The 185,400-nt window shown below is 62.4% G+C and carries 187 protein-coding genes, 3 tRNA genes and 4 pseudogenes (1 of these 194 only partly in view); 114 read left to right on the top strand and 80 right to left on the bottom strand.

Annotated features, from left to right (window positions below; all coding sequences use genetic code 11):
• Positions 1 to 961: 961 nt before the first annotated feature.
• Positions 962 to 2,404, top strand: coding sequence for an alpha/beta fold hydrolase (locus V1289_RS49435; RefSeq protein ID WP_334407193.1), 1,443 nt, complete (start codon positions 962 to 964; stop codon positions 2,402 to 2,404).
• Between the two features lie 223 nt (positions 2,405 to 2,627).
• On the opposite strand, the gene V1289_RS49430 is transcribed toward V1289_RS49435, so the two are convergent.
• On the bottom strand, positions 2,628 to 3,797 hold the full coding sequence (locus V1289_RS49430) for a tyrosine-type recombinase/integrase (RefSeq protein ID WP_334407191.1): 1,170 nt from the start codon (positions 3,795 to 3,797) through the stop codon (positions 2,628 to 2,630).
• A gap of 3 nt (positions 3,798 to 3,800) precedes the next feature.
• Positions 3,801 to 4,334 (bottom strand): hypothetical protein, encoded by a 534-nt coding sequence (locus V1289_RS49425; RefSeq protein WP_334407189.1) that lies wholly within the window; start codon positions 4,332 to 4,334, stop codon positions 3,801 to 3,803.
• Between the two features lie 131 nt (positions 4,335 to 4,465).
• On the opposite strand from V1289_RS49425, the gene V1289_RS49420 reads away from it, so the two are divergent.
• The 9 genes from V1289_RS49420 to V1289_RS49380 all read left to right on the top strand — a co-directional run bounded on the left by V1289_RS49420 (position 4,466) and on the right by V1289_RS49380 (position 9,887).
• Positions 4,466 to 4,687, top strand: coding sequence for a DNA-binding protein (locus V1289_RS49420; RefSeq protein ID WP_334407187.1), 222 nt, complete (start codon positions 4,466 to 4,468; stop codon positions 4,685 to 4,687).
• 450 nt (positions 4,688 to 5,137) lie between these two features.
• Positions 5,138 to 5,317, top strand: a complete 180-nt coding sequence (locus V1289_RS49415) for a hypothetical protein (RefSeq protein WP_334407186.1) — start codon at positions 5,138 to 5,140, stop codon at positions 5,315 to 5,317.
• Positions 5,317 to 5,940 (top strand): hypothetical protein, encoded by a 624-nt coding sequence (locus V1289_RS49410; protein WP_334407185.1) that lies wholly within the window; start codon positions 5,317 to 5,319, stop codon positions 5,938 to 5,940. The genes V1289_RS49415 and V1289_RS49410 overlap by 1 nt, the downstream gene beginning before the upstream one ends.
• Positions 5,937 to 6,149 (top strand): hypothetical protein, encoded by a 213-nt coding sequence (locus V1289_RS49405; protein ID WP_334407184.1) that lies wholly within the window; start codon positions 5,937 to 5,939, stop codon positions 6,147 to 6,149. The genes V1289_RS49410 and V1289_RS49405 overlap by 4 nt, the downstream gene beginning before the upstream one ends.
• Positions 6,146 to 6,529, top strand: coding sequence for a hypothetical protein (locus V1289_RS49400; protein WP_334407183.1), 384 nt, complete (start codon positions 6,146 to 6,148; stop codon positions 6,527 to 6,529). Before V1289_RS49405 ends, V1289_RS49400 begins: the two co-directional genes overlap by 4 nt.
• A 66-nt stretch (positions 6,530 to 6,595) precedes the next feature.
• The gene (locus V1289_RS49395) at positions 6,596 to 7,711 is read left to right on the top strand and encodes a hypothetical protein (protein ID WP_334407181.1); all 1,116 of its coding nucleotides are present in this window, start codon (positions 6,596 to 6,598) and stop codon (positions 7,709 to 7,711) included.
• Between the two features lie 113 nt (positions 7,712 to 7,824).
• Entirely contained in the window at positions 7,825 to 8,271 is a 447-nt protein-coding gene (locus V1289_RS49390; protein WP_334407179.1) for a hypothetical protein, read from the top strand.
• Entirely contained in the window at positions 8,268 to 8,981 is a 714-nt protein-coding gene (locus tag V1289_RS49385) for a hypothetical protein (protein WP_334407177.1), read from the top strand. The genes V1289_RS49390 and V1289_RS49385 overlap by 4 nt, the downstream gene beginning before the upstream one ends.
• A gap of 150 nt (positions 8,982 to 9,131) precedes the next feature.
• Positions 9,132 to 9,887 carry a LamG domain-containing protein gene (locus tag V1289_RS49380; RefSeq protein ID WP_334407175.1) on the top strand — a complete coding sequence of 252 codons (756 nt, stop codon included), beginning with the start codon at positions 9,132 to 9,134 and terminating at the stop codon, positions 9,885 to 9,887.
• Positions 9,888 to 10,550: 663 nt separating this feature from the next.
• On the opposite strand, the gene V1289_RS49375 is transcribed toward V1289_RS49380, so the two are convergent.
• The 5 genes from V1289_RS49375 to V1289_RS49355 all read right to left on the bottom strand — a co-directional run bounded on the left by V1289_RS49375 (position 10,551) and on the right by V1289_RS49355 (position 13,077).
• Complete coding sequence (locus V1289_RS49375; RefSeq protein WP_334407174.1) at positions 10,551 to 10,676, bottom strand: hypothetical protein; 126 nt, start codon at positions 10,674 to 10,676, stop codon at positions 10,551 to 10,553.
• A 159-nt stretch (positions 10,677 to 10,835) separates the two neighbouring features.
• Entirely contained in the window at positions 10,836 to 11,084 is a 249-nt protein-coding gene (locus tag V1289_RS49370; RefSeq protein WP_334407173.1) for a hypothetical protein, read from the bottom strand.
• A gap of 190 nt (positions 11,085 to 11,274) precedes the next feature.
• Positions 11,275 to 12,042, bottom strand: a complete 768-nt coding sequence (locus V1289_RS49365) for a hypothetical protein (protein ID WP_334407172.1) — start codon at positions 12,040 to 12,042, stop codon at positions 11,275 to 11,277.
• Positions 12,043 to 12,057: 15 nt separating this feature from the next.
• A complete protein-coding gene (locus V1289_RS49360; RefSeq protein ID WP_334407170.1) occupies positions 12,058 to 12,252 on the bottom strand; it encodes a hypothetical protein in 195 nt (64 codons plus the stop codon).
• 18 nt (positions 12,253 to 12,270) lie between these two features.
• A complete protein-coding gene (locus V1289_RS49355) occupies positions 12,271 to 13,077 on the bottom strand; it encodes a type I restriction enzyme HsdR N-terminal domain-containing protein (RefSeq protein ID WP_334407168.1) in 807 nt (268 codons plus the stop codon).
• Between the two features lie 360 nt (positions 13,078 to 13,437).
• Between V1289_RS49355 and V1289_RS49350 the strand changes: the two genes are divergently transcribed.
• The 4 genes from V1289_RS49350 to V1289_RS49335 all read left to right on the top strand — a co-directional run bounded on the left by V1289_RS49350 (position 13,438) and on the right by V1289_RS49335 (position 15,147).
• The gene (locus V1289_RS49350; protein WP_334407166.1) at positions 13,438 to 13,731 is read left to right on the top strand and encodes a hypothetical protein; all 294 of its coding nucleotides are present in this window, start codon (positions 13,438 to 13,440) and stop codon (positions 13,729 to 13,731) included.
• Between the two features lie 13 nt (positions 13,732 to 13,744).
• Complete coding sequence (locus V1289_RS49345; protein ID WP_334407164.1) at positions 13,745 to 14,536, top strand: hypothetical protein; 792 nt, start codon at positions 13,745 to 13,747, stop codon at positions 14,534 to 14,536.
• Positions 14,533 to 14,724, top strand: coding sequence for a hypothetical protein (locus V1289_RS49340; RefSeq protein ID WP_334407162.1), 192 nt, complete (start codon positions 14,533 to 14,535; stop codon positions 14,722 to 14,724). The genes V1289_RS49345 and V1289_RS49340 overlap by 4 nt, the downstream gene beginning before the upstream one ends.
• Before the next feature lie 219 nt (positions 14,725 to 14,943).
• Positions 14,944 to 15,147: a hypothetical protein gene (locus V1289_RS49335; RefSeq protein WP_334407160.1), complete on the top strand. Its 204-nt coding sequence runs from the start codon at positions 14,944 to 14,946 to the stop codon at positions 15,145 to 15,147.
• Between the two features lie 155 nt (positions 15,148 to 15,302).
• Here V1289_RS49335 and V1289_RS49330 read toward each other — a convergent pair whose 3' ends face one another.
• The 4 genes from V1289_RS49330 to V1289_RS49315 all read right to left on the bottom strand — a co-directional run bounded on the left by V1289_RS49330 (position 15,303) and on the right by V1289_RS49315 (position 16,722).
• Entirely contained in the window at positions 15,303 to 15,461 is a 159-nt protein-coding gene (locus tag V1289_RS49330) for a hypothetical protein (RefSeq protein WP_334407158.1), read from the bottom strand.
• A 357-nt stretch (positions 15,462 to 15,818) separates the two neighbouring features.
• Positions 15,819 to 15,895: transfer RNA gene (locus V1289_RS49325), tRNA-Arg, on the bottom strand.
• 119 nt (positions 15,896 to 16,014) lie between these two features.
• Positions 16,015 to 16,167: a hypothetical protein gene (locus V1289_RS49320; protein ID WP_334407156.1), complete on the bottom strand. Its 153-nt coding sequence runs from the start codon at positions 16,165 to 16,167 to the stop codon at positions 16,015 to 16,017.
• A 294-nt stretch (positions 16,168 to 16,461) separates the two neighbouring features.
• Entirely contained in the window at positions 16,462 to 16,722 is a 261-nt protein-coding gene (locus tag V1289_RS49315) for a hypothetical protein (protein WP_334407154.1), read from the bottom strand.
• A gap of 232 nt (positions 16,723 to 16,954) precedes the next feature.
• Between V1289_RS49315 and V1289_RS49310 the strand changes: the two genes are divergently transcribed.
• From V1289_RS49310 to V1289_RS49300, 3 genes are all read left to right on the top strand, one after another.
• Entirely contained in the window at positions 16,955 to 17,398 is a 444-nt protein-coding gene (locus V1289_RS49310) for a hypothetical protein (RefSeq protein WP_074276099.1), read from the top strand.
• A 379-nt stretch (positions 17,399 to 17,777) separates the two neighbouring features.
• Complete coding sequence (locus V1289_RS49305) at positions 17,778 to 18,650, top strand: DMT family transporter (RefSeq protein WP_334407982.1); 873 nt, start codon at positions 17,778 to 17,780, stop codon at positions 18,648 to 18,650.
• Positions 18,651 to 18,759: 109 nt separating this feature from the next.
• Complete coding sequence (locus tag V1289_RS49300) at positions 18,760 to 19,524, top strand: hypothetical protein (protein ID WP_442896156.1); 765 nt, start codon at positions 18,760 to 18,762, stop codon at positions 19,522 to 19,524.
• A 135-nt stretch (positions 19,525 to 19,659) separates the two neighbouring features.
• Here V1289_RS49300 and V1289_RS49295 read toward each other — a convergent pair whose 3' ends face one another.
• The 3 genes and pseudogenes from V1289_RS49295 to V1289_RS49285 all read right to left on the bottom strand — a co-directional run bounded on the left by V1289_RS49295 (position 19,660) and on the right by V1289_RS49285 (position 22,224).
• A complete protein-coding gene (locus tag V1289_RS49295) occupies positions 19,660 to 19,929 on the bottom strand; it encodes a hypothetical protein (RefSeq protein ID WP_334407152.1) in 270 nt (89 codons plus the stop codon).
• A gap of 54 nt (positions 19,930 to 19,983) precedes the next feature.
• Positions 19,984 to 21,461 (bottom strand): annotated as a pseudogene (locus V1289_RS49290) (cryptochrome/photolyase family protein).
• Between the two features lie 103 nt (positions 21,462 to 21,564).
• Positions 21,565 to 22,224, bottom strand: coding sequence for a peroxiredoxin (locus V1289_RS49285; protein ID WP_334407150.1), 660 nt, complete (start codon positions 22,222 to 22,224; stop codon positions 21,565 to 21,567).
• 393 nt (positions 22,225 to 22,617) lie between these two features.
• Between V1289_RS49285 and V1289_RS49280 the strand changes: the two genes are divergently transcribed.
• A complete protein-coding gene (locus tag V1289_RS49280; RefSeq protein ID WP_334407148.1) occupies positions 22,618 to 23,193 on the top strand; it encodes a hypothetical protein in 576 nt (191 codons plus the stop codon).
• Positions 23,194 to 23,817: 624 nt separating this feature from the next.
• On the opposite strand, the gene V1289_RS49275 is transcribed toward V1289_RS49280, so the two are convergent.
• The gene (locus V1289_RS49275) at positions 23,818 to 25,656 is read right to left on the bottom strand and encodes an alkaline phosphatase family protein (protein ID WP_334407146.1); all 1,839 of its coding nucleotides are present in this window, start codon (positions 25,654 to 25,656) and stop codon (positions 23,818 to 23,820) included.
• Positions 25,657 to 25,793: 137 nt separating this feature from the next.
• A complete protein-coding gene (locus V1289_RS49270) occupies positions 25,794 to 26,009 on the bottom strand; it encodes a hypothetical protein (protein WP_334407144.1) in 216 nt (71 codons plus the stop codon).
• Positions 26,010 to 26,183: 174 nt separating this feature from the next.
• Here V1289_RS49270 and V1289_RS49265 point away from each other — a divergent pair, with 174 nt between their 5' ends.
• Positions 26,184 to 27,038: a substrate-binding domain-containing protein gene (locus V1289_RS49265; RefSeq protein WP_334407142.1), complete on the top strand. Its 855-nt coding sequence runs from the start codon at positions 26,184 to 26,186 to the stop codon at positions 27,036 to 27,038.
• Here the strand turns inward: V1289_RS49265 and V1289_RS49260 are convergent.
• A complete protein-coding gene (locus tag V1289_RS49260; RefSeq protein WP_334407140.1) occupies positions 27,012 to 27,710 on the bottom strand; it encodes an ABC transporter permease in 699 nt (232 codons plus the stop codon). The genes V1289_RS49265 and V1289_RS49260 overlap by 27 nt on opposite strands.
• Positions 27,711 to 28,003: 293 nt before the next feature.
• Here V1289_RS49260 and V1289_RS49255 point away from each other — a divergent pair, with 293 nt between their 5' ends.
• Both V1289_RS49255 and V1289_RS49250 read left to right on the top strand, forming a co-directional pair.
• The gene (locus V1289_RS49255) at positions 28,004 to 28,531 is read left to right on the top strand and encodes a hypothetical protein (RefSeq protein ID WP_334407138.1); all 528 of its coding nucleotides are present in this window, start codon (positions 28,004 to 28,006) and stop codon (positions 28,529 to 28,531) included.
• Between the two features lie 92 nt (positions 28,532 to 28,623).
• Positions 28,624 to 31,344: a bifunctional diguanylate cyclase/phosphodiesterase gene (locus V1289_RS49250; protein WP_334407136.1), complete on the top strand. Its 2,721-nt coding sequence runs from the start codon at positions 28,624 to 28,626 to the stop codon at positions 31,342 to 31,344.
• On the opposite strand, the gene V1289_RS49245 is transcribed toward V1289_RS49250, so the two are convergent.
• The 3 genes from V1289_RS49245 to V1289_RS49235 all read right to left on the bottom strand — a co-directional run bounded on the left by V1289_RS49245 (position 31,268) and on the right by V1289_RS49235 (position 33,246).
• A complete protein-coding gene (locus V1289_RS49245; protein WP_334407135.1) occupies positions 31,268 to 31,927 on the bottom strand; it encodes a phosphatase PAP2 family protein in 660 nt (219 codons plus the stop codon). The two genes, V1289_RS49250 and V1289_RS49245, sit on opposite strands and share 77 nt — an antisense overlap.
• 159 nt (positions 31,928 to 32,086) lie before the next feature.
• On the bottom strand, positions 32,087 to 32,998 hold the full coding sequence (locus V1289_RS49240; RefSeq protein ID WP_334407134.1) for a DUF6328 family protein: 912 nt from the start codon (positions 32,996 to 32,998) through the stop codon (positions 32,087 to 32,089).
• Between the two features lie 71 nt (positions 32,999 to 33,069).
• A complete protein-coding gene (locus tag V1289_RS49235; protein WP_334407133.1) occupies positions 33,070 to 33,246 on the bottom strand; it encodes a CsbD family protein in 177 nt (58 codons plus the stop codon).
• Positions 33,247 to 33,382: 136 nt separating this feature from the next.
• Here V1289_RS49235 and V1289_RS49230 point away from each other — a divergent pair.
• The 3 genes and pseudogenes from V1289_RS49230 (at position 33,383) to V1289_RS49220 (ending at position 34,849) form a co-directional block, all read left to right on the top strand.
• Positions 33,383 to 33,943 (top strand): annotated as a pseudogene (locus V1289_RS49230) (type 1 glutamine amidotransferase domain-containing protein).
• Between the two features lie 32 nt (positions 33,944 to 33,975).
• Positions 33,976 to 34,428 carry a PPC domain-containing DNA-binding protein gene (locus tag V1289_RS49225; protein ID WP_334407132.1) on the top strand — a complete coding sequence of 151 codons (453 nt, stop codon included), beginning with the start codon at positions 33,976 to 33,978 and terminating at the stop codon, positions 34,426 to 34,428.
• 124 nt (positions 34,429 to 34,552) lie between these two features.
• A complete protein-coding gene (locus V1289_RS49220) occupies positions 34,553 to 34,849 on the top strand; it encodes a septal ring lytic transglycosylase RlpA family protein (RefSeq protein ID WP_334407131.1) in 297 nt (98 codons plus the stop codon).
• Positions 34,850 to 34,867: 18 nt separating this feature from the next.
• Here the strand turns inward: V1289_RS49220 and V1289_RS49215 are convergent, their stop codons facing one another.
• Positions 34,868 to 37,336, bottom strand: a complete 2,469-nt coding sequence (locus V1289_RS49215) for a hybrid sensor histidine kinase/response regulator (RefSeq protein ID WP_334407130.1) — start codon at positions 37,334 to 37,336, stop codon at positions 34,868 to 34,870.
• Between the two features lie 57 nt (positions 37,337 to 37,393).
• A complete protein-coding gene (locus V1289_RS49210; RefSeq protein WP_334407129.1) occupies positions 37,394 to 38,158 on the bottom strand; it encodes a thermonuclease family protein in 765 nt (254 codons plus the stop codon).
• Positions 38,159 to 38,596: 438 nt separating this feature from the next.
• On the opposite strand from V1289_RS49210, the gene V1289_RS49205 reads away from it, so the two are divergent.
• The 5 genes from V1289_RS49205 (at position 38,597) to V1289_RS49185 (ending at position 42,892) form a co-directional block, all read left to right on the top strand.
• Positions 38,597 to 38,806 carry a hypothetical protein gene (locus V1289_RS49205; RefSeq protein WP_334407128.1) on the top strand — a complete coding sequence of 70 codons (210 nt, stop codon included), beginning with the start codon at positions 38,597 to 38,599 and terminating at the stop codon, positions 38,804 to 38,806.
• A gap of 148 nt (positions 38,807 to 38,954) precedes the next feature.
• The gene (locus tag V1289_RS49200) at positions 38,955 to 41,012 is read left to right on the top strand and encodes an acetyl/propionyl/methylcrotonyl-CoA carboxylase subunit alpha (protein ID WP_334407127.1); all 2,058 of its coding nucleotides are present in this window, start codon (positions 38,955 to 38,957) and stop codon (positions 41,010 to 41,012) included.
• 2 nt (positions 41,013 to 41,014) lie between these two features.
• The gene (locus V1289_RS49195; RefSeq protein WP_334407125.1) at positions 41,015 to 41,881 is read left to right on the top strand and encodes an isocitrate lyase/PEP mutase family protein; all 867 of its coding nucleotides are present in this window, start codon (positions 41,015 to 41,017) and stop codon (positions 41,879 to 41,881) included.
• Positions 41,882 to 42,181, top strand: a complete 300-nt coding sequence (locus V1289_RS49190) for an acylphosphatase (protein ID WP_334407123.1) — start codon at positions 41,882 to 41,884, stop codon at positions 42,179 to 42,181. It begins immediately after the preceding gene.
• A gap of 207 nt (positions 42,182 to 42,388) precedes the next feature.
• Entirely contained in the window at positions 42,389 to 42,892 is a 504-nt protein-coding gene (locus tag V1289_RS49185) for a YciE/YciF ferroxidase family protein (RefSeq protein WP_334407121.1), read from the top strand.
• Positions 42,893 to 42,953: 61 nt separating this feature from the next.
• Here V1289_RS49185 and V1289_RS49180 read toward each other — a convergent pair whose 3' ends face one another.
• Positions 42,954 to 43,403: a cupin domain-containing protein gene (locus tag V1289_RS49180; protein WP_334407120.1), complete on the bottom strand. Its 450-nt coding sequence runs from the start codon at positions 43,401 to 43,403 to the stop codon at positions 42,954 to 42,956.
• 32 nt (positions 43,404 to 43,435) lie between these two features.
• Positions 43,436 to 43,981 carry a DUF3280 domain-containing protein gene (locus V1289_RS49175; protein ID WP_334407118.1) on the bottom strand — a complete coding sequence of 182 codons (546 nt, stop codon included), beginning with the start codon at positions 43,979 to 43,981 and terminating at the stop codon, positions 43,436 to 43,438.
• Positions 43,982 to 44,107: 126 nt separating this feature from the next.
• Between V1289_RS49175 and V1289_RS49170 the strand changes: the two genes are divergently transcribed.
• From V1289_RS49170 to V1289_RS49160, 3 genes are read left to right on the top strand one after another with little or no spacing between them, the layout of a single operon-like run.
• The gene (locus V1289_RS49170) at positions 44,108 to 44,665 is read left to right on the top strand and encodes a GbsR/MarR family transcriptional regulator (RefSeq protein WP_334407116.1); all 558 of its coding nucleotides are present in this window, start codon (positions 44,108 to 44,110) and stop codon (positions 44,663 to 44,665) included.
• 24 nt (positions 44,666 to 44,689) lie between these two features.
• A complete protein-coding gene (locus V1289_RS49165) occupies positions 44,690 to 45,355 on the top strand; it encodes a DUF4166 domain-containing protein (protein ID WP_334407114.1) in 666 nt (221 codons plus the stop codon).
• The gene (locus tag V1289_RS49160) at positions 45,352 to 46,785 is read left to right on the top strand and encodes a TIGR01777 family oxidoreductase (protein WP_334407113.1); all 1,434 of its coding nucleotides are present in this window, start codon (positions 45,352 to 45,354) and stop codon (positions 46,783 to 46,785) included. The genes V1289_RS49165 and V1289_RS49160 overlap by 4 nt, the downstream gene beginning before the upstream one ends.
• Positions 46,786 to 46,819: 34 nt before the next feature.
• On the opposite strand, the gene V1289_RS49155 is transcribed toward V1289_RS49160, so the two are convergent.
• Positions 46,820 to 48,343, bottom strand: a complete 1,524-nt coding sequence (locus tag V1289_RS49155; RefSeq protein ID WP_334407111.1) for an ATP-binding protein — start codon at positions 48,341 to 48,343, stop codon at positions 46,820 to 46,822.
• 153 nt (positions 48,344 to 48,496) lie between these two features.
• Between V1289_RS49155 and V1289_RS49150 the strand changes: the two genes are divergently transcribed.
• Positions 48,497 to 49,363, top strand: a complete 867-nt coding sequence (locus V1289_RS49150) for a class II aldolase/adducin family protein (protein WP_334407110.1) — start codon at positions 48,497 to 48,499, stop codon at positions 49,361 to 49,363.
• Positions 49,364 to 49,382: 19 nt separating this feature from the next.
• On the opposite strand, the gene V1289_RS49145 is transcribed toward V1289_RS49150, so the two are convergent.
• Positions 49,383 to 50,237 carry a LysR family transcriptional regulator gene (locus V1289_RS49145; protein WP_334407109.1) on the bottom strand — a complete coding sequence of 285 codons (855 nt, stop codon included), beginning with the start codon at positions 50,235 to 50,237 and terminating at the stop codon, positions 49,383 to 49,385.
• Between the two features lie 117 nt (positions 50,238 to 50,354).
• Here V1289_RS49145 and V1289_RS49140 point away from each other — a divergent pair, with 117 nt between their 5' ends.
• The gene (locus tag V1289_RS49140; protein WP_334407108.1) at positions 50,355 to 50,783 is read left to right on the top strand and encodes a tautomerase family protein; all 429 of its coding nucleotides are present in this window, start codon (positions 50,355 to 50,357) and stop codon (positions 50,781 to 50,783) included.
• A 6-nt stretch (positions 50,784 to 50,789) separates the two neighbouring features.
• Here the strand turns inward: V1289_RS49140 and lipB are convergent, their stop codons facing one another.
• Positions 50,790 to 51,518: a lipoyl(octanoyl) transferase LipB gene (lipB, locus tag V1289_RS49135; RefSeq protein WP_334407107.1), complete on the bottom strand. Its 729-nt coding sequence runs from the start codon at positions 51,516 to 51,518 to the stop codon at positions 50,790 to 50,792.
• A 65-nt stretch (positions 51,519 to 51,583) separates the two neighbouring features.
• Between lipB and V1289_RS49130 the strand changes: the two genes are divergently transcribed.
• From V1289_RS49130 to V1289_RS49120, 3 genes are all read left to right on the top strand, one after another.
• On the top strand, positions 51,584 to 51,826 hold the full coding sequence (locus V1289_RS49130) for a FliM/FliN family flagellar motor switch protein (RefSeq protein WP_074276133.1): 243 nt from the start codon (positions 51,584 to 51,586) through the stop codon (positions 51,824 to 51,826).
• A 97-nt stretch (positions 51,827 to 51,923) separates the two neighbouring features.
• Positions 51,924 to 52,008 (top strand) — tRNA-Leu (locus V1289_RS49125).
• A 210-nt stretch (positions 52,009 to 52,218) separates the two neighbouring features.
• Entirely contained in the window at positions 52,219 to 52,593 is a 375-nt protein-coding gene (locus V1289_RS49120; protein WP_334407106.1) for a hypothetical protein, read from the top strand.
• A 1-nt stretch (position 52,594) separates the two neighbouring features.
• On the opposite strand, the gene V1289_RS49115 is transcribed toward V1289_RS49120, so the two are convergent.
• Both V1289_RS49115 and V1289_RS49110 read right to left on the bottom strand, forming a co-directional pair.
• Positions 52,595 to 53,944, bottom strand: coding sequence for a polysaccharide deacetylase family protein (locus V1289_RS49115; RefSeq protein ID WP_334407105.1), 1,350 nt, complete (start codon positions 53,942 to 53,944; stop codon positions 52,595 to 52,597).
• An 84-nt stretch (positions 53,945 to 54,028) separates the two neighbouring features.
• Positions 54,029 to 54,806 (bottom strand): annotated as a pseudogene (locus V1289_RS49110) (polysaccharide deacetylase family protein).
• A 122-nt stretch (positions 54,807 to 54,928) separates the two neighbouring features.
• Between V1289_RS49110 and mgtE the strand changes: the two are divergent.
• From mgtE to V1289_RS49090, 4 genes are all read left to right on the top strand, one after another.
• Positions 54,929 to 56,356, top strand: a complete 1,428-nt coding sequence (gene mgtE, locus V1289_RS49105; RefSeq protein WP_334407104.1) for a magnesium transporter — start codon at positions 54,929 to 54,931, stop codon at positions 56,354 to 56,356.
• A 79-nt stretch (positions 56,357 to 56,435) separates the two neighbouring features.
• Positions 56,436 to 56,774, top strand: coding sequence for a helix-turn-helix domain-containing protein (locus V1289_RS49100; RefSeq protein WP_334407103.1), 339 nt, complete (start codon positions 56,436 to 56,438; stop codon positions 56,772 to 56,774).
• Between the two features lie 154 nt (positions 56,775 to 56,928).
• The gene (locus tag V1289_RS49095) at positions 56,929 to 57,747 is read left to right on the top strand and encodes an aldo/keto reductase (protein ID WP_334407102.1); all 819 of its coding nucleotides are present in this window, start codon (positions 56,929 to 56,931) and stop codon (positions 57,745 to 57,747) included.
• A 64-nt stretch (positions 57,748 to 57,811) separates the two neighbouring features.
• Positions 57,812 to 58,663 (top strand): hypothetical protein, encoded by an 852-nt coding sequence (locus V1289_RS49090; protein WP_334407980.1) that lies wholly within the window; start codon positions 57,812 to 57,814, stop codon positions 58,661 to 58,663.
• 374 nt (positions 58,664 to 59,037) lie between these two features.
• Here the strand turns inward: V1289_RS49090 and V1289_RS49085 are convergent, their stop codons facing one another.
• Together V1289_RS49085 and V1289_RS49080 are read right to left on the bottom strand one after the other, a co-directional pair.
• A complete protein-coding gene (locus tag V1289_RS49085) occupies positions 59,038 to 59,895 on the bottom strand; it encodes a hypothetical protein (RefSeq protein WP_334407101.1) in 858 nt (285 codons plus the stop codon).
• A gap of 929 nt (positions 59,896 to 60,824) precedes the next feature.
• Positions 60,825 to 61,943, bottom strand: a complete 1,119-nt coding sequence (locus V1289_RS49080) for a transglycosylase (RefSeq protein WP_334407100.1) — start codon at positions 61,941 to 61,943, stop codon at positions 60,825 to 60,827.
• A 321-nt stretch (positions 61,944 to 62,264) separates the two neighbouring features.
• Here V1289_RS49080 and V1289_RS49075 point away from each other — a divergent pair, with 321 nt between their 5' ends.
• On the top strand, positions 62,265 to 63,470 hold the full coding sequence (locus tag V1289_RS49075; RefSeq protein ID WP_334407099.1) for a L,D-transpeptidase: 1,206 nt from the start codon (positions 62,265 to 62,267) through the stop codon (positions 63,468 to 63,470).
• 260 nt (positions 63,471 to 63,730) lie between these two features.
• Here the strand turns inward: V1289_RS49075 and V1289_RS49070 are convergent, their stop codons facing one another.
• On the bottom strand, positions 63,731 to 64,714 hold the full coding sequence (locus V1289_RS49070) for an ABC transporter substrate-binding protein (protein WP_334407098.1): 984 nt from the start codon (positions 64,712 to 64,714) through the stop codon (positions 63,731 to 63,733).
• Positions 64,715 to 65,958: 1,244 nt separating this feature from the next.
• Between V1289_RS49070 and ltrA the strand changes: the two genes are divergently transcribed.
• Positions 65,959 to 67,284 (top strand): group II intron reverse transcriptase/maturase, encoded by a 1,326-nt coding sequence (gene ltrA, locus V1289_RS49065; RefSeq protein ID WP_334397564.1) that lies wholly within the window; start codon positions 65,959 to 65,961, stop codon positions 67,282 to 67,284.
• 623 nt (positions 67,285 to 67,907) lie between these two features.
• Positions 67,908 to 69,707: an adenylate/guanylate cyclase domain-containing protein gene (locus V1289_RS49060; protein ID WP_334407097.1), complete on the top strand. Its 1,800-nt coding sequence runs from the start codon at positions 67,908 to 67,910 to the stop codon at positions 69,705 to 69,707.
• A 797-nt stretch (positions 69,708 to 70,504) separates the two neighbouring features.
• On the opposite strand, the gene V1289_RS49055 is transcribed toward V1289_RS49060, so the two are convergent.
• A complete protein-coding gene (locus tag V1289_RS49055; protein ID WP_334407096.1) occupies positions 70,505 to 71,182 on the bottom strand; it encodes a DUF599 domain-containing protein in 678 nt (225 codons plus the stop codon).
• Positions 71,183 to 71,312: 130 nt separating this feature from the next.
• Here V1289_RS49055 and V1289_RS49050 point away from each other — a divergent pair, with 130 nt between their 5' ends.
• The 5 genes from V1289_RS49050 (at position 71,313) to V1289_RS49030 (ending at position 74,506) form a co-directional block, all read left to right on the top strand.
• Positions 71,313 to 71,969, top strand: a complete 657-nt coding sequence (locus tag V1289_RS49050) for a glutathione S-transferase family protein (RefSeq protein WP_334407095.1) — start codon at positions 71,313 to 71,315, stop codon at positions 71,967 to 71,969.
• Positions 71,970 to 72,092: 123 nt separating this feature from the next.
• Entirely contained in the window at positions 72,093 to 72,461 is a 369-nt protein-coding gene (locus tag V1289_RS49045) for a YidB family protein (RefSeq protein WP_334407978.1), read from the top strand.
• A 224-nt stretch (positions 72,462 to 72,685) separates the two neighbouring features.
• Entirely contained in the window at positions 72,686 to 72,889 is a 204-nt protein-coding gene (locus tag V1289_RS49040) for a hypothetical protein (protein ID WP_143205544.1), read from the top strand.
• Between the two features lie 152 nt (positions 72,890 to 73,041).
• Complete coding sequence (locus tag V1289_RS49035; RefSeq protein ID WP_334407094.1) at positions 73,042 to 74,025, top strand: hypothetical protein; 984 nt, start codon at positions 73,042 to 73,044, stop codon at positions 74,023 to 74,025.
• Positions 74,026 to 74,065: 40 nt separating this feature from the next.
• A complete protein-coding gene (locus V1289_RS49030) occupies positions 74,066 to 74,506 on the top strand; it encodes a DUF1489 family protein (RefSeq protein ID WP_334407093.1) in 441 nt (146 codons plus the stop codon).
• A gap of 5 nt (positions 74,507 to 74,511) precedes the next feature.
• On the opposite strand, the gene V1289_RS49025 is transcribed toward V1289_RS49030, so the two are convergent.
• Both V1289_RS49025 and panC read right to left on the bottom strand, forming a co-directional pair.
• Positions 74,512 to 75,276, bottom strand: a complete 765-nt coding sequence (locus V1289_RS49025) for a hypothetical protein (protein ID WP_334407092.1) — start codon at positions 75,274 to 75,276, stop codon at positions 74,512 to 74,514.
• A gap of 122 nt (positions 75,277 to 75,398) precedes the next feature.
• A complete protein-coding gene (gene panC / locus V1289_RS49020; protein ID WP_334407091.1) occupies positions 75,399 to 76,250 on the bottom strand; it encodes a pantoate--beta-alanine ligase in 852 nt (283 codons plus the stop codon).
• 291 nt (positions 76,251 to 76,541) lie between these two features.
• Between panC and V1289_RS49015 the strand changes: the two genes are divergently transcribed.
• The 3 genes from V1289_RS49015 (at position 76,542) to V1289_RS49005 (ending at position 79,803) form a co-directional block, all read left to right on the top strand.
• Complete coding sequence (locus V1289_RS49015; protein ID WP_309177486.1) at positions 76,542 to 77,465, top strand: division plane positioning ATPase MipZ; 924 nt, start codon at positions 76,542 to 76,544, stop codon at positions 77,463 to 77,465.
• A gap of 598 nt (positions 77,466 to 78,063) precedes the next feature.
• Positions 78,064 to 78,918 carry an alpha/beta fold hydrolase gene (locus tag V1289_RS49010; RefSeq protein ID WP_334407090.1) on the top strand — a complete coding sequence of 285 codons (855 nt, stop codon included), beginning with the start codon at positions 78,064 to 78,066 and terminating at the stop codon, positions 78,916 to 78,918.
• Between the two features lie 117 nt (positions 78,919 to 79,035).
• A complete protein-coding gene (locus tag V1289_RS49005; RefSeq protein ID WP_309177484.1) occupies positions 79,036 to 79,803 on the top strand; it encodes a VWA domain-containing protein in 768 nt (255 codons plus the stop codon).
• 31 nt (positions 79,804 to 79,834) lie between these two features.
• On the opposite strand, the gene V1289_RS49000 is transcribed toward V1289_RS49005, so the two are convergent.
• Positions 79,835 to 80,239 (bottom strand): DUF302 domain-containing protein, encoded by a 405-nt coding sequence (locus V1289_RS49000; RefSeq protein WP_334407089.1) that lies wholly within the window; start codon positions 80,237 to 80,239, stop codon positions 79,835 to 79,837.
• 199 nt (positions 80,240 to 80,438) lie between these two features.
• Here V1289_RS49000 and V1289_RS48995 point away from each other — a divergent pair, with 199 nt between their 5' ends.
• A complete protein-coding gene (locus tag V1289_RS48995) occupies positions 80,439 to 81,167 on the top strand; it encodes a DnaJ domain-containing protein (RefSeq protein WP_309177482.1) in 729 nt (242 codons plus the stop codon).
• A gap of 264 nt (positions 81,168 to 81,431) precedes the next feature.
• Here V1289_RS48995 and V1289_RS48990 read toward each other — a convergent pair whose 3' ends face one another.
• Complete coding sequence (locus V1289_RS48990) at positions 81,432 to 83,288, bottom strand: serine hydrolase (protein ID WP_334407088.1); 1,857 nt, start codon at positions 83,286 to 83,288, stop codon at positions 81,432 to 81,434.
• A 414-nt stretch (positions 83,289 to 83,702) separates the two neighbouring features.
• Here V1289_RS48990 and V1289_RS48985 point away from each other — a divergent pair, with 414 nt between their 5' ends.
• The 3 genes from V1289_RS48985 (at position 83,703) to clpA (ending at position 87,608) form a co-directional block, all read left to right on the top strand.
• On the top strand, positions 83,703 to 84,044 hold the full coding sequence (locus V1289_RS48985; protein WP_074276159.1) for a phasin family protein: 342 nt from the start codon (positions 83,703 to 83,705) through the stop codon (positions 84,042 to 84,044).
• 553 nt (positions 84,045 to 84,597) lie between these two features.
• A complete protein-coding gene (clpS, locus tag V1289_RS48980; protein WP_074278547.1) occupies positions 84,598 to 84,930 on the top strand; it encodes an ATP-dependent Clp protease adapter ClpS in 333 nt (110 codons plus the stop codon).
• 257 nt (positions 84,931 to 85,187) lie between these two features.
• Positions 85,188 to 87,608: an ATP-dependent Clp protease ATP-binding subunit ClpA gene (gene clpA / locus V1289_RS48975; RefSeq protein WP_309177479.1), complete on the top strand. Its 2,421-nt coding sequence runs from the start codon at positions 85,188 to 85,190 to the stop codon at positions 87,606 to 87,608.
• Between the two features lie 91 nt (positions 87,609 to 87,699).
• Here the strand turns inward: clpA and V1289_RS48970 are convergent, their stop codons facing one another.
• Positions 87,700 to 88,071 carry a PilZ domain-containing protein gene (locus V1289_RS48970; RefSeq protein ID WP_309177478.1) on the bottom strand — a complete coding sequence of 124 codons (372 nt, stop codon included), beginning with the start codon at positions 88,069 to 88,071 and terminating at the stop codon, positions 87,700 to 87,702.
• 374 nt (positions 88,072 to 88,445) lie between these two features.
• Between V1289_RS48970 and V1289_RS48965 the strand changes: the two genes are divergently transcribed.
• From V1289_RS48965 to tsaA, 5 genes are all read left to right on the top strand, one after another.
• A complete protein-coding gene (locus tag V1289_RS48965; RefSeq protein ID WP_334407086.1) occupies positions 88,446 to 89,417 on the top strand; it encodes a lytic transglycosylase domain-containing protein in 972 nt (323 codons plus the stop codon).
• A 212-nt stretch (positions 89,418 to 89,629) separates the two neighbouring features.
• Positions 89,630 to 90,367 carry an AzlC family ABC transporter permease gene (locus V1289_RS48960; RefSeq protein WP_334407976.1) on the top strand — a complete coding sequence of 246 codons (738 nt, stop codon included), beginning with the start codon at positions 89,630 to 89,632 and terminating at the stop codon, positions 90,365 to 90,367.
• The gene (locus tag V1289_RS48955; RefSeq protein ID WP_334407085.1) at positions 90,364 to 90,708 is read left to right on the top strand and encodes an AzlD domain-containing protein; all 345 of its coding nucleotides are present in this window, start codon (positions 90,364 to 90,366) and stop codon (positions 90,706 to 90,708) included. The genes V1289_RS48960 and V1289_RS48955 overlap by 4 nt, the downstream gene beginning before the upstream one ends.
• 60 nt (positions 90,709 to 90,768) lie before the next feature.
• Positions 90,769 to 91,740, top strand: coding sequence for a Bug family tripartite tricarboxylate transporter substrate binding protein (locus V1289_RS48950; protein ID WP_334407084.1), 972 nt, complete (start codon positions 90,769 to 90,771; stop codon positions 91,738 to 91,740).
• Between the two features lie 4 nt (positions 91,741 to 91,744).
• Positions 91,745 to 92,236, top strand: coding sequence for a tRNA (N6-threonylcarbamoyladenosine(37)-N6)-methyltransferase TrmO (gene tsaA, locus V1289_RS48945; RefSeq protein WP_334407083.1), 492 nt, complete (start codon positions 91,745 to 91,747; stop codon positions 92,234 to 92,236).
• Positions 92,237 to 92,261: 25 nt separating this feature from the next.
• Here tsaA and V1289_RS48940 read toward each other — a convergent pair whose 3' ends face one another.
• The 6 genes from V1289_RS48940 to V1289_RS48915 form a co-directional block, all read right to left on the bottom strand.
• On the bottom strand, positions 92,262 to 95,039 hold the full coding sequence (locus V1289_RS48940) for a DUF2235 domain-containing protein (RefSeq protein ID WP_334407082.1): 2,778 nt from the start codon (positions 95,037 to 95,039) through the stop codon (positions 92,262 to 92,264).
• A 268-nt stretch (positions 95,040 to 95,307) separates the two neighbouring features.
• Entirely contained in the window at positions 95,308 to 95,730 is a 423-nt protein-coding gene (locus tag V1289_RS48935) for an HIT family protein (protein WP_334407081.1), read from the bottom strand.
• A 152-nt stretch (positions 95,731 to 95,882) separates the two neighbouring features.
• Entirely contained in the window at positions 95,883 to 97,130 is a 1,248-nt protein-coding gene (locus V1289_RS48930) for a GNAT family N-acetyltransferase (protein ID WP_334407080.1), read from the bottom strand.
• Between the two features lie 106 nt (positions 97,131 to 97,236).
• Positions 97,237 to 97,989 (bottom strand): glycerophosphodiester phosphodiesterase, encoded by a 753-nt coding sequence (locus V1289_RS48925; RefSeq protein WP_334407078.1) that lies wholly within the window; start codon positions 97,987 to 97,989, stop codon positions 97,237 to 97,239.
• Positions 97,990 to 98,000: 11 nt separating this feature from the next.
• Positions 98,001 to 98,468, bottom strand: coding sequence for a RidA family protein (locus V1289_RS48920; protein WP_074276168.1), 468 nt, complete (start codon positions 98,466 to 98,468; stop codon positions 98,001 to 98,003).
• A 38-nt stretch (positions 98,469 to 98,506) separates the two neighbouring features.
• Complete coding sequence (locus tag V1289_RS48915) at positions 98,507 to 98,701, bottom strand: hypothetical protein (RefSeq protein WP_334407076.1); 195 nt, start codon at positions 98,699 to 98,701, stop codon at positions 98,507 to 98,509.
• An 18-nt stretch (positions 98,702 to 98,719) separates the two neighbouring features.
• On the opposite strand from V1289_RS48915, the gene V1289_RS48910 reads away from it, so the two are divergent.
• On the top strand, positions 98,720 to 99,583 hold the full coding sequence (locus tag V1289_RS48910) for a cell envelope integrity EipB family protein (RefSeq protein ID WP_334407074.1): 864 nt from the start codon (positions 98,720 to 98,722) through the stop codon (positions 99,581 to 99,583).
• 122 nt (positions 99,584 to 99,705) lie between these two features.
• Here V1289_RS48910 and V1289_RS48905 read toward each other — a convergent pair whose 3' ends face one another.
• Together V1289_RS48905 and V1289_RS48900 are read right to left on the bottom strand one after the other, a co-directional pair.
• The gene (locus V1289_RS48905) at positions 99,706 to 101,025 is read right to left on the bottom strand and encodes a DNA polymerase IV (protein WP_334407072.1); all 1,320 of its coding nucleotides are present in this window, start codon (positions 101,023 to 101,025) and stop codon (positions 99,706 to 99,708) included.
• Positions 101,004 to 101,303 carry a DUF3572 domain-containing protein gene (locus tag V1289_RS48900; RefSeq protein ID WP_334407974.1) on the bottom strand — a complete coding sequence of 100 codons (300 nt, stop codon included), beginning with the start codon at positions 101,301 to 101,303 and terminating at the stop codon, positions 101,004 to 101,006. The genes V1289_RS48905 and V1289_RS48900 overlap by 22 nt, the downstream gene beginning before the upstream one ends.
• A 232-nt stretch (positions 101,304 to 101,535) precedes the next feature.
• On the opposite strand from V1289_RS48900, the gene V1289_RS48895 reads away from it, so the two are divergent.
• Positions 101,536 to 101,901: a response regulator gene (locus tag V1289_RS48895; RefSeq protein ID WP_334407070.1), complete on the top strand. Its 366-nt coding sequence runs from the start codon at positions 101,536 to 101,538 to the stop codon at positions 101,899 to 101,901.
• Positions 101,902 to 101,915: 14 nt separating this feature from the next.
• Positions 101,916 to 103,289, top strand: a complete 1,374-nt coding sequence (locus V1289_RS48890; protein ID WP_334407068.1) for a PleD family two-component system response regulator — start codon at positions 101,916 to 101,918, stop codon at positions 103,287 to 103,289.
• Between the two features lie 40 nt (positions 103,290 to 103,329).
• Here V1289_RS48890 and V1289_RS48885 read toward each other — a convergent pair whose 3' ends face one another.
• The gene (locus V1289_RS48885; RefSeq protein WP_334407066.1) at positions 103,330 to 103,917 is read right to left on the bottom strand and encodes a TetR/AcrR family transcriptional regulator; all 588 of its coding nucleotides are present in this window, start codon (positions 103,915 to 103,917) and stop codon (positions 103,330 to 103,332) included.
• A 160-nt stretch (positions 103,918 to 104,077) separates the two neighbouring features.
• Here V1289_RS48885 and V1289_RS48880 point away from each other — a divergent pair, with 160 nt between their 5' ends.
• Positions 104,078 to 105,310, top strand: coding sequence for an MFS transporter (locus tag V1289_RS48880; protein ID WP_334407064.1), 1,233 nt, complete (start codon positions 104,078 to 104,080; stop codon positions 105,308 to 105,310).
• A gap of 68 nt (positions 105,311 to 105,378) precedes the next feature.
• Here the strand turns inward: V1289_RS48880 and rpmG are convergent, their stop codons facing one another.
• The 6 genes from rpmG to topA form a co-directional block, all read right to left on the bottom strand.
• Complete coding sequence (gene rpmG / locus V1289_RS48875; protein ID WP_027537094.1) at positions 105,379 to 105,546, bottom strand: 50S ribosomal protein L33; 168 nt, start codon at positions 105,544 to 105,546, stop codon at positions 105,379 to 105,381.
• A 136-nt stretch (positions 105,547 to 105,682) separates the two neighbouring features.
• Complete coding sequence (locus V1289_RS48870; RefSeq protein WP_334407062.1) at positions 105,683 to 107,008, bottom strand: LLM class flavin-dependent oxidoreductase; 1,326 nt, start codon at positions 107,006 to 107,008, stop codon at positions 105,683 to 105,685.
• Positions 107,009 to 107,236: 228 nt separating this feature from the next.
• On the bottom strand, positions 107,237 to 107,974 hold the full coding sequence (locus V1289_RS48865; RefSeq protein ID WP_334407060.1) for an NUDIX hydrolase: 738 nt from the start codon (positions 107,972 to 107,974) through the stop codon (positions 107,237 to 107,239).
• A gap of 45 nt (positions 107,975 to 108,019) precedes the next feature.
• Positions 108,020 to 108,460 carry a DUF983 domain-containing protein gene (locus tag V1289_RS48860; protein ID WP_334407059.1) on the bottom strand — a complete coding sequence of 147 codons (441 nt, stop codon included), beginning with the start codon at positions 108,458 to 108,460 and terminating at the stop codon, positions 108,020 to 108,022.
• Positions 108,448 to 110,787, bottom strand: a complete 2,340-nt coding sequence (gene rnr, locus V1289_RS48855; RefSeq protein ID WP_334407057.1) for a ribonuclease R — start codon at positions 110,785 to 110,787, stop codon at positions 108,448 to 108,450. Before rnr ends, V1289_RS48860 begins: the two co-directional genes overlap by 13 nt.
• A complete protein-coding gene (topA, locus tag V1289_RS48850) occupies positions 110,788 to 113,547 on the bottom strand; it encodes a type I DNA topoisomerase (protein WP_334407055.1) in 2,760 nt (919 codons plus the stop codon).
• Positions 113,548 to 113,876: 329 nt separating this feature from the next.
• Between topA and V1289_RS48845 the strand changes: the two genes are divergently transcribed.
• On the top strand, positions 113,877 to 114,020 hold the full coding sequence (locus V1289_RS48845; RefSeq protein WP_309177458.1) for a hypothetical protein: 144 nt from the start codon (positions 113,877 to 113,879) through the stop codon (positions 114,018 to 114,020).
• Positions 114,021 to 114,735: 715 nt separating this feature from the next.
• Here the strand turns inward: V1289_RS48845 and V1289_RS48840 are convergent.
• Entirely contained in the window at positions 114,736 to 115,209 is a 474-nt protein-coding gene (locus V1289_RS48840) for a winged helix-turn-helix transcriptional regulator (RefSeq protein WP_334407053.1), read from the bottom strand.
• Between the two features lie 117 nt (positions 115,210 to 115,326).
• Between V1289_RS48840 and V1289_RS48835 the strand changes: the two genes are divergently transcribed.
• A complete protein-coding gene (locus V1289_RS48835) occupies positions 115,327 to 116,100 on the top strand; it encodes an SDR family oxidoreductase (RefSeq protein ID WP_334407051.1) in 774 nt (257 codons plus the stop codon).
• A gap of 417 nt (positions 116,101 to 116,517) precedes the next feature.
• Here the strand turns inward: V1289_RS48835 and V1289_RS48830 are convergent, their stop codons facing one another.
• Complete coding sequence (locus tag V1289_RS48830) at positions 116,518 to 117,126, bottom strand: FMN-dependent NADH-azoreductase (protein WP_334407049.1); 609 nt, start codon at positions 117,124 to 117,126, stop codon at positions 116,518 to 116,520.
• A 98-nt stretch (positions 117,127 to 117,224) separates the two neighbouring features.
• On the opposite strand from V1289_RS48830, the gene V1289_RS48825 reads away from it, so the two are divergent.
• Entirely contained in the window at positions 117,225 to 117,626 is a 402-nt protein-coding gene (locus V1289_RS48825) for a winged helix-turn-helix transcriptional regulator (protein ID WP_442896155.1), read from the top strand.
• Positions 117,627 to 117,684: 58 nt separating this feature from the next.
• Here V1289_RS48825 and dprA read toward each other — a convergent pair whose 3' ends face one another.
• On the bottom strand, positions 117,685 to 118,803 hold the full coding sequence (dprA, locus tag V1289_RS48820; RefSeq protein ID WP_334407045.1) for a DNA-processing protein DprA: 1,119 nt from the start codon (positions 118,801 to 118,803) through the stop codon (positions 117,685 to 117,687).
• Between the two features lie 131 nt (positions 118,804 to 118,934).
• On the opposite strand from dprA, the gene V1289_RS48815 reads away from it, so the two are divergent.
• Positions 118,935 to 120,173: an amidase gene (locus tag V1289_RS48815; protein WP_334407043.1), complete on the top strand. Its 1,239-nt coding sequence runs from the start codon at positions 118,935 to 118,937 to the stop codon at positions 120,171 to 120,173.
• 8 nt (positions 120,174 to 120,181) lie between these two features.
• Here the strand turns inward: V1289_RS48815 and plsY are convergent, their stop codons facing one another.
• From plsY to V1289_RS48800, 3 genes are all read right to left on the bottom strand, one after another.
• The gene (plsY, locus tag V1289_RS48810) at positions 120,182 to 120,772 is read right to left on the bottom strand and encodes a glycerol-3-phosphate 1-O-acyltransferase PlsY (protein ID WP_334407972.1); all 591 of its coding nucleotides are present in this window, start codon (positions 120,770 to 120,772) and stop codon (positions 120,182 to 120,184) included.
• A gap of 104 nt (positions 120,773 to 120,876) precedes the next feature.
• The gene (locus tag V1289_RS48805) at positions 120,877 to 122,178 is read right to left on the bottom strand and encodes a dihydroorotase (protein ID WP_309177452.1); all 1,302 of its coding nucleotides are present in this window, start codon (positions 122,176 to 122,178) and stop codon (positions 120,877 to 120,879) included.
• Between the two features lies 1 nt (position 122,179).
• A complete protein-coding gene (locus tag V1289_RS48800; protein WP_309177451.1) occupies positions 122,180 to 123,133 on the bottom strand; it encodes an aspartate carbamoyltransferase catalytic subunit in 954 nt (317 codons plus the stop codon).
• Positions 123,134 to 123,239: 106 nt separating this feature from the next.
• On the opposite strand from V1289_RS48800, the gene V1289_RS48795 reads away from it, so the two are divergent.
• The 4 genes from V1289_RS48795 (at position 123,240) to V1289_RS48780 (ending at position 127,478) form a co-directional block, all read left to right on the top strand.
• Positions 123,240 to 124,040: a M15 family metallopeptidase gene (locus tag V1289_RS48795; RefSeq protein WP_334407040.1), complete on the top strand. Its 801-nt coding sequence runs from the start codon at positions 123,240 to 123,242 to the stop codon at positions 124,038 to 124,040.
• A 22-nt stretch (positions 124,041 to 124,062) separates the two neighbouring features.
• Positions 124,063 to 125,706: an acyl-CoA dehydrogenase family protein gene (locus V1289_RS48790; RefSeq protein ID WP_334407038.1), complete on the top strand. Its 1,644-nt coding sequence runs from the start codon at positions 124,063 to 124,065 to the stop codon at positions 125,704 to 125,706.
• A 181-nt stretch (positions 125,707 to 125,887) separates the two neighbouring features.
• Positions 125,888 to 126,658, top strand: coding sequence for a CPBP family intramembrane glutamic endopeptidase (locus V1289_RS48785; RefSeq protein WP_334407036.1), 771 nt, complete (start codon positions 125,888 to 125,890; stop codon positions 126,656 to 126,658).
• Between the two features lie 64 nt (positions 126,659 to 126,722).
• Positions 126,723 to 127,478 (top strand): CPBP family intramembrane glutamic endopeptidase, encoded by a 756-nt coding sequence (locus V1289_RS48780; RefSeq protein WP_334407034.1) that lies wholly within the window; start codon positions 126,723 to 126,725, stop codon positions 127,476 to 127,478.
• Here the strand turns inward: V1289_RS48780 and V1289_RS48775 are convergent.
• The 4 genes from V1289_RS48775 to V1289_RS48760 are packed head-to-tail and all read right to left on the bottom strand — an operon-like array spanning position 127,475 to position 130,439.
• Positions 127,475 to 128,407 carry an AEC family transporter gene (locus V1289_RS48775; protein ID WP_334407032.1) on the bottom strand — a complete coding sequence of 311 codons (933 nt, stop codon included), beginning with the start codon at positions 128,405 to 128,407 and terminating at the stop codon, positions 127,475 to 127,477. The genes V1289_RS48780 and V1289_RS48775 overlap by 4 nt on opposite strands.
• 2 nt (positions 128,408 to 128,409) lie before the next feature.
• Positions 128,410 to 128,892, bottom strand: a complete 483-nt coding sequence (gene ruvX / locus V1289_RS48770; protein ID WP_334407030.1) for a Holliday junction resolvase RuvX — start codon at positions 128,890 to 128,892, stop codon at positions 128,410 to 128,412.
• Positions 128,893 to 128,950: 58 nt separating this feature from the next.
• The gene (locus V1289_RS48765; protein WP_309177443.1) at positions 128,951 to 129,502 is read right to left on the bottom strand and encodes a GNAT family N-acetyltransferase; all 552 of its coding nucleotides are present in this window, start codon (positions 129,500 to 129,502) and stop codon (positions 128,951 to 128,953) included.
• Positions 129,503 to 129,548: 46 nt separating this feature from the next.
• A complete protein-coding gene (locus V1289_RS48760) occupies positions 129,549 to 130,439 on the bottom strand; it encodes a LysR family transcriptional regulator (protein ID WP_334407026.1) in 891 nt (296 codons plus the stop codon).
• 81 nt (positions 130,440 to 130,520) lie between these two features.
• Here V1289_RS48760 and V1289_RS48755 point away from each other — a divergent pair, with 81 nt between their 5' ends.
• From V1289_RS48755 to V1289_RS48710, 10 genes are all read left to right on the top strand, one after another.
• Complete coding sequence (locus V1289_RS48755; RefSeq protein WP_334407970.1) at positions 130,521 to 131,525, top strand: NAD(P)H-dependent flavin oxidoreductase; 1,005 nt, start codon at positions 130,521 to 130,523, stop codon at positions 131,523 to 131,525.
• A gap of 18 nt (positions 131,526 to 131,543) precedes the next feature.
• Positions 131,544 to 132,620: an NAD(P)H-dependent flavin oxidoreductase gene (locus V1289_RS48750; protein ID WP_334407023.1), complete on the top strand. Its 1,077-nt coding sequence runs from the start codon at positions 131,544 to 131,546 to the stop codon at positions 132,618 to 132,620.
• Between the two features lie 143 nt (positions 132,621 to 132,763).
• Positions 132,764 to 133,696, top strand: a complete 933-nt coding sequence (locus tag V1289_RS48745; RefSeq protein ID WP_334407021.1) for an ABC transporter substrate-binding protein — start codon at positions 132,764 to 132,766, stop codon at positions 133,694 to 133,696.
• A 177-nt stretch (positions 133,697 to 133,873) separates the two neighbouring features.
• Complete coding sequence (gene gatC / locus V1289_RS48740) at positions 133,874 to 134,161, top strand: Asp-tRNA(Asn)/Glu-tRNA(Gln) amidotransferase subunit GatC (protein WP_334407019.1); 288 nt, start codon at positions 133,874 to 133,876, stop codon at positions 134,159 to 134,161.
• Between the two features lie 70 nt (positions 134,162 to 134,231).
• Positions 134,232 to 134,438, top strand: coding sequence for a hypothetical protein (locus V1289_RS48735; protein ID WP_334407017.1), 207 nt, complete (start codon positions 134,232 to 134,234; stop codon positions 134,436 to 134,438).
• Complete coding sequence (gene gatA / locus V1289_RS48730; protein ID WP_334407015.1) at positions 134,435 to 135,907, top strand: Asp-tRNA(Asn)/Glu-tRNA(Gln) amidotransferase subunit GatA; 1,473 nt, start codon at positions 134,435 to 134,437, stop codon at positions 135,905 to 135,907. The genes V1289_RS48735 and gatA overlap by 4 nt, the downstream gene beginning before the upstream one ends.
• Positions 135,898 to 136,203, top strand: a complete 306-nt coding sequence (locus V1289_RS48725; RefSeq protein WP_334407013.1) for a hypothetical protein — start codon at positions 135,898 to 135,900, stop codon at positions 136,201 to 136,203. The genes gatA and V1289_RS48725 overlap by 10 nt, the downstream gene beginning before the upstream one ends.
• Positions 136,200 to 137,678 (top strand): Asp-tRNA(Asn)/Glu-tRNA(Gln) amidotransferase subunit GatB, encoded by a 1,479-nt coding sequence (gene gatB, locus V1289_RS48720; RefSeq protein WP_334407011.1) that lies wholly within the window; start codon positions 136,200 to 136,202, stop codon positions 137,676 to 137,678. The genes V1289_RS48725 and gatB overlap by 4 nt, the downstream gene beginning before the upstream one ends.
• A gap of 1,612 nt (positions 137,679 to 139,290) precedes the next feature.
• On the top strand, positions 139,291 to 139,560 hold the full coding sequence (locus V1289_RS48715; protein WP_334407009.1) for a hypothetical protein: 270 nt from the start codon (positions 139,291 to 139,293) through the stop codon (positions 139,558 to 139,560).
• A gap of 240 nt (positions 139,561 to 139,800) precedes the next feature.
• The gene (locus V1289_RS48710) at positions 139,801 to 140,403 is read left to right on the top strand and encodes a hypothetical protein (RefSeq protein ID WP_334407007.1); all 603 of its coding nucleotides are present in this window, start codon (positions 139,801 to 139,803) and stop codon (positions 140,401 to 140,403) included.
• A gap of 36 nt (positions 140,404 to 140,439) precedes the next feature.
• On the opposite strand, the gene V1289_RS48705 is transcribed toward V1289_RS48710, so the two are convergent.
• Entirely contained in the window at positions 140,440 to 141,042 is a 603-nt protein-coding gene (locus V1289_RS48705; RefSeq protein ID WP_334407005.1) for a DUF1186 domain-containing protein, read from the bottom strand.
• On the opposite strand from V1289_RS48705, the gene V1289_RS48700 reads away from it, so the two are divergent.
• Positions 141,007 to 141,273, top strand: coding sequence for a hypothetical protein (locus V1289_RS48700; RefSeq protein WP_334407004.1), 267 nt, complete (start codon positions 141,007 to 141,009; stop codon positions 141,271 to 141,273). The two genes, V1289_RS48705 and V1289_RS48700, sit on opposite strands and share 36 nt — an antisense overlap.
• A 1,484-nt stretch (positions 141,274 to 142,757) precedes the next feature.
• Here V1289_RS48700 and V1289_RS48695 read toward each other — a convergent pair.
• The 3 genes from V1289_RS48695 to V1289_RS48685 form a co-directional block, all read right to left on the bottom strand.
• Entirely contained in the window at positions 142,758 to 142,970 is a 213-nt protein-coding gene (locus V1289_RS48695; protein ID WP_334407002.1) for a hypothetical protein, read from the bottom strand.
• A 190-nt stretch (positions 142,971 to 143,160) separates the two neighbouring features.
• Positions 143,161 to 143,883 carry a hypothetical protein gene (locus tag V1289_RS48690; RefSeq protein ID WP_334407000.1) on the bottom strand — a complete coding sequence of 241 codons (723 nt, stop codon included), beginning with the start codon at positions 143,881 to 143,883 and terminating at the stop codon, positions 143,161 to 143,163.
• Positions 143,884 to 143,957: 74 nt separating this feature from the next.
• Positions 143,958 to 144,051, bottom strand: a tRNA-Ser gene (locus V1289_RS48685).
• A gap of 70 nt (positions 144,052 to 144,121) precedes the next feature.
• On the opposite strand from V1289_RS48685, the gene V1289_RS48680 reads away from it, so the two are divergent.
• Positions 144,122 to 144,760, top strand: coding sequence for a hypothetical protein (locus V1289_RS48680; RefSeq protein ID WP_334406998.1), 639 nt, complete (start codon positions 144,122 to 144,124; stop codon positions 144,758 to 144,760).
• Between the two features lie 242 nt (positions 144,761 to 145,002).
• Positions 145,003 to 146,625: a porin gene (locus V1289_RS48675; protein WP_334406996.1), complete on the top strand. Its 1,623-nt coding sequence runs from the start codon at positions 145,003 to 145,005 to the stop codon at positions 146,623 to 146,625.
• Between the two features lie 207 nt (positions 146,626 to 146,832).
• Here V1289_RS48675 and V1289_RS48670 read toward each other — a convergent pair whose 3' ends face one another.
• Entirely contained in the window at positions 146,833 to 149,040 is a 2,208-nt protein-coding gene (locus V1289_RS48670; RefSeq protein WP_334406994.1) for a lytic transglycosylase domain-containing protein, read from the bottom strand.
• Positions 149,041 to 149,321: 281 nt separating this feature from the next.
• On the opposite strand from V1289_RS48670, the gene dapA reads away from it, so the two are divergent.
• The 4 genes from dapA to V1289_RS48650 all read left to right on the top strand — a co-directional run bounded on the left by dapA (position 149,322) and on the right by V1289_RS48650 (position 151,892).
• Positions 149,322 to 150,212 carry a 4-hydroxy-tetrahydrodipicolinate synthase gene (gene dapA / locus V1289_RS48665; RefSeq protein ID WP_334406992.1) on the top strand — a complete coding sequence of 297 codons (891 nt, stop codon included), beginning with the start codon at positions 149,322 to 149,324 and terminating at the stop codon, positions 150,210 to 150,212.
• A 67-nt stretch (positions 150,213 to 150,279) separates the two neighbouring features.
• Entirely contained in the window at positions 150,280 to 150,696 is a 417-nt protein-coding gene (gene mscL / locus V1289_RS48660; protein WP_334406990.1) for a large conductance mechanosensitive channel protein MscL, read from the top strand.
• A 1-nt stretch (position 150,697) separates the two neighbouring features.
• Positions 150,698 to 151,174 (top strand): SsrA-binding protein SmpB, encoded by a 477-nt coding sequence (gene smpB, locus V1289_RS48655; protein ID WP_309177421.1) that lies wholly within the window; start codon positions 150,698 to 150,700, stop codon positions 151,172 to 151,174.
• A gap of 136 nt (positions 151,175 to 151,310) precedes the next feature.
• Positions 151,311 to 151,892, top strand: a complete 582-nt coding sequence (locus tag V1289_RS48650) for a peroxiredoxin (protein ID WP_334406988.1) — start codon at positions 151,311 to 151,313, stop codon at positions 151,890 to 151,892.
• Here the strand turns inward: V1289_RS48650 and V1289_RS48645 are convergent.
• Both V1289_RS48645 and V1289_RS48640 read right to left on the bottom strand, forming a co-directional pair.
• A complete protein-coding gene (locus tag V1289_RS48645) occupies positions 151,889 to 152,584 on the bottom strand; it encodes a uracil-DNA glycosylase (protein WP_334406987.1) in 696 nt (231 codons plus the stop codon). The two genes, V1289_RS48650 and V1289_RS48645, sit on opposite strands and share 4 nt — an antisense overlap.
• Positions 152,562 to 153,191, bottom strand: coding sequence for a LabA-like NYN domain-containing protein (locus V1289_RS48640; RefSeq protein ID WP_309177418.1), 630 nt, complete (start codon positions 153,189 to 153,191; stop codon positions 152,562 to 152,564). The genes V1289_RS48645 and V1289_RS48640 overlap by 23 nt, the downstream gene beginning before the upstream one ends.
• 351 nt (positions 153,192 to 153,542) lie before the next feature.
• On the opposite strand from V1289_RS48640, the gene rpoZ reads away from it, so the two are divergent.
• From rpoZ to parC, 10 genes are all read left to right on the top strand, one after another.
• Complete coding sequence (gene rpoZ, locus V1289_RS48635) at positions 153,543 to 153,935, top strand: DNA-directed RNA polymerase subunit omega (RefSeq protein WP_074276225.1); 393 nt, start codon at positions 153,543 to 153,545, stop codon at positions 153,933 to 153,935.
• A 226-nt stretch (positions 153,936 to 154,161) separates the two neighbouring features.
• On the top strand, positions 154,162 to 156,459 hold the full coding sequence (locus V1289_RS48630; protein ID WP_334407968.1) for a RelA/SpoT family protein: 2,298 nt from the start codon (positions 154,162 to 154,164) through the stop codon (positions 156,457 to 156,459).
• A gap of 144 nt (positions 156,460 to 156,603) precedes the next feature.
• Entirely contained in the window at positions 156,604 to 157,371 is a 768-nt protein-coding gene (locus V1289_RS48625; protein ID WP_334406983.1) for a pyridoxine 5'-phosphate synthase, read from the top strand.
• Positions 157,368 to 157,787, top strand: a complete 420-nt coding sequence (gene acpS / locus V1289_RS48620; RefSeq protein ID WP_334406982.1) for a holo-ACP synthase — start codon at positions 157,368 to 157,370, stop codon at positions 157,785 to 157,787. The genes V1289_RS48625 and acpS overlap by 4 nt, the downstream gene beginning before the upstream one ends.
• 279 nt (positions 157,788 to 158,066) lie before the next feature.
• Positions 158,067 to 158,825 (top strand): signal peptidase I, encoded by a 759-nt coding sequence (lepB, locus tag V1289_RS48615; protein ID WP_074276229.1) that lies wholly within the window; start codon positions 158,067 to 158,069, stop codon positions 158,823 to 158,825.
• Complete coding sequence (rnc, locus tag V1289_RS48610; RefSeq protein ID WP_334406981.1) at positions 158,822 to 159,628, top strand: ribonuclease III; 807 nt, start codon at positions 158,822 to 158,824, stop codon at positions 159,626 to 159,628. The genes lepB and rnc overlap by 4 nt, the downstream gene beginning before the upstream one ends.
• Positions 159,628 to 160,551, top strand: coding sequence for a GTPase Era (era, locus tag V1289_RS48605; RefSeq protein WP_309177412.1), 924 nt, complete (start codon positions 159,628 to 159,630; stop codon positions 160,549 to 160,551). Before rnc ends, era begins: the two co-directional genes overlap by 1 nt.
• 32 nt (positions 160,552 to 160,583) lie before the next feature.
• Positions 160,584 to 160,964, top strand: coding sequence for a hypothetical protein (locus tag V1289_RS48600; RefSeq protein ID WP_309177411.1), 381 nt, complete (start codon positions 160,584 to 160,586; stop codon positions 160,962 to 160,964).
• Between the two features lie 102 nt (positions 160,965 to 161,066).
• A complete protein-coding gene (gene recO, locus V1289_RS48595) occupies positions 161,067 to 161,816 on the top strand; it encodes a DNA repair protein RecO (protein WP_334407966.1) in 750 nt (249 codons plus the stop codon).
• 72 nt (positions 161,817 to 161,888) lie between these two features.
• Positions 161,889 to 164,144, top strand: coding sequence for a DNA topoisomerase IV subunit A (gene parC / locus V1289_RS48590; protein WP_334406980.1), 2,256 nt, complete (start codon positions 161,889 to 161,891; stop codon positions 164,142 to 164,144).
• A 34-nt stretch (positions 164,145 to 164,178) separates the two neighbouring features.
• Here parC and V1289_RS48585 read toward each other — a convergent pair whose 3' ends face one another.
• Together V1289_RS48585 and V1289_RS48580 are read right to left on the bottom strand one after the other, a co-directional pair.
• Positions 164,179 to 165,078: a slipin family protein gene (locus V1289_RS48585; protein ID WP_334406979.1), complete on the bottom strand. Its 900-nt coding sequence runs from the start codon at positions 165,076 to 165,078 to the stop codon at positions 164,179 to 164,181.
• Between the two features lie 5 nt (positions 165,079 to 165,083).
• Complete coding sequence (locus tag V1289_RS48580) at positions 165,084 to 165,476, bottom strand: GntR family transcriptional regulator (protein ID WP_334406977.1); 393 nt, start codon at positions 165,474 to 165,476, stop codon at positions 165,084 to 165,086.
• A gap of 105 nt (positions 165,477 to 165,581) precedes the next feature.
• On the opposite strand from V1289_RS48580, the gene V1289_RS48575 reads away from it, so the two are divergent.
• Positions 165,582 to 167,582, top strand: a complete 2,001-nt coding sequence (locus tag V1289_RS48575; protein WP_334406975.1) for a pyrroloquinoline quinone-dependent dehydrogenase — start codon at positions 165,582 to 165,584, stop codon at positions 167,580 to 167,582.
• A 96-nt stretch (positions 167,583 to 167,678) separates the two neighbouring features.
• Entirely contained in the window at positions 167,679 to 168,632 is a 954-nt protein-coding gene (locus V1289_RS48570) for a cation diffusion facilitator family transporter (RefSeq protein ID WP_334406973.1), read from the top strand.
• 3 nt (positions 168,633 to 168,635) lie between these two features.
• Here V1289_RS48570 and chrA read toward each other — a convergent pair whose 3' ends face one another.
• Positions 168,636 to 170,027: a chromate efflux transporter gene (gene chrA, locus V1289_RS48565; RefSeq protein ID WP_334406971.1), complete on the bottom strand. Its 1,392-nt coding sequence runs from the start codon at positions 170,025 to 170,027 to the stop codon at positions 168,636 to 168,638.
• Positions 170,027 to 170,845, bottom strand: coding sequence for a chromate resistance protein ChrB domain-containing protein (locus V1289_RS48560; RefSeq protein ID WP_334406969.1), 819 nt, complete (start codon positions 170,843 to 170,845; stop codon positions 170,027 to 170,029). Before V1289_RS48560 ends, chrA begins: the two co-directional genes overlap by 1 nt.
• Before the next feature lie 372 nt (positions 170,846 to 171,217).
• Between V1289_RS48560 and V1289_RS48555 the strand changes: the two genes are divergently transcribed.
• Together V1289_RS48555 and V1289_RS48550 are read left to right on the top strand one after the other, a co-directional pair.
• Positions 171,218 to 171,748 (top strand): hypothetical protein, encoded by a 531-nt coding sequence (locus V1289_RS48555; protein ID WP_334406968.1) that lies wholly within the window; start codon positions 171,218 to 171,220, stop codon positions 171,746 to 171,748.
• Between the two features lie 79 nt (positions 171,749 to 171,827).
• Positions 171,828 to 173,054 carry an MFS transporter gene (locus V1289_RS48550; protein ID WP_334406966.1) on the top strand — a complete coding sequence of 409 codons (1,227 nt, stop codon included), beginning with the start codon at positions 171,828 to 171,830 and terminating at the stop codon, positions 173,052 to 173,054.
• A gap of 15 nt (positions 173,055 to 173,069) precedes the next feature.
• Here the strand turns inward: V1289_RS48550 and V1289_RS48545 are convergent, their stop codons facing one another.
• Positions 173,070 to 173,960, bottom strand: a complete 891-nt coding sequence (locus tag V1289_RS48545) for a DUF1259 domain-containing protein (RefSeq protein ID WP_334406964.1) — start codon at positions 173,958 to 173,960, stop codon at positions 173,070 to 173,072.
• Positions 173,961 to 174,611: 651 nt separating this feature from the next.
• Between V1289_RS48545 and V1289_RS48540 the strand changes: the two genes are divergently transcribed.
• On the top strand, positions 174,612 to 175,733 hold the full coding sequence (locus V1289_RS48540) for an IS630 family transposase (RefSeq protein ID WP_334407964.1): 1,122 nt from the start codon (positions 174,612 to 174,614) through the stop codon (positions 175,731 to 175,733).
• A 24-nt stretch (positions 175,734 to 175,757) separates the two neighbouring features.
• Here V1289_RS48540 and V1289_RS48535 read toward each other — a convergent pair whose 3' ends face one another.
• On the bottom strand, positions 175,758 to 176,435 hold the full coding sequence (locus V1289_RS48535; protein ID WP_334406962.1) for a sulfite exporter TauE/SafE family protein: 678 nt from the start codon (positions 176,433 to 176,435) through the stop codon (positions 175,758 to 175,760).
• Positions 176,436 to 176,610: 175 nt separating this feature from the next.
• Here V1289_RS48535 and V1289_RS48530 point away from each other — a divergent pair, with 175 nt between their 5' ends.
• From V1289_RS48530 to V1289_RS48520, 3 genes and pseudogenes are all read left to right on the top strand, one after another.
• Positions 176,611 to 177,060, top strand: coding sequence for a hypothetical protein (locus tag V1289_RS48530; RefSeq protein WP_334406959.1), 450 nt, complete (start codon positions 176,611 to 176,613; stop codon positions 177,058 to 177,060).
• Positions 177,061 to 177,087: 27 nt separating this feature from the next.
• Positions 177,088 to 177,956: pseudogene (locus V1289_RS48525) on the top strand (DMT family transporter).
• Positions 177,957 to 178,047: 91 nt separating this feature from the next.
• Positions 178,048 to 178,881, top strand: coding sequence for an N-acyl homoserine lactonase family protein (locus tag V1289_RS48520; protein WP_334407962.1), 834 nt, complete (start codon positions 178,048 to 178,050; stop codon positions 178,879 to 178,881).
• On the opposite strand, the gene V1289_RS48515 is transcribed toward V1289_RS48520, so the two are convergent.
• From V1289_RS48515 to V1289_RS48505, 3 genes are all read right to left on the bottom strand, one after another.
• The gene (locus tag V1289_RS48515) at positions 178,878 to 179,294 is read right to left on the bottom strand and encodes a RidA family protein (RefSeq protein ID WP_334406957.1); all 417 of its coding nucleotides are present in this window, start codon (positions 179,292 to 179,294) and stop codon (positions 178,878 to 178,880) included. The two genes, V1289_RS48520 and V1289_RS48515, sit on opposite strands and share 4 nt — an antisense overlap.
• A 186-nt stretch (positions 179,295 to 179,480) precedes the next feature.
• Positions 179,481 to 179,666 carry a hypothetical protein gene (locus tag V1289_RS48510; RefSeq protein ID WP_334406955.1) on the bottom strand — a complete coding sequence of 62 codons (186 nt, stop codon included), beginning with the start codon at positions 179,664 to 179,666 and terminating at the stop codon, positions 179,481 to 179,483.
• A 42-nt stretch (positions 179,667 to 179,708) separates the two neighbouring features.
• Positions 179,709 to 180,878 (bottom strand): MFS transporter, encoded by a 1,170-nt coding sequence (locus tag V1289_RS48505; protein ID WP_334406953.1) that lies wholly within the window; start codon positions 180,876 to 180,878, stop codon positions 179,709 to 179,711.
• Positions 180,879 to 180,955: 77 nt separating this feature from the next.
• Between V1289_RS48505 and V1289_RS48500 the strand changes: the two genes are divergently transcribed.
• Genes V1289_RS48500 through V1289_RS48480 form a run of 5 tightly spaced genes read left to right on the top strand, consistent with a single transcriptional unit; the run spans position 180,956 to position 184,194 of the window.
• Positions 180,956 to 181,309: an ArsR/SmtB family transcription factor gene (locus V1289_RS48500; RefSeq protein WP_334406951.1), complete on the top strand. Its 354-nt coding sequence runs from the start codon at positions 180,956 to 180,958 to the stop codon at positions 181,307 to 181,309.
• Between the two features lie 12 nt (positions 181,310 to 181,321).
• Entirely contained in the window at positions 181,322 to 181,783 is a 462-nt protein-coding gene (locus tag V1289_RS48495) for an ArsI/CadI family heavy metal resistance metalloenzyme (protein WP_334406949.1), read from the top strand.
• On the top strand, positions 181,783 to 182,481 hold the full coding sequence (locus V1289_RS48490) for an MIP/aquaporin family protein (protein WP_334406947.1): 699 nt from the start codon (positions 181,783 to 181,785) through the stop codon (positions 182,479 to 182,481). The genes V1289_RS48495 and V1289_RS48490 overlap by 1 nt, the downstream gene beginning before the upstream one ends.
• Complete coding sequence (gene arsC, locus V1289_RS48485; RefSeq protein ID WP_334406945.1) at positions 182,478 to 182,885, top strand: arsenate reductase (glutaredoxin); 408 nt, start codon at positions 182,478 to 182,480, stop codon at positions 182,883 to 182,885. Before V1289_RS48490 ends, arsC begins: the two co-directional genes overlap by 4 nt.
• 49 nt (positions 182,886 to 182,934) lie before the next feature.
• Positions 182,935 to 184,194, top strand: coding sequence for an adenylate/guanylate cyclase domain-containing protein (locus V1289_RS48480; RefSeq protein WP_334406943.1), 1,260 nt, complete (start codon positions 182,935 to 182,937; stop codon positions 184,192 to 184,194).
• A gap of 84 nt (positions 184,195 to 184,278) precedes the next feature.
• On the opposite strand, the gene V1289_RS48475 is transcribed toward V1289_RS48480, so the two are convergent.
• Positions 184,279 to 185,088 carry an outer membrane protein gene (locus tag V1289_RS48475; RefSeq protein WP_334406941.1) on the bottom strand — a complete coding sequence of 270 codons (810 nt, stop codon included), beginning with the start codon at positions 185,086 to 185,088 and terminating at the stop codon, positions 184,279 to 184,281.
• A 219-nt stretch (positions 185,089 to 185,307) separates the two neighbouring features.
• On the opposite strand from V1289_RS48475, the gene V1289_RS48470 reads away from it, so the two are divergent.
• Positions 185,308 to 185,400 carry the 5' portion of a hypothetical protein gene (locus V1289_RS48470; RefSeq protein WP_334406939.1) on the top strand. 39 nt of this gene lie beyond the right edge of the window, so only the first 93 of its 132 coding nucleotides appear in the window; its start codon is at positions 185,308 to 185,310; the stop codon falls past the right edge of the window.

Genomic DNA, 185,400 nt, shown 5'->3' with positions numbered 1-185,400 from the left:
GCGTTTGCCAACCGCGCGATTTGCGCAACGCTATCGCTCTGTGAATTGGTTGCTGGGGCCGGCGAGGGCCGCCGTCCGATCGCATCCCACCGAGCGTGATTTTCCTTGATCGCACCATTCGAAGCGCGGTCTTGCGTCGCCTTGCTGGAATGATTGGCAATGCTTCGCAAGCCGTTGATTTCGCTAATATGAGATTGCGGTGTCTTGCAACACAAAACCCGCAGTCAGAACGTAGCCGAAACGACCAAAACTTTTGATTTCACAAAGGTTATGCTGGCGCACTCGGAGCGAAGTCAGACGGCTAACACGACCTGAAATTCCTCAATAATATCAACAAAGTTTTGGGTCGCAGTTTTTTCTGTGTTAACCGTTATGTTGTGGACCATTTAACCGCCGCGTCTCGAATGGTGATCAGGTGGGCGCCGGCGATAGCCGGGCTTTTTTATTGCGCGGAAAGCCTCCACTTTTGCAGGCCTCGCTTCCCCAACGATCTGTACGCCCTTACCATCATGGTTCTTGAGGCTGTGCTGAAACTTCGGCTAAGCTAGAGATATCTGAGCCGGGGGGCAGCAATGGAATTATTTAGGGCTGAGAGGCTCGGATATTTTGAGAGCAGTTCAACTCGAAAGTGCCGCCTTTGCGGCGACAATCTCGAATTGCTAAGGTCGATCTACTATCCGGAGACTAAAGCAACCATCCGCGTGTTTGAGTGCAAATGCGGCGAGCGCACTTGGGACGAATAAGGGCGCCTCAGTTGGCGGCCTCTTTCAATTTCCACCGCCCGGGCTTCCCTTCGCCAACCCGTTCCACTCCTTTTCCGGCATGATTGCTCTGCAACAGTCTTGGCGTGCTGGAGGCCAAGCGGCCTATTCCGCACCACCCCTGGTTTCGACGATCGTCCCATTCCACTTGCTCGAAAACAAGGGTATGTAAGCCAAATAAGATGGAAATGGTGGGGTGAATGATGCAGCGTCGGCTCGCGGCAGTCTTGGCTGCAGATGTCGTTGGTTACAGCCGTCTGATGGGTGTCGACGAAGTTGGCACGCTCCGATCTCTCAAATCTCACCGCCGTGAACTGGTCGACCCGGGAATTGCGGAACACCGGGGCCGCATCGTCAAAACCACGGGCGACGGCATGCTGGTCGAATTCGCAAGCGTCGTTGATGCGGTCGCGAGCGCCGTCAATATTCAGCGGGAGATGCTGGCACGTAACGCTGCCGTTCCAGAGGATAAGCAGATCGTCTTCCGCATCGGCATAAACGTCGGCGACATCATCATCGACGGCGGCGACATATTTGGCGACGGCGTAAATATCGCTGCGCGTCTCGAAGCGCTGTGCGAGCCCGGCGGGGTCTGTATCTCCCGGGCCGCGAACGAACAGATCAGGGACAAGCTCTCACTGGCTTTCGCCGACCTTGGGGAGCAGACAATCAAGAACATCGCTCGCGCGGTCGGAGTTTACGGGCTGGCGGCCAAGGATATCAGGGCACTTGAACTCGCGGCAGCGCCTGAGCTGACGGCGCTGCCTGCAACGAGTGAGGTTGCCCTCGACGAGCAGGAGATCCACTTCTGCCAAACCAAGGACGGCGTACAACTGGCCTATGCCAAGACGGGCAAGGGTCCGGCCCTTGTCAAGACGGGCAATTGGATGACCCATCTAGAATTCGATTTCGAAAGCCCGATCTGGAGACATCTCTATCGCGAGTTATCGCGCGATCATGAATTGATCCGCTATGACTCGCGAGGAAACGGACTTTCGGATCGTGACGTTCCCGACGTCTCCTTCGATCATTTCGTGGACGATCTCGAATCCGTCGTCGACGCGGCGGGCGTCGACCGTTTTGCTCTTCTTGGCATCTCCCAGGGCTGTTCGGTATCCATCGCCTATGCGGTCCGGCACCCAGAGCGGGTTACCCGCCTGGTCCTTTTTGGAGGCTATGCGGTTGGATGGAAAAGGCGGGCGAGAACGCAAGCCGAGAAGGAAGCCGGCGAAGCGATGCTTACCCTTGTGCGTTTGGGGTGGGGTCAGGAAAACCCGGCTTTCCGCCAAATATTCACGTCGCAGTTCATTCCAGACGGCACCAAGGAGCAAGCAGACTGGTTCAACGAACTGCAGCGTATCTCGACCTCTCCCGAAGATGCAGCGCGCAACTTGATGGCCAACGGCGAAACGGACGTGACGGCGCTGCTTTCCAAGGTGAGTGTGCCGACATTGGTGATGCACTCGCGTCATGACGCAAGAGTGCCATTTGAAGCCGGTCGAAGAATGGCCGCGGCCATTCCGGGAGCTCGCTTTGTTCCGCTCGAAAGCCGAAACCACTTGATCCTGGAAGATGAGCCGGCGTTCGATCGCTTCCTTGACGAACTGAAAGCTTTTTTAAAGCCGGTTGTTTCCGCTCCGTAATTCATGCTGCCATGCCATCTGGCGCCCAACAGATGGCCGCTTCCGGTGCGTCGAGGGAGCGCGGCCCGACATCGTGCGGCAGCGTAGGAGATCGCAGAGACGGCAACATTCGGCGGTCTGGCGCACTCGGAGAGATTCGAACTCCCGACCCTCGGAATCGAAATCTTGTGGCGCCTCAATGATATCAACGAGTTATCCGCGCCATGTTGCGTCCGTGTTGCTGCTAGCCGCCGAGCAGGCGAATCTGGATATCTTCCGCCGCGCGTTGGTCTCCGTCCACGTCCGCGAAAAGGTGGCCGTAGACGTCATAGGTCATCTGGATTGTGCTGTGACCCATCAGCGTTTGAATGGCCTTCGGGTTTTTGCCGCCCTCAATCCACAGAGAGGCGCAGGCGTGGCGTAGGGCGTGCAAGCCGTACCTGCCGACCTCTCGCATGATGGGCTCGCCGGCGTTGTTTATAACGGGTTTGCCGGCGTCATCTAGGACCGGCACCAGAGTGACCACGCCAGCCGCGATCTGGATAGGATCGAAGCCGCGCTGCATGATGTTTGAAAGGGCCTCGACCTTGCCGCTCTTATTTGGAAAAACCAGCCCTAGATCGCCCTTTGGGCATTTCAGCTTCCATTCCCGAAGCGTATTCAAGACCATGGACGAGCAGGGGATTGATCGATAGGCGGACTTCGATTTTAGCTTTCCAATCTTGTGGTAGATGTCCGCGCGCTGGTTGACGTGAATTTGCCGAGCGTCGAAGTCAACGTCGCACCAGCGCAGACCGCGAAGTTCGCTCGCTCGCAAGCCGCAGAACGTGGCAACTAGGATGAGCGGGCGCCACCGACCAGCGGAGTTTGCGATAATCGCTTGCAATTCGCGCTTGGTCGGAATCACGGGCCGCGGATCATCACGTTCGGGAAGATCCAGTTCTAGGCCTTCGGTCGGGGCGACTGCCGAAAGTCCACGTCTTCGCGCTTCTTTGAAGATGGCCCCCAGCGATCGAATGACCCGCTTCATCATGTCTGCGGACCGGCTGGCCTCGCGAAGTTGGTCGGCAAAAGCGTTCACGGCAGGCACCGTAAGCTCCGCAAGCTTCTTTGCGCCTATAAACGGCACAATGTGCAAATCGACGTGTTCCTCATATGCGCAGATCGTCGACTGCTCGAGGCCCTTTTCGTTGCAACGCTTGATCCACAGTGCAGCGGCGTCCTTGACGGTCGGCGACACGCTGCCAGGTGTGTGCAGGCCGCGCTTGAGGTCATGGCTTGTTTCAACGAGCCACGCCTCGCCATCGCTTTTGCGATCGAACAGCTTGGCCCGCCGCTTGCCTGCGCCGTCCACGTAGGAGGCCTGCCAACGCACCAGACCTGACGGCAATTTCCGCTTGCGAACCGTCGCCATATTTTATCCCTTGTTCCTCGGTTTCACGCGAAAAATGCCATCGATTATCCGGCAGAGATCACTCGCGTTCAGAATGATGGCCCGGCGCTTTGTGCCAACTATGCGCCAAAGCACGCTGTCAGAGACCTTCAGATGGAACCAGCTGATCTCGATCGCCCTGGTGGACTTTGAATCCCAGCCGCTTTCCATGAGGCGAGGGGTGGCAATGAAGTACACGTCATCACCAGCCGCAGCGGCAGAGGCCTTCCGGAATTCCGGCAAGAGCCGGGCTTCCCACTCCGTTTTGACTAACTGGACAATGATGGTGGGATCTATGCCGAACTCAGCCAGTTCGAGACAGAAGGCCCACTGCCAGACCTGCTCTTGCGTATAGGTGATTTTTGCGCCGCGGCCAGGGTTACTATCTAGCGGTATGCCGAGCCGCTTTAGGTGCTTGAGCCTACCGCGGAAGGCTCCGGTCCGCACCTTTTCGTCCGCGCCATGAAGGTGTGCGAGCAGGTGCTCGGCCTCAGCATATTGCAGTTCACTCTCACTCATTACAAAGCCGCTCCCGCTCTATCGAACCGGAACAAAGCACATCCACAGGATTAGTACAAGCGCACACTTGCACTAATCCCAACCTTGGTTTATGGATTAGTGCAAACTTACGCTAACCCAAGGTGATTCTGATGCCGTCCCAAGCTGAGCTTCACGACGATTTACTTGAGGGTGCAGACGCTATCGCCGAATTCCTCTTCGGCAAAAAATCTAAACGCCGGAAGGTCTATCACCTGATGGATAAGCTGCCCGTGTTTCGTCTCGGCAATTCGGTATGCGCGCGAAAATCGTCGTTGCTGTCGATGATCGAGGATCAGGAAAAGGCAGCCGGATCTAAGGGAAGGGCCGCTTGACCGATGGCCCTTTCCAGACGCCGGCCAATATACGCGAGTGACATTCGCCAACTCGGCGGTGTCGTCAGTGTTCACACCTCCCGCGACAGGTGCGGCGGTGAGCCAGTTTTTCGCGTCGGGCACATCTCAGGCGGCGGTGACGTCGCGTTTCTTTCAATGCCAATCATGCTTGAAGATCACGCCACAGCCGCGGCGAGGGTACTGGGAGAATTCGTAAATGCTTGGGAGGTAAAGAAGCTTGCCCCCTGACAAACGAAACCCTGCCGGTGAGGGCAGGGCTCGCTTCTTGGAAGGTTTGGATCTCCTTGGCGGCGATCTCCTACAAGATAGCGAAACTCCCGCACAACTGCAACAAAAACGCCGCATAGCACGGCTGTTTTCGGTCGCTCCGGATACCGCGGCCACGATTGCGCGCCTCATTTATGGGGTTGCTCAGTGACGTCGCTAGATATGGCCCGCAAGGCCGGTTTCATCGAATTCGCGCCGCGCGTCGATGGTTTCGCGGCGCTTTGGCACGTCGGCAACTCGGTCACAAACGTCGCCGAAAGCGAGAACTTCGCCGAGATACTGCAGCGGGCCGAGGAATGGGCGCGCTCTGAAGGCGTCCCTCTTGTACGAGGGTTGCAGTAATGGCGCACGAATTCACGGCTGAAAAGCTAGCGAAGATGGACGCCGCGGTTGACGACGACAGGCTGACCGACCTTGACGTCAGGCTGTTCTGGAAGATGGCCAGTGCGGCCGATAGCGCGACCCGCGTCGTCCGCCGGAAACAGTCCACTTTCGCTGCAGCGCTCGCTGTTAGCCGAAGAGCTATCCAACTCTCGATGGACCGGCTTAGCGCCTACGGTTATGTGGCACCGCTGACCAATAAAGCGAGTGGATCGCGGACCTATGTCAACGCGTTCGAGATCGCACCAAAAGCGAACCTATGTTCGCATTACACAAGCGAACCTACGTTCGTATTCAGGAAAAAGAAGCGAACCGCGGTTCAAGAAGATGCGAACCTAGGTTCAAAAACAAGCGAACCGCGATTCGCACATGATCCCTTGTCTTCCCTTGGTATCCCTAAGCGGATTTCAAAAATTGGAAAAGGCAAGGTGACAGTCAAATGCGAATCACCATCAGGCAAACGATGGCAACGCTATTGCTCTGAAAACGGCATTCCCGAACCGGTGCGCAGCGCGCGAACGGACAGCTACATCATGCTGCCGAGCGAAGAGCCTCCTGCGCGCGCTGTGGAGAACGCCGCATGATCGCGCCATCCGCGCTTCGCGATACCGACTGGATCGAGATCATGACCCCGGGTTTTGGTTTCGGAGTCGCTTGGGTGACTCCGTGTGCCTGCAGACGGCGTACCTTGCTTTGGACCGGATCAAGCTACGCCGAAGCCAGGAACGCGGCAGCAACCTGGGCGGACGTCTTGGGTGGCCTTCCGGTGCTCGACCGGAGGGCGCTCAATTGACCGCAGCCGCCGCCATAGGCCGCATTGCCGAGGCCCTTGAAGGCGGCCAGCCGCTGGATCCGGAGGACGCGCGCGCCGTGCTCGATGGGATCCGCGCAGGCAGCGTCGACCAGGCGCTTGGCCTTTCCCGCACCCGCGAGCGCAACGAAATAATACGCCGCGGTATCGCGAGATTTCTGAAAAATGAATCGGCGCCAGCGGATCGGTTTGAACAGCTTCTCACGAGATATGCCAGCGGCGCGTGGCTTCGCGGCGAGCGCGAGCTGTCCGAATGTCCTCGCCGGAACGTTGACAAGATCGAAGAGTGTCTATGGCGGGTTTTGAAGCTCAGAGACAGGTGCCTGACCGCGCGCCAGATCAGGCGCATTTTGGACATTTGAAATGTCCGCCGACTGGTCGGATAAGAAGTTTAATTCAGCACTCCAAGGAACGGGAACAGAAATCAAATGGCCCCCAAAACCGCCGCCGAGATGGCCGCTTTCAAAGCACAGTTCGTCGCCGACATTCGCACAATCGAGGCGCGCGCCGCGGCGGCGTATCCGGCGGTCAACGCCACTATGCTCGACCGCGGTCAACCGCTCGTCGCTCCTGCACCGATCTCGAACGAGAGGCCGGTCGGATCTGTCGCGAGCTACGATCTCGGCTTCGCCAAGCGCTTGCCGCCTGAAGCAAAATCCATTCTGACTAACTTGGCAAATGAGGCATATGAGGCGAAAACCGTCTCCCTTTCGCTGCACAATCGGCGCCTCGACTTGCGCGAAACCGTGGGCGCGGCGAAGGCGCGGCTCAATGAGATCACAGCTAACAGGGCTGGATATCGAAGCGGCGTAGAGGCGTCGATCGCCCAACAGCGCGAGTTTCTGGCAGAATGCGAAGCCGACCTTGCGCTTGTCGAGGATCGATCAAAACACGTCAATGCGACCGCGGCGACTTTGGGCCGGCTTGTGGAGTCGTCGCGTAGTTTGGTCAATCGGATCGATCGCAGCACGCCGATCACGCTTTATGCTGGCCCGTCGCCGCAACTGCGCAAAAACGAAACAGCCAGCGACGCCGTCGAAGCGCGCCGACGTCGGCTCCGTGAACTCGAGGCCGATTTCAATCGGATAACGGTCGCCCCCAAGCTGGCCGCCGACGTGAAGGCCCAGGAGATCGCCCGGATTGAATTACTTGCAAAACAGGGCGCGCCGAACGCGCTTGCGGCCATCGAACAGGGTCTGCCAATTATTTGGCCGACGACCTCAGCCGACCTAATCGGCCAGATCGGCAGCGCGACCGTGATCGACTTTCTAGCGGTCATTGCGCATCTGAACCGTGACGCCATGATTGCAGCGGTCACCCGCGAGATCGACTTGATGGCCGACGACGAGAACGCGTTGAGCGACGGCGACCGCGATAAGCAGCTCAAGCAGATCAAGCGGGATATCCTGGCGACCTCGCGCGAGGAAGTTGCATTCGTCGGTATGGCGAATACCCAAGGCGCCAACATCCTATTCCGCGGCGACACTGACCCGCGCGCGCTCCTTAACCTCGGCGACGACATGCCGGCACCGCGAAATGATTGAAGGTTTCCGCGCTCGGGTGATCTCCGTCACCCGAGTCGGTCAGGCGCCCGGCGGTTTCGAGGCATTGGGCCGTCGGGCGCAATCTAAAATGAAGGGGTTGAAGGTTTGACGTGATGACCAATCCATCAGGCCAATGGCACGGCGGAAACTACGACTACACCTGCGGCATCGCGTGCCGACCGGGATCAATTCGGCCAATGATGTTCTGGCCGTCGGTGCCGTCGCGAGTTCAGGACGGCTATGATCCGGTAGTCAGGTGGATAGTCGAGAGCGACGCCAACGCGCCAATTCCGATCGGCGTCGGCTTCACGTTCGCGCCTGATCCGGCAGCGCTCGTTAGCGAACCGGGCGGCGATCCATCCCTAACCACTTACGTCGGCGAAATTGATTTGTTTCTGGGCAGTCGATCTAACCCGTTGCTCGTCGCCGCTGCGCCTGGCGTGACCGTCACGCCAGAAACCGGGAAGACGTTGGCGCTGCTGACCCCATTCAATTTCGTCACCCTCAGGAAGACGGGCGACAACACTTGGAGCCTCTCCGGTGATCTGAAGCCGTCATGATTGACGCAAGAAAAAATACAACCACAGCGGGTCCTGTCGGCCGGTCAAAAAAAATACGGGACGGCTTAGCATTCGACTTCGCTAGCGTCAGGATTCCAAATTTGGGTCTACAGTCAACACCAAGGGTCAACGAAATGGTAGAATATTTATCTCTGAGCGCCTTGGCGAAAGCACTCGGCAGAGACAAATCCGGCCTTAGCCGTCATGCCAAAAAGGGAACAATTCCAAAGCGTTCGGACGGGACGTTCGACCTTGAGAAGGTCCGTCTTGCGCTGGCGCAAAACGTTGATTTGGCTATGGCTCGTCCGGCTCGGCGGCGAGCAGCGCGTCTACAGTCTACGCTTGGTCAACAGTCTACGTCTACGCGTCAACGGTCTACGCCGATCGACAAGCGCGAGCCGGTCAACGGCTATGACGTCGAGCGCATTCTGGTCGACGGCAAATTCATGACGGTCGGCAACGCCACGGCGCTGGCGGAAACCTACCGCGCTCGCCTCGCGAAAATGCAATTTGAAGCCGAAAGCGGCGCTGCCGCGAAGGCTGAGGCCGATGCGTGGACGGCCTGGGCACCGCGCGCGGCCGACACGTTAGCGGAGGAATTCGGTATCGATCGGAGAAAGCTAACCGCGGTGCTCGAGGATCTTGTCCTCCGCCAAATCGCTGATCGTGAAGCCCAGGTAGAGACACAAGGTTTGGCCGGCAAGAAATGACGACCACGACATTCTTGAGGGGAGGAGCCAAAACCCCGACGAAACGGAAGTCGGTCACCGGTGGAGCGTCAGATCCTCGAAGCGCTTTTGACCGGCGACATCGTGATTTGCCAATGATCTCAGGAGATTTGAAATGATAGGAGACGCGTGATGTTACCAGGACTAGCTGGGATATGCGGCCCCGCTTCGGCTGTCGGCGGCGGCGGTGGCCCAACTGACCCGAATTTCTCCAGCGTCAAACTGCTGATGGGTTTTGAGGGCAGCAACGGATCGACCGGAGCCCCCGGCATGACCGATGAAAGTTCTGCCGCCCACGGCAATGCCGCGGCGAGTAGCGGGGCCAGCATTTCTACGGCCCAATTCAAGTTTGGCGCGTCGTCCCTTTTTGTGGATGGTGCTTCGGATATAACTTTCGCGCATAGTCTTGATTGGGAAATCGGTGCCGACAAGTTTACGATTGAGATGTTTATCAGGCCGCACGCTTTGCCCGCTTTCAATCAATTTTTGTGTGCCCAATGGGGGCATGTCGGGACCAATGAGGGATGGGTACTCTACATTGCAACCAACAAATTAGCTTGGCTCATGAGCACTACGGGCACGAACAGTGTTGGTAGCATAATTGGAACGACCACTCTTGCAATTGACTCGGCATGGTACCACGCATGCATTGATTATGACGGGGCAAAATATCGTCTTTACCTAAATGGTGCGTTGGAGGGATCATTCAGCACCCCAACGACAATCTTCACCAGTCCCTTTCCTCTGGCGTTAGGAAGTTCCAGCCAGAGCGCTACCATTGCAAATTACACCGGCTACTACGATGAGGTGCGCTTCACCAGAGGTGTTGCGCGATACGCCAGTGACTCTGGTTTCACCGTGCCGACTGCGCGCTTCCCGCGCTCATAGTTTCTGGAAAGCAGGGGTAAACACCGGCAGTCTGGGCGGCACATTCACCAAGACGGGCACCATCAATTCATATGGAACAGCCCCCGGACATTACTCCCTGAATTCTTACCTCGGCCCTTCCGCGCCTTGGCGGAATCTTGAAAGTCGTTCGACTGTGATCGCTGGAGGGTTTCGGCAGGTCTTTGTCGGGACGCTCGCAACTAGTCTCGGTGCAATAGACCGCTATATAGCCCCGGTCTTAATAGTCTCGCGCCGGACGAGTTGCTGTACGAGTTAAGCACCGTGGCGTGATGCCAGCAACGTGGCCGGGGGATATCGCTTTGCCACCCTCGATTACTACGAATTTCCGCCGCCGATCCGGCGGCATCACAGTCGGCACAGCGGGGACCACAGAGAGCGCGACGTCTAGCCCAGCGAAGATCTCCAGAACTCGCCTCTCCATAATGAGGTTGAGGTTGTGCGCGTGCCTCACGCGGGCAGTCCTGCTAGTCCAAAGTAAAACGACGCCGCAGGAACCTGCGGTCGCCAAAAGAAACCAATCCATCATTTCCCCCCGGAATGTTCTTTGATATTTGTTTTTTGCTTTAGGCTAACAGCCGGTTCCGGTGCGGGAAAGAGCATTCGGGAAAATTTCGTGTGCTTGGTTGGCGAAAAAGTCGCGCGTCATTTGATTTTCGCCTTCAGCCCCAGTTCGACCAGCCCGGATGGACTCAGGACGGGACGTAGGTTCGTTCTGGCGCTCTGCACGCAGACCGCGGTGCGGCGGCCGATCCGGATGAGGCGCATCACTTCTTGCTCCGTTTGAAATCAGCCAGAAGGCCTGGACTTCTAAGCGTCTCAAGCGGTCTATGCGGTGACGGTGGAGCAGGCGGCGGAAGCGCAGCGCCGGTAGCAGCGGCGAATTTTGCATAATCCGAAAACCGCACGCGCGCGCCCTGCATGATGGCCTCAATCGAGCCGTCTGATTGCATGCGGTAGGGAATGCCAGCGTGCACGGCATCGGGCTCGAAGGCTGTCGGCGCCGTGCCACCAGCCGCAGACTGGCGCATTTTTGCGCTCCATAACGAGCACCGCCAGCAATGCGATCAGTGGTGAAATCACGAGCGCTAAAAAGAACCACAGGATGCCCTCGCGACCGCGGGCATTGGCGGCGACGCCAACGATCGAAAGTCCGATCCAGAAGAGTACGATCTCCATCTTGCCTGCCCTCAAGACGAGGTTGGAGCATCCCGCAACTGGGGGTCGAGCACAAGGGGCGCTATTTCCCCTTCGCGTTCTTTGCCGGCTTCTCGCCTGGGTCTTTCGAGAGGATGTGCAGCATGGTTTCGATCATGCCTCGGATAGCCTCAGGCCCGGGTGTAAGGGCTCTTTCTGCTGGTCTATCCACTTATCCAGTGCCTTCACCGGGAATTAGGCCGAGGCGCTGGCATTCTAGTTCAGTTGCCTTGATCACCCTATCGACCTGAATCGCCGCTCCATCAAGTAAGCCCGCAGGCTCGCTGCCAGCAATCACCTGATCATCATGCGTAAACGAAAGCCCGAAGGCAAAATAGCCTCCGCCCCTTGTGAAGTCAGCACCTCCGGAGCCTAAAATTTCCAGCTCAAAGGTCTTTGGGTGCCATCGATGGCCTAGACCAATGATGATCCCATTCATGACGTACATGACCTGGTGATTATCGGTTTTGAATGGGATGAGCGCGGCGTGCTTCTGAGTATTGCAAAGCTTGCTGAGGGCACTCAGCCAAATGTTGCCGCCACCGTAGGGTTTAAAAGTTTTGAATAGATCGATTATTTCGGGGCGAAGGTCGCGACAATTTTTCTTAATGAGATTGTCCAAGTCTGGGAGGGAGCCGGCTATTGGGAAAAGGGCGCGCTTCGCCTGTTCCTTGCCAGCCAAGATAGCAGTCCCAAAGGCCGTTTGATCTAGTGCGGACCGCAAATTATTGGCGGCGTCAAATGCGATGTTAGAAAGCTGCTCGAAGAAGCCCCGATCAAATTTGATTGTGTGCTGATTTTTGCCGTCCGTCCTACGCTCAATCTGATAGGTGCCCGGCGCCCTACCATTCATGAAGTCGTCAGCTTTAGATCGCAGATCCGCGATGTGATGCCGGGCGCGCGCAAGGGTTCGCTTCGGGCTGCCGAAAAGGTCTGCCATTGTCACTTTCGTGGCCTATTTCCCCTTCGCCTTCATCCATTCGCCTTGGTTGCCATTAAAGCCGCGGGCCTGCAAAGCAGCTAACTTCGCCCGGAATCTCGCGATGTCTCGAAGTAGATCGTCGCGGTTGGGCCCCTGCGGAAGCTTGCGAGCGGTGGCTTCTAGCTTCACCGCCATTTCTTCTAGCTCCTGCAAGTCGTTCACGCTCATTTCTTTAGCCCGAGTCCTCTACAAGCCGGCGGCCGGATTCGGATCTGTTGTTGGATTGGCCTTTGGCACAGCAGTAGTTACAGCGCGCTCTTTGTCGAAGGCCTTTTGAAGTTTTTTGATGTAGGCGGAAGCGTCTTGACCTTCATCGCTGTCGATCAATTCCCGCTTGATGATTTCGTTGCTTAGCAAATTGCTCAGGTAGTCAGTCTCAAGCCTCAAACCCGACAAACGACGGATTTCCCTCCGGAGGGATTCAATCATCGAGTCCGATCTAAGGATCGCGGCAACGGTGTATTTACTGCTCGCTTGTTTCTGATTGAGAAGATCCGCCAAAGAATCTTTTGAATATCCTTCTGACGTCAGATTGCCGAAGCAACTTAGAATGTCGTCGCTCTTGCAATCGGAGGAAAGAATATCGATCTCGAACACCAAAATTTTGTCGATTGGCTTGCCGAACTTCACGCAATAAAGCCGCCAGACCGCACCGTTTGATAGCACTACCCAAGTAACTCCCTCGTTCGCGGCGTAGTCGATTGCCTGCTTGACGTGAGCATCCTTGAGTTCGACGTTGATCGCCTTGGCCTCAATTAAGAAGCGTGGTTTCTCGTCGACCGTGACAACGAGGTCAACGTATGTCCCCCGGATAGCGTGCTCACTTGAAAGGTCTTTGTATTTGTCATAACCCAAGACATCCGCGAGAATGTCTTTGATAATCGTGACAGTGTCGGCTTCGCTGATGTCGCGTTGCTTCGCGGCTTTCAGCACGGGTTGGTATTTCTTAAGCTGAGCGGAAATGCGCGAAGCGACCTTTGCTGATACAGCCATGGCGATCCCCCTTATTAGCCCTGGCCGAGTGTTTCGCAACCAGAGCGAGCGCGCAAGGGCTAGAGCAACAGCAAACGCCCGGAGCATGGGCTGGACTTATTCATCAAATCAGGGCATGATGGGTCCGGGCCTAGAAACCCGAACCAGTGCTGCCCGTGTCATCCCTGAGCTGTGATCCGCGATCCATCGCGGGCGTCAACGCGCATGGGGCGCGAGCTGTCCGGCCTTTGGCCGGGGGGCGCCGTTCTGTCCAAGGCCGCGAGGCCTAAAAGCGCCGCGCCTGTCTCACTGGCAGGTTTCTAGCCCCCGGCTGCCGCGGCTGACCCCGGCTCTAGAAGGCCAAACCAGTGAGCAACCACCATGACAATCGAACGTCCTATGTTTCCCCCTCGGGAAATCGAAACCTATGAACCCTTTGCCACCCCAGACGCCTTTTGCGAGGCGCTGGTGCGTATTGACCGCATCGGCTCATGCCGACGGCTGGTTTTCGCCGTAACCGACCACGGCATACCCGGAAGGCCCGCAAGGGCAGTAGTAGCGAAGTTGGTGGTCCCGGCCGAGCTCATGGCCGAACTTGCCCAGATGATCGCGGCCGATCGCCCCGAGCCGGGCGCCGCGTTCGCCCGCCTTCCCATCGACGCCGTCGCGCATTGAGGGGGCACAGCTCATGAAAACCGAAAAAACGACGTTACTGCCGGCCACGGACCGGCGCAGCTTCCTACGTCGCGCCGTAACCGCCCTTGCCGCCGGCGCGGCCGTGAATGCCACGGCCGTCGTTGCCACGCGGCCGGCGCCCGCGGCGGCCCTTGTGCAGGAGGATCCGGCGATCGTTGCGCTGGGGGAGAGAATCGAACCGCTGCTCGCCACGTATCGCAATGCCGGCGAGGCGCGTCTCAAGGCCCGTGCCGTTGCCGAAGCAAACTGTCCGGCCGTTCCAGAAGAGCTTGTGAGCAAAGGTCATCATGACTGTGTGGGCTACTCGGTTAGTTTACGCGACGTTGAAGGCAACGAGATCTTGCACGATGTTTTCACCATCGATCGCACACAGTGTGTGCGATTGCCCTGGCGAATTCTCAATTCCGAGGCAACGAAAGCGGCAATTGCTCGGAGAAACCTCTTTTGCGATCGGCGGACCGCGTTCGGCAAGAAGCTTGCAAGGCTGATCGAAACAGCGGAAAAATACGAAGCCGAACGTGAGGCCGCCATCGAACGATCAGGCTTAGAAGACGCGAGAGAGCGCCAATATTTAGCGGCAATCGACGTCCAAACGCAGGCGTTTTTGGCTTTCGAGATCGAACCCCGGACAATCGCCGGTGTGCTTGTCCAGGCCCAGGCCCTCAACGCCTGCGCCGAGACGGAGATCGAACTTGGCTACTCTCGCGGTCGATCGGCGCAACTCCTCGGTATTGCTCTGGCGCAATCCCTCACGCGGCTGTCTAGCCTCACGGAGATGGTATGATGGCAGCAACAGCAGAACACCGCCGGCACGCGATTCAAATCGCCTCCGCGCTGCCCAACGACCCCGAGGACGCGCTGATAGTCCTCGACCTGACGAGGCGGCTCATTGTCGAATTTCTCGCTGAAGATGAGCCGGCTCAGATGCCGGGCAAGGTGCTTACCTTGGTCCGCGGAGACGATTGCGCCTGATCTCGACGAGGGCGGCCCTCCAAGGAAGCCCGCCCGGCGTGAACCGGGCGGGTTTTTCTTTGGGGGATGGTCTTTCAAATTTTAGGGAATGTTCATCTGACGTTCAGTACATTTTTGCACTTTGGCCTCGGGGAACAAATCCGATCATTGGTCGTCAATACCCTAGTTCGGTATGTCGGACGGGGCGACTCGGATTTGGGGGAAGAGCGTAAGCCAGCTATGAAGCGCTTTTTCTTCGGTCTCCAAGGCGGGCAGAACACCGACGATCCGCACGGCTTGTTATATGCTGATGATCTTGAGGCTTTCCGAGCTGCAGAAAAGCTGGCCGCCGAGTTGTCCCATGCGCGCCCTAATCTTCGTGGGAACACTTGCGTGGTGATCGCGCCAAGGGGAGTCGATGACCTTTATTGCATAAGCATCTGAAATGGGGGGCCGCGAGTTTTCAATTTGGCGTCACCTCCGGGTTGTGGAGGCGAGCGCCGACCCAGTTCGCCCGGCGCCACATGCGCCAGCAAGCCCGCGGAAAATGGTTTCGTGGTCTCTTCGTTGGGGTGCATCCGGACGAGGAACGGTGAGTTCTAGAACCATTCACCCGGAACGTACTGGTCGAGAAGCAAGACCGACAAAGAGACGAGTAGGCCGATTCCGCAGAATACCGCGATCGAGAAAAGGTCGCTCGCTTTCGAGTCCGCTTGGGATTCGATCGACACCCGCTCAACAATATCTTGAATAACCATTCCCGCCCCCTCCAAAGGATGAGCCCCAGTTGGGAAGCGCTGGTAGTAACCTAGTCCGCGCGCGGGTGCATATGAACGAAATCACACTACCGGAGAAAAACTCCGGCGGCCGAAATTGGCGTCATCCGGACGAGGAGAGGTGAGGGCGGCGGTTCCTGCCGGCGGGTTTTTGCTGGGCGGGCAAAGCGCGAACGGAAAACGAACCGCAGTGTTGCGTCCGTGTTGCGTGGAACAGTTGGTAATGGTTTGTAACCCGTTGTTTTAGCTACAATCGGCTCGCAACGCCTCGCAACACGAACTGAGCCTACAGAACGAAGCCGAAACTGCAAGAAACCCTTTATTTGCAGGCCTTTGTAGTGGCGCACTCGGAGAGATTCGAACTCCCGACCCTCGGAATCGAAATCCGATGCTCTATCCAGCTGAGCTACGAGTGCGTGTGGTTTTTCAATGGGTTAGCCGAGGCGCCAAATTTCTTGGGCACTTCCAAGGCATCTCTACCGCCCCACCAAAAATAATTCCGTCGGGTTCGATTACCAGACTTGCACGGTTGGAGCTAGGCGGCCCTGCGAAGGCTTTGAAGCTGAAACTCCAGGTCCTCGACCAGCTGGGCCAGCCGCTCGCGGGTATGCGGATCTGTGGGCTCCAGCGCCAATCGGAGGGCTTGGGCCAGCTTGCGTTCGAGTTCTGCGCGGTGTCTGCGGTACATTTTATTGCTCCTGCCACGTAGACGGCGGAAACCTCTAAAATGTTCACGGACATCTTCATACTTCGTTAATTCCGCTCCGTTTGGCATGCGAACCACGTATCTGGCCGCGTTTTGTTTTGTTGTGCCAGGTGCTGCCGAAACTCAGGAAACGCGAGTGCTGCAAGGGTTTTCGTGCGCTACGTGGCGGTACGTAGCGCGATAAATTTTGTATCGAAATCCGATGCTCTATCTGAGCTACGAGTGCCTGCTGGCCCGATCAGGCTTGGCCGGGCAGGGCCAGTCAGGGTCACCGCTCTAGAAGCAGGGATGCCGCTGGCGGTCCTGGCCGAGATAGGCGGCGGAGCCCTGGTAGCAGTGATTGTTCGCGGGGCCGTCATAAAAGGCGAAGGTACCGGGGGTGGGGCCGGGTCCGTAATTGTGGAGATAGCTGATCTGGTAGGGCAGCGGCCAGTAATAGTGGTGATGGTGACGGTAGTGGCGCGCTTCGGCCAAGGTCGGCGCGATCGCCGCCGCCACCAGCAGGGCGGCGAAAGAGAAGAACTTCAGTTTGGTCATCTCGATTCTCCCAGGATTCCGCTGAAAGTAGAGCATTTTGGCCGATCCGGCTCCCAGTTTACGCGAAATCGGGCGAAAAACTGCGGGAAATCCGCCACACCGCGGCAATTTTTGGCCTCTTGGGGATGCTTAACGAAATCCCAACACAGTCCCGCCAGAGTTCTGAGGCTTGGTCCACGGGACGGACTGGTTTTCCCGCGTCCTGACAAGGTTATTGGTTCCTGGTCGATCCATGCGCATCACGCCCCTTGCCCTGCTGTTTCTCGTCTTTGTCGCGCAACCTGCGCGCGCCGATCTGCACATCACGCGCGACCACGGCGGGTATGTCGAGGAATACAAGGCCAAGTACAAGCGCATCGCCGACCGCAAGGAACGTGTGATCATCGACGGCATCTGCAATTCCGCCTGCACGCTGGTGTTCGGTATCGTCCCGATGAACAAGATCTGCGTGACGCCGAAGGCCAGCCTCGGCTTCCATCAGGCCTATTACGACAAGGCCTTCACCTTCGGCATCAAGGTTACGAGCTCCGAAGGGACGTCGGATCTGATGTCCTATTATCCGGTCACCGTGAAGGACTGGATCCGCCGCAATGGCGGGCTGACCACCGAAATGAAGAAGATCAAGAACGGCGAAGATCTCTGGAAGATCGTCGATCCCTGCCCGGAAGAGTGGTAGGGCGAATTCGTTTCCCGCCGGGGCGCGCTGATCGCTGGCTTAGCCCGACGGGCAAATCAGTGAATTTGCTGTCAAGCTCGACTTGAGAAAATATTCCTCTTGCCCCGTCGGGCAAATCACCGGTACCTGCTCGCCCGTCTCACCCGGCTCGCGATCGTCACGAAACGCGCGGTGGGATGCGGTGGACGCTGATGTCACGAAGACGAACGTGGCTGACGCGGACGGCGAAGTCGTGTGGTCCTGGCGCCCGACGCTGGCGCCAAACTTGGCAGAGTTGATCTGCGAAGCGACGGTGGCTCGCAATGACGGTCTCGCTGAAGTGCCCTGGGAGAAATTCGGGGATTGCCGGACCGCCGATGTTAAGGCAATCAGGGCCGCAATGAACAAAAACTTCGAGGAAACTGCCGCGCGCGCGGCGCCGGCGATTTTCGTCGTGCTCTGGAGTACCGGCTTCATCGGCACCAAATATGTGCTGCACAATGCCGAGCCGTTTACCTATCTCGCCATTCGGATGGCGTGCGTGGTCGGATTGATGGCGATCATCGTTGCGGTTGCGCGGCCGCGATGGCCCGACCGTGCCGGCATCGGCCACAGCATCGTCGCGGGGCTTTTGGTGCACGGGATCTATCTCGGCGGTACTGCGGTTGCGATCTCGCATTCGATTCCGGCCGGCCTCTCGGCGCTGATTCCCGGCCTGCAACCGATCCTGACCTCGACGCTGGCCAATCGCTGGCTCGGCGAACGCGTGACGCCGCTGCAATGGACGGGCTTGCTGGTCGGGCTCTTCGGCGTCGTGCTGATTCTGCACGACCGGCCGATGAGCGGGGAGGCGGGCTGGGGCTGGCTGGCGTCGGGCGTATCGCTGATCAGCATCACGCTGGGGACGCTCTATCAGCGGCGCTACTGCAACCAGATCGACTGGCGCGCCGGCAATCTTGTGCAGTACATCGCGGTCACGATCTTTTTCGGCATCGGCGCGTGGCTGTTCGAGACCAATGTGGTGCACTGGACCACCGAGTTCATGCTGGCACTGGCGTGGCTGGCGGTGGTGCTGTCGATCGGGTCGATCGGGCTGTTGTACTGGCTGATCCGGCGTTCGGCCGCGACCTCGGTCGCAAGCCTGTTCTATCTGGTGCCGGCGGTGACCGCTGTCATGGCCTATGTCCTGTTCGGCGAGCGGCTGGACGCGGTGGCTGTCGTCGGCATGGTTGCCTGCGCCGCGGCGGTGTTTCTGGTCAACAGGCGGGCGTGACTCAGGGTGAAAGCAATCCGCCTCCAATCCAACAACATCCTTAACGTGTCGTTTGATTCCGTGCTATCTTGAGGGTGCGATATTTTGTGCCTTAGCAAAGGAGGTTTTCATGAAAGTTATTCGCGCGGCCCAGGCAGGACAAGGCGGTGCCGTCAACGTCGCCTGCATCAACATGGCGACGGTCGATCTCGGCGCACCCTTCGACAAGCTCACCGCCGCATTGCAAAAATGCTACGACCAGTACTTTCTGCCGGTCTGGGGCTACCCGCTGAAATTGTATAATACCAAGACTGCCAAACCGTCCGACTGGCAATTCGTCTATTTCGACAATGCCGACGCCGCCGGTGCGCTCGGCTATCACGACCTGACAAAGGACGGGCAGCCGGTGTCGAAAATCTTCGTCAAGACGACCCTCGCGGCCAACGAACTCGTCAGCGTTACGGCTTGCCATGAGTTGTTTGAGATGGCGATCGATCCGATCGCAAACCTGTGGGCGGAGGCCGCTGACGGCACCGAATACGCCTATGAGATGTGCGACGCCGTGGAAGAGGATACCTTCGTGGTGGACGGGATAAAGATGTCAAACTTCCTGCATCCCGCCTGGTTCGAACCGTTCAAGCACCCGCCCAAGACAAAATTCGATCATCTCGGCCTGCTCAAGAAGCCGTTCAGCATGACCAAGGGCGGCTATGTGATCGTCAAGCATAACGGCAAGGTGAAAGAGGTTTTCGCGTCCAAGGCGAAAGAAAAGCGGTTCGCGAAAGAGAACCGGCTCGGACACCGCAGCGAGCATCGCAAACCTACGAGTAAAGGTCTGCTAATTCCCAAAGGGAAAAAAGTCCGAACAGCAGGCCGGTCCAGGCTCGCAGCCTAGCGGCGACCGCAAGCCCGCGCGTTCGGCACGCCATCAACAAAAACAAAAGCCTCCAGGTTCACCCGGAGGCTTTTGCGGGCCACGCCGACCATTGCGCAAACCGTTCGCAAGACTGGTTCGGCGTTATGCGCCGGATCAGCGCTTGGATTTCTTCGCCTTCTTTTTCTTCTTGGCGACCTTCTTGACGGCCTTCTTTGCGGTTTTCTTGGCCGCCTTCTTGGACTTCTTCGCCGCTTTCTTTGCCGATTTCTTGGCGGCCTTTTTGGCTTTCTTCTTCGGCGCCGCCTTCTTCACGGCTTTCTTGGCCGCCTTTTTGGCCTTCTTGACCACCGGCATCGCGGCCGGTTCGGCGGCGGTGCTTGCGATTTCAGTCGGCTGTTCAGTCACAGGTGTATCGTCGATCATGTCATCCCCCAGTAATTTACTGCGGTCACAACGATAGCGAGATTTATGAAAGCGTCAAACGGATGTCATCGACGCGTTGCGGATCCCGGCGTAGGCGGCCAACGCGCGTTCGCGAGCCGTCTTGTGATCGACGATCGGGTAGGGATAGATGTTGCCGAGTTCGACCCCGGCGCCGGCAAGTTCGAGCGGCGTCGCCGTCCAGGGCTGATGGATCAGGCCGGCCGGCAGCCGCGTAAGCTCCGGCACCCAGCGCCTGACATAGGCGCCATCGGGATCGAATTTCTGGCCCCTGCAGGATCGGGTTGAATACCCGGAAATAAGGCGCCGCATCGGCGCCGGAGCCCGCGACCCATTGCCAGTTGGCCGGGTTGCTGCCGGCATCGGCATCGACCAGCGTGTCCCAAAACCATTGCTCGCCGCAGCGCCAGTCGATCAGGAGATGCTTGACCAGGAACGACGCCACCACCATCCGCACCCGGTTGTGCATCACCCCGCTGTGCCAGAGTTCGCGCATTCCGGCATCGACGATGGGGTAGCCGGTCCGGCCGCGCTGTCAGGCCCGCAGCGCGCCGGGATCATGGCGCCAGGGGAAAGCGTCGAAGGAAGGCTGCAAATTGCGCATCGAGAGGTCGGGGACGTCGAACAGCAAATGGCGGCAGAACTCGCGCCAGCCGAGTTCGCTGAGGAATTTGTCGATGTCGCCGGACAGGGGCGGGCGCTCGGCCGCGGCAAAGCGCGCGGCGTGCCAGATCTGACGCGGGCTGATCTCGCCGAAGCGCAAATGCGGCGACAGGTTGGAGGTGCCATCCCGGTCGGGCCGGTCGCGTTCGCCGGCATAGCCAGCCACGCCGTTTTCGAGGAAGGCCGCGAGCCGGGCCTGCGCCGATGCCTCGCCGGGATTCCAGATGTCGCGCAGGCCCGCGGCCCAGTCCGGCGCTACGGGTTCGAGGTGCCAGCTTTCCAGCGTGTCGCTTGCGAGGTTGGGCGCGCCGCTCAGCTTGCTGGGGCGCGGGAAGCGGTTTTGGCGGATCGCCAAGCATTTGCACCCGCCGCCAGAACGGCGTGAACACGCGCAGGCCGCGACCCTCCTTGTTGCGGATATTGACGGGCGCCGTGAGGAGGTCGCCGGGAAATTTTTGCGAGCCAATACCGTCCCTTGCAAGCACGGCTTCAACTTCTCCGACAACGGCTTGATGTGGCGCCTGCGCAATCTCGTTCCAAAACACAGCGCGGGCATCGGCCTCGCGCGCGAACTTGCCGATAACGCTGGCGGCCGGCCCTTTGCGCAGCACGAGCGGCGCGCCGATGACGCCCAGACTGGCTTGCAGGCTGCGCAACGACTGCGCCAGCCACCAGCGCGCGGCGCCGCCGGCCGGCCGGGCGTTCGGCGGCTTCAGCGCGCGGCTCTTCTCGTCGTGGACGTACAGACAAATCACCGGCGTGCCGGCGTTCGCCGCGGCGTGCAGGGCAGGGTGGTCGGACAGGCGCAGATCATCGCGAAACCAGACGATGATGGGCGGGGCGCTCGTCATGCGATCGTCGTCGACATCTCCTGGGGCGCCTGCGTGACGGCGGTCTCCTCGACCGCCGCCCTTGCTGTCGCGAACTGGCTCGCGCCGAAAATCTGAGGCGTCGTCACTTCGGCTGCGGCACGATCCGGATGTACGGCTTCGGCGCCTTCCAGCCCTGCGGATAGATCGTCTTGGCCTCGTCGTCGGAGACGGAGCCCGCGATGATGACGTCTTCGCCCTGTTTCCAGTCGGCCGGCGTCGCGACCCGATGTTTTGCGGTCATCTGCAGGGAATCGATCACGCGCAATATTTCCTGGAAATTGCGGCCGGTTGTCATCGGATAGACCAGCACCAGCTTGATCTTCTTGTCGGGCCCGATAACGAAGACGTTGCGGACGGTCTGGTTGTCCGCGGGCGTGCGCGTTAGCGGATCGCCCGAGGTCGACGCCGGCAGCATGTCGTAGAGTTTTGAGACGTTGTAATCGGTGTCGCCGATCATCGGATAGTTCGGTGCGGCACCTTGCGTCTCCTTGATGTCCTCGGACCATTTGGCGTGCCGGTCGACGGGATCCACGCTCAGGCCCATCAGTTTGATGCCGCGCTTGTCGAATTCCGGCTTCAACTTTGCGAGCGCGCCGAGCTCGGTGGTGCAAACCGGCGTGAAATCCTTGGGGTGTGAGAACAACAGCGCCCAGCTGCTGCCGATCCAGTCGTGGAATTTGATTTTGCCCTCGGTGGTCTGGGCTTCGAAGTCGGGGGCGACAGCGCCAATCTGGAGTGCCATGATGTTACCTCATATTATTGAAGTTACTGAAGAATTCCTGTTCCAGCCATTGCGGAGAGTATAGGGGATGGAGGGGCCTAAGTGAACCGGGCGGCCAAAAAGGTGAAATCCTTCTCCGCAGGGTGGAACTCCTAGCATCTTCTATCGATCCGCGCCCCTGCGGCGAAAAGACCCGACGCGGTCCAAAAGGCCGGAATTGCCCCGATATTGCCTTTTATGACCCGCAAGACGCCCGGCCCGATGGCTTTAGCCTCGAACCGTGACAGCGCTCACAGCGACCAATCGGCAACCATCTAAAAATCTCTGAATGCAAGTTTCGAATCATTAACCACTCGTTTACGCCCGCATGGAAATGCTGGACCTGGACCAAAAAAGAAACTGAGAAGTGCAACTATGTCTGCCCCTAGTACCAAGGCCAATGAGCTGTTCGCCGCCCTCCAACCGTCCTGCCGCAAGACCGCGGCCCATGCTCTGACCATTGTGCGCGACGGCGTGATCACCGGCGAAGGCCCGACCACCAAAGGCCGTATCCATTTTTCCCGCACGCTGGACGCCGATGACGCCACCCTGTGCGCGCGCATCCTGACCGCAAGCGCGGTCGAGCATCAGCCGGTCAGCCGCGCCGAGGCCGAGGCGCTGTTCGAGATCAACGACGCCGCCGCCGAGCGCAGCGACAACGGCCAGTTCGATGATTTGCTGGCCAAGGCCGTCGCGCATCATGCGGCTTCCGAATCCGGACTGCCGGTGCCGCCGCGCACGGTGGCGCTGTCGCCGGACACCGATATCGCAAGCTGGGCGCCGGCGCATGCGCGGCAAATCGACACCCAGATGCTGGAATGGATCGCCGGCCAGATGCGCGGCAAGCGCCGCAGCAACCACACGCTGGCAGCCATGGTCGCGACCGTCGTCGGCGCGGCCGCCCTGCCGCTGTCGCAGCTGCCGAACGTGTTCGACATCGGGATGATGTAGGCGCACTCCAAACGACTGGATTTTAAAGCGGCGGGGCATTTCCCCGCCGTTTTTGTTTGTCGAAAAACCGGATCGTTCGACGAAACTCTCCCGTTTTCCCCAGGGAATGGGCGTCAATCGACCTGACGCACCGGCTGACAAGGGACCCCTGCGCGAGCGGGATTCGGCGCCCGTCAAGAATTGACGGAATCGCGGGGCGGTGCATGCTCGCGGCATGTTGGGATTGTTCAGGGGTTGTCGCCTGGCTCGCATGAGCAGCGGGCGTTATTGCGTGGTGCGGGATCTCGGCCTGGTCAAGGGCGGGAAGGGCATGCGACACCACGAGGTCGTGCTGCCGCTGAGCCTGCGTGAGCTGATGAGGCGGCTACGCCAGCCGTCGGCCAAAGGTCCTGAGCCCGCGGCAAGCGCGGACTTGCTTCAAGAGATAAATTCGTAGTGCAGCATTCCGCTGGACCATGGCGCCTTGCGCGCTAAGCCGCGCGTCACCCGGATGAGCCAACGGGTCGGCGCGTAACGCCGCCCGATGACAGGCTTGGCGATGTCCGCGACGTTCTGTTCCGCGCTCCCCGCATATCGCTGCGCTCATGCGGGCTACCGGCTGCGATAAATACGACGCGGCGAGGGTTACTTCCCCGCCGTTTTCTGCTTGCCGCCTTCCGCATCCAGCCCGAGCGTGCGGCCGGGGAAGCCGGCGACGTCGAAATAGCGCGTCGACAGCACGCGCTGGAATTTCAACACCGTCTGCAAGCCGTTCGCGGCCGGCTTGGAGGTGACGGTGCCGTCGGCGGTCTTCGGAACAATGCCATTGGGGAGCGCCTCGGATATGACGCGGCCCATCAAGCCGCCGTTGCCGGTGCCACGCAAATGCAGAAGCTGCGCAATGGTCATGCCGACGTCGGCGTTGCTGACCGGGAGCGGATCGACATAGCCGGATTTGAAGTCGGGTCCGATTGCCGCCATGAAATTCAGGGTGTCGCCGCGGCTGAAGCTGCCGTGCATGCCCTGGCCCTGCCGCAGCACCGTGTCGGCGACCTGGACCGAGCAGTTGGTCGGCTCCTCGCAGCCGCTCGACCATGAGCGGAAATTGACGACGATCGACGGGGTCGGCGTCACCGCCTTGCCCTTGAAGTTGAGCTGCGACATCGGCAGCGTGCCGGGGAAACGTCCGAGCTTGTCGTCCACGAACAGCCCGCTGACGTAATCCTGCTCCAGCAGCGCCTTGATGGTGCGGTCGGCCAGCTTCTTGTCCTTGTTCGGCAGGTAGATCAAATCCGATCCACCGTTGGTCGCAACCACCAGATCGGGCTTTGTTGCATCCTGTCCGAGCACGCCATTGCCGGCCTTGGGATGGGCATTGTCGGCGACGCGCGCATTCTTGTCGTTGGGATCGAACAGCGGCAGGTTCAGCGCTTTCGAAAGATCGATGGCGAGGAAGCCCATGGGCAGGAAATCCTTCGGCGTGTCGTCGTAGGAAATCTTCGCCGAGGGGCTGGTCTTGCTCTCCTTCGAAATCGTCGAGAAGCCGTGGTCGGCGGAGACGATGATGTTGGTGTTGGCGGCGAGGCCGAGATCGTCGAGCGCCTTGCGCAATTGCGCCAGGTTGTTGTCGGCGTTCTTGATGCCGGCCATCGAAGTCGGGCCGTTGATGCCGGGGGTGATGGTGTTGAGGCTGTCGCCGGTATTGTGCTGGCTGCCGTCGGGGTCGCGCGACCAGAACACCAGCACGAACGGCTTCTTGCGCGCCTTGAACATCGGCAGCACCACCTTGCTGGCGACGTCGGCCATGTAGGCCTGTTGCGCGACGTTGGCGACCGTGGTGCCGGGCGTCTTGGCGTCGCCGGCATTGGCGTTATCGCCACGCGAGGGGGTCGTCAGCGGTAAATTGGCTTTCGTCAGCGCGTTCTTGATTTCGTCCGACAGGGGAACGCCGGTCTTGCCGCCGGTGGAGTCGTCGATCACGATCGTGTTCTTGCCACGATCGGTGTGGTCAAAGATCAGAGTCGGGCCGAGCTTGCCGATGGCGGCCGTGCTGAATCCTTTCTCGCGCGCCATCTTGAGGATGGTTTCCTCGTTGAGATAGTCGCCGTTGAAGTGCTCGTCGACATCGCCGAGCACGGCGTCGTTTTCGAGGAAGGGGACCACGGTGTCGCCGGCCGGGACCGAACTATAACCGGTATAGATCGTGTTGCTGAAGTCACCCGTATCGCCGAGATAATGGCCGGTCGCCATCGCAGAGGCGTTCGCGGTCGTGAAGGTCGGAAACAGCGAATGCGAGTTCCTGAAGTTGACGCCCTTGTCGCGGATATCGGCCATTGCGGGTGCGGTCTGCGGCGTCACGATGCGCGCGCGCAAGCCGTCCGGCACGAACAGGATCAGGTTGCGCGGCGTGGCGTTTTGCGCCGAAGCAGCTGTTGCGGTCAGCGTGATCAGGCTTGCGGACAGCAACACCATTGTGCGGCGCATCAGGTTCTCCCCGTCAGAAACGATTCCGGCTGGCAGCCGTTGCTTCCGTTTAGTTTCGCTACATGACAGAATTGTTACAGGGAATCCGGTTGCGTCAACCGGCTTTGTTCTCGGCCGGTGGTCGGCGTCCACGCCGGCTACGCCTGCCGGCCGAGCCAGCGGCGCAGGGCCACGACCGACCAGATCGCTTCGACCAGACCGAACGGCCAGGCGCCTTGCAGAAATCCGTAAATCGAACCCAGCGCGCAGGCGGCGGCGAAGGCCAAAATGAACCAGGGGCTTCGGTCCTCCGCCGCGTAGCAAACGAGCATCAGCGTCACCGCGAACAGTCCGAAGGCGGTCAGCGCGTCCATTAGCCCTTGTCCAGGTTCTTCTTGGTGATGCCAAGGCTGTGAAAGACCTTGGGTTTTATCGGCGGCCGCGAAGCTGCGGAATAGCCGCATGGTGAAACAAGCGCAGAGCATTGTCTTGCATCGCAGGAATTGGCAAGCTTTCGACCGCTCGCTTCATCATCGGTAGTTTATGCCATGAAACGCCTTCTCGTCCTTGTTGCCAGCCTTGCAATTTCAAGCCTTGCAATTTTAAGCCTTGCAATTTCAAGCCTCGCATTTTTCGGCAGCGCGTTGGCGCAGCAGCGCACGATCACGGTGGCCTCGACCACTTCGACGGAACAGTCGGGGTTGTTCGACTTCCTGCTGCCACGCTTCACCGCGGCGACGGCAATCGGCGTCAAGGTCGTCGCCGTCGGCACCGGGCAGGCGCTCGACATCGGACGGCGCGGCGATGCCGATGTGGTGTTCGTGCACGACAAGGTAGCGGAGCAGAAATTCCTCGCCGAAGGTTTTGGCGTGAAGCGCCATGACGTCATGTACAATGATTTCGTGGTGATCGGGCCGAAGACTGATCCGGCGCATATTGCCGGCGGCAAGGACGTTGCCGTAGCGCTGCGGAAGATCGCCGAGACCAGGGCGGCCTTCGTCTCGCGCGGCGATCGTTCCGGTACGCATGAAGCCGAATTGCGGCTTTGGAAGGAAGCGGGGATCGATCTCGCCGTGGCCAAAGGCGATTGGTATCGCGAGATCGGGCAGGGCATGGGGGCGGCACTCAACATGGCTTCATCGGCCAATGCCTATCTGCTGTCCGACCGCGGCACCTGGCTTTCGTTCAAAAATCGCGGCGAACTCGCGGTTTTGACCGAAGGCGACCGCCGCCTGTTCAACCAATACGGTGTGATGCTGGTCAATCCGGCCCGGCATCCCGATGTGAAAGCCGGGGACGGCCAGGCGTTCATCGACTGGCTGGTCTCGCCCGAGGGGCAAAAGACGATTGCCGACTATAAGGTCGGCGGCGAGCAGTTATTTTTCCCCAACGCGTCCGACTAACAGGAACGCCAGGGTGCTGATGGTCACGCTGAGCGACAGCAGGATCAGCCCGAGCCCAAGCGCCAGCGACAATTCGCCCTTGCTGGTTTCCAGCACGATGGCGGTGGTCATGGTGCGGGTGTAGCCGCGAATGTTGCCGCCGACGATGATGATGGCGCCGACTTCGGCGATGGCGCGCCCGAAGGCGGCGAGGAAGGCGGTGAGCAGCGAGGCGCGGCCGAGCGAAATCAGCAAGGCCACGCTGCGAAGATGGGAGAGACCATCGGTGCGGGCGAGATCGGCATACTCGGCCCAGAGAACGGAGACCGGGCGATGCACCAGCGCGACCACGATCGGCGTGGTGAGCATCACCTGAGCAACGACCATGGCCGTCGGCGTGAACAGCAGCCCGGCGAAGCCGAGCGGGCCCGATCGCGAGAGCAGCAGATAAAGCATGAGGCCCGCCACGACCGGCGGCAGGCCGAGCAGGGCGTTGGCCAGCACGACCAGAACCTGCCGCCCGCGAAACCGGCTGATCGCCAGCCACACACCCAGGGGCGTGCCGATCAGCAAGGCGATGAGGCTCGCCGACAGGCTGACGCGCAGCGACAGCCAGACGATCCCGATCAGCTCGGAATCGAAGCTGCCGATCAGCGCAAGCGCCGCCGCGACAGATTGCCTGAAATCATTCATCCGGGGACAGTGACAGAGAAATCCAGCCGCGCATCTATAAAAGCCCACCCTATCAAACGCCGTTGCCGGTCGAAACCGCAGCATGTTGCGCACGCCACCGGCTACGCTGTCGCGCGACCGCGAGATCGCCGCACCACCGGCGGGGAAGCGGTATCGCGGACCAACCGCCCGTGCAGGTAGCGAAATCGAGCCGTCCGCACAATGATGTCCGGTGTCCGCCCGCCGTAAGTAAGTCTTTAGCGGCTCGGTATAAAATGTCCGTGATAATTTCCTGCTTTAACCACCGGTTAATCATGCGCCTTCTGCCGATGAAAGACCCGGACAAGGCCTGGCGTTCGATCAAGGCTCAATGGAAGAAGGACGCCGAAGGCGTCGGCGAGGATTTTTCTACCTTCGCGTCGGGAAGCTGCGCGGCCTTCGATAGCCTGATCAAGGATACCAGCAATCCAGGTCTGTATTGCCTTTCCGACGGCGAGCGGATTCATGCGGTGTGTCAGGTCAGCCGCATGCTGATGAGCAAATATTCTTCGCCGCTCCTGCGCGTGCGCTTCGTCAGCGTGTCTCCGGTCTACGAACTGGGGCTGGCCGGCGCCGGCGAATATGCCCAGATGATGGTGGCGCTGTTTTCCGGCATCGTCTGGCTGTCGCGGGACTCGCTGTCGGCGGGCCACATCCGGTTCTTCCTCAAGAGCCCCGGTGATTCGCAATTCTTCGCGGCGCTGCAGATCTCGACGCCGCTGTCGCCCTTTTCAAAGTTCACGATCGAGGGCGCCTTGATCGAGTGCAGTTTGAAGGAAGCGGAATTGGCGGAAACGCCCTGATTCGGATAGGTTTTTAACTTTGCGATAACTCATTTTGCTAACGCCCTCTTGGGTTGTGCCCCTTACAACAAGCGCCTGTGGGGGCAAGCAAAATGTTGGATCAGTCATCTGACAAATTCATCGCGGGAGACCTGCGGCAGTCGATCATCGACGCGCTGGGTCGGACACGACTGGGCGCGATCCAGTGGCTCATCCTGTGCGCCGCCGGGCTCGTCCTCGCGATCACGCTCGGCACCGCCTACTTCGCCGAGCAATTCCGCGCCCGCGCGCTCGAGGTCGCGGAGCGCGAACTCAACAACACGGCGCTGCTGCTGTCGCGTCATTTCGACCAGCAGCTCGGCGATCTCCAGCATGTTCACGACGACGTCGTCAGCTATATGCAGGCGGGCCGGGTTGATAGCGCAGACGAATTCGAACAGAAAATGTCGACGTTCGGCGCGCATGAGATGCTGCGCGCCAAGCTCGCGGCGCTTCCCCATGTCGGGAGTTTGAACCTGTTCAACGCCAAGGGCAGGCTGATCAATTCTTCCGAGATATGGCCGACACCGGACATCAGCATCGCGGACCGGCGATACTTCAAGGAGTTTACCTCGGGAAAGCCGACCCCCGACGTGATCGTCGCGCCGGCGATGAGCAAGGTAACGGGAGTGTGGACCACGATCTTCGCGCGCAAGATCGTCGGCCGTCGCGGCGAGATCGTCGGTTTTGCCACCCGCGGCGTCGAGCCGAGCCATTTCGAGGATTTCGTCGCATCGTTGGCGCTCGACAGCGACACCGCGATTTCGATGATTCACCGCGACGGCACCATCATCGCCCGCTATCCGCGCAACGATGCGCTGGTCGGTCGTAACGTTGCCGGTTTGCCGGCGTTTCAGAGGGCCCTGGCCCTGAACGGCAATGTCGCGGGACGTTTCACGAGCACGGTCCAGTCGGAGGACAGGGTCGGCGCGGTCCGGTCGCTGACGAATTTTCCTATCCTGATCGTGGCGGCCACCAAGACGTCGACCGCGCTTGCCGATTGGCGGGCGCAGACCAAGCTGCAGTTCTTTGCCGCGGTGCTTGCGGTCATCGTCGTCATCTGCACGATCTTCCCGATCGTGCGCCAGCTGCGGCGCCAGCACGCCGCCGCGCAACGCAAGCTGTCGGAGAAGACCCAGCAGCTCGACACCGCGATCAACAACATGACCCAGGGCCTGCTGCTGTTCGACGCTTCGGGCCACCTCGTGATCTGCAATGAGCGTTACATCGAGATGTTCGGCGTCTCGCCCGACGTCGCCAAGCCCGGCTGTCATCTGCGCGATCTCATCCTGCATCGCCAGCAGATCGGCTCGTTCGAGGGCGACGTCGATGCCTACTGCGCGAGATTCCTCAATCCCGAACATGACGAGGTGCGCGACACCGTGATTTCGATGCCCGACGGGCGCATGATCCGGCTGGTCTACAAGCGATCCGCGGACGGCGGCTGGGCCACGACGCTGGAAGACGTGACCGAGGTTCGCCGGGTCCAGGCCAGGATCGAGCATCTTGCCCATTATGACGCGCTGACCAGCCTGCCGAACCGGACGCTGTTCCAGCGCCATGCGGAGGGATTGCTGCTGGAGACCGCCGGCGTCGAGTTCGCGATCCTCTACATCGACATCGACGAGTTCAAGAGCATCAATGATTCACTGGGGCATCTGATCGGCGACGAATTCCTCAAACGGGTCGCCGAGCGCCTGCGTCAGTCGGTGGGATCTGAGGACTTCATCGCCCGCCTCGGCGGCGACGAATTCGCCATCCTGCAACGCGCGGTGACAAGCGACGATGAAGTCAGCGCGCTGGTCGCGCGGATCTATCAGGCGCTGCGAACGCCGTTCGATTGCCACGGCCATCGCCTCTGCGGTGATGCCAGTATTGGCATCGCGATCGCCCCGCGTCACGGCTCCGATCTGTTCGGGCTGCTGAAAAGCGCCGATCTGGCGATGTATGCCGCCAAGGCGGCCGGCCGCCGGACCCATCGTTTCTTCGATCCGGCGATGGAACGGCAGGCCAATCTCCGCCGCGAACTCGAGAGCGATTTGCGAACGGCGCTGCTCGAGGGCGGCTTCGAAATTCATTACCAGCCGCTGGTCGACCTCAACAGCGATGAAGTCACCGGCTGCGAAGCGCTGTTGCGCTGGCGGCATCCGGTGCGCGGCATGATTTCGCCCGCCGACTTTATTCCGGTTGCCGAGGAAACCGGCCTGATCGAGGAGATCGGGCAGTGGGTGTTGCGGACCGCCTGCGCGGAAGCTGCGACATGGCCGGCGCATGTGCGCGTCGCCGTCAACGTCTCTCCGATCCAGTTCAAGTCGCAGACGCTGTCGCTGAAGGTCGCGGCGGCGCTGGCCGAGACCGGGCTCGACCCGCGCCGGCTGGAGCTGGAAATCACCGAAGCCGTGCTGATCGCCGATGACGACGCCGCCCTCGTTGCGTTGAACGGGCTGCGCGCGCTCGGGGTTCACATCGCGCTGGACGATTTCGGCACCGGCTATTCCTCGCTGCAATATCTGCAGCGGTTCCCGTTCGACAAGATCAAGATCGACCGCAGCTTCGTCAAGGAAGTGACCCGCAATTCCTCATCGTCATCGATCATCCGGGCGGTGGTGAGCATCGCGGCCGACCGCAACATGGTCACGACCGCGGAAGGCGTCGAGACCGAGCAGCAGCGCGACACCGTGCAGGCGCTGGGATGCACGCAGATGCAGGGCTATCTGTTCAGCGCGGCGCGCCCGGCGCATGAAATCCGCGCGCTGCTGGCGTTGCGCCCGGCCGAGGTCGAAGACGCGGCGTAACCGGCCGGCCCGGCTGGCGCCGATCTTGCGGTTCGGAGCCGTAACCCGTCCAGTACCTGAGCCATCGTTCCGTCAAAACCCCGATGGCCAGCCCTGCCACGACGTCGCTCATCCAATGCGCGAGCAGGACGATCCGTGTCAGCACCAGCCCGGCCCCGAGACACCAGACCAGATTGCGTTTTGCCGGCGGAAGCACGGTAGCGGCGGATGCCAGCGCGCCGACATGAATGGCATGGCCGGACGGAAAGGCATCGAGCCGTCTGCCCGAGAGCGGCACACCGTGAAGATGGCCACGAACGGTGAGGCGGTCGGGCCGCTCTTGATCGAACACGGCCTTTAGCACGTGGGGAATGATGGTCACCGCAATGGTGGTGAGCAGAATGTGGTCGCTGTCGCGGCGACGGCGCGCGGTTCTGTTGCGGCAATAGAGCCACCAGCCTGCGGCGAGCGCGCACAGCAAATGTTCGTCCGCACCCCACGTGAGGATTTCGGCGGCTTCTTCTGTCTCCGGGCAGGTATGCGCCGAAACCGCATTCGCGATTTCAATGTCGGGCTGGGTCGGACGGACCCGATAAAACGCCATCGCGTATTGCTCTCCTCAGGCGATGCCAAAGAAGCCCGGCCACCTCGGTCGATGAGGCCGGGCGAGGTTTGGTCCGGCGTTGGGAGGAACGCCGTGAAAGGAAAACCACGGGTGGAATGGATTGTTCCGAGGACGCGCCGAGGGTTTGCTGCGCGGGCCTCAGGCCCGCCCGGCGGCGCTGGTCCATCGTGCAATCAGGGGCACGGCGTACCAGAAGCCAACCAGCAGGGCGAAGCTCACCGCCGCAAAGCCGGCGGCGGCGACTTTGTTGTCGGTTACTTTTCCAAGCACCACGTAACTCTCCGCCGAGAGTCCGGCAGCCAAAAACAACGGTGCGGCGACCACAAGCGCCGACGCGGCGCGGAGAAACTGCTCCGAATCCTCGCCATTAAAGCAGAGGCGGTGCAGGGCGGCCGGGGTTATCAGGAGGACGACATTGATGGCGACCAGCCCAAGCGCGATCGCGTGCACGATTTTGGCTGCCTGCGGAAGCTGGTCAAATCCCGCGGTCAGCATCGCGATGAATTGAAATCCGAACAACGCCTGGGCGCCGGGAATGATCACCCGCGCTTCCGTCAGCACCTGCTCGACCTTGGTCGCGAGCGATGTTCCCGCGCGAGAAGTGTCCGGCATGACGTTCTTCTCCCGATGTACCATTTCCAGTCCAAACCACGCCAAGGCAGCGACAAGCGTCAAGGCAGCGCCACACGTGATGCCGGCAGCGATCCCAAAGTGCCGCTCAATCACCACATAGCCGGCGAGGCCAAGACTGAGCGAGAACGGGATCAGGCCTGTCGTGGTGTAAAACGATGCCACGCGAACCAATCGCTTCGACGATGAACCCATTTCCACCAGCCGGTGTTCCATCGAAGGGACGATCAAGAGGCCGAGCGCGAGCGTTTGCAGGGCAAGGCCCGCGGCGCAGAACGACTTTGATGCGGAGGAGAGCTCGGCAAAACCGTTCTGGAAAAAGGCCTGGAATTGAAACCCGAGCATGACCTGGATGCCGAGGATGAGCAGACGGGTTTCATCGAACGCGGTTTTGACCTTGCGATCGAGCTCTTCCGACATCGGTGACCACGCCTCCGCTTGGTGCTTGACGGCGTTGCCGGGCGTAAGCGCCCGCCATTATTGCTGGCAAATCAGTCGTGGGACGACGCCGGCTGCGCAGGCTCGCTGGATGAGGCTGTTTCGTTTTCGGCTTCTTTTTCGGCATCGCGTTCCTGTTCCTTGCCTTCGTGCACAAGCTCGTCGTCGCCGATCATCTGGCCGACGATCTGCTTGGTTCGCCCCTGTGCCTTCTCTCTGAGTTTGGTCATGATGACCTCCTGTCAGGAGAAAACCGGGGGAACCCGAAATGTTTCCTCATCGGGAGATGAAATCAGCGCGGCTCAGGAACGTTGTTCGACCTTGCCGATTGATCGGGGGCCCCACGACATCAGACGGAGCTTCTCCATGGACTTGAACGGCAAGAAGATTGCGATTCTCGCGACCCACGGCTTTGAACAATCGGAACTGGAAGTGCCGCGCGATCGGATCAAAAAGGCGGGTGCCACGGTCGACGTGGTTTCGCTCGCGTCCGGCGAGATCAAGGGGTGAGACAAGAAGGATTGGGGCCGGCCGGTGAAGGTCGACAAGACCCTCGATCAGGCCTCGGCGTCGGACTACGACGCGGTGGTGTTGCCGGGCGGACAGATCAATCCGGATTTGCTGCGGGTCGAGCCCAAGGCGCTCAAATTCATCAAGGATATCTTTGACGCCAAGAAGATCGTCGCGGCGGTCTGCCATGCGCCATGGTTGTTGATCGAAACCGGCATCGCCAAGGGCCGGAAGATGACGTCGTACAAATCCATCAAGACCGACGTCGGCAATGCCGGCGCCAAGTGGGAGGATTCCGAAGTCGTCGTCGACCAGGGCGTGATCACCTCCCGCAACCCCGGAGACCTTGAAGCGTTCAGCGCGAAGATCATCGAAGAGGTCAGGGAAGGTCGGCATACCCAACGCAGCGCTGCATGAGTTAATGGCGGCGTGGACCGGCGGCATCGAGCATGAAAAGCAAGCTTGTATCTGAACAGCCAGGTGCCCAGGTCCACGTCGTCATCCTGGATTCGGGCGAGGAGGCGTTTGCGGCGCTGACGAGATTCGCCAACGAAACCAAAATCTCCGCGGCCTCGCTCACAGCGATCGGTGCATTCGAGAAGGCGACCGTCGGCTGGTTCGATTTTGCCACGAAGAGCTACAAGAAGATCGAGGTCGGCGAGCAGTGCGAGGTCTTGAGTGCGATAGGAGGTATCGCGATCGGCGACGACGGCAAGGCCAGCCTGCATGTCCATATCGTCCTTGGACTATCGGATGGCTCGACGCGTGGCGGCCATCTACTCGAAGGCAAGGTGCGACCGACCCTGGAGGTGGTGGTAGCGGAAACCCCGTCCAGACTGCGGCGGAAGAAGAGGGCGGATCTTGGGATCGCCCTCATCGATATAGCCGCGGATAGGGGCTAGTGCACAGCGCCGCCGGTTGCCCGGCGTTCCCGCGCGGTGGATTCGCACGGTACCCCGGCAGGCAGCGTGGAACTTAATTGGCAAAACCGTGTTCTCCTGCGGGGCCGACCGATGCTGGCGAGTAATGAGAGTTGCAAAGGTTTGCGCTGCCGTGCTGCTGCTTGGCAGTTCCGCGGCAAATGCCGAGAGCGGTATGGCCTCCTATTATCGCGGTGTCGGCAGGAGCGGTGAAATGACCTGCGCCCACCGCAGCCGGGCGTTCGGCAGCCTGGTCAGGGTTTCCTATCGCGGCCATTCGATCCAGTGTCGCGTCAATGATCGCGGGCCGTTCGTTCGCGGCCGGATCATCGATGTCTCGACCAGTGCGGCGCGCGCGCTCGGGATCGTGCGGGCCGGCGTCGTCATGGTCTCGATCGATTGAGGCGGACGACCGACGGATTTACGGCTTCGCTCCCATGGGGCTCCGCTCGGAAATCGCCTTCCGCAGAATCCGCGACAGCGATTCGACCGAATAGGGCTTCTGAATGAGTTCGAAGCCGCGATCGGCATTCTCCGCCAGAACGTTGCTGTAGCCGCTGGTCAGCACCACCGGCAGGCCGGGATAACGCTCGCGGATGACGCCCGCCAGTTCGACGCCGTTCATGCCGGGCATGATGACGTCGGAGAATACCAGGTCGGCGGAAAATTCGTCCTCGGCCAGAATGGCCAGCGCCGCATCGGCGTTGACGACGCGGCGGACCGCGTATCCGAGATCCTCCAGCAACTCGGTGGAGAACTGCCCGACGTCGTCATTGTCTTCGACCACGAGCACGCGGTAGCCGCGACCGATGGTCGACGGTTCGCTGCCGATGGCGGCGGCCTCCGCCGTATCGGCGGGCGTTGCCGCCTTCGGCAGATAGATGGTGAAGGTCGCGCCCTGTCCGAGCGTGCTGGTGACCTCGATGTCGCCATCGGATTGCTTGGCGAAGCCGAACGCCTGGCTGAGGCCGAGTCCGGTTCCCTTGCCGACTTCCTTGGTGGTGAAGAACGGCTCGAAGATCGCCTCGATATGGTCCGGCGCGATGCCGGTGCCGGTATCCGTCAACGAGATCGCGACGAAGTCGCCGCTGCGGGCGGACTGGGCGCGCAGGGCAGGGATGGTCTGAACCTTTCTGACGCCGATCGTAAGCTGGCCTTCGCCACTCATGGCGTCGCGGCCGTTCACCGCGAGATTGATCAGGGCGGTCTCGAATTGGGCAATGTCGGCGATCGCGAAACAATCGGGGTCGCCGATGCAGACCTCGATTCTGATCCGGCCGCCGACCAGCGGGCGGATCAACTGTGCCACGTTTTCGACCTGCCCGCCGACATTGAAGACCTGCGGTTTAAGCGGTTGCCGACGGGCGAACGCCAGCAATTGGGCAGTCAGCGTGGAGGCCCGTTCCACCGTCTCCGAAATCGCGTCGATGTAACGGCGGCGGCGCTCTTCCGGCAGGTCGCGGCGGCGCAGGAAGTCGGTTGCGGAGCGGATGATGGTCAGGAGATTGTTGAAATCATGCGCCACGCCGCCAGTCAATTGCCCCACGGCTTCCATTTTCTGCGACTGGCGCAGCGCTTCCTCGCCCCGGCGCCGCTCGGTGATGTCGACGGCTTCCGGCACCGCGCCGATCACCGTGCCATGCTGATCTTGCAGCGGACGCATCTCGAAGTCGAATAAGCGGTCACCGATCGGAAGATGCAACAGCATCTCGGTCTGCACTTCCTGGCCGCTCATGACGGCGATGAAGGCGTCACGGACGGCGTCGCGCATGCCTTTCGTGCCGCTGAACCATGGTGTCTCCCAGAACGGCCTGCCGATGACGTCGGCGGCATTGGCGCGAATGCCGGCCAGCGCCGTCTTGTTGGCATACAGCACGTCGCCGTGAAGATTGAGCAGGCCCTGATATTGGTGGCTGGTCTCGAAGATTGCGCGCATCTGCGCTTCGTTGGATTCAAGCTGCGCCGTGCGTTCGGAGATGCGCAGCTCGAGGGTTTCGTTCAGCCGCCGCAAATCGTTCTCGGCCTGCTTGGCGGCGGTGATGTCGTGGGCGACGCCGATGAAGCCGATATGCTTGCCGGTCGGGTCCCAGCGCGGTTGCGATTCCGAGCGCAGCCAGCGCCATTCGCCGGCCGCGTTCCGGTAGCGCCCCTCCAGCACGAATGGCTTGAGCGAGGATTCGCCGGCGACCTGCTCCTGCAGGATGCGCGGCAGGTCGTCCGGATGCAGCGCCTTGCGCCAGTCGAACACGATGGCTTGTTCGAAGGGAAGTCCGAGGAAATCGAGATAGGCCTGGTTGGCGAAAGAGCGGGTGCGGTCGAGTTTGGTCACCCAGATCGGCACCGGCGCGCTGTCGGCGATCAGCCGAAAGCGCTGCTCGCTTTCCCGCAAGGTAGCCTGCGCCAGCATTTGATCGGTGACGTCGAGATCGGCGCCGACCAGGCGCTGTGCCCGCCCATCGCGGTTGCGCTCGATCTTGGCAACGACGCGGATCCACCGGATCTCGCCGTCACCGGGCCGGATGATGCGGTATTCGGCCGAATAGTCCTCGCTCGCGCCCCTCAGCACGCCGAACAGATGTTTGACGGTCCGCTCACGATCTTCGGGGTGGATTCGACTGACCCAATCCCCGTAAGTCTCGTTGACGGCCTCCGCCGGCAGCCCGTGAACGAGCAGATATTCAGGGGAGCGGCAGTTCTTGACGCCGTCGCGGAAATCGATTTCGAGGCCGCCGACACGGGCGATGCGCTGGATTCTGGCTAGCTCCGCCTCGCGTTCCTGCAGCGCGCGGTGGGCTCTATCGCGCTCGCGCGCGATCTCTTCCAGATATTGCCGCAGCCGCTCGGCCGCGGCTGTCTCGGGGAGAACGTTGGTGGGGTCCGGAGGGGTCATGGGGCCGGTAATCTCTCGCGCTTAATTTCACACGACAAGAGGCGGCTTTGCCAGCGGTCATTTGGTCTTGGTGCCGGCGCGGCAGTTATAGGCCCTGCGGAAGCCGGCGGCCTGCGCGTCTTCCTCGGAACAAAACCAGCGGTCCGGTTCGGTGAGCGCGGGGTAGCTGCGGCAGGCCTGCAGATGGTAGATGCCGACATTGCCGGTGACGCGGGCGCGGACCGCGAACTTGCCCTTGATGTTGCAGCCCGACGGCATCGCGAGAGCTTCCGGGAATAGCGCGTCGCGAATCTCCTTGTCGCGGTCGGCCGGGCACGATCCGCCGAGCAGGGCACCGTCCTTCTTGCCGGTGCGAAACTCTTGCGGTGCAACGAAGCAGCCCTTCCACAGCCCCTGGCGTTCCTCCTTGGCGCGCGCCTCCTCGGTCTCGAAGCGTCCGGTTGCGGAGGATTCGACATTCAATGCGAAACCCTGGCGGACCAGCAATTCGCTGAGACTGGTGGTGTCGCCCTCGATCCTGCAGGCGCCGAGATGCCGCTTCTTGTAGCTGGGGTCTGCGCCGAGATCGTCACAGCGAATCTCGCGGCCGCCGATCAGTTTTGTCAATTGATCGCGCGCCTCGATACCGCAGGGCCAGGCGTCCGCGTGTTCGTCGATGCACATTTGGTCGATCGCCGGCGCATCGATGCCGTCGAGCCGGTACGTCACGCTATCGAGCTGCAGCGTGCTGCCGTCCTTGATGGTCGCATTGGCGGCCCAGCCGCAGCCGGTGGACAGCGACGTCAACAGCAGCGTCGCAACAAGTAAGGCTCGTGGCTTCATCGGTCACACATCAAATGGAGTTCACATCGGCGGCAGATTTCTAGCATAGGTTCGCGCCATACAACCAAGACAAGAGCGTTTTCAAGCGAAGTGGATACCGGTTCGCGTCAACAAAACGCGTTAAAGCAAGAATCTGGAGCAAGATCGGTTCTGATCCAATCAGGACCGATCTTGCTCCAGGGGGAGGCGTGCGGGAGATCACGTCGAAAGAACGGCGTCGGACCTGGAAGGAGCGTACCCGTTGCGCCGCCGAAGGGAAGCAAGACCATTCGGGTTCGTCCTCAACCTCGTCTTCGGTCTCATCATCGACTGGTTTCTCTTTTTCCGCCCGGAGAAAAAGGTGCCGGAGTAGGCGCGGTCATCATCCAAACGACGCATTGACTTTGCGAGAACAAAATAGGAACATATCCCGGCGTCGCCCCATCATGGAACACCATCATGTCCTCTTCTTCGAGAGCCAATACCGAGGACCATGACGGGCTGGAAGCCGCCGTGGATCAAGCCATCTCGGCCTGCGGCGGCGATCTGCGCTCGACCATTCGCACGTTGATCGTGGCCAATGAATATCTGGAGACCGAGGTCGGCGAACTGATGAAAGCGGTCTCGCACGCCTATGCGCGCGGCCGTTTTCAGAGTTATTCCGGCTGAAAGGCGCCGGCGGCCACCGCCCGGCGCCACCAGCCGATACGAGACCGTTGCCTCTGCCGATTTTTGCTGTACGACGGGTTTGTTACCCGCGTCCCCGCATGCCACATTGCGGGTGAGGACCCTGCCCAAAAGCTCAAGCAAGAAGAACATGTTCAAACGAATTCTGATCGCAAATCGCGGCGAGATCGCCTGCCGGGTCATCAAGACTGCGCGCCGTATGGGAATCGAGACGGTCGCGGTTTATTCCGAGGCCGACCGCGATGCGCTGCATGTCGAAATGGCCGATGACGCGGTGCTGATCGGCCCGCCGGCCGCGGCCGAAAGCTATCTGTTGATCGACAAGATCGTCGAAGCCTGCCGCAAGACCGGCGCGCAAGCGGTGCACCCCGGCTACGGCTTCCTGTCCGAGCGCGAATCCTTTCCGCGCGCGCTGGAAGCGGCCGGCATCGTGTTCATCGGTCCCAACCCCGGCGCCATCGCCGCGATGGGCGACAAGATCGAATCCAAGAAGGCCGCCGCGAAGGCCAACGTCTCGACGGTGCCGGGACACCTTGGCGTCATCGAAGACGAAAAACATGCGATCAAGATCGCCGACGAGATCGGCTATCCCGTGATGATCAAGGCTTCCGCCGGCGGCGGCGGCAAGGGCATGCGGATCGCCCATTCAACCTCGGAGGTCGCCGAAGGGTTCGGTCTCGCGAAGGCCGAAGCCAAATCCTCCTTCGGCGACGACCGCGTCTTCATCGAGAAATTCATCGTCGATCCCCGCCACATCGAAATCCAGGTGCTCGGCGACAAGCATGGCAATGTGATTTATCTCGGCGAGCGCGAATGTTCGATCCAGCGCCGCAACCAGAAGGTCATCGAGGAGGCGCCGTCACCGCTGCTCGACGAGACCACGCGCCGCAAGATGGGCGCGCAGGCGGTCGCGCTCGCAAAGGCCGTGAAATACGATTCCGCCGGCACGGTCGAATTCGTCGCAGGGCAAGACAAGAGTTTCTACTTCCTGGAGATGAACACGCGCCTGCAGGTCGAGCATCCCGTCACCGAACTGGTCACCGGCATCGATCTGGTCGAGCAGATGATCCGCGTTGCGTCAGGCGAAAAGCTGGCGCTGGCGCAAAAGGACGTCACGCTGACCGGATGGGCGGTGGAGTCGCGCGTCTATGCCGAAGATCCATTCCGCAATTTCCTGCCGTCGATCGGGCGGCTGGTCAAATATCGCCCGCCCGCGGAAGCGAGCCGTGACGGCATCACCATTCGCAACGACACCGGCGTGCAGGAGGGCGGCGAGATCTCGATCCATTACGATCCGATGATCGCAAAACTCGTGACCCACGCGCCGTCGCGCGCAGCGGCGATCGAGGCGCAGTCAGTTGCACTCGATGCCTTCTATATCGACGGCATCCGCCACAACATTCCGTTCCTGTCGGCGCTGATGAACCACCCGCGCTGGCGTGCCGGCCAGCTCTCTACCGGTTTCATCGCCGAGGAGTTCAGGGATGGGTTTAAACCGATTGCCCCGGAGGGCGAACGGGCCAGGGTGATCGCGGCTGTGGCAACGGCGATCGATCATCGGCTCGGCGCCCGCAAACGCAAGATTTCCGGGCAGTTGACCGGACGGCCAGTGACGCGGGCGACTGTGCGCAGCGTCTGGCTCAACGGACAAGAATACATTCTGGATGTGACGGCCGGTGCGGTGAGGTTCGGTGACGGCGTCGAAGGCGCGCGACCAGCTTCCGAGGACTGCGTGCGGGTCCGCTTTCGCGAGGGGGCAGGGGCCGTCGGCGAGGTTGAGGTAGTTTCGTCCTGGAAGCCAGGCGATCCGGTGTGGCACGGCAGCGTCGGAGGACGCCATGTTGCCGTACAGGTGCGCTGCTTGCCTAACGGCTTCGATCTGACGTGGCAGGGAGCCCAGGCGCGGGCCTATGTTTACACCGAAAACGAGGCGGCCGCGGCGCGGCTGATGCCGGTGATGTCGGCGGCCGACACCGGCAAGAAGCTGCTGTGCCCGATGCCCGGGCTCGTGGTGTCGATTGCGGTGAACGAGGGGCAGGAGGTCAAGGTCGGCGAAACCCTCGCCGTGATCGAGGCGATGAAGATGCAGAACGTGCTGCGCGCCGAACGCGACGGCACCGTGAAGAAGATCCACGCCGCCGCCGGCGCCACGCTGGCGGTCGACGCGCTGATCCTCGAGTTCGCCTGATCATGGCGTTCCGCAAGCGCCGCGAAGCGTTGCGTTCGATCCTGAAGGGATCGACCTGCGTTCGGCCGGGTTCGGTCTATGACGCCACCTCGATCCGGATCGCCGAAGACCTCGGCTTCGAAGTCGGCATGTTCGGCGGCTCGGTGGCTTCGCTCGCCGTGCTCGGCGATCCCGATATCGCGCTGATCACGTTGACCGAACTTGCCGAGCAGATGCGGCGGATGTCGCGTGCGGCTGGTTTGCCGGTGCTGGTCGATGCCGATCATGGCTATGGCAACGCGCTCAATGTCCGCCGCACCGTGCAGGAGCTTGAGGCTGCCGGCGCCGCGGGGCTCACGATCGAGGATACGCTGCTGCCGCAGGCGTTCGGACAGGCCAAGACGCAGTTGATTTCGCTCGACGAGGGCGTCGGCAAGATGAAGGCCGCGCTCGACGGCCGCGGCGATCCCACACTGGTCGTCATGGGCCGCACCGGTGCGGTGTCGATCACCGGTCTTGACGATGCGATTGTGCGCGCCAGGGCGTATGAAGCCACCGGCGTCGATGCGCTGTTCTTGACCGGCATCAAGAACCGTGCGGAGCTGGAAGCGATCTCCGCCGCCACCACGCTGCCGATCGTGCTCGGCGGCGCGCCTGAGGAAATGACGGCGCTGGATTATCTCAGCAGTCAACGCGTGCGGATCGCGCTGCAGGGCCACGCGCCGTTCGCGGCCGCCACGCAGGCCGTCTATGCGACGCTGAAAGCCTTGCGGGAGGGAACCTCGCCTAGGGATCTGAAGGGCCTCGCGTCATCCGACCTGACCGGCCGCGCCATGCGCGAAGCGGATGTGAAAATCCGCAGCGGCGATTTTCTGGGGCTCAAGAAATAAATGAGCGGCGCGATCTGCCAGGTCACGATTCGGGGCCGGGTGCAGGGCGTCGGCTATCGCGCCTGGGTCGAGCATGAGGCGACCAGGCGCGATCTCGAAGGCTGGGTGCGCAACCGCCGCGACGGCAGCGTCGAGGCGCTGTTTGCGGGACCTGAGGAGGTCGTCTCGGCCATGATCGAATCATGCCGGCGAGGGCCGTCATCGGCGCGGGTCGAGGCAGTGCAGGAAGAGGCCGCTACGTCCGACGCGCTGAATTTGCGGCGGGCAGGGGAGCGGTTCTCGGTGTTGCAGACGATTTAGGGCGATCACCGTTCTATCGCCGTCATCCCGCGTCAGCGCAAATGCGCTCATCGCTGACGCTGCGCGCGGCGCTGCGCTTTGCGCGCGACGATCAGGAACTTAACACGTGTGAGACGGTTGGCTGAGACCGAGAGGACATCATGGACACCCTCATTCCGATGTCCGCCGGCCCCGCGAGCGTGGGGCTTTGTTTTATGGAGAATTCGCATGGCTAAAAAATCCAAGCTGCTTGCCGACCTCTTTCACGAGACCCTGAAGGATGTCTACTTCGCGGAAAACAAGATCCTCAAGGCCTTGCCCAAGATGGCCAAGGCCGCGCAGTCGAAAGACCTGAAGGCGGCGTTCGTCAAGCATGAGAAGGAGACGCGCGGTCAGGTCAAGCGGCTCGAGGGCGTCTTCAAGATTCTCGGCAAGCGTCCCGTGGCAAAGAAGTGCGAGGCCATCATGGGCATCACCAAGGAAGGCGACGAGATCATGTCGGACTTCAAGGGAATGCCGGCGCTGGACGCCGGGCTTCTCGCCGCCGCCCAGGCGGTCGAGCATTACGAGATGTCGCGTTACGGCACGCTCAAATGTTGGGCTGATGAACTGGGAATGCCGGACGCCGTGTCCTTGCTGGATGCGACGTTGAAGGAAGAGAGGGCGACCGATTCCGCGCTGACGACACTGGCAAAATCGGTCGTGAATATCGAAGCCGAAGCACACATGTAAGGATTGAAGGCCCGGCTTCGGCCGGGCCTTTTCATTTGAGGATGCCTCAAGCCTTGACGCCTTAAGTCTTGCGCGTATGGCCCCAGGCCTCGTCCCAGTCCTCGCCGGCGGCATCGATGACGCGGCCGTCGGATTCGAAGAATTTGTTGGGGACCTGGAAGATCGCGAGCATTAGCCCGCCCTCGGGACACCAGGCGACGTGGCGGCTGCCTTGCTCGCGCCAGATGAATTCGCCGGCCTTGCATTCGATGCCCTGCGCCGGGCCTTCCTTGTCGACCAGGCTGCCCTCGAGCACATAGGTCTGCTCGATATTGACGTGCTCATGGTCGGGCAGCACGGCGCCGGGCGCAAACCGCATCAGCGCGGTCATCAGGCCGGTGGTCCGATCGAACAGCAGCGTCTTGGCCTCGCAGCCGGGAAAGCGGGTCTTCTGCCATTCCATGCTGGTGGGGCGAACGAGGTGGGAATGCGTGTCCGCGGTCTGCGCGCTCTTTGGGGGCACGGCGTCCATGGTGCTGCTCCGTTCGATCGGGTGTTGATCGGCTAATTCTGGGTTTCAGATATCAGGTCTCTCACAATGAAGCGCTCCGCACGCTGCCACGACTCATCCGTGTCGCCGCGGAACGTAATCAGCCGGTCGAACCTGAGTTTGTTTTCCGCGATGTCGACGACCTGAACTTTGGCGTTTTGAATGAGCGTGCTCATCTTTTGAATGCCGCCATAGAGCAGCCGGTTCGCGCCGGCGCTTCGCGCCTTTTCGAGCAGTTCCGCGGGCGGCAACTCGGCCGCGGCGCAACGGGTTCGCGGACAGGAGAGGGTGACAACCCGGTAACGCCCGTCACGCGCGAGGTCGGCGCGAATGGCGTCGGCGAAGGCCTGCAGCCGCGCCTGATGCTCGGCCTGCTGGTTAGTCGGTTCGCCGGAAGTGTCGAAATAGTCGAAATCGGCGACCGCGATCGGGATCGGCGGCGCTTTCACCTCTTCGCCTCGTGCGGACGACAGAGTGAGGAACACGCCAAGGCCGAGCACGAAACCCGCGGATCTGCACAGCGCTGCGGTTCGGCGAACAGCCGGCTCATCGCAAGACATTGGTTCCTCCCGATTATTGCGATGAGGCTATCCCAGGTCGGCACCGCGCGAAAGCCGTCCGCCGGCTCCCGCGAAGTTTCCCCAACGGCCCTTGACATTCCGTCTCGTTAGTCAGATATTTCTGTCATGACAGAAACAACCGCCAAGAAGAAACTCCCCACCGCCGTCGAGCGGTTCATCCTGCATTGGGGTGACATGGGGGACGAGTGGGGCGTCAACCGCTCGGTCAGCCAGATCCACGGCCTGCTTTATCTCGCCGAGGCGCCGATGACCGCCGACGACATCGCCGAAACGCTCGGCATGGCGCGCTCCAACGTCTCCAATTCGATCAAGGAATTGCTGTCCTGGAATTTGATCCGGCGGGTGCCGATCCTGGGCGACCGCCGCGATCATTTCGAGGCGGAAACCGACATCTGGGAAGTGGCGGCGCGGATCGCGGCCGGCCGCAAGGAGCGCGAGATCGACCCCGCCGTCGATGCGCTGCGCGCCTGCGTCTCCGATGCCGCCGACGATCCGACCATCAGCCCGGTCGCGAGCAAGCGCCTGAAGGAAATGCTGGCGTTCACCGAGCTGGTCGACCGCTGGTACATGCAGATGCTCAACGTGCCGCGGCCGCGGCTGGTGGCGCTGATCAAGCTTGGCGAGAAGATCGTCAGCTTCCTGCCGGTGGGAAAAGCCAAATAGGGGCAAAAGGTGCAGGAGCGTGCGATGGCGTCAGCAAGGATATCCAGATTTCCAGCCGAGCCCGCTTCCAACGAAAAATTGTTCGACGATTTTCGCTTCCATGCGCTCTTGCCCGATGAAGAATGGGGACGCCTGCCGCTGGCGATCTGGCGGCGATTCTCCAAACGCCTCGCCGATGGCAAGACTGTGGTCTATGTCGGCGAGATCGACGAGGCCTGTTTCAGCCGGATCGGCTGGTGGCTGGCGCAAGTCGCGCGCGTGATCGGCGGACCGTTGCCGACGGTTGCCGAAACCCAGATCCCGATGATCGTGGCGGTGACGGAAGACGCGGCGAGCGGCGGCCAGATCTGGACCCGCATCTGCGCGCGCCGGCATGGCTTTCCGCAGGTCATTCATTCCTCGAAACGTTTCGCAGGCCCGACCGGTCTCGAGGAATATGTCGGCTACGGCGTCAGCATGGCGTTGCGCATCTCTGTCGAGCACGAAGCGCTGCTGTTTCGCAGCGTCGGCTACGCCGTGCAGATCGGACGCCTGCGGCTGCCACTGCCGGAATGGCTGACGCCCGGCGATCTGACCGTGACCCACGCTGACCTCGGCGGCGGCGCGTTTCGCTTCTCGCTCGAGATCGTCCATCCCCGTTTTGGCCCGCTCATTCGTCAATCCGCCGTGTTTCGGGAGGCCGTATCATGACGTCGTTGCTCTGGATCCTGATCGCTGTTCAAGTCGCGATGGGCGTTTTCGACACGTTTTATCACCATGAACTGACCGAACGGCTGGCATGGCGTCCCTCGCAACGCTACGAGCTCAGGCTCCACGGCCTGCGCAACATGCTCTACGCCTTCCTGTTCCTGGTGCTCGGCTGGCTGGAAGTCCACGGCATTTTCGCGGTCATCGTGATCGCGGTGCTGGTGGCCGAAATCGTCATCACGCTGATGGATTTCGTCGAAGAAGACATGAGCCGGAAATTGCCGGCGACCGAGCGCATCAATCACACGCTGCTGGCGATCAATTACGGCGCCATTCTGGTGCTGCTGCTGCCGGTCCTGCTGGCGTGGGCGTTCGAGCCGGCCGCGATCAAATCGGCCTATGGCGGTCCCCTCAGTGTCGTTGCCGCGGCCGCCGCGGTCGGCGCCGGGCTCTGCGGGCTGCGGGATTTTGCCGCCTCGAGGCGCTTGGCGCGCATGATTAGCGCGCCTGCGCGCGGCCTTGTCGAGAAATTGCCTGAATGCCAGACGGTGCTGGTCACCGGCGCCACCGGTTTCATCGGCAGCCGATTGGTCGCGGGCCTGACCGGCGCGGGCCATCAGGTCATTGCGCTGGTTCGCAATCCTGCCAAGGCCGAGTTGCCACCGCCAATCACACTGATCACCAACCTCGATCAGTTGCCGGCGGACACCAAGATCGATGCCATCGTCAATCTGGCGGGGGAGCCGATCGGCAACGGGCTGTGGACCGAAGCAAAACGCCGTACGATTCTGGATTCACGGATTGCAATGACGGGCGATGTCATCAAGCTGATCGCGCGGCTCGAACGCAAACCTGCCGTGCTGGTCTCCGGCTCCGCGATCGGCTGGTATGGGCTCTGGCAGGATCAGGTGCTAACGGAATCAGCCAAATCGCACGCCTGCTTCAGCCACGAATTGTGTGAGGCTTGGGAGAATGCCGCGCGTCCGGCGTCCGAGCATGGCGTCAGGGTCGCCTATTTGCGGATCGGACTCGTGATCGGCACCGGTGGCGGCTTCATCACGCGGATGCTGACGCCGTTTGAATTCGGCCTCGGCGGGCCGCTCGGATCGGGCAAGCAATGGATGTCCTGGATCGAGCGCGACGATCTGGTTCGCCTGATCGCTCACGTGATCGCAAAACCCGACCTCTCCGGACCGGTCAACGCGACCGCGCCGATCCCGGTCACCAACCTGAAATTCACCGAAGAACTCGGCCGGCGGCTGCATCGGCCTGCGGTGTTCCGTATTCCCGCCGCCTTGCTGCGCCGGGTCGGCGGCGATTTTGCCAACGAACTTCTGCTGGGTGGTCAGCGTGTGCTGCCGAACAAGGCGTTGAGCAACGGATTTGTGTTCCGGCACGAGACCTTGCGCAGCGCGTTCGAGGCTATTTTGTGAGAAGTGCCTTTGACGACGGACCGTTCGTGGAGCGTCACCGCGTTAATTTCGCGATCGCGTCGCTCAACTGATGGATTTCGTAGGGCTTGCGAAGAATGGGGAAATGGCCGCGAACGTTCACCGCAGCATCGCTATAGCCGGTCGCCAGCAATATCGGCACTTCGGGACGGATTTCCTTCAAGCGACGCGCAAGGCTCAGGCCATCCATCTTGCCGGGCATGATAATGTCGGAGAAGACGAGATCGATGCCGTCGCGCTCGATTTCGCGCAAGGCGGCGTCGGCATCCGCGACCTTGCGGACGGTATAGCCAAGCTGTTCCAGCAAAGCGGTGCTGACCGAAGCGACCTCCGGATTGTCTTCGACCAACAGGACCGTGCCGCTTTGGCCGGTTTCGATGGCGTTGATGACGTCAGATTGCGGGCTGGCGTGCTCGCGCGGCAACAGAATCGTCACCGTCGTACCCTTGCCAATCTCGCTGGTCACCCTGACCGTTCCGCCGGCCTGGTGCGCGAAACCGTGAACCTGCGAAAGACCAAGCCCGGTGCCCTTGCCGATCGGCTTCGTCGTGAAGAACGGGTCGAATATCTTGCCGAGGACGTCGGGGGCGATGCCGGTGCCGGAATCCTGCACGGAGATCGCGGCGTATTCCCCGGCATTCGGTTCTTCGTTGAGCACATCGTTACGTGCGGCAATCGTTATTGTGCCGCCGCCGGGCATCGCATCGCGTGCGTTGATGACGAGATTGATCAATGCGGTCTCGAATTCGGCGATATCGACGGTGACCGGCCATGTGCTTTCTTCGACATCGAACTCCAGTCTTACGGCGCTGCCGACGCCGGTGTCCAGGACGTCGCGCACCGCGCTGATCCGTTCTGCCAGATTGATGGCTTGCGGATTTACGCTCTGTCGCCGTGCAAAGGTCAGCAATTGGCTGGTCAGCGCGGCGCCGCGCTTGGTCGCCGCCTCGATGGCCGCCACTGCACGCAGCAACCTGGCGTCGTTCCCCAAGCCTTTCTTCAGCGCATGGACGCTGCCGCTGACGATCATCAGGAGATTGTTGAAATCGTGCGCCACGCCGCCGGTCAGTTGGCCGAGCGCATCGAGCTTTTGGGACTCCGCGAGCTGTTTTTGCATTTTCTCGAGCTTGAGCTGGGTCTCGCGGCGCTCGGTAATGTCGCGGGTGATCTTGGCAAAGCCGACGAGTTCGTCGTTCTCCCGGATCGGATCGATCACGACACTCGCCCAGAAGAAGGTGCCATCCTTGCGGACGCGCCAGCCCTCTTCTTCGTACCGGCCCTGTTCTTTGGCAATCTTGAGGGCGCGAAGCGGCTTGCCGTTGGCTCGGTCCGCCTCGGTGTAGAAGCAGGAAAAATGCCGTCCGACGATCTCATCGGGCGAATAGCCCTTGATTCGTTGCCCGCCCACGTTCCAGCTCGTGACGATGCCGGTCGGGTCGAGCATATAAAGCGCGTAGTCAGCCACACCCTCGACCAGCAGCCGGAAACTGCGTTCGCTCTCGAACAGAACCCGTTGTCGCTGCTTGTCTTTTTTCAACATCTATACTCAGCCTCGACTGGCCAAAACGCACAGCAGTGGGTTTTGTTCCTGGGGGTCGGGAGCCTTCCTGGGCAAGGCGGCGCACGCCCGTCCTTCACGCTTCGCGTAATTTGCTAATAATCGATCGATGCTCAGAGCATGGGAAGGCAACAAATGATCGCAACACCAGGAACGGTATCGGCAATCAGCTTTGGCCGCCAGATGATTCCAGCAACGAGCTATCGGCTCGCGCGCCTTGGTGTGGCGGCGATCTTCCTGTTGCTGTGCAGTTTGGCGCCGACGCACGCCCAAACTTCGGCTTCCGGCTTCGATCCTGCCCTGGTCGAAGATATCGTGGTCGGCAGCCGCATCCTCGCCGACTTCGGTGTGGTCGATGGTTTCGGCCATGTCAGCGCGCGTCACCCCACCCATCCGAACCGTTTTCTGATGTCCCGCTCGCTGGCGCCGGCGCTGGTCACCGCCGACGACATCATGGAGTTCGATCTCGACGGCAATGCCGTCGATGCGCGCGGCCGGTCGGTGTTTCTGGAGCGCTTCATTCACAGCGAAATCTACAAGGCGCGGCCCGACGTGATGGCGGTGGTGCACACCCATTCGCTCGGTGTCATTCCATTCACGGTGAGCCAGGTGCCGTTGCGGCCGATGTATCACAATGCGGCGTTCCTCGCCGCCGGCGCGCCGGTGTGGGACATCAGAAAGGGCTTTGGCGCGACCGACATGCTGGTCCGCGATCCCCTGCGCGGCAAATCGCTGGCCGAGACGCTCGGCGACAAATCGGTGGTGTTGATGCGCGGCCACGGCGACGTGACGGTCGGGCCTTCCGTCCCGTTAGCCGTGTTCCGGGCCTATTATACCGACATCGATGCAAAACTGCAGTCGCAGGCGATCGCGCTGGGTGGCGGCGACATCAACTATCTGACGCCGGAGGAGGGCGCGAAAGCCGACACGGTCAATCTGGCCGTGCTCGACCGCGTCTGGAACTTGTGGAAGCTGCGTGTCGCTCCGACGCTTGCGAAATAGTTCATAGAGGAAAAGTCGCTCACGCCGCCGCCACCACACTGCGGAACGTTGCCGCCAGCTTGCGCAACGCCGCCAGTTTGGTGGGGTCGCTGACCTTCGAGTGCAGCATCACCTTTGAGGCACCAAGCGACGGCAGGCCCTGCGCCGGTCCGATGTCGATCAATCCCGCCGGCGCGATCCGCCTTGCCAGCGGTGCGATCGCAAGTCCCGCGAGCGCCGCCGCGGCCACGGCGGTGACGCCGCCACCGACGAACGTTTCGCTCCAGGCGATGCCGGCCTTGTCGAGCGCGCGGACCGCGATCGCGCGCACGCCGCAGGGCGGCGCCAGCGTCGCGAGTGGCAGGCTCTCGCCGCGATGCCAGGCGAACCGTTTGGTGGCGAACCAGCCGAATTCATCCACTGTCAATTTCTCGCCGCCGCGACGGCTGCCTTCCTGGCGTACGATCACGGCGTCAAGCTTGCCGGCATCATAGTCATCCTGCATCTCGCGCGAAAAGCCGATGGTCACGGAAAGCGCCAATTGCGACGACATCGCGTGCAGCCGCTCGAGCAGCGGCACCAGTTCCGGCCCCGCCGCGTGATCGCTGATTCCAAGCGACAATTGCTGCGGCGCCGGCCGCTCGCCCGACAGCGCGCGGTCATGCGCCGTCATCAGGGCGCGGGCGTGGGGCAGGAATGCCGCGCCGTCGGCGGTCAGGGTCACCGCGCGCGGCGAGCGTTCGACCAACCGTTTGCCGACCACAGCCTCCAGCCGCTGCAGTTTCATGCTGACAGCGGCCTGCGTCGTACCCAGCGCCTCGGCGGCGCGGGTAAAGCTCTGCAGTTCGGCGACCAGCAGGAAAGCCTGCACCGTATCGATATCCAGCGTGTTCATGTCATCATCAATAATTATTATCACTGTTATGAACAGAGATAAGATACCAAAATGATGTTGGCAGGTCTAGTTGGAAGGGGCGCGATCGATCGCGCACCGTCTCAAGGGAGAACGACCATGCCGCTTATCACCGTCACCTATGCCAGCGTCCGCAAGGCGCCGACGCTGAAGGCTGAAATCGCCAGCGCCGTCAGCGAACTCACCGCCCGGATCCTGCGCAAGGATCCCAAGGTCACCGCCGTCATCGTCAGGGCGGTCGACGCCGCCGACTGGTTCGCCGGCGTCAAATCGCTGGCGGAACAAAGCCTCGCCAGCTTCTGGCTCGACGTCCACGTCAGCGAGGGCACCAACACCAAGGACGAGAAGGCCGCCTATCTCGCCGCAATGTTCAAGCGCATGAGCGAGCTATTGGGGCCACTGCACAACGAAAGCTACGCCCATGTCGACGAAGTGAAGGGCGATGCCTACGGCTTTGGCGGACTGACGCAGGAGCGCCGCTATATCGCGGGCCAGCTCGAGGTCGCGTCGCAACGCGCGGTAGCGTAACCGGCCTTATACCGTCGCTTCCGGCAGGCGCGCCTTTACCGGACCGAACACGTCCTCAAAAGCCCGCCTCAGCGCGACGTCGACGTCTTCCAGCGTCACGGGAAGGCCGAGATCGACCAGCGAGGTGACACCATAGCAGGGGTCGGCGACGCCGCAGGGCACGATCGCGGAAAAATGCTTAAGCTCCGGCTCGACATTGATGGCGATGCCGTGGAACGAGACCCAGCGCCGCAACCGCACCCCGATCGCGGCAATCTTGTCTTCGTAACCAGCACCCTTGTCCGGCCGTTTGACCCAGACCCCGACGCGGTCCTCGCGGCGCTCGCCGCGGACGTTGAAGGCGGCCAGCGTCCGGATGATCCATTCCTCCAGACCCGCGACGTAGGCGCGCACATCCGGCCGCCGCTGCTTCAGGTCCAGCATCACATAGGCGACCCGCTGGCCGGGGCCGTGATAGGTGAGCTGGCCGCCGCGGCCGGTCTCGAACAGGGGAAAGCGGGGGTCGAGCAGATCGCCGGCCTTGCCGCTGGTGCCGGACGTGAAGAGCGGCGGGTGCTCCAATAGCCACACCAGTTCGCTCGCCCTTTGGGCCGCGATGTCGGCCACCCGCGCTTCCATCGCCGCCACGGAATCGGGGTAGGGCACCGGCTCGGCCGAAATTCGCCATTCGACGTCGCCGCCGCCAAGCGGGCGCGCGAAGGTCGTCAAATCAAGGCTTTGGCGGTCATTAACCATTGGCTAACCATAACGTGGTCAGGTGAAATCCTTAAGCAATCTAGTCCCGGTTTGGCGGTTCAGAAGTGGCCACCCTCGATAAAGTCAGCGTCGATCTCATGGTGGTGCTCGGCACCACCACCATGCCTATCCACCAGGTTATGCGGCTTTCCCGCGGTGCCATCATCGAACTGGACGCCACCGAGGCCGACGAGGTCAAGATCCTCGCCAACAACCTGCCCGTTGCCAGCGGGGTGGTGCTGGTGGATCGCAACCGGATCGCGGTCGAAGTCAAGCAAATGCTGCCGAAATTGCCGGGCGTTAGGTAGTTAATTCGGTCGCAAATCCGCCTTGTCCCTCCACCCCTGATTTGTTACATCGGCGCCGTCGATCCGGCAGCCCGATGGGTTTCAGCCGGTATCCCAAGCGCTCGTGGCGGAATTGGTAGACGCGCTGCCTTGAGGTGGCAGTGAGTAAAATCGTGGGGGTTCGAGTCCCTCCGAGCGCACCAGAAAATCGTTCGGTTTGAGCTCGCCCCGACCGATTCGGGGAACGAAATGTGCTGGTCCGCAATAGCGCGGCGGCGATTTTTGGGTAACGGAACAGGTCGATGCCTTGCTGTAACAGCGTTCGGGTAAACCGACAGATGTAGGACTTACCGGCCGGCGGTTCCGGTCTTACGGCCGCCGTTCGGCGTTCCAGAATCACCCGGAGCACATGCATGACGTTCCTGAGCTACGCCTATCGATTCGCCTCCAACTTCGTGTTCCTGGCGCTGGTTTATTTCAGCCTGAACTTCCTGGAAAAATACGAGCAGCGCGTGGTGGTCTCGATCCTCGTGCTGATCTATGCCGCGATGCACGCCGCATCGGCCCTGCGGTCGTTTTATTTCTTCCAGCGCATCGAGCGGCTGGAGATCGAGGCGCGGCGGCTGGCGTTGGCGGCAGCGGAAGGACCCAATGCGGCGGCCGCGCGCAGGCAGATCGTCACCGACGTCAGCGCGCTGCGCCATGCCGGTGAAATCAAGGCGTATATCGACCTGCTGTTCCTTGCCCTCGTTATCCTGCTGTGCATCGCCAAGATCGTGACGAATTGATCTAGCGCTTCTTCAGGCTGGCAACACGAACCGAGCGTCCGTTCTTCTTTACTTGCGCGGCGTGTTTGGGCGCGGCGTGGCCCGCGTGCGGGGCCTGGTGCGCGGCATGTTTGGAACGCGCGGCCTGCCGGGATGCTGCGGCCCGCGACCGGGCAGAAACGGGCTTGGCGAGTTCTTCCGTTTCGCGCGGAGCCGAAGCCGTCCGTTCCACGCGATGTGCCGGCGCAGCGGCCAGCATCGTCACGCGTGTCGCTTCCGGAATTTTGAAGACGCTCGCGGCCGGAATGGGCAGCGCGATCGCGGCGCCGGCTTGCGCGAACTGCGATGGACGCGGCCATAGCGCTTCCTGCGGCAACGGCACGGCGCGCATCAGCCGCGTACGATAGGCGAGGTCGGTGTCGCGCCAATCCAGATTGGACAGCGCGGGCGCGGGAAGCATGTCGGTCCCGGCAAACACGAAAGTGGGAATTTTCGGCCAGCGCGAAATTGCCACCGTCTCCGCGGCCGGATGCAACTGCCATTGCTGCGGTTCGGTCGGCGTGGCCGGCCGTTCCGGTGTCGCCGGCACCACTTGAACGATGCGATAGCCGCGGGCTTTCAGCTCATGCAGGATCCGGGGGAGTGCGGTGACCGTCCGCGGTTGAATGTCGTGCAGCAGCAGAATGCCTTTTCCCTTGGCCTCCAGCCGCTGGATCGCGAGATCATAGACGCGCTGCGGCGAGACATGCCGCCAGTCGTCGGCCAGGAAATCGGCGCTCCAGAGCTGGATGCCCTTCGATGCGACATATTCCTCGATCGCCGCGTTGCGGGCGAGACCCGGGATACGAAAGAACGGCGCGGGCGCGGTCCCGTCGGCAAGTGCCGCCGTTACTGAGGCGATGCCGTCGTCGATCTCCTTGCTGGCGCGGTCGATCGGCAACCGGTGCATGTTGGAGGGATGGTTCTGGGTGTGGGTGGCGACGGTGTGGCCGGCATCGCGGACCTTGCGCACGCCTTCCGGATTGGCATTGGCCTGACTTCCAATCGTGAAGAAGGTCGCCTTCACGCATTGATCGGCGAGAATTTGCAGGATCTGGTTGCTGTACTTCGGCAGCGGACCGTCGTCGAAGGTCAGCACCACCTCGTGATCTTCCAGCGGCAGCGTCTGGGCGTATTGCATGGTGCCGATCCTGGGATGCTCCCTTGGATCGACCACCAGCGTGCGCGACGTTCCGAGCGCGTCGGGATGGCCGGGACAGTCGGCGGCCGAGGCGGTCTGGGCCGCGACGCAGGCGACCATGCCAAGGAATGTGCCAAGACACAAAACGGCCCATGGCCGCTTCCGGACTCCCGCACATACGCTGGTGATCATCGAACCTTCTTACCAATTAACTCGGCAACTCAAATCATTAGCCAAGGCGACATGAATGCCGCCTTAATGGTCCGAATTCCACACTTATTTCGCGATTTCCGCGCCGGCGGCGACGGCCTTGGCGGCGGCCGGAACCAGCTGGACCACGCGATAGTGATTTTCGTGCAAATAACGCAGAAAAGCCGGCAGCATGGCCGCGGTTTGCGCCTTGGGGTCGTGCAGCAGGATAATGCCCCTGCCGGCGATTTTGAGCCGCTCGGTCATCAGCTTCAGTTCCGCTTTCGGCGTCATTGGATTCCAGTCGGTGGCCCAGAGGTCGGCGCCGAAAACCACGATGCCGCGCTTTTGCAGGAAGTCGAGGGTTGCCGGCGTGCTCTCGAAGCCGGGAAACCGGAAGAACGGCGTGCTCGGGGTCGTGGTTGCGACCCCATGGAGCGCCATTTCGACCGCGGAAATGCCGTGGTCGATTTCCCCCTCCGTCTCGCCCGGCTTGATCTGCTTCAGGCTGCGGTGCGTCCAGGTATGGTGCCCGATGGTGTGGCCTCCGGCCGCAATCTTTCGCACCAATTCGGGGGGGCTTGCCGATCAGGAAGAATGTGGCACGCACGCATTCACGCGCCAGCGCCGCCAGCACTTTGGGCGTCGTGGCGGGCCACGGCCCATCATCGAAGGTCAGCACCACCTCATGGTCCCGCAGCGGCAGGGTCTGCGGAAAGCTCTTCAGGCCGACGCGCGGATAGGTAGCGGCATCGACGGCGAGAACGCGTGAGGTGCCGAGCGCATCCTTGCGCGGGCATTCGGTTGCCTGCGCCGTCGCGATCCAGGCCGTTGAAGCAACAAGGGTCGCGAGCAACGCCTTCATGAAACTCCCGATCGTCAGCGGTTGGCCATATTTAGCATTGCGCTCGGCGTTGCCGATTGGGTAATGCGTGCAGCGATAGCTCAGACGAGTTCTCCAGTTCTGTCAAACCGGTGAGGCACGGCATGGCCGAGAATATCGACGTTGCCCAGCCCCCCGCTGCCGAGCCTTCCGTGCTCGACCGTTTCCCGATGCGGGATGAAGAGGGGCAGATCCGTCACGAATTTGTCGAAGAGATTACACGCGCCATCCAGGCGGCTGACAAGCCACTGCTGCGTGAAGTCGTGGCGGAACTTCACGAGGCCGATCTCGGCGATCTGATCGAGGCCCTTGAACCCGAGGATCGCGTCAACCTCGTGGAATTGACGGGTGCCGATTTCCACTTCTCTGCACTCAACGAGGTCGACGACGCCGTCCGTGAGGAGATCCTCGAGGAACTCGAACCGGAGACGGTGGCGGAAGGTGTCCGCGAACTGGAGTCCGACGACGCCGTCGAACTGCTGGAAGGTCTCGACGAGGAGGACCAGGAGGAGATCCTCGAGAAGCTGCCGCCGTCCGAGCGCGACGCGCTGGAGCGCCGCCTGCTTTATCCGGAAAACTCCGCCGGCCGGCGGATGCAGTCCGAGTTCATCGCCGTGCCGCCGGACTGGACCGCGGGGCAGGCGATCGACTACATGCGCGACACCCCCGACCTGCCGGCCCGGTTCTATGAAATCTACGCCGTGGATGCCGACAAGCATTGGCATGGCGCGGTCTCGCTGGACGCGCTGCTGCGCGCGCACCGGCCGGTGCCGCTCGCCGAGCTGGTCGATGAAGACCGCCGCCGCGTCTCGGTGCTGGACGACCAGGAAGAAGTCGCGCGGATGTTCGGCAAATATAATCTGGTCGCCGCCCCCGTCGTCGATACCACCAACCGGCTGGTCGGCGTCATCACCATCGACGACGTCGTCGACGTCATCGAGGAAGAGGCCGACGAGGATTTGAAGGCGCTGGGCGGCGTCACCAGCGACGAAGAATTGTCCGACAGCGTCTGGACCATCGCGCGCGGCCGCTTCAACTGGCTGCTGGTCAATCTCGCGACTGCGTTTCTGGCATCCTCGGTGCTCGGCCTGTTCGAAGGGCAACTGGAGAAGATGGTGGCGCTGGCGGTGCTGGCGCCGATCGTCGCGAGCCAGGGCGGCAACGCCGCGACCCAGACCATGACGGTGGCGGTGCGGGCACTGGCCACTCGCGAACTCGGATCGAACAATGCCTATCGCGTGGTGATGCGCGAGGCCATGGTCGGCCTCGTCAATGGTCTCGCCTTCGCCGTCATCACCGGCATCGCCGCAGTCGCCTGGTTCAAGATCCCGGGCCTCGGCGTCGTGATCGGCATGGCGATCGTTTGCAACCTGGTCGCCGGTGCGCTCGGCGGCATTCTGATCCCGATGGTATTGGAGCGGGTACGCGCTGACCCGGCGGTGGCGTCGGGCACCTTCGTCACCACGATCACCGACGTGGTCGGCTTCTTCTCGTTTCTCGGCATCGCCACGCTGTGGTTCGGGCTGAGATAGGCGAAGGGGACGGGCGAGGCCCGTATCGTTAATCGGACCTTAAGGCGGATCGCCGATGATTCCCGCCGGGGATTTGACCATGCAGCGCCTGCGGCTGAAAGCGGACGGACGGATCGTCGAATTGCGTGACGGGCAGGAGTTTCCGCTCGCGCCGACGATCCCCGGGCTCGCGCTTGCGATGCCCGCCGCGACGCCTGCCGAAGCCGCGCCGCTGCCGGCAGTTCGCGACCTCCGCCGCCGCGCGCGCCTGACCCAGCTTGAATTTGCCGCCCGCCTCGGTGTGCCCGTGGAGACGATCCGGAACTGGGAGCAGGGCAAGCGTGCGCCGCGCGGACCGGCACGGGCATTACTCGCCGTGATTGCGCATTCGCCCGACACCGTGTTCGCCGCGCTGGCCACGGAACCAACGCCGGCTTGATTGTCTGACAGGTTTGCTCGACGGTTTTCCTGGCGCGAACCGGGATCCACCCCGCTATCCAGGTGCGGGGGCAGGCTTTCGCTCGAAAACGCCATGAGTTGGCAGCCCAGTCGCTGCAGTCCATAATGGGTATCGACCTCGCGAGTACCCGTGCATGCAATTCGTCGAAGCCAACGGCGCAAAAATCCCGGCGATCGGGCTGGGCACCTGGGAGCTGCGCGAGCGAACCTGCGCGCGCATCGTCGAGCAGGCGCTGCGACTGGGCTATCGCCACATCGATACCGCACAAGTCTATGAGAATGAACGCGAGGTCGGCGAGGGGCTGCGCGCATCCGGCGTGAAGCGCGGCGACCTCTTCGTCACGACCAAGGTCTGGACCACCCATTTCAGGCCCAACGATCTCGAGCGATCCGCCAAGGAGAGCCTGGCGCGGCTGCGCCTGACCGAGGTCGATCTGTTGCTGCTGCACTGGCCAAATCCGCAGGTGCCGCTGCCGGAGACGCTGGGAGCGCTGGCACGGGTCAAGCAGCTCGGGCTGGCGCGGCATATCGGCGTTTCGAACTTCACCGTGGCATTGATCGAGGAGGCGGTCGCGGACTGTCCGGAGCCTCTGGTGTGCGACCAGGTCGAATATCACCCCTATCTCGACCAGACCAAGGTGAGGGAGGCCTGCGCGCGTCACGGCATGGCGCTGGTCGCCTATAGCCCGATCGCGAAGGGCCGCATCAAAGGCGACCGGTCGCTGGCGCGGATCGGCGACCGCTACCGCAAGACGGCGGCCCAGATAAGCCTGCGCTGGCTGGTGCAGCAAAATGTTGCCGCGATACCGCGGACATCGAAGCTCGAACGGCTCTCGGAGAACATCGACATCTTCGATTTCGAATTGTCGGATCAGGACATGCGCGAAATATCCGGGATGGGAAGCGCCAGCGGCCGGCTCACCGATTACGGCTTCGCGCCAAAATGGGATTGAGGGACGGTAGCGCCCGGCGCTATGCTCAAGTCCGGGGGAGACATCGAAAAATTGCAGCGTGACGATGGATCTGCGGCGGATCATACATACGGACATCACGGCATCGGCGGTTGCCCATCTGTCGCTGCTCGCTCTGCTGTTGCTGTTTTCCGAGGTGCATCCGTTCGGCGAGGTGACGGCCGAGACGGTCGCGGTCGATATCGTGACGCCGCAGGAGATTGCCGAAAAAGCCACAGCCGAGAACAAGCCCGAACCCGCGCCGACGCCAACACCAGCGCCGCAACTGGATTTCTCGCTGCCTGATAAGGCTGCAGCGGCCAGCGCTCCCACGCCGGCAGCTCAACCATCGGCTCCCGTGCAGCCGCAAAAGCAGGCCGCTTTAGCCGCTTCGCGCCCGGCTCCGCCGGCGCCCAGTCCGCCGCAGGCCGCATCGGCGTCGCCGGCGCCGGCCTACGCACCGCCCGAGCCGGATCTATCGATCAAATACCACGTGTTGCTGGGCTTGCCGCAGGATATCTCGCCGACGCTGCCGCCGGCGTCGCGATCCGGCGCCAAGGCAGGCGATAAGGCAGGCGATGATTTCGACGCGCCGGCGAATGAGTCCGCCGACATCGCCTCCAGTCTGGTCACGGAATTTCGTCGTCATCTCAGGACATGCTCAAAACTTCCCGCGGACCTGAAGGCCTCCGACGACGTCAAAGTGAAGCTGCGGGTATTGATGACGCAGGACGGCCGGCTCGCCGCCGATCCCATCCTGATCGAAGCCAGCGCCTCCATGAAGGGGCCGTTGCTGATGCAGGGCGCCATCAGCGCGCTGCAGGCCTGCCAGCCCTACGCCATGCTGCCGGCGGACCGCTACGGCGAATGGAAGGTGATCGACTTGAGTTTTACGCCGAAGGATTTCTCCGGATACTGATCGGCGAGACCAAATTTGCCGCAAAGCAACCCCCCGTTCACAGGTCTTCACGCAGGCTCCGGAAGAACGGGTGCAGGACCTTACCTTGTGGGTTCATGCTGACGATGAGCGGGAGCTTTTTGACTTCCGGTCTTGGGCCAGAAGCGGACATACTGCCCGCGACCGTCGATGTCCGCTAGGTGCCACAACCGGACTCATGCGCCGCAGCAACTAGCGATACTATTTGATCATCTCGTCGGCGCGCGCAAGAAGTGTTGGCGGGATTGTAATGCCTAGCAAACATTGCACCGCTCCAATGCCGACCGCACCCATCCAAAACCAATTCCGCCTCAAGCGCGGGAAGCAGCATGTGCTTCCCGCGCGGATGACGACCGTCACTTCACAGGCGGAAGACCGGCCACGGCGGCATCCGTTGGATTGTTCAGGCACTTCGGATGGCCAAACCCGCTGGCGCTCTGACCGACGCCGCCCTGTCCGTTGGGCGCTTGACCTGTACCGCCGGTGCCGTCAGTGTTCGGCTTTATGTCGAATATGATGTTATCCGGGTGGGCCGCATCAGCCACGCCTTTAACGCCTTGGAATTGATCGAGACCGAGGGCATTTCGGACCCGCCACGCCACCATGTGGTCGGTGCAGGAGGTGTCACCGCTGACGCCGACGCCACCCACCTTGACCCCGTTCCTGTAGAGCGCAAGACCGCCGCCGAACACGTTCACGCCGCCGATGCGCTGGCCAACCATGGGATCGGATGGCGTGCCGAACGAAGAACCGCTGGACGGGCCCGGGTTGAAGTTAGCCTGGCTAACGCCGGCGGTACCGGCAGGCGGACGGTTGCCATAAGCTGCAGCAGTATCGACCGGATTGCTGTGCTGCAGGCCGTAGAGGCTACCTCCCGGTTGCACGGCCGTGAACAGGTTGGCGGTCGACAAGGCGAGGCCACTTGGAAACAGGCTGCCGACAGGCGTCGCATTGTGCCCCACGCTGAAATCATTCGCGGTGTTCGCTTTCTGTGCGGAGATGACGCGGCTGCCCAGCCATTGAGAGGTGCCTTGGCTCCCCGAGAACGCGACGGCGCAGACGGTGCCATCGTTGGCGACGAGCGTCCCCCACATGTTGAAGCCCAGCCCGCCATTAGCGCCAGCAGCGGGCGTTATGGCGCTGATGAGCGCTGAACGAAGTTGCGAAAAGTCCGGCAGAGCGGAGCAATCCGCAAAGGCCGGGCCGGCCACCATGGTAACAAGAGCGCTGATCGAACATGAAAGTATCCGCCGTTGGACGTTCATTGTGCTGCTCCTCTGGTGCGATGGATGATGGGATGACAAACGAAACGCAGGTCCCATCGTGCCTGCGCGAAGTCCGATGAAATGCGCTGCTACTTCCGAGGCATAGCCTTGGGATGAAAAATCAGATCTAACGAAAGCGCGCGGTCCTCCTGGAATTACGAAACCTCGCGGCTCTTGAAGAACAATGTGACGTTAAGCGGGGACGACGCGCCCGCTTAAGACCATATCATGCATTCGGTCGTGAGATCAGGCCCGGGGCATACTCATTTTCCGTTTTCCGGGAAGCATGGCATTGCCCATCCCCAATGGGGATCAGAATGCGGCAGCGTGGCTGTCGGAACTCGACAGTTGGAAGACTCGGGGGCGCTCGAATGAAATATCCTTGCGTCGGCGACTTCCGAAACGGGTCATTCGCGACCTGGGCGAGCCAGTAGCAAGTCCGGTCATGTTCGCTATACCGCCGAAAGCGGAAGTAAATTCAGAGCATTTTTGTGCGCCTTCCCTCGATCCCGCATGACTTCTTCGCTCGAAGGTAGCGGTCGTGCAGTTTTTACATACAGGAAGGCGCTGCTGGCCCATCGGACTCCAGGCCGTGAACCCATAAATCTGCCGGGCGGAGGGCCCGCGAGAGTCCGCTATGCCCCGATAGCCGCCAAATTCCACAGCGCAGCGAAATGACGCGATGTGCCACAAGCAGACATCGGCACCTGATCGATCACCTCGTTAGCGCGCAGTAGGAACGATCCGAGCGCGTCGTTGACGACGTAAAGTGCATCCGCGCGACCACTGAGCGATGAGCGGCACCACGTGCCGCAGCGGCGGTGAGGCCTCGTTCGGCCCGCAGGTGCGGCAGCTCCTGCCAACCACTCAACGGAAATTTACTGGTTCGCCCGTTCGGCGGCGGCGGTGGCCATGTATTTCGAATAGAAATGCGCAACCCGCTCGCGCCACATTCCGACGAACGCCCCCGATGTCAGCTTATCCACCGATTTCCACGCGTCTTTGACGGCCGGAAGGGTATTCCCCCAGATCGCGCGTCGGCACCATCTTTGGCCCTTCTCCCTGCCTTCGCTGGTGGCGCACATCGATTTCCAGGCGATGCGATTGGGTTGGCTGATGTGCTCGGCGGCGCCTTCCCAGCCCTGCTGATGGATCAAGTAAAGATCGTTCAAGTCCGGCTTCCTGTGCGTCACCCACTGGAACAGAATGCCTTCGGTGATGACCTTGTAGGCTGCCGCAACGGCATTATCGCGGGGATTAAGAATGTCTCCGGAGCCGAATTTGCTGAACTCGTATTTGCTCAGCTGGAACAGCCCGATATACGACCCGGTGCGTTGCTTGGGGTCGAAACCGGACTCGATCCTGGCGACCGCTTTCATGAAATTGAAATCCAGACCGAAAGCGTCGGACGCGCGCTTGATCTCCTCGATCGGCGTTCCGACCGGGTTGTCCTTGAACGAACGCAAGACGATCGCCGCCGGCTTCTCGGCAGGCGGCAGTTCGGACCAGACATAACAAATGAGATACCGGAAATCCTGCGGCCCCGTGCTGGAGGGACCGCCGGATGCATCGCACGTTGTCGGCGCCGGTTGGGCGACATCATGGTGGCCCAAGTCCACCGATTCCTGCACAGGCGGTAAATCGGCCGACAGCGTCTGCGACGGATCGGGCAACGCGGCCACGACGATCGATTCCGGCTTGGCCGAGGCCGCCGTCGTGTCGGTGGCCGTCCCCGCCGCGGGTTCGGCGGCCGTCGCCACTTCGGCGCTAGCGACAGCGGCGTTCGCGACAACGGTGTTGGCCATTGCGATTGCCTGCGGTTCATCTGTGAGCCAGGCGTTGGCGGCGAGAGAGGCTGCGCCGTTCTCGATTGGCACTGCACCGGTGTTCTCGGTGCGGGCCGAACCGAAGCCAGCCAGCCAGCCGACGATGACCCCCGCGAGAACGAGCGATCCGCAAAACGCCGGCGCCACTGTCGTAAATCGCCGCGGGTTCATGATCCCGTCGCCTCCATAGGCTCCGCCGGAGCCGTGCAGAAAAGCCACGCATGCGAAAAGGCTCATTCTTGGGATCAATGTGGGTCGCGCAATGGCGCAAACGGCCCGCTCGTCAATTTTTCCAAAACATGTTGCCCGATTGCAACGCGTCGATCACAAGCAATTGCGCCCGTCTCAACGGCAACTCCCGCCGTAATTGTGAGTACGGTCCAATTTTCGACCCACTGCGACCAGATTTGAAGGAGAGGCTTGGCGCGCTGGTCGGGATGACGCATCAGGCGTCGGCGTCGCGCATCGTTTCGAAACGATGGAATCGCGCCTATGGACCGGGCGATGTTCGCTAAGGGATTACCAGCAATGCAGCGCGCGATAACAACGGCTGTATTCGTCATTTTCATGCTCCCTGCGGGGATCGCACACGCTCAATTTCTGTTTGGACCCCAACACACGTTCTGGCCAGGCCAATACGCTCCGTACAAACACAAGCACCACCGGCAGACAAACTCTGAAGCCGCGAAGAACGCTCGGCCCGAGCCCCTTCCGAAGGGCCCGCTCCAGATCATCATCTCAATAGCAGACCAACGAGTCTCGCTTTTTGACAACGGCGCCCTGATCGCACGCTCTTCGGTGTCCACGGGAATGGAGGGGCATCCTACGCCCCTCGGCGTGTTCAGCGTGATCAGCAAACAACGATGGCACCGTTCAAATATTTATAGCGCCGCCCCCATGCCCTACATGCAACGCATCACCTGGTCGGGGATAGCGTTGCACGCCGGTGTCGTGCCTGGGCATCCGGCGTCACACGGCTGCATCCGTTTGAAAAATGATTTTGCCGTTCGACTCTGGCGTCTCACGAAGCGCGGCGCGCGCGTGATCATTGCGCACGGTGATGTCCAGCCGGTCGAGATAACCAATCCGCATCTTTTTCAACCGAAAGCCGCGTCCGGTTCGTCGGAATTCCAGACTGCCACCGTCGCAACCGAGAGCATCGGTACAGCCGCAGCAACGCAGGGATCACTGGTGTCAAACGCTGAGACTCCGGAAGCCGCCGGTCTCCAGGTGCCGGGCTCGGGTCCCGCTGCAAGCGCGCCCAAAAAGATCGTCCCGATCTCCATCTTCGTCAGTCGCAAGTTGAGCAAGCTGTTCGTGCGTCAGGGCTTCACGCCGTTGTTTGATGTCGCGGTCAAGATCGAAAATCCGGAGGAGCCCCTGGGAATGCACGTGTTTACCGCAATGGAATTCCCGAGCGAGGGAGCGGCTATTCGCTGGACCGTCGTGTCGATTCCGGACGAGTTTCCTCGCATCGAGGGTGCCACGAAAGAGCGCGAAGCGCCCGTGAAGCAAATTGCCCTATCGGTACCGTCGCCCGATAAAGCCAACGCTGCCATCGACCGCATCGAAATACCCCGGGATACGGTTGAGAGGATCTCTGAACTACTGACGCCGGCCTCTTCATTGATTATTTCCGACAACGGATTTAGCCATGAGACGGGAAAAGACACGGATTTCATCGTGGTAACGCATTGATGCGGCGGCGCAACCCACCAACACACGATGCCGCTGCGCAAGTCCGCTTTTCTTCCACGGGTTTAAACGACCTCGTGGTCTGAGAAAATTATGTCCGTTGTCGGTCTGCTCGTCATTAAGCCGATGTCTCAGATGGGTCAAAAGCTGACCTTTCCGCCCTGAAATGCGACTTCCGTTATACCCCCGACAGCGGACATCGCCTGCCAAGCCATGTCCGAAAAGTGCCAACAACGGACTCATGCACTGCAGCAAACAACTCGTTATTCTATCACCTCATCGGCGCGGGTGAGCAGCGAAGGCGACAGTTCGAGGCCCAGCGCCTTGGCAGTCTTGAGGTTGATGACAAGCTCGAACTTGGTCGGCTGCTCGACCGGCAGATCGCCGGGCTTGGCGCCCCGGAGAATCTTGTCGACGAAATCGCCGGCGCGCGAAAACAAGTTCGCGTAGTTCGGCCCATACGACATTAGGCCCCCGGCATCGACGTAGTCCCGAACGGCGTACATCGTGGGCAGTCGCGCCGCTTGCGCCAAGGTGTTGATACGTGCCCGACTGGCAATTACCAGAGGATCGCTGACTGCATACAGCGCGCTTGTGACGCTGGCACCGGGCGGCTCGAAGGCAACTTGCTCTAGGTCGTCAGCGCGCCGGATTTCGAGTGTGGCGGCCTCCAGGCCGAGCTTGCGGGCGGTGGTTTCGATCTCGTGCAGCTCCCGCATTGAGGTGGGATTGCCGGCATTCGCCAGTATCAACAGCCTGCGAAGCCTGGGAAGCAACTCTCGCAAGATTTCGAGGCGTTTGTCCGCAAGATCGGCGGATTGATTCGATACGCCAGTAACATTGCCGCCCGGCCGGGAAAGGCTCGTGACGAGCCCGGTGCCAAGCGGATCGGGCGCGACAGCGAAGACGATGGGAATGACCGACGTCACTTGCTTGACGGCGACAGCCGCGGAGCCGACTGTAACGATGACGTCTACCTTGAGCCGGGCGAACTCGGAAGCAATCTCGCCGTAGCGCTCGGTGCGCCCCTCGGCCCAGCGATATTCGATGGCGACAGTGCGATTCTCGATCCAGCCGAGTTGGCCCAGCCGGCCCACAAAACCGGCAGTCCATGCGCTCCAGGCCGCCGGCGTGGCCGCGCCGAGAAAGCCGATGGTCGGGAGTTTTCCGGGCTGCTGCGCCCGTGCCGGAAGCGGCCAACTCGCCGCCGCCCCACCCAGCAAACCAATGAACTCACGCCGCTTCATGCGCGCCCCCAGGGTAAGACGCTTTTTATTGCTGAGAACGGTCCGTCTGAAAAGTGGTCTCTAGGTGACATCTGGAACAGCGACCTCATGTCTGCTCCGGGTGTGCGCCGTGACAAGGCGGCGCTTTCCAGTGGGTGCGAATCCCACCCGGCAACCGCTCCAGCCGGAAGCAACCGGAGCAGTCATGGAGGTAACGAAGTGGCTGAAGCCTTCGATTAGCGTGTCACGAATTGGTGACAGCGCGAGTGTGCAGGCCGTAACGCGAGTGAACGCCGAGCAATCCTCGAAAAGGACAATGCGCAGGTCGACCCGACAACCCTATCGGGGAAGACTGATACGTCTGGATGAAATGAGCGAAGCGATACGTTCAGACGCTGCGCCGGGGTAGTGGCGGCGGCATGTACACAAGGAAAGCGCACGAAACACGGGAAGCCCCAAGGCGTGGTCCGCGATGACCAACCGGAAGCCCGTGAGGGACAGGCTGGGCGCCCTGGGGTGGCGGAGAGGTTCGTAGTACCGCGGAAGCCGGGTAACTCCGGTGGAGGGAAGGGACCTCAGTTCAAGACGGACGCAATACGTGGTGAAGGACCTCGGAGATTGGGAAACCTAGTCAACTCCAATAAATGTCCAGAAGCTGCAGATGGCGTTGCACGCGAAAGCGTGAAGTCTTGTCCGAGAGCCGGATGCGGGAAATCTGCCTGTCCGGTTCGATGAGCGTTGCGCCTTGCAAGCGCGTTGAAGTCTGCCGTCTGCGATGACGGCCGCGGCAAAGCCTAGCGAGCAGCCGCGAACCGAGTCTTGCGTGGCGTCCGGTAACGGCCGTTGCGAAGCGTAGACAGGGAGGTTGTAGGCCGGAATGAAGTGAACGGGAAAATAGCCCCGAAATCGAACGTGATCGGAGTAGCCGACCCTGTCGCTCAAAGGGGAAGGCGGAATCGCAGGCCGCGACAACGCGAGCGGTCTGAGATGCTCCCGGGGTTCGTACCGCCAGCATGCAACCAAAGGAAGCAACGTGAACAAGGGAGATCCATCCGGTTCAGGCGCAAGCCTGTAGGACCTGCCAAGCCGAAGAGGTGAGAAGGGTCTGATGACCGGGTGGAAGTCAGACTGACTGGTAGTACTCCGAGGACGGGAAAGCCGGCTACATGGGGAAGCGGTCAGCGGTAGTTGAATTGTTCTTGGGCGACATGGGCTCCATTCAACGGGAGTTACGGCCTTCTACTCAGTGAGAAGATCAGCTGACCATGGAAACGAAACTTGAACAAATAGCAGTGAAAGCTCGACGCGAACCAAAACTCCGTTTCACGTCGCTGGCTCATCACATCACGCGCGATCGGGTGCGGAAGAATCTGTTGCAGATTCCGAAGCGGTCGGCCACTGGGGTGGATGGACAGACGGTGGAGACGGCGAAGAAGAGCTTCGATGGATGGATAGAGCCGATGCTCCAGTCCATTCACCGCCAAGGATATAGAGCGCCGGATATCCGGCGGGTCTATATCCCCAAACCCGGCAAGACGGAAAAGCGGCCACTTGGCGTGCCGACTGTCGCCGACCGGGCGCTCCAGCGCAGCACGGCCGAAGTGTTGTCTGCCATTTATGAGCAGGACTTTCTGCCCTGCTCATTCGGTGGCCGGCCAAAGCTCAGCGCTCATCATGCTCTGGCGACCCTCAATGAGGTCATCGCCGGCGGCAAGATGGGCTGGGTGCTGGAGGCGGATCTCAAGAACTTCTTCGGGAGTCTCAATCATGATTGGGTGCTCCGGTTCGTCGCGCATCGAGTCGGTGATCCACGCCTGATCAGTTTGATCCGGCGCTGGCTGAAAGCGGGTGTCTTAGAAGATGGAAAGGTCCATCCGAACGAGGAAGGAACACCGCAAGGGGGATCGATCAGCGTACTTTTGAGTAACCTCTATCTTCACTACGTGCTCGACCTCTGGTTCGAACGCGTGGTGAAGAGCCGGTTGCGGGGCGAAGCCCGGCTGGTGCGCTATATCGATGACTTTGTGATCTGCTTCCAATATCGATCGGACGCCATCCGTGTTCAGGACGCCTTACGCCTTCGGTTGGGAAAGTTCGGCCTCACTCTTGAGCCGACCAAGACCAAATTGGTTGAGTTTGGTCGGTTCGCGCAGCGACACGCAGGCAAACGCGGCAGAAAACGCCCGGAGACCATCTACTTCTTGGGTCTGACGCTGTATTGCACGCGAAACCAGAAGGGTAACTTCAAGGTTGGGATGCGCACCGAGAAATCTCGCTTGTGGCGCAGCCTTACGTCTCTGCAGGAGCTTATGCGGCAAATACGACATCACACGATCAGTGACCAGGTCGGCGAAATCAACGCCTTCCTACGCGGCCACTATGCCTATTACGGTGTCGCCGGGAATCTTCGGTGTCTCGTGAAGGTGTACCGCGCCGTGGAGCGTTACTGGCATCGGATGTTGCGCAGCCGCAGCTGGGCCGGACGAGCCCTCAACTGGAGCATGTTCAACCAGATCAACGAACGGACGCCGTTACTGAAACCAAAGCTGCGCCTCCCATATACGGAGTTGCAGGCTCTTGCAGTGCTGTGAATCAACTGTCGAAGAGCGTAGTGCGGCAAATCCGCATGCTACGTTCTGTGGGAGCCGGAGGCGGGCAACTGCCTCCGGCGACCCGGTGGATGTGGAAACGGAGCCATGGTGGAACCACTAAGGCACCGCCAGACGAAAGGGGCGGCAACAGATATGTTCTACCTAACACCACCGCGCCACATCTCGACTCTACCAAATGCGTCATTTGACGGTACGCCGTTCACTTCCGGTCTACCCCGATGAACAGACATTTTCAGAGGCAGTCGGGATGTCTCAAACGTGCCGATAGTGTTGAAAAAGTCTTTTTTGGCTCGCGAACGAAAGTTTTTAGGACCGCTGACGCGTTTCGCGCGTTGCGACGTGAGGGACCACATCGTTTTACACGAAGACGACCACGGACCTCCATATCAGCCCTACAGAGCCTTGGAGCGGCAGAGAGGTCTAAAAATCGACTTTCGCGAGATTTTCGGAGCCGTTCGATTTTCGCGGACGGTCTAATCCCCCGGAAACGCCATCGTTCCAAGGCGCTGGTACAGTGACGACACTGCCGTCCACGTTTCCTATAATGTACCCAGACGGGCTAAAGTGCCCTAGCGCGGCAGGCGCAATCTTGGGGGTCTTCCTTGACCGGAGAGCGGGTTGTACGGCGACTGGCGGCGATTTTGGCGGCGGATGTCGTTGGCTATTCGCGCCTAATGGGGCGGGACGAGAACGGCACGCTTACTCGACTGAAAGCCCACCGCACAGAGCGTCTTGAACCGATGCTGGCCCGGCATGGCGGCCGGCTGGTCAAGCTCACGGGCGACGGCGCGCTAGTTGAGTTCTCTAGTGCCGTGGACGCTCTGGGTGCTGCGATCGAGTTCCAAGAAGCAATGACCGAGGCCAACAAGGCTCAGCCCAAAGACACTGCCATCGTCTTCCGCGTAGGCCTTCACCTTGGCGACCTTATCGTCGATGGTGATGATCTCTACGGGGACGGCGTGAATGTCGCGGCACGGCTTGAGGCCGAAGCACCACCGGGCGGCATCGTGATTTCGGGCAATATGCATGACGCAGTGGCGGGCAGGCTCAACGCCAACTTCGACGATCTTGGCGCGCTGTCGCTGAAGAACATCGAGCGGCCGGTGCAAGCGTTCGGCGTGAGGTGGGAACCAAGTGATTGGAAGGTGTTGGCATCGCCGGCCGCTGCAACATCGAATTCTGCAGCGTCATTGGCAGCCGAGGCTCCACTTGCGCTTCCAAATAAGCCGTCGATTGCAGTTCTGCCCTTCCAGAACATGAGCGGTGACCCGGAGCAGGAGTACTTCGCCGACGGGATGGTCGAGGACATCATCACCGGGCTGTCGCGGATCAAATGGCTGTTCGTCATCGCGCGTAACTCGACATTCACCTACAAGGGCAAGCCGATCGACGTAAAACAGGTCGGCCGTGACTTGGGCGTGCGCTATGTGCTGGAAGGCAGCGTGCGCAAGCTCGGCAACCGGGTGCGAATCACCAGCCAACTGATCGATGCGACAAATGCCGCGCATGTCTGGGCCGAGCGCTATGAGCGCGCGCTCAACGATGTCTTCGTCTTGCAGGACGAGCTTACCATGAGCGTCGTCGGCGCGATCGAGCCGAGCCTGCGCCAGGCCGAGATCGAGCGCGCCCGGCGAAAGCGGCCGGACAGCCTTGACGCCTACGACCTCTATCTGCGTGCTCTCCCGGATGCTTTTAGCGGCATGCCCGAACTCTCCGCCAAGGCATTGCCGCTGCTTGAGCGTGCGATCGCGATCGACCCGGACTACGCTATAGCCCATGCGGCGATCGCCCTTTGCCATCATTCCCGGTATCAGCGGGCCGGTTGGCGGGAGGAGGACAAACTTGCCGCGCTCCGCCATGCGCGGATCGCGATCGCCGCCGCCGACGATGCAACGGCGCTTGGGGCTGCTGCCTTCGTGGTCGGCTCCGAGGATCGGGACTACGATACCGCATTCAACGCCTTTAATCGCGCGCTGGCATCAAGCCCGTCATCTTTTGTCGCATTGAGTTTCGGCTCGATGATCTACGGCTGGGCCGGCGATTACGCGACCGCGGTCGAATATGGCGAGCGGGCGATCCGCCTCAGCCCGTTCGATGCGGCCCTGCACCTGCCCTATAACGGCCTAGCCTATGCGCATTATTTCGCCGGCGAATTCGAAGAGGCGGCGCTCGCAGCCAGCCGATCCGCGCAAGCTAATCCGCGATTTGGCCCACCGTGGGTCGTGCGGGTCGCCGCGTTAGCCGTGCTGGGGCGGGAAGGCGAGGCGCAGGCGAGCGCCCGGCGCCTGTACGAGCTGTTGCCGAATTTCACGGTCACCCGGCTGATGGCGTCCGATTTTAGCAGCCTCGAACACCGCGCCATGCTGGCAAAGGGGCTTCGCCGAGCCGGGGTGCCGGAATGACGGCGCGCCGAATCTCTGCCATCGCTTCGGCCATCCGCCATGACCGCTCTGGGTCATTTGCAGATATCCACACTTGCCGCCGCGCCTTCCGTTCTCCGCCCAATAACGGACATTGCGGCGGGGGACTAGATATATCGACTTTGCCTATCAGAAGTGAACGGGCTTATTCGATCAGATCGTCGGCTTGCGGCGAGCAGCGTCGTCGGGAAGTCGAGACGAAATGCCCACCACAAACTGCGTCGTCTCCTATGCAAGCGTATTCGTACGATCTAGCTGCGACAAAACAACACGACGGGCAAATCACCCAAAACCTGTCCAGCCCCCTTGTGAAAAATATTTCTGTTTTTCCGAAATGCAAATCAGGCTATTGATTTGGCCGTCTCACCCGGCAAGAGGGGCGGCTCGCGATCGTCACGAACGCGCGGTGGGATGCGGTGGACGTAGATGCTGCGACGGACGAGCGCGGCTGACGCGTACGGCGAAATCGCGTGGTCCCGGCGCCCGACGCTGGCGCCAAGTTCGTGAGAAGCAGGCTTCTCGCGGGCGATGGTGGCAAAAGAGCCCGGCTCACCAGGGAGAGCGCGCCATAAGCCGTAAAACCATTGCGCAGGGAAGGCCGGATGCTCTCCGCTGAACCTGTATGCTCGTGTGCGCACTTCCTTGTGCACATTGCACACGAGACCGCGGGTGCAGCGCGCACCCGGCTTTCCCTGCGCCCTCTGTTTTCCGGGGGCGAGAGGTTTTTACGAGACCCGGGCATAACGCGCCGCGGGAATGCGGAGTCGCGTTTGCGTAGTTCAGCTTCCCATCGCCTCCCAGGCGTTCGATGCGAATTGCCGGCGCCAGATCACGATGACGACTGCCGCCGTCGTCGCGAACAATACCCACGGACTGACGAACCAGCCGAGATAGCCGAGCGCGAAGAAGAACCCGCGCTGGCCGCGGTTGAAATGCCGGCCGGCGGTTTCGAACAATCTCGTGGTGCGCAAGACGTGGGCTTCGGCCTCCGGCGTGTCGCGTTGGCCGGCCGGCGGCATGGCACCGAACAGGATCGCAACGTAATTGAACAGCCGGTACGCCCAGGCGAATTTGAAGAACGTATAGATGAAGATCAGGACCAGCCCGACGCACTTGACCTCCCACAGCGCCGGCGAGGGGGTGAGGTCGATCGGTAACGCACCAAGCACCGCCAGCGCATCATTGGTCGATCGCAACAGCGCCAGCGCGCCGCCGACCGCAATCAGGCTGGTGGAGGCAAAAAACGCCGTGCCGTTCTGCAAGGAGGCCATGATCTGCATGTCGACCATGCGCGCCTCGCGATTCAACAAATTCCGGACCCAGACCTCGCGGTAAATGTGCATGCGGGCGGACAGGCTGTCGCGTCCGTATGCGGTATGCTCCAGCGTGATGGCATACACCGTCCATTCGAGGGTGAAGAAGGCCACCGCTGCGATATCGACCCAATATGAACGCATGTTGCATCCTTCGTGGCCGCGATATGCCGTCAGGCAAGAAAGGTCGCGGCAAGCGCATCAAGGTCATGTACAGGTTGAACGGACGCAACGCACTATGGCAAGATGGCGATCCCAACAGGATTTCCCTTAGATGTTGAAACTGGTGATCGGCAACAAGAACTATTCGTCATGGTCGATGCGGCCGTGGCTGGCGCTGCGCGCCAACAACATCGCCTTCGATGAGGTGTTCATCCCGCTCTATACCGACGACAAGGCCGACAAGGATCGCATCCTGAGTTTCAGCCGCGGGGGCAAGGTGCCGGCCTTGATCGACGGCGATGTCACGATCTGGGATTCGCTTGCGATCATCGAATATGTCGCCGAAAAATTCCCCGAAATCCGGCTGTGGCCGGAAGACCGCGCCAGCCGCGCGCATGCGCGCTCGATTTCGGCGGAGATGCATTCGGGCTTCATGGCGCTCCGCAACGAATGCGGCATGAACCTGCACCGCCCGGTCCGCGCGATTGCGCTCTCCGACGACGCGCGCGCCAATGTCGCACGGATTCAACAAATCTGGGCCGAGTGCCATGCGCGCTACGGCAGGCAGGGGCCATTTCTATTCGGCGCGTTCTCCGGCGCGGACGCGATGTTTGCACCCGTCGTGCATCGCTTCCGCACCTATGCGATCCCGGTCGCGCCCGAGGCGCAGCCTTATGTCGATGCGATGCTGTCGCTGCCCGCCTTTCAGGAATGGACCCGCGACGGTCTTGCCGAAACATTAGTCATCGAACGGCTCGAGCAGGTCTGAATCCCCAACGGTGTAAATGAGAATTGTGACAGCGCAGGTGATCATCGCCGCTTGACGGATCGACACCAAAGCAGTCTGAATCCATCCGTCGGCGTTGGCCGATCGAACGAAAAGGGCATGACCATGGGAATTCTCGATTCACTGGAAAATTCGCCTGCGTTCAAGGGCGTCCTCGGTCAGCTCGAGGCCGCTGTGGTGCCGGTGGTGCTCAGCGAAGTACTCGGCAATGGCAGCCAGGGCGGATTGTCGGCGATCGTCGCCAAGCTGCAGCAGGCCGGCCTCGGCGATCAGGTCAAATCCTGGATCGGCAATGGTCAGAACCTGCCGATTACGGCCGAGCAATTGCAGGAGGTGTTGGGCAGCGATACCGTCAGGCAGTTGGCCGCCAAATTCAACATTCCGGTCGACGAGCTCGCCAAGGTACTGGCGCAGCAGCTTCCAACCGCGGTGGACCACGCGAGCCCGGACGGCAAGCTGCCGCATACGGCCTGACCGGCGAAACCGCGGTTTGCGGTTGCGGCCGCGGGGTTTCGCCCTCGGAACCCTCGAATAGCCGTCTATCTGGCCGTTTATCGCACTGAAAAACCTGCAAAATTTGCGCATTTGCCATGCCCTGATGCTGCTGGCTTTTGGGGCCTGTGGTGTGCTATGTTGACGCAGGGTTCTCAAGTCGGCCGACGCTAGCGGGACCGTGAGCTGGCCGACAATCTTGGGTCATGGAGACGGCGTTGAAGCACAAGTACTCCGTTGGAGAGACTGTCTATTTTACTGCGAGCAATGTAGCCCGTCCGGCCGCCAGCGGCACCTATGAGGTGATCCGGCTGCTGCCGACCGATGGCGACGACTGCCAGTATCGCATCAAAAGCTCGACCGAGGCTTTCGAACGGGTCGCCAAGGAAAGCCAGCTGGCGATTTCCTGAAAGACCTGTGCGCAAGCAGCCGCTTGACCCGGTTCCGTCAAGGCCGCCGTCAAAAGGCCCCGCTCGCAGAACCATTCTGCCGAAAGTTGGATGCAGCGAAAGCGCATTCGCTTTCGCCGATCGCGTTTGATGCTGCGTGAGGGACACCGCGCATGAACTGGGCCTGGGCTTCTTCGCTGGATCAGATCTGGCACTCGCCGATGTTTCCGATGTGGCTGACGCTGGCCGCGGCCGGATTTTTCGGGATCATCGTCCTGATCACGCTGCTGCGCGCGGAGAAATCCGTGGCCAACGGCGCGCTGACGGTCATCACGCTGCTGGCGATCGCGGTCGCGGTGGCCGCGACCATCCGCGGCTTCGGTCCGGACGGCCAGCTGGCGTCGGCTGAAACCCGCTCGGTTCAGCCGGTAAACGCGACGCTGCCGGCACTGGCCTGCATCGACGACCTGGCCGGCGATGCGGTCTTGAACGCGTGCGAGAAGACGCTGTTCGGCTCGCCGGACTCGGCCGCCGCCGCGGTGACCTATGCGGCGGCCCAGATCACCCGACTGACGGCGTTCGGCGATATCGCCACCGCGGGGAAAAACCCGAGTTCGGAGTTGCAGGCGCTGCGGCGCGCGGTCGAGCGCGACCGCTATGGACTGATGGCGTATGCGCTGATGGCGCGCGACCACTGCTCGCCGGCCTCCTGCGCGGCGTTCGGCTCGCTGGTCGATAACCACCAGATCGTGGCCAACATGAACGAGCGGCTCTACGAGAACCTGATCACGCGATACGCGCCGTCGTGGAACGCGCCGGCGCCGACGCCCGCGGGGTCGGGGCTCATTGCCGGACTGCCGCCGTCAGTGCCCACCGGCAAGCCGACCAATGCCGACTTCCCAAGTGCGGCTTCAACCCCGCCCGTGAACATCATGACGCCCGAACCTACGTCGCCTGCACCCAAGCCGCCGGCTACGGCCACCGCAGCACCGGTGCCGTCGCCACGCCCGGCGCCTGCGGCATCGCCGGCGCTCGCTGCGGCCAAGAAGCCGGCAGCAAAGCGCACGCCGGCGGCGGCGCCGGTTCAGATCGCGCCTGCCGCCGCGCCCGCGGCACAGGCGCCGCCGGCACAGGCGCCTGCGGCTTCGAACGATTGATGCTTTTCAAAGCCCGCGCAGGTCGCTAAATCCCGCCATCATGCCGCTTCATATCATCAAGCTTGCCGTCGGCTGCGAGTCCGTCAAGGAACTCAAGGGCTGGGTCGCCGAACGCATGGCGACGGCGAAGAAAAAGGGCCTGCCGCTTCGGCATATTCACGTCACGCGGATGACGCCGAAACGCGACGCGGAAGTCCTCGCCGGCGGTTCGCTTTATTGGGTGATCAAGGGTGAAATCGCAGCCCGTGAAAAGATCATTGCGATCGAGCCGTTCCGCGACAAGGACGGTATCGGACGCTGCCGCTTGGTGATGCAGCCCAAGGTGATCGCGGTCTCGCCGCGGCCGATGCGGGCGTTCCAGGGCTGGCGCTATTTCACCGAAGACTCAGCCCCACCCGACCTGACCAAATCCGCCGCCGCCAGCGTGGCGTCGATGCCGGAGCCGATGCGCAAGGAACTGCGCGATCTCGGGCTGCTTTAAGCGCGTTACAACGACGTCTCGGTGACGATCCGCAGCCGGGTCCACTCGGACGGCGGCAGTTCGGTCTGGCGCCGGGCTTCCGAATTCCGGTCGACGATGTCGAGCAACTCCGTCTCCACGCCCATGTCGTGCAGGTAGATGCGGAACAGTTCGCCAAATCGCGTCGACGCGCCTTCGCGCTCGTCCCTGGAGACATTGGGCGCCAACCGGTTGTGGATGGACATGCCACTCAGGATCACCCTGGTGCCGGCCGGCAGGCTGCGGTGAACGCCACCCGCCAGGATCAGCACGCAGGCGAGATCGCAAGGAACGGCATCCGGCGCGTTCATCCTGGCCTCGAGCGGCCCGCCCGGACGCTTGAGCGCAAAACATTCCGCCTCCGGTTTGCCGCGGCAGGCTTCGACCCCGGTCGGCCCCGCCATGGTGTCGATGCCGCGGCCACGCAGAATCCGGCCGAGGCCGGTCGCGACATTGAGATTGGACTCGCCCCAGGAACGGACGACGACGGGAAGCTTGCGCCCGTTTTGCCGGTCGAGAATGTTGATCAGCCGCTTGTGGGTATCCCATTGCACGGTGCCTTCGGCGGCAATCCATTCCGAGCAGCCTTGCCCGCAGGCGCCGGCCGGGCCGTGCGCGACATAAAAGATCATGGCGTCGGGCGGCGAACCGAAACCGCCGACCGGCGGCCGCTGCGATGTCTGCGCAAAGCCGGCAGCGACAAAGCTCAGCAGCCCGCCAAAGATGGCGGTGCGTACGGTCCACGTGCCCATGCTGGCCGCTCCCCTCGACAAAACCTTTCGCGCAAATCCACCACGGCGATATTCCATCCGGGCGTAGTACTGCGCAAGCTGACGCCGGCTCATCTGGTTTGCATTTCAAGCCGCCGGGCGGCCTAAACCCCGAGATTGTCGATCAGCCGCGTCTTGCCAAGCCGCGCCGCGACCAGGATTCGTACCGGCCCGTCCCTGACGGAGGCGATCGGCGCCAGCGTCTCGGCGCGCCGGGCCTCGAGATAGTCGATGACAAAACCGGCAGCGGCGATCAGTTCACGGCCGCCGGCCATCGCCGCTTCGACATCGTCGCCGGCCTTCAGGCGCTTGGCGCATTCCTTCATGGCGCGGTAGAGCACCGGCGCGGTCTGCCGCTCGTCCGGGGACAGATAGACGTTGCGGGAGGACATCGCGAGGCCGTCACGCTCCCGGACGGTTTTCGACCCGATCACCTTGACGCCGAGATCGAGATCCCGGGCCATCTGGGTCACGACCCGCAATTGCTGAAAATCCTTCTCGCCGAAAATCGCAAAATCCGGCCGGACCTGCGTGAACAGCTTGCCGACCACGGTGGCGACGCCGCCGAAAAAGTGCGGCCGGAAGCGGTCCTCCAGGCCGGCGGTCGCCGGACCTTCCGGCACGATCCGCGTGGCAAAACCGTCCGGGTACATCGCCTTGACGTCGGGATTCCAGATCAGGTCGACCTTCTCGGCGGCGAGTTTTGCGAGGTCGGCCTTCCAGGTCCGCGGGTACGAGCCGAAGTCTTCGGTCGGCGCGAACTGGGTGGGATTAACAAAGATCGAGACGATGACTTTTTGGGCGCGGCGTTTGGCAAGGCGCACCAGCGACACATGGCCGTCATGGAGCGCTCCCATGGTTGGCACCAGCGCGGTTGTGGCCTTTCGGGCCCGCAAGCTATCCACGGCGCGGCGTAATGCGGGAACGGTACGGACGACCATGGGACTTCGCGACATCTGGGCTCGATCTCTTGGAGGGGCGGCTGGGTGAGGGCGCTATGGCCTTCGCCCTGCGGCGGGCACACCGACCTTACCAAGGCCGAAGCGTCGCCGCCAAGACGGCTGGCGGCAAGCGTGTTCATCTGACCGCGACAGCGCGCATCTAACGGCCGGCGTGACCGGCCGGCGTAGCCGCGTGGTGCTGCCGATTCATGATTAAGGCGGACCGACAACGATTTGAGAGATCTGTCATGCATTTCACTTGACCGCAGCCGCGCCGGATTTGAAGATATCGATGGGGGTTGAATCATGTTGCTGCAGGCTAGTCAGGGTCAATCGGGCTCGGCGCACGTCGTGGTGCTGGGCAACGAGAAGGGCGGTTCGGGAAAATCCACCACCGCCCTGCATATCGCTGTCGCGCTGATGAAAGCCGGCCAGCGCGTCGCCACCATCGACCTCGATTGCCGCCAGCAGAGTTTCACCCGCTACATCGCCAATCGAAAGGCCTGGGCGCGCCGCACCGGTCTCGATCTCGAACTCCCCGTCCATTTCTGCATCAAGCTCGGCCAGACGATGCAGATCGCCGACAATGAAAATTCCGAATTCCTGCAGTTCATGGAAGCGGTGAGCACGGTCGAGCGCAGCTTCGATTTCATCGTCATCGATACGCCGGGCTCGGACTCCTATCTGATGCGGCTGGCGCATTCGATGGCCGATACGCTGGTGACGCCGATCAACGACAGTTTTCTCGATTTCGACGTGCTCGGCACCGTCGATCCCGCTACCTATTCGGTGACCGGCGAGAGCCATTACGCGGAGATGGTGCGCGACACCAGGCGCAAGCGCCGCCAGCTCGATGGCGCATCGACCGACTGGATCGTGGTCCGCAACCGGTTGTCGATGATCGGCTCGCGCAACAAGCAGCTCGTCGCCGACAGCCTGAAGGATCTGTCGCTGCGGTTGGGTTTTCGCGCCATCGACGGCTTTGCCGAGCGGGTGGTCTACCGCGAATTTTTTCCGCGCGGCCTCACCGCGCTCGACGACATCGACGAGGCCACGCTCGGGACGCGGCCGAGTCTCGGCCACGTCACCGCGCGCGAGGAGGTGACGAGCCTGCTGCGCCAGCTGAAACTGCCGCTCGACGAACGCGGGCGCCGCCGCGCCGCCAATCGCGCCGAATGGTTCACCCAGGTCGACAAGCCGCTCGAAGTCCACGACATCATCGTCGCCTAGCCTCGCAGCCTAGCAGGGCCGCAATACCGTCATCCTGGAACGAGCCGCTGTTGGCGGCGGAAGGTTACCTCGGGCGGATACATCCAAGCGACTGAATCGTGGTTCAGTTCCGCCTGATCCTCGGAAAGGGCAGTTCCAGCCCCGCACGGCACGCAATCGATTGCGCCAGGCGGCCTCGCGGGCGGCCGGCCCTAAATCCTTTAGCCTTCCAGGAGGGCAAGTTTAGGCTGAAACTGCCGGCTTCCGGGCCAATGACGATCCGGCGCTGAAGCTCGTGATCTACACCCGTGTTGGTACGGGATATCGGCCGCCGCCCAAAGGTTGTAGTTTGGGAACCGATCGCTGGGAGCGACGTTTTCATTAGACTTTTATCGAAACGCCGAACCGAAGCTTGATTGGTTGCGTCGTAAGGCTAGGAAAGGGCCGGTGATCGCCGTTGACTGAGCAGTTGCACAATGAATAGGTGCATCGCACAACGATCAGGCGGACAATTCACAACATTTGGACTTCCTGTCACGTCGACGTGACATATATGCTGAAGAAGGAGGCCAAAGAGTCTCCAGCCAAAATCGCCCAGGGATGGGTGCCGAGGACGAACATGAAACGTGGAATTACCGTTCTGCTTTCACTCTCCGTGCTGGTCACTGTCGCGTATTTCACCGCGAGCAAGTGGGCCATCAGGCACGAAACGCTGTCGTTCCACGATCCGGCGCGCGACGACCGTCTGGTGGCAGTCGATCTCGCGGTCCGCTACGACAAGGAAATGCAGGCCGACGCCGGCATGATCACCTTGCCGGTCGCGGTCCTCAACCATGGCAACACGGTCAAGAACACCGAGTACTCGTTCCTCGCCAACATCTTCGCCGCCCGCGGCTATCTGGTGATCAGCCCCCAGCATGATCTCCCTACCGATCCGCCGATGGTGACCAAGCCCGGTGAACTCTATGTCGGCCGCCTGCCGCAAATCCTGCGCGGCGTCGCCAATATCCATTTCGCCGTCAGCGAAATGCGGAAGGTCCAGCCCAATGCCGACTACGACAAGCTCACGATGATCGGACATTCGATGGGCGGCGACATCACGATGTATTTCGCCAAGCAGTATCCCGACGAGATCAAGAAGGTCGTGACACTGGACAATCTGCGGGTCCCGTTCCTGACCGACGGCAAGTTCAAGATCCTGTCCTTCCGCTCCAAGGATCCGCAGTTCAAGACCGACCCGGGCGTCATCCCCGATACGGCGGATTGCGACAAGGCGGGTATTACGGTGGTCAATACCAGCTTCCAGCATAACGATATGCGCGATACCGGCCCCGATCAGGCGAAGTCGTCGATCCAGGACATGCTCGACAAATTCATCGCCGACGACAGCCCGCTCCGGCCGGTGGTCACCAAGAAGCCGCCCGCGATGACCGACGCCGGACCGGTTGCGCCCTATGCGCCGTTGCAGAACTGACCGTCCGGCCCGCTCCCGGCGCTTCATTCGGCCGTAATGGGGATTTGCGCGAAGCCGGCGCATTGACCGGTCTCGATTGCCGTCCCACATTGAGTTCGCTGCAACTGGCGAGCGACCATGACCGGCGAACCGATCAAACCCAAATCTGCAGGTGAGGTGTCTTCCGCGCCGGCGGCCGGTCAGCGCAAGGCCGGCCCGTTGCCGGAAGCACGGCCATCGGCGGCGGACGACATTGCGGCCTTCGTCGCCAAGGCGAAGGCGATGTCACCGCTCCGCGCCGGCGCCAGAGGCAGGCTGGTGTTCGCGCTCGACGCCACCATGAGCCGGCAGCCGACCTGGGACATGGCCTGCGCGCTGCAGGCCGACATGTTTCGCGAGGCGGCCTCGCTCGGCAGTCTCGACATCCGCCTTGTCTACTACCGCGGCTTCCACGAATGCCGCGCGACGGGATGGATTTCCGACAGCGCGCAACTGGCGAAGTTAATGAGCAAGATCGATTGCCAGGGCGGCAATACCCAGATCGGCAAGGTGCTGTCGGAAGCGCGCCGGGAGGCGGTCGCCTCCGCCGTGCGTGCCGTGGTGTTCGTCGGCGATGCGATGGAAGAGTCGGTCGACGAGCTCTGCGCCAAGGCCGGCGAACTCGGCCTGCTGAAGGTGCCGGTGTTCATGTTTCAGGAAGGCCATGATGCCACGGCCGAGCAGGCGTTCCGCGAGATCGCGCGGCTCACCGGCGGCGCGTATTGCCGGTTCGATCCCGGCGCCGCGGCACAATTGCGCGATTTGCTGCGCGCCGCCGCCGCCTATGCCGCCGGCGGGCGCGAAGCGCTGCTGCGGCTGTCGAAAACCGGCAGCGGTGCGGCCAAGCTGATCGGCCAGATGAAGTAAATCGTTAGTCGATCGCAAAGCTCTCCAAGCACTACGACGACGAAATTGCCGCCTTCGTCACCGCCGCGAGGGCCGCCGACAGGTTGCCGATCGCCGTGCCGGTCTCGCCCGCGAGCCCGTGCCGTTGCGCGAGCCATGCAGGATCATTGTAGGAAAGCCATGTGACGCCGGATGCATCCTGCCAGACCAGTGCCTTCAGCGGCAGGTCGATGCCGATGGTCTGGACCGATTGCATCAGCGGCGTGCCCCCTTTGGCATTGCCAAACACCAAAACCTCGGTCGGCCGCAGCGAAAGTCCGGCGCCCGTCGCGCCGGCGGCATGATCGATGCGGGCAAACACCGTCATGCCGCGTGCCTTCACCTCGGCCTCGAGCCGGTTCATGGTGTCGCCTGGCCCGTAGCTGCTGCGAAGGGTGGTCAGTCCGTCTGCCGCCATTCGCGCTGCTCCCATCGGTCTGCGGCCGCTGTCGAAACGAAGTTATAAAATCCCTGCGGCAGATGCCACGGCGGTTTTGGTTTCGTCAGGCCTGCTTGAACGGAATGGATGCAAGATCCCGTTGCAAGACCCGCTTCAAGGCCTTGGGTAATGCCAGGACCGCCATGTTTTTTGCCGCGGAGGCGACTATATTGGCCTCATGCCAACCCTGATTGCCGGCGTCGTCGCCGTTGTCCTGCTTTATTCGCTGCTGCAGATGTTTCGTGCAGCCAATCCGGTCGTGCTCGCGCGCGTCATCAAGATCGGCGGCGGCGTTGTCGCGCTGGCGGTGGCCGCCTTTACCGGCCTGAAAGGCGAACTGGCGGTGGCGATTCCGCTTGGCATCTTCGGCGCCGGGTTGCTCGGCTGGTCGCCGTTTGGGGCATCGGGATTTGGCAATATCGGCGGCATCTTCGGCGGCGGCGCGCAGCGTTCGGCGGGGCAGACTTCGCGGGTGCGCTCGCAATATCTCGACATGAGCCTCGATCATGACAGCGGCGAGCTCAGAGGTCAGATCGTCGACGGGCCGAATGCCGGCCGTTCGCTCGACGAGTTCGACCTGGCGGGGCTGACGGCGATGATACCGGGCTTCGACGCCGAAAGCGTCTCGTTACTTGAAAGCTATCTGGACCGCCGGTTTCCCGCTTGGCGTCAGGACGCGCAGGGAAACGCGACAGGGGGGCAGCGCCGCGCGGCGCCGAGCGGCAAAATGACGGACGAGGAGGCTTATCAGATCCTTGGCCTGCAGCCGGGGGCGGGGCGTGACGACATCAGCCGAGCGCACCGCGCCCTGATGAAGAAACTGCATCCCGACCAGGGGGGGTCGACGTACCTCGCTTCCCGTGTAAACGAGGCCAAGGATACTCTGCTTCGCACGCATCTCAGCTAACTCCGGCTACGCTACCAAACGCTACGAACCGCGAGTTGCTTCTGCATCTTCTCTGACCAACGCCCCGTGTCGCCCGCCGTTGTCCGGCGTGGTCGATCGTTCATTCCGTGAAACTTAACCGTAAATTCTTTCCGAGAAGTTTTTAGCGGAACGAATAGCCGCACGATCGATCGGCGATCCCAACAGTTCCCGGGAGTGTTCTCCAAAAGCAACAAGGCCGGCGCTTGCGGCGCCGGCCTTGCGACTTGCAAAGCAACCCGTGGATCAGTTGCGAACGGTGATGCAGGAAATGTCGGCGCGCTTCAGCGTCTTGCAGACGGCTTCGGCCTGATCGCGCTCGAGGCCGGCGAACCGGGCGCGGTAAAGCTTTCGGTTGTCCTTGGCGACCACAGGCTCGGTGAACGGGTCAGCCTTGCTGAGCAGGCCGCGGGCCTGGTTGCGCGCGAGGTCGATGCGCTGCTTGGCCTCGCTCTCGCTTTCCAGCGCGCCGACCTGAATGATCCAGCCGGCGTGGGCGATGGCGGATGCGGGCTTGATGGCGCCGTTCTGCTGAACCATTTGGGGTTGGGCGCGGGGCGCCGGCTCGGCATAGGCCAAGGCCTGTGAGGTAAAGGCCTGCGAGGGGGTGGACGGCACGCTCGCGGCGGGCAGTACGCCGAGCACGCCGTTTCCGGTTCCGTGATTGGCCGGCTGCGGCGGCATTTCCGGCTTGGTCGTTTCGGTCTTGGTGGTTTCGGCCTTCGCCACCACCGCGCTCGACGTCTCCGCCACTTCAGCGCGGGCCGGCGGGATCGCATTGGTGATGGGAGTGGCCGGCTGGGACGGACCGGCCGCGGCGAGCTTCATCTGCCCGGCCTTGATCTGGACGGTCTTCACCCTGACCGGCTTCATCGGCTCGGCCGAGCCTGGGATCACTGCGATCGGCTGGGTCTGGATCACGCCATTGGTGAACGGTGCGGGCTCGGGCCTGGCCTGCTGCTCGACCCTGGCTTGTTCAGGCTTGGCGGGTGGCGTGGGCAGGGCAGCGGCCGCAGCAGCCATCAGCGAGGGTTTCGCCGGTGCCGCCGGCCGCGCCGCCGGAAGTGCGGCCATGGCAGGCTCCGCGGAAGCGGCCGCGCCGGCGCCGTTGAGCTGAACCATCTCGGTCGGCCGGGTGTCGGCTTCGGCAACGTCAGTGCTGGCATCTGCCGGATTGCGTTCGGTGATCGCGGCGACGGTGCGCTTGGTCGCGCTCTTTTCGAGGTTTTCGGCCAGCAGATTGCGCATGATGGCGTCGCGCGAACCACCGCTGCGACCGCCCAGCACGACGCCGACCAGATGGTGGTTGCCGCGGCGCAGCGAGCTCACGAGGTTGAAGCCGGACGCGCGGGTGTAGCCGGTCTTGATGCCGTCGATGCCTTCGACGCTGCCGAGCAGGTGATTATGGTTGCGGATCGACTGGCCGTGATAGTTGAACACGCTGGTCGAGAAATAGCGGTAATAGCGCGGGAAGCGATCCTGGATGGCGCGGCCCAAGGTCGATTGATCGCGCGCGGTGGTCACCTGATCATCATCGGGAAGGCCCGAGGCGTTGCGATAGACCGTCCTGGTCATGCCGAGCGCGCGCGCCTTGCGCGTCATCAGCTTGGCGAAATCGCCTTCATCGCCGGCGATGGCTTCCGCGATCACGACGGCGGCGTCGTTGGCCGAGCGGGTCACCAGTCCCTTGATGGCGTCTTCGACCTTGATGGTCTGGCCGGGCTTGAGGCCGAGCTTGGTCGGGGCCTGTTCGGAGGCGTGCTCGGACACGTCCATTTCCGTGTCCAGCGTCATCTTGCCGGATTCGAGACGCTCGAACAGCAGATAAAGCGTCATGATCTTGGTCAGCGAGGCGGGATGGCGGCTGCCGTCGGGATTGTTGGAGGCCAGCACCGCGCCGGAATTTCCATCGACGATGATCGAAGAGAATTGCGGGCTGTAGCTCTCGCGTGCCTCATGGCTGCTGTGATGGCGGGCGTAGTGGCGATGATAGCGGCGCGCCTCGGCACGGTCGCTCGTGATCAGTATCGCCGCGGTGAAGGTAGCCAGCCCGAGAACGCAAACTCGCAGCGCGCGCGAGGAAGCCAAGGTTGTACGAAGCATTTACTTCCCCGTCCCAATTTCTATCTTGATCACCGGTTCGTGAGGCGAAATTGTGCCCAACGGCCCACTGATGTTTCCCTGCTCGACATGCCGATCCGGGCGAAATTTCCGGCTGGGGCGGTCGATCAGGTCGCTATTCTAGCTAAGGTGCTGTTCACAAACGGATTTCAGGCGGTCTGTCGGAAGGCGAACAAGTCCGGGAATCAGGTTAGGCGGAGCGAGTTTCCAAAAGCTTAAGCAAGCGTTGCGTAACTTCCCGGGGTTGTCAGCTAATTCGATATATTTGTATATTTGTGCGTCGCACAAAATTTCTTGACCTATTGTGCGCTGCACTATATAGAGGCGGTGTCAAGGGGGCCGGGACCTCCCGGCAAATCACTTCAGCACATTCAGTCTGGGAAGGACTCAGCTACCATGATCAAAGTCGAAGACATTCAGACCTACGGTAAAGAGCACCTCGAAACGGTCGCAGCTTCCGCGAGCAACATGCAGAGCGGCGTCCAGGCAATCGCGACCGCCTATGGCGACTATGCCAAGAAGTCGTTCGAAGACACCAAGTCGTTTGTGGAAAAGCTCTCCGGCGTGAAGTCGCTGGACAAGGCGGTTGAAGCGCAGACCGAATTCGCGCGCTCGGCTTACGAAACCTTCGTTGCCGAAACCCAGAAGATCGCGGGTCTTTACACCGACCTCGCCAAGCAGGCTTTCAAGCCCTACGAAGGCCTCGTTTCCAAGTTCGTTCCTGCCGCGACGCACTAACAGCGCAGCCATTCGAATACAAAAAGCCCGGCCGTCACGGCCGGGCTTTTTTCTTGCGCCGTTGATTTTGGGAAAATCCTCGCTGCGCGCAGCTTCGCGAGCGGCGTCCCGATCGAGTTGAACACCGCCAGAACCGGCTGGACGTCGTGAGCCGGGCAATACCAAATTGGGATCGGGCGCCAAAAGGCGCCCGCTATCCTCCATGGCCGCCGAGCGGAGCGAGCTTCCTTTGTCAAATCCGGCAGAAACGATTAATCTTGCCGGGATTGCCGAACCGCGAATCGGGTGGTGCCTGGGCTGCGTTTATGCGCTTGCAGCGGTGCGATGCCGGACCCATATTCGTATTGCCGATCCAGCCGCTGGGTCGGACCGGGAGCGGCGATCTGGAAAGCGTTGCTGGGAACTCTGCGATGGTTGCCGTTAGCAGCTCGCGGGAGAACCGTCAGGCGCTGTCCGGTTTCCCATTGGAATTTCGAACGCCTGAGCCATGTTGCAGTTGACTGACAAAGCTTATTCGACCGCGCCGGCGACCACGGCCGCTTATGCTCCCCGGATGAGCAACGACGAGAACCGCAATACGGGGACCGGTGGGCCGGCGACGTCGGTCATCACCAAGGTCAAGCCGAAGACCAAGCGTCCGAACCTTTACCGTGTCCTGATCCTGAACGACGATTATACGCCGATGGAGTTCGTCGTTCACGTGCTTGAGAAGTTTTTCCAGAAGGATGCGGAAGCGGCGACCAAGATCATGCTCCACGTCCATCATCACGGTATCGGGGAGTGCGGCGTGTTCACCTATGAAATTGCCGAGACCAAGGTGACGCAGGTGATGGATTTTGCACGCAAGCATCAGCATCCCCTGCAATGCGTGATGGAAAAGAAGTAGCCGCGTAGGCGCGCCGGCCCGGCAAAAAAAGGAACGGGTCTTGCATTGCTTTTCCTGACGGAAGCGGACGGCATCCCCGGTAGTTTTGCGGGGGCGGTTGCGTAGCAGTGGGCAATGCGGATTTGGAGCAAAACCACTATTGCGGAACCGGTCTTTCGCCACGATCGTACGTAACTATATGACAGGGGATGACGAAGGTTGTTGTTGCCTGACCGGGTAATGGCGATCATGATGACCGGGGGCCATAGAGGACGCGAATGCCAACTTTTTCTCAAAGCCTTGAACAATCCCTGCATCGTGCGCTGGCGATTGCAAACGAGCGTCATCATCAATACGCGACGCTTGAACACCTTCTGCTGTCGCTGATCGATGACTCGGATGCGGCGGCGGTGATGCGGGCCTGCAGCGTCGATCTCGACAAGCTGCGCACCAGTCTCGTCAATTATCTCGAGACCGAATTCGAAAATCTGGTGACTGACGGTGCCGACGACGCCAAGCCGACCGCGGGCTTCCAGCGCGTGATCCAGCGCGCGGTAATCCACGTCCAGTCGTCCGGTCGCGAAGAAGTGACCGGCGCCAATGTGCTGATCGCGATCTTTGCCGAGCGCGAAAGCCATGCCGCCTACTTCCTGCAGGAGCAGGACATGACCCGCTACGACGCGGTCAATTACATCAGCCACGGTATCGCCAAGCGGCCCGGCGTCTCCGAAGCGCGGCCGGTTCGCGGCGTCGACGAAGAGACCGAGACCAAGGGCAACGACGATTCCAAGAAGAAGGGCGAAGCGCTCGAGACCTATTGCGTCAACCTCAACAAGAAGGCGCGCGACGGCAAGATCGACCCCGTCATCGGGCGCAATTCCGAGATCAACCGCGCCATCCAGGTGCTGTGTCGCCGGCAGAAGAACAACCCGCTGTTCGTCGGTGAGGCCGGCGTCGGCAAGACTGCAATCGCGGAAGGTCTGGCAAAACGCATCGTCGACAGCGAAGTGCCGGAAGTTTTGGCGGCGGCAACCGTGTTCTCGCTCGACATGGGCACGCTGCTGGCGGGCACCCGCTACCGCGGCGATTTCGAGGAGCGGTTGAAGCAGGTGCTGAAGGAACTGGAGGCGCATCCGAACGCCATCCTGTTCATCGATGAAATCCACACCGTGATCGGCGCCGGCGCCACCTCCGGCGGCGCGATGGACGCGTCCAATCTGCTCAAGCCCGCGCTGGCGTCGGGCACCATCCGCTGCATGGGATCGACCACCTACAAGGAATATCGCCAGCATTTTGAAAAGGACCGCGCGCTGGTGCGCCGGTTCCAGAAGATCGACGTCAACGAACCGACGGTCGAAGACGCGATCGCGATCCTCAAGGGGCTGAAACCCTATTTCGAGGATTACCATCGGCTGAAATACACCAACGAGGCGATCGAAGCCGCGGTGCAATTGTCGTCGCGCTATATCCACGACCGCAAGCTGCCGGACAAGGCGATTGACGTGATCGACGAGTCGGGCGCGGCGCAGATGCTGGTGGCGGAGAACAAGCGCAAGAAGACCATCGGCATCAAGGAGATCGAGACCACGATCGCGACCATGGCGCGGATTCCGCCCAAGAGCGTGTCGAAGGACGATGCCGAAGTGCTGAAGCATCTCGAGCAGACGCTGAAGCGCGTGGTGTTCGGCCAGGACAAGGCGATCGAGGCGCTGTCGGCGTCGATCAAGCTGGCGCGCGCCGGCTTGCGCGAGCCGGAAAAGCCGATCGGCTCCTATTTGTTCTCCGGCCCGACCGGCGTCGGCAAGACCGAAGTGGCAAAACAGCTCGCGGCCTCGCTCGGCGTCGAGCTGATCCGCTTCGACATGTCCGAATATATGGAGCGGCACACGGTGTCGCGCCTGATCGGCGCGCCTCCGGGCTATGTCGGCTTCGACCAGGGCGGTCTGTTGACCGATGGCGTGGACCAGCATCCGCATTGCGTGGTGCTGCTCGACGAAATCGAGAAGGCGCATCCGGATCTCTACAATGTGCTGCTGCAGATCATGGATCACGGCAGGCTGACCGACCACAACGGCAAGCAGGTCAATTTCCGCAATGTGATCCTGATCATGACCACCAATGCGGGCGCCGCCGACCTTGCGCGCCAGGCCTTCGGCTTCACGCGCAACAAGCGGGAAGGCGACGACCACGAGGCGATCAACCGCCAGTTCGCGCCGGAATTCCGTAACCGGCTGGATGCGATCATCTCGTTCGCGCATCTCAATGCCGACGTGATCGGCATGGTGGTCGAGAAGTTCGTGCTGCAACTCGAGGCCCAGCTTGCCGACCGCGACGTCACCATCGAATTGTCGGAGCCCGCCAAGGCCTGGCTGATCGAACATGGCTACGACGAGCAGATGGGCGCGCGCCCGATGGCCCGCGTGATCCAGGAGCACATCAAGAAGCCGCTGGCGGACGAGGTGCTGTTCGGCCAGCTCAAGGGCGGCGGTCACGTCCGCGTCGTGCTGGTCAAGGACGAGGCGAGCGAGGAAGCCAAGGACAAGATCGGCTTCGAGTTCGTCGAGGGCCCGGTGACGCCGAAGCCGGAAAAGCTGCCCGGCACCCGCAAGCGCAGCGCAGCACCGCGTAAGCCGAAGCCGGGTGGACCCGGCGGCGGCTCCAAGGGCCCGGCCTCGCGAGGGCCGCTGGTCAAGGTGTGAGAACGCGTCGATCAAGATACGAAAAGGCCGGCTCGACAGCCGGCCTTTTTCTTTGGCGATGAGGGGCGGGAAAGCGCCGGAACTTTGAGGCTCAGCGTTCGCCCAGCAACTCGTCGATGCGGCGCTGAAGCTGACGCTTCTTGATCTCGCTCTTGCGCAGCCGCTCCTCGATGTCGGAGACGGGCAGTTCGGACGGGGTCTCCGGGCTGAAGGCGACACCGACGAAATTGTCGCGCCACCACACGACTTTGGCCAGGAACGAACGACCTTTTCGCGCTATCCGCAGCGACATCCGCTCCGACATCCGCTCCTTGGGCAACTGGACGACGTTGCTGAATTCGAGGCTCGCGCCCTTGTCCGAGATATTGCGGACGACGCAGTCGCGCGTCGTGCCGTGCCCGTCGATCTCTGCGACGCCGCCGTAAATCACCTTGTCGCGCGCGCCCTGGCGTCGATCCAGCATCGAAATCTCCCAATAAAGAGGGAGTGTTTTACGCTGCTTTGTCGCGCGCGAAAGGCCGGGTCCGGCAAAATGCGCCGTTAACGTAAATTAACATCGGTAGAGATGGCGTGGATTTTGGGTGGCGGAGGCCTGTTAAGGCCGTTTTGTCTGCTCGCTGGTCCCCGGCGGCCGCCAATCCTGGAAACCCCTGACCTCGGCGTCGGGATGGGATACGATGGTCATGAACCAGACAACGCTTCCGAGAAGCGAGCAGAAAGTATCCCAATATAGCCACGTCATGATCGCACCATGCGGTGAAGCTGATAGGCCTTACAACGCGCGCCGGTTTCGACAGTTCCTCTCGCGCCTGCGTATCGCGTAATATGTTGACCGCAATGCGAACGGTTCCTCGTATCGGATTGTGCGTTGCGGCGATGCTGCTGTTGCTTTCGCCGGCGGTTGCTCAGGAGACGGCGCCTGCCGAGACCGGCGTTGCGCGGCCGGGCGTCGAAGAACCTGCGAGCCCGGCGCCACAGCCTCCCGACACCGCGCGCGAGAGCGATACCCGTGAGGCGATGTGCCTGATGATCGAATCCGCCGCGCGGGCAGAAAATTTGCCGCTGGAGTTCTTCGCGCGTGTGATCTGGCAGGAAAGCCGGTTTCACTCCGACGCGGTGGGGCCGGTGACCCGCAGCGGCCAGCGCGCGCAGGGCATCGCGCAATTCATGCCGGGGACCGCCAGCGAGCGGCGGCTGCTCGATCCCTTCGATCCCGTGCAGGCGCTGCCGAAATCGGCGGAGTTTTTGAGCGAGCTGCGCAACCAGTTCGGCAATCTCGGGCTGGCGGCGGCGGCCTATAATGCCGGACCGAAGCGGGTGCAGGACTGGCTCGCAGGCTCCGGCTACATGCCGCAGGAGACGCGCAACTATGTCGTCGCCATCACCGGCAGCACGGTCGACGAGTGGGCAACCGCAGGGAAGGGTGGAAAAATGCCCGAGCGGGCGCCGACGTCCAGCTGCCGCGAACTGATGGCGTTGCTGAAGCGCGCGCCCAATCCGTTCGTTACGGAGCTCGAGCAGCACGTCACGCTCGCCGCCGCCAAGCTGTGGGGCGTGCAGCTCGCCGCCGGCTTCAACCGCGACAAGGCGCTCGCGATGTATGCGCGCGCGATGAAACGCTTAAGTGCCGTGATCGGCGATCAGGATCCGAGCTTGCTGAGCTCGGTGATGCGCAGCCGCGGCACGCGCGCGTTCTACCAGGTCCGCATCGGCGCCGACACGCGCCCCGCCGCAGATGATCTCTGCAACCGCATCCGCCGCGCCGGCGGCGCGTGCTTCGTGCTGCGGAATATGGGGGTGCCGGGGTGAGACAGCTGTTCACCTACGTCATTGCGAGGAGCGCAGCGACGAAGCAATCCATTCTTTCTTTGCTGGTTCATGGATTGCTTCGCTTCGCTCGCAATGACGGTGGGAGATCTGCCCGCATCCCTGCATGACTGTGTTGACGCCCGGCTTGCTTGACGCCGCCGCCGTTCGCCAGCCCTATGCGGCCGACGACTCAACCCACCATCCGGCACCCCGTGGCGCTTCCTCCGCTCGATTCTCCGCAATGGCAAAGTCCCTTCCGCGCGTTCGAATGGGGCGCGCGGTCGGTCGGCTCCACTGTGCTCACGCTGGTGCTGTTTGCGACCTATCTCGGCATCGGCGCGCTGGCGCATGACACGCATTTCTCGCTGGCATGGGCACTGGCGAGTACGGCTTTCGTCTGGGCCGGACCGGCGCAGATCATCCTGATCTCGACGCTGGGCTCTGGAGCGACCATCGTGCAGTCGGCGATCGCGGTTACCGTCAGTGCGATCCGGCTGTTTCCGATGGTGGTGTCGGTGTTGCCGATGATGCGCACGCCGCAAACCAGGCGGCGGCACCTGATCCTGGTGGCGCATCTGACCGCGGTGACGCTGTGGGTCGAATGCTTCCGTTTCCTGCCCCATGTGCCGCGGGAGCGGCGGATCGCCTTCATCCACGGGCTCGGTTGTGGGCTGGTTTGCGTCTGCCTGGTCGCGAACACCATTGGCTATACGCTTGCGGCCAACCTGTCGCAGACGCTTGCGGCGGCGATCCTGATGCTGACGCCGCTCGCGTTCCTGTTCTCGACCGCCAGCAACTGCCGGGAATTCGCCGATGTCGTGGCCCTGGTGCTGGGGCTCGTACTGTTTCCGCTCGCAACGCAGCTAAACAGCGGCGTCGATATTCTTATCAGTGGTGTTGTCGCCGGGACCGTCGCTTACGGTGTGCATCGATGGCGGGCGCGGGCATGAGCGACTTTATCGGTGACTGGCACGCATTGGTGATCCTGTTCGTCGCGGGCGTCATTCCCAACCAGATCTGGCGTATGCTCGGATTGTGGTTCGGCGGCGGTATCGACGAAGGCTCGGAGCTCTTGGTGTGGGTGAGGGCCGTAGCGACCGCGATCCTCGCCGGCGTCATCGCGCAAATCCTGGTGCAGCCACCGGGCGCGCTCGCCAGCGTGCCCGGCTGGCTGCGCTACAGTGCGGTGGTCGCAGGCTTTGCGGTTTTCATGCTGTCGCGAAAGTCGATCTTTGCCGGCGTGATCTCAGGCGAAATCGTCATGCTGTCGGGCAAATGGTGGCTCGGCTGATTGCGGCCGGTGTACAATCAGCTAGTGTCGAGAACGAATTGAAAAAGCAGGGGAAACGGCATGAAGTGGCGCGTTCTATCGGTACTCGCCTTTGGCCTGATCGTCGCCGCGCCGCAGAGCAGGGCCGCCGAATACCCGACGCGTCCGATCAAGCTGGTCATTCCCTATGCCGCGGGTGGGCCGACGGATACTTTTGGCCGGCTCCTGGCCGAATACCTCGGCAAGGACCTCAAGCAAACCGTGTTCGTTGAGGACAAGCCCGGCGCGCAAGGCGCCATCGGCGCCGAAATGGTCGCGCGCTCCGATCCCGATGGTTATACGCTGCTCGGTACCTCCGGTTCGGTCATCATCCTCAATCCGTTGCTGTACAAAAAACTGTCCTACGATCCGGCCAGGGATTTGCGGATGCTGGCGCTGGTGACCGAAGTGCCGGTGGTGCTTTGTGTCAATCCGTCGATGCCGGTGAAGACGGTCGCCGAATTCGTCGCCTACGCCAAACAGAACCCCGGCGAACTCAATTTCGGCTCCTCCGGAACCGGGAGTTTCACGCATCTCGCGGCCGAGATGTTCAAGCAAGTGGCTGGCATCGAGATGACCCACGTTCCCTACAAGGGCGCAGCGCCCGCGCTGAGCGACGTCATGTCCGGCAACATCCAGCTGATGTTTGAATCGGTCAGCACGTCCGTGCCGTTGATGCAATCCGGAGCGCTGCGGCCACTTGGCATTGGTTCGCCACGACGGCACCCGGCTCTCCCGGATGTGCCGACCATTGCGGAAAGCGGCTACCCCGGATATTTCGTGAGCGTCTGGAACGGACTTGCCGTGCCCGCGGGACTGCCGGATGACGTCACGCGGATTCTGACTGATAGTCTCGATCGGGTGATGAACGACCCAGGCTTCCGGGCAGCGATCGAGAAGGCAGGGTTTTCGGCGCTCCGTCCGCGCAGCCCGGCGGCGATCGCGGAATTCATGGAGGCCGAGCGTGTCAGGTGGTCGGGCGTGATAAAATCGCAAAACATATCACTGGATTGAATACATGGTGCGAGAAGCTGAACTCCGCGACGGCGAAGTCGCCGTCGATATGCCCACCCCGCGCGATGCCGGCCTCGTGTTCATTGGCCGCATCCGCACGCCCTGGACCTCGCGGCTGATGACGCCGCGGCAGGGCCGTCACGACGGACCGGTCTGTCGCCTCGAGATTTTCGAGCCCTGGGTGCCCGCGATCAAGGGCGTCGATTTCTACTCCAATCTCGAAGTGATCTACTGGCTGCACCAGTCGCGCCGCGACATCGTGCTGCAAAGCCCGAAAAACAACGGCAAGGCCCGCGGCACGTTTTCGCTGCGCTCACCGGTGCGGCCGAATCCGATCGGCACCTCGATCGTCAAGCTGGTCGGCATCGAGGGCAACGTGGTCCTGGTGCGCGGTCTCGACTGCCTTGACGAGACGCCGCTACTGGATCTGAAGCCCGACCGCTGCGAATTCACCCCGCTGGCGCAGCCGCAAGCCGGGGATTTCGAGACGGAGTGAGCGGCGAAGCCCCGGTCGCGGACCGCTATTGCAACAGCGTTATCGTGACCTTCGCGGTACCTTTGTTGTTTCTGTAAAAGAATCTTCGGAAGTCACCCCATCCCGGCAGGGCCGCGTCGTTGACGTACAGGAACAGCTCCCCGCTGATCTTGGGGATGATGACCTGCTCGATCGTCAGCGCCGGAACGCGGGCCTCGAGTTCGGCGGCGTTGGCCGTGGCGAGCTTGTCGGCCTCGTCCCGGTTGAGCTTTGCGGCCTCAGCCATGGCGAGCGCACCGGCCTTGGTCGGTCGCAGGTAGGCCTCCCGTTCAGCCGATATCGGCTCCGGAATCAAGAACTCCTCGTCCGATCCGGTCGCGCCAATCCGGGCGACGATACGAAATACGGGCTGCAACAATTCCCGCTTCAGCGGCCATATGACCGTGGCGATAAACAGATCGCGCCAGCTATCCAGGTCCTCGATGTCGTAGCCTCGAAGATTGGCAGGCGTCTCGCCGTCCGTCCATGGCCACGAGGCCTGAGTGACGGTCAATTTGTATTTGCTGCCTTCTTCCAGCCAGACACCGGTTCTGTTGCAGATCGAACTGGTGTCCAGGATTTTATGCTCCTCCTCACATTGAGGCGCACAGGTCGCAGGACCGTAGGTGCACATCGGTATCCGCAGATTTTCCGGCTTGGTGCCGGTGGGCATGCAGGTGGGATCAACGTGATCGCTGCAAATCAGTAGCCTTCCGGGACCGCATGCGGGTTTATTGTCGCTGTCGCAGGTGGCGATGCTGGCGGGTTTGCAGCTTCCCACTCCCATATTTGCCAGGATCGTCGGCCGGTGAAGCGCCGCCGCCCGCGCTTTTGCGTTCACGATGGTATCGCTCTCGTGGCACACCAGTCCGCTGGTTTCCTGCACGACAAACAGCACATGGCAGGCGAACAGGAGGACGACAAGGGCGAGGCCGTACGCAAAAAGAAACGGTCCGAATTCAAGTTTCAGGAAAAGGATGGTCTTCCGATAATATTCGTGGGAGCGGAGTTTATAGATCACCCACGGCGGCAGCAGGTAAGTCAGCATCAGAAAAAACAGGACCGCGCAAACCGGGATTGTAAAATATTGTCCGATCCATGAATGCGCCGGTTCGGGGAGGTGCAGAAATGAGAAATGTCGATACAGGAGAACAAGGGGATACAGGAGGACAAAAGCTCCCGGGATGAGCAGCAGCGGGATTTTGAACTTCAGCGATTTCTTGTAAGCGAGGTTCTGGTCGACAGCGCTGTCATGTCGCCAAACGAACTGCATGGAGCTGCGAATATCGGTGCCCAACCGCGCGCCAAGATAGATCAGCAACGCCACGATGCCGCCGACGAAGACAAAATGGCTGGGATCGCGGGCGTACGCATCGATCCAGGTTGATGCGATACCCGGCAGCACATTTCCGAGCAGGCGGAGAATGCCCGATACCATCGTGAAGCGTGTCGAGTACTCCGCCGAACTGGGCTGGGCGCTGAACAGGGGATATGCGACAAGATAGATCGTGCTGAATACCGTCAGGAAATAGACGATCCGCCGTTGCCAGACGATGTTCCAGACAGCTTCCTGGGCCTTGCAACGGTTCGCCGCTTCCTGCAGGGATTCGAGCCTCGCTTGAGGTTCGATACCCTCGTCGGAGACAAGCAGGTAATTTTCGGGGATGCCGATCGGCGCGTATTCATGCGCGCCGGATTTTGCCCGCGCGATAACGCTTTTGTGGATCTTGACCCGGTCGATGTCGATTTTGACTTCGTCGCCGGGTTTGCTGGAAAACGACATACTGCAGAGGTCGACGAGTTTCCGCGGTCCGTACCGGTAGTAGCCGCCGAGACCGCTTCGGGAATCGTACAGCCTGCCGTCCTTGTCTCGCGACGTCTCGGTACGTTTCAGAACGTCCGGATCGAAACTCACCCCTTCCTTGAATCTGAGTTCGTTCTTCGAGCGTACCTCCTGCATGATCCAGTACAGTGGAATCTGCGCAAGCGAGTCGTCCGGATAGCCGCCGCCGACATTGGAATGGACGCCGGCAAACCAAACCTGGGTCAGCTGGTTTTCCGGAACGCCTTTCTCGTTCCAGAGAACCGGGTGAAAGGTGGTTCGCTCATCGTCGAGCGAGAGGGCGTGGCACGCGCGCAAAATGCGCTCTTTTTCAAACGTGCGATCGGGAAGCTCGAGCGGCCAGATCCATTTGCTGATTCCCCGGGTCAGTTCATCGATCGGGGTTCCGTAGGCCGCAACCGTATCCCAAAGGCCGAGAAACGTGATACGAACGTCCGCCGGCGCCACCGCGATTTCCGGAACGGAACTGCCGCCGAACAAACTCCTGACACCCCGGCGAACCCAGCGAAAGAATGTTTCCACCCTCCATCGTGATTTGAATTTTTCCATTCGGTACGCGCTATACGCCAGCCGTGCATTGCGATGGAGTTCTTCGTCGGTGTCGCCCTTGACGAGGCCTTGACTTAGCGCGAGCCCGGTCACGACCCGTATGGTGTAGGCGCCGCGACTAAATCCAAATCCGTATATTCGGTCTTTCGGCTGGTAGTTCCGGCAAAGAAATTCGTAGAGCGTCAGGACGTTTCGTCGCAGCCCCCAGCCGAAGGCGCCACCCAAAACGGCCAACGGCTTGAAGGCCGAAGTGCCGACGCCGTCGTCGTAGCAGGCGACCTGCAGATGATCCGAGAGATCGAGACCTTCGAACACGCGCCAGACATTGGTCCGCCAAACCTTGCCCGCCGAATTGCCGGTCCCGTCCGAAAGCAGAATAATGTTTTTGACCATGTTTCCCCGCAGTCAAAATACAGATCGGGCATTGCCCAAAAATGATTTGCGATAGAATTCAGCTATTCAACTCAAATAGATTTCGTCGGAATCTTCAAATCATCGCGCAATTTGTGATTGAATGCAATCGACCGTGCCATAATGGCGTTTCGCGCCGCGCCGTCCGCTCGAAATGGCGGCTTTTCTCCCGTCATTTGGGCCCATGTCGCTGGCGCGCCCCGAAATGACGACGGCGGACCGGTGGTCGCGGATTGGGCGTGCGACGAATCTACCCCAGCGCCGCAATCAGCTTGGTCGCATTGTCCTCCAGCACCTCGATGTCTTCCTTGCGGCTGGCCGGCGGCAACAGCGCGATGCCGTCATGGCGCGGCATCACGTGCATGTGGAGGTGGAACACGACCTGGCCGCCGGCGGCTTCGTTGAATTGCTGTACGGTGATGCCGTCGGCGTGGAAGGCTTTCATGGCGGCGGCGGCGATCTTGTGGGCGCCGCGCGCGACATGGGCATAACCGTCGGGCGTGACGTCGAGGATGTTGCGGGCAGGGACCTTCGGGATCACCAGCGTATGGCCGGGGGCGCGGGGCATGATGTCGAGAAACGCCAGCACGTGCTCGTCCTCATAGACCTTGTGGCAGGGAAACTCGCCGCGCAGGATTTTTGCAAAAATGTTGTTGGGGTCATAGGCGGGCATGGCGGCGGTTCCTCAAATCACGTCGTAATTTTCTATAGCGTTTTCGAGCGAAGTGGACACCGGTTCGCATCGCAATCGAGTTTACGCAGATTGCGTACACTCATCTGCGGTAGAAAACGCGTCAAGACAGAGTCTAGCTCGTAGCAGAAACCTCAGGCCTCGTCGCCGCTCTTGCGGAACGGCGCGGCCTCGGCGAGTTCGCGGCCGACCTCGGCGACATAGGCGCGTTCGCGCTTGAGGTAGTCGGCAATGGCCCGGCGCAGATCGGGATCGGCGATGTAATGCGCCGAATGGGTGGTCTGCGGCAGATATCCGCGCGCCAGCTTGTGCTCGCCCTGCGCGCCGGCTTCCACCGTCTTGAGGCCGCGCTGGATCGCGAAATCGATGGCCTGATAGTAGCAGACCTCGAAATGCAGGAACGGATGATGCTCGACCGCGCCCCAGTTGCGGCCGAACAGCGTGTCCGATCCGACAAAATTGATGGCGCCGGCGATCCAGCGGCCGTTGCGCTTGGCCATCACCAGCAGCACGTCCTTGGCCATGGTCTCGCCGATCAGCGAAAAGAATTTTCGCGTCAGATAGGGCCGGCCCCATTTCCGCGAACCGGTCTCCATGTAGAATTCGAAGAACGCGTCCCACGCATCCTCGGTAATATCAGCTCCGTTCAACGCGTGGATGGTGATGCCGGCCGCGAGCGCCTCGCGCCGCTCGCGCTTGATCGCCTTGCGGTGGCGGGAATTCAGGGTGGCGAGGAAGTCTTCAAAGCTCCTGTAGCCGGCATTGCGCCAGTGAAATTGCTGGTCGTTGCGCTGCAGGAAGCCGTGCTTGCCGAGAAATTTTGCTTCCGCTTCGCGCGCGAAGGTCACGTGCACCGACGAGGCATTGGTCGCGTTGCACAGCGCCATCAGGCCGCTGGCGAGCGCTTCGCCGATCCGGTCGCGATCGACGCCATCGCGGATCAGGAGACGAGGGCCGGTCGCCGGCGTAAAGGGCACCGAGGCCTGCAGCTTCGGATAATAGCGCCCGCCGGCGCGTTCATAGGCATCCGCCCAGCCGCGGTCGAAGACATATTCGCCTTGCGAATGCGATTTCAGGTAGCAGGGCACGATGCCGGCGACCACGCCGTCGAGCTTGGCCAGTAAATGCCGCGGGCCCCAGCCGGTTCGCGCGCAGGCCGATCCGGAGGCTTCGGCGGCGGCGAAAAATGCGTGGGAAACAAAGGGGTTATAGCCGGGTCTTGAATCGGCGCAGGAATCGCCTGCCGTGCCGGATGAGGCCAGCGTGTCGAGATTGTCGAGACTATTCGGATCGGGTCGCGGATTGGCGCAGGCATCCCATTCCGCAGCCTTGATGTCGCTGACGGAGGGGACGGATTCGAGGATGATTTCGGATGACGCCATCGAGAGTTCGGACCGGTCCCAAATTGCGATCAGCCATCGCCCATGGTGACCAACCCTGTGAAAGATCGTGCATTGCAGCAGAGACTTCAAGGCCTTGCTGAGCGCATCAGGTTCCCGGCAGGAAACCCTCGAAAATCATCTGATCGGCGTAGCGCGCGGCCCGCGCGCGCTGCTCAGGCGTGCGCACGGTCCAGGTCAGCAGCGGCAGGCCGAAAATATGACGCGCGATCCAAGGCGCCGCGGCCGGCAATTCGTTGACCCAGAAAGCGACGAAATGCGGCCGGGTGCGGAAGGCGTGACGCAGATGTTCCATGCCCCGGCGCTGGGCGGGCGTCGCCTCGGGCCAGTCAACTGCGGTGTATTCGCGCTCGGCCACGATGCCGCGCGGCAGCGCCGGCATTGCTTCGCGCAACGCCAGCACCTGGTCCGGGTCGAACGACATGCCGACCACCGGGCCCCGGTAAGATGCCAGGACTTCCGCCATCCGCGTTACCAGCTTGCGGTCGCCGTCAAAGTGGCTCTTGACCTCGATCACCAGCGGCACGCGGCCGGCGACCAGCGCGCAGAGATCGGCGAGCGTCATCATTCGCTCCGGCGTATCCTTGAATTTAACCGCCTTGAGCTCGGCTGTGGTCTTGCCGAGCAGGGCGCCGCTGCCCTCGGTGAGGCGGCCGAGCGCATCGTCGTGATGCACCATCGCCTCGCCATCCGCCGTGAGCTGGATGTCGCATTCGATGCTGAAATTCCCTGATATCGCGGCCTCGGCCGCGGCCGGCATGTTTTCGATGATGCCGCGCGCGGCGTCGTGCAGGCCGCGATGGGCGACCGGCCGCGCCGTCAGCCAGTCGGGGGCGCGCATGGCGTGTCCCTTCAGGAGACTTCGAACACGCCTTCGACTTCGACGGCGGCATCCGCGGGCAACGAAGCCACGCCGACGGTGGTGCGGGCGTGGCGGCCCTTGTCGCCGAAGGCTGCGACCATCAAGTCGGATGCGCCGTTGAGCACCTTGGGTCCATCGAGGAAGTCTGGTGCGGAATTGACGAAGCCGCCAAGCCGCACCACGCGCACCACCTTGTCGAGGTCGCCGAGCGCGGCCTTGATCTGCGCCAGCAGATTGATCGCGCAACCGCGCGCCGCCGCATTGCCTTGCTCGACGGTGACGCCGGCGCCGAGCTTGCCCTTGGCGATCAGCTTGCCTTCGGCGTTGAAGCAGACCTGGCCCGAGACGAACAGCAGGTTTCCGGTGCGGACGAAGCCGACATAGTTCGCAACGGGAGCGGCGGGGTCATGCAAGGTGATGCCTTGTGCCGCCAGTTTCTGCTCGACCGTACCCGCCATGTTCGTCCCCGTTTGAATTGACCTGCGCCTGATCCGTATCAGGTCCGGACTGTTTCGCGCATCGCGCCTTCACTTGCAAGCGAGGGGTGGGCGGCGCCGGATGCCGCTTCCAACGCGAAATTGCGCGGAATGATGCCGAAAAACATGGCATTCCGGCCATAAATTCGTACGTTTTCGTGAAGCGGCCCTAGTTGCGACGCAATAAGGCCGTCACTAATGTGACGAATCTTCATCGAGGAAAAGACAGATCCATGGCTTGCTCGTTCCCGATTCCGCTCCGTGCGTTGGTGTTGTCGGTCGCCGCGGCCGGATCGGGCTTCGCGGGCGCGCCGGCACTGGCCGGGGCAAGCGGGCCGTTTCTCTCCCATCAGGCGTTGTACGAGCTCAGCCTGTTGAAATCGCGCGGCTCCAATGCGATCAGCGGCGTGCGCGGTCGCATCGTCTACAATTTCTCGGGCAGCGCCTGCGAGGGCTACACTTCCGAGTTCAGGCAGGTGTCGGAACTCGACAGCGGCGAGGGCAAGCTGACGCTGAACGACCTGCGCTCGACGTCCTGGGAGGATGGCGCGGGCAAGAGCTATCGCTTCAAGATCGACACCCGAATGAACGACGCCGACTCCCCGCCGATCGATGGTGTCGCCGAGCGCACCGGCGACCACATCACGGTCAAGCTGAAGCAGCCGGAGCCAAAGACCTTCAACCTCGAAGGCAGCATCGTGTTCCCGACCGAGCAGATCCGGCACATCATCGCCGCAGCGCGTGAGGGCAAATCGGTGCTGGAACTGACGGTCTATGACGGCTCCGACAATGGCGAGAAGGTCTACAACACGCTGTCGGTGATCGGGCGGCCGATTCCCGGCGACCGCACCACCGATTCGCCCGATCCCTCGACCACCAACGACCAGATGAAAACGCTGACGCGCTGGCCGGTCACGGTGAGCTATTACGACCGCGACGCCAGGGCCAAGGACGGTGAGCAGACACCGCTCTACGCGATGACGTTCGAACTGTACGAGAATGGCGTCTCCCGCGCGCTGGTGCTGGACTACAACGATTTTGTGATGGCCGGGGCGATAGGCAAATTCGACGTCAAGGATTCCAAGCCGTGTAAGTGACGGCGAGGGGGCCGCGCTCTCTTCGTCATTGCGAGGAGCGTAGCGACGAAGCAATCCATCGGGCCGCAAAGCAAGTGTGGATTGCTTCGCTTCGCTCGCAATGACGGCTGCGAAACATCTCGCTATTCCTCTTCCTCCTCCTTCTCCGGCCCGTCATACGCAATCCCCCGGATCACCGCGGCGCTGCCGAACTTCTTGCGCAAATCATCCATCGCGCGCTCCGCGTGGGCCGAGCGGCGATCGAGCATGTCGGTGTCGTCGGCCGCAGAGCCCGGGCGCAGCGCGCTGACGCCGGTGCCGATCAGGCGGAAAGCGGTGCCGTCGATCTCCTTCGCCAGCATTTCGCGGGAAACTGCAAATATCTTCGCCGCCAGTTGCGTCGGCGCAGGAAGCGATTGCGAGCGGGTACGCTGGCGAAAATCCGCCGTCTTCAGTTTCAGCGTGATGGTCAATCCGGAAAGGTCGCCACTTTTGAGACGCGACGACACCTTTTCCGATAGCCGCCATAGCGTTCGTTCCAGGGCAGCGAAATCGCGGATGTCGGTCTCGAACGTCGTCTCGTTGGAAATGGTCTTGGCGCCCCGGTCGGGAACCACGCTGCGATCGTCAATGCCGCGCGCCAGCCGCCACAGCCGGCGGCCCTCGGTTGCAAACTGCTTCATCAGTTCGACCTCGTCGGCGCGCTGCAGATCGGCGATGGTGCGGAAGCCGCGCTGCACCAGCTTCTCTTGGGTCGCCGGTCCCACGCCGAAGATGAATCCGACCGGCTTGTCGGCCAGCATCTCGCGCGCCTCGTCCTGGTCGAGCGCGGCAAAGCCTCTGGGCTTGTCGAGATCGGACGCGATCTTGGCGAGGAACTTGTTGCAGGACAGGCCGACCGAGACGGTGATGCCGATGTCGCGTTCGACGTCGCGGGCAAAGCGCGCCAGCACTTTTGCGGGGATCATGCCGTGCACGCGCTGGGTACCGGAAAGATCCAGAAACGCCTCGTCGATCGACAGCGGCTCGACCAGCGGCGTCAGCGCCTGCATGGCATGGCGCACCTCGCGGCCGACCCGGACATATTTCGCCATATCGGGCCGCACCACGGCGGCGGAAGGGCAGAGCGCCAGGGCCTTGAACATCGGCATTGCAGAGCGCACCCCAAAGGTCCGCGCGATGTAGCACGCCGCCGAAACCACGCCGCGCTTGCCGCCACCGATGATGACCGGTTTGTCGGCAAGATCGGGATTGTCGCGCTTCTCGACGGTCGCGTAGAACGCGTCGCAATCGATATGCGCCAGCGTCAGCGAGGCCAAGGCGTGGTGCCTGACGAGGCGAGGGGAGCCGCAATGGCTGCATCGCTTCGCCCTCGGTTCGAGATCGCCGAGGCAATCCCGGCAAAAGCAGCGCGGACCGTCAAGTGCGGGCGCTGCCGCACTCACGGCACGTCGCGCTCCCATTGCGGGTCACCCAGCACCTGTTGGGCGGCCGCGATGTTGGTCGGATGAAGTTGCGAAGCGCTGGCGAAAGCCTTCACGGTTGCGTCATCGCGCATCACGAAATCAAGCACCGAGGCCAGGAATCGCGGGTCGGCCGCCGCCGTCCGCAGCGTTTCCGGACCGATTCCGCTCTCGGCCAGGAACAGCCCCAGCCGCTCGGGGTCGCCCGCAATAAAGGACAACGCCTGAACTGCAACGATTTCAGCTACTTCGCGAGGGTTGTGAACAGGCTTTTTCAACTGACCGGTTTGCCTTTCCGTTAACTTATGATCTCTATCTAGAGATCCATCATGCCCGAGTCTGCGGAAACTGTTCAAGCAAGTGGAAACCACTTCTCATAAAGACGGCCCCCGGGCTTAACGGGTTAGAGCGAATCTGGCGCTAGTTTGAATTCACATTTCGACACGCCCGGCGGCGGTGGCTGACGCACTGTATCCGGGCCTGTCTCCTTAAAGGATTGGGAGGGGCGGGATGGCAAAAACCGTCCTGATCGTGGAGGACAACGAGCTCAATATGAAGCTCTTTCGCGACCTGTTGGAAGCGCATGGCTATCAGACCTCGGGCACCAGCAACGGCTTCGAGGCGCTCGATCTCGTCCGCAAGCTGCGTCCCGATCTTATTCTGATGGATATCCAGCTGCCGCAGGTTTCCGGTCTCGAAGTCACGCGCTGGATCAAGGACGATCCGGAACTGCGCACGATACCGGTGGTCGCGGTCACCGCCTTTGCCATGAAGGGCGACGAAGAACGCATCCGCGATGGCGGCTGCGAGGCGTATTTGTCCAAACCTATTTCGGTCGGCAAGTTCATTGAGACGGTAAGGCGTTTTATCGGGTAGGGAGTAGAATTTCGATGTCCGCGCGTATCCTTGTGATCGATGACGTCCCCGCCAACGTCAAACTGTTGGAAGCCCGTCTGTCGGCCGAATATTTCGATGTGCTGACCGCCTCCAACGGCGCCGAGGCACTGGACGTCTGCTCGCGCTCCGAATGCGACATCATCCTGCTCGACGTGATGATGCCTGACATGGACGGCTTCGAAGTCTGCCGCCGCCTGAAGTCGAATCCGGCCACGCATTTCATTCCGGTCGTGATCGTCACGGCGCTGGACAGCCCGGCCGACCGTGTCCGCGGACTGGAAGCCGGCGCCGACGATTTCCTGACCAAGCCGGTGTCCGACGTCGTGCTGATCGCGCGCGTGCGTTCGCTGACGCGGCTGAAGATGATGACCGATGAGCTGCGCATGCGTGCCATCACCTTGCTCGAGATCGGCATGGAGGCGCCCGAGCGCAGCGCCATCTCCGACAAGGGTATGGGCGGCCGTATCCTTTTGGTCGACGACCGGCCGTCGTCCTACGAGCGGCTGGCGCCGCTGCTCAGCACCGAGCATACCGTCGACGTTGAGACCAATCCGGCGGAAGCCCTGTTTCACGCCGCCGAGGGCAATTACGATCTTCTGATCGTCTCGCTCAGCCTCGAAAATTTCGACGGCCTGCGGCTGTGCAGTCAGGCGCGCTCGCTGGAGCGGACCCGGCAGGTGCCGATCCTTGCGATCTCGGATGCCGACAACAATGCGCGGCTGCTGCGTGGGCTGGAGATCGGCGTCAACGATTATTTGTTGCGCCCGGTCGACAAGAACGAATTGCTGGCGCGGGCGCGCACCCAGATCCGCAAACGGCGCTACACCGACCATCTGCGCGATAACGTGCAGAACTCGATCGAAATGGCGATCACGGACGCGCTGACCGGCCTGCATAACCGCCGCTACATGGAAAGCCATCTGGCCACGCTTGCCGAACAGGCCGCGAGCCGCGGCAAGCCGCTGGCGCTGATGATCCTCGACATCGACTTCTTCAAGGCGATCAACGACAATTACGGCCACGACGCCGGCGACGACGTGCTGCGCGAATTCGCGGTGCGGATCCGCAAATCGATCCGCGGCATCGATCTCGCATGCCGCTATGGCGGCGAGGAATTCGTCATCGTGATGCCGGAGACCGACCTGCATGTCGCGGGCATGGTGGCCGAGCGGCTGCGCCGCTCCATCGCCGGCGAAACCTTTGCCGTCAACAAGGGGACCAAGCGCATCGAGGTCACGATCTCGATCGGCCTGTCGACGCTGGAGCGCAAGGGCGAGGCCATCGCCGACGTCCTGAAGCGCGCCGACACCGCGCTCTACCGCGCCAAGCATGACGGCCGTAACCGCGTGGTGGCGACCGCGGCGTGATCTTAGCCGCCATACCCCGCGAATGGCTGATGACGGCATTCTATGTGGAAACACGCTTTTTCACGCGTTGCGGCTTGTCCGGCGCACCAACGCCACCAACATCAACCCCGGCATTCCCAAGCAGCACCCGTGCGGCTTGCTTTGCCGCGCGCGCCATCGACGGGTCATTGCGCACCAGGTCCTGCGCGATCGAGCCGTCTATCAGCAATGTCAGTTGCGTCGCAAGGCCTTCCGCATCGGTGACGCCGAGCTGAAGCAGCAAATCGCGAAACCAGAGACGGCGGCTTTCCTTGAACGCGACCGCGATCTTCCGCACCGATTTATCTTCGGTGCCGAGTTCTGCGACCGCGTTGACGAAGGGGCAGCCGCGAAAACCTTTGCTGGCGAAGCCTCGCTCCAGCCGGTCGAAGGTGCCGAGAATCTGTTCGGCCGGCGGTTTGTCGGATGGCTGCGGCTGCACGAAGCGGCGGGCCAGATAGGCCGATATCAGCGCATCCTTGGACGCGAAATGATTGTACAGCGTGCGCTTGCTGATGCCGATTTCGGCCGCGATGGTGTCGACGCCGATGGCGCGGATGCCCTGCAGATAAAACAGGCGATCGGCGGTTTCGAGGATCCGCTCTTTCATGGGCGGTTTGGCGGGCAGGGGTGCCATGCGGGCGCGTAAGTCCTTTTGCCTTGACAGCAGCATCACCTTCTAGACTAATTACACAGGTCTGTGTACCTAAATCTGACGCCAATGGCAGGACGCGGCTTTCGATTCGCGGCCGAGAGGGAGAACAAGAACAATGCCCCTGCTGCAAATCCTGCGTCCCACGCTTCCCATCCTGATCGGCGCGTCGCTGATGCTGACGCTGAGCATGGGCCTGCGGCAGTCGCTCGGCATCTTCATGCAGCCACTGACGCACGACATCGGCATCTCCGTTTCCGACTTCACGCTCGCGATTGCCGTGCAGAACCTGGCCTGGGGCTTTCTGCAGCCGCTCGCCGGTGCGCTGACCGTGCGTTACGGCTTTCGCGCTATCATGGTGATAGGCGCGATGTTTTATATCGCGGGCCTTGCGCTGATGGCGAGCGCGCACGGCTTTCTCGCGGTCATGGTCGGCGGCGGCGTGCTGATCGGGATGTCGTTGGCCTGCACCGCGGCGGCGATCGCGATGTCGGTGGCGGCGCGCGCGGTGCCCATCAGCGTGCGCAGCACGGTGCTGGGCATGGTTTCGGGCGCTGGATCGCTCGGCGCCCTGTTGTCGGCGCCGCTCGGGCAGATCCTCAATGAAGGCTATGGCTGGCGGGTCGGGCTCGCCGGTTTCGTGATCCTCTCGCTGGCGCTGATTCCGGCGGCCTGGCTCGCCGGTGGCGTCGACAAGGTCCCGTTGCCAAAACCGTCGTCGGACGACATCGGCAACACCTCGGCCAGCGTCGCGGTCAAGGTCGCGTTCGGCAATGCCTCGTTCGTGGTGATGACCTGCGCCTATTTCGTCTGCGGCATGCAGCTCGTGTTCCTCACCACGCATCTGCCGTCTTATCTGGCGATCTGCGGGCTCGATCCGATGCTGAGCGCGCAGACACTCGGCATGATCGGCGGCTTCAACGTACTCGGCAGCCTGTTCTTCGGCTGGGCCGGCGGACGCGGGAACAAGCTGGCGCTGCTGGGCGGGATCTACATTTTCCGGTCGATCGCGCTCGCCTGGTACTTCATGCTGCCGCCGACGCCGGCGACCACGCTGCTGTTCGGCGCCATCATGGGTTTTCTGTGGATGGGCGTCGGGCCGCTGGTCGCGGGTGCGGTTGCCGAAATGTTCGGGCTGAAATGGCAGGCGATGATCCAGGGCCTCGCCTTCATGAGCCATCAGCTCGGCAGCTTCCTCGGCGCCTTCGGCGGCGGGGTGCTGTACGACGCGCTCGGCTCCTACACGATGGCCTGGCGGATCGGCGTCGCGCTGGGGCTCGCGGGCGGTATCATTCAGGTGGCGTTCGCGCTGATCCGGCCGAGCGAGCCGCCATTGCTCAAGGCAGCCTAGAATCAAAAACGGCGGAATCAAAAACGGGGCCGCGAGGCCCCGTTCAAATCGACTGAGCGCAGATACGCTTACTTGATCTTCGATTCCTTGAACTCGACGTGCTTGCGCGCGACCGGGTCGTACTTCTTCTTGACCAGCTTGTCGGTCATGGTGCGCGAATTCTTCTTGGCAACGTAATAGAAGCCGGTGTCCGCCGTCGAAACGAGCTTGACCTTGATGGTGACCGCTTTGGCCATGTTCAGAACCTCTATGTGCAGGGGTATTTAAGGATATCAGGAGCCGGCCAAATCGGCCCGCATTTGCCGCGCAACCTAGCCTCGATCCGCCCAAAGTCAAGGTTTTGGAGGCAAAAACTGGCATGATTTCCGCGAATTAGGCCTCAAAGAACCGGTTTTTCGGCCGCGGCAGGCCCAGATTCTCCCGCAACGTCCGGCCCTCGTATTCCCTGCGGAAAATCCCGCGTTTCTGCAGTTCCGGCACCACCTTGTCGACGAAATCGTCGAGGCCGGCGGGCAGATACGGGAACATGATGTTGAAACCGTCGCACCCGTTGGTGGTCAGCCATTCCTCCATCTGGTCGGCGATCGTCACCGGCGTACCGACGAACGACAAGCCGCCATAGCCGCCGACGCGCTGGGCGAGTTGCCGCACCGTGAGCTTGTCGCGGGCGGCGAGGTCGACCATGCGCTGGCGGCCGCTCTTGGAAGCGTTGGTTTCCGGGATCGGCGGCAATTGGCCGTCGGGATCGAAGCCCGAAGCATCGGTGCCGAGGATCACCGACAGCGAGGCGATGGCACTGTCGTAATGCACCATGCTGTCGAGCTTTGCGCGTTTCTCCTTTGCCTCGTCGGCGCTGTCGCCGACCACCACGAACGCGCCGGGCAGGATCTTCAAATGCTCGGGGTTGCGGCCGACTTTTTCCATCCGGCCCTTGATGTCGGCATAGAGTTTTTGACCGTCAGGAAGGCTGCCGCCGCCGGTGAAGACGGCTTCCGCGGTTTCGGCCGCGAGCTGCCTGCCGTCGTCGGAGGCGCCGGCCTGCACGATCAGCGGCCAGCCCTGCACGGGGCGGGCGATGTTGAGGGGACCGCGCACCGAGAGATATTTTCCCTTGTGATTGAGCACGTGCATCTTTGCGGGATCGAAATACAGTCCCGCGTCGACGTCGCGCACAAAAGCGTCGTCGGCAAAGGAGTCCCACAGACCGGTGACCACGTCGTAGAATTCACGCGCCCGCTTGTAGCGCTCGGCGTGCTCCATGTGATCGTCGAGCCCGAAATTGAGCGCGGCGTCCGGATTTGACGTGGTGACGATATTCCACCCGGCGCGCCCGCCAGAGATGTGATCGAGCGAGGCGAAGCGGCGCGCGACGTGATAGGGCTCGTCGAAGGTGGTCGAGCCCGTCGCGATCAGGCCGATATGTTCGGTGGCGCCGGCCAGCGCCGACAGCAGCGTGAACGGCTCGAACGAGGTGACGGTGTGGCTGCGCTTGAGCGCATCGACCGGCATGTTGAGCACGGCCAGGTGGTCGGCCATGAAGAAGGCATCAAATTTGCCGGCTTCCAGCTCCTGGATCAGCTTTTTGATATGCGGGAAATTGAAATTGGCGTCCGGCCAGGCTCCGGGATAGCGCCACGCGCCGGTGTGGATAGAGACCGGCCGCATGAACGCGCCGAGCTTGAGTTGCCGTTTCGCCATTGCCCCATTCCGTCGCAGTTGTTGTTGGGGAAGAGATAGGGAGCCGGTCAACGCAACGCCATCGGGGGACACCGAGAAGAATCTTGCAATTCAGGCGACGCCAGGAGAATTTCTCCGCGACGCCAATACCGTCATTGCGAGCGAAGCGAAGCAATCCATTGTGCCGCAAGCATTGAGATGGATTGCTTCGTCGCAAGGGCTCCTCGCAATGACGGGGAGTGAGCACAGTCAAGCCCCCAATACGTCCCTCTGCATCTTGCCGCCGTGGAAATGGAAGAACGGCACCGGCGCGTCGTGGCGCAGCGGGCCGGTGGCAAGCCGGCGGTCGAGTTCGGCGAGCACGTTCTTGGTCATGGCATGCGCATCCGCCAGCGGCTTTGAGCCGATCTCGACCCAGACCAGCTCCACCAGTTCGGCGTCGGCATGGATCACGCCCTCGACGCGGTGCGCGATGCTCGATGCATCCGCGGTGAAGAAGCGCGTATCAAAACGCCGGACGCGGCCGGGCGGGGTGATCGCACGCGCGATCAGGAACAGGCTGGACGGATCGGGCAGCAGGCCGGCATCGGTGAATGGCTTCCAGGGGCCGTCGAGCGTGGAAGGCTGTTCGACCTTGCGGCCGAGGCAGAGGCCGGTCTCCTCGCAGGCTTCGCGGATCGCGGCGACCGCGAGCGCCCGCGCGCGTGAGGGGGCGATCTTCGGGCTGCCCTTGAGCAGATTGGCTTCGAGCTCTTTGGTGATGGGCGCGGCAACGGGAACTCGGTTGTCCGACTTGTCGACACGGCCGCCGGGAAAAACATATTTGCCGGGCATGAACACCACGTTGTCGTGGCGCTTGCCGACCAGTACTTTCGGCTTGTCGCCGGAGCGATCGATCAGGATCAGTGTCGCCGCGTCCTTGGGCCGGAAATAGGGATGGTGATCGGCTTCCTTTTCTTGCTTTTCGGCAGTCGCAGCTTCGGTCATCCCATCCCCATCGGTTTTTCTCTTTTTCGTCAAAACAAAATACGCCTAGACGGGCGGAATGTCGCCAGGAGCATTGTCGTCAAAGCCATGCATGCGCAGTGCCCATTGGAAGCCGACCACGGCGCCTTTCACCGGTTGCAGCAGCGCGAGCGAGGCAAAGAGGGTGAACGGCAGATAGATAGCCAGTTGCAGCCAGACCGGTGGCGAATAATCGGTTTCGATCCACAGCACCGTGGGCACCACGATATGGCCGACGATGACGATCACGAGATAGGCCGGCAGGTCGTCCGCGCGGTGCGGCGTGTAGTCGAGCCCGCAGACCGAACAATGGTCATCGACCTTCAGGAAGGCGCGAAAGAGCTTGCCTTCGCCGCAGCGCGGACAGCGGCTGCGAAAGCCGCGCTTCATTGCGGTCCAGACGTTGCGCTTTTCGGCGGGTGCGGAATTCCGGGTCCAGACTGTCGTCGCAGGGCTCACCGTTGCCATGACTTGCCTTTCTTCGGTTTGCCGGGTTTTGGTTTGCCCGGCTTGCGGTCCTTCTTGCGCGGGCTGCGGCCCGGATGCGGCTTCGACGATTTTGCCGACGCCTGCGAACCGTTGCGCCCGCTGTCGCGTTTTCTGCCGCGCGGAATGACCTGGCCTTCAGATAGTAACTCGAACCGTAGCGCGCCAGCTACCGGTGCTGCTTCTACCAGCCGGACGTCGACGACGTCCCCCAATCGGTGCATTGCACCGCTGCGTGTGCCGACCAGCGCGTGGCGGGTCTCGTCGTAATTGAAATATTCCGTGCCCAGCGTCCGGATCGGGATCAGCCCGTCGGCGCCGGTATCTGAGAGTTTGACGAACAGCCCGGCGCGGGTGACGCCGGAGATGCGGCCCTGGAACGTGGTGCCGATGCGGTCGGCGAGGAAATGCGCGATCAGCCGGTCGGCCGTTTCGCGTTCGGCCTTCATGGCGCGGCGTTCGGTAACGGAAATTTGTGCCGCGACCTCGCTCAGCGTTTCCAGCGTCTCGGTTTCCGGCAGCGCGCCTTCGCCGAGGCCGAGCGCGCGGATCAGCGCGCGATGCACGATCAGATCCGCGTATCGCCTGATCGGCGAGGTGAAATGCGCGTAGCGTCGAAGGTTGAGGCCGAAATGGCCGTAATTTTCCGACGAATATTCCGCCTGGGCCTGCGAGCGCAGCACCACCTCGTTCACCAGCGGCTCGGAATCGTGACCCTTCACCTGGCTAAGCACGCGATTGAACAGAGCGGGGCGCAATGCGCCGGTCTTGGCGAACGGCAGATCGAGCGTCTTCAGGAATTCCTGCAGGTTGTGAACCTTCTCCTGGGTCGGTTCGTCGTGCACCCGGTAGATCAGCGGCAGCGCCTTCTTTTCCAGCATCTCGGCCGCGGCGACGTTGGCCAGAATCATGAATTCTTCGATCAGCCGGTGCGCGTCGAGGCGCTCGGGCACGATGACGCGATCCACCGTGCCGTCGGGTTTCAGCAGGATCTTGCGCTCGGGCAGATCCAGATCGAGCGGGTCGCGCTCATCGCGCGCGAGTTTCACCAGCGCATAAGCCGTGTAGAGCGGTTTGAGGATCGGCTCGAGCAGGGGCCCCGTGGTATCGTCGGGGCGACCGTCGATCGCGGCTTGCGCCTGCGCGTAATTCAGTTTGGCGGCCGAGCGCATCAGCACCCGATGAAAGCTGTGCGAGCGCTTGCGGCCGTCGCTCCCGATCACCATGCGCACCGCGAGCGCGCCGCGCGGCTCGCCTGGCACCAGCGAGCAGAGATCGTTGGAGATGCGCTCGGGCAGCATCGGCACCACGCGATCCGGGAAGTACACGGAGTTGCCGCGCAACAGCGCATCGCGATCCAGCGCCGAGCCCGGCCGCACATAGAAGGCGACATCGGCGATCGCGACATGGACGATATGGCCGCCCTTGTTGTTGGGATCGGGATCGGGCTCGGCATGAACCGCGTCGTCGTGATCCTTGGCGTCGGGCGGATCGATGGTGACAAGCGGCAGCTCGCGCCAGTCCTCGCGGCCTTTCAGCGTCGCCGGCTTTGCCTCTTCGGCTTCGCGCAAGGCGGACGGCGAGAAGGCTTGCGGGATTTCGTGGGCGTGGATCGCGATCAGGCTGACCGCTTTTTCCGTTGCCAGCGACCCAAGCCGTTCCTTCACCTTGCCCGAGGCGAGGCCGTAACCGCGCGTGCGCACGAGATCGACGCTGACGAGATCGCCATCCTCGGCGCCGCCGGTGTCGGTGCTCGCGATGTTCAATTCGCGCCCGACCTGTTTCTTGTCGATGGGAACGAGCCGGCCGCCGCCATTGGGCAGCTTGCGGAAGATTCCAAGCAGACGTGTTCTTGCGTGATCGATGACCTTGATGACACGGCCGCGATACGGCGTGCCTTCGCTGTCATCGGTCTTCTCGACCCGCAGCAGCGCGCGGTCGCCGACACCCGCCGCGGTGCCCGGCTGCGGGCGGCGCGGCACATGGATGCGGATTTTCGGCGCGGCGCCGTCTTCCTCTTCATCCCATTCGGTGGGGGTGGCCAGCAATTCACCGTCGGTGTCGCGGCCGGTGATGTCGGCCATCACGGTCGGCGGCAGCGCCGCCGGCTCCTGGATTTTCCGGCCGCGCTTGGCGACGGTGCCGTCGTCGGCCAGTTCACGCAGGATGCGTTTCAGCTCGACGCGGTCGGCGTTCTTCAGGCCGAACTCGCGCGCGATCTCGCGGGTGCCGACCTTGCCTGGATTCGAACGGATGAAGGCGACGATGGCGTCCCGGGCCGGAAAGCCATTGTCGGGTTTGCTCTTCACTTATCCCCGGGCCTTGCCCGCGCTTTTCTTCGCAGGCGTTTTTGATGCGGGTGGTGGTTTCGCCGCCGACGTCTTGGCCGCGGACGCGACCGGCGCCCGGGCCTTGCTCACGGCTTCGGATTTCGGCTTTGCAGCGGCCTTCTTCACCGCCGCCTTCTTTGCGGGTTTTGGCGCGTCGGGATCGGCAGCGGTCTTGGCCGTGGCTTTCTTTGGTGCTGCTTTCTTCGCCCCGCGCTTCGGCTTGCCGCCGCCCTTGGCCGCACGTTCATCGATCAGGGCGATGGCTTCCTCGAGCGTGATGGTCTCCAGCGTCTTGTCGCTCGGGATCGTGGCGTTGACGCCGCCGGCCGTGACATAGGCGCCGTAGCGGCCGTTCTTGACCGCGACGCCGCCGAGGCTCGGATGCTCGCCCAGGGGTTTGCCGGGATCGGCGCCGAAGCGCCGGCCGCTCGGGCCCTTTGCGATCTTTTCGGCGATCAGCGTCACCGCGCGGTTGAGGCCGACGTCGAATACCTCATCGCCGGCCTCGAGGCTGGCATAGGTCTTCTCATGGCGCACGAACGGACCGAAGCGGCCGATGCCGGCGGTGATCGGCTCACCGGTCTCCGGGTGTTTTCCGATTTCGCGCGGCAGCGACAGCAGTTTGAGCGCCAGCTCCAGTTCCATATCGCCGGGCGACATGTTCTTCGGAATTCCGGCGCGCCGCGGCTTCTCGCCCTCGGCATAATCCTTTTGCTCGCCGAGCTGGATGTACGGGCCGAAGCGTCCGGCCTTCACCGTCACGTCCAGATCGGCCGCGGGATCCTTGCCAAGGATACGGTCGGCGCTGGCTTCGCCGTCGGCGGCGAGCGGGCGGGTGTAACGGCATTCCGGATAATTCGAGCAACCGACGAAGGCGCCGAACTTGCCGGCCTTCAAATTGAGCTTGCCGGTGCCGCAGGTCGGGCACTGCCTGACATCGCCGCCATCCGCGCGCGGCGGATAGATGTGCGGTCCCAGCATGTCGTCGAGCGCATCGAGCACCTCGGAAACGCGGAGATCCTTGATGTCGTTGACCGCGCCGATAAAGCCGGTCCAGAAATTCTTCAGAACCTGCTGCCAGGAAATCTCGTTGTTGGAGATGCGGTCGAGCTGCTCTTCCAGATCGGCGGTGAAATCATATTCGACGTAGCGCGCGAAGAAGTTTTCGAGGAACGCGACCACGACGCGGCCCTTGTCCTCGCCATGCAGCCGCTTCTTCTCCAGCTTGACGTAGCCGCGGTCCTTCAGCACCTGCAGGATCGAGGCGTAGGTCGAGGGACGGCCGATGCCGAGCTCTTCCATGCGCTTGACCAGCGACGCTTCGGAGAAGCGCGGCGGCGGTTCGGTGAAATGTTGCGTGACGGCGAGGTTCTGCCGTTTCAACGCCTCGCCCTCGCTCATGGCGGGGAGGCGGCGACTATCTTCATCGTCGCCGTCGTCGTCGCGGCCTTCCTGATAGAGCGCCAGAAAACCGTCGAATTTGATGACCTGGCCGCTGGCGCGCAGGTCGAGCACGCGAGAGCCGGCTTTGGCTGATATGTCGACGGTGGTGCGTTCCAGTTCCGCCGATTCCATTTGGCTGGCGATGGTGCGGATCCAGATCAGCTCATAGAGCCGGGCCTGATCGTGATCGAGGCGGCGGCGCATTTCGGCAGGACGGCGCGACAGGTCGGTCGGGCGGATCGCTTCATGCGCTTCCTGGGCGTTCTTGGCCTTGCTCACATACTGGCGCGGCGCCTCCGGCACATAGGCGTTGCCGTAATCCTCGCCGATCACCTTGCGGGCCTGCGTGATCGCCGAGCCGTCGATCTGCACGCCGTCGGTTCGCATATAGGTGATGAGACCGGTGGTCTCGCCGCCGATATCGATGCCTTCATAGAGCCGCTGCGCGATCCGCATCGTATGCGCCGGGGCAAAGCCGAGCTTGCGGCTGGCTTCCTGCTGCAGCGTCGAGGTGGTGAAGGGCGCCTGCGGATTTCTCCGCGCGGGTTTGGCTTCGACGGTCGAGACCGTAAAATTGGCTGCTTCGATCGCTTTCTTGAGCTCTTCGGCTTCCGCGCCGGTGCCGATGTCGAGCCGCTGGATCTTCTTGCCGTCGGCGCCGACCAGGCGGGCCTCGAAGGCGTCGCCGCGCGGCGTCGTCAGGGTTGCCACCAGCGACCAGTATTCGCGGGCGACGAATTTCTCGATTTCGAGTTCGCGGTCGCAGACCAGCCGCAGCGCGACCGACTGCACGCGGCCGGCCGAGCGCGCGCCCGGCAGCTTGCGCCACAGCACCGGCGAAAGCGTGAAGCCGACCAGATAGTCCAGCGCGCGGCGCGCCATATAGGCGTCGACCAGCGCACCATCGATCTGGCGCGGCGCTTTCATCGCGTCCGTCACCGCTTGCTTGGTGATGGCGTTGAACACCACGCGCTCGATCTTGTGGTCCTTGATCGCGCGCTTTTCCTTCAGCACTTCCAGCACGTGCCAGGAGATCGCTTCACCCTCGCGATCGGGGTCGGTTGCGAGAATCAGGCGGTCGGCGCCCTTCAGCGCCTTGGCGATGTCGTTGAGCCGGCCGGCCGCCTTGGGGTCGATCTCCCAGATCATCTGAAAATTGGCGTCCGGATCGACCGATCCGTTCTTGGCCGGGAGATCGCGGACATGCCCGAACGAGGCCAGAACCTCATAGGAGGAGCCCAAATACTTATTGATGGTCTTGGCTTTCGCCGGCGACTCCACGATGACGATATTCATGTCATTCCAATGGCTTATGGGAAAGGATTAAGGCCGGTTCCGCGAGACTCGCGACCGCCGTTTCGGACCGAACATGGGTGGTGAGGCGGCCCCTGTCAAATCGACAGATATTGATGGGGCGCCCAGGGGATACGACTTTATATCTAAGGAGTTACGAAATGCGCCCTAGAGTTGCGGCCATAAAGTGGTTATTTCTTGGTCATATTATGCGGCATTGGATGTAATTTTTTTTGAGCAAGGCTGGGGGCGGCCGGAAGCGCAGCGCTTCGGGCAGGGATCGCCGATCGCGCGCGGAGGAGCCCGTTGGGGAGGGCGGCCCGGATGAGGCCGTGGCCTTCATCACCGAGACCGTTGCCGATCTGGTCAAGCTGGCCAAGCGCCACAAGCTCGAGATCCTCGGGTATCTGCTTGCCATGGTCCAACTCGAAGCGGAAGAGCGTCTGCGGCTGCGCAGCAGGCGCAAGCTGTCGTGAGACTTTGGGGCGGCGCGCGCCGGCGCAGCTCTCTCAACGTCATTGCGAGGAGCACTTGCGACGAAGCAATCCATGTCTCAGCGAGTTGCGAGATGGATTGCTTCGCGGAGCCTGTCATCGGGCGCGCATTCGCGCGACCCGGTGGCTCGCAATGACGGGGGATGAGACTTCCGATACATATCTCAAACAGCTCGCGGGTACACATCCGCGTTCTCGCGGCGCGATCCGCCCGAGCTTTGCGTCATTTTCCACCCTCGTAAAGTGCAGAGGGCGCAGGGAAGACCGGGTGCGCGCTGCACCCGCGGTCTCGTGTGCAAAGTGCACAAAGGAAAACGCACACGAGCATACAGGTTCAGCGGAAACACTCCGGCCTTCCCCACGCAATGGTTTTACGGCTTATAGCGCGCTCTCCCCGGTGACCGGCTTTCTTGCCACCGTCATCCCTGAGAAATTTCTTCTCACGAACTTGGCGCCAGCATCGGGGCGCCAGGACCACACGACTTCGCCGTCCGCATCAGCCACGCTCGTCAGTCGCCGCCTTCGCGTCCACCGCATCCCACCGCGCGTTCGTGACGATCGCGACCCGCCCCTCCGTGGGTGAGACGCGCGGAGAGAAACCACTGATTTGCCCGACGGCGAAAGCGAAATATTTTTGCGAAGAGGACTGGACAGGTTTTTTTGATTTGCCCGTCGGGCAAATCAGCCGAGCGGCGCGCTAGCCGGCAATGCTTCGCGCGCGCTTCGCAGGCGGGCGCGGCTTCAGCGCAGTGTCGGCGGCGGTAAGCAGGCGCCCGTCCTGGGAATAGAGCGCGAGCTTGCGCACCGGCTTTCCCTTGCCGCGGTCCACCATAATGGTTCCGATTTCCTCCGGCCTCGCATCGAACTCTTCGCTCCACTGCCGCAGCGCGACCAGGATCGGAAAGACGCCGCGGCCCTTCGGCGTCAGGACATATTCCTGATAGGCGCTGCCGTCGGAGGCGGGCGCGGTTTTCAGGATGCCCTGATCCACCAGCGCGCGCAGCCGTACGGTGAGGATGTTTTTCGCAAGCCCGAGGCTTTTCTGGAACTCGCCGAAACGGCGGTGTCCCAACGACGCGTCGCGGATGATCAGAAGCGACCACCAGTCGCCGATCACGTCCAGCGATCGCGCGATCGGGCACTGGTCGCCTTCGAAACTCGTTCGCTTCATGGTGGCGGTCTCCGCGGCCGGGATCACATCACGGGCTTGTGTAGTTGCATTATAAAACCAGATGCCCTAGCTAGGCAACATAGTTTAATAATGCAACCAAAATGGACGGAGGCTACCGTGAGACTTGCGAACAAGACGGCGTTGATTACCGGCGGCAACAGCGGCATCGGTCTGGCGACCGCAAAACTGTTTGTGGCCGAGGGGGCGAAAGTCGTCATCACCGGGCGCAACAAGGAGACGCTGGACGCGGCAGCCAGGGAACTCGGGCCGAATGCACTGGCGTTCGTCGCCGATGCCACCGACATCGGGGCGACCGAAGCCGCGATCAAGCAGGGGGCGGCAAAATTCGGCAAATTCGACGTCGTGTTTGCCAATGCCGGCATTGCGGGCGGCACGCCACTCGGGGCAACGGCGCTCGAAGCGTTCGAGAAAGTGATCCGGACCAATCTGACCGGCGTCTTCTTCACCGTACAATCCGCATTGCCCTATCTCAACGATAACGCGTCGATCATCCTCAACGGTTCGGTGATCTCGGTGCTCGGCATCCCCGGATACTCGGCCTATGGCGCAGCCAAGGCCGGCGTGCGCTCGATGGCGCGGACCATGGCATCCGAATTGTCGCCGCGCGGCATCCGCGTCAACGTGGTCGCGCCCGGCGCGATCCGCACGCCGATCTGGGGGGCTGCGATCGCGACGCCCGAAGCCGAGAAGGCGTTCGAAAAACGGATAAGCCTGTCCACGCCGCTCGGCCGTATTGGTGAACCAGATCACATTTCGAAGACGGTGTTGTTTCTGGCGTCGGACGATGCCGCGCATGTGCAGGGCCAGGAATTGTTCGTGGACGGTGGCGCGACGGCTTCGCCGAGCGGCGCGCCGATCTACCGGGGCTGAGCAGCGCCCCGGAATACGCACGAGAATACGGTCAGCGCGTTCGGCGGAAAATTCTCACGTCGGTTGCGCTGGCCGGCTCCCTCGTCTTGCGGACGTATTTTTTCGGAAAATCATTGAACCTTCGTCGTAGCTGCCAAGACTCCTTTTCGGGCCGGGATTTTTTTGAACGTAATCCATTGGAGTGCCGACATGCCGAAAGCCCTCTCGACATCGACCCCCGTATCGTCAGCGTCAGAGAATTCAGATCGCGATCAATTTGTTTCAATCGCAATATTTTCCTGCCTCGGCCTTTTGATCTCGCTCGTTGCCGTCGTCATGGGTGTGCAGGGCGTCTGGTACTAGCACCGGCAGAGTCTTTCCCGCACGATGCCCGCCCGCCGCTGCCGACAGCAGCGACGGGCAGTGTCCAGTTTCCAGTTACGCGGCGTTGAGATTGCCTGCGGCGTGCAGCGCGCCTGCGACCGCTTTCTCGCGATGTTCGGGTCCGAGCCCGATGCCATCGGCGGAAATGAATTCCGGATTGGTCACGCCGATGAAACCGAACACCCAGCGCAAATAGGTTTCCAGATGCTCGCCGACGGCCGCCGGCGTGCCGGCGCCGTAGAATCCGCCGCGCGAGACCGCGACGATGACGCGCTTGTTGCCGGCCAGCCCTTCGACGCCTTGCGCGCTATATTTGAACGTCTTGCCCGCCACCAGGATGCGGTCGATCCAGGCCTTGAGCTGGCTCGGAATGGTGAAATTGTACATGGGCGCGCCAAGCACGACGATGTCGGCGGCCAAAAACTCGGACAGCACCGCCTGACCGGCGGCGATGTCCTCGCGCAGCGAGGCCTCTGTCGGGGCGCCTTGGCCGGCGGCGAGATGGGAGCCGCTCAGATGCGCCAGCGGGGTCAGGGTCAGATCGCGATAGGTGATTTCGAAGCCGGGGGTGGCCTTGCGCAGCCGGTCCACGATGGCGGCGGAGACCTGACGGCTGACGGAATGGGGGCCGAGAACGCTGGAATCGAGATGCAGGAGTTTCATAGGAGCTTCACCCTTGGTATAAGTTTGTAACTGAGACTATATGAGTGACTGTCCGCAAACCCCGCAAGAACGCACATTTTTGAAACCCGAGCACAAAATTGATACCCGAGCACAAGAAAGTGCCTGCACTGCCGCCCAGCCCTCACGCCGATGGCGACTGCCGCGCGGTCGCCTCCGTGCTGGCGCGGGTCGGCGACAAATGGAGCGTGTTCGTCATCATGCTCTTGGGCGACGGTCCGCGCCGCTTCAACGAGATCAAGCGCATGGTCGGCGGTATCTCGCAGCGCATGCTGACGCTGACGCTGCGCGGGCTCGAACGCGATGGCCTGGTGACGCGAACCGTTTTTCCGACCATTCCGCCGCGGGTCGATTATGAGCTGACCGATCTCGGGCGTGGCCTGTCGAAGCCGGTGGAAGCGCTGGGCAAGTGGGCGTTTGAACATCTGCCGGAAATTGAAGGCGCACGCGCACAATTCGATGGGCGCAACGAAGGTCGATAGCGTTTTCGAGCGAAGTGGGAACCGGTTCGCGTCAAGAAAACGCGTCAAAATAAAGAACCTAAATCAGCGACACCAGCCCGCCGCCGTGGCGCTCCAGCCGTCCGGCGAGTTCGAGTTCGAGCAGCACCGCGCGCACGATCGCGGGCGAGGCGCCGGACATCCGGATCAGATCATCGAGGCTGACCGGGCTCGGCCCGAGCAAATTGACGATGCGGGCGCGATCGCTGCTATCGGCTTCGAAATCCAGCGGCTCGCCGTCGTCCTCGCGTGCGCCGAGCATGATCGGCCGTTCCATGATCGGCTCGACCGCGTTGATGACGTCGGCTGCTTCGGTGACCAGCGTCGCGCCCTGCTTGATCAGATCGTTGGTGCCGGCGGCGCGCGGATCGAGCGGCGAGCCCGGCACCGCGAACACTTCGCGGCCTTGTTCGGCGGCGATGCGCGCCGTGATCAGCGATCCCGAACGGTGCGCGGCTTCCACCACGACCACGCCGAGCGCGGCACCCGAGATCAGCCGGTTGCGCCGGGGGAAATCGCGCGCCCGCGGCACATGGCCGAGCGGCATTTCGGAAATCGCGCCGCCATGTTCGAGCAGCGTAGAGAGCAGATCCTCATGCTCGGGCGGATAGATCCTGTCATGGCCGCCGGCCAGCACCGCGACGGTACCGCTTGCAATGCTTGCGCGATGCGCGGCCTGATCGATGCCGCGGGCGAGGCCGGAGATGACGACAAAACCGGCATCGCCGAGATCGCGCGCGATCGTGCCTGCGAATTTCAGCCCGGCGCCGGAAGCATTGCGGGAGCCTACGATCGCGATCATCGGCCGCATCAGCAGGTCGGGCGCGCCGCGGATGCCGAGCAGCGGCGGCGCGTCGTCGAGCGTGGCGAGGCGCGGCGGATAACCGGCTTCATCGGGCGCGACCACGCTGACGCCGATCTTGCCGGCGGCATCGAGTTCGGCGCGCGCGCTGTCCTCGCTGCAGATCCGGCCCGGCCGCGCCGCGCCGCCGCGGCGCGCCAGATCGGGCAGCCGCTCCAGCGCCGTGCGCGCGTCGCCGAAATGCTGGAGCAGGGAGCGGAAGGTGCGGGGGCCGACATTGTCGGACCGGATCAGCCGCAGGCGGTTGAGCCGCTCGGCGTCGGTGAGGCAGGTGGTGCTGGGGGGATGGTCGTGCATGCCGGCCCAGCTTTGCCCAACCGGAGATTGCGATCAACTCGTTTGAGAGCGCGCCAGCCCCGCGCCGTCATGGCTTGCTCCGCCCCGGCACGCTCCCTAAAAGCGGTCCCATGCCGCAGGAAACCATGCCCATGATCTCGCTTGCCGACCTCCAGCGCCGTATCGATTGCGGCGAGCTCTCTCCCGACGGGGCAATTGCGCAATCGCGTGAGGCGATCGGCGCGCACGAGAAAGCCGTCGGCGCCTTCGTCTGCCGTGACGACAAGGCGCGTGCCGCAACCGCCGGGCCGCTGCGCGGCATCGCCGTCGGCATCAAGGACATCATGGATACCGCAGATTTTCCGACCGAAATGGGTTCGCCGATCTACAAAGGCTGGCGCCCACGCGGCGATGCGGCGGTCGTGATGATGTTGAAGCAGGCGGGCGCGACCATTTTCGGCAAGACCACGACGACGGCGTTTGCGGCGAACGATCCGACGCCAACCCTCAACCCGCACAATCACGGCCACACGCCGGGCGGATCGTCCTCGGGCTCGGCGGCTGCGGTCGGGGCCGGCATGATTCCGTTGGCGCTGGGAACGCAGACCGGCGGCTCGGTGATCCGGCCGGCGTCGTTTTGCGGTGTCGCCGCCATAAAACCGTCCTACCGCTTGCTGCCGACGGTCGGCGTGAAATGCTTTTCGTGGACGCTCGACACCGTCGGGCTGTTCGCAGCCGGCGTCGAGGACTTGGCGCGGGGATTGTCGGCCATGACCAATCGGCCGGGATTGTTGCTGCCCGCAGCCGTGAAGGCGCCGCGGATCGGCCTTGTCACCCAGGAATTTGCCGGCGCGCCGGAAGCGGCAGGGGCGGAGGCTTTGCGCCTTGCCGCCGCGGCGGCCGAACGCGCTGGCGCGTCGGTGCGTGCGCTCGCCATGCCCGACATCGTCGCGGAAGCGTGGCGGATTCATCCTGACGTGCAGGATTTTGAGGCGCATCAGGCGTTCGCCTGGGAATATCGCGAAAATTATGACGCGATGCCGCCGCTGCTGCGTGGCCGGCTCGATGAAAGCAAGGACACGACGCCAGCCGCTTACGACGAGGCGGTCAAGGTCGCCGGCCGCGCGCGGCACGCATTGTCGGGCGTATTCGACGACGTCGATGTGCTGCTGACATTGTCAGCGCCGGGCGCGGCGCCGAAGGGATTGGGTTCGACCGGTGATCCCCGTTATAACCGGCTCTGGACGCTGATGGGTGTGCCCTGCGTCAACGTCCCGGCTTTTGTCGCTGATGGTGGATTGCCGGTTGGGGTGCAGGTGATCGCGCGGTTTGGTGCTGACGCTCAGGCGCTGGCGGTGGCGCGGTTTGTGGAAGAGGCGCTGAAGAAATAAGCTTGCTACTACGCCCCGATCTTACCCTCGGTGCCCGCCTGCAACCGCTGGATATTTTCACGGTGCATGTAGAACAGCAACATGGTCAGCACCGCGAACAGCGACGCCAGCGCCGGGTGGCCGAACCACCACAGGAATAGCGGCGTGATGAAGGCCGCGACCAGGGCCGACAGCGACGAGTAGCGCGTGGTCAACGCGGTTGCGAGCCACATCGCGCAGAAGATCAACGCGGCCGGCCAGAACAGGCCGATCAGCACGCCGATATAGACGGCTACGCCTTTGCCGCCGCGAAATTTCAGCCAGACCGGAAACAGATGGCCGAGAAAGGCGCCAAGTGCGGCCAGCATCGCCGCGTTCGGCCCGCCGTAATAGCCTGATATGACCACCGCCAGCGTGCCCTTCAGCGCATCGCAGATCAGCGTTGCTGCAGCGAGGCCCTTGCGGCCGGTGCGCAGCACATTGGTGGCGCCGATATTGCCGGAGCCGATCGAGCGCAGATCCTGCGTGCCGGCCAATTTGGTCAGCACAAGGCCGAACGGAATCGAGCCGAGCAAATAGCCGAGCAGGAACCCGACGACGAGGAAGGCGTCACCCGACATCGCGGTCGCTCCTGCTGCCCCGGCGAATTTCCCGCGCATAAGAGTCTCTTTTTGACGCGTTTTCTTGACGCGAACCGGTTCCCACTTCGCTCGAAAACGCTCTGCTAAACATGCTCATAGACCGTCCGTCCGCCGACAATAGTACGCACCACGCGGCCCGAGAAGCGGGCTTCGTCGAATGGCGTATTCTTGCACTGCGATTTGAGATCGGCGGGATCGAGCACCCAGGGGATATCGGCGTCGATCACGATCACGTCAGCGGGCGAGCCGGCGCGCAAGCTACCGCCGGGCAGGCCCATCAGTTCCGCCGGCCGCGTCGACATCGCCCGGATCAGGGTGCGAAAATCCATCTCGCCATTGTGAATCAGCCGCAAGGCCGCCGGCAGCATGGTCTGCAGGCCGACCGCGCCGGAGGCTGCTTCCGCGAACGGCAGCCGCTTCACCTCGACGTCCTGCGGATTGTGATCGGACATCACGACGTCGATCAGGCCGGAGGCAACGGCCGAAACCAGCGCCAGCCGGTCCTCCTCGGTGCGCAGCGGCGGCGACAATTTCAGGAAGGTGCGGTACGGGCCGATGTCGTTTTCGTTCAGGGTCACGTGGTTGATCGAGACCGAGGCCGAGACCGATAACCCGGCGTCGCGGGCGCGCTTGAGGATTTCCAGCGACTCGATGCAGCTCAGGGAGGCGGCGTGATAGCGCCCGCCGGTCAGCGCGACGAGGCGCATGTCGCGCTCCAGCATCACGGCCTCGGCGGCGTTGGGGATGCCGATCAGCCCGAGCCGCGCGGCGAATTCGCCTTCGTTCATGACGCCTTCGCCGACCAGATCCGGGTCCTCGGTGTGGTGGACGATCAGGGCGTCGAAATCGCGGGCGTAGGCCAGCGCGCGGCGCATCACCTGCGCGTTGGTGACGCTGCTGGCGCCGTCGGTGAAGGCCACCGCGCCGGCGGCCTTCAACAGCCCGATCTCGGTCATCTCCTGGCCGCGCATGCCTTTTGTGAGCGCCGCCATCGGATGGATGTTGACGATTGCGGTGTCGCGCGCCCGGCGCAGCACGAAGTCGACCGTCGCCGAATTGTCGATCACGGGCGAGGTGTCGGGCTGGCAGATGATGGTGGTGATGCCGCCGGCGGCCGCGGCCTGGCTCGCGGAGGCAAAGGTCTCGCGGTGGCTGGCGCCGGGCTCGCCGACAAAGGCGCGCATGTCGATCAGCCCGGGGGCGACGATCTTGCCGTCGCAATTGATGATGTCGGTGCCTTCGGGGACGCCGGCGGCGCCGATGCCGCGCTTTGAATCGCGGATCATGCCGTCCGCGATCAGGACGTCGCCGGGGCCGTCGAAATCCCGGGAAGGATCGACGACGCGGGCGTTGGCGAGCAGGATAGGGCGGCGATCGGTCAGCATTTTATGCGTTCGGCAGGTTGCGGGCGAGTGCTTCCAGCACCGCCATCCGCACCGCCACTCCCATTTCGACCTGTTCGCGGATCAGCGATTGCGCGCCGTCGGCGACGATCGAGTCGATCTCCACGCCGCGGTTCATCGGACCCGGATGCATCACCAGCGCGTCCGGCTTGGCGTAAGCGAGCTTCTTCTGGTCGAGGCCGAAATAATGGAAGTATTCCTGGCTCGACGGCACGAAGGAGCCGTTCATGCGCTCGCGCTGCAGCCGCAGCATCATCACGATGTCGGCGCCATTGAGGCCCTCGCGCATGTCGCGCGCGACCTCGACGCCCATCCGCTCGATGCCGCGCGGCAACAGCGTGGAGGGGGCGACGACACGGACGCGGGCGCCCATGGTGTTGAGCAGCAATATATTGGAACGCGCCACCCGCGAATGCATCACGTCGCCGCAGATCGCGATCACGAGCCCTTCCAGCCGGCCCTTGTTGCGCCGGATGGTGAGCGCGTCGAGCAGCGCTTGCGTTGGATGTTCGTGGGCGCCGTCGCCGGCATTGACGACGGATCCGTCGACCTTGCGCGCCAGCAGTTCCACAGCACCCGAGGCATGGTGCCGCACCACCAGGATATCCGGGTGCATGGCGTTCAGGGTCACCGCGGTGTCCATCAGCGTCTCGCCCTTGCGGATCGAGGACGAGGACACCGACATGTTCATGACGTCGGCGCCGAGCCGTTTTCCCGCCAGCTCGAACGAGGATTGGGTGCGGGTTGAGGCCTCGAAGAACAAATTGACCTGGGTACGGCCGCGCAGCGAGGTGCGTTTTTTGTCGACCTGGCGGTTGAGCTCGACATATTCCTCGGAAAGGTCGAGCAAGCCGGTAATGTCGGCAGCGGAAAGCCCCTCGATTCCCAGCAGATGCCGGTGACCGAGGACGAAGGTCGATTTCGATACAGGGGTCATTAAAGCGAGAGCTATAGGCAGAGACGGCGCGGGGGGCAAGCGCGAATAGGTGGCTTGCGAGTTATCCCCCGGTCTGTCGCCGTGCAGGGTAAGGGGAGTTGCCGCAATGTCGCCGCGTTCAGCGTGCGGAGAGCACATCGTGCAGAAATGCCGGCCGATTTTAGCGATCGCGTTAACCGCGCTGGGCCTGATATATGGCCCTGCAGCGGCGCTTGCCCAGGCCTTGCCGGGCGGCTTCGCGTATCTGCGGGATATCGATCCCACCATCATCCAGGACATCCGCTATGCCAGTGCCAATAATTTTGTCGGCCACCCGCTGGCCGGCTATGGGGCGGGCGAATGCGTGGTGAAGCGGAACGTCGGCATGGCGCTAAAAAACATCCAGCAGGAACTCGCCAGGCAAAAGCTGTCGCTGAAAATGTTCGATTGCTACCGGCCGCAGCGCGCGGTCGCCGACATGGTGGCGTGGTCGCGCGATGGCAGGGAGACAGCCACCGGCCGGCGCTTTAATCCGGCCTTCCGCAAGGCCGACCTGTTCCGGCTCGGCTATATCGCCAGCCATTCGCAGCATTCCACCGGCGGAGCGCTCGATCTGACGCTGGTCGACCTGAGCGTCGACAATTCCGCGGCCTTCGATCCGAACAAAGCCTACGCCGACTGCACCGCACCGGTGGAGGCGCGCGCGCCGGAAGGCAGCGTCGACATGGGCACCGGCTATGATTGCACCGACCTGAAGGCCCATACCGCGGCGAGTTCGATCACGCCGACCCAGCGGCGCTGGCGGAATGTGCTGGTGGCCGCGATGGCACGGCAGGGCTTTGTCAACTATTCGAAGGAGTGGTGGCACTTTTCGCTGCCGGGCGCAGGCGCGCAGGCCTATGATTTTCCGATTACGCGGCACAATTGATTCCCGACCGCCAGGACCGGCCATGACGCAGGCTTCATTCTCAACCCACGAGGTCTTCAACCAGTCACCGCCGTTTTGCGACGTCGATCTGTTCGCGGTGGACCGGCCGCTGGCCGCTGCGGTCGCCGCCAATGGCGGTGCGGCGGTGGAGCAAGAGCTGTCGGAGTTCGGCAGGCATTGGGGTTCGGCCGCGATGGCGGAACGGGGCCGGATCGCCAACGAGAACACGCCGAAGCTGCGGACGTTCGATGCCAAAGGCAATCGCCGCGACGAGGTCGAGTTCCATCCGGCCTATCACGAACTGATGGCGCACAGTACGCATGCCGGCGTGCACAATTCGACCTGGAGCGCACAGGGCCAGCCGGCCGGCGGTGCGGCGGAAGTGATACGCGCCGCCAAGTTTTACATGGCTGCTCAGGTAGAGACCGGGCATCTCTGTCCGATCACCATGACGCGCGCTTCGGTCGCGGCATTGGCGGCGCAGCCGGATTTGCTGGCCGCGACGATGCCGGTGATTGCGACCCGCGCGTATGATCCGGCTTTTGCGCCGTGGTGGACCAAACGCGGCATGACGCTCGGCATGGGCATGACCGAGAAGCAGGGCGGCACCGACGTCCGATCCAACATGACGCGCGCGGAGCGGGACGGCGACGCCTATCGCATTACCGGCCATAAATGGTTCATGTCGGCGCCGATGTGCGACGCGTTTCTGGTGCTGGCGCAGGCCGACGAAGGCCTGAGCTGTTTCTTCATGCCGCGCTTCGCGCCGGATGGTTCGGTCAACGCGATCCGGTTTCAGCGATTGAAGGACAAGCTCGGCAACCGCTCCAATGCCTCTTCGGAAGTGGAATTCGCCGGCGCTTACGCGATGCGGATCGGCGATGAGGGCAAGGGCATCCGCACCATCATCCAGATGGTGCAGTTGACGCGGCAGGATTGCGCGATCGCCTCGGCGGGTTTGATGCGGTCGGGATTGGCGCATGCGCTGCATCACGCGCGGCACCGCAGCGTATTCCAGAAACATCTCGCCGATCAGCCGCTGATGCAGGCGGTGCTGTCGGACATGGCGCTGCATGTCGAAGCCTCGATCGCGCTGGTGATGCGGCTGTGCCGGTCGTTCGACCGCGCCCCCGATCAGCCCAAGGAGGCCGCCTATATGCGGCTGCTGACGCCGGCGATCAAATACTGGGTCTGCAAGAGCGCGCCCGGCTTCCTCTACGAGGCGATGGAGTGCCTCGGCGGCAATGGCTATGTGGAGGAGGGCATTTTGGCGCGGCACTATCGGGAGGCGCCGGTCAACGCGATCTGGGAAGGTTCGGGCAATGTGATGTGCCTTGACGTGCTCCGCGCGTTGTCGCGCGAGGCCGACTCGGCGCTGGCCGTTTTGCACGAACTCACCGGCGAGACGCTGGGCCTGCCGGGCGCCGGCGAGGCGATCGTGTTTGTCGGCAAATCGTTCCGCCGTCTGGACAGCGAGCGCGTGGCGCGGCTCGCGGTCGAAAAACTGGCGCTGCTGGCTGCCGCCGCCGCGCTCAACGGCGTCTCGCCGCATCAGGCCGAATTGTTCGCGGCCACCCGGCTTGCCGCCAATCACGCCAGCATGTATGGCGCGGTCGATCTGGCGAACAACGATGTCCGTGGTTTGCTGGAGCGGGCGCTGCCGTGAAAACCCACCGACGTCATGGCCGGGCTTGTCCAGGCTTGTCCCGGCCATCCACGTTCTTTCTTGATGTACGAACGAAAGACGTGGATGCCCGGGCGTAGGCAAGCGGAAGCGACGCCGTCCTTCGGACGGCTATGCCCGGCCATGACGGAGAGTTAAAGCTCCTGCCAACTGAAAGTCAGCGATGGATTCCCTTAACCCCGAAAATCCTCCCTTCACCGTCACTCCGACCGAACGTCCGCCCCGGATCTGGCAGTTCTGGGGCACGGCGTTATGGGGCCTGTTTGTCTTCGGCGGGATGTTCGTCGGGCAGCTGACCGTCATCGCTTATTTCGTGCTGATGCGGGACGGGCCGATCGATGTCGCCGCGGCCATCCATGTGGTCGGCGGCGGGCGGACGATTTCGCTGTCCGTCGTCATGGGATTGCCCGCGGTGATCCTGGCGTTGTGGATTGCGATCCGTCCGACACGCACGCGGTTTGCCGAATATCTCGCGCTGCGCGGGACGTCGTGGAAGATGGTCATCATTGGTGTCATGGCGATGGTCGCGCTGGTGATGGGTTGGGACCTGGTGTCGCGTGTGTTGGGGCGGGAAGTCCAGCCCGGGTTCATGGGCGACGTGCTGAAATCGGCGCAGGCCGACGGTTCGGTGTGGCTGTTGCTGATCGCGTTTTGCGTCGCCGCGCCGATCTCGGAGGAATTGCTCGCCCGCGGCTTTCTCTACCGCGGCTGGTCGGAGTCGTTCCTGCGGGTCCCCGGCGCGATCCTGCTGTCGTCGCTGGCATGGACGGCGCTGCACATGCAGTACAACTGGTTCTTTTTCGGCGAGATATTTTCGATCGGCCTGTTGCTCGGCTATTTGCGCTATCGCTCGAATTCGCTCTGGCTGACGATCGTTCTGCACGGCCTCAACAATTTTGCCGCGACGGTGCAGAGCATGTGGCTGGTGGGATAATCGTCCCGTATGTTAGGTAGAAGATGCACCCACCTTCGCCGTGAAATTGTCGCAGAAAGTCGACATGTCGAATCTCGAAAATGCCAATGCTCCGGTCCCCGGCTCGCCACCACCGCTCCGGACTTGGGACTTCATGGAGACGCTGTTCGTCAGCCTGGTTGCTTACATCGTTTTTGCTTTGACGTGGTGGTTTGCCTTGGCCTTCATGCTGGCCATGCACGATGGGCCGAAGATGTTGTCTCCTGCTCAATTTAAAGTGTTCGGGATGCAGGGGCCTTGGCTTGGCGTCGCCTACATCGTCGCAAGCCCGCTTACGATCGCCGTACTCTGGATCGCTATCCGAACGGCGCGCAGAGACTTCGCCGAATATCTTGCGTTGAACTGGCCGAACCCAGGCGAACTACTGCGCGCGCTGGCGATTACAGCGATCCTCTTGTTGGCCGAGTCCTTGGCCGTATCGTTCGTCGGCGTGGAACCGATTTCGCCTGATCCTTATCTAAGCGCCAGGGAATCCGGCGGGCTGTTGATCTTCTTGATTGGCATCTGCATTGCGGTGCCGGTCATGGAGGAGTTTGTCGTCCGTGGCTTCATGTTTCGTGGCTGGTCGCAGTCTTTCCTCGGTCCGGTTGGAACCATCGTGCTGACGTCGATATTGTGGGCGATGATCCATATCCAGTACGATTGGTTCGGGCGTTTTTGGATCTTCCTCACGGGTCTGGCTCTCGGCCATTTTCGTTGGCGTAGCAATTCGACGTGGCTGACCGTGATGGCTCATTCAGCCATGAACATCGCCGTATATTCTCCGGTTGGCCTACTCTAAGGCCAAGTTGCCGCCAGCGCGATCGCGATCGGCATGGTGATTGCCGCCAAAATCGTCTGCAGCGTGATGATCTGCGCCAGCAGCGGCGCGTCGCCGCCCATCTGCCGGGCCAGCACGTAGGCTGAGGAGGAGGCCGGCACCGCCGAGCAGGCGGCGACGATCGCCAGATTCGAGCCGGATAGCCCGAACCATAGCGCGAGGGCGACCGCGAGCACCGGCATCAGGATCAGCTTGAGGAATACTGCGACTGACGCGGCGAGGCTCGGGCGAAACATGCCTTCGAGATGCAGGCCGGCGCCGGTGACGAGCAGACCGATCGCGAGCGAGGAACGGCCGAGCGCGTCGGCGACCTCATGCCAGATTTTTGGCAACGGGATGTGCGTGACGTTGAGCACGAGCCCGATCGCGCAAGCCCAGATCAGGGGATTGCGCACCACAGTCATCACGATGGAGCCGACCGACCGTTTTTCCGGCGAAGCGTAATGGGCGAGCACGGCCACGCTGAACACGTTGACCAGCGGGATGATCGCCACCATCGCCACCGACGCCAGCGCCAGCCCGACATCGCCATAGAGATTGCCGGAGACGGCCAGCGCCACATAGGTCTGCCAGCGGGTGGCGCCCTGGAAGATCGAGGTGAAGGCCGGCCCGTCGATCGCGCAGCGCGCGAGCAGGGGACGCAGCGCCAGACACAGCAGCGACATCGCGAGCGCCGAGATCAGGAGCGCGCCGCCGACGCCGGCGACCGGCACTTTTGTCAGGTCGGCCTTCACCAGCGTCTGGATCAGCAACATCGGGAACAGCACGTAATAGGTCAGCCGTTCCAGCCCGTGCCATTGCGTCTCCAGCCGCATCAGGCTGCGCCTCAGGACAAAACCCAGCACGATCAGCAAAAACACCGGAAACAGCGCCGCGATCACCACCGCCATCGTCAGCGATCCCCGCGCAGCGTCGCCAACCGGTCCAGCGCGCCCTGCAGGACGAAGATCGCAGCGTGCTCGTCGATCACCTCGGCGCGGCGGGCGCGGCTGACGTCCATCCCGATCAGCTCGCGCTCGACGGCGGCGGTGGACAATCGCTCATCCCAGAAGCCGATCGCGAGATCGGTGAGCTTTGAGAAATTCCGCGCGAAGGCGCGGGTCGATTGCGCGCGCGGGCCCTCGCTGCCGTCCATGTTGATCGGCAGGCCGAGCACGAAGCCGACCGCGTTGCGCTCGCGGGCAAGAGCCAGCAGCCGCGCCGCGTCGGCCTTGAAGGCCGTGCGGCGGATGGTTTCGACGCCGGTCGCAAGCCTGCGATCGGCGTTGGACACCGCAACCCCGATGGTCTTGGTGCCGAGATCGAGGCCGATCAGCGCGCCGCGTTCCGGCCAGTGTGCAGCGGCTTCAATCAGGGGAAGGATGGGGGCGGGCATGGCGTTCGCATAACACGCGCGTTGGCGGTTGCGCAAAGCCGCGGTGGAAGATGGTCGACTAGCGGGATCGTCTGCGCCACTCCTCGCGCGTGATTTCCCAGATTTCACTGGGATGCCGACCCGACACATAATCCAGATCCTCTGTCCGGATCACACGCATGCCGCTGCTCTCTGAAATACGGCGCGATGGCAGGTTGGCGGCGGCCTTCGGAGCGCGAAGAACGGGCCGCTCCAGAGTTTCGAACCAGTAATCGGTCACCGCCGAGGATGCCTCCGTCATCAGCCCTCGGCCTTGCCACCCCGGGTCGAGCCAGAAACCTCTGTTCTCGTCGGGCTTGTCCATCAGGCTGATGACGCCGATTAATTGCCCGGGCTCGGGTTTGGGCCGGATTGACCAGTGCCAAGCGCTACCCGATCGCATCGCTGGAAGCGCGGTGTCGCGAAGGAATGTCAGGGCACCGTCAGCCGGATAGGGCCATGGAATCTGACGGTTCAGGAACTGCACGATCTCCCACCGAGGGAAAATTGCTTGCACGGCATCGGCGTCGGCGAGCTCCAACGGGCGAAGGATCAGGCGCGATGTCGTGATCGTTGGAATTGCGATGGACATCAGTGGCTCGCGCAGCAAATGAAGTCGGTGCCGGTCGTGCGGAGGGTCAGGCCGCGATGACCTCTTCGCTTCTCTCCAGGCAAGTAACAAACCCCTGCAGCGCACTGTATTGGTGCGCGCTGCGGCGCTGGATGAAGAGCGTGTCGACACGTGACTGCGACGCTGCGAGTGCGTGAATGCTGATGTCGCGGTTGACATGGTCGCGTTCGACCACGGCGCGGGGCAGCAGCGTCACGCCCATGTCGGCGGCGACGCAGCCGATCATGCCGTCGAGCGTGCCCAGTTCGAAGCGGGCGGCCGACGGCCAGCCGAATTCCGAAAACACCTGTTCGAGCCGTTGCCGGTAGGTGCAGCCGGTGCGGAACACCAGCGCCGTCGGGCCTGACTCGGGCGTGCCGGCACGCAATGCGGCAAGGCTGGTCCATCGCCGCGCGGTGACCAGCACGAGTTCTTCCCTGAACGCGGTCACGGCGCTGAGTTCGGCATGCTCGATCGGACCGGCGACGAAGGCGCCATCCAGCGTACCGTCAAGCACGGCGGCGACGAGCTCGGCGGTCGGCGCCGTCCGCAGCGTCAACCGCACCGCCGGATAACGCCGGTGAAATGCGGCCAGCAGTGCGGGCAGGCGCACCGCGGCGGTCGTCTCCATCGAGCCGATCGAGAGCGGTCCCTTCGGCTCGCCATCGTCGCGTGCGGCCAGCACCGCCTCGCGCGACAGCGCGGCCATCCGCTGCGCATAGGGCAACAAGCGGCGGCCGGCGCCGGTCAGCGTCATGCCGCGGCTGTGCCGCTCGAACAGCGCGGTGCCGATCTCGGCTTCAAGCGCCTTCACCCGCTGCGTGACGTTGGATTGCACGGTGTTGAGTTCGTCGGCGGCGCGGGTGATGCCGCCGAGCCGCGCGACCGTGGAAAAAGTCACGAGATCGATCAATTCCACGGGATTAGCTCCGTTTCAATTGCGAGATGGCAGCGTTCTCTAGTATTCATTTTCAGAGAATAGTAGGCTCACCTAGACTGGCTGTCCAGAACAGGGAGCAATCGCATGGCGATCAGCACCGAATTGACGGCGCGGCTGGGTATTCGACACCCGATCCTGTTGGCGCCGATGGACACGATCTCCGGCAGCCGGCTGGTCAGGGCGGTCAGTGATGCCGGCGGTTTCGGCATTTTGGGCGGCGGTTATGGAGACAGAACGCGGCTCGAGGCGGAGACCACGAAGCTGAAGGGATTTGCAGGACCGTTCGGCATCGGCTTCATCACCTGGAGCCTGGCAAAGCAGCCCGAGTTGCTCGACATCGCACTCGAAGCGCGACCGCGCGCGATCATGCTGTCGTTCGGCGATCCCGCGCCGTTCGCGCCAAAGATCAAGGCGGCGCGGAGCTTGCTGATCTGCCAGGTGCAGAGCGAGGACATTGCGAGACAGGCGCTCGATGCCGGCGCGGATATTCTAATCGCGCAGGGCACCGAAGCCGGCGGGCACGGCGCCTCGCGCACCACGATCGACATCGTGCCCGCGATCGTCGATCTCGCGGCCGGCCGCGTGCCGGTGGTTGCCGCCGGCGGCATCGCCGATGGACGTGGCCTGGCGGCGATGATGATGCTGGGGGCATCGGGCGTGCTGATCGGGACGCGCTTCTATGCCAGCATCGAGGCCGACGGCGCCGAGGAGGCCAAGCAGCGGATACGCGCGGCGAACAGCGGCGAGACCGTGCGCGGCGTCGTGTTCGACTGGTCGCGCAAGCTGATGTGGCCGGCGCCGTTCACCGCGCGCGCGCTTTCCAACGATCATCTCCGGCGCTGGACAGGCCGCGAGATCGAGCTGATGCAGCGCGCGGACGAGGTCACCGTGGAGTATGCGGCGGCGAAGGCCGCAGGCAATTTCGATGTCGCCGCCGTGTTTGCCGGTGAGTCCGTCGGGCTGATCCATGATATTCCACCGGCTGCAGAGATCGTCGGCCGCATCGTCGCTGAAGCCGAGCAAACGTTGCAGGGCCGGCGTAACTCCATCGCTTCTGTCGCCTGAAAGATCGTGAGACAAACCATGTGGCCAGACCGCCGAATTATCGACCTCTTCAAGACCGAGTTTCCGATCGTGCTGGCGCCGATGGCCGGGATCATGGATGCCGAGCTCGTGATCGCGGCGGCGCAGGGCGGGGCGCTGGGCTCGTTGCCGTGCGCGATGCTGTCCGTGGAGAAGGCCCGTGAGCAGATCAACATCATCCGCCAGCGGGTGTCCGCGCCGGTCAATATGAACTTCTTCTGCCACACGCGGGTCGATGCCGATCCGGCGCGCGAAGCCGGCTGGAAGGCGCGGCTTGGGCCTTACTACAAGGAGTTGGGGCTCGATCCCGCGGCACCCGTCAATGCCGCCAACCGCGCGCCGTTTGACGAGGCGATGTGCGCGCTGGTGGAGGAGTTGAAGCCGGAAGTCGTCAGCTTCCATTTCGGCCTGCCGGACCCGGCTATGGTGAAGCGCGTCAAGGCGGCCGGCTCTCTCGTGATGTCGTCGGCGACCATCGTGAGAGAGGCGATCTGGCTCGAGGAGAACGGCGCCGACGTCATCATCGCGCAGGGCGCCGAGGCCGGCGGCCATCGCGGCATGTTCCTGACCGACAACATTGCCGAACAGCCCGGTACCTTCGCGCTGGTGCCGCAGGTGGTCGATGCGGTGAAGGTGCCAGTGATCGCGGCCGGCGGCATCGCCGACGGGCGCGGGATCGCGGCGGCGTTTGCGCTCGGCGCCTCGGGCGTGCAGATCGGCAGCGCCTATCTGCGCTGCCCGGAATCGAAGGTGATTGCCTCGGCGCGGATCGCGCTGGCCCAGGCGCGCGACGATTCCACCGTCATTACCAATGTCATGACCGGGCGGCCCGCGCGCGGCGTCGCCAACCGCGTGATGCGCGAAGTCGGCCCGATCTCGCCGGACGCACCGGCCTTTCCGCATTCGGCCACCGCGCTCGGACCGCTGAAGGCGGCGGCGGAAAAACTCGGCAAGGTCGATTTCACCAACCTGTGGGCCGGCCAGGCGGTTCGATTGGGGCGCGAAATGCCGGCCGCCGAGCTGACCCGGGCGCTCGCCGGCAGCGCGCTGGCGCGCTTGAGCCAAATCGCGGGCTGAACTGCGCCACCGTTTGGTGTCGGGCCGCGGCGTGTTCCATCCGAGATCGAACGCGTGATTTTTGGTGCACGCGGTATTGCGACCTGTTAGCTGTTGCCTTGATGCAACGGCGGAAATTCATAACCATTGCCGGTGGCGCTTTGATGTGGCCACTGGCTGCCTACGGGCAGCGTAAGCCGATGCCGGTTGTCGGCTATCTTCACTTTGCCGCTCCCGGCTACGTGCCGACCGCCGAACCATTTCTGCAGGGGCTGAAAGAATTCGGTTTTGCCGAGGGGCAGAACGTGGCGGTCGAGTACCGCTGGGCCGAGGGGCGTTATGACCGGTTGCCGGCCTTGGCGGCCGACCTCGTCGGGCTCAAGGTCGATCTGATCGCAGCCTTCGGTCCGCCGCCGGCGAAAGCCGCGAAAAATGCTACATCCAGCATCCCGATCGTTTTTGAAGTTGGGAACGATGCCGTGGAAGCCGGGTTGGTCGCCAGTCTCGCCCGGCCCGGCGGCAATGCCACGGGCCTCAGCGTTCTCTTCACCCAGCTGACCCCAAAGCGGCTTGAGTTGCTTTGCGAACTCATTCCCAACGCCAAAACGATTGCTCTACTGGTCAATCCGAACAGCCCGACGGCCGAGCCTTCGGTTCGCGGGGCCCCGGAAGCGGCAAGGGCGAAAGGCGTGCAGCTTTCGATCCTCAACGCCAGCAATGTCGATGAGATCGAGGCGGCGTTTGCGGCCATTGTGGCGTCGAAAACAGATGGGCTGATCGTTGCGGCCGACCCGTTCTTCGATAGCCGGCGCGCGCAACTGGTGGCGACAGCGGCGCGCGCCAAGGTGCCCACGATCTATTTTGAGCACGAGTTTTCCAATGCCGGTGGGCTCATGAGTTATGGACCGAGCCTTGCCGCCGTCTATCGCCGAATGGGTGCCTATGCAGCACGAATCCTGAAAGGCGAGAGGCCCGACGATCTGCCGGTAGAGCAGCCCACGACGTTTCAAATGGTCTTCAACCTCAAGACCGCGAGAGAACTCGGAATTACGGTGCCGCCCAACCTGCTGTTCACGGCCGACGAGGTGATCGAGTAGCGCGCTTCCGCGGATGACGCGTTTTGGGGCGCCTGAGGCATGCGGGCGTGTGATCGGGGGGGCGGATTGCCAGGAATGGCGGGTAACCGGGCGCCTGGACCATGTTCCCATGGTTGCGGTGCAAAAGCAGCCTCTGCTATACGGCGGGCTGATTTTGCTGCCCAGAGGCCCTATATTATGTCCGTCGACGCCACGACCGTTCGCCGCATCGCGCATCTTGCGCGGATTGCGGTCACCGAGGCCGAAGTTCCCCATCTGCAGGGCGAACTGAATGCGATGCTGGCCTTTGTAGAGCAGCTTTCGGAAGTGAATGTCGACGGCGTCGAGCCGATGACGTCGGTGACGCCGATGGAAATGAAGAAGCGTCCCGACGTAGTCAGTGACGGCGAGATCGCGGACGCTGTCGTGAGGAATGCGCCGGAAACGCAGGACCATTTCTTTCTGGTGCCGAAGGTCGTCGAGTAGTTCATAGCGTTTTCGAGCGAAGTGGCTACCGGTTCGCGTGAAGAAAACGCGTCAAACAAAAGAGTCAGCGATGTGCATGCTCTGCGACGATGAAAAGGCCTATCAGGCCTACATGAACTACCTCGACACGATGGAGCGGCAGGGCAAGGCCGCCGATCCCGACAAGGCGATGGATGTCGTGCTCGACCAGCTCGAGGCTGCCGACAAGGCGCGCGCCAACGATCCCGCCAATGACAAGACGCTCTCTCCGTTCTTCTGCAGCCCGATCAATAAATGACCGATTTGATATCGATGACGATCGCCGAGGCCAGGAATGGCCTCGCGAACAAGTCTTTTACCTCGCTTGAGCTGACCGACGCGCATCTCGCCGCGATCGAGGCGGCGCGCTCGCTCAATGCGTTCGTGCTGGAAACGCCGGATCAGGCCCGCGCCATGGCGCGGGCGATCGACGCCAGGATCGCAAAAGGCGAGGGCGGACCACTGGCGGGCATTCCGCTCGGCATCAAGGATCTGTTCGCGACCAAAGATGTCCGCACCACCGCGTGCTCAAAGATCCTCGGCAATTTCATCCCGCCCTATGAATCCACCGTGACCTCGCAGCTCTGGCGCGACGGTGCTGTCATGCTGGGCAAGCTCAACAATGACGAATTCGCGATGGGCTCATCGAACGAGACCTCGTGCTTTGGCCCGGTGGTCAATCCGTGGCGGCGCGAGGGCTCCAACACCACGCTGGTGCCGGGCGGTTCCTCCGGCGGATCGGCGTCGGCGGTCGCAGCCCTGCTCTGCATGGGCGCCACCGCGACCGATACCGGCGGCTCGATCCGCCAGCCGGCGGCGTTCACCGCGACCGTCGGCGTGAAACCGACCTACGGCCGCTGCTCGCGCTGGGGCATCGTCGCGTTTGCGTCCTCGCTCGACCAGGCAGGTCCGATCGCGCGCACGGTGCGCGATTCCGCGATCCTGATGCGCTCGATGGCGGGCCATGATCCCAAGGACACCACCTCCGTCGACCGCGCGGTGCCGGACTACGAGGCGTCGATCGGGAAATCCGTGAAGGGGATGAAGATCGGAATCCCCAGGGAATATCGCCTCGACGGCATGCCGGCCGAGATCGAAAAGCTCTGGAGCGAGGGTGGGGCTTGGCTCAAGGCGGCCGGCGCCGAACTGGTCGAGGTATCGCTGCCGCACACCAAATACGCGCTGCCGGCCTACTACATCGTGGCGCCCGCGGAAGCCTCGTCGAATCTCGCGCGCTACGACGGCGTGCGCTACGGCCTGCGCGTGCCCGGCCGCAGCATTGGCGAGATGTACGAGAACACCCGCGCCGAAGGTTTTGGCGCCGAAGTCCGCCGCCGCGTCATGATCGGCACCTATGTGCTCTCGGCCGGCTATTACGACGCCTATTATCTGCGTGCGCAAAAGGTGCGGACGCTGATCAAGAAGGACTTTGAGGATTGCTTTGCCAAGGGCATCAACGCGATCCTGACGCCGGCGACGCCGTCGGCGGCGTTCGGCGTCGGTGAGAAGGGCGCCGATCCGGTCGAGATGTACCTCAACGACATTTTTACGGTGACCGTGAACATGGCGGGGCTGCCGGGGATCGCCGTTCCCGCCGGCAAGGATGCCCAGGGCCTGCCGCTCGGGCTGCAACTGATCGGCCGTCCCTTCGATGAGGAGACGCTGTTCTCGCTCGGCGAAGTCGTCGAGCAGGCGGCGGGGCGGTTTACGCCGCCGAGGTGGTGGTGAGCGTCGCGGATTTCAGAGCCAGCCTGTCGGGCGCAGCGCCTGCACCCGGTCTCGTGCCGCCGCTGGCCGCATTGTGGTGGGCCGCCAAGGGGCAATGGGACCAGGCGCACAAGATCGTGATGAACGAAGAGACGGCGGAAGCCGCCTGGGTTCATGCCTATCTGCATCGCGTCGAGGGCGACCGCGGCAATGCCGGATACTGGTACCGGCAGGCCGGCCAGCCGGCCGCGAAGGATTCTCTTGAAACCGAATGGGAGCGGATCGCTTCCGCGCTGCTCGGAGGTGGAAAGACATGAGTACGGCGACGCACAAGCTGATCAAAGGCGCCACCGGCGACTGGGAAATGGTGATCGGGCTGGAAGTCCACGCCCAGGTCACCTCGAACTCAAAACTGTTTTCCGGCGCTTCGACCGAATTCGGCGGCGAGCCGAACACCCATGTGTCGCTGGTCGACGCCGCGATGCCGGGCATGCTGCCCGTGATCAACGAAGAGTGCGTCCGGCAGGCGGTCCGCACCGGGCTAGGGCTCAACGCAAAGATCAACCTGCGCTCGGTGTTCGACCGCAAGAACTATTTCTATCCGGACTCGCCGCAGGGCTACCAGATCAGCCAGTACAAATCGCCGATCGTGGGCGAGGGCGAGGTTACGGTCGAACTCGGCGGCGGCAAGACCGCCACCATCGGCATCGAGCGGCTGCACCTGGAACAGGACGCCGCAAAATTGCTGCACGACCAGTCGCCGTCGCTGTCCTTTGTCGATCTCAACCGCTCCGGCGTGGCGCTGATGGAGATCGTGTCAAAACCCGACATCCGCGACGCCGAACAGGCCAAGGCCTATGTGACAAAGCTGCGTTCGATCCTGCGCTACCTCGGCACCTGCGACGGCGACATGGAGAAGGGGTCCTTGCGCGCCGACGTCAACGTCTCCGTGCGCAAGCCGGGCGGCGCGCTCGGCACCCGCTGCGAGATCAAGAACATGAACTCGATCAACTTCATCGGGCAGGCGATCGAGTACGAGGCGCGGCGCCAGATCGAGATCATCGAGGACGGCGGCACCATCGACCAGGAAACGCGCCTCTACGACCCCAACAAGGGCGAGACGCGCTCGATGCGTTCCAAGGAAGAGGCGCACGACTACCGCTATTTCCCGGATCCCGATTTGCTGCCGCTCGAATTCAGCGAAGCCTATGTCGCCGCGCTGAAGGCGGAGCTGCCGGAATTGCCGGACCAGAAGAAGGCGCGCTTCATCGCGGGCTTCGGACTGTCGCCCTACGACGCCAGCGTGCTGGTGGCCGAACGCGAGAGCGCGGACTTCTACGAAACCGTGCTGGCAAAGCTCGCCGACCAGGCCCGCGACGGCAAGCTCGCCGCCAATTGGGTGATCAACGAGCTGTTCGGGCGTCTCAACAAGGAAGGCCGGGATATTACGGGCTCTCCCGTGTCAGCGGTTCAGCTTGCATCGATCATCGACCTGATCGGCGAGGGCACCATTTCCGGGAAAATTGCAAAAGATCTGTTCGAGATCGTCTGGCAGGAAGGCGGCGACCCGCGCGCGCTGGTCGAGGCGCGCGGCATGAAGCAGGTCACCGATCTCGGCGCGATCGAAAAGCTGGTCGATGACATCATCGCCGGCAATCCGGACAAGGTCGAGCAGGCGAAAGCCAAGCCGGCGGCGATCCAATGGTTTGTCGGTCAGGTCATGAAAGCGTCGGGCGGCAAGGTCGATCCGAAGGCCGTCAACGTTCTGCTCAAGACCAGGCTCGGCATCTGAAACGTCCCGTAACGGGACGGCGACATCGCTGCCGCCATCGCGGTCGGCGCACGCGAAGCGCGCGTCGAATGTTCGTCGCGATCTGAAAATTCATCGTCGCGACCAGGAAGCGCCCCGCGAATCGGTCGCGCCGATTCGTCCAAAAATTCGGTTTTGGCGAGCGCCGATGAGACGTTAGCGCCCCGGACACGAAAATTTTTTTATTGCCAAAATTTGCGACTCAGAGTCCGCGCAAACGGCTTTTGCTCGACCCTGATGAGTCGCAACGACGTCGATCGCGTATCGACCGTCGATGATGTGAATTGCAGAAACAGCTGCGACACAGGCGCTTCCTGCAATATTGACAAACGGCGATGTCGGTCCTTGCTACACTTTTCGCATCGCTGAACGAAGGCGTTGTCGTGCCTGACATCAACACGCGGCGTGCGCTCCGGCATCGCCGTGTCAACACTTCCTTAAGCGGGACGCTGTTTTTTTGAGTGTGTTGGTGTATTCGGGATGTAGTGCATCTCGATTCCCGAGTGCACGCAGCGATTAAGCCATCTCACTACATCAGGAGGGCAACATGGCCAAGAAAGCTAAGAAGGCGAAGAAGGCGAAGAGCGCAGTGAAGAAGACTGCGAAGAAGACCCGCAAGGTCGCCAAGAAGAAGAAGTAATCTCGCTTCTTTACGAATTGCCGGCGGCTTGATGCCGGCACGTCACACGAGCCCTAAGACGATCTGCTTCTAAACAAGCAAATCCAAATCGGATGGCTCTGGTCGACGAAAGAGGGTGTCGGCGAGACATCAGGTCAAACGGCTGGATCGAATTTCGGAAGAGCTCGCTCTTTCAAAACCGGTCCGGCAGAAGAAACAGGTTTTCTTCGTTCGGTGCGGACCTCCTCGAGCTCCGCAATTTCACCGGGCCCAAAGCCCCAAAGTGAAATCTGGTCCTGACGTGTTCGCCGACGCCCTCGTTCCCCGGAACGCTCCCGTTCCGATTGCCGCGCATTTGGCGCCGGGCGTCTTGATTTCCCCAATCTCTTTCTGACGTGTTTGCAGGCGTCGACCGGTTCGGGTCCGCCTCGCGATTTCGCCGCAGCCCCCGTCATACGCCCCCGCGAATGCCGGAACCCGGCACGCCGCGGCTTCTCGCTTCCATCGCGCGTTTCGGAACACGGGACCATCCGCCGGAGACGGTCATCAGGCTCGCCGCGATCCGGTGAGGGATGACGATCATCGGCGTTGTCGCGATGGTTATCGTTCGGCGAAGCGGCAGGGTAAACCGAACTTCACGATCGCATCCAAATGCCTGCGAGACAGGCACTTTTGCGATTCCGCGTTTTCCGCACGGGCTGCGCGTTTACACCCCGTTCATCGCGATACTTAAACTGCCCTTCAAATTTGATCGGTCATGATCATCCCAACAAGCCGGCAAACGGCGAGCGCATGATCCGCCAAAGTGTAGGCGGTTTGGCGACCAGATCATGCGCTCTTCAATGATGGGCGCGCGATCGGACGCAAAACCGGGTTCCACTTTTGCTGATCGCGCGCTGGGATGACCAGGGCGTTCTAACAGTGGACAGGGGCCGCGCTCGGGGGAGAGCGGCAATCAACAAAAAGGAGACAGGGATGTTTCAGGGGTACATTGATCTGGATACGGCGACGCCGGTCGAGGCAACGGCGATTCCCGACGTGCTGTTCGAGCGCGGTCTGTACTGGGCGAGCGGGCGTTCCGGCGTCGTCAATCTGATCGCAGCCCACAAATGGTTCAACCTTGCAGCCCTGAAGGGGCGCGCGGACGCGATCTCGCTGCGCCGCGAGGTTGCGGAGATGATGTCGGACGTCGAGATCGCCGCGGCACAACGCGAGGCGCGGGCCTGGATGACGGCCCAGCACTGATAGAGCCCAGCGCGAAAACGCTACCGCGGATCGTGCGCGTCCCCGCGCACGACCGGCAAGCGGGCTCCGCAATTCTACGGAGCGACATGTATACCCGCGGGTAACCCTGAGGCGTGATCCTTGATGGACTGGGGAACACCATCTGCGGACACCGGAAAGCGGCCGACCATTGATCGGTGACGCGCGCCCTTGGCGGATGATGTTCAGGCCGGGCGTTCGTTCTTTCGTGAAGGGGTCGCGATGGGAATCCTCGCCGTCTTGATTGTACTGCTGATCCTGCTCGTGGTTTCGGCCTGCTCTTCGGCGCGGTCCTATTTCGCCAAAGGCCGGCTCGCCGGCATGGAAGAGGCGACGCTCGAAATCATCCGCGGCATCAACTCCCATTATGAAGTGGCGGGCCAGCCGGCGCCCGACCAGGTGGCGAAAGCCGTGGAAGCGATCAAATCGTTTGCGCGCGGCTCGTCCTGCGAAAAGAGTATCTACCGCTATCAGGCCCGGCTCTGGATCTTCGGCGACGCCGTTGGCGCGGCCTGCTGGCGCAAGGGATATGACGCCTGCAGACAGCAGATGACGGCGAGAGATGATCGGATTCGCGTCGACTTCGCGATCGGTGAGTTGTTGCACCTTAGCGCGCTCGCGCATCTGGGCTTCAAGAAGATGATGCCAAACGATCGCGGTATCGAGATGAAGCGCTTCGGGGGCGAGCAACAGGCGCGTGAGGTTGCGCGCGCGCTCGAGAAACTGGAATGGGCTGTTCCTGAACCGCAACGGCCGGTCGAGCAATCCGCCAATCGCCGGGCGTTGATCGGTCGGTGGTGGCCGCCCGAGCGCAAGATCGCCTGAGCGGTTGACTGCGTTGGCGGCCTGGAATCCTGCCGCCTAGTCCGGGCGAGCCAGGCAGCATTTCTTCGCCTTCTTGCCGCTGCCACAGGGGCAGGGGTCGTTGCGCCCGACATGCCGCAAAGGATTTCTGACCGGTTCCATGGCCGAGTAGTTTTCCTTGAAAAGATCCTCGCCGAGCGGATTTTCCTCATCGAAAAGCCCGTTCTGGTCTTCGTCTTCGACGTAATCTGTCCATTCCAGCGCCTCGATCGCATCCTCGATATAGCCGAGACCGAGGTCATTGAATCGTTCGATGTCGTCTGACCGCTGCTCAGCTTCCAAGAGATCTTGTTCAAAGTCGCTGCGCGTAAGCATGTCAGGCGGCACGCGGCCTTCGTCCCAGGCGCTACGCACGAGCGGCGCCAGATCGCGCAAGCCGAGCAGCGCGATGGCCTGCAGCCAGCCTATCCAGACTTCATCCTCGTCGGCCGCAAGTCGTTTCTGGTGAAACTCGACAAGGAAGCGCCGCATCCGTTCGCGCTCGATCAGGCCCTTCCAGGTGAGGAAGGCCGTCGCGCCCAATAGCGCGTCACGGATGAAGTGATCAATGGAGCCGTCCACGATATGGTCGAACAGGGCTTCGGCATCGCCATCGAACACGCCAGCAACAATGCGCGCCAGCCCTTCGGTAACAGCGTCGCCGAGCAGACGGTCAAGTTCTTCCGCAGGACGGCGCTGGTTTCTCAAATGCCGCGTGCGGACCATGAGTTATTAGATTTCAGCCTCTTCGACCTCGCGCGGCGCGTTAAGGCATCGCGGGCGATGCTCTTCGAGGGCGACAGGCCGGTATCTATCAAGCCAGTGCTTTCGATCGTGCGCGATCATGCCTGAAAAAAACGAAGCGCGCCGGTTCATGCCGGCGGGTTTTCATTATTGGTTCGATCAAACAAAAAGACCGCCCGAAGGCGGTTTCTCTCAGCATCAAGTGAGCGTGAGATGTGAAGCAGTTCACATTTGAAAATCGCGAGTTGATTTAAGGCAGCGCAAACCCGTTTTCGGGAGACAGCGATGCCATTATTCAATAGCCAGATCCATTGGCGGGGAATAGGCAACACGGTCGTCGTCGAGCTTCTCGTCTTGCTCGCGCTTGCGTTCGCGGTTGTTCGTTACGTGGAATGGTCATCGGACGCTGCCCAGGCCGAATTTATGAGCGCGACCAAGCCATCAGCCTCTGATCCGAATCATTCCGGCGAATTTTCAATTGCGACCCAGCCCCTCAAGGGGCGAACCGGTTGCCCTCGGAAGGGTTGAACTACTCAGGGAACCGCCTTCACGGGCCCGCGCGTTGAACGCGCTGCTGTCGGGATCGCGCCAAACAGAAACGGCGCTGTTACCAGCGCCGTTCTGGTGCACCTACGCGTGGAACCGGCCCACTTCGACTGGCGCTGGTGGGAGCGACCCGCTCTGGCTCTGCTGGCGTGGGAAGCCGTGGTTCGCGATCCGCTAGCAAGGCTACGCCGCATCCAAGTGGAGTCAATTAGAACGACAATTAATTTTAGACCAGCGGCTATCACCCATCGCGACATCGCAGTATCGGCCTTGCCGATCGAATGCTCAGCAGACAGGTCGCCGACTGAGACCCCGCCGGATCGGCGGCGGGGTGGTCAGTCATTCGGCATCCCTAGCTGGGCAGGCGATGAATCGATATCGAGGAACCCAAGCGGAGTTCCAATTCTCGATAGTTTCACCGCACACGGCGCATTCAAAGCTGCTGATCTCGCGTGCCTCTGCAATGTGTTCGCTGCGGTCATAAACCGCGCCGCACTTACAAGTTCGATGGGTACCGATCATCGGACATCATCCCCGCCAGCGTTTGGGGTGCTTGTCTGTCATTCGCCTTCCGCAATCCTTTGCCTGCCAGCGTTCGTTAGTCGAAGTTCGCCCGGCAATTCCAGTATGTATCCTAGTTGGATCAGTCGGTCTTTGTGTTCGGGCGGGATTGCGCGGTGCATCGGACCCTTGGCGCAGTGCTGCAACGAGGCGAATTCTTCGCGGGTTAATGGTGGTGCAGACAAGCCTTGTGCCATCCCGCGAACATGCGCTCCGGACTGTCCGTTTTCCAGTGAGTAAGCCTGCCATAATCAAACTGAACCCACTACCAGGGCTCGGCAACCGGACGATGAGAGGTGAGGCCGCCGGTTCACGCCGGCGGGTTTTTCTTTGCCCTAGTTGCCAGTGCGCGCGCTGCTGTTCGGCCTTGGACAGCTTCTGAATGAAGCGCGCGGCGTCCTCAAGCGTCTTCATCTGACCCGATGAGGGCAGCGGTATCGGATCGTCAAACTCGCGCTGCCAACCTTTGCCGGCCATCAGACGCTTTACGCGTGCGGTACAGCCGCGCTTTTCGAAGAGGATATCTTACCGAGCGGGAGGCCATTGGCTGTTAGCCTCTGCATCGCGGACTGTTCTTCCATTAGGCGTCTTTCGACGAACTGCCGCTCGTGTTCGGTCAGGTTGCCCTTGAGCAATCGGCGATAGCGATGGATGTTGTTGCTGTGTGCTCTCAGGCGCACCAACTGCTCGTCGGTCATCTTCACCCCACGGGATCGGGAAAATGTGAATCCGGCTTAGCTCCATGCGATTTCAAGCAAATGTTGCACAGGGGCGGGATATTCTCCCGTTCCACCAGCTCTGTGCAGGGAAATTTCGGGGTATCTCAGTCGGGCAATGGAATTCAGCTTCTCCCTGAAAGTCATGAGCCGGCGCCACGGGCGGCGCATTCTACGAATGATCGTCGGGCGGGATTTGACTTGTTTCCGGATCAGAAATGAAAGCCAAAAATGACTGCCCCAAATTTGTAGTTCTTCTGTCAAGTAAACCCGAACCGCTCTGCATCCCGCCGAAGGATTCGTTGGTTGTGAGCCCCATCGAATAGAGGTCGACGCATATCCGATCAAAGATTTCTTTGTTGCTGTACATCTCGGGAAGCGCTTTTTCGATGATTGACGTAAGGCTGCCCATCATCATTCCTTTAGCCGATGCCGCCGCCGCTGGATTGCCTGCTGGCTTATCTACAAAATTCAAGCGCACCGCGTGCTGAGGGGTGATGCGATCGAGGTTTTGCATAAAGATCTGTCGGATAGTTTCGCTGACCGAAATGATCGCCGAATTGAGAATAGCGTTCTGGAGAAGCTTCTTTTTCGCTGCGCTAGCTGTGGTCGTTGCTATTCGAGCCGACTGAATGAATGTAGCCTGGAATTGTTCGTTCTCCCTGAGTGCGTCGGGTCTTAACGCTTTAAATTTGCTCTCAAGGGACATCACACGGTCGACGGTTTCCTTCATGAAATCATCGCGGCGTTCTTGCGCAGGGTCGCCGATGACGAATGCGAGAAATTCTAGGAGAGGGCTGCCGACGACTGGTAGGGCGCCTACCCCAGCGCGAATAGCCTTGTTCAGAACGTCTTCAGGCCGGTTATTGAATGGATCCGTCGCCTTCGGCCTCAAGTGTGCGTTGAAATGTACGCAGCAATCAGAACCGATATAAAAATGTAATGATATCAGTAGATTAGTTTGACAAATGGCGGAGCCGGAGGGATTCGAACCCTCGATAGGGCTTTACAACCCTATAACGGTTTAGCAAACCGCCGCCTTCAGCCACTCGGCCACAGCTCCGTAAGGGCCGATATGCCCGACGCGAGGGCCAGCCGCAAGCGGCAGATTCAGGTCGCGCTGCGGCCATTTGGTGGCGTTGCCGCCCCAGCCGCTGCGCGCAAACGAATCCCGCACGCCACGGCGCTGTTTTGCAGGCTTTCGCGCAAGGCTGCGCAATATCGGGGTGTCGCGTGGTCTAAGCGCCGATCGCTCGACGGGGCGAAGAATCGACGTTGCCGCCATGGCGATGTTTTTGAAGCGCGACACGCTTTCGGATTGGGAGTGCGCGATTCGCGCCGCCAATTCGGGTTTCCGCGCGCCATGCAAAAGCATTTGGACCCAGAAAAATATGGGCTTTTGCAATTTTCGCGGGCGCACCACCGAACCGCTGGATGGCGGTCACAAGACCGAAACAGCGGACCCATCCCGCGAGCCTTTAATATGGGTCGTGATTGGGCTGTCTGGTGATCGCGCTGTCGCGTTGCATTTCGGGCATCGTCTTCTTGATGTGTCTGACATCGCGAGGCGGGAATCGGTGGCTGTGCTCGTTCGATTCGACGCGGAGAGAAGCCTTGGAGGGAAAAGCGCGAAGCTGCGCGGTCGCTGCAACCTAATCGCGCGTCAAATGGAACATTCAAAAAACGTCTTTATAAAACAATGGCTTGCAGTGAAAGTTCGATCACGACTGCGTGTTATTTGTGCAACACCCGCCGGAAAAGGCGCGCAGTGAGGCGCTTCAGCGCGGTTCCTTTATTGCGTGTGCAGACACTCTCGGTAATTGTGATGGTGCGACGGAGGGGGGCATCCCGAGGTCGTCCCGTTTTAGGTGGTTCGCTTAAGTCCCTCGCGTTTAGCGGGAGTGTCCGAAAGCGCGAAGCGACTAAGCGGGTTTTAAGGGACAAGGGAACCAACCTAGGGTGCTTCACCCAGCGGATCCGGAACCTTCCCTACAGAGCAACTTGGAGGTTTAACATGAAGATGGTTAAGAGCCTTATTCTCGGCTCAGCGGCGGGTCTCCTCGCCATGAGTGGAGCTCAGGCTGCCGATCTTCCCGTCAAGGCCAAAGCGGTCGAGTACGTGAGGATCTGCTCCCTGTACGGTGCTGGTTTCTTCTACATTCCGGGCACCGACACCTGCATCAAGCTGGGTGGTTATCTGCGCGTTGACACCACGTTCAACGGCAGCATCTACGACCAGCCGGCGTGGTCGGGCGACCTCGGCCAGGGCAATCGCTACCGCGATTACTTCGCCGCCCGCTCCCGTATGGCGCTGACGGTCGATACCCGCACCGCCACGGAATACGGCGTTGTCCGCACCTTCGGTCAGGCTGACTTCCAGTTCGGTACCCAGGGCAACAACACGGTCAACCCGGCCGTGTTCACGGGCTCGGGGAGCGCCGGCACCAGCACTGCTCTGCTGTACCAGCCCGGCGAAGGCTACGTCGCCGTCGAGTACGTGTTCATCCAGTTCGCCGGCTTCACCTTCGGTAAGTCGTCCTCGGCCTTCGCGACACCGTGGAATGGTTATCCGGGCAACAACACCTCGTTCCTGCTCGGCGGTCATGACACCGTCACCGGCGTGAACAACATCCAGTACACCGCCCAGTTCGGCAACGGCGTGTCGGGCACCATCGGCCTCGATGATCCGGTCGTGTTCAACCGCACCGCGGTCTACAATCTGGCTTACGGCCTCAACGCAACCGGCAACGGCGGCAACGCTTACGCCGGCGTGCATGCTCCGGACGTCGTCGGCAACATCCGCGTCGACCAGGCCTGGGGTCTGTTCCAGATTTCGGCTGCGGCGCATGAAGTCAACGGTTCCTACGACTTCCTGAACGGCGTTGCTGTTCCGGCTGGTGCTATTGGACTTCCTGCTGCATCTCCGACCGCGCTGTCGGAAATCGGCGGCCACCCCGACACCAAGTGGGGCGGTGCGGTGATGGCTGCGTTGCAGATCAAGAACATCCCGACCGGTGCCGGCGACGACTTCAAGATCGATGCGACCTATGCGCGGGGTGACACCAAGCAGGTGATCTCCACCAGCGCGGCTTCGCCGAGCTTCATGATGTTCGGCGGTACTAGCCGTCCGGGCGCCTATCAGAGCATCGGCTTCGGTGCGACGACGGACGCCGTCTGGCTCCCGAACCACGCCACGACCGGCGCGGTTGCCGCTCTCGGCGACAATCAGCTCAAGCTGACTGAAGCCTGGGGCGTCCGTGGTGCGTTCAACCACAACTGGGATCCCTATTGGTCGTCCAGCCTGTTCGGCAGCTATTCGGCGGTTCGTTACCGCGGTTCGGTTGGCGATCTGACCTCGGCGAAGGGCGCATACTGCGCGGCCTACGTTGTCGGCAAGGTTGTCTCGGCAGACTTCACCTGCAACCCGGACTTCAATGTCTCGCAGCTCGGTGTTGTCACCCGCTGGACTCCCGTCAAGAACCTGACGTTCTCGGCTGAAGTCATGTGGTTCCACCTCGACCAGAAGTACACCGGTGCCGCCGTTATGGGCCCATCGGCTCCGAAGCCGACCACCGCGTACGAGTTCAAGGACCAGGACACCGTCAGCTTGAACGTCCGCGTTCAGCGCAACTTCTGATCCTGATCGTCTGATCCAACTCCAGGAGAACCCCCGGCAGGAAACTGCCGGGGGTTTTTCGTTGTTAAGGGCTAGCGGCGAAGCATGGCCACCCGATCAGTCGGTTCGCGCTCGCCGTTATTTTTGGGGTAATCGCCGCTCGGGGGCCTGCACGCGGCAAATCAGCGGCATACGGCAAGCCCGGTGACGGGGCGCCCTGCCGGTAGGCTATTCGATGCTGGCGCCGCGCCGCAAATCGGCTTCGATCTGGAGCCGCGTGCCGCCGCCGAACCGCGCGCGATAGACCTGCAAATTCTCCATGATCCGTTGCACGTAGTTCCGCGTCTCGGAGAATGGAATCAGTTCGACCCAGTCGACCGCGTCGACCTTGGGATCGCGCGGATCGCCATTGCGGTCGACCCATTTCTTGACGCTGCCGCGGCCGGCATTATAGGCGGCGAAGGTCATGATGTAGGAGCCGCGGTAGTCCTCGAGCAGGCCGCCGAGTTCGGCCGCGCCAAGTGCTGCGTTGTAGACCGGATCGGTTTTCATCCGGCTGAGGTCGAAGCTGACGCCGGCGCGCTTGCAGACATAGCGGCCGGCATCCGGCGTCACCTGCATCAGCCCGTAAGCTTGCGCCGGCGAGACTACGGCCGGATTGAACGCGCTCTCCTGGCGGGCGATCGCGTAGACGATACTTTGCTCGATTTCAGGCCCGAACTGCTTGAACGGCGGGATGCCATTAACGGGATAGGCGTAGAAATCGAACGGCAGGCCGCGATTGAGCGCGGCCTTGCCGACCAGCAGCATGCCGCGGGCATCGTGGTAGCGCGACGTCAGTTCGCCAAGCCCGACCAGGGCGTCGGGGTCGCCGTTCTCGCCCGTGTCGGCAAAAATCGGAATCGCGATCTCGCGCTCGTCGAGTTCATAGAGCAATTGCACCGCACGCACGATCTCCAGCCGCTCGGCCGCGCGACCGCGGGGGACGTTATTCAATTCGATCTGCGGCAGACCGAGCTTGGCCCGCGCCAACTGGCCGTAATAGCTGGTCGATTGCTCGGCGGCGCGGGTGTAGGCGGCGCGGGCCTCCTGGGCACGGCCGGCCGCTTCCGCCGCGCGGCCCTGCCAATAGCCGCCGCGCGCGAGCGCGGTCGGGTTTACGCTGCCGACGCCGATCCGCGCAAAATGCTGCGCCGCCGTCGCCGGATCGTTGAGGAACCGCAGCGCGATCCAGCCTGACGTGAATTCCTGCTCGGTCTTGTAGATGTCGCGTGCGGGAAGGGCGGCGTCCCTGGCAATCAGATAGGCGGTGCGATGTTCGCCGGTGTCGAGCATCTTGCGCGCCAGCAGCCGCCGCTCGATCCACCATTCGTCGACATTGTAGAGCCGGGCAGCGTCCTTTGGCGCGCTCATCATCAGTTGCGCGGCCTCCGCAAATTTCTCCTCGCGGCGAAGCAACTGGATCTTTGCGAAGATGTAGCCGGTGTCGCCATGCAGCTCGCGCGGCACCGCTTCGAGCAGGGCCCTGCTGTTGGAGGCTTTTCTGTTCGACGCGATGCGCGCCTTGGCCAACGCGACATGGCCGGCGCCCAGCCGTTTTGCGGCCCGCAGGGCTGCGGCCTCCTGCTCGTTGCTGTAGAGCAGCGTATCCATCCGCGCCTTGTGATCGCCCGCCGTCAGCAGCGCGCCGAACAGATCGAGCGCGGTGCTCTCGGTATCCTCCGACATCGGATCGTTGCGCCAGGCCTCGCGCACCAGCCGTTCCGCATTGGCCCGATCGCCGCGAGCGATCATTACCCGTGCCAGCGCGAACCGGCCCTTGGCCGACACCGGCGATTCGTTTTCGAACCACGACCACACGGTGGCGTCGTCGCGATGATCATCCCACAGGCTTGCTTCGATGCGCCGGCGCAGGAAGGTTTGCGAAGGCCAGCTCGGATTGGCTGACAGGAAAGCGCGGTAGCGTTCGAACGATGCACCATTATCGTCGCTGCGCAGGATCAGCCATTCCGCAAGTTTTCTGGCGACCGGATCCGATATTGCGGCTTCCGCCTGCGTCGCATCCGCGGGCTTGTGCTTGCGGACCAGGTCGATGACGTTTTCCAGCGCGTCGGTGTCGGCTTGCGACGTCGACGTCGTCGCGGCCACCGCCGCCGCGGCGACGGGTTTGCGCGCCGGCGGCAAGGCGGCATGCTGGCGCGTCGCGGGCGCCAATGGCGCAGCGGTTGCCGGGGCGGGCGCGATATTGGTCGCCGCCGTTTTTGCGCCGGGCACGGATTTCGGAACCGCGTTGCGGGCGATCGGCCGTGGTTTTGGCAGTGGAACCTTCGGCTTGGCCCAGGCGTCGCCTGCGATTGCGGTCAAGCCGACCGCCAGCGCCAGACTTGTCGCCAGTGCGGTCGATCGCAATGCGGCTGCACGGGCGAAACGGGTCACGGTTTTCCTTTGCGGCGGCGAATCATTCAATCGCTGAAGCCTTAGGTCTATTTGATTGAATATGTGGACAAAATGCTAAAAACGTCGCAGCCGGCGATGTTTGCGCCCGCACCACGGCAAAATCGCGGCCGGGGGTGGACCGGCTCGGCCCTTTCGCGGGATCGCCAGACCCGATATGAATTGGCGCTACACAGCGTTTTCCAGCGAGGTTCGCGCCAAGAAAGCGTGTCGAAACAAACTTTACGGTCCGTGCCGTCAAATCGCGCGTTGGGAGGAAGTCCATGGCAGCCAAGACAAAATTCCGGGGTTCATTCACCGCCTTGGTCACGCCATTCAAGAACGGCTCGCTCGACGAGGCGGCCTTCCGCGGCCTGGTCAATTGGCAAATCTCCGAGGGGACCAACGGTCTGGTTCCGGTCGGCACCACCGGCGAAAGCCCGACCGTCAGTCACGACGAGCACAAGCGCGTGGTCGAGTGGTGCGTCGAAGAGGCCAAGGGCCGGGTGCCCGTGATCGCCGGCGCCGGCTCCAATTCGACCAAGGAAGCGATCGAGCTTGCCCAGCACGCCGAGAAGGCGGGGGCGGACGCGGTGCTGGTGGTGACGCCGTATTACAACAAGCCGACCCAGGAAGGCATGTACCAGCACTTCAAGGCGATCAACGACGCCATCGGCATTCCCATCATCATCTACAACATTCCGCCGCGCTCGGTGATCGACATGTCGGTCGATACCATGACGCGGTTGTTCGAACTGAAGAACATCGCCGGCGTCAAGGATGCGACCGCCAGCATGGTGCGGGTGTCGCAGCAGCGCGCGGCGATGGGCGAGGACTTCAACCAGCTCTCGGGCGAGGATGCCACCGTGCTGGGCTACATGGCGCATGGCGGCCATGGCTGCATTTCGGTGACCTCGAACGTGGCACCCCGGCTGTGCGCGGAATTTCACGCCGCCTGGCAAAAGGGCGATGTCGCCACCGCGCTCAAGCTGCATGACAAGCTGATGCCGCTGCACACCAATCTCTTCATCGAATCCAATCCGGCGCCGGTGAAATACGCGCTGTCGCTGCTCGGCAAGATGGTCGAGAAGCTGCGGCTGCCGATGGTGCCGGTGACGGAGCCGACCCGCCTGGCCGTGCGCAGCGCCATGGTGCATGCCGGCCTGATCAACTGACGCCGGGACCTTGTGAAGCCAGGAGCCCGCGCGATCTTCGCCTGAACAACGAAGAAGGAAATCGACCATGTTGAAGGAGTTCCGCGAATTCGCGATGAAGGGCAATGTCGTCGACCTCGCCGTCGGCGTCATCATCGGTGCGGCCTTCGGCGCCATCGTGACCTCGCTGGTCGGCGATATCATCATGCCGATCGTCGGCGCGATCACCGGCGGTCTCGACTTCTCCAATTATTTCACCGGGCTTTCGAAAGCGGTGACGGCGACCAATCTGGCGGACGCCAAGAAGCAGGGCGCGGTGCTGGCCTGGGGCAATTTCCTGACGTTGACGATCAATTTCACCATCATCGCGTTCGTGCTGTTCGTCGTTATCCGCCTGATGAACCAGCTCAAGCGCAGGGATGAAGCCGCCGCTGCCGTGCCGCCGAAGCCGACCCGCCAGGAAGAACTGCTGACCGAGATCCGCGATCTCCTCAAGAAGGCTTGACGTGGCCGAGAAGAAGAACGAGCGCCCAATCAAGGTTGTCGCCGAAAACCGCAAGGCACGGTTCAACTATGCGATCGAGGACACCATCGAGACCGGCATTGCGCTGACCGGCACCGAGGTCAAATCGATCCGCAACGGCAAGACCACGATCGCGGAATCCTATGCCGATACCAAGGACGGCGAGATCTGGCTGATCAACGCCAATATTCCGGAATATCTGCAGGCCAACCGCTTCAACCACGAGCCGAAGCGGCCGCGCAAACTGCTGCTGCACCGAAAGCAGATCAACAAGCTGATGGGCGCGGTCGATCGCGACGGCATGACGCTGATTCCGCTAAAACTCTATTTCAACGAGCGCGGCCGTGCCAAGCTTCTGCTGGCGGTAGCCAAGGGCAAGAAGCTGCACGACAAGCGCGAGACGGAAAAGAAACGCGACTGGGGCCGGGAAAAGGGCCGCCTGATGCGGGCGCGGGGATAGAAAGATTCCTCATCCTGAGGAGCGCGCCTTGGCGCGCGTCTCGAAGGATGAGACCGCAGGGCTTCATGGTTCGTGACGGCGCAAGCGCGCCTCCTCACCATGAGGTCGGAAAGTATTGGATGCCGAGGGAAGGGTGATGAACCAGAAGAACCTGCTCGAAGTCGACTGGAGCAAGATCCCGGCGCCGACCGACGATGGCACGGCGGCGCATCTTGTCGGCATGACGATCCCGCCGCTTCCCCTGATGGCCACCGACGACTCTTCGGTGACGCTGTCAGCGCTGCCGGGCCGGACGATCGTGTTCGCCTATCCCCGCACCGGCGAGCCCGGCAAGATCAGCCTGGTCGATGATTGGGACATGATCCCGGGCGCACGCGGCTGCACGCCGCAAACCTGCTCGTTTCGCGATCTCTATGCCGAACTCAAGGCCGCCGGCGCGAGCCAGGTGTTCGGCCTGTCGACGCAAAGCAACGCCTACCAGACCGAGATGGCCTCACGGCTGCATCTGCCGTTCCCGGTGTTGTCGGACGAGAAGCTGGCGCTGACCCGCGCGCTGAATTTGCCGACCATGGCGGTGGCGGGCCTGACGCTGATCAAGCGGCTGGCACTGATCGTCGATAACGCGCGCATTACCCATGTGTTCTATCCGGTGTTTCCGCCCGACCGCAACGCCGGCGACGTGCTGGCGTGGCTGAAGGAAAATAAGGTGCGGGCTTAGCTCAAATCCGCTCTTACCTTCGCAAACACGCTCCGAAACATGTCCGGCGTCAGCACCCGCGTGTTGGTGTTGTAACGCGAGCAATGATAGCTGTCGTACAACTTGATGGTGCCCGCCGGATGGATCGCGCCGTGCCCGAACGGTGCTGCCGAATTACGCAGGCCCAGCGCCTTGAGCGTCGATTCATGCGCGATGCGGCCGAGCGCCACGATCGCGCGAACCTTTGGCATGGTGGCGATGGTCGCCGACAGGAATTGCCGGCAGGTGTTGATCTCGACCGGCAGCGGCTTGTTCTGCGGCGGCACGCAGCGCACCGCGTTGCTGATCCGGCAATCGACCAGCCTCAAGCCGTCGTCAGGCCGCGCCTGGTAGACGCCCTCGGCAAAGCCATATTCGAGCAGGGTCGCATAAAGCAGGTCGCCGGCGTAGTCGCCGGTGAAAGGACGTCCGGTGCGATTGGCGCCCTGCAGGCCGGGCGCGAGGCCTACGATCAACAACCGGGCGGCGGGATCGCCGAACGAAGTCACCGGTGAATTGAACCAGCCCGGTTCGCGCGCCCGGGCCTGCTGGCGAAAATCGGCAAGCCGCGGGCAGAGCGGGCAGTTGCGGTCGGGTTCGAGGGGAAGGGGGGCTGCGCCGGAAAGCCGTCCCCGGCGCGCCGGATCGTTCTCAGTCCTCGAATTCGTCGTCATCGGCCCGTGGCGCCATGGTGGTCGCGCGCTGCAGGAATTGCGGCGCGTGATGACGCGGCTCGCGCGGAGCGGGGCGCTCGGAGGGGTCGCGGCCGAGCTTGGACTGCAGCTCGACCAGGTCGGTGAATACGTCGGCCTGGCGCCGCAACTCGTCGGCGATCATCGGCGGCTGGCTTGAAATCGTGGAGACCACCGTCACCCGGACGCCGCGCCGCTGCACGGCTTCCACCAGCGAACGGAAATCGCCATCGCCGGAGAACAGCACCATCTGGTCGACATGCTCGGCGAGTTCCATGGCATCGACCGCAAGCTCGATGTCCATATTGCCCTTCACCTTGCGGCGGCCAGAGGCGTCGATGAATTCCTTGGTCGCCTTGGTGACGACGGTGTAGCCGTTGTAGTCGAGCCAGTCGATCAAGGGACGGATCGAGGAATATTCCTGATCCTCGATGATCGCGGTGTAGTAGAACGCGCGCACCAAAGTCCCGCGGCTCTGAAATTCCTTGAGAAGACGCTTGTAGTCGATGTCGAAGCCGAGCGTTTTGGCAGTTGCGTAGAGATTGGCGCCATCGATAAAGAGCGCGATCTTGTTGGAAACAGGTGACATCAAGGGTTTCTCGCGTTGTTGTTAACATTTTTGGCGCAGCGGCAATCAACCGCGCGCACTTTCCAGTCGTGCTGCCTAAAGTTCGGTGAATCTTTCCCCACGACAATCACCACTGCAATTATGGTGAGGCGAGGGCGAAAAACCTAGTCTTTTGACAATGCAATGAAGAGTTTTGCTTGTCCCGGGCGGTACTTCGCCGCGTCTGGACGCTCCGGCCTTCTGGCCCCGGGGGTGGGTTAGCAGAGCCCTCCGGGAAGGCAAATCACAAGTTTGGTCTTGCGAAACGGCCCTTACCCCTATAACTAGCCCCTATAACCGACATCTTGGCCCCATTTAACGGAGCGACAGTCTATGGCGCGCGTCACCGTGGAAGATTGCATTGATAAGGTCGACAACCGGTTCGATCTGGTCCTGCTGGCAGCGCATCGCGCCCGTATGATCTCGTCCGGGTCGCAACTTACGGTTGATCGAGATAACGACAAGAATCCTGTCGTATCGCTGCGGGAAATCGCCGACTCCTCGATTTCACCGGAAGATCTGCGTGAGGAACTGGTTCATTCCCTGCAGAAATTCGTCGAGGTCGACGAGCCAGAGCCCGACACCGTGCCTTTGATCGGCTCGGCCGGCGCCAGCGTCGACGCCGACGACACCGAAGTCGCGGTCGAGCGCATGACCGAGGAAGAGCTTTTGAAGGGCCTCGAGGGCCTGGCGCCGCCGGAAGAGCAGCCCGAAGAGGACGAGTAAGCCTCGTTCGGAGGGTCTCCAAACCGCCCGATTTGCCAAAGGCCCGGACATTTGTCCGGGCCTTTGCTTTTGTTGACATTTTTGCGGTTACGATGCGTCCTTGACGAACGAAATCTGGGTTTTCGAGCGTTTCTGCACCTCACGGGGTGCTGCTTCGCACGAAAACGCACTAGGTTATGTCGTGAAGCGGACCCATCCGGTCCGCGCGGATGAAGGCAGTGATTCGATGGCGTATTGGCGCCGCACCCCCCGGCAGATGCAGGCCGCGACCGAATCGGTCGCCGTGGCGCCCGCGTCGCCTGTGGGGGAGAAGGCCGCCAAACCCCCGCGCTCGCGCATGATGCGGCAATACGATCTGGTGGAGCGCGTCAGGTCGTATAATCCGGACACCAACGAAGACCTGCTGAACCGCGCCTATGTCTACGCCATGAAGGCGCATGGCACGCAGACCCGGGCGTCGGGCGATCCCTATTTCTCGCATCCGCTCGAGGTCGCGGCGATCCTCACCAACCTCAAGCTCGACGATGCCACCATCGTGGCGGCCCTGCTGCACGACACCATCGAGGATACCGAGGCGACGCGCGCCGAGATCGATACCATCTTCGGCCATGAGATCGGCGCGCTGGTCGAGGGGTTGACCAAGTTGAAGCGGCTGGAACTGGTTTCGCGCGAGGCCAAGCAGGCCGAGAATCTGCGAAAGCTCCTGCTCGCGATCGCCCAGGACGTCCGCGTCCTGCTGATCAAGCTCGCCGATCGCCTGCACAATATGCGGACGCTGGAATTCGTGCCGCACGCCTCGCGCCGCCGCATCGCCGAGGAGACCCTCGACATCTATGCCCCGCTCGCCGGCCGCATGGGTATGCAGGAGATGCGCGAAGAGCTCGAGGATCTCTCGTTCCATACGCTCGATCCGGAAGCCTATGCGGTGGTGATGCAACGGCTGGATTCCTTGGCCGAGCGCAATCGCAACCTGATCAGCGAGATCGAAAGCCAGCTCTCCAAGAATCTGCAGAAGAACGGCATCGCCGCCCGCGTCTATGGCCGCCGCAAACAGCCGTTTTCGATCTGGACCAAGATGGAGCGCAAGTCGGTCGGCTTCGAGCAATTGTCCGACATCTACGGCTTTCGCGTCGTGATACCCGACGTCGAAGCCTGCTACCGCGCGCTCGGCGTCGTGCATACGACCTGGCCGGTGGTGCCCGGGCGCTTCAAGGACTACATCTCGACGCCGAAGCAGAACGACTATCGTTCGCTCCACACCACCGTGATTGGGCCCGGCAAGCAGCGCGTCGAACTGCAGATTCGTACCGAGGAAATGAACCAGATCGCGGAATTTGGCATCGCCGCGCACGCTTTCTACAAGGATGGCGTGGGTTCGCCGACCGAGCTGCTTAACCGAGAATCCAACGCCTTTGCCTGGCTGCGGCACACCGTCGGGATCTTGTCGGAAAGCGCCAATCCGGAAGAGTTTCTGGAGCACACCAAGCTCGAACTATTCCACGACCAGGTGTTCTGCTTCACGCCGAAGGGAAAACTGATCGCGCTGCCGCGTCAGGCCAATGTGATCGACTTCGCCTATGCTGTGCACACCGACGTCGGCAACTCGGCGGTCGGCTGCAAGATCAACGGCAAATTCGCGCCATTGTCGTCCGAACTGCAGAACGGCGACGAGGTCGAGGTGTTGACCTCGCAGGCGCAGTCGGCGCCGCCCTCGGCGTGGGAATCGCTTGCGGTGACCGGCAAGGCGCGGGCGGCGATCCGCCGCGCGACCCGCACCGCGGTACGCGATCAATATGCAGGGCTCGGCCGCCGCATCGTCGACAGGCTGTTTGCCCGCGCCAAGATCGAATATGCCGACGACAAGCTGAAGGGCGCGCTTCCCCGGCTGGCCCGCGCCTCGATCGAAGACGTGATGGCGTCCGTCGGACGCGGCGAACTCAAGGCCTCCGACGTGGCCCGCGCGATGTACCCGGACTACAAGGAAGAACGGCTGGTGCGGTATGGCGCCAAGAAAAGCCTCGCGGTGAAACTAAAGCTGAAGGCCGATCCCCATCATCCGGCGCGTGCCGCATCGGTGATCCCCGTGCGCGGCATCAATTCCGATTTGCCGGTCAAATTCGCGCCGAACGGCGGCGCGGTGCCGGGCGACCGCATCGTCGGCATCGTGACCCCGGGCGAGGGGATCACGATCTATCCGATCCAGGCGCCGGCGCTGAGGGATTTTGAGGAAGAGCCGGAGCGCTGGCTCGACGTGCGCTGGGATATCGACGAGACTATGCCGCAGCGCTTCCCGGCGCGCATCAAGGTCGACAACGTCAACGAGCCCGGAAGCCTGGCTCAGGTCGCCACCGTGATCGCCGAACATGACGGCAATATCGACAATATCAGCATGTCGCGCCGCTCGCCCGATTTCACCGAACTGACCATCGATCTCGAGGTTTATGACCTCAAGCATCTCAGCGCTATTATTGCCCAGCTGCGCGCCAAGGCCGTCGTCGCACGGGTCGAGCGTGTCAATGGATAAAACCGGAGCCCTCATGGTGAGGAGGCGCTCTTGCGCTGTCTCGAACCATGAGGTCACAATATCTCTCATCCTTCGAGACGCGGCGAAGACGCCGCTCCTCAGGATGAGGAAGCGCCGATAACTCTGAATATCCACGAGCCCGCCATGCCCAAAGGTCCTCCGCTCCGCCTCGGAGTAAATGTCGATCATGTCGCCACCCTCCGCAACGCGCGGGCAGGCGAGCGGCCGGATCCGGTCCGCGCCGCGCTGGCCGCGATCGAGGCCGGCGCCGACGGCATCACCGCGCATCTGCGCGAGGATCGCCGCCACATCCGCGACAACGACATGGCGCGGCTGAAGGCTGAGATCTCGAAACCGCTGAATTTCGAGATGGCTGCGACCGAGGACATGCTGAAAATCTCGCTCGCGACCAGACCGCATGCGGTGTGCCTGGTTCCCGAGCGCCGCGAGGAGCTCACCACCGAGGGCGGGCTCGACGTGGTCGGGCAGCACAACGCGCTGGCGCCCACCATCGCCCGGCTGAACGATGCCGGCATCCGGGTGTCGCTGTTCATCTCCGCCGAACCGAAACAGATCGAGATGGCGGCGAAGCTGCGGGCGCCTGTGATCGAAATCCATACCGGCGGTTGGTGCGACGCCGTGGTCGATGGCCACACGGTGAAGGCCGAAACCGAATGGCAGCGCATTGTCAGTGGCGCGCGGTTGGCGCGCTCCGCCGGGCTGGAGGTCCATGCCGGCCACGGCCTCGACTACAAGACCGCGGAGGCTATCGCCGGCCTGCCCGAAATCGCGGAGTTGAACATCGGTTACTTCATGATCGGGGAGGCGCTGTTTGTCGGCATCGGCGAAACCGTCCGCATGATGCGCGCGGCGATGGATCGCGGCCGCAAGAGCCATATGGGCAAGGCATGATCCTCGGCATCGGCTCCGACCTGATCGACATCACCCGCGTCGCCAAGGTGATCGAGCGCCACGGCGACCGCTTCCTCGACCGCATTTTCACCGATGCCGAGCGCGCCAAGGCCGCGCGCCGCGCCAAAAACGAGAAAATGGTGGTGGCGACCTATGCCAAGCGGTTTGCCGCCAAGGAGGCCTGTTCCAAGGCGCTCGGGACCGGTATCCGGCGCGGCGTCTGGTGGCGGGATATGGGGGTGGTGAACCTGCCGGGCGGCCGCCCGACCATGCAACTGACCGGCGGGGCGCTGGCCCGGCTCGAGGCGATGACCCCTCCGGGCTTTGAGGCACGGATCGACCTTTCGATCACCGACGATTGGCCCCTGGCGCAGGCTTTCGTCATAATTTCGGCGGTCGCGTCCGGCAAATCGTGACGCTCGCGGCCGTTGCCGTCAGCGGATCGAGCCAAAACTAAAAATCGTAGATTTATCAAAGGATTGGCAAGTTTTTACCGGGCGATTGATTGCGCGTCCGCGAACAACCGTCTAAAACGCCGCAGCGACAATATCGAGCCAGGGCGGATTCGGGTTTGCGCCGGAATTTGCCTTCAACATCAGAATCAAGACCATTTTCCTGACGCGAACGGCAAGCGCTTCGCGAGAGGAAAACGTTCTGCCACCATGCGGCGAGAGCGCGCAGGATTTGGGAAAGCAATGAGCGTGACCACAGGGACCAAATCCGAGAGCGGCTTGGGTGAAACCATCCGTGTCGTCATCCATGCCCTGCTGATTGCGTTGGTGATCCGCACTTTCCTGTTCCAGCCGTTCAACATTCCCTCGGGCTCGATGAAGGCGACGCTGCTGGTTGGCGACTATCTCTTCGTGTCGAAATATTCGTACGGCTACAGCCATTATTCGATTCCGTTCTCGCCGCCGCTGTTCTCCGGGCGCATCTTCGGCTCGGAGCCGAACCGGGGCGATATCGTCGTGTTCCGCCTGCCGAAGGATGATTCCACCGACTACATCAAGCGCGTGATCGGCCTGCCGGGCGACCGCATCCAGATGAAGGACGGGCTGCTCTACATCAACGATGTGCCGGTCAAGCGCGAACGCCTGAGCGATTTCATCGGCGAGGACCCCTGCGGTTCGGAGGCCACGGCGCGGGTGAAACGCTGGAAGGAGACGCTACCGAACGGCGTCAGCTATGAATCGCTGGATTGCGTCGACAATGGCTTCTACGACAACACCATCGTCTACACCGTGCCGCCCGGCCATTTCTTCATGATGGGCGACAATCGCGACAACTCGCAGGATAGTCGCGTGCTGGCCGCGGTCGGTTACGTGCCGTTCGAGAATATCGTCGGCCGGGCGCAGATGATCTTCTTCTCCATTGCCGAGGGCGAACACGCCTGGATGTTCTGGCGCTGGCCGACCGCGGTGCGCTGGAATCGCATATTCTCAATCGTGCGATGAACGACGAAACGCCCGTCATCCAGGAGCCCCCGACGTCCGGCGAGCCGAGCCCGCTTCCTGATGCCGGCGACACTGCCGTGCCCAAGAAGAAGCGCGGCAAGGCCGGCGCAAAGGCCGCGGCTGCCGCCACCGCGGCGCTCGAGGCGCGCATCGGGCACAAATTCGCCGATCCCTTGTTGCTGGCCACCGCGTTCACCCACGTATCGGCGCTGAAGCCGGCCCGCAGCCGCGGGGAGAGCTATCAGCGCCTGGAATTTCTCGGCGACCACGTGCTCGGCCTGATCGTTTCCGACATGCTCTATCGCGCGTTTCCAAACGCCGACGAAGGCGAGTTGTCGAAGCGGCTGGCCGATCTCGTGCGCAAGGAGAGCTGCGCCGACGTCGCGAAATCGCTCGGCCTGGTCGACGACATCAAGCTCGGCCAGGTCGGCGCCAGCGCGAGTGCAAGGTTGCGCAAATCCGTGCTCGGCGACATCTGCGAAGCGCTGATCGGGGCGATCTTTCTCGACGGCGGCTATCAGGCGGCGGCGCAATTCGTCGAGCGCAACTGGCTTGAGCGGATGCGCAAGCCGCGGCGGCCGCTGCGCGATCCCAAGACGGTGCTGCAGGAATGGGCGCAGAGCAAGGGAATGCCGACGCCGGTCTATCGCGAGGTCGAGCGCACCGGACCGCATCATGATCCGCAATTCCGTGTCGCCGTGGAACTGCCGGGACTTGCGCCGGCCGAAGGGGTCGGCGGCAGCAAGCGCGCGGCCGAAAAGGTCGCCGCCTCCGTCATGATCGAACGCGAAGGCGTGAAATAATGAATGAAACTGACGCGAAGGCTGCAGTCGCGACGCGCTGCGGCTTCGTGGCGCTGATCGGCGCCCCCAATGTCGGCAAATCCACGCTGGTCAATGCGCTGGTCGGCTCCAAGGTCACGATCGTCTCGCGCAAGGTGCAGACGACGCGGGCGCTGATCCGCGGCATCGTCATCGAGGACAATGCGCAGATCATCCTGGTCGATACGCCCGGCATCTTCTCGCCGAAGCGCCGGCTCGATCGCGCCATGGTGTCGACGGCCTGGAGCGGGGCGCATGACGCCGATCTGGTCTGCGTGCTGCTCGACGCCAAGGCGGGGATCGACGAGGAAGCCGAGGCGATCCTGGCAAAACTCGCGACCGTAAAACATCCAAAAATCCTGGTGCTGAACAAGATCGACCTGATCCCGCGCGAGAAATTGCTGGCGCTGGCGCAGACCGCCAACGACCGCATGACGTTCGAAAACACTTTCATGATCTCGGCGCTGTCGGGCGACGGCGTCGGCGATCTCCGGCAAACGCTCGCCAAAATGGTGCCGCCGGGGCCGTTCCATTATCCCGAAGACCAGATGTCGGACGCGCCGATGCGGCATCTGGCGGCCGAGATCACGCGCGAGAAGATCTACCGGCAATTGCATCAGGAACTACCGTATCAATCCACCGTCGAAACCGACAGCTGGACCGAGCGCAAGGACAAGTCGATCCGCATCGAGCAGACGATTTTTGTCGAGCGCGAAAGCCAGCGCAAGATCGTGCTCGGCAAGGGCGGCGCCACCATCAAGTCGATCGGCGCGGATTCGCGCAAGGAAATCGCCGAAATCGTCGGCGTTCCCGTGCATTTGTTCCTGTTCGTCAAAGTGCGCGAGAACTGGGGCGACGACCCCGACCGTTACCGCGAGATGGGACTGGACTTCCCCAAGGAATAATCTGGGAATAATAAGGAAATGACCGGCTCCCGATGAACGTACCCAAGAACGTAGTGTGGTTTGAAGTACTGCTGTATCTGTCGCTGACGCTGGACGCGCTGTCCGTCGCGTTCGACGATCGGACGCCGACCGCTGAAATGACCGAACAGATGATCACCGTGGCAACCGTGATTTACGCGCTCCTGATCCTGCTGCTGGTTTATTTCGTCTGGCTCGCCGCCCAGCGGCGCAAGAACTGGCCGCGCTGGGCGTTGGCCACGGCTCTGGTACTGTCGGTTATCTCGCTGGTGCAGATGATCGGCGACAAGGGCGTGGAACTCAGCAGCGGCATCGAGGTCGTGTCCTGCGCGCTGACCGCGGCGGGGCTCTATTTCTCCTTCACCGGCGACGCGCAGGGCTGGTTCAACGCGTAGTGGTTGTTCCACTGTCATTCCGGGTTCGCATCTTCGATGCGCCCCGGAATGACAGTGGTGAGACGGCTGCGCCTTCCGCCGGAATCCTGTAAACTCAACCCTATGGAATGGACCGACGAAGGCATCGTGCTCGGGGTGCGGCGGCATGGCGAATCCTCCGCCATTGTCGAACTGCTGACGCGCGCCCACGGCCGGCACCTCGGCCTGGTGCGCGGCGGTTCGAGCAAACGGATGCGGCCGCTGCTGCAGCCCGGCAACAGCGTGACGGCGGTGTGGCGAGCCCGGCTCGACGAGCATCTCGGCTATTACGTGGTCGAGGGCACGCGGCTGCGCGCGGCCACCATGCTGTCGTCGTCGCATGCGACCTATGGCGTCACCCATCTGGCCTCGCTGGCCCGGCTATTGCCGGAGCGCGACCCGCACGAAGACATTTACGAGATGCTCGAGCGCACGCTGGACGATTTCGACGATGTCAGCCAAGCCGCCGCCCATCTCATCAAATTCGAGCTGGCGATGCTGGCCGAACTCGGTTTTGGGCTCGACCTGGAAAATTGCGCCGCGACCGGTGAGACCACGGAGCTGATTTACGTGTCGCCAAAGTCCGGCGGTGCGGTATCGCGGCGGGCCGGCGAGCCGTTCCGCGACCGGTTGTTACGGCTGCCGCCGTTCCTGCGCGAAGGGGAGGGCGGTCCGAACGGCTGGTCGGACCAGGACCTGCTGGATGGTTTTCGACTGACAGGGCTGTTCCTGCTCCGCCACGTGCTGGAGCCGCGCGGGCAGGGCCATTCCGATGCGCGGGATGGATTTATCAATGCGGTGACCAAATATCGGGCGCGGCAGGCGGTTCCGTAAGCCCGATTCGCGGCCTAAATTGCCGCCGATTCGTGTCTTGCCCGATTCACCGCGAGGGTTTAACGCCTCCCCATGGGAAAACGACAGCTACCGCCGGAAGAACCGGCTGAAGTTCACGAGGTCATGCTGCGCGATGCGCTCGAGGAGCGCTATCTCGCCTATGCGCTTTCGACCATCATGCACCGCGCGCTGCCGGACGCCCGCGACGGCCTGAAGCCGGTGCACCGGCGCATCCTCTATGGCATGCGGCTGCTGCGGCTCGATCCCGGCACGCCGTTCAAGAAATCGGCCAAGATCGTCGGCGACGTGATGGGTTCGTTCCATCCGCATGGCGACCAGGCGATTTACGACGCCATGGTGCGTCTCGCGCAGGATTTCTCCTCGCGCTATCCGCTGGTCGACGGCCAAGGCAATTTTGGCAATATCGACGGCGATAACGCCGCCGCCTACCGCTATACCGAAGCGCGCATGACCGAGGTCGCGCGGCTGCTGCTGGAGGGCATCGACGAGGACGGCGTCGAATTCCGCGCCAATTACGACGGCCAGACCAAAGAGCCGATCGTGCTGCCCGGCGGATTTCCAAACCTGCTCGCCAACGGCGCACAGGGCATCGCCGTCGGCATGGCGACCTCGATCCCGCCGCACAACGCGGCCGAGCTGTGCGACGCCGCCCTGCATCTGATCGAGAAGCCGGACGCGAAGTCGAAGACGCTGTTGAAGTGGGTCAAGGGTCCGGATTTTCCGACCGGCGGCATCATCGTCGATTCCAAGGAGGCCATCACCGAGGCCTACATGACCGGGCGCGGCTCGTTCCGCACCCGTGCCCGATGGACCCAGGAAGAGGGCGCGCGCGGCACCTGGATCGTGGTCATCACCGAAATCCCCTGGCTGGTGCAGAAGTCGCGGCTGGTCGAGAAGATCGCCGAACTGCTCAACGAGAAGAAGCTGCCGCTGGTCGGCGACGTCAGGGACGAGTCGGCCGAGGACATCCGCCTCGTGATCGAGCCGAAATCGCGCGCGGTCGATCCTGAACTGATGATGGAATCGTTGTTCCGGCTGACCGAGCTCGAAAGCAAAATTCCGCTGAACCTCAACGTGCTGGTCAAGGGCCGCATCCCCAAGGTGCTGGGCCTGGCCGAATGCCTGCGCGAATGGCTCGACCATCTGCGCGACGTGCTGCTGCGCCGCTCCAACTACCGCAAGGAGCAGATCGAGCATCGCCTCGAAGTGCTCGGCGGCTATCTGATCGCCTATCTGAACATCGACAGGGTGATCAAGATCATCCGCACCGAGGATGAGCCGAAGCCAGCGCTGATGAAGGCGTTCAAGCTCAGCGAGATCCAGGCCGACGCCATCCTCAACATGCGCCTGCGCAGTTTGCGCAAGCTCGAGGAATTCGAGATCCGCACAGAGGACAAGAACCTCCGCGCCGAGTTGAAGGGCATCAAGGGCATTCTCGCCTCCGAAACCGAGCAATGGTCGAAGGTTAGCGAGCAGGTCCGGAAAGTCCGCGATATTTTTGGTCCGAAGACGCCGCTCGGCAAGCGCCGCACGACCTTCGCCGATGCGCCCGAGCACGATCTCGCCGCGATCGAGGAAGCCTTCGTCGAGCGCGAGCCGTGCACGGTGGTGATTTCGGAAAAGGGCTGGGTGCGCACGCTCAAGGGCCATGTCGAAGATATTTCGGGGCTTGCCTTCAAGACCGACGACAAGCTCGACCATGCCTTCTTCGCCGAGACCACGTCAAAACTTCTGGTGTTCGCCACCAACGGCAAATTCTACTCGCTCGACGTCGCAAAACTGCCGGGCGGCCGCGGTCATGGCGAGGCGATTCGCATGTTCATCGACATGGAACCGGAAACCGCAATCGTCTCGCTGTTCGTCAACAAGGGCGAGCGCAAGTTCCTGATCGCCAGCAGCGAAGGGCAGGGGTTCATCGTCAAGGAGGAGGATTGCGTCGGCAACACCCGCAAGGGCAAGCAGGTGCTCAACGTCGAGATGCCGAACGAAGCCTGCGCGATCGCAACCGTGTCGGGCGATACCGTTGCCGTGATCGGCACCAATCACAAGATGGTGCTGTTCCCGCTCGACCAGGTGCCGGAAATGGCGCGCGGCCGCGGCGTGCGGCTGCAGAAGTACACCAGCGCCTCGTTGTCCGACGTTGCCACATTCGATTCCAAGGCAGGGCTTGCCTGGAAGGATTCGGCCGGCCGCGACCAGAGCATGAGCTGGAAAGACCTTTCCGACTGGCGCGGCAACCGCGCCGACGCCGGCCGCCTTGCGCATGGCCTGCCGAAGTCGAACAAGTTCGGACGGGGCGTGGAGTAGAGATAGCCGCCCCTGCGAAGGCCGATGCGGCCCGTCAGGCCCCGCTTCGCAGCGTGCCCGCGGCGGCAACGAGGCCGACCGCGCCGGCCGGATTCATGCTGTCGACCATGGCCGTCGGGATCAGGATCGTCGCGCCGCGCTCCTTGGTGGTCTCGTAGATGATGTTCATGGCACGGAGCTGCAGCGCCGCCGGGCTGCGGGCATAGATATCGGCCGCCTCGACAAATTTCTGCGCGATTTCCTGTTCGGCCTGTCCGAGCAGGACGCGCGCCAGTTTCTCGCGTTCGGCCTGTGCCTGCCGGCTCATCGCGTCCTGCAACGCCGGCGGCACGCCGATATCGCGGATCTCGACCGAGAGTACCGACACGCCCCATTCCGCGGTCTTGCGTCCGATCTCTTCGCGCAATAGCTGATCGCCCTGTTTGCGTTCGGACAGCAGCGTCGACAGCAGCGACGAGCCGACGATCTCGCGAAGGGAGGTTTGTGCGACCTGGGTGATGGCCTGGCGGTAATTTGTAATTTCGAGTGCGGCGCGCTCCGGATCGTGAATCTGCCAGAACACGATCGCGTCGATATTCACCGGCACCGTGTCTTTACTCAATGCCTTTTCGGCGTTGATTTCGGTCGTCTGAATGCGTTGATCCAGCCAGGAGGCCACATTATCGATGAACGGGACGATGGCGAACATCCCCGGGCCACGAATGGCCGAGAGCTTGCCGAGCCGCAGCACGACCGCGCGTTCCCACTGATCCGCCACCATGATGGTTTGAGGAACGAGGAACGCCAGGATTGCAAGGCACCCCGCCAGCCAATAGAGGCTGCGGGAGGCCGTGTCATAGGCGAGCCATGCGCTGAGCGCCGCGACCGCTGCGACCACGACAGCCAGTACGATCGCGGGTTGGTTAGCACCACTTGCTTTAAAATAGTTGTTCATGACGACTATTCCTTCTGCTTCGCGAGGGCCGTTATTCGGTCAGCTACGGCGACGGGATCGACGCCCATCGTGGCCGCTGTGGCGAGAACCTGTTTTGCCAATCCGTCGATCTGAACCTGGCGCGCGCGCGCGCCCATGAGGGGAGGGGGCTTGGCTACAAAGCTGCCGCGCCCGCGAACCAGCGTGATGGCGCCCATCCGCTCGAGCTCGTCATAAGCGTGCCGCACGGTATTGAGGTCGATCTTCAGGGCGACCGCCACTTCGCGCATGGTCGGCATCTGATCGCCGGCCGCCAGCACGCCGGCGCCGAGTTGGCGCAAGATCTGTTCCCGAAGCTGGACATAGATGGGAACGCCCGAGCTTTCGAGCCGCAAGGTGGTGAGTAGCTCTGTATGCATTAACTAGTACACTAGACATCACATGCGATTTGGTCAATACTTTTGTTCGACAGGCTGATCCGCGGGTCGACAAGCCGGCGCGGCAGCGCAGGGATGGAGGTGCGTATGGGCAGAGCAGCAAGGCTGGCACACGCAGCGAATATCGGCGTTGTTTTGGCGCTTGGTGGCGCACTGGCTACTGCGAACGCGCAGGCCATTCCCGGCGCGCTCCCTGAATCCGCAAAAGCTCTCGCGCAGGGCGAATGGCCGGCCTATGCCGGCACCTACGCGGCCTCGCGCTATTCGCCGCTGACCCAGATCGACGCGACCAACGCCACGAAATTGCACATTGCCTGGCGCTGGAAGTCGCCCGACATGGCGATCAAGGAAGCCGACCCGACGGTCGGCCCAAGCACCGCCAATGAGTCGACGCCGCTGATGGTCGGCGGCGTGCTCTATACCTCGACCTCGCTGTCGCAGGTCGCCGCGATCGACGCCGCTACCGGTGTGACCAAATGGGTGTTCGATCCCAAGATCTACCAAAACGGTCTCGGTCTTCCTCCCAACCTCGGATGGGTGCACCGGGGCGTCGCGTACTGGCGCAATGGCGATGACGAACGCATCGTGATGTTGACAGCGTTTGGCCAGATGATCGCGATCGATGCCAAAACCGGAACGCCGGTGCCGAGCTTCGGCAAGGACGGCCGTGTCGATTTGGTGGAAGGGCTGCGCCGCCCGGTCGATCGCGGCTATTACACCATGACCTCGCCGCCGGTGATCGTCCGCGGCGTCATCGTGGTCGGCTCTTCCGTGTTCGACTGGTGGGGCAAGCGGCCGTCACCGCCCGGCGATGTCAGGGGTTTCGACATCGCGAGCGGCCGTCTGCTCTGGACCTTCCACACGGTTGCCCAGGGCGAGGAGCCCGGCACTGATACCTGGGAGAAGGATTCCTGGAAGGACGCCGGCAACGCCAATGTCTGGGCGCCGATGAGCGCGGATGAGGAACTCGGTTACGTCTATCTGCCGGTCAGCACGCCGACCAACGATTATTATGGCGGCCATCGCCCCGGCGATGGGCTCTACGGCGAGAGTCTTGTTTGCCTCGACGTCGCGACCGGCAAGAAGGTCTGGCACTACCAGCTCGTGCATCACGGCCTCTGGGACTACGACCCGCCAGCGGCGCCGAATCTGATCGACATCAATGTCGGCGGCAAGCGCATCAAGGCGGTCGCGCAGGTGACAAAGCAGGCCTTCGTCTATGTGTTCGATCGCGTCACCGGCCAGCCGGTGTGGCCGATCGAGGAGCTGCCGGTGCCGGCCTCCAGCGTGCCCGGCGAGCGCGCGTCGAAGACGCAGCCGGTGCCGACCAGGCCCGCCGCAATCGATCTTCAGGGCGCGCGCGACGAGGATCTGATCGATCTGACGCCGGAGATCCACAAGGAGGCGATCGATATCGCCGCCGCCTATGACCGTGGCGGGTTGTTCACGCCGCCGTCGCAGCGCGGCACGATCGCGGTGCCCGGCAATGCCGGTGGCGCGAGCTGGTCGGGTGCGGCGATCGATCCGGAGACCGGTACGCTGTATGTTGGAACGCAACGGCTGCCGACCCTGATCCTCATTAGCAAGCCCGAGCCGTGGCAGGGGACCTACGATTTCATCGGCCTGCCCAGCTACGTGCCGGGACCCCGGGGATTGCCGCTGCTCAAGCCGCCGTTCGGCAGCATGGTCGCAATCGACATGAATAGCGGCGATCACCGCTGGCGGATTCCGGTCGGCCGCAGCGGGGCGATGGGGCCGATCCGGAAACTCGGCATCCGCGAGCAGCTCGGGCTGCCGTTCCGCAGTTGGGCGCTGCTGACCAAGACCGTCATGATCGTGGTGCAGATGGGATATTACAGTCCGCCGCGCTTCGTGCCCGGACTCAATTTGCCGATCAGGGACCTCCACAATCTCGATCCGCATCTGTGGGTCTACGACAAGACCAGCGGCGAAATGCTGGCGGAGCTCGAATTGCCGGCGAACGCGACCGGTGCGCCGATGACCTATCTGGCCGGCGGCAAGCAATACATCGTGTTTCCGGTCGGCGGCGGCCCGCTGGTGGAGGAACTGATCGCGGTCGCGCTATGAACACTATAACGCGGCCGCTGTAATAGTATTCGAATTTCCGCGCGCTATAACCGCAGCCGTCGAAACCGATCGATCAGGCAACGGTTATTTTTTGCAATGGCGCACGATCACCATCATCACGATCACTCCCATGCGCACGATCACGGGCACGGGCACGATCACGCGGGTCACAGCCATGCGCCGGCTAGTTTTGGCGCGGGCTTTGCCATCGGCGCGTCGCTCAATGCGGCGTTCGTCGTCGCGGAACTGGTTTTCGGCTACGCGGCCAACTCGCTCGCCCTGATTTCCGACGCCGTTCATAATTTCTCCGACGTGATCGCGCTGTTGCTGGCCTGGGGCGCCGCGTGGCTGGCGCAGAAGCAGCCGACCGATAGCCACACGTACGGCTACCGGCGGGCATCGATCCTCGCCGCTCTGTTCAATGCCGGCCTGTTGCTGGTCGCGGTCGGCGGCATCGCCGTCGAGGCCATCAACCGCCTGCGCGAACCCGCGGCGGTGGCGGGCTGGACCGTCGTGTGGGTCGCCGCCCTCGGCATCGCGATCAATGGCGGCACCGCGCTGCTGTTCATGCGCGGCCGCCATGGCGATCTCAATATCCGCGGCGCCTATCTGCATATGGCGGCGGATGCGGCCGTTTCGCTCGGCGTGCTGGTCGCAGCGCTCGTGATTATGGCCACGGGATGGCTGTGGGTCGATCCGGCGATCAGCCTCGTCATATCAGCCGTGGTGCTGGCGAGCGGCTGGGCCCTGATGCGCGACAGCGTCAATCTCGCGCTCGACGCCGTGCCGAGAGGCATCGAACTCGCCGCGGTGCGGGATTATCTCGGCGGCCTGGAAGGCGTCCTGGAAGTCCACGATCTGCACATCTGGGCCATGAGCACCAACGAGACCGCGCTGACCGTGCATCTGGTGCGTCCCGGCGGCCACGACGATGCGTTCCTCCATCACGTCTGCGAGGGGCTGTCGCACCGTTTCAACATCCATCACGCGACGCTGCAGATCGAGGCCAGCAGCGCGACCTGCAAGCTCGCGCCGGCCGAGATGGTGTAGGGCTCAAATAATCCCGGCCACCCGCAGCGCTACGCCCGCCGCGCACGATCCGCCCAGCACCGTCAACATACCCAGGTTGAAGCGGAAGATCGCGGTCGCTGCCGCCACCGCCAACACCAGCGCGGGAAAATCGATGCTCGACAAGACAGGCATGTCGAACGACAGCCCGGCCGAGCGGACCGGCGTCGTCTCGCGGAATACCGTGTGCAGCGCGAACCAGATCGACAGATTGAGGATCACGCCGACCACGGCCGCGGTGATCGCCGTCAGTGCGCCCGCGAGCCCCTTGTTGCCGCGCAGCGTCTCGATGAAGGGCGCTCCCAGGAAAATCCAGAGGAAGCAGGGCGTGAAGGTGACCCAGGTCGCGAGCAGCCCGCCGAGCGTGCCCGCCAGCATCGGCGACAGTTGGCCGGGATCGCGAAAGGCGGCCATGAAGCCCACGAACTGCAGCACCATGATCAGCGGGCCTGGCGTGGTCTCGGCCATGCCGAGGCCGTCCAGCATCTCGCGCGGCTGCACCCAGTGATAATGCTCGACTGCCTGCTGCGCGACATAGGCCAGCACCGCATAGGCGCCGCCGAAGGTCACCAGCGCCATCTTGGAGAAGAACAGCGCGATCTGGCTAAACACATTGGCCTGGCCGAGGCCAATCAGCAGCGCGCCAACCGGCACCAGCCATAGCAGCAGCCACACCGCGCTGACGCGCAGCGCGCGCGGCACGCTGGGGCGGACATGGTCGGGCAGCTCATCGCTGAGCATGCTGTCCACGGCCGCTGCTTTCTTGCCATTGCCGCCGTGCCCGACCGCGGCGAATTCGCTCCGCCCGCTTTTGGCGCCGAGATAGCCGATCACGCCGGCCGAGATGATGATGATCGGGAAGGGTACGTTGAAAAAGAAGATCCCGATGAAGGCGGCTGCCGCCAGTGCGATCATGATCCGGTTGCGCAGCGCGCGTTTTCCCACCCGGACGACGGCCTGGATCACGATCGCCAGCACCGCGGCCTTCAGCCCGAAGAACAGCGCCTCGACGAAGCCGACATTGCCGTAGGCCGCGTAGATGTAGCTCAGCCCCATGATGGCGATAACGCCGGGCAGGATGAACAACCCGCCGGCCATGATGCCGCCGGCGGTCCGGTGCAGCAGCCAGCCGATATAGGTCGCCAGTTGCTGCGCCTCCGGCCCCGGCAGCAGCATGCAATAGTTCAATGCATGCAAAAACCGGCTTTCGGAAATCCAGTTCTTTTCGTCGACCAGGATGCGGTGCATCACCGCGATCTGGCCCGCGGGCCCGCCGAAGCTGAGCAGCGCGACGCGGAGCCAGACCTGGAAAGCTTCACGGAAGCTGATGCCGTGGCCGGCATCAGCTTCCGCCGTCTTGTTCGTCGTCGCGTCCATTATGCCTTCGCCTTGTTGGTCGGCCAGTTGTGGGTTTCCCCGGTTGCGTCGCGGCACCAGCGATAGAACGCGTCATACAGCAACATGCCGGCCTCGAGTTGTTCGAGATCGTCGTCATACATGCGCGACAGCCCGAGCGAGGCCGCGAGCAATCCCGGCGCTTCCGGCGACAGATCGAGCCGCGCGGTATCGGCCGCGCGCACCATGGTGGCGAGCCGCAGCAGAGGCGGGGTCGACAACCCGAACTCCTCGATCATCACGTCGAAGGTGCAGAGCTCGCCGCGGTGGCTCCAGAACACGTTTTCAATGTCGAACGGAACGGCATTGAAGCGTTCTCCGACCGCAACGACTTCGGGCGGCGTCACGAACAGAAATACCGCGTTCGGGTCGACGAACCGGCGGATCAGCCAGGGGCAGGCGATGCGGTCGATCTTCGGCCGCGCCCGGGTTACCCAGACCGTGCGCCCCTGCGCGTCGCGCGGCGGCAGTTTCGATGCGTTCACCAGCGGCAATTTGGCCTCTTTCCAGCCTTCAAAACCGCCGTCCAGGGTTTCCGCCGACACGTCAGCATGGCGCAGCCAGGCCGCCGTGCCTTGCGCCAGTTTCTCGCCGCGCATGCAGACGACGATGGCCGGATGGCCGGCGAATTCGCCGCCCCAGTTGGCTGCGTCTTGATGGTTGCGCCGGACCGCGCCGGGAATCAGCCGCGGATCCGCTGCAAAATCCTCGTCGGTTCGGACGTCGATCAAAACAGGGGTCTTCGCCGTCCCGATCAAACGGGAAAGCTTATCTTGGGATATAGAGGTGTGGGATGACATGGTTGCGCCCTCGTAAAACAGAACGGGACGCGATACTTGGGCTTGTCGCCTCGTGGGGAGATCGCTGGGTCCCCATGGCCTGAATTAACTGCCTGCCGCGCGCGCTGTCAACCGTTCTCGCGCGCACCTCGCACGAGCGGCTTGCGAAGACTTGCATTCGGAACTAGTTTGCAGCTGTTCGGGGACAAAGCAGGCTCCCCGTCAGACGGCCCTCCGTCCAAGCTCTGCGCACACTCGACGTGTCGAGGATTGCGCATGGACCGGAACGGGCCGTTATTTTTTTGTTCCCGCAGATCTGTTCTGACCGCTTTTCTCGCCGCGTGTTACCTCGCGGATGTGGAACTGTTCGCGTCCGCGCAAACAGGAGCTGCCATGATTGCCATTGATCAGATGACACAGGGGTCGCCGCCTCCAGGTTTCACTTTCGCGAAGACCGGGCGGGGCGGAGAGGGCGCGTGGACGGTCAACGCCGACAAGACGGCCACGGGCGGCCGCGCGATCGAGCAGACCAGCACCGATCGCACCGACTACCGGTTTCCGCTCGCGATCCATGAAAGCCTGTCGGCCTCCAATCTCAATGTGGAAATCCGCTTCAAAGCGGTCGCCGGCAAGATCGATCAGGCCGGCGGCATTGCCGTGCGGCTGCGGGACGCCGACAATTACTATGTGGCCCGCGCCAACGCGCTGGAGGACAATGTGCGGTTCTATCGTGTCGTCGATGGCCGGCGCGAACAGCTGGGCGGCGCCAACCTGAAGGTCACCCCCGACGAATGGCATACGCTCGGCCTGCGCGCCGAAGGCGAGCGTTTCACCGTCTCCTATGACGGCAAGACGCTGTTCGGCGTCACCGACCAGACCTTTACGGAAGCCGGTGCGCGCTCTGGACCAAAGCCGACAGCGTGACGCGCTTCGACCGACTGACAATCACGACACTGCCATAGCAGATTGATTTTGGGATCAATTTGGTTTCACAAAGGCACCGATGACGAGCACTACGACTGAATCAAAGGCGTCAACCGGAAACACGCTGATCGCGCTGCTCTACACCGCGCGGGGCCTGCGCGGATTCGGCGACGGCTTTGCCATCGTCATCCTGCCCGCCTACATGACGGCGCTGGGGTATGACGCGGTTGCCGTTGGCCTGGTGGCGACCGCCTCGCTGCTGGGAACGGCGCTGCTGACCCTGATCGTCGGCTGGATCGCGCCGCACCGCGACTTGCGCGCGCTCATGATTTTTGGCGCGGGCTTAATGGCGGCCACCGGCGCAGCCTTTCCCAATGTCGAGCACTTCGTCCTGATCGCGCTGGTCGCGTTTATCGGCACCATCAACCCGTCCGGTGGCGACCTCGGCGTTCTCGTTCCGCTGGAACATGCGGTGCTGGCGCACAGCGCAACCGACGAGCGGCGGACCCACATCTTTGCCCGTTACAGCCTGATCGGCGCACTCTGCACGGCGGCAGGCTCGCTGGCTGCGTCATTGCCCGATTTCCTGGTTTCAGCTGGCAGCACGAGGCTCGGCGCGTTTCACCTGATGTTCTACGCCTACGCCGCGCTCGGCGTTCTCAGTGCGGTGCTTTATCGTCGGGTTCCGCACGCGCCGGCCGAAGAGAAACCGCCGCAGGCGCCGCTCGGACCATCGCGCGCCACGGTCTACAAGCTCGCCGCGCTATTTTCCATCGACGCCTTCGCGGGCGGCTTCGTCGCGCAATCCTTGCTGGTGCTCTGGCTGTTTGAACGATTTGATCTCTCGTTGTCGGCGGCCGGACTGTTTTTCTTCTGGTCGAGCACGCTCAGCGCGTTTTCCTATCCGGTCGCGGCCTGGATCGCCAGGCGCGTCGGCCTCGTCAACACCATGGTGTTCACGCATATCCCCTCCAGCCTGTTCCTGATCCTGGCGGCGTTTTCGCCCAATCTGTACGTGGCACTCGGATTGCTGCTGCTGCGCTCGGCGCTGTCGCAGATGGACGTGCCGACCCGCACCTCCTACGTCATGGCCGTGGTGACGCCGGCGGAACGGCCGGCCGCCGCCAGCGTCACCGCCGTACCGCGCAGCCTGGCCTCGGCGATCAGCCCGGCGATCTCGGGCGCGCTGCTGATGACGGCCTTTTCCGGCCTGCCGCTGGTGGTCTGCGGCACGCTGAAGATCGTCTACGACCTCGCATTGCTGTTTTCGTTCCGGCACATCAAGCCTCCAGAGGAGGAGACCTGACGGTTCCGGCGAATATCAGCGTTGCGCAACCGCGGTCTTGTCGAGCGCCGCGCGGACCCCGTGCGCCAGTTTCAGGGCGTCGTCATCAGCCCAAAAATGGATGAAGAACATGCGCGGGTTTTCGTCGAGCATGTGGCTGTGGATCGCGGTCACTTCGATATCGCCGGCGCGCAGCGCCCGGATCAGCGGATTGACCTCATTGCCCGTCACCAGGAAATCGCCGGTGATCGCGGCTTTGCCGTTGCCGGTCGGCTGAAAGTTGATGGCGTTGGCGCCGCCAAGCGCGGCGTTGACCTGCATGGCGCCTTCGGTAGCCGGCTCGCGCCGGGGGATGCCGAACTGGTAGACGCCGCCATTGGCCGTTCCCTTCGCGCCCATGACCGCGTCGATCTTCGCGGTGTCGAGATCGATGGCCGGAGCCGGGCCTGCGGTCGTCGCCGGCGAATCGAACGGCGTCTTGCTTGCCGATGAAAGCGCCGAACGGATCGACGCTGCCATTTTCTCAGGGTCGCCGTGGCCGGCGACATGCATGTAGAACGTGGCGGGAGCGGCGCGAAGAATGTGATTGTGGATCGCGGTGATATCCAGGCCGCTTTCCAGTAGCTTGGTCATGACGGGCGTAATTTCCGTCTCGAGCAGCACGAGGTCGCCCATCAGCATGGCCTCGCCATGCATCGGCGCGAACGCCACCCATCCGCCCAGCGCCAATGCCGGCTTGATCGAGACGCCGTCCAGCGTGACGTGCAGGTCGGATCGCGGCAGGCCGTAGCGGTGAACTTCGCCGCTGACGGCCGCGGTCTTGCCCAGGGCGGCGTCGACCTTCTTCCAGTCGATGTCGGCGGCGCGGGCGGGCGAGGACAGCAGCAGCGCCACGCCGAGTGCGAGCGGGGTGAGGGGATATTTCATGATTTTTCTCCTTTTTGCGCCCCAGATATTCGGCCGCGTACAGCGGGAGTCCGGCGATGCTTGATGCTGCGCGGCCGAGTCTTGACTGAATGCTGGATGAGATGGATCAGGACATGCGTCTGCGCCCCTCGCTCAAGCGGGACGCGATACTTGGGCATGTCGCCTCATGGGGGGATCGCTGACCCCCATCCCCACATTACAATCGCACCGGCGCGGACTGTCAACGCGGCCGCCGCTTTGGCGTTGCGCGGACATGGAACTTTCCGCGCGACAATCCAGGTTGGAACCTGGCCGCAAGAGCACGCCTACTAGTAGCTCTGCACAGTGATTTTGACAGGTTGCGTCTGGCAGTCAGGTTAGCTCCGGCAGGTGTTTTGGATCAACGAGGACCTCGATGCTGCGAGGTGTCCTTGGCTGCCGTCTGATGAGGCCGGCGCGTTCAAGCGTGAGCACCATCTGGTGAACCGAAGGCGGGCTGACGCGAAAGTATTCTTGCATGTCGGTTTCCGCCGGGGGTCTGCGGTGCAGACGCGTATAGAGGTGGATAAAGGCCAGGTACTGCCCCTGTTTGGGCGTGAAGGTTTTTGCCGAAGGACTCACGCCGGCCATCCGATTCAGTTGTTTGTGCGTGCCTCGAACGAGGAGGCACGCATGAATGTACGCTATCGGGTCGAACTGAGCCAAATCGAGCGCATCGAACTCAAGGCGCTGCTCAGCGGCGGCAAGCATGCGTCTCGCAAGCTCAAGCGAGCGCAGATTTTGCTGGCCGCCGATGCCGGGGCCAGCGACGAGGAGATCGCGAAGAGCGTCGGCGTGGGCGGCTCGACCGTGTACCGGACCAAGCGACGCTTCGTCGAAGGCAATCTGGAGCGGGCGCTGAGCGACGAGCCGCGTCCCGGGGCGGAGCGCAAACTCACGGGCAAGGAAGAAGCCTTGCTGGTGGCGACAGCCTGCGCCAGCCCTCCAGAAGGCCGTGCCCGCTGGACGCTCAAGCTGCTGGCAGGTGCGATGGTCAAGCTCACCGAACACAAGAGCCTGTCGCATGAGACGGTTCGGCGGCGCCTGGCCGAAAATGGCCTCAAGCCCTGGCGCAAGGACATGTGGTGCATTCCGCGGGTCGATGGCGAATACGTCGCACGCATGGAGGACGTGCTCGACCTCTACGCCGAGGCGTCCGACCCCAAGCGGCCGGTGGTGTGCTTCGACGAAAGCCCGGTGCAACTCATCGGCGAGGCCCGTCAGCCCATCCCGGCCGAGCCCGGCCGGCTCGAACGTTACGATTACGAGTATCGTCGCAATGGCACGGTCAATCTCTTCGTCCTCCTCGACGTGCATCGTCCCTGGCGCAAGGTCAAAGTCACCGAGCGGCGAGCGGCAGAAGACTACGCCCAATGCATGCGCGATCTCGTCGACATCCATTATCCCGATGCGGAGGCCATCCGGGTCGTTCAGGACAATTTATCGACCCACTCTGCCGGCGCCCTGTATCAGGCGTTTCCGCCCGCCGAAGCCCGGCGGGTTTTGCGACGGCTCGAGTTCCACTACACCCCCAAGCACGCAAGCTGGCTCAACATGGTTGAAATCGAGATCGGCGTCCTGCGGGGCCAGTGCCTGGATCGCAGGATCGACGATCCCAAGCGACTGCGCCGCGAAATCGCCGCCTGGGAACGCCAGCGAAATGCTGCTCGCTCACGCATCAAATGGATGTTCACAACAGACAAGGCCCGCACCAAAATGGGCCGCGCCTATCCCGCTACTTCCAAAGAGTCATAATCACTGTGCAGAGCCACTAGATCATCAAGACAATTCCCGACGCCAGCAGCAGCACCAGCACCCGAGCCACGTGCCGGCGAACAACGCCGGCAGCCCGATCAGGAACAGTTTGATGATATCCGGCGTGATCGCACCCTTGGCGCCGATCCACAGCGCGCTCATCAGGAAGATTGCCACCGCAACCGGCTGAAACACTGTGCGCTGCACGTCCTTGGGCCAGCCGCGCAGGCCGCACCAGATGGTGACGAGGATTCCGGCCAGCCCGGTGACACCGCCGAGCACGCCGTTGAAGAAGCCGATGCCGGCATCGGCCGCGGCGCCGCCTGCGGTGACCGGTTTGATCGCCGGACGAAACAACGCGTAGAGGCTGTACAGCACCAGAAAGACCCCGACGCCGATGCGCACATGCGCCGGGTTGGCCCAGGTCAGGATGCTGACACCGACGGGAACGCCGAGGGCCGCGCCCAGCACGAACGGCCAGAGTTTTTTCCAGTCCAGCGCCCCGCGCAGCTTCCAGACCGAGTAGCCCTGCACGATCAGGCCGAAGGCGATGATCAGCGTGGCGGTCTGCAAGGGTGTCAGGATGTAGAGCCAGATCGACGCGGCGACGAGGCCGAAGGCAAAGCCGGAGAGGCCCGCAACCAGCGCGCCGGCGAATGTGGCCAGCAGGAAAAGCGGAATCTCGAGGGGAAATCCATCCATGTGCTCGCTCCAAACAAAAGCGAGCAGCGCTTGAATGGGATCGCCATTTCACGGGGACGCCGCGACGTCCCCGCTGCAGGCTATGCCCGAGAGGGCCGTGCGCGCAAGATATTTGCAAAAGCGTTGACGCGATCTCCCGGCGATGAACTAGGGTGGGCCCAACAGGGGGATCGCCATGCACACATTCGCCGCCACCGGCGCAGGTTTTCTGCTGGCCGTATTGTGGTTCGATCTGATGTTCGACGTGCAGACGCGCAAAGCGTCGAGCGAAGTGCTGCCGCCGGAAGTGCTGACGTCGATTTCGGCCTATTACCGCTGCGTCACTACCGAGGCCTATCCGATGAACCGCTTGATCGCGCTGGTCATGCTGCTGACACTTGCCGCCATTTGTGCGGAAATTGTGCAGGGCGAATACCAGTGGTGGGTCGGCTGGGGCTCGCTACTCCTGGCGGGCAGCGGTTTCGTGCCTACGATGATACGGACCGTTCCGAACGCGCGCAGGCTTGGAAGCGCGCAAGATTCGGCGGGAGAGCGGTCGCGGCTGGCGCGCGGGGTTTGCCGCGATCACATGTTCAGTTTCGCAAGGATGAGCGCGGTGCTGATCCTGCAGCTGATTGCGCGATAGGACCAGCGGCGCGATCGGGAGACGCGTGTGGGCGAATGGGTAGGCGTTGCGATCGCGCTGGTCTCGAGCAGCCTCGGCGGCACCGCGGCGGCGATCACGCGCTATCTCGCCGGGAATACCGACCCGATCACGCTCGCCATTCTCAGATGGGGAATAGGATTTCTGTGCGTGCTGCCGGCGGCAGTCCTGCTCAAGGCGAAGTGGCCGCAGCGCCGGGATTGGCCGGCGGTCGCGGCCCTCGGCTTTTGCTTCGCGTGTTCTTCGTTCTCTACAACATCGCGATATCGTACACGACCGCGGCCCGCGCCAGCCTCGCGCTGGCGACGCTGCCGCTGCACACCATGGTGGTCGGCGCCTTGCTCGGGATCGAACCGCTGACGATGCGAAAATCGCTCGGCGTCGGCATCGCCGTGCTCGGCGTCATCGCAGCGCTCGCATCGGGACTTTCCACCGCGCCGGCGGGGGCGTGGCGCGGCGAATTGATCATGACCGGCGCCGTGCTGTGCATGGCCTTCTACAACGTCTTGTCCCGGCCCTTCATGCAGCGCTCCAGCGCGCTCGGCTTCCTCACCGTCGGTATGGGGACGGGTGCTGCGGCGTTGATCCTGGTGGGCTCCGTGACCGGCAGCGTCGCGGCCCTGAGCCATTTCACGCCGCCGCAATGGATCGCGGGCCTCTATCTCGGCATCGCCGGTGGCGCGCTGGCGTTCATCCTCTGGGTCAAGGCGCTGGAGCGGGCGACGCCGACGCGCGTCGCCAACACCATGACCGTCAATCCGGTCGCGGCGGCGCTGCTCGCGACCCAACTCGTCGGCGAGCCGATCACGCCCAATCTCGTGCTTGGATTGGTCGCGGTGTTCGCCGGCATATGGATCGCGACGTCGGAGATCAAATAAGCGTAACCGGCGACGAATGACGGCGGCAATGAAGTAGTATCTCGCCATCGGCCTGTTCGGGTCCGTCGATGGGAGCAATCAATTGAAACGAATGAGAATAATAAGCCTTGCCGTGCTGCTGCTGCTGCTGTCAGCTGCGCTGACCATCGGTCCCGGCCATGCGCAGCCGGGCAAATCCGGCGTCGAGAAACTCTACGTTCTCAATTGCGGCGAGGGGGTCGCCGGCGATATTTCGCGCTGGTCGCCGGGAATCAACGAAGGCAAGTCGATGGACTTCGTCGACACCTGCTACCTGATCAAGCACGCGCAGGGCTGGTTCCTGTGGGACACCGGGATTCCGGACGCGGTCGCGGAGATGCCGAACGGGCTCGCGCCGGCCGATCCCAAGGCGGTGTTCTGGCGCCGGCCCAAGACGCTCGCCGCGCAACTCGACCAGCTCGGGGTGAAGCCATCGGATATCAAGGCGATGGCGGTCTCGCACACCCATCCCGACCATATCGGCAATGTCGAGATGTTTCCCGACACCATGCTGTATGTGCAGAAAGCCGAATATGACTGGCCCGGCGCCAACAACGCGCCCCGATTCAAGCCCGAGCATCCCGTCACAAAGCTGGAAGGCGACCGTGACGTGTTCGGCGATGGCAGCGTGACCATCCTGTCGACGCCGGGGCATACGCCCGGTCATCAGTCGCTGCTGGTGAAGCTGCCGAAGACCGGCGCCATCGTCCTGACCGGCGATGCCGTTCATTTCAAGAGCAACTGGGACAATCGCGGCGTGCCCGTGAACAATTTCAGCAAAGACGAGACTCTGGCCTCGATGCAGAAGATCTCGGACACGCTGACCAAGGAGAAGGCGCAGCTCTGGATCAACCACGACAAGGCGCAGCGCGACGGCTTGAAAATGTCGCCGGAGTTTTACGACTAGGCCGCGGCGATCGCCTCGATCTCGATCATGAAGTCGGGCCCATACAGCTTCGATACCTCGACCAGCGTCACCGCGGGTGCCGCCGGTGGCGTGACCGAGCCGAAGAAGCGGTTGCGCGCCTCGCGGTAGCGGGCGAGATTGTTCATGTTGGTGAGGAACACCGTGAGTTTGATCAGATTGGCGGCCGTGCATCCGCTGGCCTGCAAGGCGATCGTGAGATTGTCGAATACTTGCGTCGCTTGCGCCGCAAAGTCCGCCTTGCCGACCACATTGCCGTCGCGATCGAGCGCAGTCTGGCCGGCGATGAAGATGATGCGGCCGGCGCTGACATCGACGATCTGCGAATAGCCGGGCGGGCTGCCGAGTTCCGGCGGGTTGATGCGGGTAATCGAGGGCGCTGTGTCGTTTGCCATTCGGGCATCCTCAAAGATCGTCGTCCCGGCCCATATGCGCAATTGCGCATCAGGAGCCGTGACCCATGACCACAGGCCGTGGTTTCGGGCACGCTGGGGCGATATCTGATATCTAATGTAACGACCAGCGCCTGTGGGTCCCTGCTTTCGCAGGGACTACGTTAGAATGGACCACGCACGTGACGCTCAATTGCGCGGCGCGGACATCGGCGGCGGTCCGATATTGATCGCCTTCTTCGGCTTCAGCGTTCCGACATAGAACGACAATCCGGCTACCAAAAACAGGCAGACCAGATAGACCGCATAGGATTGCGGTGGCGTGATCGCCCATTGCACAAAGCCTTTGGGGGCTGCTGCCGGTTCTTTTTCCATGCCGTCTTGTGCTTCAAACCCATCGCCAAGGGAAGCGCAAATTCAGCCCGGCGGTTCCGAAGCCGGCGGACCCGCGCGCAGCAGAAACAGCGCAGCGAGCGCCGCCAGACTGAGCGCGGAGGAGACGATCAGGATGCGGCTGCCCATGCTGTCGATCAAGAGGCCGAACGCCAGGGGAGCTGCGGCCTGCGCCATCCGCGCCGGCGCGCCGATGATGCCGAGACGGTAGGCGTAGTTATTGGGGCCGAAGATGGCGAGCGGCAGCGTCCCGCGTGCAATGGTCAGCACGCCATTGCCGGCGCCGTGGAAGATCGCGAACACGCTGGCCGCGCCGCCGCCCACCAGCGCCACGATGATCGCGCCGATCGGATGGGTGAGGCAGGCAAGGCGCGTGGAGACCAGCGGATGGTAACGGCTGAGCAGGCTGGCCTCGACGATCCGCGCCGCGACCTGCGCCGGACCGATCAGCGCGCCGGCCGCGATCGCCTGCACGGATGTGGCGCCGGCCGCTTCCAGGATGCGCGGGAAATGCGCCGCCATCGCGCCGGTGACGCTCCAGGCCGCGGCAAAGGCGAACGCCAACAGCGCCATGGTGCGATCGATGGGAATGTGAGGCTTGACGGCGTTCGCCACCGCGGCTTTGGCGCCGGCGACCGGCGGCAGCATCAGCCAGTTGATCGGCAGCCCGATCAGGATGTGCGCCGCCGCCCACGCAAAGCAGGTGTTGCGCCAGCCGATGCTTTCCAGGCCCCAGGCGGTCAACGGCCATCCGACGGTGGAGGCAAAGCCCGCTATCAGCGTAATGCCGGTGATGGAGCGGCGCGCAGCATCCCCATAGATGCGCCCGAGCGCGCCAAAGGCCGCGTCGTAGAGCCCGGCGCCCATGCCGATTCCGAGCAGCAGCCAGGCCATGATCAGCATCGGTATCGAATAGGTGAAGCCGAGCAGCGCCAGCCCTGCGGCCAGTGTCAAATTGGAAATCGAGAGCACCGACCTGCCGCCGACCAGGTCGATCTGGCGCCCAATGCGCGGACCGAGCAGGGCCGATATCACCAGCGAGGCGGAGAAGGCGGCAAAGATCCAGTTCGAGGAGACGCCGAGATCGCGCCCGATCGGATCGGCCAGGATGGCGGGCAAATAATAGCTCGATGCCCAGGCCAGCGTCTGCGTGGTGCCGAGCGCCAGGATGATGGGAAGCTGGCGCTGGCTCATGCTGGAAACATCTCTTTCAGGTCTTTCAGGAATCGCCGGGATTGACTGCGGTCTAACATTTCTATAATTCTAGATATATGGAATCAGAGCAAGCCATTCTTGCACTCGCGGCTCTCGCCCAATCGACGCGACTGGGCGTGTTCCGGCTGTTGGTGAAGCACGAACCCAACGGCCTCGCCGCGGGGGAGATCGCGCGGGCGATCGCGGTCCCGCAAAACACCATGTCGGCGCATCTCGCCATCCTTGCGCGCGCTGGCCTCGTGATGAGCGAGCGGAAGAGCCGCTCGATCATCTACCGGGCGGATTTGGCGGCGTTTCAAAACCTGACTTCGTTCATGGTTGAAGATTGCTGCGGCGGACACGCAGAGCAATGCGCGCCGATCGCCGCGTGCAAGCCCGCGCGCGGCAAGCGCGCAAAAGTTACGGCCTGAGGGAGACACATCATGAAGCGCCTTCATGTTCACGTCGCGGTGGAGAATCTTCCACAATCGATCGGCTTCTATTCGGCACTGTTCGCCGCGCAACCGGCCGTGGTCAAGACCGATTACGCCAAGTGGATGCTCGACGATCCCCGGGTGAACTTTGCCATTTCGACGCGCGGCCGCGAGGCGGGCCTCGATCATCTCGGTATTCAGGTCGAGAACGCCGATGAATTGCAGGAGGTGTATGCGCGGCTGCGTCAGGCCGGCGGCAATATCGTCGAACAAGGTCAAACCGCATGCTGCTACGCCAAATCGGAAAAGGCGTGGATTGACGATCCGGCAGGAATTTCCTGGGAAACCTTTCTCACCACGGGCGAGAGTACGACCTATGGCGATGGCACCGGTGAGCGCGTGGCCCGCGTGGCGCACGAAAAGCAAGGCGCCTGCTGCGTTCCGCAAGCCGCGCCGTCAGCTGTGAACTGATGCCCAACTTTGATTTGCCGCGCCGCCTGACCGCGGAGGCGCTGGGGACTGCGCTATTGGTCGCGACCGTGGTCGGCTCCGGCATCATGGCGGAAAGCCTCACCAGGGATGTCGGGCTGGCGCTGCTCGGCAATACGATTCCGACCGGCGCGATCCTGGTGGTGCTGATCACGATTCTCGGGCCGATTTCAGGCGCGCATTTCAATCCGGCGGTGACTTTGATCTTTGCGCTGAAGCGGGAGCTGGCGCCAGGCGAGACGTTGGCGTATGTGGCGGCGCAAATTGCCGGCGGCATCGCCGGAACCGTAATGGCGCACGCGATGTTCGCGCTGCCGCTGCTGGATGCCTCGCTGAAAGCGCGAACCGGCGGCGCGCAATGGCTGGCCGAAGCCGTGGCAGCGTTCGGCCTGGTTGCGACCATTCTGGCGGGCGTCAAATTCAATCGTCCGGCGATCCCCTGGCTGGTTGGCCTTTACATCACGGCGGCCTATTGGTTCACGTCGTCGACGTCGTTTGCCAATCCAGCCGTCGCCATCGCGCGCTCGCTGACCAACAGCTTTTCCGGAATCCGCCCCGTGGATCTTCCCGGCTTCATTGCCGCCGAGTTCGGCGGCGCGATCATTGCACTGGTCCTGATGAGCTGGTTGCTGCGCGCCGGAGGCGAGGGGGCACCACTTGCGAAGGAGGCTCGATCATGAGCGTGACGATCTATCATAATCCGGCCTGCGGCACCTCGCGCAACACGCTGGCGATGATCCGGCAGAGCGGCGAGGCGCCGGAGGTGATCGAATATCTGAAGACTCCGCCCGATCGGGCGCGGCTGCTCGAGCTGATCAAGGCCATGGGAATTTCGGTGCGCGCGCTGCTGCGCGAAAAAGGCACGCCCTACGCGGAGCTTGGGCTCGCCGATCCCAAATGGAGCGACGACCAGCTGATCGATTTCATGCTGGCGCATCCGATTTTGATCAACCGGCCGATCGTGGTGACGGATAAGGGCGTGCGGCTGTGCCGGCCGTCGGAATTGGTGCTCGATTTGCTCGACCATCCCGCCGACAGTTTTGTGAAAGAGGACGGCGAAGTGGTCGCGCGGGCGAAATCTTAAGCGCCGCGGCACACCTTTCGCTGGTCAGGATTGCACGGCATAATAACGTATGGAACTCACACCCCGCCTGCGCCTGATGAACTGGCTGGTCAGCCAGGGCCTGACCGGCCTGCCCGAAAACGACCTGATCCGCGGCTTCTGCCAGCGCTGCTGTGCCGCAGGCCTGCCGGTGTCGCGCGGGCTCGTCTTCATCGACACCCTGCACCCGATCTTCGAGGGGCGCGGCTTTCGCTGGAACGACAGCGAAACCAATGAAAGCGACGTCTTCGAATATGGCTCGACCAGCGGCGGCGACGCTGGCGAGACCTGGCGGCGTTCGACCTTCCATCACATGCTCGAACATGGCCACGACGAGATGGTGATCGATCTCGCCGATTGCCCCTCGCTCGACTTCTCGATGATCAACGATCTGGCCGACAAGGGCCACAAGCATTTCGTCGCCTTCGTGCATCGCTTCGGCGAAGCTGGCACGATCGGAGAAATGGATTGCTTCTATTCCTACTGGACCACCCGTCGCGACGACGGTTTTGGTGAACAGGATATGGCCGCGTTGCGTGACCTCGTGCCGGTGCTGGGGCTCGCGATCAAGTCCGCCGCGCACGCCGACATCGCACGAACGCTGGGCCGGGTCTATCTCGGCCGCGACGCCTCCGAGCAGGTGCTGAGCGGAAAAATCACGCGCGGCGTCACCGAGAAGATCAAGGCGGTGCTGTGGTTTTCCGACGTGCGCGGCTCGACCGCGATCAGCGAAAGCCTTAGTCCCGATGAGATCATCCCGTTCCTCAACGACTATGCGCAGGCCTCCATCGATGCCATTCATGAGGCCGGCGGCGAGGTGCTGAAACTGATCGGCGACGGCGTGTTGGCGATGTTCACGCATGAGAACGTGGCGGTGGCCAAACGCGCGGCATTGCGCGCCGAGTTCCAGTTCCGCCGCAACTTGAATGCGCTCAATGCGCGCCGCGCCGCCGGGGGGCGGCCGACGACGACGGCCTATGTCGGCCTGCATATCGGCCAGGTCTTCTACGGCAATATCGGCAGCGAGGACCGGCTCGATTTCACCGTGGTGGGGCCGGCCGTCAACGAGGTCAGCCGCATCGCCTCGATGTGCAGTTCGGTCGATCGGGAATTGTTGATGTCGTCCGCGTTCGGCACCGGCCTTGATGCGACGGGACGAAAATATCTGGTGTCCACCGGCCGCTTTGCGCTGCGTGGCATCGGCCATGCGCAGGACCTCTACACGCTCGATCCGGATATTGCCGCGGACGAGGTGGTGGCGGGAAAATACGAGCGGTATCTGACGGGCTAGGCGTGCTGCGGCGAAGACTTTCAGGCCCAGAAACGCGAAAGCCCCGGACAACCGGGGCTTTGCGTCGGTTGCGAACCAAAACGATCAGTAGCGGGCGACGACGGGGCCGCCGAACTTGTAGCTGACGCCGACGCGCGCGACGTGGGTATCGGTCGCATTCCAGCTGAACAGAATTGGAAATGTCGGAAACGCCGGGTTGTTGGCCAAATTCGATTTGCCCGACAGGTGATAGAAGAGATATTCGGCGCGAAGGATCCAGTTGTTCGTCAGCATCCATTCGCCGCCGCCGCCAACGACGTATCCAGACGACGTTGCGCTGAATGGATTGCTCCAGTTGTTGCTGCCGGGCAAGGTGTTGACGAAGGACGCGTTGTAATCGAAGCCGCCCCAGGCGCCGCCTCCGGTCACGTAGAGGAGGACGTTCGGCACAACGGTATATCCAGCCCGCACCCGCGCGCTCGCCAGCCATTTGAGGTTGCGGGTGAACGATGTCGGTTGGGCGGGATCCGGCACGCCGGCTGTGCTAACCGGGATGACCCTGATCGACGAATTGACGTCGGCCGCCGAATAATCGCCTTCGACGCCGAGCACCCACTTGCTGGCGAAGGCCCAATTGTAGCCGCCATGGACGCCGCCGATGACGCCCGAGCCCTGCGAACTCGTCAATGTCGGCGCGAGGCCGAACCCGGGGAACGGAAGGTAGTCGGCGCGGAGATCGCCCTTGTTCCAGGCGCCGCCGACGTTGACGCCGATATAGAAGCCGGACCAGTCGTAGGCCGGGCTGACGATTGGCGGGGCCTTGGTGTACGGCCGCGCCGCCTGATCGGCAGCGGAGGCGCTGCCAATCGTGCTGACCGCCAGCGCCAAGGATAGGATTGATTTCGCGAAGGCCATAATTTCCGGTCCCCAGACTAATTTCATCTCAGAAAAGGTGAATCTATAACAACGGTTTACACGCGTATCGGACGGCGTTCGATAGTCGGAGCACACGGCTAGGTTGGAATTCTCGCCGCAGTTGCCGAAATGTCGCGCCGCCTCGGGAAAACTGAGCGGGTTCGCCGACCATCTCCGGCTGTCGCGCCAGCGAGACCGCGGGCGACGCCAGGATCACCAGTGCCTGGACGCCGAAGATCGCGGCAGCGAGATAGCGGCATCAGCCGCGAGCAGGATCTTTACACGCTCGATCCCGATATTGCCGCGGATGAG

The sequence above is a fragment of the Bradyrhizobium sp. AZCC 2289 genome, from assembly GCF_036924615.1.
Classification (GTDB): Bacteria; Pseudomonadota; Alphaproteobacteria; order Rhizobiales; family Xanthobacteraceae; genus Bradyrhizobium.
Note: the sequence above shows the minus strand (reverse complement) of the source record. Positions and strands in the feature narration are given on the sequence as shown.

What these genes read in the sequence shown, in the direction of transcription:
- topA (WP_334407055.1), bottom strand. Translation starts at nt 113,547, where the DNA reads ATGAATATCGTCATCGTGGAGTCGCCGGCGAAAGCCAAGACCATCAAT.
- V1289_RS49075 (WP_334407099.1), top strand. Translation starts at nt 62,265, where the DNA reads ATGGACCGGGCGATGTTCGCTAAGGGATTACCAGCAATGCAGCGCGCG.
- V1289_RS48580 (WP_334406977.1), bottom strand. Translation starts at nt 165,476, where the DNA reads ATGCATACAGAGCTACTCACCACCTTGCGGCTCGAAAGCTCGGGCGTT.
- V1289_RS48925 (WP_334407078.1), bottom strand. Translation starts at nt 97,989, where the DNA reads ATGCGCGCCCCCGACTGGCTGACGGCGCGGCCGGTCGCCCATCGCGGC.
- V1289_RS48930 (WP_334407080.1), bottom strand. Translation starts at nt 97,130, where the DNA reads ATGGCGTCATCCGAAATCATCCTCGAATCCGTCCCCTCCGTCAGCGAC.
- V1289_RS48555 (WP_334406968.1), top strand. Translation starts at nt 171,218, where the DNA reads ATGATTGCCATTGATCAGATGACACAGGGGTCGCCGCCTCCAGGTTTC.
- V1289_RS48990 (WP_334407088.1), bottom strand. Translation starts at nt 83,288, where the DNA reads ATGCTTCGTACAACCTTGGCTTCCTCGCGCGCGCTGCGAGTTTGCGTT.
- V1289_RS49115 (WP_334407105.1), bottom strand. Translation starts at nt 53,944, where the DNA reads ATGATCACCAGCGTATGTGCGGGAGTCCGGAAGCGGCCATGGGCCGTT.
- gatB (WP_334407011.1), top strand. Translation starts at nt 136,200, where the DNA reads ATGAGTACGGCGACGCACAAGCTGATCAAAGGCGCCACCGGCGACTGG.
- V1289_RS48500 (WP_334406951.1), top strand. Translation starts at nt 180,956, where the DNA reads ATGGAATCAGAGCAAGCCATTCTTGCACTCGCGGCTCTCGCCCAATCG.
- V1289_RS49285 (WP_334407150.1), bottom strand. Translation starts at nt 22,224, where the DNA reads ATGGCACTCCAGATTGGCGCTGTCGCCCCCGACTTCGAAGCCCAGACC.
- V1289_RS48805 (WP_309177452.1), bottom strand. Translation starts at nt 122,178, where the DNA reads ATGCTGACCGATCGCCGCCCTATCCTGCTCGCCAACGCCCGCGTCGTC.
- V1289_RS49195 (WP_334407125.1), top strand. Translation starts at nt 41,015, where the DNA reads ATGGCGTTCCGCAAGCGCCGCGAAGCGTTGCGTTCGATCCTGAAGGGA.
- V1289_RS48790 (WP_334407038.1), top strand. Translation starts at nt 124,063, where the DNA reads ATGACGCAGGCTTCATTCTCAACCCACGAGGTCTTCAACCAGTCACCG.
- V1289_RS49320 (WP_334407156.1), bottom strand. Translation starts at nt 16,167, where the DNA reads ATGTACCGCAGACACCGCGCAGAACTCGAACGCAAGCTGGCCCAAGCC.
- chrA (WP_334406971.1), bottom strand. Translation starts at nt 170,027, where the DNA reads ATGGACGCGACGACGAACAAGACGGCGGAAGCTGATGCCGGCCACGGC.
- V1289_RS48795 (WP_334407040.1), top strand. Translation starts at nt 123,240, where the DNA reads ATGTCGCCGCGTTCAGCGTGCGGAGAGCACATCGTGCAGAAATGCCGG.
- V1289_RS48750 (WP_334407023.1), top strand. Translation starts at nt 131,544, where the DNA reads ATGTGGCCAGACCGCCGAATTATCGACCTCTTCAAGACCGAGTTTCCG.
- V1289_RS49030 (WP_334407093.1), top strand. Translation starts at nt 74,066, where the DNA reads ATGCCGCTTCATATCATCAAGCTTGCCGTCGGCTGCGAGTCCGTCAAG.
- V1289_RS49315 (WP_334407154.1), bottom strand. Translation starts at nt 16,722, where the DNA reads ATGACCAAACTGAAGTTCTTCTCTTTCGCCGCCCTGCTGGTGGCGGCG.
- V1289_RS48910 (WP_334407074.1), top strand. Translation starts at nt 98,720, where the DNA reads ATGGCTTGCTCGTTCCCGATTCCGCTCCGTGCGTTGGTGTTGTCGGTC.
- V1289_RS48785 (WP_334407036.1), top strand. Translation starts at nt 125,888, where the DNA reads ATGGATTCCCTTAACCCCGAAAATCCTCCCTTCACCGTCACTCCGACC.
- V1289_RS48840 (WP_334407053.1), bottom strand. Translation starts at nt 115,209, where the DNA reads ATGAAGCGAACGAGTTTCGAAGGCGACCAGTGCCCGATCGCGCGATCG.
- V1289_RS48905 (WP_334407072.1), bottom strand. Translation starts at nt 101,025, where the DNA reads ATGGGAGCGCGACGTGCCGTGAGTGCGGCAGCGCCCGCACTTGACGGT.
- V1289_RS49350 (WP_334407166.1), top strand. Translation starts at nt 13,438, where the DNA reads ATGACAATCGAACGTCCTATGTTTCCCCCTCGGGAAATCGAAACCTAT.
- V1289_RS48625 (WP_334406983.1), top strand. Translation starts at nt 156,604, where the DNA reads ATGCCCAAAGGTCCTCCGCTCCGCCTCGGAGTAAATGTCGATCATGTC.
- dapA (WP_334406992.1), top strand. Translation starts at nt 149,322, where the DNA reads ATGGCAGCCAAGACAAAATTCCGGGGTTCATTCACCGCCTTGGTCACG.
- V1289_RS49295 (WP_334407152.1), bottom strand. Translation starts at nt 19,929, where the DNA reads ATGATCGACGATACACCTGTGACTGAACAGCCGACTGAAATCGCAAGC.
- V1289_RS49120 (WP_334407106.1), top strand. Translation starts at nt 52,219, where the DNA reads ATGACGTTCCTGAGCTACGCCTATCGATTCGCCTCCAACTTCGTGTTC.
- V1289_RS48950 (WP_334407084.1), top strand. Translation starts at nt 90,769, where the DNA reads ATGAAGTGGCGCGTTCTATCGGTACTCGCCTTTGGCCTGATCGTCGCC.
- V1289_RS48940 (WP_334407082.1), bottom strand. Translation starts at nt 95,039, where the DNA reads ATGGTCAAAAACATTATTCTGCTTTCGGACGGGACCGGCAATTCGGCG.
- V1289_RS48645 (WP_334406987.1), bottom strand. Translation starts at nt 152,584, where the DNA reads ATGACGACGAATTCGAGGACTGAGAACGATCCGGCGCGCCGGGGACGG.
- V1289_RS49220 (WP_334407131.1), top strand. Translation starts at nt 34,553, where the DNA reads ATGAGAGTTGCAAAGGTTTGCGCTGCCGTGCTGCTGCTTGGCAGTTCC.
- V1289_RS48505 (WP_334406953.1), bottom strand. Translation starts at nt 180,878, where the DNA reads ATGAGCCAGCGCCAGCTTCCCATCATCCTGGCGCTCGGCACCACGCAG.
- V1289_RS48830 (WP_334407049.1), bottom strand. Translation starts at nt 117,126, where the DNA reads ATGAAACTCCTGCATCTCGATTCCAGCGTTCTCGGCCCCCATTCCGTC.
- V1289_RS49330 (WP_334407158.1), bottom strand. Translation starts at nt 15,461, where the DNA reads ATGGTTATTCAAGATATTGTTGAGCGGGTGTCGATCGAATCCCAAGCG.
- V1289_RS49360 (WP_334407170.1), bottom strand. Translation starts at nt 12,252, where the DNA reads ATGAGCGTGAACGACTTGCAGGAGCTAGAAGAAATGGCGGTGAAGCTA.
- V1289_RS49305 (WP_334407982.1), top strand. Translation starts at nt 17,778, where the DNA reads ATGAACAAAAACTTCGAGGAAACTGCCGCGCGCGCGGCGCCGGCGATT.
- V1289_RS49155 (WP_334407111.1), bottom strand. Translation starts at nt 48,343, where the DNA reads ATGTTGAAAAAAGACAAGCAGCGACAACGGGTTCTGTTCGAGAGCGAA.
- V1289_RS49090 (WP_334407980.1), top strand. Translation starts at nt 57,812, where the DNA reads ATGGATCTGCGGCGGATCATACATACGGACATCACGGCATCGGCGGTT.
- V1289_RS48630 (WP_334407968.1), top strand. Translation starts at nt 154,162, where the DNA reads ATGGCGTATTGGCGCCGCACCCCCCGGCAGATGCAGGCCGCGACCGAA.
- V1289_RS48970 (WP_309177478.1), bottom strand. Translation starts at nt 88,071, where the DNA reads ATGCTGGATCGACGCCAGGGCGCGCGCGACAAGGTGATTTACGGCGGC.
- V1289_RS48865 (WP_334407060.1), bottom strand. Translation starts at nt 107,974, where the DNA reads ATGACCGAAGCTGCGACTGCCGAAAAGCAAGAAAAGGAAGCCGATCAC.
- V1289_RS48675 (WP_334406996.1), top strand. Translation starts at nt 145,003, where the DNA reads ATGAAGATGGTTAAGAGCCTTATTCTCGGCTCAGCGGCGGGTCTCCTC.
- V1289_RS49335 (WP_334407160.1), top strand. Translation starts at nt 14,944, where the DNA reads ATGAAGCGCTTTTTCTTCGGTCTCCAAGGCGGGCAGAACACCGACGAT.
- V1289_RS49000 (WP_334407089.1), bottom strand. Translation starts at nt 80,239, where the DNA reads ATGGCGGCAGACGGACTGACCACCCTTCGCAGCAGCTACGGGCCAGGC.
- V1289_RS48895 (WP_334407070.1), top strand. Translation starts at nt 101,536, where the DNA reads ATGGCAAAAACCGTCCTGATCGTGGAGGACAACGAGCTCAATATGAAG.
- V1289_RS48890 (WP_334407068.1), top strand. Translation starts at nt 101,916, where the DNA reads ATGTCCGCGCGTATCCTTGTGATCGATGACGTCCCCGCCAACGTCAAA.
- V1289_RS48995 (WP_309177482.1), top strand. Translation starts at nt 80,439, where the DNA reads ATGCCAACCCTGATTGCCGGCGTCGTCGCCGTTGTCCTGCTTTATTCG.
- rpoZ (WP_074276225.1), top strand. Translation starts at nt 153,543, where the DNA reads ATGGCGCGCGTCACCGTGGAAGATTGCATTGATAAGGTCGACAACCGG.
- V1289_RS48640 (WP_309177418.1), bottom strand. Translation starts at nt 153,191, where the DNA reads ATGTCACCTGTTTCCAACAAGATCGCGCTCTTTATCGATGGCGCCAAT.
- V1289_RS49275 (WP_334407146.1), bottom strand. Translation starts at nt 25,656, where the DNA reads ATGCGCCGCACAATGGTGTTGCTGTCCGCAAGCCTGATCACGCTGACC.
- V1289_RS48935 (WP_334407081.1), bottom strand. Translation starts at nt 95,730, where the DNA reads ATGCCCGCCTATGACCCCAACAACATTTTTGCAAAAATCCTGCGCGGC.
- V1289_RS48775 (WP_334407032.1), bottom strand. Translation starts at nt 128,407, where the DNA reads ATGGCGGTGGTGATCGCGGCGCTGTTTCCGGTGTTTTTGCTGATCGTG.
- V1289_RS49410 (WP_334407185.1), top strand. Translation starts at nt 5,317, where the DNA reads ATGGCGCACGAATTCACGGCTGAAAAGCTAGCGAAGATGGACGCCGCG.
- V1289_RS49165 (WP_334407114.1), top strand. Translation starts at nt 44,690, where the DNA reads ATGGCGTCAGCAAGGATATCCAGATTTCCAGCCGAGCCCGCTTCCAAC.
- ltrA (WP_334397564.1), top strand. Translation starts at nt 65,959, where the DNA reads ATGGAAACGAAACTTGAACAAATAGCAGTGAAAGCTCGACGCGAACCA.
- V1289_RS48530 (WP_334406959.1), top strand. Translation starts at nt 176,611, where the DNA reads ATGCACACATTCGCCGCCACCGGCGCAGGTTTTCTGCTGGCCGTATTG.
- lepB (WP_074276229.1), top strand. Translation starts at nt 158,067, where the DNA reads ATGAGCGTGACCACAGGGACCAAATCCGAGAGCGGCTTGGGTGAAACC.
- V1289_RS49385 (WP_334407177.1), top strand. Translation starts at nt 8,268, where the DNA reads ATGATTGACGCAAGAAAAAATACAACCACAGCGGGTCCTGTCGGCCGG.
- dprA (WP_334407045.1), bottom strand. Translation starts at nt 118,803, where the DNA reads ATGCACGACCATCCCCCCAGCACCACCTGCCTCACCGACGCCGAGCGG.
- V1289_RS49355 (WP_334407168.1), bottom strand. Translation starts at nt 13,077, where the DNA reads ATGGCTGTATCAGCAAAGGTCGCTTCGCGCATTTCCGCTCAGCTTAAG.
- parC (WP_334406980.1), top strand. Translation starts at nt 161,889, where the DNA reads ATGGGAAAACGACAGCTACCGCCGGAAGAACCGGCTGAAGTTCACGAG.
- V1289_RS48570 (WP_334406973.1), top strand. Translation starts at nt 167,679, where the DNA reads ATGGCGCACGATCACCATCATCACGATCACTCCCATGCGCACGATCAC.
- plsY (WP_334407972.1), bottom strand. Translation starts at nt 120,772, where the DNA reads ATGTCGGGTGACGCCTTCCTCGTCGTCGGGTTCCTGCTCGGCTATTTG.
- V1289_RS48585 (WP_334406979.1), bottom strand. Translation starts at nt 165,078, where the DNA reads ATGAACAACTATTTTAAAGCAAGTGGTGCTAACCAACCCGCGATCGTA.
- V1289_RS49180 (WP_334407120.1), bottom strand. Translation starts at nt 43,403, where the DNA reads ATGGACGCCGTGCCCCCAAAGAGCGCGCAGACCGCGGACACGCATTCC.
- V1289_RS48650 (WP_334406988.1), top strand. Translation starts at nt 151,311, where the DNA reads ATGAACCAGAAGAACCTGCTCGAAGTCGACTGGAGCAAGATCCCGGCG.
- V1289_RS48710 (WP_334407007.1), top strand. Translation starts at nt 139,801, where the DNA reads ATGGGAATCCTCGCCGTCTTGATTGTACTGCTGATCCTGCTCGTGGTT.
- V1289_RS49190 (WP_334407123.1), top strand. Translation starts at nt 41,882, where the DNA reads ATGAGCGGCGCGATCTGCCAGGTCACGATTCGGGGCCGGGTGCAGGGC.
- V1289_RS49310 (WP_074276099.1), top strand. Translation starts at nt 16,955, where the DNA reads ATGCGCATCACGCCCCTTGCCCTGCTGTTTCTCGTCTTTGTCGCGCAA.
- acpS (WP_334406982.1), top strand. Translation starts at nt 157,368, where the DNA reads ATGATCCTCGGCATCGGCTCCGACCTGATCGACATCACCCGCGTCGCC.
- V1289_RS49255 (WP_334407138.1), top strand. Translation starts at nt 28,004, where the DNA reads ATGCGCCTTCTGCCGATGAAAGACCCGGACAAGGCCTGGCGTTCGATC.
- V1289_RS48515 (WP_334406957.1), bottom strand. Translation starts at nt 179,294, where the DNA reads ATGGCAAACGACACAGCGCCCTCGATTACCCGCATCAACCCGCCGGAA.
- V1289_RS48765 (WP_309177443.1), bottom strand. Translation starts at nt 129,502, where the DNA reads ATGTCCATCGCAATTCCAACGATCACGACATCGCGCCTGATCCTTCGC.
- V1289_RS48480 (WP_334406943.1), top strand. Translation starts at nt 182,935, where the DNA reads ATGGAACTCACACCCCGCCTGCGCCTGATGAACTGGCTGGTCAGCCAG.
- V1289_RS49010 (WP_334407090.1), top strand. Translation starts at nt 78,064, where the DNA reads ATGAAACGTGGAATTACCGTTCTGCTTTCACTCTCCGTGCTGGTCACT.
- V1289_RS49340 (WP_334407162.1), top strand. Translation starts at nt 14,533, where the DNA reads ATGATGGCAGCAACAGCAGAACACCGCCGGCACGCGATTCAAATCGCC.
- V1289_RS49095 (WP_334407102.1), top strand. Translation starts at nt 56,929, where the DNA reads ATGCAATTCGTCGAAGCCAACGGCGCAAAAATCCCGGCGATCGGGCTG.
- recO (WP_334407966.1), top strand. Translation starts at nt 161,067, where the DNA reads ATGGAATGGACCGACGAAGGCATCGTGCTCGGGGTGCGGCGGCATGGC.
- V1289_RS49370 (WP_334407173.1), bottom strand. Translation starts at nt 11,084, where the DNA reads ATGGAGATCGTACTCTTCTGGATCGGACTTTCGATCGTTGGCGTCGCC.
- V1289_RS49215 (WP_334407130.1), bottom strand. Translation starts at nt 37,336, where the DNA reads ATGACCCCTCCGGACCCCACCAACGTTCTCCCCGAGACAGCCGCGGCC.
- V1289_RS48700 (WP_334407004.1), top strand. Translation starts at nt 141,007, where the DNA reads ATGGTCGAACAGGGCTTCGGCATCGCCATCGAACACGCCAGCAACAAT.
- V1289_RS48985 (WP_074276159.1), top strand. Translation starts at nt 83,703, where the DNA reads ATGATCAAAGTCGAAGACATTCAGACCTACGGTAAAGAGCACCTCGAA.
- V1289_RS48815 (WP_334407043.1), top strand. Translation starts at nt 118,935, where the DNA reads ATGATCTCGCTTGCCGACCTCCAGCGCCGTATCGATTGCGGCGAGCTC.
- V1289_RS49005 (WP_309177484.1), top strand. Translation starts at nt 79,036, where the DNA reads ATGACCGGCGAACCGATCAAACCCAAATCTGCAGGTGAGGTGTCTTCC.
- V1289_RS49265 (WP_334407142.1), top strand. Translation starts at nt 26,184, where the DNA reads ATGAAACGCCTTCTCGTCCTTGTTGCCAGCCTTGCAATTTCAAGCCTT.
- V1289_RS48880 (WP_334407064.1), top strand. Translation starts at nt 104,078, where the DNA reads ATGCCCCTGCTGCAAATCCTGCGTCCCACGCTTCCCATCCTGATCGGC.
- mscL (WP_334406990.1), top strand. Translation starts at nt 150,280, where the DNA reads ATGTTGAAGGAGTTCCGCGAATTCGCGATGAAGGGCAATGTCGTCGAC.
- V1289_RS48870 (WP_334407062.1), bottom strand. Translation starts at nt 107,008, where the DNA reads ATGGCGAAACGGCAACTCAAGCTCGGCGCGTTCATGCGGCCGGTCTCT.
- V1289_RS49140 (WP_334407108.1), top strand. Translation starts at nt 50,355, where the DNA reads ATGCCGCTTATCACCGTCACCTATGCCAGCGTCCGCAAGGCGCCGACG.
- V1289_RS49245 (WP_334407135.1), bottom strand. Translation starts at nt 31,927, where the DNA reads ATGGCGTTTTATCGGGTCCGTCCGACCCAGCCCGACATTGAAATCGCG.
- V1289_RS48780 (WP_334407034.1), top strand. Translation starts at nt 126,723, where the DNA reads ATGTCGAATCTCGAAAATGCCAATGCTCCGGTCCCCGGCTCGCCACCA.
- V1289_RS49035 (WP_334407094.1), top strand. Translation starts at nt 73,042, where the DNA reads ATGAACTGGGCCTGGGCTTCTTCGCTGGATCAGATCTGGCACTCGCCG.
- mgtE (WP_334407104.1), top strand. Translation starts at nt 54,929, where the DNA reads ATGGCCGAGAATATCGACGTTGCCCAGCCCCCCGCTGCCGAGCCTTCC.
- arsC (WP_334406945.1), top strand. Translation starts at nt 182,478, where the DNA reads ATGAGCGTGACGATCTATCATAATCCGGCCTGCGGCACCTCGCGCAAC.
- V1289_RS48860 (WP_334407059.1), bottom strand. Translation starts at nt 108,460, where the DNA reads ATGGCAACGGTGAGCCCTGCGACGACAGTCTGGACCCGGAATTCCGCA.
- V1289_RS48745 (WP_334407021.1), top strand. Translation starts at nt 132,764, where the DNA reads ATGTGGCCACTGGCTGCCTACGGGCAGCGTAAGCCGATGCCGGTTGTC.
- V1289_RS49025 (WP_334407092.1), bottom strand. Translation starts at nt 75,276, where the DNA reads ATGGGCACGTGGACCGTACGCACCGCCATCTTTGGCGGGCTGCTGAGC.
- V1289_RS48550 (WP_334406966.1), top strand. Translation starts at nt 171,828, where the DNA reads ATGACGAGCACTACGACTGAATCAAAGGCGTCAACCGGAAACACGCTG.
- V1289_RS49235 (WP_334407133.1), bottom strand. Translation starts at nt 33,246, where the DNA reads ATGACCAAACTCAGAGAGAAGGCACAGGGGCGAACCAAGCAGATCGTC.
- V1289_RS49435 (WP_334407193.1), top strand. Translation starts at nt 962, where the DNA reads ATGATGCAGCGTCGGCTCGCGGCAGTCTTGGCTGCAGATGTCGTTGGT.
- V1289_RS49390 (WP_334407179.1), top strand. Translation starts at nt 7,825, where the DNA reads ATGACCAATCCATCAGGCCAATGGCACGGCGGAAACTACGACTACACC.
- V1289_RS48800 (WP_309177451.1), bottom strand. Translation starts at nt 123,133, where the DNA reads ATGACCCCTGTATCGAAATCGACCTTCGTCCTCGGTCACCGGCATCTG.
- rnc (WP_334406981.1), top strand. Translation starts at nt 158,822, where the DNA reads ATGAACGACGAAACGCCCGTCATCCAGGAGCCCCCGACGTCCGGCGAG.
- V1289_RS49380 (WP_334407175.1), top strand. Translation starts at nt 9,132, where the DNA reads ATGTTACCAGGACTAGCTGGGATATGCGGCCCCGCTTCGGCTGTCGGC.
- V1289_RS49425 (WP_334407189.1), bottom strand. Translation starts at nt 4,334, where the DNA reads ATGAGTGAGAGTGAACTGCAATATGCTGAGGCCGAGCACCTGCTCGCA.
- V1289_RS49045 (WP_334407978.1), top strand. Translation starts at nt 72,093, where the DNA reads ATGGGAATTCTCGATTCACTGGAAAATTCGCCTGCGTTCAAGGGCGTC.
- V1289_RS49405 (WP_334407184.1), top strand. Translation starts at nt 5,937, where the DNA reads ATGATCGCGCCATCCGCGCTTCGCGATACCGACTGGATCGAGATCATG.
- V1289_RS48575 (WP_334406975.1), top strand. Translation starts at nt 165,582, where the DNA reads ATGGGCAGAGCAGCAAGGCTGGCACACGCAGCGAATATCGGCGTTGTT.
- V1289_RS49055 (WP_334407096.1), bottom strand. Translation starts at nt 71,182, where the DNA reads ATGCGTTCATATTGGGTCGATATCGCAGCGGTGGCCTTCTTCACCCTC.
- V1289_RS48915 (WP_334407076.1), bottom strand. Translation starts at nt 98,701, where the DNA reads ATGAAGATTCGTCACATTAGTGACGGCCTTATTGCGTCGCAACTAGGG.
- V1289_RS49015 (WP_309177486.1), top strand. Translation starts at nt 76,542, where the DNA reads ATGTTGCTGCAGGCTAGTCAGGGTCAATCGGGCTCGGCGCACGTCGTG.
- V1289_RS48495 (WP_334406949.1), top strand. Translation starts at nt 181,322, where the DNA reads ATGAAGCGCCTTCATGTTCACGTCGCGGTGGAGAATCTTCCACAATCG.
- V1289_RS49200 (WP_334407127.1), top strand. Translation starts at nt 38,955, where the DNA reads ATGTTCAAACGAATTCTGATCGCAAATCGCGGCGAGATCGCCTGCCGG.
- V1289_RS48520 (WP_334407962.1), top strand. Translation starts at nt 178,048, where the DNA reads ATGAGAATAATAAGCCTTGCCGTGCTGCTGCTGCTGCTGTCAGCTGCG.
- V1289_RS49250 (WP_334407136.1), top strand. Translation starts at nt 28,624, where the DNA reads ATGTTGGATCAGTCATCTGACAAATTCATCGCGGGAGACCTGCGGCAG.
- V1289_RS48885 (WP_334407066.1), bottom strand. Translation starts at nt 103,917, where the DNA reads ATGAAAGAGCGGATCCTCGAAACCGCCGATCGCCTGTTTTATCTGCAG.
- V1289_RS49050 (WP_334407095.1), top strand. Translation starts at nt 71,313, where the DNA reads ATGTTGAAACTGGTGATCGGCAACAAGAACTATTCGTCATGGTCGATG.
- V1289_RS49280 (WP_334407148.1), top strand. Translation starts at nt 22,618, where the DNA reads ATGTCTGCCCCTAGTACCAAGGCCAATGAGCTGTTCGCCGCCCTCCAA.
- V1289_RS49225 (WP_334407132.1), top strand. Translation starts at nt 33,976, where the DNA reads ATGAAAAGCAAGCTTGTATCTGAACAGCCAGGTGCCCAGGTCCACGTC.
- era (WP_309177412.1), top strand. Translation starts at nt 159,628, where the DNA reads ATGAATGAAACTGACGCGAAGGCTGCAGTCGCGACGCGCTGCGGCTTC.
- V1289_RS49100 (WP_334407103.1), top strand. Translation starts at nt 56,436, where the DNA reads ATGCAGCGCCTGCGGCTGAAAGCGGACGGACGGATCGTCGAATTGCGT.
- clpS (WP_074278547.1), top strand. Translation starts at nt 84,598, where the DNA reads ATGAGCAACGACGAGAACCGCAATACGGGGACCGGTGGGCCGGCGACG.
- V1289_RS48955 (WP_334407085.1), top strand. Translation starts at nt 90,364, where the DNA reads ATGAGCGACTTTATCGGTGACTGGCACGCATTGGTGATCCTGTTCGTC.
- V1289_RS49170 (WP_334407116.1), top strand. Translation starts at nt 44,108, where the DNA reads ATGACAGAAACAACCGCCAAGAAGAAACTCCCCACCGCCGTCGAGCGG.
- V1289_RS48600 (WP_309177411.1), top strand. Translation starts at nt 160,584, where the DNA reads ATGAACGTACCCAAGAACGTAGTGTGGTTTGAAGTACTGCTGTATCTG.
- gatA (WP_334407015.1), top strand. Translation starts at nt 134,435, where the DNA reads ATGACCGATTTGATATCGATGACGATCGCCGAGGCCAGGAATGGCCTC.
- V1289_RS49270 (WP_334407144.1), bottom strand. Translation starts at nt 26,009, where the DNA reads ATGGACGCGCTGACCGCCTTCGGACTGTTCGCGGTGACGCTGATGCTC.
- V1289_RS49080 (WP_334407100.1), bottom strand. Translation starts at nt 61,943, where the DNA reads ATGAACCCGCGGCGATTTACGACAGTGGCGCCGGCGTTTTGCGGATCG.
- V1289_RS49160 (WP_334407113.1), top strand. Translation starts at nt 45,352, where the DNA reads ATGACGTCGTTGCTCTGGATCCTGATCGCTGTTCAAGTCGCGATGGGC.
- V1289_RS49150 (WP_334407110.1), top strand. Translation starts at nt 48,497, where the DNA reads ATGATCGCAACACCAGGAACGGTATCGGCAATCAGCTTTGGCCGCCAG.
- V1289_RS49415 (WP_334407186.1), top strand. Translation starts at nt 5,138, where the DNA reads ATGGCCCGCAAGGCCGGTTTCATCGAATTCGCGCCGCGCGTCGATGGT.
- V1289_RS49395 (WP_334407181.1), top strand. Translation starts at nt 6,596, where the DNA reads ATGGCCCCCAAAACCGCCGCCGAGATGGCCGCTTTCAAAGCACAGTTC.
- V1289_RS48490 (WP_334406947.1), top strand. Translation starts at nt 181,783, where the DNA reads ATGCCCAACTTTGATTTGCCGCGCCGCCTGACCGCGGAGGCGCTGGGG.
- V1289_RS48510 (WP_334406955.1), bottom strand. Translation starts at nt 179,666, where the DNA reads ATGGAAAAAGAACCGGCAGCAGCCCCCAAAGGCTTTGTGCAATGGGCG.
- panC (WP_334407091.1), bottom strand. Translation starts at nt 76,250, where the DNA reads ATGTCGCGAAGTCCCATGGTCGTCCGTACCGTTCCCGCATTACGCCGC.
- V1289_RS49085 (WP_334407101.1), bottom strand. Translation starts at nt 59,895, where the DNA reads ATGGTGGCCGGCCCGGCCTTTGCGGATTGCTCCGCTCTGCCGGACTTT.
- V1289_RS49145 (WP_334407109.1), bottom strand. Translation starts at nt 50,237, where the DNA reads ATGAACACGCTGGATATCGATACGGTGCAGGCTTTCCTGCTGGTCGCC.
- V1289_RS49260 (WP_334407140.1), bottom strand. Translation starts at nt 27,710, where the DNA reads ATGAATGATTTCAGGCAATCTGTCGCGGCGGCGCTTGCGCTGATCGGC.
- V1289_RS49210 (WP_334407129.1), bottom strand. Translation starts at nt 38,158, where the DNA reads ATGAAGCCACGAGCCTTACTTGTTGCGACGCTGCTGTTGACGTCGCTG.
- clpA (WP_309177479.1), top strand. Translation starts at nt 85,188, where the DNA reads ATGCCAACTTTTTCTCAAAGCCTTGAACAATCCCTGCATCGTGCGCTG.
- V1289_RS48735 (WP_334407017.1), top strand. Translation starts at nt 134,232, where the DNA reads ATGTGCATGCTCTGCGACGATGAAAAGGCCTATCAGGCCTACATGAAC.
- tsaA (WP_334407083.1), top strand. Translation starts at nt 91,745, where the DNA reads ATGGTGCGAGAAGCTGAACTCCGCGACGGCGAAGTCGCCGTCGATATG.
- gatC (WP_334407019.1), top strand. Translation starts at nt 133,874, where the DNA reads ATGTCCGTCGACGCCACGACCGTTCGCCGCATCGCGCATCTTGCGCGG.
- V1289_RS48560 (WP_334406969.1), bottom strand. Translation starts at nt 170,845, where the DNA reads ATGTCATCCCACACCTCTATATCCCAAGATAAGCTTTCCCGTTTGATC.
- V1289_RS49070 (WP_334407098.1), bottom strand. Translation starts at nt 64,714, where the DNA reads ATGAAGCGGCGTGAGTTCATTGGTTTGCTGGGTGGGGCGGCGGCGAGT.
- V1289_RS49240 (WP_334407134.1), bottom strand. Translation starts at nt 32,998, where the DNA reads ATGTCGGAAGAGCTCGATCGCAAGGTCAAAACCGCGTTCGATGAAACC.
- V1289_RS49205 (WP_334407128.1), top strand. Translation starts at nt 38,597, where the DNA reads ATGTCCTCTTCTTCGAGAGCCAATACCGAGGACCATGACGGGCTGGAA.
- V1289_RS48920 (WP_074276168.1), bottom strand. Translation starts at nt 98,468, where the DNA reads ATGGCGGGTACGGTCGAGCAGAAACTGGCGGCACAAGGCATCACCTTG.
- V1289_RS49345 (WP_334407164.1), top strand. Translation starts at nt 13,745, where the DNA reads ATGAAAACCGAAAAAACGACGTTACTGCCGGCCACGGACCGGCGCAGC.
- V1289_RS48695 (WP_334407002.1), bottom strand. Translation starts at nt 142,970, where the DNA reads ATGACCGACGAGCAGTTGGTGCGCCTGAGAGCACACAGCAACAACATC.
- V1289_RS49365 (WP_334407172.1), bottom strand. Translation starts at nt 12,042, where the DNA reads ATGGCAGACCTTTTCGGCAGCCCGAAGCGAACCCTTGCGCGCGCCCGG.
- V1289_RS49185 (WP_334407121.1), top strand. Translation starts at nt 42,389, where the DNA reads ATGGCTAAAAAATCCAAGCTGCTTGCCGACCTCTTTCACGAGACCCTG.
- V1289_RS49420 (WP_334407187.1), top strand. Translation starts at nt 4,466, where the DNA reads ATGCCGTCCCAAGCTGAGCTTCACGACGATTTACTTGAGGGTGCAGAC.
- V1289_RS48540 (WP_334407964.1), top strand. Translation starts at nt 174,612, where the DNA reads ATGAATGTACGCTATCGGGTCGAACTGAGCCAAATCGAGCGCATCGAA.
- V1289_RS48965 (WP_334407086.1), top strand. Translation starts at nt 88,446, where the DNA reads ATGCGAACGGTTCCTCGTATCGGATTGTGCGTTGCGGCGATGCTGCTG.
- ruvX (WP_334407030.1), bottom strand. Translation starts at nt 128,892, where the DNA reads ATGCCCGCCCCCATCCTTCCCCTGATTGAAGCCGCTGCACACTGGCCG.
- lipB (WP_334407107.1), bottom strand. Translation starts at nt 51,518, where the DNA reads ATGGTTAATGACCGCCAAAGCCTTGATTTGACGACCTTCGCGCGCCCG.
- V1289_RS49300 (WP_442896156.1), top strand. Translation starts at nt 18,760, where the DNA reads ATGAAAGTTATTCGCGCGGCCCAGGCAGGACAAGGCGGTGCCGTCAAC.
- V1289_RS49430 (WP_334407191.1), bottom strand. Translation starts at nt 3,797, where the DNA reads ATGGCGACGGTTCGCAAGCGGAAATTGCCGTCAGGTCTGGTGCGTTGG.
- V1289_RS48545 (WP_334406964.1), bottom strand. Translation starts at nt 173,960, where the DNA reads ATGAAATATCCCCTCACCCCGCTCGCACTCGGCGTGGCGCTGCTGCTG.
- V1289_RS48535 (WP_334406962.1), bottom strand. Translation starts at nt 176,435, where the DNA reads ATGGATGGATTTCCCCTCGAGATTCCGCTTTTCCTGCTGGCCACATTC.
- rpmG (WP_027537094.1), bottom strand. Translation starts at nt 105,546, where the DNA reads ATGGCCAAAGCGGTCACCATCAAGGTCAAGCTCGTTTCGACGGCGGAC.
- V1289_RS49040 (WP_143205544.1), top strand. Translation starts at nt 72,686, where the DNA reads ATGGAGACGGCGTTGAAGCACAAGTACTCCGTTGGAGAGACTGTCTAT.
- V1289_RS48475 (WP_334406941.1), bottom strand. Translation starts at nt 185,088, where the DNA reads ATGGCCTTCGCGAAATCAATCCTATCCTTGGCGCTGGCGGTCAGCACG.
- V1289_RS49175 (WP_334407118.1), bottom strand. Translation starts at nt 43,981, where the DNA reads ATGTCTTGCGATGAGCCGGCTGTTCGCCGAACCGCAGCGCTGTGCAGA.
- V1289_RS48715 (WP_334407009.1), top strand. Translation starts at nt 139,291, where the DNA reads ATGTTTCAGGGGTACATTGATCTGGATACGGCGACGCCGGTCGAGGCA.